The organism is Enterobacter cloacae complex sp. 394I7, from assembly GCF_057320345.1.
In genome coordinates, this window is sequence record NZ_JBXWCR010000001.1 from 1,595,049 (window position 1) to 1,825,734 (window position 230,686).

General features: G+C 52.9%; 217 protein-coding genes, 16 pseudogenes and 1 riboswitch (2 of these 234 only partly in view). Of the genes and pseudogenes, 65 read left to right on the forward strand and 168 right to left on the reverse strand.

Annotated features, from left to right (window positions below):
• Positions 1–308, forward strand: the 3' portion of a protein-coding gene (gene ychF / locus AC2FAP_RS07740) for a redox-regulated ATPase YchF (protein WP_014170508.1). Its footprint begins 787 nt before the window's first position; only the last 308 of its 1,095 coding nucleotides appear in the window; the start codon falls outside the window, past its left edge; its stop codon occupies positions 306–308.
• Between the two features lie 84 nt (positions 309–392).
• On the opposite strand, the pseudogene tnpA reads toward ychF, so the two are convergent.
• The 24 genes and pseudogenes from tnpA to AC2FAP_RS07860 all read right to left on the reverse strand — a co-directional run.
• Positions 393–827, reverse strand: a pseudogene (tnpA, locus tag AC2FAP_RS07745) (IS200/IS605 family transposase).
• A 162-nt stretch (positions 828–989) separates the two neighbouring features.
• Entirely contained in the window at positions 990–1,283 is a 294-nt protein-coding gene (locus AC2FAP_RS07750; RefSeq protein WP_449541722.1) for a YciI family protein, read from the reverse strand.
• Positions 1,284–1,496: 213 nt separating this feature from the next.
• Positions 1,497–1,862, reverse strand: coding sequence for a hypothetical protein (locus AC2FAP_RS07755; RefSeq protein WP_063215750.1), 366 nt, complete (start codon positions 1,860–1,862; stop codon positions 1,497–1,499).
• A gap of 199 nt (positions 1,863–2,061) precedes the next feature.
• Positions 2,062–2,484, reverse strand: a pseudogene (locus AC2FAP_RS07760) (DUF6386 family protein).
• A 457-nt stretch (positions 2,485–2,941) separates the two neighbouring features.
• Positions 2,942–3,112 carry a hypothetical protein gene (locus AC2FAP_RS07765; RefSeq protein WP_175556443.1) on the reverse strand — a complete coding sequence of 57 codons (171 nt, stop codon included), beginning with the start codon at positions 3,110–3,112 and terminating at the stop codon, positions 2,942–2,944.
• A gap of 93 nt (positions 3,113–3,205) precedes the next feature.
• On the reverse strand, positions 3,206–3,430 hold the full coding sequence (locus AC2FAP_RS07770; protein WP_449541783.1) for a hypothetical protein: 225 nt from the start codon (positions 3,428–3,430) through the stop codon (positions 3,206–3,208).
• 40 nt (positions 3,431–3,470) lie between these two features.
• Positions 3,471–4,280, reverse strand: a pseudogene (locus tag AC2FAP_RS07775) (RHS repeat domain-containing protein); the annotation flags it as partial.
• 107 nt (positions 4,281–4,387) lie between these two features.
• Positions 4,388–4,744 carry an SMI1/KNR4 family protein gene (locus tag AC2FAP_RS07780; protein ID WP_449541723.1) on the reverse strand — a complete coding sequence of 119 codons (357 nt, stop codon included), beginning with the start codon at positions 4,742–4,744 and terminating at the stop codon, positions 4,388–4,390.
• A gap of 362 nt (positions 4,745–5,106) precedes the next feature.
• A pseudogene (locus tag AC2FAP_RS07785) lies at positions 5,107–5,536 on the reverse strand (RHS repeat-associated core domain-containing protein); the annotation flags it as partial.
• 381 nt (positions 5,537–5,917) lie between these two features.
• Positions 5,918–6,664 carry a macro domain-containing protein gene (locus tag AC2FAP_RS07790; protein WP_449541724.1) on the reverse strand — a complete coding sequence of 249 codons (747 nt, stop codon included), beginning with the start codon at positions 6,662–6,664 and terminating at the stop codon, positions 5,918–5,920.
• A gap of 84 nt (positions 6,665–6,748) precedes the next feature.
• Positions 6,749–6,895: a hypothetical protein gene (locus tag AC2FAP_RS07795; protein ID WP_422713141.1), complete on the reverse strand. Its 147-nt coding sequence runs from the start codon at positions 6,893–6,895 to the stop codon at positions 6,749–6,751.
• Positions 6,896–7,066: 171 nt separating this feature from the next.
• Positions 7,067–7,856, reverse strand: a pseudogene (locus AC2FAP_RS07800) (RHS repeat domain-containing protein); the annotation flags it as partial.
• Between the two features lie 91 nt (positions 7,857–7,947).
• A pseudogene (locus AC2FAP_RS07805) lies at positions 7,948–8,240 on the reverse strand (YciI family protein).
• Between the two features lie 396 nt (positions 8,241–8,636).
• Entirely contained in the window at positions 8,637–9,155 is a 519-nt protein-coding gene (locus tag AC2FAP_RS07810; protein WP_346589074.1) for a hypothetical protein, read from the reverse strand.
• Between the two features lie 452 nt (positions 9,156–9,607).
• Positions 9,608–10,387 (reverse strand): annotated as a pseudogene (locus AC2FAP_RS07815) (RHS repeat domain-containing protein); the annotation flags it as partial.
• Positions 10,388–10,582: 195 nt separating this feature from the next.
• Entirely contained in the window at positions 10,583–10,780 is a 198-nt protein-coding gene (locus AC2FAP_RS07820; RefSeq protein ID WP_063215743.1) for a bacteriocin immunity protein, read from the reverse strand.
• Positions 10,781–10,788: 8 nt separating this feature from the next.
• Positions 10,789–11,093 (reverse strand): annotated as a pseudogene (locus tag AC2FAP_RS07825) (colicin); the annotation flags it as partial.
• Between the two features lie 46 nt (positions 11,094–11,139).
• Complete coding sequence (locus AC2FAP_RS07830; protein WP_049023488.1) at positions 11,140–11,517, reverse strand: hypothetical protein; 378 nt, start codon at positions 11,515–11,517, stop codon at positions 11,140–11,142.
• Between the two features lie 5 nt (positions 11,518–11,522).
• Positions 11,523–11,753, reverse strand: coding sequence for a TNT domain-containing protein (locus tag AC2FAP_RS07835; protein WP_449541725.1), 231 nt, complete (start codon positions 11,751–11,753; stop codon positions 11,523–11,525).
• Positions 11,754–11,783: 30 nt separating this feature from the next.
• Positions 11,784–12,029, reverse strand: a complete 246-nt coding sequence (locus AC2FAP_RS07840; RefSeq protein ID WP_449541726.1) for a hypothetical protein — start codon at positions 12,027–12,029, stop codon at positions 11,784–11,786.
• Positions 12,029–12,781: pseudogene (locus AC2FAP_RS07845) on the reverse strand (RHS repeat-associated core domain-containing protein); the annotation flags it as partial. The gene AC2FAP_RS07840 and the pseudogene AC2FAP_RS07845, both read right to left, overlap by 1 nt.
• A gap of 698 nt (positions 12,782–13,479) precedes the next feature.
• Entirely contained in the window at positions 13,480–13,962 is a 483-nt protein-coding gene (locus tag AC2FAP_RS07850; protein WP_449541727.1) for a hypothetical protein, read from the reverse strand.
• A gap of 762 nt (positions 13,963–14,724) precedes the next feature.
• Positions 14,725–15,723 (reverse strand): hypothetical protein, encoded by a 999-nt coding sequence (locus tag AC2FAP_RS07855; RefSeq protein ID WP_449541728.1) that lies wholly within the window; start codon positions 15,721–15,723, stop codon positions 14,725–14,727.
• Positions 15,723–16,863: pseudogene (locus AC2FAP_RS07860) on the reverse strand (RHS repeat domain-containing protein); the annotation flags it as partial. The pseudogene AC2FAP_RS07860 and the gene AC2FAP_RS07855, both read right to left, overlap by 1 nt.
• Between AC2FAP_RS07860 and AC2FAP_RS07865 the strand changes: the two are divergent.
• Positions 16,853–17,275, forward strand: a pseudogene (locus AC2FAP_RS07865) (DUF933 domain-containing protein); the annotation flags it as partial. The pseudogenes AC2FAP_RS07860 and AC2FAP_RS07865 sit on opposite strands and share 11 nt — an antisense overlap.
• Positions 17,276–17,350: 75 nt before the next feature.
• On the opposite strand, the gene comJ reads toward AC2FAP_RS07865, so the two are convergent.
• The 13 genes and pseudogenes from comJ to AC2FAP_RS07930 form a co-directional block, all read right to left on the reverse strand.
• Entirely contained in the window at positions 17,351–17,833 is a 483-nt protein-coding gene (gene comJ / locus AC2FAP_RS07870) for a competence protein ComJ (protein ID WP_449541729.1), read from the reverse strand.
• A 141-nt stretch (positions 17,834–17,974) separates the two neighbouring features.
• Entirely contained in the window at positions 17,975–18,406 is a 432-nt protein-coding gene (locus AC2FAP_RS07875; protein WP_395015132.1) for an immunity 26/phosphotriesterase HocA family protein, read from the reverse strand.
• Positions 18,403–18,744 carry a hypothetical protein gene (locus AC2FAP_RS07880; RefSeq protein ID WP_196354576.1) on the reverse strand — a complete coding sequence of 114 codons (342 nt, stop codon included), beginning with the start codon at positions 18,742–18,744 and terminating at the stop codon, positions 18,403–18,405. The genes AC2FAP_RS07875 and AC2FAP_RS07880 overlap by 4 nt, the downstream gene beginning before the upstream one ends.
• 82 nt (positions 18,745–18,826) lie before the next feature.
• Positions 18,827–19,231 (reverse strand): hypothetical protein, encoded by a 405-nt coding sequence (locus tag AC2FAP_RS07885; protein WP_395015136.1) that lies wholly within the window; start codon positions 19,229–19,231, stop codon positions 18,827–18,829.
• A 382-nt stretch (positions 19,232–19,613) separates the two neighbouring features.
• Positions 19,614–20,453, reverse strand: a pseudogene (locus AC2FAP_RS07890) (RHS repeat domain-containing protein); the annotation flags it as partial.
• 162 nt (positions 20,454–20,615) lie between these two features.
• Positions 20,616–21,059 carry a DUF6386 family protein gene (locus tag AC2FAP_RS07895; RefSeq protein ID WP_049021894.1) on the reverse strand — a complete coding sequence of 148 codons (444 nt, stop codon included), beginning with the start codon at positions 21,057–21,059 and terminating at the stop codon, positions 20,616–20,618.
• 259 nt (positions 21,060–21,318) lie between these two features.
• Complete coding sequence (locus tag AC2FAP_RS07900) at positions 21,319–21,684, reverse strand: hypothetical protein (protein ID WP_449541730.1); 366 nt, start codon at positions 21,682–21,684, stop codon at positions 21,319–21,321.
• An 842-nt stretch (positions 21,685–22,526) separates the two neighbouring features.
• Positions 22,527–23,009, reverse strand: coding sequence for an SMI1/KNR4 family protein (locus AC2FAP_RS07905; protein ID WP_138614188.1), 483 nt, complete (start codon positions 23,007–23,009; stop codon positions 22,527–22,529).
• An 88-nt stretch (positions 23,010–23,097) separates the two neighbouring features.
• A complete protein-coding gene (locus tag AC2FAP_RS07910) occupies positions 23,098–23,523 on the reverse strand; it encodes a hypothetical protein (protein WP_032669715.1) in 426 nt (141 codons plus the stop codon).
• 125 nt (positions 23,524–23,648) lie between these two features.
• Positions 23,649–24,215, reverse strand: a complete 567-nt coding sequence (locus AC2FAP_RS07915) for a hypothetical protein (RefSeq protein ID WP_449541731.1) — start codon at positions 24,213–24,215, stop codon at positions 23,649–23,651.
• A 143-nt stretch (positions 24,216–24,358) separates the two neighbouring features.
• Positions 24,359–25,018, reverse strand: coding sequence for an Imm43 family immunity protein (locus AC2FAP_RS07920; RefSeq protein WP_138614190.1), 660 nt, complete (start codon positions 25,016–25,018; stop codon positions 24,359–24,361).
• 103 nt (positions 25,019–25,121) lie between these two features.
• Positions 25,122–25,454, reverse strand: coding sequence for a hypothetical protein (locus AC2FAP_RS07925; protein WP_049021902.1), 333 nt, complete (start codon positions 25,452–25,454; stop codon positions 25,122–25,124).
• A pseudogene (locus AC2FAP_RS07930) lies at positions 25,423–25,598 on the reverse strand (RHS repeat-associated core domain-containing protein); the annotation flags it as partial. The gene AC2FAP_RS07925 and the pseudogene AC2FAP_RS07930, both read right to left, overlap by 32 nt.
• Before the next feature lie 387 nt (positions 25,599–25,985).
• Here AC2FAP_RS07930 and AC2FAP_RS07935 point away from each other — a divergent pair.
• Positions 25,986–26,086, forward strand: a pseudogene (locus tag AC2FAP_RS07935) (DUF933 domain-containing protein); the annotation flags it as partial.
• 301 nt (positions 26,087–26,387) lie between these two features.
• Here the strand turns inward: AC2FAP_RS07935 and AC2FAP_RS07940 are convergent.
• The 39 genes and pseudogenes from AC2FAP_RS07940 to AC2FAP_RS08130 all read right to left on the reverse strand — a co-directional run bounded on the left by AC2FAP_RS07940 (position 26,388) and on the right by AC2FAP_RS08130 (position 71,905).
• Positions 26,388–26,834, reverse strand: a complete 447-nt coding sequence (locus AC2FAP_RS07940; protein ID WP_449541732.1) for an SMI1/KNR4 family protein — start codon at positions 26,832–26,834, stop codon at positions 26,388–26,390.
• Positions 26,835–26,844: 10 nt separating this feature from the next.
• On the reverse strand, positions 26,845–31,233 hold the full coding sequence (locus AC2FAP_RS07945) for an RHS repeat-associated core domain-containing protein (RefSeq protein ID WP_449541733.1): 4,389 nt from the start codon (positions 31,231–31,233) through the stop codon (positions 26,845–26,847).
• A gap of 3 nt (positions 31,234–31,236) precedes the next feature.
• Positions 31,237–31,677 (reverse strand): DcrB-related protein, encoded by a 441-nt coding sequence (locus tag AC2FAP_RS07950; protein WP_410393860.1) that lies wholly within the window; start codon positions 31,675–31,677, stop codon positions 31,237–31,239.
• A 76-nt stretch (positions 31,678–31,753) separates the two neighbouring features.
• Positions 31,754–32,830, reverse strand: coding sequence for a hypothetical protein (locus AC2FAP_RS07955; protein ID WP_449541734.1), 1,077 nt, complete (start codon positions 32,828–32,830; stop codon positions 31,754–31,756).
• Positions 32,831–32,833: 3 nt separating this feature from the next.
• On the reverse strand, positions 32,834–33,400 hold the full coding sequence (locus tag AC2FAP_RS07960) for a hypothetical protein (protein ID WP_079230877.1): 567 nt from the start codon (positions 33,398–33,400) through the stop codon (positions 32,834–32,836).
• 63 nt (positions 33,401–33,463) lie between these two features.
• Complete coding sequence (locus AC2FAP_RS07965) at positions 33,464–33,991, reverse strand: hypothetical protein (RefSeq protein ID WP_449541735.1); 528 nt, start codon at positions 33,989–33,991, stop codon at positions 33,464–33,466.
• Positions 33,951–35,873 carry a type VI secretion system Vgr family protein gene (locus tag AC2FAP_RS07970; protein ID WP_252068447.1) on the reverse strand — a complete coding sequence of 641 codons (1,923 nt, stop codon included), beginning with the start codon at positions 35,871–35,873 and terminating at the stop codon, positions 33,951–33,953. Before AC2FAP_RS07970 ends, AC2FAP_RS07965 begins: the two co-directional genes overlap by 41 nt.
• 505 nt (positions 35,874–36,378) lie before the next feature.
• A complete protein-coding gene (locus tag AC2FAP_RS07975) occupies positions 36,379–36,825 on the reverse strand; it encodes a hypothetical protein (protein ID WP_449541736.1) in 447 nt (148 codons plus the stop codon).
• A 230-nt stretch (positions 36,826–37,055) separates the two neighbouring features.
• On the reverse strand, positions 37,056–37,505 hold the full coding sequence (locus AC2FAP_RS07980) for a hypothetical protein (RefSeq protein ID WP_485452898.1): 450 nt from the start codon (positions 37,503–37,505) through the stop codon (positions 37,056–37,058).
• A gap of 120 nt (positions 37,506–37,625) precedes the next feature.
• Positions 37,626–38,696 carry an ADP-ribosylarginine hydrolase Tri1 gene (tri1, locus tag AC2FAP_RS07985; RefSeq protein ID WP_250368990.1) on the reverse strand — a complete coding sequence of 357 codons (1,071 nt, stop codon included), beginning with the start codon at positions 38,694–38,696 and terminating at the stop codon, positions 37,626–37,628.
• Positions 38,693–40,027: a PAAR domain-containing protein gene (locus tag AC2FAP_RS07990; RefSeq protein WP_044867268.1), complete on the reverse strand. Its 1,335-nt coding sequence runs from the start codon at positions 40,025–40,027 to the stop codon at positions 38,693–38,695. The genes tri1 and AC2FAP_RS07990 overlap by 4 nt, the downstream gene beginning before the upstream one ends.
• Before the next feature lie 2 nt (positions 40,028–40,029).
• Positions 40,030–40,824, reverse strand: a complete 795-nt coding sequence (locus AC2FAP_RS07995; protein ID WP_449541738.1) for a DcrB-related protein — start codon at positions 40,822–40,824, stop codon at positions 40,030–40,032.
• Positions 40,825–40,835: 11 nt separating this feature from the next.
• Positions 40,836–42,764, reverse strand: coding sequence for a type VI secretion system Vgr family protein (locus AC2FAP_RS08000; protein ID WP_485452899.1), 1,929 nt, complete (start codon positions 42,762–42,764; stop codon positions 40,836–40,838).
• A gap of 82 nt (positions 42,765–42,846) precedes the next feature.
• On the reverse strand, positions 42,847–43,332 hold the full coding sequence (locus tag AC2FAP_RS08005; protein ID WP_237770622.1) for a hypothetical protein: 486 nt from the start codon (positions 43,330–43,332) through the stop codon (positions 42,847–42,849).
• Positions 43,308–44,024, reverse strand: coding sequence for an ankyrin repeat domain-containing protein (locus AC2FAP_RS08010; RefSeq protein WP_126547636.1), 717 nt, complete (start codon positions 44,022–44,024; stop codon positions 43,308–43,310). The genes AC2FAP_RS08005 and AC2FAP_RS08010 overlap by 25 nt, the downstream gene beginning before the upstream one ends.
• A gap of 41 nt (positions 44,025–44,065) precedes the next feature.
• Positions 44,066–45,532: a Tle-like phospholipase domain-containing protein gene (locus AC2FAP_RS08015; protein WP_449541740.1), complete on the reverse strand. Its 1,467-nt coding sequence runs from the start codon at positions 45,530–45,532 to the stop codon at positions 44,066–44,068.
• 36 nt (positions 45,533–45,568) lie between these two features.
• A complete protein-coding gene (locus tag AC2FAP_RS08020) occupies positions 45,569–47,005 on the reverse strand; it encodes a serine/threonine protein kinase (protein WP_410389956.1) in 1,437 nt (478 codons plus the stop codon).
• A gap of 24 nt (positions 47,006–47,029) precedes the next feature.
• A complete protein-coding gene (tssH, locus tag AC2FAP_RS08025; protein WP_485452900.1) occupies positions 47,030–49,645 on the reverse strand; it encodes a type VI secretion system ATPase TssH in 2,616 nt (871 codons plus the stop codon).
• A 34-nt stretch (positions 49,646–49,679) separates the two neighbouring features.
• Positions 49,680–50,723: a type VI secretion system baseplate subunit TssG gene (gene tssG / locus AC2FAP_RS08030; protein WP_025203894.1), complete on the reverse strand. Its 1,044-nt coding sequence runs from the start codon at positions 50,721–50,723 to the stop codon at positions 49,680–49,682.
• A complete protein-coding gene (tssF, locus tag AC2FAP_RS08035) occupies positions 50,720–52,591 on the reverse strand; it encodes a type VI secretion system baseplate subunit TssF (protein WP_020883467.1) in 1,872 nt (623 codons plus the stop codon). The genes tssG and tssF overlap by 4 nt, the downstream gene beginning before the upstream one ends.
• Positions 52,592–52,593: 2 nt before the next feature.
• Positions 52,594–53,157 carry a type VI secretion system baseplate subunit TssE gene (gene tssE / locus AC2FAP_RS08040; protein ID WP_010432861.1) on the reverse strand — a complete coding sequence of 188 codons (564 nt, stop codon included), beginning with the start codon at positions 53,155–53,157 and terminating at the stop codon, positions 52,594–52,596.
• Positions 53,150–53,962 carry a type VI secretion system accessory protein TagJ gene (locus AC2FAP_RS08045; RefSeq protein ID WP_485452901.1) on the reverse strand — a complete coding sequence of 271 codons (813 nt, stop codon included), beginning with the start codon at positions 53,960–53,962 and terminating at the stop codon, positions 53,150–53,152. Before AC2FAP_RS08045 ends, tssE begins: the two co-directional genes overlap by 8 nt.
• 9 nt (positions 53,963–53,971) lie before the next feature.
• Complete coding sequence (locus AC2FAP_RS08050) at positions 53,972–54,958, reverse strand: hypothetical protein (RefSeq protein WP_020883465.1); 987 nt, start codon at positions 54,956–54,958, stop codon at positions 53,972–53,974.
• Positions 54,959–54,974: 16 nt separating this feature from the next.
• Positions 54,975–55,772 (reverse strand): PP2C family protein-serine/threonine phosphatase, encoded by a 798-nt coding sequence (locus tag AC2FAP_RS08055; protein ID WP_014170545.1) that lies wholly within the window; start codon positions 55,770–55,772, stop codon positions 54,975–54,977.
• Positions 55,769–57,553 (reverse strand): type VI secretion system-associated FHA domain protein TagH, encoded by a 1,785-nt coding sequence (tagH, locus tag AC2FAP_RS08060; RefSeq protein WP_214579324.1) that lies wholly within the window; start codon positions 57,551–57,553, stop codon positions 55,769–55,771. Before tagH ends, AC2FAP_RS08055 begins: the two co-directional genes overlap by 4 nt.
• A gap of 89 nt (positions 57,554–57,642) precedes the next feature.
• Entirely contained in the window at positions 57,643–58,059 is a 417-nt protein-coding gene (locus AC2FAP_RS08065) for a hypothetical protein (RefSeq protein WP_485452902.1), read from the reverse strand.
• Positions 58,053–59,041: pseudogene (locus tag AC2FAP_RS08070) on the reverse strand (hypothetical protein). Before AC2FAP_RS08070 ends, AC2FAP_RS08065 begins: the two are co-directional and overlap by 7 nt.
• Before the next feature lie 70 nt (positions 59,042–59,111).
• Positions 59,112–59,594: an Hcp family type VI secretion system effector gene (locus AC2FAP_RS08075; protein WP_014884229.1), complete on the reverse strand. Its 483-nt coding sequence runs from the start codon at positions 59,592–59,594 to the stop codon at positions 59,112–59,114.
• Positions 59,595–59,774: 180 nt separating this feature from the next.
• Positions 59,775–60,200 carry a T6SS amidase immunity protein Tai4 family protein gene (locus tag AC2FAP_RS08080; RefSeq protein ID WP_047955751.1) on the reverse strand — a complete coding sequence of 142 codons (426 nt, stop codon included), beginning with the start codon at positions 60,198–60,200 and terminating at the stop codon, positions 59,775–59,777.
• A complete protein-coding gene (locus AC2FAP_RS08085; protein WP_020883459.1) occupies positions 60,197–60,703 on the reverse strand; it encodes a type VI secretion system amidase effector protein Tae4 in 507 nt (168 codons plus the stop codon). Before AC2FAP_RS08085 ends, AC2FAP_RS08080 begins: the two co-directional genes overlap by 4 nt.
• A gap of 65 nt (positions 60,704–60,768) precedes the next feature.
• Complete coding sequence (gene tssC / locus AC2FAP_RS08090) at positions 60,769–62,268, reverse strand: type VI secretion system contractile sheath large subunit (RefSeq protein ID WP_014170549.1); 1,500 nt, start codon at positions 62,266–62,268, stop codon at positions 60,769–60,771.
• A gap of 3 nt (positions 62,269–62,271) precedes the next feature.
• Positions 62,272–62,796, reverse strand: coding sequence for a type VI secretion system contractile sheath small subunit (gene tssB, locus AC2FAP_RS08095; protein ID WP_008502644.1), 525 nt, complete (start codon positions 62,794–62,796; stop codon positions 62,272–62,274).
• Between the two features lie 75 nt (positions 62,797–62,871).
• Entirely contained in the window at positions 62,872–63,888 is a 1,017-nt protein-coding gene (gene tssA / locus AC2FAP_RS08100; protein ID WP_073395993.1) for a type VI secretion system protein TssA, read from the reverse strand.
• Between the two features lie 11 nt (positions 63,889–63,899).
• The gene (tagF, locus tag AC2FAP_RS08105) at positions 63,900–64,616 is read right to left on the reverse strand and encodes a type VI secretion system-associated protein TagF (RefSeq protein ID WP_020883457.1); all 717 of its coding nucleotides are present in this window, start codon (positions 64,614–64,616) and stop codon (positions 63,900–63,902) included.
• Positions 64,617–64,632: 16 nt separating this feature from the next.
• The gene (tssM, locus tag AC2FAP_RS08110) at positions 64,633–68,253 is read right to left on the reverse strand and encodes a type VI secretion system membrane subunit TssM (protein ID WP_163306331.1); all 3,621 of its coding nucleotides are present in this window, start codon (positions 68,251–68,253) and stop codon (positions 64,633–64,635) included.
• Positions 68,254–68,255: 2 nt separating this feature from the next.
• Entirely contained in the window at positions 68,256–69,494 is a 1,239-nt protein-coding gene (locus tag AC2FAP_RS08115) for a DotU family type VI secretion system protein (protein ID WP_014170554.1), read from the reverse strand.
• Between the two features lie 17 nt (positions 69,495–69,511).
• Positions 69,512–70,855 carry a type VI secretion system baseplate subunit TssK gene (gene tssK, locus AC2FAP_RS08120; protein ID WP_020883454.1) on the reverse strand — a complete coding sequence of 448 codons (1,344 nt, stop codon included), beginning with the start codon at positions 70,853–70,855 and terminating at the stop codon, positions 69,512–69,514.
• Positions 70,856–70,883: 28 nt separating this feature from the next.
• Positions 70,884–71,387, reverse strand: a complete 504-nt coding sequence (tssJ, locus tag AC2FAP_RS08125; RefSeq protein ID WP_014170556.1) for a type VI secretion system lipoprotein TssJ — start codon at positions 71,385–71,387, stop codon at positions 70,884–70,886.
• Between the two features lie 23 nt (positions 71,388–71,410).
• Positions 71,411–71,905 carry a hypothetical protein gene (locus AC2FAP_RS08130; protein ID WP_014170557.1) on the reverse strand — a complete coding sequence of 165 codons (495 nt, stop codon included), beginning with the start codon at positions 71,903–71,905 and terminating at the stop codon, positions 71,411–71,413.
• A gap of 1,002 nt (positions 71,906–72,907) precedes the next feature.
• On the opposite strand from AC2FAP_RS08130, the gene AC2FAP_RS08135 reads away from it, so the two are divergent.
• Together AC2FAP_RS08135 and AC2FAP_RS08140 are read left to right on the forward strand one after the other, a co-directional pair.
• A complete protein-coding gene (locus AC2FAP_RS08135) occupies positions 72,908–75,196 on the forward strand; it encodes an FdhF/YdeP family oxidoreductase (protein ID WP_485452903.1) in 2,289 nt (762 codons plus the stop codon).
• Positions 75,197–75,219: 23 nt separating this feature from the next.
• Entirely contained in the window at positions 75,220–76,122 is a 903-nt protein-coding gene (locus AC2FAP_RS08140) for a LysR family transcriptional regulator (protein WP_020883452.1), read from the forward strand.
• Between the two features lie 12 nt (positions 76,123–76,134).
• Here the strand turns inward: AC2FAP_RS08140 and AC2FAP_RS08145 are convergent, their stop codons facing one another.
• Entirely contained in the window at positions 76,135–76,887 is a 753-nt protein-coding gene (locus AC2FAP_RS08145; RefSeq protein ID WP_181216015.1) for a phosphate/phosphite/phosphonate ABC transporter substrate-binding protein, read from the reverse strand.
• Positions 76,880–77,851 carry a fatty acid desaturase gene (locus AC2FAP_RS08150; protein ID WP_134178689.1) on the reverse strand — a complete coding sequence of 324 codons (972 nt, stop codon included), beginning with the start codon at positions 77,849–77,851 and terminating at the stop codon, positions 76,880–76,882. The genes AC2FAP_RS08145 and AC2FAP_RS08150 overlap by 8 nt, the downstream gene beginning before the upstream one ends.
• A gap of 165 nt (positions 77,852–78,016) precedes the next feature.
• On the opposite strand from AC2FAP_RS08150, the gene AC2FAP_RS08155 reads away from it, so the two are divergent.
• Complete coding sequence (locus AC2FAP_RS08155; protein ID WP_449541743.1) at positions 78,017–78,997, forward strand: GlxA family transcriptional regulator; 981 nt, start codon at positions 78,017–78,019, stop codon at positions 78,995–78,997.
• Positions 78,998–79,075: 78 nt separating this feature from the next.
• Positions 79,076–80,086, forward strand: a complete 1,011-nt coding sequence (gene gap, locus AC2FAP_RS08160; RefSeq protein WP_040017756.1) for a type I glyceraldehyde-3-phosphate dehydrogenase — start codon at positions 79,076–79,078, stop codon at positions 80,084–80,086.
• A 70-nt stretch (positions 80,087–80,156) separates the two neighbouring features.
• On the opposite strand, the gene AC2FAP_RS08165 is transcribed toward gap, so the two are convergent.
• Positions 80,157–81,344 carry an MFS transporter gene (locus tag AC2FAP_RS08165; protein WP_032678410.1) on the reverse strand — a complete coding sequence of 396 codons (1,188 nt, stop codon included), beginning with the start codon at positions 81,342–81,344 and terminating at the stop codon, positions 80,157–80,159.
• A 115-nt stretch (positions 81,345–81,459) separates the two neighbouring features.
• Between AC2FAP_RS08165 and AC2FAP_RS08170 the strand changes: the two genes are divergently transcribed.
• Positions 81,460–82,416 (forward strand): AraC family transcriptional regulator, encoded by a 957-nt coding sequence (locus AC2FAP_RS08170; protein WP_421513922.1) that lies wholly within the window; start codon positions 81,460–81,462, stop codon positions 82,414–82,416.
• Positions 82,417–82,778: 362 nt separating this feature from the next.
• Positions 82,779–84,464, forward strand: coding sequence for an alpha,alpha-trehalase (locus AC2FAP_RS08175; RefSeq protein ID WP_228176649.1), 1,686 nt, complete (start codon positions 82,779–82,781; stop codon positions 84,462–84,464).
• Between the two features lie 72 nt (positions 84,465–84,536).
• Here the strand turns inward: AC2FAP_RS08175 and AC2FAP_RS08180 are convergent, their stop codons facing one another.
• Together AC2FAP_RS08180 and AC2FAP_RS08185 are read right to left on the reverse strand one after the other, a co-directional pair.
• The gene (locus tag AC2FAP_RS08180; protein ID WP_449541744.1) at positions 84,537–86,639 is read right to left on the reverse strand and encodes a TonB-dependent siderophore receptor; all 2,103 of its coding nucleotides are present in this window, start codon (positions 86,637–86,639) and stop codon (positions 84,537–84,539) included.
• Between the two features lie 111 nt (positions 86,640–86,750).
• Positions 86,751–87,005 carry a GlsB/YeaQ/YmgE family stress response membrane protein gene (locus tag AC2FAP_RS08185; protein ID WP_010432765.1) on the reverse strand — a complete coding sequence of 85 codons (255 nt, stop codon included), beginning with the start codon at positions 87,003–87,005 and terminating at the stop codon, positions 86,751–86,753.
• Between the two features lie 207 nt (positions 87,006–87,212).
• Here AC2FAP_RS08185 and ycgR point away from each other — a divergent pair, with 207 nt between their 5' ends.
• Positions 87,213–87,944, forward strand: coding sequence for a flagellar brake protein YcgR (gene ycgR / locus AC2FAP_RS08190; protein ID WP_020883443.1), 732 nt, complete (start codon positions 87,213–87,215; stop codon positions 87,942–87,944).
• A gap of 37 nt (positions 87,945–87,981) precedes the next feature.
• Here ycgR and emtA read toward each other — a convergent pair whose 3' ends face one another.
• Positions 87,982–88,593, reverse strand: a complete 612-nt coding sequence (gene emtA / locus AC2FAP_RS08195; RefSeq protein ID WP_449541745.1) for a membrane-bound lytic murein transglycosylase EmtA — start codon at positions 88,591–88,593, stop codon at positions 87,982–87,984.
• A gap of 107 nt (positions 88,594–88,700) precedes the next feature.
• Between emtA and ldcA the strand changes: the two genes are divergently transcribed.
• Both ldcA and AC2FAP_RS08205 read left to right on the forward strand, forming a co-directional pair.
• Complete coding sequence (gene ldcA, locus AC2FAP_RS08200) at positions 88,701–89,615, forward strand: muramoyltetrapeptide carboxypeptidase (protein ID WP_485452904.1); 915 nt, start codon at positions 88,701–88,703, stop codon at positions 89,613–89,615.
• A gap of 96 nt (positions 89,616–89,711) precedes the next feature.
• On the forward strand, positions 89,712–91,445 hold the full coding sequence (locus tag AC2FAP_RS08205) for a potassium/proton antiporter (protein ID WP_014170573.1): 1,734 nt from the start codon (positions 89,712–89,714) through the stop codon (positions 91,443–91,445).
• 60 nt (positions 91,446–91,505) lie between these two features.
• On the opposite strand, the gene dadX is transcribed toward AC2FAP_RS08205, so the two are convergent.
• Complete coding sequence (dadX, locus tag AC2FAP_RS08210; RefSeq protein WP_025203876.1) at positions 91,506–92,576, reverse strand: catabolic alanine racemase DadX; 1,071 nt, start codon at positions 92,574–92,576, stop codon at positions 91,506–91,508.
• Positions 92,577–92,585: 9 nt separating this feature from the next.
• Positions 92,586–93,884, reverse strand: a complete 1,299-nt coding sequence (locus AC2FAP_RS08215) for a D-amino acid dehydrogenase (RefSeq protein ID WP_020883441.1) — start codon at positions 93,882–93,884, stop codon at positions 92,586–92,588.
• A 321-nt stretch (positions 93,885–94,205) separates the two neighbouring features.
• On the opposite strand from AC2FAP_RS08215, the gene AC2FAP_RS08220 reads away from it, so the two are divergent.
• Positions 94,206–95,738, forward strand: coding sequence for a SpoVR family protein (locus AC2FAP_RS08220; protein ID WP_020883440.1), 1,533 nt, complete (start codon positions 94,206–94,208; stop codon positions 95,736–95,738).
• Positions 95,739–95,805: 67 nt separating this feature from the next.
• On the opposite strand, the gene fadR is transcribed toward AC2FAP_RS08220, so the two are convergent.
• Positions 95,806–96,525, reverse strand: coding sequence for a fatty acid metabolism transcriptional regulator FadR (gene fadR, locus AC2FAP_RS08225; protein WP_025203875.1), 720 nt, complete (start codon positions 96,523–96,525; stop codon positions 95,806–95,808).
• Positions 96,526–96,726: 201 nt separating this feature from the next.
• Here fadR and nhaB point away from each other — a divergent pair, with 201 nt between their 5' ends.
• Entirely contained in the window at positions 96,727–98,265 is a 1,539-nt protein-coding gene (nhaB, locus tag AC2FAP_RS08230) for a Na(+)/H(+) antiporter NhaB (protein ID WP_020883438.1), read from the forward strand.
• A gap of 143 nt (positions 98,266–98,408) precedes the next feature.
• Positions 98,409–98,939 carry a disulfide bond formation protein DsbB gene (gene dsbB, locus AC2FAP_RS08235; RefSeq protein WP_020883437.1) on the forward strand — a complete coding sequence of 177 codons (531 nt, stop codon included), beginning with the start codon at positions 98,409–98,411 and terminating at the stop codon, positions 98,937–98,939.
• A 27-nt stretch (positions 98,940–98,966) separates the two neighbouring features.
• Here the strand turns inward: dsbB and AC2FAP_RS08240 are convergent, their stop codons facing one another.
• The 3 genes from AC2FAP_RS08240 to AC2FAP_RS08250 all read right to left on the reverse strand — a co-directional run bounded on the left by AC2FAP_RS08240 (position 98,967) and on the right by AC2FAP_RS08250 (position 100,486).
• Positions 98,967–99,410, reverse strand: a complete 444-nt coding sequence (locus AC2FAP_RS08240) for a YcgN family cysteine cluster protein (protein ID WP_020883436.1) — start codon at positions 99,408–99,410, stop codon at positions 98,967–98,969.
• Positions 99,411–99,503: 93 nt separating this feature from the next.
• Positions 99,504–100,163, reverse strand: coding sequence for a fumarylacetoacetate hydrolase family protein (locus AC2FAP_RS08245; RefSeq protein WP_020883435.1), 660 nt, complete (start codon positions 100,161–100,163; stop codon positions 99,504–99,506).
• Positions 100,164–100,210: 47 nt separating this feature from the next.
• Complete coding sequence (locus AC2FAP_RS08250; protein WP_020883434.1) at positions 100,211–100,486, reverse strand: YcgL domain-containing protein; 276 nt, start codon at positions 100,484–100,486, stop codon at positions 100,211–100,213.
• 124 nt (positions 100,487–100,610) lie between these two features.
• Between AC2FAP_RS08250 and minC the strand changes: the two genes are divergently transcribed.
• The 3 genes from minC to minE are packed head-to-tail and all read left to right on the forward strand — an operon-like array spanning position 100,611 to position 102,427.
• Positions 100,611–101,318: a septum site-determining protein MinC gene (gene minC / locus AC2FAP_RS08255; RefSeq protein ID WP_020883433.1), complete on the forward strand. Its 708-nt coding sequence runs from the start codon at positions 100,611–100,613 to the stop codon at positions 101,316–101,318.
• Positions 101,319–101,341: 23 nt separating this feature from the next.
• On the forward strand, positions 101,342–102,154 hold the full coding sequence (gene minD, locus AC2FAP_RS08260) for a septum site-determining protein MinD (protein ID WP_014170584.1): 813 nt from the start codon (positions 101,342–101,344) through the stop codon (positions 102,152–102,154).
• Positions 102,155–102,157: 3 nt separating this feature from the next.
• Positions 102,158–102,427: a cell division topological specificity factor MinE gene (gene minE / locus AC2FAP_RS08265; protein ID WP_008500504.1), complete on the forward strand. Its 270-nt coding sequence runs from the start codon at positions 102,158–102,160 to the stop codon at positions 102,425–102,427.
• A gap of 78 nt (positions 102,428–102,505) precedes the next feature.
• Here the strand turns inward: minE and rnd are convergent, their stop codons facing one another.
• From rnd to yoaA, 5 genes are all read right to left on the reverse strand, one after another.
• Positions 102,506–103,621, reverse strand: coding sequence for a ribonuclease D (rnd, locus tag AC2FAP_RS08270; protein ID WP_123266851.1), 1,116 nt, complete (start codon positions 103,619–103,621; stop codon positions 102,506–102,508).
• An 83-nt stretch (positions 103,622–103,704) separates the two neighbouring features.
• A complete protein-coding gene (gene fadD / locus AC2FAP_RS08275) occupies positions 103,705–105,390 on the reverse strand; it encodes a long-chain-fatty-acid--CoA ligase FadD (protein WP_032669980.1) in 1,686 nt (561 codons plus the stop codon).
• Between the two features lie 202 nt (positions 105,391–105,592).
• A complete protein-coding gene (locus AC2FAP_RS08280; RefSeq protein WP_449541747.1) occupies positions 105,593–106,174 on the reverse strand; it encodes a Slp family lipoprotein in 582 nt (193 codons plus the stop codon).
• A gap of 37 nt (positions 106,175–106,211) precedes the next feature.
• Positions 106,212–106,907, reverse strand: coding sequence for a tRNA (adenosine(37)-N6)-threonylcarbamoyltransferase complex dimerization subunit type 1 TsaB (tsaB, locus tag AC2FAP_RS08285; RefSeq protein WP_014170589.1), 696 nt, complete (start codon positions 106,905–106,907; stop codon positions 106,212–106,214).
• Between the two features lie 66 nt (positions 106,908–106,973).
• A complete protein-coding gene (yoaA, locus tag AC2FAP_RS08290; RefSeq protein WP_014170590.1) occupies positions 106,974–108,884 on the reverse strand; it encodes a DNA repair helicase YoaA in 1,911 nt (636 codons plus the stop codon).
• Positions 108,885–109,015: 131 nt separating this feature from the next.
• On the opposite strand from yoaA, the gene AC2FAP_RS08295 reads away from it, so the two are divergent.
• Positions 109,016–109,360, forward strand: a complete 345-nt coding sequence (locus AC2FAP_RS08295; RefSeq protein ID WP_014170591.1) for a RidA family protein — start codon at positions 109,016–109,018, stop codon at positions 109,358–109,360.
• A gap of 6 nt (positions 109,361–109,366) precedes the next feature.
• Here AC2FAP_RS08295 and AC2FAP_RS08300 read toward each other — a convergent pair whose 3' ends face one another.
• Entirely contained in the window at positions 109,367–109,549 is a 183-nt protein-coding gene (locus AC2FAP_RS08300; protein WP_020883426.1) for a YoaH family protein, read from the reverse strand.
• A 61-nt stretch (positions 109,550–109,610) separates the two neighbouring features.
• On the opposite strand from AC2FAP_RS08300, the gene pabB reads away from it, so the two are divergent.
• The 4 genes and pseudogenes from pabB (at position 109,611) to AC2FAP_RS08320 (ending at position 114,830) form a co-directional block, all read left to right on the forward strand.
• Entirely contained in the window at positions 109,611–110,957 is a 1,347-nt protein-coding gene (pabB, locus tag AC2FAP_RS08305) for an aminodeoxychorismate synthase component 1 (protein ID WP_449541748.1), read from the forward strand.
• A 6-nt stretch (positions 110,958–110,963) separates the two neighbouring features.
• A complete protein-coding gene (locus tag AC2FAP_RS08310; RefSeq protein ID WP_014170594.1) occupies positions 110,964–111,542 on the forward strand; it encodes a CoA pyrophosphatase in 579 nt (192 codons plus the stop codon).
• A gap of 184 nt (positions 111,543–111,726) precedes the next feature.
• A complete protein-coding gene (sdaA, locus tag AC2FAP_RS08315) occupies positions 111,727–113,091 on the forward strand; it encodes an L-serine ammonia-lyase (RefSeq protein WP_020883424.1) in 1,365 nt (454 codons plus the stop codon).
• A 141-nt stretch (positions 113,092–113,232) separates the two neighbouring features.
• A pseudogene (locus AC2FAP_RS08320) lies at positions 113,233–114,830 on the forward strand (EAL domain-containing protein).
• Positions 114,831–114,836: 6 nt separating this feature from the next.
• On the opposite strand, the gene yoaE reads toward AC2FAP_RS08320, so the two are convergent.
• Positions 114,837–116,396 (reverse strand): CNNM family cation transport protein YoaE, encoded by a 1,560-nt coding sequence (gene yoaE / locus AC2FAP_RS08325; protein WP_014170597.1) that lies wholly within the window; start codon positions 116,394–116,396, stop codon positions 114,837–114,839.
• On the reverse strand, positions 116,384–116,593 hold the full coding sequence (locus AC2FAP_RS08330; RefSeq protein WP_071605456.1) for a protein YoaL: 210 nt from the start codon (positions 116,591–116,593) through the stop codon (positions 116,384–116,386). Before AC2FAP_RS08330 ends, yoaE begins: the two co-directional genes overlap by 13 nt.
• Before the next feature lie 265 nt (positions 116,594–116,858).
• Between AC2FAP_RS08330 and manX the strand changes: the two genes are divergently transcribed.
• From manX to mntP, 5 genes are all read left to right on the forward strand, one after another.
• On the forward strand, positions 116,859–117,821 hold the full coding sequence (manX, locus tag AC2FAP_RS08335) for a PTS mannose transporter subunit IIAB (RefSeq protein ID WP_014170598.1): 963 nt from the start codon (positions 116,859–116,861) through the stop codon (positions 117,819–117,821).
• 47 nt (positions 117,822–117,868) lie between these two features.
• On the forward strand, positions 117,869–118,669 hold the full coding sequence (gene manY / locus AC2FAP_RS08340) for a PTS mannose transporter subunit IIC (protein ID WP_014170599.1): 801 nt from the start codon (positions 117,869–117,871) through the stop codon (positions 118,667–118,669).
• 12 nt (positions 118,670–118,681) lie between these two features.
• The gene (locus AC2FAP_RS08345) at positions 118,682–119,533 is read left to right on the forward strand and encodes a PTS mannose transporter subunit IID (RefSeq protein WP_006810994.1); all 852 of its coding nucleotides are present in this window, start codon (positions 118,682–118,684) and stop codon (positions 119,531–119,533) included.
• Positions 119,534–119,587: 54 nt separating this feature from the next.
• Positions 119,588–120,046, forward strand: a complete 459-nt coding sequence (locus tag AC2FAP_RS08350; protein WP_014170600.1) for a DUF986 family protein — start codon at positions 119,588–119,590, stop codon at positions 120,044–120,046.
• 198 nt (positions 120,047–120,244) lie between these two features.
• A riboswitch (yybP-ykoY riboswitch) is annotated at positions 120,245–120,434 on the forward strand.
• A 10-nt stretch (positions 120,435–120,444) separates the two neighbouring features.
• The gene (gene mntP, locus AC2FAP_RS08355; RefSeq protein ID WP_014170601.1) at positions 120,445–121,011 is read left to right on the forward strand and encodes a manganese efflux pump MntP; all 567 of its coding nucleotides are present in this window, start codon (positions 120,445–120,447) and stop codon (positions 121,009–121,011) included.
• Here the strand turns inward: mntP and rlmA are convergent.
• From rlmA to mgrB, 7 genes are all read right to left on the reverse strand, one after another.
• Positions 121,008–121,823, reverse strand: a complete 816-nt coding sequence (gene rlmA, locus AC2FAP_RS08360; protein WP_485452905.1) for a 23S rRNA (guanine(745)-N(1))-methyltransferase — start codon at positions 121,821–121,823, stop codon at positions 121,008–121,010. The genes mntP and rlmA overlap by 4 nt on opposite strands.
• A 67-nt stretch (positions 121,824–121,890) precedes the next feature.
• The gene (gene ftsI / locus AC2FAP_RS08365; protein WP_072126430.1) at positions 121,891–123,597 is read right to left on the reverse strand and encodes a peptidoglycan glycosyltransferase FtsI; all 1,707 of its coding nucleotides are present in this window, start codon (positions 123,595–123,597) and stop codon (positions 121,891–121,893) included.
• 231 nt (positions 123,598–123,828) lie between these two features.
• A complete protein-coding gene (gene cspE / locus AC2FAP_RS08370; RefSeq protein ID WP_001062678.1) occupies positions 123,829–124,038 on the reverse strand; it encodes a transcription antiterminator/RNA stability regulator CspE in 210 nt (69 codons plus the stop codon).
• Positions 124,039–124,077: 39 nt separating this feature from the next.
• Complete coding sequence (locus tag AC2FAP_RS08375) at positions 124,078–124,194, reverse strand: DUF2627 domain-containing protein (RefSeq protein WP_032611517.1); 117 nt, start codon at positions 124,192–124,194, stop codon at positions 124,078–124,080.
• A 525-nt stretch (positions 124,195–124,719) separates the two neighbouring features.
• Positions 124,720–125,709, reverse strand: coding sequence for an MBL fold metallo-hydrolase (locus tag AC2FAP_RS08380; RefSeq protein WP_025203863.1), 990 nt, complete (start codon positions 125,707–125,709; stop codon positions 124,720–124,722).
• Between the two features lie 23 nt (positions 125,710–125,732).
• Positions 125,733–126,023 carry a YebO family protein gene (locus AC2FAP_RS08385; RefSeq protein ID WP_049023015.1) on the reverse strand — a complete coding sequence of 97 codons (291 nt, stop codon included), beginning with the start codon at positions 126,021–126,023 and terminating at the stop codon, positions 125,733–125,735.
• Positions 126,024–126,097: 74 nt separating this feature from the next.
• Positions 126,098–126,241 (reverse strand): PhoP/PhoQ regulatory lipoprotein MgrB, encoded by a 144-nt coding sequence (gene mgrB / locus AC2FAP_RS08390; RefSeq protein ID WP_014170606.1) that lies wholly within the window; start codon positions 126,239–126,241, stop codon positions 126,098–126,100.
• 159 nt (positions 126,242–126,400) lie between these two features.
• Between mgrB and AC2FAP_RS08395 the strand changes: the two genes are divergently transcribed.
• Entirely contained in the window at positions 126,401–126,640 is a 240-nt protein-coding gene (locus AC2FAP_RS08395) for a YobH family protein (protein ID WP_020883418.1), read from the forward strand.
• A gap of 64 nt (positions 126,641–126,704) precedes the next feature.
• Here AC2FAP_RS08395 and kdgR read toward each other — a convergent pair whose 3' ends face one another.
• Positions 126,705–127,496 carry a DNA-binding transcriptional regulator KdgR gene (kdgR, locus tag AC2FAP_RS08400; protein WP_014170608.1) on the reverse strand — a complete coding sequence of 264 codons (792 nt, stop codon included), beginning with the start codon at positions 127,494–127,496 and terminating at the stop codon, positions 126,705–126,707.
• Positions 127,497–127,674: 178 nt separating this feature from the next.
• Between kdgR and AC2FAP_RS08405 the strand changes: the two genes are divergently transcribed.
• Positions 127,675–129,048 (forward strand): MFS transporter, encoded by a 1,374-nt coding sequence (locus AC2FAP_RS08405; protein ID WP_449541751.1) that lies wholly within the window; start codon positions 127,675–127,677, stop codon positions 129,046–129,048.
• Between the two features lie 48 nt (positions 129,049–129,096).
• Here AC2FAP_RS08405 and htpX read toward each other — a convergent pair whose 3' ends face one another.
• The 4 genes from htpX to AC2FAP_RS08425 form a co-directional block, all read right to left on the reverse strand.
• Positions 129,097–129,978, reverse strand: coding sequence for a protease HtpX (htpX, locus tag AC2FAP_RS08410; RefSeq protein ID WP_014170610.1), 882 nt, complete (start codon positions 129,976–129,978; stop codon positions 129,097–129,099).
• A 193-nt stretch (positions 129,979–130,171) separates the two neighbouring features.
• Positions 130,172–132,220 carry a carboxy terminal-processing peptidase gene (prc, locus tag AC2FAP_RS08415; protein WP_020883416.1) on the reverse strand — a complete coding sequence of 683 codons (2,049 nt, stop codon included), beginning with the start codon at positions 132,218–132,220 and terminating at the stop codon, positions 130,172–130,174.
• A 19-nt stretch (positions 132,221–132,239) separates the two neighbouring features.
• The gene (gene proQ, locus AC2FAP_RS08420; RefSeq protein WP_014170612.1) at positions 132,240–132,926 is read right to left on the reverse strand and encodes an RNA chaperone ProQ; all 687 of its coding nucleotides are present in this window, start codon (positions 132,924–132,926) and stop codon (positions 132,240–132,242) included.
• Between the two features lie 96 nt (positions 132,927–133,022).
• A complete protein-coding gene (locus tag AC2FAP_RS08425) occupies positions 133,023–133,520 on the reverse strand; it encodes a GAF domain-containing protein (RefSeq protein ID WP_014170613.1) in 498 nt (165 codons plus the stop codon).
• Positions 133,521–133,652: 132 nt separating this feature from the next.
• Here AC2FAP_RS08425 and yebS point away from each other — a divergent pair, with 132 nt between their 5' ends.
• The 4 genes from yebS to AC2FAP_RS08445 all read left to right on the forward strand — a co-directional run bounded on the left by yebS (position 133,653) and on the right by AC2FAP_RS08445 (position 139,402).
• Positions 133,653–134,936: a membrane integrity lipid transport subunit YebS gene (gene yebS / locus AC2FAP_RS08430; RefSeq protein ID WP_020883415.1), complete on the forward strand. Its 1,284-nt coding sequence runs from the start codon at positions 133,653–133,655 to the stop codon at positions 134,934–134,936.
• Complete coding sequence (locus AC2FAP_RS08435; RefSeq protein WP_449541752.1) at positions 134,905–137,538, forward strand: PqiB family protein; 2,634 nt, start codon at positions 134,905–134,907, stop codon at positions 137,536–137,538. Before yebS ends, AC2FAP_RS08435 begins: the two co-directional genes overlap by 32 nt.
• A 76-nt stretch (positions 137,539–137,614) precedes the next feature.
• Entirely contained in the window at positions 137,615–139,057 is a 1,443-nt protein-coding gene (gene rsmF / locus AC2FAP_RS08440) for a 16S rRNA (cytosine(1407)-C(5))-methyltransferase RsmF (protein WP_449541753.1), read from the forward strand.
• A gap of 105 nt (positions 139,058–139,162) precedes the next feature.
• Positions 139,163–139,402: a YebV family protein gene (locus tag AC2FAP_RS08445; RefSeq protein ID WP_020883412.1), complete on the forward strand. Its 240-nt coding sequence runs from the start codon at positions 139,163–139,165 to the stop codon at positions 139,400–139,402.
• A 34-nt stretch (positions 139,403–139,436) separates the two neighbouring features.
• Here the strand turns inward: AC2FAP_RS08445 and pphA are convergent, their stop codons facing one another.
• Positions 139,437–140,081, reverse strand: a complete 645-nt coding sequence (pphA, locus tag AC2FAP_RS08450; RefSeq protein ID WP_032678424.1) for a protein-serine/threonine phosphatase — start codon at positions 140,079–140,081, stop codon at positions 139,437–139,439.
• Between the two features lie 167 nt (positions 140,082–140,248).
• Here pphA and AC2FAP_RS08455 point away from each other — a divergent pair, with 167 nt between their 5' ends.
• Positions 140,249–141,190, forward strand: a complete 942-nt coding sequence (locus AC2FAP_RS08455) for a VirK/YbjX family protein (protein ID WP_047356858.1) — start codon at positions 140,249–140,251, stop codon at positions 141,188–141,190.
• A 406-nt stretch (positions 141,191–141,596) separates the two neighbouring features.
• Here AC2FAP_RS08455 and AC2FAP_RS08460 read toward each other — a convergent pair whose 3' ends face one another.
• Genes AC2FAP_RS08460 through yobA form a run of 3 tightly spaced genes read right to left on the reverse strand, consistent with a single transcriptional unit; the run spans position 141,597 to position 143,194 of the window.
• Positions 141,597–141,935, reverse strand: coding sequence for a YebY family protein (locus AC2FAP_RS08460; protein ID WP_014170622.1), 339 nt, complete (start codon positions 141,933–141,935; stop codon positions 141,597–141,599).
• Positions 141,936–141,951: 16 nt separating this feature from the next.
• On the reverse strand, positions 141,952–142,821 hold the full coding sequence (gene copD / locus AC2FAP_RS08465) for a copper homeostasis membrane protein CopD (protein WP_449541754.1): 870 nt from the start codon (positions 142,819–142,821) through the stop codon (positions 141,952–141,954).
• Position 142,822: 1 nt separating this feature from the next.
• Positions 142,823–143,194: a CopC domain-containing protein YobA gene (yobA, locus tag AC2FAP_RS08470; RefSeq protein ID WP_439411825.1), complete on the reverse strand. Its 372-nt coding sequence runs from the start codon at positions 143,192–143,194 to the stop codon at positions 142,823–142,825.
• A 137-nt stretch (positions 143,195–143,331) separates the two neighbouring features.
• On the opposite strand from yobA, the gene AC2FAP_RS08475 reads away from it, so the two are divergent.
• The 3 genes from AC2FAP_RS08475 to exoX all read left to right on the forward strand — a co-directional run bounded on the left by AC2FAP_RS08475 (position 143,332) and on the right by exoX (position 145,009).
• The gene (locus AC2FAP_RS08475; protein ID WP_013096102.1) at positions 143,332–143,562 is read left to right on the forward strand and encodes a DNA polymerase III subunit theta; all 231 of its coding nucleotides are present in this window, start codon (positions 143,332–143,334) and stop codon (positions 143,560–143,562) included.
• A gap of 109 nt (positions 143,563–143,671) precedes the next feature.
• The gene (locus AC2FAP_RS08480; RefSeq protein ID WP_449541755.1) at positions 143,672–144,322 is read left to right on the forward strand and encodes a nitrilase-related carbon-nitrogen hydrolase; all 651 of its coding nucleotides are present in this window, start codon (positions 143,672–143,674) and stop codon (positions 144,320–144,322) included.
• A 24-nt stretch (positions 144,323–144,346) separates the two neighbouring features.
• Positions 144,347–145,009 (forward strand): exodeoxyribonuclease X, encoded by a 663-nt coding sequence (gene exoX, locus AC2FAP_RS08485; protein ID WP_014170626.1) that lies wholly within the window; start codon positions 144,347–144,349, stop codon positions 145,007–145,009.
• On the opposite strand, the gene ptrB is transcribed toward exoX, so the two are convergent.
• Positions 145,006–147,066 (reverse strand): oligopeptidase B, encoded by a 2,061-nt coding sequence (ptrB, locus tag AC2FAP_RS08490; protein ID WP_108648151.1) that lies wholly within the window; start codon positions 147,064–147,066, stop codon positions 145,006–145,008. The genes exoX and ptrB overlap by 4 nt on opposite strands.
• An 85-nt stretch (positions 147,067–147,151) precedes the next feature.
• Complete coding sequence (locus AC2FAP_RS08495; protein WP_014170628.1) at positions 147,152–147,802, reverse strand: tellurite resistance TerB family protein; 651 nt, start codon at positions 147,800–147,802, stop codon at positions 147,152–147,154.
• Between the two features lie 170 nt (positions 147,803–147,972).
• On the opposite strand from AC2FAP_RS08495, the gene purT reads away from it, so the two are divergent.
• Complete coding sequence (purT, locus tag AC2FAP_RS08500) at positions 147,973–149,151, forward strand: formate-dependent phosphoribosylglycinamide formyltransferase (protein WP_436368636.1); 1,179 nt, start codon at positions 147,973–147,975, stop codon at positions 149,149–149,151.
• A 41-nt stretch (positions 149,152–149,192) separates the two neighbouring features.
• Here purT and kdgA read toward each other — a convergent pair whose 3' ends face one another.
• The 3 genes from kdgA to zwf all read right to left on the reverse strand — a co-directional run bounded on the left by kdgA (position 149,193) and on the right by zwf (position 153,395).
• Positions 149,193–149,834, reverse strand: coding sequence for a bifunctional 4-hydroxy-2-oxoglutarate aldolase/2-dehydro-3-deoxy-phosphogluconate aldolase (kdgA, locus tag AC2FAP_RS08505; RefSeq protein ID WP_020883402.1), 642 nt, complete (start codon positions 149,832–149,834; stop codon positions 149,193–149,195).
• Positions 149,835–149,873: 39 nt separating this feature from the next.
• Entirely contained in the window at positions 149,874–151,685 is a 1,812-nt protein-coding gene (gene edd, locus AC2FAP_RS08510; protein ID WP_014170631.1) for a phosphogluconate dehydratase, read from the reverse strand.
• Between the two features lie 234 nt (positions 151,686–151,919).
• Complete coding sequence (zwf, locus tag AC2FAP_RS08515; protein WP_020883401.1) at positions 151,920–153,395, reverse strand: glucose-6-phosphate dehydrogenase; 1,476 nt, start codon at positions 153,393–153,395, stop codon at positions 151,920–151,922.
• A gap of 357 nt (positions 153,396–153,752) precedes the next feature.
• Here zwf and AC2FAP_RS08520 point away from each other — a divergent pair, with 357 nt between their 5' ends.
• Together AC2FAP_RS08520 and pyk are read left to right on the forward strand one after the other, a co-directional pair.
• Positions 153,753–154,622, forward strand: a complete 870-nt coding sequence (locus AC2FAP_RS08520) for a MurR/RpiR family transcriptional regulator (RefSeq protein WP_025203851.1) — start codon at positions 153,753–153,755, stop codon at positions 154,620–154,622.
• A 124-nt stretch (positions 154,623–154,746) separates the two neighbouring features.
• Positions 154,747–156,189 (forward strand): pyruvate kinase, encoded by a 1,443-nt coding sequence (pyk, locus tag AC2FAP_RS08525; protein WP_020883399.1) that lies wholly within the window; start codon positions 154,747–154,749, stop codon positions 156,187–156,189.
• 55 nt (positions 156,190–156,244) lie between these two features.
• Here the strand turns inward: pyk and lpxM are convergent, their stop codons facing one another.
• From lpxM to znuA, 3 genes are all read right to left on the reverse strand, one after another.
• Positions 156,245–157,216, reverse strand: coding sequence for a lauroyl-Kdo(2)-lipid IV(A) myristoyltransferase (gene lpxM, locus AC2FAP_RS08530; protein WP_032678429.1), 972 nt, complete (start codon positions 157,214–157,216; stop codon positions 156,245–156,247).
• 119 nt (positions 157,217–157,335) lie between these two features.
• Positions 157,336–158,655, reverse strand: coding sequence for a murein DD-endopeptidase MepM (gene mepM / locus AC2FAP_RS08535; RefSeq protein WP_014170636.1), 1,320 nt, complete (start codon positions 158,653–158,655; stop codon positions 157,336–157,338).
• Positions 158,656–158,670: 15 nt separating this feature from the next.
• Positions 158,671–159,615, reverse strand: a complete 945-nt coding sequence (znuA, locus tag AC2FAP_RS08540; protein WP_025203849.1) for a zinc ABC transporter substrate-binding protein ZnuA — start codon at positions 159,613–159,615, stop codon at positions 158,671–158,673.
• 77 nt (positions 159,616–159,692) lie between these two features.
• On the opposite strand from znuA, the gene znuC reads away from it, so the two are divergent.
• On the forward strand, positions 159,693–160,448 hold the full coding sequence (znuC, locus tag AC2FAP_RS08545) for a zinc ABC transporter ATP-binding protein ZnuC (RefSeq protein ID WP_014170638.1): 756 nt from the start codon (positions 159,693–159,695) through the stop codon (positions 160,446–160,448).
• Positions 160,445–161,230 (forward strand): zinc ABC transporter permease subunit ZnuB, encoded by a 786-nt coding sequence (gene znuB / locus AC2FAP_RS08550; protein WP_485452906.1) that lies wholly within the window; start codon positions 160,445–160,447, stop codon positions 161,228–161,230. The genes znuC and znuB overlap by 4 nt, the downstream gene beginning before the upstream one ends.
• Positions 161,231–161,269: 39 nt before the next feature.
• On the opposite strand, the gene ruvB is transcribed toward znuB, so the two are convergent.
• The 6 genes from ruvB to aspS all read right to left on the reverse strand — a co-directional run bounded on the left by ruvB (position 161,270) and on the right by aspS (position 166,537).
• Complete coding sequence (ruvB, locus tag AC2FAP_RS08555; protein WP_449541758.1) at positions 161,270–162,280, reverse strand: Holliday junction branch migration DNA helicase RuvB; 1,011 nt, start codon at positions 162,278–162,280, stop codon at positions 161,270–161,272.
• 8 nt (positions 162,281–162,288) lie between these two features.
• On the reverse strand, positions 162,289–162,900 hold the full coding sequence (gene ruvA / locus AC2FAP_RS08560; protein ID WP_020883395.1) for a Holliday junction branch migration protein RuvA: 612 nt from the start codon (positions 162,898–162,900) through the stop codon (positions 162,289–162,291).
• 80 nt (positions 162,901–162,980) lie between these two features.
• A complete protein-coding gene (gene ruvC, locus AC2FAP_RS08565) occupies positions 162,981–163,502 on the reverse strand; it encodes a crossover junction endodeoxyribonuclease RuvC (RefSeq protein WP_025203848.1) in 522 nt (173 codons plus the stop codon).
• 34 nt (positions 163,503–163,536) lie between these two features.
• Positions 163,537–164,277, reverse strand: a complete 741-nt coding sequence (locus AC2FAP_RS08570; protein ID WP_014170643.1) for a YebC/PmpR family DNA-binding transcriptional regulator — start codon at positions 164,275–164,277, stop codon at positions 163,537–163,539.
• 27 nt (positions 164,278–164,304) lie between these two features.
• Positions 164,305–164,748 (reverse strand): dihydroneopterin triphosphate diphosphatase, encoded by a 444-nt coding sequence (gene nudB / locus AC2FAP_RS08575; RefSeq protein ID WP_014170644.1) that lies wholly within the window; start codon positions 164,746–164,748, stop codon positions 164,305–164,307.
• A gap of 1 nt (position 164,749) precedes the next feature.
• On the reverse strand, positions 164,750–166,537 hold the full coding sequence (gene aspS / locus AC2FAP_RS08580) for an aspartate--tRNA ligase (protein WP_032678430.1): 1,788 nt from the start codon (positions 166,535–166,537) through the stop codon (positions 164,750–164,752).
• Between the two features lie 264 nt (positions 166,538–166,801).
• On the opposite strand from aspS, the gene AC2FAP_RS08585 reads away from it, so the two are divergent.
• Genes AC2FAP_RS08585 through cmoB form a run of 5 tightly spaced genes read left to right on the forward strand, consistent with a single transcriptional unit; the run spans position 166,802 to position 170,382 of the window.
• Entirely contained in the window at positions 166,802–167,368 is a 567-nt protein-coding gene (locus AC2FAP_RS08585) for a hydrolase (protein ID WP_032678431.1), read from the forward strand.
• Positions 167,365–168,183 (forward strand): DUF72 domain-containing protein, encoded by an 819-nt coding sequence (locus tag AC2FAP_RS08590; RefSeq protein ID WP_270292134.1) that lies wholly within the window; start codon positions 167,365–167,367, stop codon positions 168,181–168,183. Before AC2FAP_RS08585 ends, AC2FAP_RS08590 begins: the two co-directional genes overlap by 4 nt.
• Positions 168,184–168,234: 51 nt before the next feature.
• Complete coding sequence (locus AC2FAP_RS08595) at positions 168,235–168,630, forward strand: MAPEG family protein (protein WP_020883391.1); 396 nt, start codon at positions 168,235–168,237, stop codon at positions 168,628–168,630.
• A gap of 40 nt (positions 168,631–168,670) precedes the next feature.
• A complete protein-coding gene (gene cmoA, locus AC2FAP_RS08600) occupies positions 168,671–169,414 on the forward strand; it encodes a carboxy-S-adenosyl-L-methionine synthase CmoA (protein WP_020883390.1) in 744 nt (247 codons plus the stop codon).
• The gene (cmoB, locus tag AC2FAP_RS08605; protein ID WP_020883389.1) at positions 169,411–170,382 is read left to right on the forward strand and encodes a tRNA 5-methoxyuridine(34)/uridine 5-oxyacetic acid(34) synthase CmoB; all 972 of its coding nucleotides are present in this window, start codon (positions 169,411–169,413) and stop codon (positions 170,380–170,382) included. Before cmoA ends, cmoB begins: the two co-directional genes overlap by 4 nt.
• A 184-nt stretch (positions 170,383–170,566) precedes the next feature.
• Here cmoB and cutC read toward each other — a convergent pair whose 3' ends face one another.
• Positions 170,567–171,310 carry a copper homeostasis protein CutC gene (gene cutC, locus AC2FAP_RS08610; RefSeq protein WP_032678433.1) on the reverse strand — a complete coding sequence of 248 codons (744 nt, stop codon included), beginning with the start codon at positions 171,308–171,310 and terminating at the stop codon, positions 170,567–170,569.
• A 76-nt stretch (positions 171,311–171,386) separates the two neighbouring features.
• Positions 171,387–171,947, reverse strand: a complete 561-nt coding sequence (locus AC2FAP_RS08615; protein WP_047744849.1) for a VOC family protein — start codon at positions 171,945–171,947, stop codon at positions 171,387–171,389.
• Positions 171,948–172,186: 239 nt separating this feature from the next.
• Here AC2FAP_RS08615 and argS point away from each other — a divergent pair, with 239 nt between their 5' ends.
• A complete protein-coding gene (gene argS / locus AC2FAP_RS08620) occupies positions 172,187–173,920 on the forward strand; it encodes an arginine--tRNA ligase (protein WP_014170653.1) in 1,734 nt (577 codons plus the stop codon).
• A gap of 34 nt (positions 173,921–173,954) precedes the next feature.
• Here the strand turns inward: argS and bglB are convergent, their stop codons facing one another.
• From bglB to AC2FAP_RS08700, 16 genes are all read right to left on the reverse strand, one after another.
• Positions 173,955–175,094 (reverse strand): beta-galactosidase BglB, encoded by a 1,140-nt coding sequence (gene bglB, locus AC2FAP_RS08625; RefSeq protein ID WP_449541759.1) that lies wholly within the window; start codon positions 175,092–175,094, stop codon positions 173,955–173,957.
• A 4-nt stretch (positions 175,095–175,098) separates the two neighbouring features.
• Positions 175,099–176,682 (reverse strand): MFS transporter, encoded by a 1,584-nt coding sequence (locus tag AC2FAP_RS08630; RefSeq protein ID WP_025203842.1) that lies wholly within the window; start codon positions 176,680–176,682, stop codon positions 175,099–175,101.
• Between the two features lie 264 nt (positions 176,683–176,946).
• Positions 176,947–177,342, reverse strand: coding sequence for a flagellar protein FlhE (gene flhE, locus AC2FAP_RS08635; protein WP_123266835.1), 396 nt, complete (start codon positions 177,340–177,342; stop codon positions 176,947–176,949).
• A complete protein-coding gene (gene flhA / locus AC2FAP_RS08640) occupies positions 177,339–179,417 on the reverse strand; it encodes a flagellar biosynthesis protein FlhA (RefSeq protein WP_485452907.1) in 2,079 nt (692 codons plus the stop codon). Before flhA ends, flhE begins: the two co-directional genes overlap by 4 nt.
• Complete coding sequence (gene flhB / locus AC2FAP_RS08645) at positions 179,410–180,558, reverse strand: flagellar biosynthesis protein FlhB (RefSeq protein WP_014170659.1); 1,149 nt, start codon at positions 180,556–180,558, stop codon at positions 179,410–179,412. The genes flhA and flhB overlap by 8 nt, the downstream gene beginning before the upstream one ends.
• Before the next feature lie 275 nt (positions 180,559–180,833).
• Positions 180,834–181,478, reverse strand: a complete 645-nt coding sequence (cheZ, locus tag AC2FAP_RS08650) for a protein phosphatase CheZ (RefSeq protein WP_013096065.1) — start codon at positions 181,476–181,478, stop codon at positions 180,834–180,836.
• A gap of 13 nt (positions 181,479–181,491) precedes the next feature.
• The gene (cheY, locus tag AC2FAP_RS08655; RefSeq protein ID WP_000763862.1) at positions 181,492–181,881 is read right to left on the reverse strand and encodes a chemotaxis response regulator CheY; all 390 of its coding nucleotides are present in this window, start codon (positions 181,879–181,881) and stop codon (positions 181,492–181,494) included.
• A gap of 17 nt (positions 181,882–181,898) precedes the next feature.
• Positions 181,899–182,948: a protein-glutamate methylesterase/protein-glutamine glutaminase gene (locus AC2FAP_RS08660; RefSeq protein WP_014170663.1), complete on the reverse strand. Its 1,050-nt coding sequence runs from the start codon at positions 182,946–182,948 to the stop codon at positions 181,899–181,901.
• On the reverse strand, positions 182,945–183,811 hold the full coding sequence (cheR, locus tag AC2FAP_RS08665) for a protein-glutamate O-methyltransferase CheR (protein WP_014170664.1): 867 nt from the start codon (positions 183,809–183,811) through the stop codon (positions 182,945–182,947). Before cheR ends, AC2FAP_RS08660 begins: the two co-directional genes overlap by 4 nt.
• Positions 183,812–183,830: 19 nt before the next feature.
• Complete coding sequence (gene tap / locus AC2FAP_RS08670) at positions 183,831–185,432, reverse strand: methyl-accepting chemotaxis protein IV (RefSeq protein ID WP_485452908.1); 1,602 nt, start codon at positions 185,430–185,432, stop codon at positions 183,831–183,833.
• A gap of 44 nt (positions 185,433–185,476) precedes the next feature.
• Positions 185,477–187,141 carry a methyl-accepting chemotaxis protein II gene (gene tar / locus AC2FAP_RS08675; RefSeq protein WP_020883382.1) on the reverse strand — a complete coding sequence of 555 codons (1,665 nt, stop codon included), beginning with the start codon at positions 187,139–187,141 and terminating at the stop codon, positions 185,477–185,479.
• A gap of 84 nt (positions 187,142–187,225) precedes the next feature.
• Positions 187,226–188,188: a Csu type fimbrial protein gene (locus AC2FAP_RS08680; RefSeq protein ID WP_050736990.1), complete on the reverse strand. Its 963-nt coding sequence runs from the start codon at positions 188,186–188,188 to the stop codon at positions 187,226–187,228.
• Positions 188,185–190,569 (reverse strand): fimbria/pilus outer membrane usher protein, encoded by a 2,385-nt coding sequence (locus AC2FAP_RS08685; protein ID WP_485452909.1) that lies wholly within the window; start codon positions 190,567–190,569, stop codon positions 188,185–188,187. The genes AC2FAP_RS08680 and AC2FAP_RS08685 overlap by 4 nt, the downstream gene beginning before the upstream one ends.
• The gene (locus AC2FAP_RS08690) at positions 190,545–191,306 is read right to left on the reverse strand and encodes a fimbrial biogenesis chaperone (protein WP_032680765.1); all 762 of its coding nucleotides are present in this window, start codon (positions 191,304–191,306) and stop codon (positions 190,545–190,547) included. Before AC2FAP_RS08690 ends, AC2FAP_RS08685 begins: the two co-directional genes overlap by 25 nt.
• Positions 191,307–191,322: 16 nt before the next feature.
• Positions 191,323–191,871, reverse strand: a complete 549-nt coding sequence (locus AC2FAP_RS08695) for a Csu type fimbrial protein (protein ID WP_025203836.1) — start codon at positions 191,869–191,871, stop codon at positions 191,323–191,325.
• A 12-nt stretch (positions 191,872–191,883) separates the two neighbouring features.
• Positions 191,884–192,456 carry a Csu type fimbrial protein gene (locus tag AC2FAP_RS08700; protein ID WP_020883378.1) on the reverse strand — a complete coding sequence of 191 codons (573 nt, stop codon included), beginning with the start codon at positions 192,454–192,456 and terminating at the stop codon, positions 191,884–191,886.
• Positions 192,457–192,886: 430 nt separating this feature from the next.
• Between AC2FAP_RS08700 and AC2FAP_RS08705 the strand changes: the two genes are divergently transcribed.
• Positions 192,887–194,146: a dicarboxylate/amino acid:cation symporter gene (locus tag AC2FAP_RS08705; RefSeq protein WP_025203835.1), complete on the forward strand. Its 1,260-nt coding sequence runs from the start codon at positions 192,887–192,889 to the stop codon at positions 194,144–194,146.
• A gap of 189 nt (positions 194,147–194,335) precedes the next feature.
• Here AC2FAP_RS08705 and cheW read toward each other — a convergent pair whose 3' ends face one another.
• The 6 genes from cheW to flhD form a co-directional block, all read right to left on the reverse strand.
• The gene (gene cheW, locus AC2FAP_RS08710; RefSeq protein WP_020883376.1) at positions 194,336–194,839 is read right to left on the reverse strand and encodes a chemotaxis protein CheW; all 504 of its coding nucleotides are present in this window, start codon (positions 194,837–194,839) and stop codon (positions 194,336–194,338) included.
• 19 nt (positions 194,840–194,858) lie between these two features.
• On the reverse strand, positions 194,859–196,892 hold the full coding sequence (gene cheA / locus AC2FAP_RS08715; RefSeq protein WP_485452910.1) for a chemotaxis protein CheA: 2,034 nt from the start codon (positions 196,890–196,892) through the stop codon (positions 194,859–194,861).
• Between the two features lie 4 nt (positions 196,893–196,896).
• A complete protein-coding gene (motB, locus tag AC2FAP_RS08720) occupies positions 196,897–197,826 on the reverse strand; it encodes a flagellar motor protein MotB (protein WP_485452911.1) in 930 nt (309 codons plus the stop codon).
• A complete protein-coding gene (motA, locus tag AC2FAP_RS08725) occupies positions 197,823–198,710 on the reverse strand; it encodes a flagellar motor stator protein MotA (protein WP_008500417.1) in 888 nt (295 codons plus the stop codon). Before motA ends, motB begins: the two co-directional genes overlap by 4 nt.
• 123 nt (positions 198,711–198,833) lie before the next feature.
• Positions 198,834–199,412, reverse strand: coding sequence for a flagellar transcriptional regulator FlhC (flhC, locus tag AC2FAP_RS08730; protein WP_014170677.1), 579 nt, complete (start codon positions 199,410–199,412; stop codon positions 198,834–198,836).
• Between the two features lie 2 nt (positions 199,413–199,414).
• Positions 199,415–199,765 (reverse strand): flagellar transcriptional regulator FlhD, encoded by a 351-nt coding sequence (gene flhD, locus AC2FAP_RS08735; protein ID WP_020883374.1) that lies wholly within the window; start codon positions 199,763–199,765, stop codon positions 199,415–199,417.
• A 796-nt stretch (positions 199,766–200,561) separates the two neighbouring features.
• Between flhD and uspC the strand changes: the two genes are divergently transcribed.
• Complete coding sequence (uspC, locus tag AC2FAP_RS08740; protein WP_449541761.1) at positions 200,562–200,990, forward strand: universal stress protein UspC; 429 nt, start codon at positions 200,562–200,564, stop codon at positions 200,988–200,990.
• A 15-nt stretch (positions 200,991–201,005) separates the two neighbouring features.
• Here the strand turns inward: uspC and otsA are convergent, their stop codons facing one another.
• From otsA to AC2FAP_RS08770, 6 genes are all read right to left on the reverse strand, one after another.
• Positions 201,006–202,430 carry an alpha,alpha-trehalose-phosphate synthase gene (gene otsA, locus AC2FAP_RS08745; protein ID WP_449541762.1) on the reverse strand — a complete coding sequence of 475 codons (1,425 nt, stop codon included), beginning with the start codon at positions 202,428–202,430 and terminating at the stop codon, positions 201,006–201,008.
• Positions 202,405–203,208, reverse strand: coding sequence for a trehalose-phosphatase (gene otsB, locus AC2FAP_RS08750; protein ID WP_014170681.1), 804 nt, complete (start codon positions 203,206–203,208; stop codon positions 202,405–202,407). The genes otsA and otsB overlap by 26 nt, the downstream gene beginning before the upstream one ends.
• 176 nt (positions 203,209–203,384) lie before the next feature.
• On the reverse strand, positions 203,385–204,365 hold the full coding sequence (gene araH / locus AC2FAP_RS08755) for an arabinose ABC transporter permease AraH (RefSeq protein ID WP_014884358.1): 981 nt from the start codon (positions 204,363–204,365) through the stop codon (positions 203,385–203,387).
• Between the two features lie 14 nt (positions 204,366–204,379).
• Positions 204,380–205,894, reverse strand: a complete 1,515-nt coding sequence (gene araG, locus AC2FAP_RS08760; protein WP_449541763.1) for an L-arabinose ABC transporter ATP-binding protein AraG — start codon at positions 205,892–205,894, stop codon at positions 204,380–204,382.
• A 71-nt stretch (positions 205,895–205,965) separates the two neighbouring features.
• Entirely contained in the window at positions 205,966–206,955 is a 990-nt protein-coding gene (gene araF, locus AC2FAP_RS08765; RefSeq protein ID WP_020883371.1) for an arabinose ABC transporter substrate-binding protein AraF, read from the reverse strand.
• Between the two features lie 316 nt (positions 206,956–207,271).
• Positions 207,272–207,829, reverse strand: a complete 558-nt coding sequence (locus AC2FAP_RS08770) for a DJ-1 family glyoxalase III (protein WP_193162786.1) — start codon at positions 207,827–207,829, stop codon at positions 207,272–207,274.
• Between the two features lie 506 nt (positions 207,830–208,335).
• Here AC2FAP_RS08770 and AC2FAP_RS08775 point away from each other — a divergent pair.
• Positions 208,336–208,839, forward strand: coding sequence for a non-heme ferritin-like protein (locus tag AC2FAP_RS08775; protein WP_020883369.1), 504 nt, complete (start codon positions 208,336–208,338; stop codon positions 208,837–208,839).
• Between the two features lie 175 nt (positions 208,840–209,014).
• A complete protein-coding gene (locus AC2FAP_RS08780) occupies positions 209,015–210,358 on the forward strand; it encodes an anaerobic C4-dicarboxylate transporter (protein ID WP_020883368.1) in 1,344 nt (447 codons plus the stop codon).
• A 49-nt stretch (positions 210,359–210,407) separates the two neighbouring features.
• On the opposite strand, the gene AC2FAP_RS08785 is transcribed toward AC2FAP_RS08780, so the two are convergent.
• From AC2FAP_RS08785 to AC2FAP_RS08795, 3 genes are all read right to left on the reverse strand, one after another.
• A complete protein-coding gene (locus AC2FAP_RS08785) occupies positions 210,408–210,659 on the reverse strand; it encodes a DUF2766 family protein (protein WP_014170688.1) in 252 nt (83 codons plus the stop codon).
• A gap of 109 nt (positions 210,660–210,768) precedes the next feature.
• Positions 210,769–210,852: a stress response protein AzuC gene (azuC, locus tag AC2FAP_RS08790; protein WP_014832437.1), complete on the reverse strand. Its 84-nt coding sequence runs from the start codon at positions 210,850–210,852 to the stop codon at positions 210,769–210,771.
• Between the two features lie 150 nt (positions 210,853–211,002).
• Complete coding sequence (locus AC2FAP_RS08795) at positions 211,003–211,641, reverse strand: RpiB/LacA/LacB family sugar-phosphate isomerase (protein ID WP_020883367.1); 639 nt, start codon at positions 211,639–211,641, stop codon at positions 211,003–211,005.
• Between the two features lie 247 nt (positions 211,642–211,888).
• Here AC2FAP_RS08795 and AC2FAP_RS08800 point away from each other — a divergent pair, with 247 nt between their 5' ends.
• The 3 genes from AC2FAP_RS08800 to ftnA all read left to right on the forward strand — a co-directional run bounded on the left by AC2FAP_RS08800 (position 211,889) and on the right by ftnA (position 215,183).
• Entirely contained in the window at positions 211,889–214,042 is a 2,154-nt protein-coding gene (locus AC2FAP_RS08800; protein ID WP_279259621.1) for an HD domain-containing phosphohydrolase, read from the forward strand.
• A gap of 103 nt (positions 214,043–214,145) precedes the next feature.
• A complete protein-coding gene (gene yecR, locus AC2FAP_RS08805) occupies positions 214,146–214,484 on the forward strand; it encodes a YecR family lipoprotein (RefSeq protein WP_020883365.1) in 339 nt (112 codons plus the stop codon).
• Between the two features lie 201 nt (positions 214,485–214,685).
• Positions 214,686–215,183, forward strand: coding sequence for a non-heme ferritin (gene ftnA / locus AC2FAP_RS08810; protein WP_014170693.1), 498 nt, complete (start codon positions 214,686–214,688; stop codon positions 215,181–215,183).
• 52 nt (positions 215,184–215,235) lie between these two features.
• Here the strand turns inward: ftnA and AC2FAP_RS08815 are convergent, their stop codons facing one another.
• Positions 215,236–215,577, reverse strand: coding sequence for a hypothetical protein (locus AC2FAP_RS08815; RefSeq protein ID WP_279257646.1), 342 nt, complete (start codon positions 215,575–215,577; stop codon positions 215,236–215,238).
• Between the two features lie 247 nt (positions 215,578–215,824).
• Here AC2FAP_RS08815 and tyrP point away from each other — a divergent pair, with 247 nt between their 5' ends.
• On the forward strand, positions 215,825–217,036 hold the full coding sequence (gene tyrP / locus AC2FAP_RS08820; RefSeq protein ID WP_485452912.1) for a tyrosine transporter TyrP: 1,212 nt from the start codon (positions 215,825–215,827) through the stop codon (positions 217,034–217,036).
• A 31-nt stretch (positions 217,037–217,067) separates the two neighbouring features.
• Here the strand turns inward: tyrP and AC2FAP_RS08825 are convergent, their stop codons facing one another.
• On the reverse strand, positions 217,068–217,736 hold the full coding sequence (locus AC2FAP_RS08825; RefSeq protein ID WP_020883362.1) for a YecA/YgfB family protein: 669 nt from the start codon (positions 217,734–217,736) through the stop codon (positions 217,068–217,070).
• Between the two features lie 425 nt (positions 217,737–218,161).
• Between AC2FAP_RS08825 and AC2FAP_RS08830 the strand changes: the two genes are divergently transcribed.
• From AC2FAP_RS08830 to AC2FAP_RS08850, 5 genes are all read left to right on the forward strand, one after another.
• On the forward strand, positions 218,162–219,283 hold the full coding sequence (locus AC2FAP_RS08830) for a branched-chain amino acid ABC transporter substrate-binding protein (RefSeq protein WP_020883361.1): 1,122 nt from the start codon (positions 218,162–218,164) through the stop codon (positions 219,281–219,283).
• 100 nt (positions 219,284–219,383) lie between these two features.
• Entirely contained in the window at positions 219,384–220,298 is a 915-nt protein-coding gene (locus tag AC2FAP_RS08835; protein WP_025203827.1) for an ABC transporter permease subunit, read from the forward strand.
• Between the two features lie 11 nt (positions 220,299–220,309).
• A complete protein-coding gene (gene livM / locus AC2FAP_RS08840) occupies positions 220,310–221,584 on the forward strand; it encodes a high-affinity branched-chain amino acid ABC transporter permease LivM (protein WP_020883360.1) in 1,275 nt (424 codons plus the stop codon).
• Positions 221,581–222,456 (forward strand): ABC transporter ATP-binding protein, encoded by an 876-nt coding sequence (locus AC2FAP_RS08845; protein ID WP_449541764.1) that lies wholly within the window; start codon positions 221,581–221,583, stop codon positions 222,454–222,456. The genes livM and AC2FAP_RS08845 overlap by 4 nt, the downstream gene beginning before the upstream one ends.
• Positions 222,453–223,169, forward strand: a complete 717-nt coding sequence (locus AC2FAP_RS08850; RefSeq protein ID WP_449541765.1) for an ABC transporter ATP-binding protein — start codon at positions 222,453–222,455, stop codon at positions 223,167–223,169. Before AC2FAP_RS08845 ends, AC2FAP_RS08850 begins: the two co-directional genes overlap by 4 nt.
• A 103-nt stretch (positions 223,170–223,272) precedes the next feature.
• Here AC2FAP_RS08850 and cspF read toward each other — a convergent pair whose 3' ends face one another.
• A complete protein-coding gene (gene cspF, locus AC2FAP_RS08855; RefSeq protein WP_025203826.1) occupies positions 223,273–223,485 on the reverse strand; it encodes a cold shock-like protein CspF in 213 nt (70 codons plus the stop codon).
• A 285-nt stretch (positions 223,486–223,770) separates the two neighbouring features.
• Here cspF and AC2FAP_RS08860 point away from each other — a divergent pair, with 285 nt between their 5' ends.
• Positions 223,771–223,989 (forward strand): cold shock domain-containing protein, encoded by a 219-nt coding sequence (locus AC2FAP_RS08860; RefSeq protein ID WP_014170702.1) that lies wholly within the window; start codon positions 223,771–223,773, stop codon positions 223,987–223,989.
• A 297-nt stretch (positions 223,990–224,286) separates the two neighbouring features.
• On the opposite strand, the gene AC2FAP_RS08865 is transcribed toward AC2FAP_RS08860, so the two are convergent.
• Complete coding sequence (locus AC2FAP_RS08865; protein ID WP_305961753.1) at positions 224,287–224,457, reverse strand: YnfU family zinc-binding protein; 171 nt, start codon at positions 224,455–224,457, stop codon at positions 224,287–224,289.
• Positions 224,458–224,582: 125 nt separating this feature from the next.
• Between AC2FAP_RS08865 and ymcF the strand changes: the two genes are divergently transcribed.
• Both ymcF and AC2FAP_RS08875 read left to right on the forward strand, forming a co-directional pair.
• Positions 224,583–224,777, forward strand: a complete 195-nt coding sequence (gene ymcF, locus AC2FAP_RS08870; RefSeq protein ID WP_032669962.1) for a cold shock small protein YmcF — start codon at positions 224,583–224,585, stop codon at positions 224,775–224,777.
• Positions 224,778–224,834: 57 nt separating this feature from the next.
• Positions 224,835–225,062, forward strand: a complete 228-nt coding sequence (locus tag AC2FAP_RS08875; protein WP_014170703.1) for a hypothetical protein — start codon at positions 224,835–224,837, stop codon at positions 225,060–225,062.
• A 191-nt stretch (positions 225,063–225,253) separates the two neighbouring features.
• Here the strand turns inward: AC2FAP_RS08875 and fucR are convergent, their stop codons facing one another.
• The 5 genes from fucR to fucP all read right to left on the reverse strand — a co-directional run.
• Positions 225,254–225,982, reverse strand: a complete 729-nt coding sequence (fucR, locus tag AC2FAP_RS08880; protein WP_032678450.1) for an L-fucose operon activator — start codon at positions 225,980–225,982, stop codon at positions 225,254–225,256.
• 56 nt (positions 225,983–226,038) lie between these two features.
• Complete coding sequence (fucU, locus tag AC2FAP_RS08885) at positions 226,039–226,461, reverse strand: L-fucose mutarotase (RefSeq protein WP_449541767.1); 423 nt, start codon at positions 226,459–226,461, stop codon at positions 226,039–226,041.
• A gap of 1 nt (position 226,462) precedes the next feature.
• The gene (gene fucK, locus AC2FAP_RS08890) at positions 226,463–227,881 is read right to left on the reverse strand and encodes an L-fuculokinase (RefSeq protein WP_421636713.1); all 1,419 of its coding nucleotides are present in this window, start codon (positions 227,879–227,881) and stop codon (positions 226,463–226,465) included.
• Positions 227,882–227,983: 102 nt separating this feature from the next.
• Positions 227,984–229,759: an L-fucose isomerase gene (gene fucI / locus AC2FAP_RS08895; RefSeq protein WP_449541769.1), complete on the reverse strand. Its 1,776-nt coding sequence runs from the start codon at positions 229,757–229,759 to the stop codon at positions 227,984–227,986.
• Between the two features lie 30 nt (positions 229,760–229,789).
• Positions 229,790–230,686, reverse strand: the 3' portion of a protein-coding gene (fucP, locus tag AC2FAP_RS08900; protein ID WP_447841150.1) for an L-fucose:H+ symporter permease. It continues 414 nt past the right edge of the window; 897 of the gene's 1,311 nt are visible here — the last part of the coding sequence; the start codon falls outside the window, past its right edge — the gene reads right to left on this strand; it ends in the stop codon at positions 229,790–229,792.

The window sequence follows — 230,686 nt, forward strand, 5'->3', positions numbered from 1 at the left end:
AAGAGCCGGGCCTGAACCGCGTGATCCGCGCAGGCTATGAGCTGCTGAACCTGCAGACCTACTTCACCGCTGGCGTGAAAGAAGTGCGTGCGTGGACGATTCCTGTCGGTGCGACTGCGCCTCAGGCGGCAGGTAAGATCCACACCGACTTCGAGAAAGGCTTCATTCGTGCGCAGACTATCGCGTTTGAAGACTTTATCACCTACAAGGGTGAGCAAGGCGCGAAAGAAGCAGGCAAGATGCGTGCGGAAGGGAAAGATTACATCGTTAAAGATGGCGATGTGATGAACTTCCTGTTTAACGTTTGATTTGTTTTGAGTAAAAGACCACCTTCTTAGAAGGTGGTTTTTGAGAATGCCCCCTGTAAGGGGGCTACTATCACTTTCCACTAACTACTCTAACAATTCCATCTGCTGTTCATGTGTCTGTTCCGTTTTCTCCTGATGCCGCACATATCGTCTGATTATTTCTTCATTTACCCCCACCGTATCTACAAAGTATCCGCGGGACCAAAAATGATTGCCCCATAGCTTCTTTCTTATGTGCGGAAAACGATTGTAGAGCCTGATAGCGCTGCGGCCTTTCAGATGCCCCATCAGAGTGGATATAGAAATTTTCGGTGGGGCAATGACAACGAGATGTACATGATCTGGCTAAACATTTAGCTCCAGAACCTCACAATCTTTGATTCCGCAGAGAATGTAGATTGTCCTGTAAAGTTCTTTACCCAGCTTATCTTTCAGGATCCTGAAACGGTACTTCGGCGTCCAGACTATGTGGTATTTGCAACGCCAATATACATGTGATGAACTCCTGTAAAGCCCCATGTCGGTTTGTCTCCTTTTACTTGTGGTGAGTAAGCAAAGATATTTCGACATGGGCATTCTTCAGGCTAGAGCCTTACAGGAACAATCACCACCTCCCCAGGAGGTGGTTTAGGGATGACAATGAAAAAATCCACGCCTTGGCGTGGATTTTGTATTGCAGGGTCAAAATACATTTTCCAGGAGTTCTGTTTTCATGCTGGGTTCAAAAGGAATGAGCTCAGCAGTCGCAAGCTTTAACCTCTGAAAAGGATCTTCACGCAAGCGCTCTTCAAGAGAGGCAAGACTCTCACACTTAGCGAGAATGACACCACCGTTTCTTGGGATCCGTCTACCGGACGTCAGGAAAATTCCTTCTGCGTATCCCTTTTTAAGCCACTCAACATGAGCAGGTATCGCTGCGTCAATCTCTTCGAGTGGTTTTATAAAGGTCAAAATAACTATGTAAACCGTGCTCATCCTTTGCCTTTCCGTTAGGTTTTTCTCTAAGTAATAATTAAGTCGTTCGTTGAACCTACAGAAACAGTTCCTCTTATGCCATAAGATCACGTTATAATTTTTAGCGGAAATTTTAATCTTAAAAGGGATCACTATGAGATATTATTTTACGCTTCACCATAATAATGCCATAACATACGATACAAACTGGTAAGCTCTTTATTTTTAAGCTTTTTATTTCACTTGATCACTAAAAATAAAGTTTTCTTCTGCCAGTTTATTTTTTTCCTTGTATTCCTTTTCCCACTCGAAGTATCCGTCAGGTTCATTTGGAGAAACTCCTGTCGTCCAATATTGATCACCATAAGCAATTAACATTGCCCAATGATATTCATTTTCATGACTGCGCAAAGCAATAGACATGTAATCATTTTCCGTAAAACGAACAAGTGGAGAGGCTAATACTATTCGTTCAGCCTCACTCTCTGTTTTATTCGCATATTTAACAATGATCGCTTTAATTAACTCAACCCAACTATAGTAATTAAAAACAACACTTTCATTTGAATCATTAAATTGGATACCATCGATAATATTCATTGCCCTTTACACCTTTTTTTACAACACCAGGGTTTGCTAACATTGGCTCACTTACAGCATCATAACTATGTGCAAGTGTATTGGCTCTACCCTGAGTTACAAATTTAGCCCATTCATTATCAGCAGACTCAAATACTTTTATATTTAGTTTATTCAGTTCTCAATTCTGCCAATTTAATAGCCGGTGATTTATCAGTATTTAGAGATAAATACCCTCTTCTAATGCATTTTCAGTAAACGCTGCTTTTGTAAAGGAAATGAGAACATCCGCACCTTGTTTTGTATATTTAACTTCATAATTACCAGCTTCTAAAGTAATAAACTCATCTGACATAGCTTCGGAGTCATCAGGATCAAGGGCGCCGCCCGTAACATTCTCCCCCGCCCCGATGAAAACTTTCCCAGAAGATACGCTTAAGAATTATGCAACTGTATACTCACCAACATCGTATCTAATATTGACATTATAGGTTCCGTCACCACCAAGATTGGAGATAACATATTGCATTTTTATTTCTTCATCTTTTGGTAGACTGCACCAATCTACATCCTCATTAATTCTATGCTTTAATAGCATCAAATCATAAATAACTAATACGGCAGTATCGGTTTCTATAGTTATAAATTATCAAGTAATAAATGAAGGGATTAGGTTAAAAATAGGTATAAGCCCATCTGGCACTCAAAAATCTAACAATATGTTTTTTATAAGCTAATCATCATAACATGCTGCGGTAAAAATAAAAGACCGAAAAACACAAACTACTCACCGACCTGCATATTAGTTAATTATACTTTCTATAGATTTTACAACGCTTTTATAGAATTGAATCGACTCCTCACCTATTAGTATATTCTCAATCGGCGAGTCTACTTCCACGCCATGATGATCATATATTTTATTTCTAACAGGGTTTTTAAAATAATGTTGAGGTAAGACATCCACTTCACGCATGTCGATAGTTTTAAACGTTACGAAATAACCGTTTTTCCAACATGAATTATCAGTAATAATTGGCGACAGCAGCAAATTATCTTTTGGCAATACAGCATCTTCTTGAAGCGAAGATGTAAAATAGTTATATATATATAACTATGGCATTCTTGAACGGGCCGACATCTATTTTACCCAAAGAGACCATGCCATAGCCTAACCGACCATCATTTAACTGAAAGTAAAAAACATCGCCTTCTTTAGGCCATTTTTTTTGATTTTCTTTTGCTGGCACTATAGTAAGTCTATCGGCCATTTTCTATTAACCCTATTATTTAAGCCAATTTCCGCCACACATAATAGCATCCGAGTATAACTTTCTTGTCGGACTTATGCTATTGATAGAATTTTAAAAGTGGGGATTATTTTGAATAATTTCTGGTTCTCTGATCCACGCATGACCGCAATTTAACAGTTCTTCAGTAATTCTAACTATTTTGTCGAACATTTCACCAAGCTGTACAGCACGGATATCTACATCCTTAGTGATCCCTACATAGATAGGTCTGACATCTTTATATCTTAAATACACATGGGTATTATTTCCACTTTTTTCTTTTAATCCACTCAGCAAAAGACATGCTTCTCATTGATCGTTTAGGGCATCCGTTTTTGCAAACGGTTAAACCAACAGGATCCACCCACCCCAGCGCATTCGGCGCATAGGAGTAAAGGTTTATCGCCCCACCAGCCCTATCGGCCCCTGCTGCGTAAACCGCCCGCTGTCCGGATCGTAATACCGGAACAGATTGTATGCAGCCCGGTCTCACAGTCCAGGTATTGCCCCTGCATGTGCAGGTTCTGAGAAAATCGTGATACCTGCGTCTCAGCTTCCCGCAACTGCTTTCCCCACGCGCTGTTCCCCCCTTCCCAGCGCACCTGCACTTCGCTATCCGACGTCCGCACGGGCATGCCGTTAGGCTGGCAATGGAACCAGAAGATCTCCGGGGTATCTACGCCGTCAATTCGTACCAGCGGATCGTTGCTGTCCTGATCGCAATAGACATAGGTGAGCCGCACATCCCCATGCACCACCTGCAGCAGGGGGAACCCTTCCCAGGCAAACCGGGAAGTGACTAGCATGCCAGTTGCCATCCAGCATCTGATATCGCGTTTACGCCAGCGAATGCCATTCAGTTGCGTCTTACAATTATTAACGACCTACTACTTAGCAGAATCTTCGAGCGGGTTATCTGCTGCATGACAGCGGCGCTGGCGACGGGCATTGCCGACAAAGACGTCCCGGCTATACAGTTGGCCCATGCGATCGTACTCGCTGCGGGTGGTCAGAAGCCTTGCGTACGGCTGATCTCACGGTGGAGTACGTCGCGAGTATACTCACCGCTAATCGAGAGCAAGGCGCAAAAGAAGCAGACAAGGTTCTTGCCGAAGGGTAGGATTATATCGTTCAGATGGTGAAGTGCTGAACTTCTTGTTTAACGTTTAATTTGTTTTGAGCAAAAGAAATGCACGCTTTGGCGTTGATTTTTATTGATATTAAACTAGTAGTCCATAAATGAATCAGAAACTCTTATAACATAAATATAGTATTACTTTCTTTAATCATATCCAAGCTTCCTAACGCACCAAGTTCTAAAGAATAAACCTCATCAGTACCTCTAGACAAATTAAGAAAATATCCTAAATCGCCATCTTGACCAATCAATAAAAATTCAGGCTCAACCTCTTGAATTGTGTATGTAATATTTCTTTCAAGTAAATCGAAACAATTGAATACATATAAATGTTCACCATTCGCTCTTTTAATCTCATAAGAGTCAGTGTCTCTAACATTCTCAACCATAAATCGCTTATATTCAGCAGGTAAAGATTTGTGCACTAGTTGTTCAATTTTATCCAACTGATCGATTAAATCCTGCTTTACCATATGTGTTTACCGATATAAGAACAAGCCATATTAAAAACAAATGTCATTGCAATGAGACTAGCATTTGTTAGTGAATTAGTAGAAATTAACAATGCGGAAAAGTGTTGTTAATTGCCTACAGATAATTAGTTGTTAATTGTTTTTTATAAAATCCATGCAAACTACACCTCTCCCCAAACTTTTATTAATGCCGATATGTTTCTTCAACGTTTAAGATTATAACCTTCAAAAATATTTTTTCAAAATAATTTTTGCATCCAATAATGAGCATCAAGTCCAATGTGGCCATCATTAACTATATCTCTCAAATAAGGATAGCTTCCAATTTCATAAACACTTAATCTATAATGACCTATCCACATCGGTGCATACTGGTAAAGGTTTCCCCCCGCCAGCCCTAGCGGGTCCGACTGAGTAAACCGCCCGCAGTCCGGATCGTAATAACGGAACAGATTGTAGTGCAGTCCTGTCTCACGTTACAGGTATTGCCCCTGCATACGCAGATCCTGGGAATAACATGATATCTGCGTCTCGCCTTTTCGCAGCAACTTGCACCAGGCGTTGTCTACCCCTCTCCAGCGCACCTGCCCTTCACTATCCATCATTCGCTCCGGCATGCCGTTAGGATGGCAGTAGAACCAGGAAATCTCAGGTCAGCAACGCCATCAATACGCGCCAGCGGATCGTAACTCTCCTGATCGCTGTAGACATAGGTCAACGGCACATTCCCCGCACTTCCTGCAGCAGGCGGACCCCCTCTCAAGCAAACCGGGTGGTGACGGGCTTACCGGTTAGCTTTACGCCAGCGAATACCATTCAGCTGTGTCAGCCAATCTTACTCGCTACGGATGGTCAGCAGCCCTGCGTAAGGCTTGTCTCACCCCATTTCTTCGCCTTATCATACTCCGCGAGATCGAAGTAAGGGCTGTACAAGCATACAAATATCCAGTTGGCAAGTTCCAATGCACCCTTCAGCTAAGATAGCGCTTTCTGGACTTGTTGTTATTGCTCAAAGCCTCAATGTAGTTCTTGTTATCGTGTAACTCGTTTCCTTTTCAATAGTATTTATTATAGATATTTGCATACTAAAGTCCTTGCCTATGTCAATAATGCATTTATTTTAGAGCAGCAAATAAGCCTTACTAAAAAACCTTGTCTAAATTTAACTTAAAATTATAAAGTCAATACAGTACAATCAATCATCTTATAACAAATATTTTTTAATATTAATGACTCTATAATACTCCAATCACCACCACCAAGGCCAGATCCTATTCTTGGCATTTGTACTGAAAGACGATTCACCAACGCAAAGTCAGACAATTTTGCGAGACAAACATCTAAGAATTCATAGCATACATATTGATTATCATCATTGTTATTTTTCTTGATCCCATCCTGTGCAAACATATTAGCAACAAATATCCTTTTTTGATCATCAACCATAACAAAATCTACCGAACCTAATTCTGGAACGCCATTATCTTTAAAATTGTTGTGATAGTTTTTCTTCGAAGCAGGATATTTTTTCGAAAGAGATAAAACAAATCCCTTCCCCCATTTGCCTTTGTTATTTACAATATGAGCAATGATTGTGGATTTGTTCAAACACTTTACAGCATCTCCGGATAAATAGTTTATTCGGTTTTTTTCTTTAAATGAATCGAGTGAATCCATCCAGACACTTTCAAATTCTTCATTTGAAATCTCTTCAGAGTCACTTAAGTCTAAGTCGCTTTTCTTACCATCATAAAGCAGGAAACCTACTTGTTCGTTTTTATCTAACAAAGAGGAAGAAGCATAATACTCACCATCAACAATATTTATTTGACGTGTCGCGACATCTCCTATAAATTCACTAAGAATGCACCCTTGCCCAGAGATAAAATCAACAGTTCCTTTAAAATATTTTTTCTCCAACTACAATCCCTCCCTCTTTTAACAATTCTTTTAGAATCATCAAAATCTTTTATATACAAGATCAAAAGTGTATTTTCTCGTGATTCAATTACCATCTAAGCCAATAACAGCTATTTCGGCAAAATGGCTTATTCCTTTTAATTTTCTTGCATTACCATATCTATCAGCTTCTAATTGGCCTAGTGACATTTTCACAATTGCATCAATATCTTTGAAGTGTTCGTCCGCCAATCATTTCAGGTATGATATTAATGAAGTATTGTCTATCCTCGAAGCGGACAAGTATATCCCCTGTTGAAGGTCTTATTACACCATTCTTCGTGATATCTTTCATCTCTTCTTCGGCTGTATCATGAATCAATGTCTAAGAAGTCAACCCCACCCAATCGCATTCGGCGCCTACGGGTAAAGGTTTATCCCCCCGCCAGCCCTATCGGGTCCTGCTGCGTAAACCGCCCGCAGTCCGGGTCGTAATACCGGAACAGATTGTAGTGCAGCCCTGTCTCACGATCCAGGTATTGCCCCTGCATGCGCAGGTTCTGAGAATATCCTGATACCTGCGTCTCGCTTTCCCGCAGCAGCTTGCCCCAGGCGCTGTTCACCCCTTCCCAGCGCACCTGCCCATCGATGTAGACGTAGGTCAGCGGCACGTCCCCGTGCACTTCCTGCAGCAGACGGAACCCTTCCCAGACAAACCGGGTGGTGACCGGCTTGCCGGTTGGCTGTCCGCCCAGCATCTGGCGTCGCGTTTTGCTGATGCGGCGACCGAGTGGATCGTAGCGGAAGCTGACCTGCGTCAGGCGGTTGTGCGTGACCTTCTCAGCAGAACCTTCCAGCGGGTTACCGGCAGCATCCCAGCGCCACTGCTCCTGGCCGGGCAGCGTGCCGTCCTGAACAAGCAAACGCCCGGCGCTGTCGTACTGCCAGCGGTACCAGCTAAACGGGTTATCGTCCCGCTATTCCCGTATCAGGTTATTACGGTAGTCATAATCCCAGCGGCGATACCCGCATCGCGGTGCCGGACGCTGGGCATTGCCGGTAAAGACGTTCCGGCGATGCAGTTGACCAAGACGTCGTACTCGCTGCGGGTGGTCAGCAGCCCCTGGGTGCGGCTGGTCTCACGGTGAAGTTCGTCGCGGCTAAAATCTGAGACCGACAGCTTATTGAGAGCAGGGTGAACAAGGGGCGAAGAAGCAGGCAAGATGCGTGCGTAAGGCAAAGATTACATCGTTAAATATGGCGATGTGATGAACTCTTGTTTAACGTTTGATTTTCTTACGGGGTTAAAACACATTTTCCAGGAGTTCTGTTTTCATGCTGGGTTCAAAGGGAATGATTTCAACAGTCGCAAGCTTTAACTTCTGAAAAGGATCCTCGCGTAAGCGCTCTTCAAGAGAGGCAAGACTCTCGCACTTAGCGAGAATGACACCGCTGTTTCTTAGGATCCGTCTACCGGACGCCAGAAAAATCCCTCTGCATACCCCTTTTTTAGCCACTCAACATGAGCAGGTATCGCTGCGTCGATTTCATCGAGTGGTTTTATATAGGTCAAAATGACAATGTAAACCGTGCTCATCCTTTGCCTCTCAGTTAGGTTTTTACGCCGATTGTTGGAACTGTTTATGCAGCTCCTCTGTTGCCACCCAGTATTGTTATAACGTTTATGTGTATTTTAATCTTAATAAGCGGGTCCGGATTGGGACAACACGTTATGCATCATAGGAAAAAACCAATCATGCCAGCCGTTTTTTTTACCGCAAAGCTACAGACAATGACAACTTCCCTTGGAAGAGTGAATGTTAAGCAATAAAAAAGTCCCTTGGGGAAGTGCAGACAAATATACTTTCTCACACAGTGCATTGAAGTTTGTCAAAACGGCTGGTAACGGCTTTTGTTCATTTAATACAAAGACTAATTAACGTGTTGAATCTAACATTGCATAGTCTAATAATGATATGCCGAAAGTATATTTTTACCGTTTAACGATCACAATGCTTCTATAATCTGTTTCATTTTTTATCCAGAATATTTCATCTTGAGGTAACGTTCCATCACTGCAGAAATCAACAAGTTTACCTAACCATCCATCAGGAACATATTTGTGATAATGCATATTCTCAACATATTCAGAATATAGTCGCTTACTATCAAAGTCTATAAATAAATCCGGAATTAGATCATATATATCCCACCAGGTTGTTTTTTCTGAAAGCCTATTGTAAAACGCCACAGACATATCATCCTTATCGTATAAACAACCCTCTTTAATTAAGTTATCAATGAATATTTGTACGTTTTCTTCATTTACTACTGGTATGTCATATCTTTCTTTATGGATATCCTGTAAGTTAATTTCCACCCCGTTTTTCACAAAATCGTCTACCCATTTAACTCTGTCCAAAACCCACATTTCTTTAAAGGCAACGAACCAGTAAAATCTTCCTTCGTTCTTTACTATTACAAGGAGTTCATCATCTTTATTAACATTCATATAGTAACCTATTTTACATTCCCCGTGCCTGGAATCGCTACTTCTTCAAGCCATTCTGCCCATATTGATGGTAATTCATACGATCTACCTGGCGTTGTCGGATCGACACGCTTAGGAGCTAACCAACCTTGATTTAACGGATTAGTACGATAAACGGCCTGAGGTATTGCACTTTCTTCTATGAAATCCGCCATCCACTTAGGAAGTTGAAAGGAGACAATTTCTGCATTACCACCTCTAATATCAAGGAAATGCTGAGCATGCGAGCTATCTCCAATACTGATATTTAAGGTTCCACTATTTAAGGGTCAACGCTGAATTTTGGGGTTATTAGCAGAATCTAATTTGATTCTGACCCGACTTGCATTTGGTGGAATTCCCGCTTGAATCCTAAATATATACTCAGTTGCATTGGGATCCCCTCTCTTGCATAAACCCAGCGGAGCTATTCAACCTAATGGATTAGGAGCATAGCTGTAAAGATTTAACCCGCCATATAGCCCTATCAGATCCTGCTGCGTAAACCGTCCGCAGCCCGGGCCGTAATACAGGAACAGTTTGTAGTGCAGCCCTGTCTCACGATCCAGGTATTGCCCCTGCATCCGCAGGTTCTGGGAATATCCTGATACCTGCGTTTCACTTTCCCGCAGCAGCTTGCCCCAGGCGCTGTTCACCCCTTCCCAGCGCACCTGCCCTTCAATATCCGTCATCCGCTCCGGCGTGCCGTTCGGCTGATAGTGGAACCAGAAGATCTCCGGGGCATCCACGCCATCAATGCGCGCCAGCGGGTCGTAGCTGTCCTGATCGCTTTAGATACAGGTCAGCGGCACGTCCCCGTGCACCTCCTGCAGCAGGCGGACCCCTTCCCAGACAAACCGGGTAGTGACCGGCTTGACGGTTGGCTGTCCGCCCATCATCTGACGTCGCGTTTTGCTGATGCGGCGACCGAGCGGATCGTAGCGGAAGCTGATCTGCGTCTGAGGTTTGTTGCGGTCCCGCGGCTGGCTGATGACTTCCGTCAGGCGATCTTCACCGTCGTAGCGGTAGTGCCAGCGGGTCTGGCCGTTATCCTTCTCCACAGTGCGGCCGTGGATATCATAGCGCCAGCGAATGCCGTTCAGCTGCGTCAGGCGGTTGTCCGTGACCTTCTCAGCAGAGCCTTCCAGCGGGTTACCGGCAGCATCCCAGCGGCACTGCTCCTGGCCAGGCAACGTGCTGTCCTGTACAAGCAAAATATTGAGGGTAAGGGTCAGCAAGGTGCGTAAGGAGGAAGCCCGAATGCCTGTTGAAGGTAAAGATTACATCGTTAAATATGGCGACGTGGTGAACATCTTGTTAACGTTTGATCTGTTTCGAATGGAAAAAATCCACGCTTTGGCATGGATTTTTTTTCATATGGGGGACTCATTGCGCCACCAGAATAATATTTATAGTTGGATTGGTTTGTAGTTTATAATTTTATCAGCAATTTCTTCTGCGCTAAGTTCTTCATAATAAATGTAATTGGCTGCCTGAGGGTCTGCGACACTTCTACAAAGTAGGTCAATGTTGTTATCAGCTTCCTCTTCTGTACCTTCACTACGTTGGATTTTTTTTATCAGTTCAATAAGCTCTTGTCTTTGCATATTACTCCTTAAAAAGGATAAGCACGGTCTAGTGTGTCAAGGTGATATCTTGGCGTAATAATTACCAGATTATCAACATCATATACACCGCCTCCATGTTGGGCAGGGGTTCTATGGTGTAGTACAAAATATCTATTTTTCACGTTCCATTGCATAGCATGCGCTATTGGAGCTTTCCGCCCCGCATTCTGGTAACATTTGATGAACAACATTGCTTTGAAAGATGCGAATCGAAATATCCCCCTATACAGAAGTTCTCGCTAAAATCATCAAAGGATTTTACTTCCCGGCCTCGTAATTTATCGACAATAGAAGATGGGAATAAACTTGCATCACCATGCTATTTCGCTGAAATAGCGTTAATTGCAGTCAGTTAATACAAACCCTAATAATATGATTTTATATCTGGCAGCCTGACTTTCACCCTCAGCTAAAACTATATGCAAAACATTGCCTGCAAACAAACTGGAATAAACATAAATATCTAAATCGTTATATTTATAGGAGGGACTTAGATCATCGCTATATGTTTTAACCTTTATCCCAGAGATATTTTTCAAGATTTGTTTTTTTAAATCATCATGTATACCCCAAAGAGGTTTGGCATCTTCATTTTTGAAAACAATCTCGCAATCTAACTTTGGTATGGATATTTTTTCTGAATAATCATAAAAATCATCATCCTTTCCATCATATATTGTTCTCTTGGGTTTAAAATTATAACTTCCTAGACTCATGAAATTTATTTCTCTCTAATTTTTTTATCAGCCAATAGTTGTTTTATTGATTTAGATAGTGCATATTGAGCACCCCCTCCTGGTTGTTCAAACCAAGGTATCGCGGGTCCTGCATATGCATGTACTGGAGCAACCACTTCGTAGGTTTTATATGTTTTATCTAGCGTATCCAAAGGCAAGACTCGGCTTTCGAAAGATGCTCCAGCAGGATATTCACGCTGGTTTGTAAGAACCATTTACAATGGAATCTTTGTGCCAATAAAACTTTATTGCCAATGGTTCAATAAATTAATCCACATTTCTTTTTCTCCAGCGATGACTTTTATATTTTCTCTATTTTCTTTTACATACTGCATGTACGTTTCATAAATACCTCTTATTGTCACAGTTTTTTCAGAGCGAGAAGCTTCAATCAAAGTTATTAGCTTTTCTAAATAACATGCGGACTCTACTCTTGACTTAAAAAACTCCTTGAGATAGTCGAGCACCTCATTGTATGAATCGTAATTCATTATTCCTCCGGAAGAATATCAATTTTGTCGAAAGTAATTTCCCGTTTTTCTGCGTGCATTTGTTCTACGCCCCCTTTCCCATACTGCGGATAAGCATTTGTAAATTGTTCTAATGGTGCACCAACTTCATCCCCAAACATTCTTGGATGCCTCACTTGAGGAGTACCATTTTCATAAAGTTGCAATGTATCAAATGTTCCTCTAATTCTTGCATCACTCCAAGAAACATCCGCTGGTAAAGTCGGATCAACTTTATCAGGACCTTTTATCTGAAACGCATCACGAGCCGCTTTACCCGTATAAAATTTTTCGAATCCAAAATATGTTACAGGCACTTTTTTAGTTTCGATAAGACCAGGAACCCATTTATCTAAACTGCCATCGTCATTCAAATATCGGACATAACGATAAGCAGTTGAAGGCATTGTAACGCCTGGACCAGCAGGCCCAACATAGAAATCAGGTTTTGTTTTACCGCTACACTCACGACTCAATCCCCACAGATCCCCCCATCCCAGCGCATTAGGCGCATACTGGTAAAGGTTTATCCCCCCCGCCAGCCCTATCGGGTCCTGCTGCGTAAATCTTCCGCAGTCCGGGTCATAATACCGGAACAGATTGTAGTGCAGCCCTGTCTCACGGTCCAGGTATTGCCCCTGCATGCGCAGGTTCTGAGAATATCCTGACACCTGCGTCCCGCTTCCCTGCAGCAGTTTTTCCCAGGCACTATTCGCCCCTTCCCAGCGCATCTGCTCCTGGCCAGGCAGCGTGTCGTCCTGAACAAGCAAACGCCCGGCGCTGTCATACTGCCAGCGGTATCAGCTGAACGGGTTATCGTCCCGCTATTCCCGTATCAGGTTATTGCGGTAGTCGTAATCCCAGTGGCGGGACTCGCATCGCGGTGCCGGACGCTGGGCATTGCCGGTAAAGGCGTTCCGGCGATGCAGTCGACCAAAATAGTCGTACTCGTTGCGGGTGGTCAGCGCCCCCTGCGTGCAGAATGGAAAAATTGCACTGTTAAAGATGGCGACATACTAAACTTCCTGAGTAAAGTTTAAATAGTTTCAGTTGTGTCTTGAGACTCTCTTTACCTTATGGCATTTACTAATAACCAACGCAATATCTTGTTTTTTATTGAAAGATCAACTAAGGTGTATATAGTGAATCCTGAAAGTGAGTAATTCATCTCGCCATAAATCCAATTTTTACAAAATTATTATCTAACTATTCTTTATGCATTTCATTATACATTCCTCTTTTTTAGAGTCACTTATAAAAGATGTACGAAGAAGATTATTATTTCATTTAGAAAAAAGGGATTAATCCGAGTTTTTATCTCGTATACCAAATAAGGCAGTCATCTATAATAAATTTAAATATCACTATTGGACAATATGACTTCCGTTCCATGAATGGATAACTCATATATGTAATGTACGATTTATTACCATCAGAGATTAAGATCCCATTCAATATATATCCCACAATCAAAGGATCTTTCATTTGATTGCACTGTTATCTCTCCCCATTCATAAGTCCATTTTGTTCCATATGGAGGCTTATTTATCTTTCCCATATTGTTTCTGGAAAATTTATTTTGAACCCATTCTGTCAATCGTCTTTCTTCCTCTTCTAGATTTTTTAACGATGCCCTCTTATCCCAATCTTTGAGTGATTGATAAAAATCTCCGTCTTTACTTGTAAGAAAAAGAGATGGATTAAATGAGAAAATTGCTGGTCTGAACTCTACGATAAAGTTCTGCCCTTCCCATTCAATATCATTTTTCGAAAAATAAAATTTACCTATCTTAGTAAACTGCGGATGGGTTTTGTAAAAGTCAGATGAAGTAAATGTTTCAAAACAACTAAGTTCAATAGGATAATTATCAATTTTAACATTCCCATTTTTTACATTAAATGTCATCTTTTTCATATATCTATAACCTTACCAGGAATTAATTTACCTCTTGCTTCTTCAGGTATGTAAAACTGCCCCCCCCTTTCCGAACTGAGGATTCGCCGTTGCACGACCACTAGCAACAAATATATCCTCAGATACATAATATGCCCTAACTTTGGTTCGTACAGGGAAATCTGGGTTAAGTTTCACTTGTGACACCTCATGATATCCTAATGAATCACCTTTATATTGCCTAACTGTAGGATGAGTTACGGTATATGCAGGTAACTGATCACGATTTGGATGCAATGCATAGAGGATCGTTCCTTTTTTAAGCGTTCTGTTCGGTAACTATCAATACCTTTATAATCTTTATTATGAGGTCCTTGCCACTTACCACATCAGCACCATCAACTTCGCGATAAACTTTCCAGTATTCATTACCATGAATATGAGGTTGAGAGGAAATCTGGACGTTATCTTTCAACACATTCGGTAAGTTTATGGAGTCATAGCGCCAGCGAATGCCACAAAGTCGTCAGTGGTTTGTTAGCATAACCTTAAATACCGAACATCAATAAGATTCATATGATACTTTTTGTTAAGAAAATAATCCGTAATCTTTATAGCAGCGTACACTAATGCACTGTATGAGATATACATATTGTTTTATTGACAACATGCGTACCGTAAAGTTATTAACAGTCCATAACCTGGATTTTTAGAATCGAGGGTCCCACATCGGATTCATTATTCAAATCCTAACACCCTCGATTGTAGTCGAACATTAACATTTTAAATCGAATATATTAAATTAAATAATTTCCGATCTTCACCTTCAGGTCCGAATTTATATTCATCACCAACTAACCTCAGTATTTTTTCTTCATCTACAAAGAAACCTCTGTATACTATAGCGGAAATTATCCTTCCAAATATATCTGAAGAAACATGTCTTCTCAATGTTTTAAGATCTGCTAAATTATCTCTAAGAATATAATAAGCGTAATTCATTAGAATGAAGTTGGATATTAATAAATTTTTTGTAGATTGATACTTATCAAAACACTGATCCAAAGCTTTATATATTATTTTTTTAGATTTTTTATATGCATTAATAAAATTACCAGGATCGATAAGATAGCAATTTTTATCATTAAACAACAGGTGATTATCTTCGTTATTCGCAACAAACAAAAAATTTAATACCGATGATTGATAGTATTTTATAGCCTTAATATCTTCAAAGTTTTTCTTTTTTTCAAATTGTGCATAAAATTGCTCAAGCAATGATAATACAGTTACATTGCCATGCTGGACAGTATTTATACAGAGCCCGTCATTAGTAATGCATAGCAAATTATAAGAGTCATCATCCATGCCCATTTCAAAACACAAAGACCTTAAAAAAAAGCCTTTTGCTTTTATTGCGTAATCTTCTTTGCTGTTTTTTAAGGAAAGAAGTTGATGTATATAAAATAATATAACAATATCTTTATCTATACGCTGTCGATTATCTATTTGAAACAGATAACCTAATCGAGAAAGAAAAACTTCAAATGCATATTTCCCTTCTTCACTTAGGCCTAGCTTCTTTAATGCACGCTGTAACATAAATTTAGGAAAGCAAGTTTGCCAACGACTCAACTCTGCATACTTCCCATTTTCTTTTTTAAAATAAACGGAAAAAAGGTCTGGTTCATGTTTAACATAGACATAATTTCCAAAACTTTCAATCTCTGCTCTCGCATTAGTGAAGTGTTCAATTTTATGTAGATACATTTCAAAAATCATTAAGTAATCCTCTTACCACATTTCTTCCAATTACCTTTAGCATTTTTCTTTTCAATCTGGAATGAAGTGATTTTATCATTAAAACGAGGAAGGATATTTTTACCGATGCCCCCTTGCTCCAGGTTCATTTCTCTTTGATAGAACTCCATCTTTCAGCCCGGTCTCTTTGTAATCAACTTTTGATATATCACTATGTTGATTAAGAAGCTCAACCCCAGAGTCATTTACGGTCATAACGGCACGATACTTTTCATTTCCAGGGTTAAACCCTGGTCGGCTGTCATGATTAACCCATATGGCTTTTTCACCACGATTATTAGGAACCAATCCGCCTTTACCATCGCGTTCAGAAGCTGATGCAATCGCTTCATCTTTACTCATATAGCGTATAACTTCCTCTTGTTTTAATCCCAGAGGGTCTATTCGGGTTAAACTATTTGCACCATACTGGTAAAGGTTTATCCCCCCCGCCAGCCCTATCGGGTCCTGCTGCGTAAACCTACCGCAGTCCGGGTCGTAATACCGGAACAGATTGTAGTGCAGCCCTGTCTCACGGTCCAGGTATTGCCCCTGCGTGCGCAGGTTCTGAGAATATCCTGATACCTGCGTCTCGCTTTCCCGCAGCAGCTTGCCCCAGGCGCTGTTCACCCCTTCCCAGCGCACCTGCCCTTCGCTATCCGTCATCCGCTCCGGCGTGCCGTTGGGCTGGCAGTGGAACCAGAAGATCTCCGGGGCTTCCACGCCGTCAATGTGCGCCAGCGGGTCGTAGCTGTCCTGATCGCTGTAGACACATGTCAGCGGCACGTCCCCGTGCACTTCCTGCAGCAGACGGAACCCTTCCCAGACAAACCGGGTGCTGACCGGCTTGCCGGTTGACTGCCCGCCCAGCATCTGGCGACGCGTTTTGCTGATGCGGAGACCGAGCGGATCGTAGCGGAAGCTGACCTGCGTCTGCGGTTTGTTGCGGTCCCGCGGCTGGCTGATGACTTCCGTCAGGCGATGTTCACCGTCGTAGCGGTAGTGCCAGCGGGTCTGGCCGTTATCCTTCTCCACGGTGCGGCCGTGGATATCATAGCGCCAGCGAATGCCGTTCAGCTGCGTCAGGCGGTTGTGCGTGACTTTCTCAGCAGAACCTTCGAGCAATGAAGGTTCTGTAGTGGTAGCGGTTTGCGCCCCGGTTGAATCCGATACCGCTGAAATGGACGACGCCGGCCGTGAAGAGTCCATGGCCGAGCAGGGTCTGGAAGAGCCGGGCCTGAACCGCGTGATCCGCGCGGGCTATGAGCTGCTGAACCTGCAAACCTACTTCACCGCTGGTGTAAAAGAAGTGCGTGCGTGGACCATCCCTGTCGGTGCGACTGCGCCTCAGGCAGCCGGTAAGATCCACACCGACTTCGAGAAAGGCTTCATTCGTGCGCAGACTATCGCGTTTGAAGACTTTATCACCTACAAAGGTGAGCAAGGCGCGAAAGAAGCGGGCAAGATGCGTGCGGAAGGGAAAGATTACATCGTTAAAGATGGCGATGTGATGAACTTCCTGTTTAACGTTTGATTGGTTTTGAATGAAAAAATCCACGCTTAGGCGCGGATTTTTATTCCGAGATAAATTTCCCAGATAATATTAAATTTAAAAAATACCTTCTTTGAGAGGATGGTATTTTATTCCTCCCCAAGGGTCATCTAGCAAAAACCTAGCAGCAACAGCTTCTTTTGCCGGTACAAGAGTGAAATTATAGTAAATTTCATCGCCTTCACAAATCTCATAAAAGAGTGAATAAACTTTATCGATCACATCTATATTTAAATCGAATTTCTCAGTTGCAGAAGCGATTTGCAGCTTATGTTTATTCGTAATGAAAAATGGTACAACAATACAGCGCTGAGCATTTTCATCCAATTTGAAAGCATACTCTATTTTGATATTGACGATTGCTCCAAACGCGTCCTCTGGTAATGGATCGAATATAACATAATCCTTGTGAAGAACAGCACCTTGAGAAACATTACCCTTTCCCCATTGACTCAGCTTTTCGTCATAGTCTCGGGATCGTAACACTATTTGACTATGTGAAATCAGTAGATCAACTATTTGTATTTTTTTATCATTCATTACATTACCTCGATTTTTATTATCGTTCTACCTATAATGTGAGATCAGGCCATCAAAAATAAAATACCTGTGATATTTTTAAGGTGTTAATGAGTGGCGGTAATACGAAATCTGACAGGGGAAGCACCCTACCCCTGATGCTCAAATATTGGCCAGGATATTATCGACAAGCTCAAACCCTGAAACCCCCATTGTTGTGTAATTAGGGTATTCGGCAACAGATAACCGCCTGATTTCGTCCTCTCCATTATATAAACCACCAGCATAATTAAATATTTTCAATTGTTTTTTTTCTTCTGTAAGATCAGTATAACCAATAATTTTCCAAACGCCTTTGCTGATATTTTGATTGCCGGTAAAGATAACTTTCGTCTCTTTACCAAACTTTTCAAAACTTAGCGGTGTTAATGAACCGCCATCAATAAGCTCTTCAGTCTGCTGTATCGATAATATGCAGAACCCTATTGCTTGCTTAAATTTTTTGCTTGGAGCAAAAACAATATGACAAATCGCATATTTCCCATTGCTCAATGGAATGACAAAGATGTCACCCTGTTTGTATTTTACTTTCATAAGCCATTACCTTTCAGTATTGATAACGCATCATTCAATACTTTTCCACCCCAATCACTGCTATGACCCACAATATCATATGTGCTAACCTTTGGGTTATTAGGACTATACGATCTGATTTTATTGAGGAGATTTGTTAAAGAATTCGTTGACTTAGCTCCACCATTAAGATCCATAATTCTTTGTTCCAAGTATTTAGCTTCAGCTTTGGTCGAATTATTATCAAATATGGTCAACTGTTCCAAAAGAGATTTACCCGGTGTATTCACATGGCTATTCAAACGCGTTGGTGCATCCCCACGTCCTACATTGATAATATTCTTTCCGTCGTGTAGCACCTACAACCATGCATACAATTCATACCGGAACGCTACACATGCACATTCTGGTTGGTCTGTACATAACTTAAAGCCAGAAAGCCTAATCATCTTCTATATCGGGAGGAGGAGTCACAATACCAAGAACTTCTCGCCCAAATCGAATATCTTCATCAGATTTCTTTTTTAACTTAAGGATTACAACCCCCAGCAGAAAATTATTTTTTTCATCTGAATAAACCTTAAAAGAATATGACTTAGTACGGATGTTAATTACAGAAACATTTTCTTTATCAAAGTTTTCAAGAGCAACAATTAACTCATCAAGCCCCTTTACTTTCAATCCGGTGAATTTCGTATTTTCTTTATGCGCTTTCATTGTTCGCAACTCATCTTGAGTATGACTTATGAATGATGCACATTGCATATTATTTTTTTCATTTAGATAAGAACGAAATTCATCCGGTATTTTTTCTCGCGCATACTCAACAAGGCTATCATTTTTCATGGTAAAAACACCTCAACATCGCCACTTCGGATTCCTTTAAGTAAGATTTCTCGTTCCATCCATTCATCAAAAGAATACTCCCACGACCAAGAATCGCCTGACTTAGGAGCACCAACTTTGACTCTTAATATAACACCATCAGGTCCTGCAAAGCTTCTTGCTACATCGGGACTATCTGTCCACGAAGTATATGGGCTGATACTTGATACCCCGCCAAAGTTATGTTGCTCCGGAGTTATTGATGAATGAACATCCCAGGAATCACCTTACCATTAAGTGCATTTTCCCATTCGGGATGGTCTTTATGTATACCCCGGTAATTATATTGCCCTGGTTCCGCATCCGGTAGATGTTTATCAGGTTTAGAAGGCGACAACCCTCACGGCTCCACCCACCCCAGCGCATTCGGCGCATACTGGTAAAGGTTTATCCCCCCCGCCAGCCCTATCGGGACCTGCTGCTCGCTTTCACGCAGCAGCTTGCCCCAGGCGCTGTTCACCGCTTCCCAGCGCACCTGCCCTTCGCTATCCGTCATCCGCTCCGTCGTGCCGTTCGGCTGACAGTGGAACCAGAAGATTTCCGGTGCTTCCACGCCATCAATACGCGCCAGCGGATCGTAGCTGTCCTGACCGCTATAGACACAGGTCAGCGGCACGTCCCCGTGCACTTCCTGCAGCAGGCGGAACCCTTCCCAGACAAACCGGGTGCTGACCGGCTTGCCGGTTGGCTGTCCGCCCAGCATCTGGCGTCGCGTTTTGCTGATGCGTCGTCCGAGCGGATCGTAGCGGTAGTGCCAGCGGGTCTGGCCGTTATCTTTCTCTATGGTGCGGCCGTGAACGTCATAGCGCCAGCGAATGCCGTTCAGCTGCGTCAGGCGGTTGTGCGTAACCTTCGCAGCAGAGCCTTCCAGCGGGTTACCGGTAGCATCCCAGCGCCACTGCTCCTGTTCGGGCAGCGTGCCGTCCTGAACAAGCTAACGCCCGGCGCTGTCGTACTGCCAGCGGTACCAGCTGAACGGGTTATCGTCCCGCTCTTCCCGCACCAGGTTATTACGGTAGTCATAATCCCAGCGGCGGGACCAGCAGCGCGGCGACGGACGCTGCGCATTGCCAGTGAATACATCCCGGCGATGCAGTCGACCAAGACGGTCGTACTCGCTGCGGGTTGTAAGCAGACCCCGGGGGCGGCGATTCTCAAGGTGGAGTCGTTCGTCGCGGGTATACTGACAATTTATTGAGGGAAAGGGTAAGCGAGGCGCAAAAAACAAGCAAGATACATGCAAAAGGAAAAAAATGATATTGTCAAAAATGGCTACGTGATGAACTAATTGTATAACATTTGTTTTTTTGAATCAAAAAATCCACACCAAGGCGTGGATTTTCATTCAGAGATAAACTCCCTCTTCTAATGAGTTTTCAATAAACGTTGCTTTTGTAAAGGAAATTAGAACATCTGAACCTTGCTTTTTAAATTTAACTTTGTAACTACCAGGTTCTAAAATAATAAACTCACCAGAAATAGCATCTGAGTCATCAGGCTCAAGATCTCCGCCCGTGACATCCTCTCCCGCTCCAATGAAAACCTTTCCAGAAGGTACGTTTAAAAATAGTGCCCCAACATATTCGTCAACATTATTTTTTATATGAATTTTATAGGCGCCATCCTCTCCAAGATTGAGAAATAATACATTCCCTTTATTTATTTCTTCAATTTCATCTTCTGGAAGACTCCACCAATCTGCATCATTATCAATTCTATGTTTTAATGACATCAAATCATAAATAACTAATGTGGCAGTATCCGTCTGGACATAAATGGATTTATTCATTTTACCCCCCCTATTGAAATATTATTTCCCTGATGACATCCCCAGCGGAAATCCCGCCTTTTTACCTGTATTTTCCAGGAACTACCGACACTTTTATTAATTGTTTCATTCAGCATTTATACTCTTTGTACAGGCAAATCTTCAACAACTAAATGAACAGATGATCAGCATTTTACTTACTTAGATCAGGAGCTGAGCCGAACATCTTTTCAAAGCACACGGAAACAGCTTGCCTTATCATTTATAAGGGCATTTGATCTTAATACGCTGAGCCAGTTCGAGTTAACGCATTACGCTTCATATCAAAGGAATAAAACCAATCATACCAGCCATTCTCTTGTACTGCATAACTACAGACGACAACCACTTCCTTTGATAGATTGAATGTTAAGTAATAGAAAATAGCGCCTTCAGGAGGTGCAGACGACAACAGTGTTTCGCCCCGAGCATTGAAAATTGTCAAAACGGTTGGTAATGGCTTTGGTTCGCTTAACGCAAAGACTAATTGGCGTGTTGAATCTATCATTGCACAGTCTAAAAATGGCATAGTAATCAGTACGTTACTTTCACCACGCGTCCATTCAAGCAGATCATTTTCTTTAATACAATTGAGATTTTCAATCATAGGTAAATCTAAAATTACAATATTTGATCTGTTTCAAGTCACCTTCAAAAAACCCCACAAGATATACACGGTACCGGGCTGGCTGAACTTCTTTATACGTAAAGACAGTTGAAAAGTCTTTTAAACAGTTTTGACATGTGTTTTTCGAAACATACAATTGGCTTTCATCATAGCTATATTTATTATCTTCACTAAAATACTTCACACCTCTCATTTTCTTAACAAGAAAGCATTTTACCTCTTCGGTGAGCGAGTCAAAACCATATGAATTTACTATGGAATATATTATTACACCTTCGCATTCAGGGCATGCTAGTTCCTTTCCATACTCTATGAAATCATTGTCATTGCCATCCAGGACTAATAACTTCTTTTTCAGTCGATTTGTTATTTTCACTTTATCTAAACCTTTAACTCCATTAATAGACAGGTTAGGTGATAAGCAAATGGGGGGATTTTATTAATTGATAATTTCATTTAGTCAAACATTCCATTCGATATAAATTCCACAGTCGAAGTTTTTTTCATTAGACTGTACAACAATTCTTCCCCATTCATGATCCCATTGAATTCCATATTGAGGATTGTTAATTTCAAGCTTAGGGTTTGAGGTTATTTCATTCTCAACCTATTTTTCGTTTGAACAGTAATTGGTCCTAAAGGGTAGTTACTATTTCTGAGAAATAACAAATTCATGACCAAAGATGGTAATTGTTAATTAAAGGGAAAAATACGTTGCATTTTTAGTTTTTAACTAGAAATTTATGGCTTGCTACAGAGTTTCATAAAAATAGACTTCACAGCAGCAGAATTAAATAAGTCGCAAACTTATTAATTATTCTTTAAGGAAGACTCTCTTCTGTTACCAATCCATCAACAAAGTTGGAAAATGAATTTGTCAGATATCTTTGAATTTTTATATGATTCTCTTGCATAGTCAAATCTTCATCAAAAGAATCTGTAGCAAAATATACAATTGAATAATTATCTAAATTCAGACAAAAGAAATTCCCTCCCCAATCATTTGCGAAAGGAAGTAGGTTCCTAGGAATCACTTCCCTATCCAACATGCTAATATAGCAACCGTCAATTAAAGACCTAGGATCATCATTTGTCTGAGTATTATAAACAAACGGTTTAAATCCTGCTACCTCTACTGGCTCAAAACCTTCATCACCGTCCCACCAACTTTTCTCAGGAATGCCACCATTAAATTGCAGATAATGTGATACGAAATCATCCGGAAGGGTAATAGATAATTTACTTTCCGTTTTATAAATATCTGCACGACCAATCTTTTTTTCACATTTTTTGAAGTTATTCATCAGATTATGACGTAGTAATTACACTCCGTAAGCAATTATATGGAACATATTTATTCAAGCCACCTTTAAAAGGTAAATAACGATGTATTCATGTTCTTTTGCGCAAAAAAAATTCAAGGTATTTTCTAGGTCTATCCTGAAATGCACGCTCTTTGCCGTAGTTATAAGCATCGTTAAAATATTTATACGCTTCCTCAAATTGATTCAACTCATAACAGACCATGCCGAGATCAATTAAGGGTGCAGTGTCTATATCCGATCCACATGTCCGTAATGTCGTCTCTCCCCATTTCTTTGCCTCAGCATAATCCGCCAGATCAAAATATGCGCTGTATATGCATGCACAGATCCAGTTGGCAATTTCCCATTCGAGCTTCGGCTCAGGAAGAGCTTGCCAGGCTTTGTGGTATTGCTCTAACGCCTCAGTATATTTTTTATCATCATGAAACTCATTTCCTTTTTCTATAAAAGATGTAACTCTTTTTTCATCAAATTTATCGTAACCGATTTTCATGTGTTTATTGATGGTGAATCGCAAAGAAACCTCCTAACCAATATAAAAGCTGACATGAGCCATAAATACTTTTGAATAAAGAAGTTCTCTAAAAAATGTTATTTTTAATATTAAAAAATAAAAAGTTAACCAAAAAAGAATTGATTAAACCCTTTTGCCTCAACATCCTTTAGTTTGCCTTTAAGCATAAAATCGATATCTTCCAGAAAATCCTCTCTGAAATTAAAATCATCATCTGTACCATCACCATCATATTTACTTTGCTCTATCTCAATGGCAGAACAAAAAACATCCAAAAAGTCAGCTAAGGAACCGGAAATGATAAAGTTTCGTTTTTCAATACTACCATAAACAGGAGATGTTATATTTCGGGTGTCACAAAAAAGAACGTCTCCATTTCTTTCAGCAAAGATTATATACTCATCGTGCCAGGCCGTATCATTTTGAACTCGCCAACCTGATAATATTTCATTGAGATCTTGAGACTCAACAATTTGTATAAAGAAAGTACCATAAAATGTTGGATGGTCATTTAAAATCAAATGGCTATAAAAAAATCGAATTTCGCCATTTAAATTCACAGGGAGAGAACTTTCATTTTCTTCTGCTGTAAAGTCTATCTCTCCCATATTTAAATCATTCGTTTTGAATTTGATAACAAAGTCTTGAATAGTATTTTTTATATACATCATTCCTCTTTAAGAGTTAACATTATTTATTACTCGTAAAACTACTATGATCTATAGTTGAAAAATGGACTCATCATCCAAAGAAGTTTTTCGCGCCATTAAAAAAGAAAAATAAAGAATCAGTGATGGCACGACACCATTCAATATTAAGGTAGTTTATTGCCCTTTCTCTTACGATTTGAGTCTATTTCGTAGAAATAATCTTCACAGAAAACGTCTAAAGCATTTTCCAGTTGAACAAGCTTCAAACCCCGGAAGCCTTTACTTTCAATAACTTCCTTAACCTCTTTTTTAATAATGATAAACCCTCCTAATAATGTGCCGCTAAACGAAAAAATATCATATTCAATCGCATCATTCTTTAATTCAATTTTAAAAGGTATGATATCTCCGAATTTATCATCTTCAAGAATAGATTTTTCTTCATCTATAACATCCACGCCGGGAAAATATACATATTTAAAATCATCTCGAAGAACTTGTCCATTCCCAATCGAAACTGGTGTTATATCTCGGTCAAAAATAACATTGTGCTTATAATTTTCTAAAATTGAAAATAAAGACTTATCCATCAAGTGCCCAAAGTCTTTTTTATAATAGTCAAATTTCAAAGCCCCAACATTTTTATTGCACAACAAATAAATACGTTCTGGACATGCATCGTCTGTTATTCGATAAGGGAAGGAAAATGCAGAGCCTTCTATTTCGCAGTTTTCATCGATCTGTAATCTTTCATCAACCGTGCCCTGTAAATTTCTTGGCATGAGTGATGATTCAAAGTCATTCATGATCACATAATAGGACATTAATTCATTCCCCTGCATTTTGTTGTGGGAATATGACCCATCCAAATTTAATTCTTCATATCAATCTGGGTCCGCCTTATAGCTATCCTCGTCCCTTTAGCATCTAATATCCCAGAATTATATCGTTGCTCAACACGAGCAATTCGCTGGCGGACAATACCACTATAGTTATGATGATTACTGCTATGGAAAACATCCATTCCTTTCCTGCATCTTGTTTCATTGCTGTTGCGCTGCCTGGCAAATAAATACCATTAAATGCAGAGTCCATGTCTTTACCGATGCCAATATTATTGAAGAATGATCGGTTCTCTTTCCACACCTCAGCGGGTATAACATGGTAAGCAGAGAGTCGATCTCCAACTTTGCCAGACTTATCTTTAACTAATATACCGCTATTAAATAACCCCCCACGGATCCACCCATCCCAGCGCATTCGGCGCATACTGGTAAAGGTTTATCCCCCCGCCAGCCCTATCGGGTCCTGATGCGTAAACCGCCCACAGTCCGGGTCGTAATACCGGAATAGAATGTAGTGCAGACCTGTCTCACGATCCGGGTATTGCCCCGCATACGCAGGTTCTGAGAATATCCTGATAACTGCGTCTCGCTTTCCTGCAGCAGTTTTTCCCAGGCACTATTCGCCCCTTCCCTGCGCATCTGCTCCTGGCCGGGCAGCGTGTCGTCCTGAACAAGCAAACGCCCGGCGCTGTCATACTGCCAGCGGTACCAGCTGAACGGGTTGTCGTCACGCTCTTCCCGCACCAGGTTATTGCGGTAGTCGTAATCCCAGCGGCGGGACCCGCATCGCGGTGCCGGACGTTGGCATTGCCGGTAAAGACGTTCCGGCAATGCAGTCGGTCAAGGCGGTCATATTCGCTGCGGGTGGTCAGCAGCCCCTGGGTGCGGCTGGTCTCACGGTGAAGTTCGTCGCGGCTAAAATCTGAGACCGACAGCTTATTGAGAGCAGGGTGAACAAGGCGCGAAGTAGCAGGCAAGATGCGTGCAGAAGGGAAAGATTACATTGTTAAAGATGGCGATGTGATGAACTTCCTGTTTAACATTTGATTGGTTTTGAATGAGAAAAATCCACGCTTGGGCGTGGATTTTTTTATTGCAGGGTCAAAACACATTGTCTAAAAGTTCTGTTTTCATGCTGGGTTCAAAAGGAATGATTTCAGCAGTTGCAAGCTTTAACGCCTGAAAAGGATCCTTGCGCAAGCGCTCTTCAAAAGAGGCAAGGCTCACAGATTTAGCAAGAATGACGCCACCGTTTCTTGGGCCCCATTTACATTATAAGGCCCAAGTTCCATCACAGACCTTATAATGTTGGCTCTTGATTGAAAAAATCAAAATTTACTTAAAAAAATCATGTCCGTAATTTCACATAATTATCAAAAAACTCAGAAAACGAAGCGTTTAAAGTGTTTGTTTCTTTTCTGGAAAACAAATCATAATTAATAACTCGACCAAAATTTTTGCCGCCACAGTCTATACACCAACAAACTTCGTCATCTTTGAAATAGATAACTGCATAGTTTTCAGGAAGGGAGAACTCAGTCCGGCAATAATTTGTATCATAAAAAACAGCACCTCCGGATTCTTCGAGGGCATTGTTATCAACTACTCCTGAGATCTCCTCTCCAATTACACCGCCGCCGCCAACCAAATGTAAGAACTCTTTAAAATCAAGTGGGAGTTTAATACCCAGATTATTTTCAAGTATGTCAATCTGCTCTAGATCAACCGGGCCTAACCAAAACACCTCGTCTGTAGCATTCTTATCTAAATGCTCAATTGCAGTTTTGATAGTCATCTTTTACACCCTATAAAAAATCCAATGATCTCAACTTCCAATACGCGCTTCTAAATCTGTTGTACTGCCTATCAAGTTCAGGAGTATTTCTAAAACTCCCACCATTCTCAATTAATCCATGCAATTGCTTATGATACAGCTTATGCGTTGATGAAAGAATTTCCACCATCGGTCCAGGCTCTTGTCCAAGAACATGATGGAGGTTAACTTGTTTTCCATCCGTGCCAATCGGAGCATAGCCATTCTTCATCAAATCAACATTTGTCCAACCATCCTTAACTTTCGCTTTGATTGAAGGATGAACTGACGGATGAACCGACTTAGGGACACCTGGATGTATATCAACAGTATTTTTATAGACTGTACGTCCCAGAATTGTTCCAGGCTTATATTTACCTGAGGATGAACACCTACTCAACCCCCACGGATCCACCCACCCCAGCGCATTCGGCGCATACTGGTAAAGGTTTATCCCCCCCGCCAGCCCTATCGGGTCCTGCTGCGTAAACCGCCCGCAGTCCGGGTCGTAATACCGGAACAGATTGTAGTGCAGCCCTGTCTCACGGTCCAGGTATTGCCCCTGCATGCGCAGGTTCTGAGAATATCCTGATACCTGCGTCTCGCTTTCCCGCAGCAGCTTGCCCCAGGCGCTGTTCACCCCTTCCCAGCGCACCTGCCCTTCGATATCCGTCATCCGCTCCGGCGTGCCGTTGGGCTGACAGTGGAACCAGAAGATCTCCGGGGCATCTACGCCGTCAATACGCGCCAGCGGGTCGTAGCTGTCCTGATCGCTATAGACGTAGGTCAGTGGCACGTCCCCGTGCACTTCCTGCAGCAGGCGGAACCCTTCCCAGACAAACCGGGTGGTGATCGGCTTGCCGGTTGGCTGTCCTCCCAGCATCTGGCGTCGCGTTTTGCTGATGCGTCGCCCAAGCGGATCGTAGCGGAAGCTGATCTGCGTCTGAGGTTTGTTGCGGTCCCGCGGCTGGCTGATGACTTCCGTCAGACGGTGCTCACCGTCGTAGCGGTAGTGCCAGCGGGTCTGGCCGTTATCTTTCTCCACGGTGCGGCCGTGGATGTCATAGCGCCAGCGAATGCCGTTCAGCTGCGTCAGGCGGTTGTGCGTGACCTTCTCAGCAGATCCTTCGAGCGGGTTACCGGCAGCGTCCCAGCGCCACTGCTCCTGGCCAGGCAGCGTGCCGTCCTGAACGAGCAGACGCCCGGCGCTGTCGTACTGCCAGCGGTACCAGCTGAACGGGTTATCGTCCCGCTCTTCCCGCACCAGGTTATTGCGGTAGTCGTAATCCCAGCGGCGGGACCAGCGGCGCGGCGACGGGCGCTGGGCATTGCCGGTAAAGACGTCCCGGCGATGCAGTCGCCCAAGACGATCGTATTCGCTACGGGTGGTCAGCAGCCCCTGGGTGCGGCTGGTCTCCCGGTGGAGTTCGTCGCGGGTAAAATCGGAGACCGACAGCTTATCGAGGGCAATGCTGAGCAGATGCCCGCTGCCGTAGTAGAACTGTTTCAGCTCGCGGCCATCGGGCAGCGTGACGGAGGTGCGGTTGCCAAGAGCATCATACTCCCATGCCAGCTCACCGTGCTCGCCCACTTCACGCGTGACACGCCCCAGGGCGTCATACTCAAAGGCAAGTTCCTGTTCTGCCTCTGCACTCCAGGCGTCAACGGAAAGTGCCGGATGAAGTCCAATACGACTCAGCAAACCTGACGGTGTGTAGTGATAACGGGTCTGCCCTTCCGGCGTGGTGCGGGCAACCAGCTGGCCACTCGCGCTCCAGGCGAAGGCATGGGTGATGGCTTCCGGATGACCGGCGGCAAACGTGCGCGCTATCGTACGCCCGCAGGCGTCATAGCGATACTGTGAGGCCACGCCATCGAGCCCCACCTCTTCCAGCAGCAGCGAGTCGGGCCCCCAGCGGAACTGATAGGCTTCGCCATTTTCATTTTCCAGGGCAATCAGTCGCCCTCGGCTGTCCCAGCGGCGACGGACCTCTTCACCCTGAGTATTACGCGTAGCGGTTAATCGTCCTGCCTCGTCGTATTTAAACTCACTTTCTTTGCCATCAGCGCCCGCATGCGTCACCGGCAGGCCGCGTTCGTTCCATGCGAGCGACTCTGTCCAGCCTTCCGGTCGATCGAGTTGCACCGGACGCCCTGCGGCATCGTAGCGATAGCGCGTCTCTTCGCCGTCAGCGCCGATCTCAGTCGTTAACCAGCCCAGCGGATGATAGGTATAGCGGGTTATTCGTCCTGAACAGTCTGTGGCACGAATGACCTGCCCGGCCTCGTTGTACTCCTGGTAGCGACTGTTTCCCGCGGCATCAACTTCTTCAACGACCTGACCAAACTCGTCCCGGCACAGCAGTGTTGTCTGCCCCATCGGGTCCACCACACGCTTCAGCCCGTGATGTTCGTCGTACCAGAAACGGGTCGCACTGCCGTCGGCTTCAATGATGGCTGACGGCAGCGCGCGGTGCTCCAGCCAGGTGGTGGTGCGGGTATTGCCGTCGGCGTCGATTTCCTGCACCCGGTTGCCCATTTCGTCGTAGACGAAGGTGACGGCGTTACCGAGCGGATCGATGCGACGGGTCAGAAGTTCGTTGTCATCCCACTCATAGCGCCAGTTTTCACCGCGCTCGTCCACGTAACGGACAATCAGATTCTGGGCATTCCAGTAGTGGCGGCGCGTCTGACCATCGTAGTGCTCGACGGTCGTCAACCCGGCGGCTAAATCGTAGGTGAAGCGGCAGCCGTCGCCGGTGCTGGTGCGGTTTTCCACGACGCGCCAGTGGTCGAATTTTTGCCAGCGGTATTCGCTCTCCAGCCCGCCCGGCAGGCGGTGCCAGACCATCAGGCCGTGGTCGTTATAGCGGTATTCACGCGTCACTACGCCAGAGGCATCCGTCACGCTCGCCAGCTGGCCGCATGCATCGTAACCCCACTGCATCAGCGGCCAGGTACGGTTGCCGTCAAAATGGCTGGCAGAGGTGGCACGCTGCGGGAAACGCTCATCTTCATAGCGCAGGGTGACATCAATCGCCCGTGGCTCATCGTGAAGATTGACCAGCCTGTCGTGTTCATCCCACTCCGTCAGCAGCGCGTTACCGTATTCGTCGCTGAGGGAGGCCATACGCAGGAGGGTGGGATTCGCCCGGGTCGGTTTATACAGACGCCACACCGCGCCGTCGTCGTCGGCAATCGCCACGTCGCCGCTCTCATTGCGGCGGATGATGATGCCTTCACTGATGCTGTAAAACGCGCGATCGACGGGCGGCAGCTCAAAGCTTAGCTCACGGCCGGTTTCGTCGAACCAGGTGGCGTTGTTCTCTTCGAGCGTCAGATAGCTGTCAAAGGTTGTCGCCCAACCCAGACCAAACAGCCCTTCACGGGTGGTCAGGCTGTTGTAGCTGCGCTGCCAGCGCAGCGGGAAGCGCCCCGGCAGCGAGAAATCGAGTTCATCGTCATCATTCAGCACCTTCACGCCGGTTGCAGCATGTACCGGGTGCGAGGAGCCAAACACAGCATTAACGGCCATATCGGCCAGCATGCCACCGCCGGCTGCCGCCAGTGCACAGGGCATATTTTTCAGGATTTTACCCGGACGTCCGCGCAGCAGGGAGAGCGCGATCATCCCCAGCGCCAGACCCGGCGTTTTACCGCTTTTGATATCGCGGACCGTGAGCGTGTCCCCGCCGATGATCACGTTCGGGGAGACATCGTCGGAAACGGTGCCTTCGCAGGTGGTGCGATCTTTTGCACGTACCGCGGGCTGCCCGTTAATGAAGACGCTTTTAGAGCCTTCCGCCAGATACTGCGGCCCGGAGTGCTTTTCGCACGCCACCTTGTCTTCTTCCAGCGGCGAGGTTCCCGCGGCGGCAGAAGCCACGCTCGGCTGCCACATCTCGCTGCCAAACTGTCCAGCGGCGGAAAGCAGCATGCCGGCGTAATCGGCAAAGCTGCCCGGAGACTGTGGTTCAGGTGACGGTGTGTCGGCGGGCGTCAGCGTCCCGGCCGCTCGTGCAGCGGGAATCGCGTTCGTCAGAACGTTATCAGACCCGGTGGTAATTTTGCCCGCTGGTGACGGCGGGAACAGCGCGTTGCCTAAGCCTTCGGCGGCGTTGCTGATATCGTCAGTTATACCTGCCACGTTTGCCAGTACGCCGCCAATGATCCCACTTAACAGACAACTGGATCCAATCGCCGCCACGCCCGCGGCGGCGGCACCCGCCCCCAGCAGCGGAGCAGCAACGGTTGCCGCCGCGCCTACGGCAGCGCCGATAACGGCATAGGCCGCACCTTCCGCCACAATACTGGTGATATCCGCAAAAATGCTGGAGTGAATGATCTCGTCGCCCTGACGGGCCGCGTTGTTATCGCTCATGCCTTACACATTCCGGTTGTCGTTTAGCGTCAGACTCTGCTTAAGCGCGCTCCAGCGCACCTCATCCTCTGCGGTGAATGCTCTGAGCGCCGAGAGGGTAAAAATCATCAACACCGGCTTGCCCGGCGTTTGTACGGCCAGCTGTTTTTGCCAAATGCGCTGTCCGTTACTGTCAAAAGTCGTCTCGACTTCCAGCGCGATAATTTTTCCGTCAGGCCCGACCTTTACGCTCTGGAATGCGCTTTGGGCAATCTCGCCCATCTGCGGACGTAGTAGTTCCCACTGGCGGTGAAACTCTTTCTCATAGTCGCTGCCATCCGGAATAACGCCGCGACTGACCACCACGGACAACCCGCTTTCGTCGTCGCGAATAATGTTCATACTGTTATCCTGCCACGCGGCAGGAAAAAGGGAGAAGTAACCTTCCTGGAGGGTATATTTCATATGGGAACTCGGGATGATTAATAGTGTGAGAAACAAAAGAGGCCAATCCACACTGGCCTTTTGGCTGGCGAATGCATTATTTAAGCCACTGACCCGACTGTTCAACTAACACATGGCTGCCTTTGCTCACGACCAATTTCACGGGTGAGTAAGTCACGGTGTAAGCGATCTCGCCATTCTTATAGGTAGAACCAATTATTTTACCTGCAGGATCGTGCAACGTTTTCCCCTTAAGGGAGATCGTACTATTATCACTTTTGCGCACGCCGAGATAATACATCTGGTCACATTCACTAGTAAAACGCCCGCATTTATTGACCAGAGAAATAGCGAACTTTTCAGTATTGAGTTTTCGGGTTTCAACTGTCTGAGCCGAAGCAGCTTTATGTAACGTATAACGCTGCGGAGCATAATAATTTCCTTTTTGAGGAGGAGTAACTAAACGCCATTCCATTTCACTCCCCTTAATTTCCAGAACAGCCCGTCCGCCTATACCGCCAAACGAAGAGTTGAACTCAACATTGGCACGATTGCCCGCGATCGTACCGCTAAGATTACGCTCATCATCTTCCGGGCAATCAATGCGGTTTCCTCTTTGAGAAATATAGCAATAAGATCCGGAGATACGGCCACCTGATTCAGCTAACCGCAGAGTTAACGTCGAGTCGTTCGCGTACCCGCCTGACCATACTCCGCCAAATGCGGGACCAGATTGGCTTATCGTTTCAAAATGCAGTGTGCCAAATCTTGCAGCCCATTTTTTAATATCGCCGTTAATATCCTGGCGATGTTCAGAAGACTGATAATGAATAACGTCAGACTCGGGTACGACCCAGGCAGCGTAGATTTTGCCATCTGGTTCGATAACCAAAGCAGAGGCGTTTTCCAGATAAAGATCTTTTAGCCAGCCTTCAATCAACAATCCTCCGTCAGCCGTAGAATGCGGTTCACCAAATACATCAAAATTATTGATAAACGTCTGGTAATCGCTTCCCAGGGCCTTTCTGAGGAGGTCTGTCACTTCGCTATCGTTAACGATGCGACTGACCGTATTGAGCTTATTGTATTGTGATAACTCTAGCGCAGTTGCAGTTTCAGTTGCATCTGCCAAGAAAGCGGTGAGCAATACGGCTGCCAGATATTTCCTTTTCATAAATTACTCTGGATTTCCATTGTCGTAATTCATTGTTATCTTCACAATTTTACTGTCTTTGATCTCAAAAGAGAGGACCTTTTTACCCAGCTCATAGGTAATCCATTGTTCTCCAGCATCCTTTGCGACCTGACCGTCACCGTATGCTGTGTTCAAGTCCGTTCTCGTTGAACCAACATGGACACCACGCGGCGTTGCGACATCTGTAGCAGTCAGCGTGATCTGCGACACGATATAATCATCAACGCTTCGTTCCGCTTTATCCCACCAGAGATTGGAACTGAAAATGTCTAACCCAGACTTATGATGCTGGAAGAATTTATAGTTAGCTCCGTCAAAAGGAACCTCACCGGTAAAACTGCCTTCCACTGGCACGTCAATTCTGCGCGCAACGTCAGGAGTCCATCTGTCACCCAATTCGACAGGCTGGCTTTTTATCTGCACAGAAAAATCGTGATTTGTCAGAACGGGCGGTATAACTTGAGCCAATACCGCACTGCTGCACAGACAGGTAAGCATCAGAACAAAACAAAGATATGTCGGAGTCTGTTTTTTCACGTTAATCGTCATTTTCTCAATCTAAATTACGCTTCTCACCGATGTGGGAAACCGCGAGTCATGGAAGCTGTTTTCTTAGTCAGCGCTAATAACAATAGAGCTCAGACAGTCAGGTTTTTTTACGGTGAAACTGAAACTCACTTTTTGTCCATTCATATCTTTTGGTGCTGTATAACTGGTCACTTCATTCTCCGAGCGGCCTCGGGGATAATCAGTTAACGTCAGTTGTGGGTAATGCTTTTTAACGGTTTGAAGTGTGATGCACTGGCCTGATGGTGAAAAATTCAGTAAGGGAGCCATGCCATTATTTTCTTTGCTTACTCGTAAATCAATGGTAGTAATGCTCGTACCCTCCAAAAGCTTGAAATCATCAGCATGGTAGAAGTTCATATATGCATTATTTTTCATGTAGTTAAAATGCAACGGCATGTCATTTAGACTCGTAACGGATAACGTTTTGAGTGAGGCGCTCATTTGTGAAATGAACGCCCAGAGATCCTTTTTCTCTGAATTTCCCTCAGCCATTCTCGTCGTTAATAATGCAATAAGTACTGCTACGACCTTACTCACCTTTAGTCGTAAATTTCTCCTGAACTGCCGCATCAATATCCCCTTTATGCCCGGAACCCGGCGCCGTGGTGCCCGGTTGTGTGCCAGACGTATTCAGGTGCAGCTTACCGCCGGTGGTGATATGACCATCCCCTTCAACGAAGAAATTAAACTCTTTGCCGATGAGGTTAATCTTGCCGTTAGCGTTCAGCTCAATTGCGCTTTCACCCGAGACCAGCCGTAGCTTCGTACCGGAAGCAATAACATATTGCTCCACCGCCGCATCCAGCTTGCCTTTGCCCGTCAGGATCTCTGTTCCGCCTTTCACCGCCTGGATCTGATTCGCTTCCACCCGATGCAGCTCATTTTTCTTCACATAATGGCTGCGCTCGCCACCGACGCTGTGCGTTTCATCGTTCTTAATGCTGGTGTCCATGTTGCGCTCAGCCTGGATCCACACCTGCTCTGCGCCCGCCTTGTCCTCAAAGCGCAGGGCATTGGCATTATCCACGGAGCCATCCTTCGTGCGGCTCATAAAACCCATCTGCGTGGCCGCCGCCGGCAGCGCCCAAGGCGGCATGCTCGCCTCGTTGTACACGCGACCAGTAATAATCGGACGGTCCGGATCGCCGTTGATAAAGTCCACCACCACCTCATCGCCGACCCGCGGAATTTGCACCCCGCCGTACCCCTGACCCGCCCAGGCGCTCGACACGCGCACCCAACAGGAGCTGGTGTCATCCCCCTTCGCCAGACGGTCCCAGTGGAATTTCACCTTCACGCGGCCATATTTGTCCGTCCAGATACTCTCCCCATTTGGTCCCACAACCTTTGCCGTCTGCGGGCCGTAGGTGCGCGGCCACGCCGTGCTCTGCGCCGGACGGTATGACACCGACGCCGGGATGACGCTGAAATCAGTGCGGTGGATGGTTTCCCCCTCGCCGCTCGCGTAGCGGTTCTCCTCGAAATGGTAACCCGCCGCCGTGACCAGATAGTCACCGTTATCACTGAAGAACGGGGCGCTGGTCAGGGTGAAGGTGTGTCCCGGTGCAATACCTGCGGCCGTGGCCGTCGCCTGAATCTGCTGGTGCTCCACCTGCCAGCGCTCCTGACGGATACGGGCGTAGAACTCCGCATGCCCGGTCTCAACAAACCGTCCCGGCCAGTCGTACACGTCGATGCTGCCCGGCTTCGGTGACGCCGGGTTCTGCTGGGCCTGGAACAGCCACGCGTTCGGCTTGCGGAAGTCATAATCGTCGAGGCTGTAAATCCCCGGCGTCACGCTGTCCTCCAGCGCCCACTGGCTGATGCCCTCTTCGTCCGTACTGCCGCCTGACGGCGTCTGGTGGTAAGGAATGACCTCATAGCCGCTGAACGGCTGGTGCTGCGTGGCGGCGTCGGTGAGCACCAGGGTGTGCTTGTCCGCCTCGTGGCTGAAGTGATACGCAATCCCCTCCAGCTCCATCAGACGGCTTATAAAGTCCAGGCTCGACTCCTGATACTGCACGCAGTAGTCCCACACCCGGTAGCTGCCGGTGAGCTTATCTTCCACGTTAACCTGATGTTCAGCCAGCAGGGTTTTCACAATCTGCGGCACCGTCTGACCCTGGAAGATACGCAGGTTACGGTCGCGCTTCATCGGCCACAGGTCCGGCTCCACCGTCAGCTGATACACCGCATAGCGGGTGCCCGTCAGCTCGACGGCACTCACCGCCACGCGGGTGATTTTTCCATTGATATAGCGGGGCGTCAGCAGGCTCTGCGTCGGGATGGTCACCGTGACCGGCTGACCCAGCAGTTTGCTGCGGTCAATGCGCGCATCCGTGCCAAGCAGGGTCAGCGTCAGGGCGAACGACTCGGACATCGCCTCGCGGCCCGTCAGTTTCCAGAACAGAAGCCCCTCCACCGGGAGCTGAACGGTAATTCGGTTGAGCATAATCTTTATTCCGTAATGGTTTTATGCTGGAGAAGATAATAAAAAAACGGATAAATGAAAAAAGTCATTTACTACTACATGTAACCAGGCAGATGAAAAATCACCTGGGGGAATCGTCGAGGAACCTATCATTTAATATAGAACAATTAATTAACTAATTAAAAATACACCCTACGCATGGCACCATACTTTCCCCATGCTAAAAACAAAGCATTGGTATAAAGCACACATCTCTTCCGCAGCGATGAAATTTCCCCAGCACGTCCACAGTGTTACTCCCGGAGATGGATACCCCCTCTCATTCGTCAAGCCGACTTCAGTAATGCGTGGTGGAGTCAAATCTGCTGGTTTAACACGCATGGGCAATATCACCTGGTAATGAAGTATTTCCTGGTCAGTTAAGGTGTACAGCCATTTCCAGTCGTTCGCCTCAAGGTCTTCGTTACTGGTAGCGGAGGCTATGGGAAACGGATAGTTGTTCTAAGTGTTTATAATGTCTCTTCACTTAGGCCGCGGAGGCTAGCCAGATACCATAGAATATAAGAATGCATCCAAATGATGCCAGACATTTCGCCAGCAAAAGCAATCCAGGGCTATATCTCTTTGCCAGCGATGACAAAATCGAATAATTTTTCACCGTGTTATATCGCTGATGAAAACGCATTATAGTTTCAAATATTGTGCAAAGCATAATGACGAAAAACTTAGCCAATAACAGTGTGACAAACGAAGGCGGAATAACGATTAGTACCAACTCACCATCTTCTTTTGTCATCGAGGGGAAAATTTCCCGCAATCCGATCAACATGAAAACCAGAATAAAAGTGCCGACTAATATAAAAGATAATTTTACGAAAAAAACCACCCATTCTTTTTTGTTAAAATTATCTTTGCCATTCCAGATATAGACAAGAGCGACCAATGAAAAAATAATAAACCCGAGAAACTTCATTGAATCCGATGCTCCTTATTCGCTCGCCCGACTATGACAGTCACACACTAACAATTGGCGCCACGGCGGGTTGCGTGAGGATGATCGCCGTAACCAGTTAACCGAGCTGCCTGCTGTGGTCGATGCACGCATCCGTATCGGGTCGGGTCAAGGGCATGACGCAAAGCGGAGACGTGGTTGCGGTAACAGTAGAAACTAGGGTATCCGTTATGCAACCTTAATCATTGTGCTTACTTTAGCCAAAGACCCGAAAACATAAGGACGCTTCCGAGGGAAATTAAGCTTTTAGCAACGATAAGTAAGACAGGTGCGACGATGCGTGATATAGACGATATTTTTCCATAATTTTCCACATTGTAGCTTTTGTGCCCCCTCAGAATCCCCGAGAAAACAGTACAGAGCAGCACAACTGTGACCTTTAAACCCCATACGCACAGAAAAGACATAGAAAAAATGATCGAATATTGTTTGGCCGTTGCGATGGAAAACAATGACATCGACTGAGAAAGCCATTTAAACGTAAAGCCAATGACAACTGTGGCTACTAACACCAGAACCAACATCATCCCCGCCAGGAGCCACTTTTTCTTGTTAAAAAAATCTTTTCCATTCCAGATAAGCGCTAGTGTCCAAATCATAAAGAAAATAAAGAAAAACCAATTCATTACAATATTTCCCATTTATCCTCTTTAATCTTTTGTCAAAAGGGCAACACACTCAGCAATAACCATTAATCCCGCCATCTGCCTGAGCGGGAATTACGGCCAGCTCAAACCCTCACTATCCAAATATGAAAACAATTACAAGAAAGTATCTTCAGGAGCCCTGTCGAATAATTCACCTGCCATTCTGGCGATACGTTCGTGTTGTACCAATTTGTCTTTCCACTCCTGTGGGATACCGGAATAACCATACAGCGCACCCGCGATTTGCCCCGCCGTCGCCGCAACGCTGTCAGCATCATCGGCAAGATTGGCGGCCAACAGAATAGCATCTCTGAAATTATCCGTATTCCATACGGACCACATCGCGGCCTCAAGCGTATCGATGACATAACCACTTGAACGAATCTGATCGCGAGTTTTTTGCTTATACTCACCCGCATTTATGATCATTACACGCGCGCATAGTGGGAAAACATGAGGGGAAAAAGCTTCTTCTTTTTTATAACCGTTAATTAAATAGTGCAATACCAATCCGAGAAATTGGCATGCATTAATTGACTCTACCGCGCCATGAGTTGCGCGACTCTGAGCCTGGGATTCGAAGTAAATCGCGCGCAGCGATTTTCGACGAAAGATAGACACCGGAGCTTGACGAATAACCCCAGCATTACCAGCAGTGTGTTTCTCGGTATTACCATACCAGGAAGGCCCGATACGCAAATACTGTTCAAGCGCAAATCGCGTCGTATTGCCAATATCGAAACACCGACCATTACTGCTATTATCACCGTTAAGATACCATTTAACGAGATATTTTCTAAGTATATCGGTATGCATTCTGTTTTCTGAAAGATAAGTTTCCGCCAGACATAATGCCATGGACGTATCATCCGTCCATTCACCGGGTTTTAAATGAAAAGGTCCGCCACCAATCATATCCGCTACATGTTCACTGTCTCTTTTCTTAAACTCAAGAGTAGTGCCGACTGCGTCCCCAACAGCCAAACCGACCAGCGCCCCAAGTGCTTTATCACGTGAAATATCTTCAGTCGTAATTAAAGGTAATGTTTCATCCCAGGCTTGTGAAGAACTCAAACCATCAATACCGTTATTTTTTATTGCCTTACGGACATTAATTGGCATGTATGTACGATAGCGATCGGCATAATGATTGATTACAGAGTCTTCAGTATGAAGGTCGATCATGGTATTTCCCTTAATTCTATATTTGTTATCCCAAGTTCATCTGACCTGCTGATAACCTCAAACGATGTATTAGGCTTAAATAGCACTTCAGTCTCTGTTGCATTGAATTCTGAAAGGAAGTCAATTTTCCGGCCGGAAAAACCTTCAATACGCATTTGGATAGGACCGCTGAAGCCTTGATTAACATCAGTACTAACAAAGGCTGGATCGATAACTGTTTTGCCCGGAGTATATCCATCCAATATGTGTGAAGGTAAGCTGTTCATCCCGCGGTATGTCTCTCCACTGAAAGCAGGAAGCTGGTCCAGGCCATCATTTATATGTTGAGTAAATGCTTCCATTTCTTTAGTCATTGGTTTCATACCTCGTAATGCTGGGTTTACCATTTGGTAGCCAGGATCGGTAGTATAACCATACAATGCGCCTACTTGCTCATCACTGAGTAAAGCAGACAAAGCCGGATCACGATTATCTGCCAATTCTCTGCCACGAGTAATCCATTTTTCAGCTCGTTGTTTCCCTACGGCTTCGCTTAAGCTCATCCTCGGCGAAGCTGGGGCTGTAATGGGTTCCGCACTAACGCGCGGCATTGATTTACCAGCTCGCCACGCATCAAACCGCGCCCCGCCTTTCATGCCAGCCCCGCCGCCGATAACCGAGCCGATCAGCATCCCCCATTTCTGACCGTCGCTACCTTCGCCAAACAGCATCCCACCTGCGTAGCTACCAACCGTTCCACCCCCCATCGCCCCGAGGGTACTCAGAAGTGCGATAGCAGGACTGGCGAGCACCGCCATGGCTCCGGCACCAACGGCGAGCATCGTCCAGTTCACCCATTCCGGGATTTCAGGACTTATTTCATCGGTCTGGACCTTGCTTCCGCCGATAATAACATTACGCGATCCCTGACTAATCTCAGCGCTGCATGTCAATTTATCGCCTGTGCGAGAGGCGGGGAAGTTGTTGATGTAAACTTTTATCGAACCTTCCGCGACCCGTTGCAGGCTGCCGCTGTGCTCATCACACTCTCCGGCTGATAGATGTGCGCGGATCGCCTTTCGGCTGTTGATAAAGACATTGGGTGAACCTTCTTTCAGCGTACCTGTCGTGTGACGCGGTGCCCATGACATACTGCCGAGGAGTTCACCCAGCCCACCCGCAGCACATGCCCCAGCCGCAACGGCAGAAACAGCAACCAGCGCGGTCCCTCCGGTGACGACAACGGCAGCAGCGCCCAGAATTGCCCCACCCACCAATCCTGCGATCATCCAGCCTTTTGAGGCTGTATGAGCAATCTCATCATCTACGCGTGCGGCCAGACATTCTGACATAACTATTCGGCTCGCTGTGCCATCAGATACCCACGTATCCGATCGGGTGTATTAAGTTGGTCAGAACCAGAGACCTGGCGGCATACGGAAAGTTGTGAAAGCAAGTGATGTGATTTGTCTGAGGAAGTCGTCCAGAGCGCATAACGAAGGGGTTGGCTGTCCGGAACGGGTGCAATACTGAGTGGTTTACCTTTTTTTTCATAAAGCAAATATCGACCCTCTTTCGCCCGCTGAAGCGAAAGATGTCCATAAAGTTCCTGAATGTTTTCAAAGACACGGAGAACTTTACTCTCACTATCAAGCGCAAAAAAAGGCCCCTGGCTGTCGGCAGCGAGCATTTCTTTGGGATCCGTTTGAGCAGGTTTGTGAAACTTAATACTACGGATAATTTCCTGGTATTGATTATGATAATAATCGCTAAATTCGCCCGGGCATGTACCGATGTAACACACCATCTTTTGCCCGCCAGGATGGTCAGCGAGTAAAATCACCGTCTGCTTCTGAAAAATGACCGAGTTATCATTTTTAAACTGATAAAAAAGCTCTACCGCCGGATGACCATCAACAGAAGTCATCTGAGAGGATTCAAGACGAAAGTCGGGCACCGTAATTTCCAGTTCACGCGCCAGTCGGGTAGCCGCATCATGGACTTTATCTTCGTTTTTTGCCGTCGCACGAGAAACAACAAAAGTAAACTCGCTAGCTCCGTTATCACTCATGGTGAATAAATTCATGGTTCTGTCTTTAAATACATCGGGTAAGGCGAGTGTTGCTTCCTGAAGAATATAATCAGCCATTCGGGTTACTCTTACTTGTTGCCATTAATAACAAAAAAACTATCCACTTCCTGTTGGATTTCACCCTGAAGGGATGCACCAGGCGGATCGATGACATTTCGTCCGTCATCAGGGTTCAAGTGCAATTCGCCGGAAAGCGTATTAATTTGTGCGTTCTGTTTTGCAGTAAAGTTAAAGTTATTACCAATGATATGAACGCTACCGTCTTTTGATAGCTCGATGGCGCTTTCACCACATTCCAGTCTCAGTGTATTTCCTGCGGAAAGTATAAAATTATTAACGACCTTATCGTTTCGACTGTTCCCCGTCAGGCATACCACATCGCCTTTAATCCCTGATTTCTGGTTTTTCGCTACCCGTAAGGTTTCATCCTCACCAACAAACTGGGTTCGATTTTTTTCAGTAGAATGTGTTTCGTCGTTTTTGACGTTAATATCCAGATTGCGCTCGGCCTGGATCCACACCTGCTCTGCACCCGCCTTGTCCTCAAAGCGCAGGGCATTGGCATTATCCACGGAGCCATCCTTCGTGCGGCTCATAAAACCCATCTGCGTGGCTGCCGCCGGCAGCGCCCACGGCGGCATGCTCGCCTCGTTGTACACGCGACCAGTAATAATCGGACGGTCCGGATCGCCGTTGATAAAGTCCACCACCACCTCATCGCCGACCCGCGGAATTTGCACCCCGCCGTACCCCTGACCCGCCCAGGCGCTCGACACACGCACCCAGCAGGAGCTGGTGTCATCCCCCTTCGCCAGACGGTCCCAGTGGAATTTCACCTTCACGCGGCCATATTTGTCCGTCCAGATACTCTCCCCATTTGGCCCCACAACTTTTGCCGTCTGCGGGCCGTAGGTGCGCGGCCACGCCGTGCTCTGCGCCGGACGGTATGACACCGACGCCGGGATGACCGCGAAATCAGTGCGGTGAAGGGTTTCCCCCTCGCCGCTCGCGTAGCGGTTCTCCTCGAAATGGTAACCCGCCGCCGTGACCAGATAGTCACCGTTATCACTGAAGAACGGGGCGTTAGTCAGGGTGAAGGTGTGTCCCGGTGCAATACCTGCGGCCGTGGCCGTCGCCTGAATCTGCTGGTGCTCCACCTGCCAGCGCTCCTGACGGATACGGGCGTAGAACTCCGCATGCCCGGTCTCAACAAACCGTCCCGGCCAGTCGTACACGTCGATGCTGCCCGGCTTCGGTGACGCCGGGTTCTGCTGCGCCTGGAACAGCCACGCGTTCGGCTTGCGGAAGTCATAATCATCGAGGCTGTAAATCCCCGGCGTCACGCTGTCCTCCAGCGCCCACTGGCTGATGCCTTCTTCATCCGTACTGCCGCCTGACGGCGTCTGGTGGTAAGGAATGACCTCATAGCCGCTGAACGGCTGATGCTGCGTGGCGGCGTCGGTGAGCACCAGGGTGTGCTTGTCGGCGTCGTGGCTGAAGTGGTATGCAATCCCCTCCAGCTCCATCAGACGGCTGATGAAGTCCAGGCTCGACTCCTGATACTGCACGCAGTAGTCCCACACCCGGTAGCTCCCGGTGAGCTTATCCTCCACGTTAACCTGATGTTCACCCAGCAGGGTTTTCACAATCTGCGGCACCGTCTGGCCCTGGAAGATACGCAGGTTACGGTCGCGCTTCATCGGCCACAGGTCCGGCTCCACCGTCAGCTGGTACACCGCATAGCGGGTGCCCGTCAGCTCGACGGCACTCACCGCCACGCGGGTGATTTTTCCATTGATATAGCGGGGCGCCAGCAGGCTCTGCGTCGGGATGGTCACCGTGACCGGCTGACCCAGCAGTTTGCTGCGGTCAATGCGCGCATCCGTGCCAAGCAGGGTCAGCGTCAGGGCGAACGACTCGGACATCGCCTCGCGGCCCGTCAGTTTCCAGAACAGAAGCCCCTCCACCGGGAGCTGAACGGTAATTCGGTTGAGCATAACTTTATTCCATATGGCTTATGCGATGCAAAGACTCACGGCACTAAATGTGTCATGGTAATACTATGCAGTGTCAGATTGGTTATTTAGCGCGAACTGTTTTGATTATATATATGAGAGAGCCAATCTTTAATATTTCCGATAATATAAATAAAGCAATATTAATGGAAATAACGCTCAATCCTAAACCAGCGATCGCCATAGGGAAAAGTGTCACTGAGCAACTGAAGATGATAACGCGCAGCACTTCTTGTATAAGAGCAAAACCGACCGCATATCGATGTTTTGTGAAAAAAAACCAGGCAGAAAAAAGCAAGGAAACTGGCATGAGGAGATAAACAAGATAAAAAGCACCTGTCACTATTCCGTTTACGCCACCTGCTATCAGCATAAAAATAATTACACCCGGATTTCCTCCGGTGGAAACCCACCATGACTCAAGTAAATGGTATGGACCAATCGAATAAAACACAATCCCGATGACATCCATAACACCCCAGAAATAGAAGATTTTATTTTTCGCGGTCATGCTCGCCCTAACCTTTATTTGACTGGTGCTGGCGGCCATTTACCACCATGTTGAATAAGCGTCTCTTTGATTTCAGTTAGTTTTTTATATTCTTCACTGCCTTCTTCTGTTCTGTTCAGATAACGTTGAAGTTGATTACCCATCGCCCAGCCATTTTTGGCTCTTATTTCAGGATCAGCACCCCGTTTTAAAAGCATAATGACGTGGTCATAAGCGTGATAATTCAACGCTTCAAACAACAGTGAACTATTTAGCGAATCGGTGATATTAATGTCGGCCCCTCGTTTGAGCATAGCATCGAGCGTGTCAGTATTTTTTGCTTTAATGGTTTCAAAAATTATAGGTTCATGAAACGTTTTGTCTTTAGCATTTGGGGAAAGCCCTCCATCAAGCAGCGCATTGATCCAGTCTGCGCTATCTGCATTTAATACAAACTCTGCAGGACTGTTTTTCCCCTGTGGTCTTGGCTGTAAGGGATCAGCTCCCGACTTTACAAGCAAAGTAATAATTTTTAAATGTTTAGGCGTTTTATTCTCATTTATACTATTCCCCAGGGCCCAGAACAGAAGTGTCATATCTTGCTTACCGGGCTTGTTCAGTTCAGTCTGTGACGCAAGTTTTTTTACTTCATCTATATCCCCGCGCTGAATAGCTTCAGCCAGACTCAATTGCTGGCCGCTGAAATAATCTTGAGGATTTAAATCCATATTTTGCTTACACCCTTGAATCATAAATAAACATAAAAGCGCCAAAAAAATTGTATATAATTTTTTCACAAACGACTCCTGATTACTGCGATGTCTTCGTCTTTTTGCTGTTCGATACAATTTATGGCTTCTCCTATGCCGTGGCGATCAAAAGCTCCGCCTGTTCCACCGGATAAATCGTGTGGAATACCTGCAGCATTAGGGGCAAGCGCTGACAATTCTTCTTTAGCAATCAACGATGGAATGTGCCCATTCATTGTTTTAAAGTCCTCCACAAGATCTACTTCCTGAACTTTAGTTAGCAGTTCACCTTTGATACGGTAGGCCTGAATGTTTTCAGTGCTACCCAGCAAACGCCCGCCATATTTTTCGACAGTCCCGCTATTAAGCCCAGAGGCATTAAATGTCCAACCCGCTTTTCCACTTGCCATAGAAGTTGCCGAGGCTAAACCACCGCCTAATGAATGTCCTGCGATATCAATGGGCTGTTTTGTCATAGCGAGTTTTTCACCGATGATTACTGCACTTCGGTAATAAGGTGCTTCAAAACCCATTCCTTGTTTAAAATTATTCAACCAGTCAGCGCTATTTTTGACCGATGCCAGTTCTTTACTGTTTTTCAGCGAATCGATATGTTCCTGGAGCGACGGAAATTCTGGTACTCTCGACCCCCTAAATACCAGTGTAGGGTTCATATCATTACCGAAAACGTCCGGGTCAGGCTGATACACGCGAGAAAGAAAATCAGGCGACTCTGCCTTATCGAAAAGCTCATTGCTTTTAAGACCGAATTTATCCAGCGCCGATTCATCGTTGCTTATATCCTTCCAGCCCTCTGGCACCCCCGGCGTTGTCTCCAGCGGATTCACTGTCTTATAAACATTCTCAGCAAGCTTCGCTTTCTCCACCGCAATATTATTCGCCGCCAGTCGTTTAGCGGCGATCTGCGCATCCGGGTAAAGGCTGTTACTACCCTTCGCGATCAGATCCTTACGCGCCTGCCAGCGTTCCGCCTTGGTCATCTGCTGTAGCTGCGAAGCATAGGTTTTACCGTCTTTACCCGGCGTGGCCTCATCCGGCACCTGTGCCGCTTTGGATTTCACCACCTGCTTCGGCAGTACCGTCGGCGCAGGACGGGCACCGTAGGTTCGCACCATGGTTTCGTAGCGATCGACGATTGTGCTTACCGGATACCAGCCCAGACCGGTAAGCGAGGCCGCCTGCAGTCGGCCATCGGCATTGATATAAAATATCTCCGTTACCGATGACCAGTTACGGAAACTCTCGTCGATGGCAACGATCCTGCCGATATCGAGATCCTGCACGATCAGCTTACGGGTATCGCGTCCTGACTGATAGGGATTCGCCCCGGTGATGGAATGCAGCAAATCGTAACGCGGAAACAGCGAGCGCAGCGAATTGTCGGGAACTGACATTATCCACTGCCCGGCTACGGACGGGCGGATAATTTTCGCGAAAAGCGCTGGCGAGACATTCTCGCTGAAAAGATAGACAAACTTGAGGTTATACATTCGCTCCGTCCTGTTACCAGTCCCTGCTTACCTTACTTACGGATTCACCAGCCAGGTGCCAGGCTTCGCGATATCCAGCGTCTGGGTACGCGTTTTCCCGTTGCCCTGCAGTTCAATTCTGGCCTCGCCCGCAGGTAGCTTGAGCGATGCATAACCGTTATTCGCCGGACGCAGTGTTTTTGGCTCACCGTTCACTTTCAGGGTCTCACCGTCAAAAATACGGATATAGACCAGTGCCACCGGGCTGGCATCCACTGGCGGGGTGGCCGGTTGCGCTGTCGCAGTCGGTGCAGTCTGTTCACTGGCTTTCGCCGTATCCGGTTTCACATCCGGCGCGTTCGATGCGGTTTCAACGGGGCGTGTCTCAGCAGGGGCCTGCGCCGCCTGCTCTGGCGCATCATGGTCGCCATCGCTAAACAGCATCGCTCCGGCGACGACGCCAACCAGCACGCCCGCAGCAACCATTGCCGGGATTTTGTACCGGTGCCAGTCCAGTGCAGAAGCCGGTGCTTCTTCCTCTACCGGTACCAGCATCGTGCCCGGTTTTTTCGCGCTCAGTACATCGTCGATACCCGCTACCGGCATCTCAATCAGCGCCGCGAATTCATCGATGGACTGCGGTCGGTCTTCCATGTGCAACGCCAGCGCCCGGTCGATGGCCTGCAGCAGCGAGAGGGAATAGCCCTGTGGCTGCAGTTCCACCAGCGGTTTGCAGGTGTCCTGGATTGAGCGCACCACGCTGACCGGCGGCGGTGAGCCGACAATCAGGGTACGCAGCACGGCGCCGAGGGCATAAATATCCGTCCACGGGCCCTGCTCGCTTTCGTTGTCGTCAGTGTACTGCTCGATCGGCGCAAAGCCCGGGCGCAGCATGGTTTCCGTCTCATCAGAGAGATTACCAATGGTGCGGCGCGCAGAGCCGAAATCGAGCAGAACCGGCAGGCCGTTGTCCTGAATCTGGATGTTATCCAGAGAGATGTCGCGGTGCAGATAGCCTTCGTCATGAATTGTCTTAATGGCACCGAACAGCATGGGCAGCATACGACGGATCCAGGCTTCGTTAATCAGCTCCGGCTTTTGTTCGCGCAGACGGGAGAGCGTGGTACCGCTATAGAACAGCGTTCCCATATAGGCCGTATCGTTTTGCACCCAGAAACGCAGCACGTGAAGCAGGTTCGGGTGGTTGAAGCGCGCCAGCAGGCGGGCTTCCTGAATGAAGCTGTTCAGGCCGGCGGAAAACGCTTTGCCAAAACGTTCGCTGCGCAGTACCAGCGTCATATCGTCGCCGCGCACGGCGAGCGAGGCAGGCATAAATTCTTTGATAGCGATAGTGCGTTCGAGCTGATGATCCCACGCGCGATAGACGATGCCGAACCCGCCGCCGCCGATCACCTCTTTAATTTCAAACTCGTTGAAGCGATACCCGACCGGGAGCGCGTTTGGGACAGTCCGATTGTTATCATTATCCGTCATCTTTTACAGTTCTCTTGATGATTATTACGCGGCAAACTGACAGTGAAACTCGCCCTGCTCACAGGTGACGTGCAGACGTCGGTACTGCTCATCGCTGCGGCTGGCGGTAAGTAATATCTGGCTCATCTGAGGCAGCAAGGTGTTTGTCAGAATAGCGTCCACCATGCGGCCGCCAGACTCCACCTCGGTACAGCGCTGAACAATTTGTTCCACCACGCTGTCATCAAACTCGGAAATAATATTGTGATTCTCTAGCAGACGACGCTGAATGCGTTTGAGCTGCAGGCGGACAATCTGCCCCAGCATCTCGTCGCTCAGTGGATAATACGGCACCACCAGCAGACGGCCCAGCAGCGCTGGCGGGAAGACCTCCAGCAGCGGCTGACGCAACGCGCCGCTTAACGCCTCAGGCTCAGGCATCAGTTCCGGATCGGCACACATGGCGCTGATCAGATCGGTGCCGACGTTGGATGTCAGAATAATGATGGTGTTACGGAAATCAATATGGCGGCCCTCGCCATCTTCCATCCAGCCTTTATCGAAGACCTGGAAGAAGATTTCATGTACATCCGGGTGCGCTTTTTCAATTTCGTCCAGCAAGACCACGCTGTACGGGCGACGGCGAACGGCCTCGGTTAATACCCCGCCTTCACCATAGCCCACGTATCCCGGAGGCGCACCTTTTAAGGTGGAAACGGTGTGGGCTTCCTGGAATTCACTCATGTTAATGGTGATAACGTTCTGCTCACCACCATAAAGCGATTCCGCGAGCGCCAGTGCGGTTTCCGTTTTCCCCACGCCGGACGGGCCACAGAGCATAAATACGCCAACAGGTTTGTTCGGATCGTCGAGTTTCGCCCGCGAGGTTTTCACGCGGCGGGCAATCAGATCCAGGCCGTGACGCTGGCCGATGACGCGCTGGTTGAGGGTATCAGCCAGGTTGAGCACCGCATCAATTTCGTTTTTTACCATCCGGCCCAGCGGGATACCGGTCCAGTCAGAGACCACCGCCGCTACCACATTTTCATCCACCGCCGCAAACAGCAGCGGCTCGTCGCCCTGTAAAGCGTTGAGCGCCTGCTGCTGTGCGTTAAGCGCGCTGCGCAGTTCGCCGGTCTCGTCATCACCAGCGGCAAACAGCGCGGCACGCAGGCGGATGATTTCAGTCACAAGAGCACGTTCCTCTTCCCAGCGCTGGGTCAGGGCTTCGCGCTTTGTTTCGTATGTATTGCGCTCGGCGGTCAAGGCTGCGACGCGCTCCGGATCGCCGGCCCCCACGCGCGCTTCGCGTCCGGCAATCTCGATCTCCACATCCAGGGCAGCGAGATGGCGCAGGCAATCTTCCAGCTGTGCCGGTGGCGCGCTCTGGCTGACCGCCACGCGGGCACACGCAGTATCAAGCAGCGCAACGGCTTTATCCGGCAACTGACGCGCCGGAATATAACGATGTGAAAGCTTGACCGCCGCGCTGACCGCTTCGTCGAGAAGCAGTACCTGGTGATGCGTCTCCAGCGGCGACACGGTGCTGCGCAGCATCAGAATCGCTTTGGCTTCGTCCGGCTCGTGAACCTGTACCGTCTGGAAACGACGGGTCAGCGCCGGGTCTTTCTCGATGTATTTTTTGTATTCCGCCCAGGTGGTGGCGCCGATGGTGCGCAGTTGCCCGCGCGCCAGGGCCGGCTTTAGCAGGTTAGCGGCATCGCCGGTACCCTGCTGACCGCCAGCGCCAATCAGGGTGTGGATCTCATCGATAAACAGAATGACTGGCGTAGCGCTGGACTGCACTTCATTAATCAGGGCCTGCAGACGCGCTTCGAACTCGCCTTTCATGCCTGCGCCGGCCTGCAGCATGCCGATATCCAGCAGCCAAAGCTGAATATTCTGCAGCGGTGCCGGCACGTCGCCTTCGGCGATACGCAGCGCCAGCCCTTCCACCACCGCCGTTTTGCCAACGCCAGCTTCCCCGGTCAGCAGCGGGTTATTCTGGCGACGGCGCATCAGAATATCGACCATCTGGCGGATCTCTTCATCGCGCCCGACAACCGGGTCAATCTTCCCTTCACGCGCGCGCGCGGTCAGGTCCTGACCATACTGGGCCAGCGTCCCTTGTGCGGCAGGCACCGTACCGGCTGGCGTATCCGCGGCAGCGGCCGCCTGCTGCGTCTCTTTGCTCTGAGCGCAAATCGCATCAAACTGCTCGATCAGCACGTCGACGTTAAGGCGGGTAAACTGCGCCGAGATGCTTTTCAGCACGTTAGCCAGATTCCAGGTTTTCAGGATGCCAATCAGTAAATGTCCGCCGCGAATACGGCTGACGCCATACTTCAGCGAGCCAAACACCCACGCGCGCTCCACGGCGCTGTCGATATGTTCTGACAGATCGGAAACAGAACTCGCGCCACGTGGCAGCGCATCCAGTGCAGCCACGATATCGCGCGTCAGCTGCTGTTCATCGAGCGCAAAATGACGAATCACCTGTTGCAGATCGCCATCCTGCTGCTGCATCAGCTGATGCAGCCAGTGCACCAGCTCAACATAGGGGTTGCCGCGCAGCTTGCAGAACGCGGTGGCGCTTTCCAGTGAGGTAAATAACAGCGTATCCAGTTTGCCGAAAAGCACGGCACGGCTGATTTCTGACATGTTCGGTTCCGTTGATAACAATGCGTTAGAAAAATTATCGCTCTGCGCGATACACCAGATCGCCACGTGGGACAGGCTGAGGCTGAAGGCCCAGCCAGGTGTTGTAACCTAACCGCCCGGCGCTACCGAGCGAGGCACCCTGCACCGCGTCGGCGCGCAGAATAACCCGAGTTTCCCATTCAAATTCCACCCCTGCGTACTGGCGTACCCAGTCGCGCAGTTCAGTGACCCACGCTTCGCCTGGCAGGAAGCGGTTGTACTCTTCCGCGCTCAGTGGGCCGATTTCGATACGAAACTTGTGCTGCACGTCGCGCACCGCAACGCCGAGAAAAGCGGATTCTCCCATCCGCGGCAGACGACGCCCTTCACCCAACTGCGCCTGTTCCCGCGGCGAAAGCGGCATCCACTGCGCCACGTTCGTGACCAGTTTTACCGGGGCGTGAAAATAGTTGCGCAGGATCTTCTCCAGCCCTTCCGGATCCCGTGCGTGACGGGTCAGGTGCCCCGCGTGAGTAAAACGGGCATGTGCGCTCAGGCTGCCTTTGGTCATCTGCCCCGGCTGGCCCATGCCGATCAAGGATGCCAGGTACCCCTCAAAGCGTTTGTTGTCCGCGCGGTCAAGAGAGACGGCGGGCTGCGCATCAGCCCAGGCACGGTAAAACAACAGCGTCAGGCGATGATGGAACAGATCGGCAAACGCGCTCAGGCTGGTGTCCTGATGATGATGAATACGCTCGCGGGCGTACTCTGTCATATGGACGGGCAGCGGGCCATTTGGACCAAACAGACCGAAGCTGAGGATAGACACCTCGTGCAGCCCGTTCTCTTCACGCTGGCGCACCTGCGCGAGGGTTGACGGCGCAAAGCTCATCGATGGCTGCTGACCGATACGTAATGGCTCAAATTTCGGCAGCGGCGCGCGCCCCAGCGGATAACGTTCACCGCCCTGGGCATCAATGCGTCTTAATAGCTGGAACAGATCGTAGCGCCACGGCGTCTCACGAACGCCGCGCCAGAAAGCGTCCGGCAACGGCGTCAGGCGATGGACACGCAGCGGCGCGGAGGCGACTTCGCTCATAGTAGTGCCCTTTTCCCCATGCGCGGTGCCCAGTAGCCAATCTCACCGCGCTGCTGACTCTTCAGCGTGAATTCAGTAAAGCTGTTGATGGACACCAGACGGGCAAACAGGCGTTCCAGCACGCTGCCGAAAAGCCAGGGGCTGGCGCCGGAAAACGCACGCTCATCCACCGTCAGAGTAATGCCGATCCCGCGCGCAAAGACCACCGGACCCGGCTCCGGGACGCGACGGTGAACCGGCTCCAGCACGCAGTGGCGAACGCCCTCAACCTGACGCGCAACCGGCGTCTCCGCCAGGTTAGCATACAGCCCTAACAGCTGACGCAGGGCGGCGGCGCCCTCTTCGTTTTCGCTGTCCATCAGGCTGAGATAGTTCATCTGCAGCTGGCTGATCAATCGCCAGGTGCTAAACCCTTCGGCCAGAGCCGGACGCGGCGGCGTTGGGCCTTTTCGCAGGGTCAGGGATTTCACCGGCATGGAATCGGCCATGATGAACTGTCCGAGCTCCTGCTGAAGCATCAGCGGCAGGTCGCGGCTGGTGCACAATACTTCCGCGGAGATATAGCGCAGATTTTCCTGCCAGGGTGCATGCTGTTCATCCACCAGCGAAACAAAGACTTCGGAGCCGATATAACCGGTTCGGGTGCCGTAGCGCAGGGCATGTTCAGAGAGTACTCGCTGCTCACGGCGCAGGGAAAAATAGGCGCCGTAGTTGCCCGCATCACCGCTCCAGGTGCTCCAGAAAGGTCGGAATGTCTGATCGTCACGCTGGCCGTCGGCACTGCCGAAGATTTTGTTTACCGCATAAATTTCATAATCCAGGGGACGGATGTTATCCACCACCAGATGATATTCATGCTGGCTCTCGCTCAGCTTCTGCCGCGCCGCCACTTTCGGGAAAAGGTTGATCACCGGCGTGCAATGCATCGCCAGATGGCTGGCATCAACCACCCGCTCCAGCTGCTCATCGCTTTTATCCAGCAGGATGAAAATATCGAACGCTTTTTCATTTTCACAGTGCTGGATAAGCTTGCCCAGACCGCTGAGGCTGATAAAGCGGAACCGTGCCGGAAACGCAAAGTATTCCTGCAACAGACGATAGCCGTCAAAGTTGCGCAGGTCGTCCGGAAGCAGCGCCTGGTCCGGCTCAAACCCTTCCTGTCGTAAGGCATCCGCAGAGAGCAGCTGTCGCTGCGGGTGCTTGCTGACGGTCTGGCAGACAATCCCGGCGTGGTGCTCCATGACCAGCTCAAGCAGCTTGAGCGCTTCAATATCCGGGCCGCTAAGGAAAAACTCCAGACGGTCAAAATCCAGATGCCCAAGATGCTGCGGGCCATCACAGGCAATGCGGATCCGTAACGCGCTGTTGATCCCCCGCTGGCTCAGGCCCAGCTGCGCCAGCGGCAGATCGGCAGGCACACCGCCCAGCTCGACCTTATCGATTTTCAGCGGCAACAGATTAACTTCATGCGCCGTGGTGTAGCTGCAGGTGACCCCGGTCTTTTTCAGCGCCAGGCTGTCCATCATGGTGCCGCGCGGCACCTTAAAACCGTTGCTCAGATCGCCACGCGTGCTGTCGGGCTGGATTTCAGCAATCGCCATTGAGGGGGTTGGCGCGAGATAGTTTGGCGCAATCATTTCCAGCAAACGCTGGGAGAAGCGCGGGAACTCCGCATCCATTTTCATTTGCACGCGGGAGGTCAGGAACGCGAACCCCTCCATCAGGCGTTCGGTATACGGGTCCGCCACTTCGATGCCGCGCATGCCCAGTCGACCCGCGACTTTAGGATAGCGCTCGGCAAATTCAGCGCCCATTTCACGCAGATAGGCCAGTTCACGGTTGTAATATTCGAGCAGTTTACTTTCCATGATCACCCCGCATCTTTCAGTTCAAAATGGCCGTTTTCCAGATCGACATCGGTGCGAAACAGAAACTCCAGCGGGTACGGCACACACCACAGACGCCCTTTTATCTCAATGGACAACACGTTGTGCAGATCCAGTGACGAGGTGTCTGACACGCAGCGGACCTGCAGTCCCTGCGGCAAAATACGCGGTTCGAAGTTAATGATGGCCTCGGTAAGCTTGCGCTGAATGTCGTGCCATTCAATGTCTGACATTCTTTTCCCGGCCAGCGGCGCGACGCCAAAATTAACCACCGAGCGGTTCACATGCGGCAACGCGCTCAGGTCACCGGATGCGTCATGGTTGATGGTGTTAAACAACCACTGCAGATCCCGCAGCACGTTGCGGCGCAGGGCGGCGTGGGTAATCAGATTACTGTTGGCGGACTCGCGTTTTTTTTCCGGATCGTTATCGGTGAGGCGATCCAGCAGCGAGGGCTGCATTTTATCGCGCGCCCCCACCTTCTCCTGCTTGCTGCGGGCTTGCCAGCCGCTGCGCAGCAGATCGCCTTCGCCAGCGGGATTACTCATGGGCTCCATCCGCAGCAAACGTCACCAGGTTCAACGACAGCAATGGGCTTTCGCTTTGCTCGCTAAGCCAGGCTTTCTGCCCCATGCCTTCATACAGCGTGCCGTCATTGTCGAGCGGCAGCCATTCGGTGGTGCGCGCGAGCTTAACCGCGTCAGACGCATCCGCTGCAAAAGGATAGCGCGCCGGGATCTGGCAAACCTGTTCGGTACCGTCCGTCAGGCGCACCAGCGCATGACGCCACACCAGGTCAGTCACGCTGGCAGGCGCCTGGAAACGGATCTCGGCGATGGCGTTAAACGGCAGCCAGAAATAACGGCCGTTGACGATGGTTTCACACACGGGCCCCAGACGAGCATCGCCGTCCATCAGCCATGCGAATGCCTGCGTCTCGTCATTCTCAAGGGTGATTTGACCCGCCGTTGCCTGCGCCTGCTCAAGGGCTTCCAGACGCAGCGCCTGAGCACGCTCTCCCGCGTCATTAAGCGCGGCGGCAAGCGTGGTAAGCCACGGCCACTGGGTTTCAGGCATGGCAGGACGAGCCTGCCCCGCCATCACCTGCGCGCGCTGCAGCTCACCCAGGATGGACTGCTCCAGCAGGGTAACGGTTGGTTTAGCCTGGGGCTTAAGTGCCAGCCAGCTTTTCAGCTGAGTCAGGGCACGCGTCCAGTTACCACTGAGGGTCAAAAACTGCACAAACGCGGCGCGGAGATCGGCATCGGCCGGACGGACTTTGATCTCAGCTTCAAGACGCACCAGCGCGTCACTCAGCGATTCACCCGCCAGGTGTTGATAGAGCGTATTCATAGCCATTCCTTAGTTTGCCGCGCGCCAGGCGCCGACTGCCGGATCGCGCAGCTGAGGGCGCAGGGTGTCAATCAGGACGATATTGAGCGTTGTGCCAGGGGTAACCCAGGCGCCCCAGATTTTTTTCACCGCGGCGATACGCGCCTGCAGTTTTGCATCGTCGCTGGCGGTCTCTCGTGAAATCTCCACGGCCACCGTGCCGTTGCTTTTCCAGCCGTTGAGGCTGCTGTCGTAAGGCAGGATCATCCAGCTCTGGTCGCTGTTGGAGGTGCTGAAAACCATGCGCTCTTTGTTGACAGAGGTGATCAGCGCGTTTTCCGGGTCGGCACTTTGATTCAGTCCCATGACCGGGAAGCCGTGAATGTAGGTCACCGGTATCTCTTTTTGTCCACCATTACGGGACTGTGAGATAACCGTGTGACCACTCAGCCAGCTCCCGTTTCCGCAGCGGGTGGTGTCTGAATCCGGAATAAAGAGCGCCGGAGCAGACGAGCCCCCTTCCCAGAAGGTACGCAGATGGCAGCCGTCCTGAAGGGTAAATTCCTGCCACGGCGTGCGATCGGCAGCAACCGTGTGGGTTTCCGCGTTCTGGTCCGGCGGCAGCAACGCACCGCTGGCTGGAGTACTCACTGGCGCAGTCTGCTGCTGTTTTACCACCAGCGCCCAGTCCTGCGCTTTGCCTGCTGTCCCCTGCGCCAGCGTCGTCCCGGACGGATCGTTCAGCGTCCAGCTCAGTTTACTGACTTTGCTGCACTGGTGTTCCAGCAGCGAGCCCAGACGCGGGACAAAGTTCTCCAGAACCGAGACGTCTTTGTTGCCGTTCGCCACGATACGCAGCGCAATCTCTGACTTACACCAGCTCTGTGGGGTGTTGTCTTTGATGTTATCAATCCAGATATCCAGCTTCTGCGCAGGAGACTGCACAATGCGGAAATTCTCAGCCTGCGCGGTGGACGCCACCGCCAGAAGTGCTAAACCCGATAGCCAAAGTTTCATATCGTTCCTTGTGTGTCTAATCAGTTCCGCAGGGAAGAAATTGTGCTGCGTCAGAAAGCGTATGCAGCAAAGTGGTGTCCTGAGGGTTGCCCATCCATACCGCCAGGGCGGTATAGTTATCCTGAGCATTCCCCTCCTGTTCGCCATTCTTTTGGATGATTTGGTTCATTAAGGTCAGCCACTCTTGTGGCGTGTTAACCATGTGCAGCGACTGTTTCATCTGTTCTTCGCTGACGCCGTGCCAGAAACCGTCTGTACAGAGTAGAAATGCATCTCCGTCTTCGACCTGCACCACATCGCTGTAGCTCGCTTCTGGCCCACCGTTTTCAATACCCAGCGCCAGATAGAGCAGATTGCTGTTGAGGTTATCGGTGTCGTGCCCTGCATCTTTCATCTGCTGAACCAGGCTGTGATCGGTGGTGACATGCCACAGCCAGCCCCGGCGAAACAGATACAGGCGGCTGTCCCCGGCATGTGCCCAGTAGGCCAGCCGGTAATCTCTGTCGATAAACAGACTGACCAGCGTGGTGCCCATTCGACGATAATCCTGAACCGCCTGCTGTTCGCTGAGAATGGTGCGATTCGCCGTTTGCACATAGTCGCGAATATGCTGCGCGTTCAGGTGCTTGTCGCCATCAAAACGGGAGATAATACTGTTGCGGGCCAGTTCAGCGGCCACCTCACCGCCCGGCAGACCAGCGATACCATCACAGACGACAAAGCAGGCTGAACGTTCCCCTATGGTTTCTCCCGTCTGATCCTGGTTGCTGGCGCGCGTCCCCTGGCGGGAGAGAGAAGCCGTTGCGATATTCATTTTTCTTCCGATCCGCTCTGTGAGTCTTTGTACTGATTTACCTCCATGTCATAGGCATGGAGGAAGGCTTCGCCAAACAGGGTGTGGAAGTCATCCTCAATCTCGCCTGCCGTTTCACCGTAGCTGCGGACAAAGTAGTCCCACAGTGCTGCTTTGCGGCTGCCCGGCAGCGCCAGTCGGGAGGTCATCCCGTTCTGCTTCGCCTGCTCTTCCAGCTGTTCCGGGTTGAAGGATTGCAGCATGGCGGCAATGATGGCGCGGATACCGGAGATCATACCCAGTTGATGCGCCTGCAGATCGATCAGCGCGTCACGCACGGATTTTGTCGGCGGCATAAAGCCCGGCATTGGCGTACCGAACATCTGGATCAGAACGGTTTTCCCGGTCGGCAACAGTTTGAACGGGTTGTTGGCATCATCAAGTACCATGGTCATATCGGCTTTTACGCCGCGCTTGAGAATGGAGCGCGAAGAAAGCAGCGCCACGGTGCCCTGAGAAAACATGCCCAGAATTTGCCCCAGCTGACGCATGTTTTCACGGTCAAACTGCGGGACGGGCTGCATTTCGCTGAGCCCCATCCCTTCCAGCAGCGCCTCAAGTAATTCGCCCTGCAATACTTCACCCTTTTCGCCATTATGGGCTGCTGGCGACGCCGCGTTTTTGACCGGGTCAATACGCAAACGCCCTTTAGGTGCCTGGGCATTACTGCGCGCCACGGCCTGCGGGGTTGGCATGGTGAAGCCGGCATAATCCGGTCGCGCCGGCTCTTCTTCTTCCACGCGCGGCGGCACCTGCGGTTCAGGAGCAAACAGCGGAGAAGCGGCAAGGACGTCTTCTTCCTGTTCTGCTTGCGGCTCTGGCGTCAGTTCTGGCTCAACGACGGCCTCTGGCTTATCGCCGACAATCTCATCCGGATGGGTTAACGGTGCCCCGCCCATCAACCCGAGGGGGTCGTCATTTCGTGCGGCAGGTGCGCTGGCACTACCGCCAAACAGTGCCAGCGGATCGAGTTCATCCGTCTGCTCTTCTTGTGGCTGCGCAGGTTTAGCTTCATTGGGCGGCACCAGCGTAGACGGGGTGACGTCGTCAAAAATGCTCTCTTTTTTGAACAACGCTTCGTCACTGAACAGCGTGTCCGGATCCACGTTCTTACGCTCAAGCTTCGGATCGCTGTCATTGAACATCGCCAGCGGATCTTCAGCGTTACGCTCAGGTGCGACAGGCTGGGAGAACGGATCGTGCGACGCTGCCGGCTGCGGCTTCGCCCGAGAACTGGAAATGCTGTCGGAGATAGAGAACTCCTGCATCAGGCTATCCCAGATTTCCGACGGCACAGCAGTCGGTTCCGCCTTCCCGCGCGGGGCGGCGCTCGCAGGCTTTGGCTGCGGGGCTGCCGCAGGGGCCGCGGCTGGACGCGCCTGCTGCTGCATGGTCGCCGCCATGCGGCTGACTGGCTGCGTATCATGAATCAGTTCGGTCACTTCGATGCGGTAATCATCAATACCGAGAATGTCCCCATCCTGCAGCTCTACCTGGCGCCCGCGCTCAAGCGGAATGTCATTCAATACCACGCGAGTGACGCTGCCACGGTTAGTGACGCGGCATTCGCCCTGGGCGTCAACGTGAACAATGGCCTGCAAACGCGAGATGGTGCGGTCATTGTCCGGCAATACCAGATTGTTATCCGTACCGCGCCCAATGGTGCCGCCCGGGGCATAAAAATCACAGCTGCTCTGCGGCGGCTGATGACCGGGTTTTGTAGAAATAATCGTGAATCGCATGGCGTATTCCTGCTGGTATGATTAGCGCTCAAACGCTGCCGCTCTCGGGGCGAGAACGGCGGCGTTTGAGGAAGAGAATATCAACAAAACTATTTAATGAAATTTACAAAAAATAATCCAACAATGAGCCATAGTGTGAATATTAATGCCTTCACTTTATAACGACGATGCAGTTTTAGCATCCAGGCAATTTTTTCATCTGGTAATGATTGAATATATTCATAAGCTTCTTCCTGCACCAGCCTGTCGCGAGTAAACTTCATCTTCACGCCTTTATGAAGACGAATAAACCAGATTATTTTTTGATAGTTTGCCAGTGATCCAAAAAAAGAAGCGTAATTTGTTACCAGATCGAGATCATAACCTTTGCGTCTGTAGTCAGAAAGGAGCTGATTATAGTCAGCCTCGTGTTTTTTAAAATAACGAGAACTAAACAGATCCATAATTACAACAACGAGAAACAAACCCACAGTAAGCAATAAAAGTAAATTCTCGAGATTTACCATAATTTATCCATCATATACTCTGTTGCTCCACCTGCTATTTCGCTACCAGCGTATCCACCCGCAGCCGCACCGACAATAGAGCATGCGAGCAATCCTACACCGCCAGTTGCAACTCCCAGCGCAACGCAAACTCCCGCCCCGGCTATGGCACCATATTTGCCACCGTAAATGCCACCAGCAAGACCTGCACCAAAGCTACTGTATTTTTTTACAGCAACTTTTGAGCAACTCTGCTCTCGTCCAACGGTACACGCATTGTAAACTTCATTGGTCGTATTTGCACCAGCAAAGCCTATTGCAAGCCATCCCCCCATTTTAAGAAAACGAGCGGCCTTTGAAGCATTATCAATGTATGTTGAATAACCCCGAATAGAACCAACACCGGCAGTGCTCCATTCATGCACAATTGATCTGCTCGATAAACCTAATGCATGTCTGAGTTCATTATAAGGTTTCATTTTAAGAGTTAATCTGGAAAGTTTATTTAATAAAACATCTAACTCAGAGAACAATCGTTGACGCTCAACAAAAAACTGTTGCCCTATTAATGTCCCTTGCGTTCTGTACTGATTTTGATAGGCCAACTCAATGGATTTTAATTTTTTTCGATTTCACTGAAGTATTTGTCACCCGCATCAGAAACCACACCAAGGGACTTATCCATAAAGTTTGTGACTGCGGCAATTGTGCCATAGTGCTGAGAGAGGAAATTAGCCTCACCTGTATTAAGATCCGCCAGAGAACTATTAACTTTCTGTTTTGCGATTTGCAGTTGTTTAAGTTGCACTGCATTATTGTTTCCTGGATCATTGACAATTAACATTTGACCAGGTTTGGACCATTGAGTATCGCTATTAATTTGCATAAAATGACGCGCTGCATCGCTATTAGGATTATTAAACAGAAGCCTCGCCTGAAAATCCAACGTCCCGGGCTGCTGAACAATACAATACCCAGGTGCAACCATTGATTTTACGCTCATTACTCGATCTCTTTGCAAAGTTTTGACTAATACGTAGGGCCAGGGAAAAACTCCCCGGCCACGTACGCAATTACGCTTCTTTGTTTTCTTTAATGTTCCAGCCAGCGCTACTTTCAGCACCTTTACCACCAGCAGTGGTCTGCTCCCAGTACTGCTGTTTCACTTTCGCAGCCTGGAATGCATAGGTCACACCAACGGTGTCGCCGTTGTCCGCACCGGTGTACTGAACAGAAGTTACCAGCACATCTTCCAGCGTGATGCGGGTATATTCAACTTGCTGACCACCCGCTTTGCACACGGACAGTTCAACTTTAGTCAGGTGCTTACCGCTTGCGCAGTGTTTGAGAATTGCTGTAGTGGATTTGTCGATCAGAGCGTTAACGTGCAGATCGTTAAAGTTAACTTTACCGGCACCGCCGCCGCCACCAACACTCATATTACCTGGCTGGGAAGCGCCCCAGGAGAAGGAGGTAATATCAGTCCAGCCGGTGTGGTTAGAATCTTTAGATTCGCCCGTAACACCCTCGACCTTCAGAAACATATCAATAGCCATAATATCTACTCTTCGTGGATGAACAATATTGCTTTCGAAAAAGCACTTATATGGCAAACAGGAAAGCATGGGGCTGAATAAAACCGTCCATATTTTACCTCTGCCTCATATCAAATGACCCGTGTCATTTGACAGTCTTGACATTCCCCCTGAATGAAAGGAAAGAATGTGAAGTCTTTACTACTGCGGATTATCCTGAATCCAGGTGCGGTCAGGATTGCCGATAATTAATTGAGGTACAAGTTTATTAAGTTCGTCACTATGATAAAGACGTAGACAGTTTAACGTTACGCCTTTGACATCGGGTTTTATCTCAGAATGAAAGGCATTGGTTGCGCCTTTATATTTATCAATAAGGGCATTAATTTTGTCATTGCCATTTTCAATATCGAAAGGCACCCATTCCAGTAATGCACTACTGCTACGCGCTGCATCCAGAGAAAACTGGCTTTTATCATCTGAAACTTGTGCCAGACAGCGAGAAAAAACAACGTCTTTAACAACTTGCTTATAAGGCATTTTTTTGACAAACATCACCGGATCGTCAGTTGCATAAACAGAGGCGGAACTGGTGAGCAACAGTAGACTGGCAATTATTTTTTTCATGGTAACTCCCAAAAATTGGCTTTGGTCGTCGTGTAATTCGTCTCCGGTGCATTGAAATAACAATGATCCGAACAGGTTAAACCATTCCAGAATGTGGCATGACCTGCGGCGTCACTCCAGCCCTGTACCTCAAACAGAATTACGCCCTTTTTGTTGGCTAATTGTTGAACGGGTAAGGAAGGATAACTCACGACCATGTCAGGTTTACCCCACTGACGCGTCAACCAGGCAATAACATCCTTTACCCGATAGAAGTACCATTTATTATCAGCACCGGATACCGTGAGATTTGCAATACGCGGGACGGGATGCCCGGTATAGTTCAGAACATAACTCATGCGTACGGCACAACTATTTGACCACCCACCCTGATCTTGCGGTATTTCGAAGTTGTGCTTAACCTTGCCGCCGATAATTTGCTTAACTTTGCCGATAGAATCATTTGCATCGTAAATACGTGTTGCCGCCGCCCAGGCAGCAACAAACGAAGGTCTCGCGGTCATATTTCCTCTCACATTTCCATGCTATAAAGCAGGCGCCGGGTAAGGCCTCCCGGCGGCAATCATCATCACGCGTCTTTCGTCTTCAGTGACGGCAGTTTAGAAACCAGACGCAGAGAAACGGTCAGACCTTCCAGCTGGTAGTGTGGACGCAGGAAGAATTTCGCGGCGTAGTAGCCCGGGTTATCTTCAATTTCCTGCACCTGCACTTCGGCAGCCGCCAGCGGTTTACGGGACTTGGTCTCCTGTGAGGAGTTAGCCGGGTCGCCGTCCACATAGTTCATCACCCAGTCGTTCAGCCAGCGTTCCATCTCTTCACGTTCACGGAAGGAGCCAATTTTGTCGCGCACGATGCACTTCAGGTAGTGGGCAAAGCGGCAGCAGGCGAACAGGTACGGCAGACGGGATGCCAGACGCGCGTTAGCGGTCGCATCCGGGTCGTGGTACTCAGCCGGTTTCTGCAGAGACTGCGCGCCGATGAAGGCGGCAAAGTCAGAGTTTTTGCGATGAACCAGCGGCATAAAGCCGTTCTTCGCCAGCTCGGCTTCACGACGATCGCTGATGGCGATTTCGGTCGGGCATTTCATGTCCACGCCGCCGTCGTCGCTCGGGAAGGTATGACACGGCAGGTTTTCAACCGCCCCGCCGGACTCCACGCCGCGGATTGAGGTACACCAGCCGTACTCTTTAAAGGAGCGGTTGATGTTGGCAGCCATGGCATACGCGGCGTTCGCCCAGGAGTAGCTGTTGTGGTTCGCGCCATCGGTCTGCTCTTCGAAATCGAAGCTGTCGACCGGGTTAGTGCGAATACCGTACGGCAGGCGCGACAGGAAGCGCGGCATCACCAGGCCAAGGTAGCGTGCATCTTCGGATTCACGCAGTGAACGCCACGCGGCATACTCGGTGTTCTGGAAGATTTTGGTCAGGTCGCGCGGGTTCGCGAGTTCCTGCCAGGACTCCATCTGCATCACGCCCGGTGCGGTACCGGTGATAAACGGACAGTGGGCCGCCGAGCCGATACGTGCCATCTCGCCCAGCAGTTCAACGTCCTGCGGACTGTGGTCGAAGTAGTAGTCGCCAACGATGCAGCCAAACGGCTCGCCACCAAACTGACCGTACTCCTGCTCGTAGATTTTCTTGAAGATTGGGCTCTGGTCCCAGCCCACGCCCTTAAAGCGTTTCAGGGTACGACCCAGCTCCTGCTTGGAGATGCTCATAAAGCGGATCTTCAGCATCTCGTCGGTTTCAGTGTTGTTCACCAGGTAGCTCAGACCGCGCCAGGCGCTCTCCAGCTTCTGGAACTCTTCATGGTGAATAATCTGGTTCACCTGCTGAGACAACTGCTCGTCGATACCGGCAATCAGGTTCTGAATGGTGCGGTAGGTGTCACTGGAGAAGGTAACGGTATTTTCCAGCGCCTGCTGCGCCAGCGTTTTTACCGCACTTTCCACCGCGGAGCGCGCCTGATCGGTTTTCGGACGAAACTCTTTGTTCAGCAACGCGCTGAATTCATCCTGGCTGAACGCCTGACCACTCTGCTGCTCGTGTTGTTGAGTCTGGTTGCTCATCGATTATTCCTCGCTACCTTTCGCACTTTCGTCATTTTTCGGCAACTGGCTCAGAGATTTGAGCAGCGTCGGATCCTGCAGAATTTTAGCGATCAGCTCTTCCGCGCCGTTTTTGCCATCCATATAGGTCAGCAGGTTGGAAAGTTGAGTACGTGCTTCCAGCAGCTTGTTCAACGGCTCAACCTTGCGGGCTACCGCGTCCGGCAGGAAATCGTCCATGCTGTCGAAGGTCAGATCAACGTTGAGCTTACCTTCGCCGGTCAGCGTGTTATCCACCTGGAACGCCACGCGAGGTTTCAGCGCTTTCATGCGCTCGTCAAAGTTATCAATGTCGATTTCGAGGAATTTACGCTCGTCGACTGCCGGCAGGTTTTCCACCGGTTTGCCGACCAGATCGGCCATGACGCCCATCACAAACGGCAGCTGAATTTTACGTTCTGCACCGTAGATCTCTACGTCGTACTCGATCTGCACGCGGGGGGCACGGTTACGTGCGATGAATTTCTGCCCACTGTTACTCATTGCCATGATGTTCTCCATCAAAGATGCGCGGTGAAGGTGAAACGGCAGGCTCCATGCCTGTCGTCATAATGCCAGGACGCGTTATTCGCGGCGTCCAAAGATGTTTTCCAGTTGGTTAACGCCGTCTGGCGCCAGGTCGCGAATAATGTCCATAAAGTTAAGTTCTGACAGCCGCTGCACCCGTTCAATCATCAACGGTGCGGGGTGGCTCGGTTCGTACTGCGCAAAATACTGTTTGGCTTTCTCCAGCATCAGCTGTGCATCGGCGCGGCTGGTGACCTGCACGCTGCGCCAGTCTGTAACCTGCTGAACGGGTTGTGCGACCGCCGGTTGAGGTTCAGCGCTGAGCTCAGCCTGTGCCTCCCGGTTGGGTAGCAGCTTGCTGATGTCGGTCACCTGACAGGCGCTGGCGACCAGCCCGACGGTTTTCAGCAGCTGTTCCATCTCCGGAACGCCGCTTTCACCAAGATGGCCAGTGAGCAACTCGCGAATGGCCAGCAGCCGTTCGTTAATCACTATCACCGCCGACGTGCCCGGCTGATCGCCGCGGGCCAGCTCGTCAATCAGTCTTGGACGGCCACCGGGGTAATCCGGACATTCGGTTTTACTGCCATCCAGCAGTGCCTGAGCGTCGCGAAGTGAAATTTCATCGCCATTTGATCGCAGCAGCGAGGCGTTACGCACGGCGACGGTCAGTTCAGACTTATCACTCAGCCCGGCCAGGGCGTTAATGCGGTAAAACGGGTCGGTTTCGCCATACTCTTCCAGCAGCGGATAGAGCGGCTCCCAATAACGCGTGATCGCCTCCTGCACCAGTAACAGCCCGTCGGCGTAGCCCGCAAGGCCGCGGCGACGTGTCCATGCATGCGTTAACGCCAGCATGACGCGCAGATCTTTGGTGCGGCTCAGCAGGCTGGTGGCGAATTTTTCCACCGTATTCCAGTCAGCAGGTTCTGCCGGAATGATGGTGTCGCCAAACTGCTGCTCTGCTTTGCCCTGGCTGGCCTGATTCATCAGCTGGAAATCAGCGTCATACTCCAGGTTTTCGCCGCAGGGCTTGTCGGGGCTTATTGGCGCGAGAAATTCTTCGATATTCATAAGATCCCTGCTTATTCAAACATGGGCGGATAGAGACCGTGACGACCCGGGCGGGCGCCACCTGCCGGGTCGAACAGCAGCGTAAAGAGCTGCCCGGTGAAGTTGCCGCTGTGAACATGGGTGTAGAGCGGGTAGCCGTCGCAGCGGTTGGTCCACCAGTAGCTGGTCTGGCGAAGCGGGTCAAAGCACTCTGCTGCCTGAGGCCAGCCCAGCGTGCTCTGGCCGTCTTCGTCATAACCAATCACGTCGAGAATATCTGAGCGCTTTTGCGGCTCGACGGGCTGCGGTGCCGGAATGGACATCAGCATGTCATCGAGCTGTGAGGCAGAAAAACTGTTACGTACCGCATGCAGGCCCAGACGGCCAATCTGCTGATACCAGCTTTCAGCCTGACTGAGCAGACGTGACGACCAGTCAGCGGGGGCAAAGCTGAGCTGAATGCAGACCGGATATTGTCGACCAACGCTGTCACGTCCCGGCAGCAGGCAGCCCATCTGAATCATCTGGCTGCCCAGCATCGGCGGTACGACAAAATTCCAGACCGGCGCTTTGTTAAACGGGCGCTCACCGCTGCGCTGCTCTTCCTGCTGCCAGGCCAGCAGGCCGACCTGGAACCAGTGCGACCACTGGCGTTGCAGGGTGTCAGGAAAGCGACGCTGCAAAAAATCTCCGGCGCTGGGCAGTTTGCCATACCAGCTGTAGCGGTTCATCGCAGGGGTATTCGTCATACGGCTGTCCTTGCGGTTATGGGCATGAGAAACGGGGAAGCTGGAACGGGTTACGAATACTGTTTGGCGCAAATTCCAGCGTAACCTGATGTCCGTCTACGTTGAAGGTCGCCTGGCGACTCAGACTTCCCGCCCCCGGGCTGGTACGCGCTTTATCGAAAAAGCGGTTCAGCGCCCAGGAACCGTTAGTCACCAGCGTAGCCGTGCTGCCGTTAGCCAGACCCAGCTGCATACGCACCTGGTTAGTCCCGCCCGGCCCCGGCCAGTTCATGATCTGCACAGCCTGTGGACCGTGGCTGTAGCGCAGCAGTTGACCGTCAACATCCAGCGTCAGGTTAAGGATCGTGTTATCCATTCTGACGGTGCGCACTGTCACTTTGTAAGAAGGCGTGGTAGCACCGTTAGCAAAGAAAGCATCGCGAATGGACTGCGCCTGCTGGAACGGTCTCAGGAGCCCTTCACTTCCCGGCAGCGTTTTTCCATCAATGCCCGGCATAAAGCGCCAGTTCGCCTGCGTGGTATCGACTTTATTGGTCAGGTTGTCACGAAAGAAGGTGTCCATCAGCCCGGTGCCTGGCGCAAACATGCGCGCGAGATCGTCCGGCGTGACCTCCGTACTGGCGCTGCGCACCAGCGGGTAACGGCCAGCGATTGCCTGACGGCAGAAACCGCCGACTTCGACGTTAATCCGCTTACGCACGTTTTCGAGGTCGCGACGCTGGGTATCACTGCTGGCCCCCACCGCCATATTGCTGAACATGGTTTGCAGACCGCCCGGCAGACGACCGGCACTGGCCTGCAGACGGCTAATCGCCTCGCCTCCCGGAGCAGGCATGCCGCTGTTGGCCGCGTCCTGAACGGCAGTCAGGTAGCGGTAAAGTTCATCGACCTGCTTGAGAAAATCATCAAAGACGATGGTCTTCCCGCCCTTCTCCAGCGGCTGCGCCAGCTCAATCATTGGAGCATAGTGATCGGTTACCAGCTGTTCAGGTGCCTGAGTGACCACCGCGGCCTGCGTCGGGGCATTGTCATTATTACTGAATAACGCTTCGAGCGTGCGGGTGGCACGGTTGCTTTGCGCTTGCGCTTTACCGGCATCGTCCGGGGCTGGCGCATTACGTGAAAGCGTCAGGACCTGGCTCAGGTTCAGCACCAGACGGCGCAGCGGCGAGTTTGCCCCGGAGAGCAGACGCGCGGTATTGATGCGCTGGGAGAGATCGGCACTGTTATTAAGCTGAATGTCGGCGAGGAAGCGATCCCAGTTGGCGATAAAGTCGCGCATGTAGAGCTGGCGCACGGCGTTATCGATCTGCTGTTTATCTTCCTGGGCTGAGGTCGCCCCCAGCACCCACGCATCGTCTTCATGCAGGGCAGTGGTGACGCTGTCAATCTGGCCGTTGAAGCTTTTCCAGTAACCGTCCGGGGTATAAAGACCCGGTACGCCTTCACTCACCGGCTTGCCGCTTTTGCGTGAAAACACCAGCTCGCTCTGCGGACCGCCCAGGTCGGAGAGCGACACCGGTTTCAGGTTTTCATCATGCTCCAGCAGACGCTTCAGACGACCATACACCCGGGTGGAAAGTGGCTGCTGGTTGATTAGCGCCCTTTCACGCGCGACCAGGGATTCATCCTGCGCGTACGGCGAGGCCTGAATTTTCGGCTCAAGCAACTGAGTCAGGTGCCACTCAAGCTGCTGAAGCTGCGCCTGAGTCACGTTCTGCGGGAGGTTGCGCTGCAGATTGAGCATTACCCAGGAGTGCAGGAATTTGCCGTCATAGTGCTTCGGCTGATAGAGCATCTGGTAGGCCTTCAGCGCTTCATAGCTGTATTCCACATCGCTGCCGTTATCGTTGCGCAGCCAGGTGGTGATGTGCATCGCCACGGCAGGGAGCAGCATCTGGTCCAGCGCTTTCTGGTACAGAGACTGCGATGCATCGCTGACGTCATCCCCACGATAGAGCCCCATACGGCGTGAGACAGGCGGATCGTTAACATCAAACGCGTCACTTTTCGGCAGATCGACCAGGCCATTTAGCAAGGGCAGAAGGTCAAACAGATCGCGCTGAGGCTGATTCTGCAGCGCCTTGCTCTGCTGATCCAGCAGCGGCACCTTTGCGTCCACCTCTTCCAGATAAGCCTTGTTCCTGGCATAGCTGGTCAGCCACAGTCCACCGAGGATCACCAGCAGGGCCAGCAGCGCCGCATAGCCGGACCAAATGACGGCACGGTTACGCAGTTCCCACCAGCGGTTTTCCCCGGCGATGCCGGCTTCCTGGAAAATGACGTTTTGCAGCAGGTTCTTGATGAAGAAGCTCTGCCCTTTCGCCCCCGGAATCGGAGCCTCTTTGCTGACGGAATCCCAGCGATTTCCCTCTTCACCTTCCGGCAAGGAGAGCGCACGGTTAAGTTCGCCCATCACCCGGTCAAACGGCATACCTTCCTGGGTACCACTGGCGAAATAGATCCCGCGCGGGGAGAATTCGGTTTCAAAGTTAGAGCGGGCAAAGACCGTGCTCAGGTAGTCAGCCAGCAGCGGACGCAGTGCGGCAAACTCCTGCGGAAAGAGATACGCTTCCGCGCGCGCTTTTGCGTCATGCTCCTGCAGCAGGGTTTCCGGCAGTCCGGCATCCAGGCGCTGCTGTAAGAGGGAAAATTCCTGATGGAAGTTACCCATCAGGTCGTAATCAGCGTGTTTGGTTTGCTCCCACGGCAGCGTGAAGCCCCAGATCTGGTCGCGCTGCGCTTTGTCGTAATCGGCAAACCAGGCACGGAAGCCTTTAAGCAGGTCAGCTTTGGTCACCATGACATACACCGGGAAGCGAATACCCAGCTGCTCATGCAGCTCAGAGAGACGCTGGCGCAGGTTGACCGCCTGCTGGCGTGACGCTTCAGGCGAGAGCGTCAGCAGATCAGAAATGCTGATGGTAATAATCACACCGTTGATCGGCTGGCGACGGCGATACTTACGCAATAACCCCATAAACTCAAGCCATTCACCGGCGTCCTGAACCTGTTCGCTCTCCTGGGTGGTATAGCGACCCGCGGTGTCCAGCAGTACGGCCTCGTTGGTGAACCACCAGTCGCAGTTACGCGTGCCGCCGATCCCGCGCAGCGCGGTCTTACCGAAGCGGTCGGCCAGCGGGAATTGCAGTCCGGAGTTGACCAGCGCCGTGGTTTTACCGCTGCCCGGTGCGCCGATGATCACGTACCACGGCAGTTGATACAGATATTGCGTGCTAAAGCGCTGCGTCCACTGGGCACCCTGTCCCGCTTTGCTGAAGTGCGCTTTTTTCAGCATCTGTGCGGCTTCGTCAAAACGGCTGGCGAGGATCTGCTCCTCGCTGTTCAGTCGCTTCTGCGGATCCGCTGCTTCCGGGCTGGTGGTGTTCTCATTGAGTTTGTCCATCAGCTTGCGGTTCAGCCAGGCATTGTACAGCCGCGGCAGAATGTGGCCCTGCGCCCAGAGCAGATAAACCACCGCAATACTGATGATGCGGTTCTGTTCAGATTCGAGCGGTCGGGTGTCCACGATGGACAACAATGGGCCAATCATCCAGATAACCGCCGCAAGCGCAGTGACGCCCAGGAAGCTCCACAGAATGCGATTGGTCAAAATGGAAAGAAGAGTAGTCAGCATCCTTAGTTTCCTTGCGGCAATCCGTTCAGCTCAGCCTGGGTATTTTCAGGCGACACCAGCAGAGTAATTTCCACCCGGCGGTTACGGGCACGGTTTTCCGGCGTATTGTTAGGTGCCACTGGATTAATCTCACCGCGGCCTTCCGCTTTCACACGTTCAGGTTGAGAGAGGCTTCCCTGCAGCATTTTCTGAACTGACCGGGCACGTTCCAGCGACAGTTCATAGTTAGAGGCAAAGCGCGCGCTGCGAATTGGCACGTTGTCGCTGTAGCCCACCACCAGAATTTTACCGCTGACGTTATTCATGGCCTGTGCAATACGGTTTATCACCGGCTCATAACGGTCACGTACCACGGTTGAGGCGGAAGCAAACAGGCCGTCCCCTTTCAGGATCACCACGCTACGGTCCGCTTCATCTTTTACCGCAACCAGACCGGCTTCAATTTCCGGCTTCAGGAAACCACGCAGGTTCAGCACCGCAGGCAGCTGGCGGGCAGGTTGCTGGATAGTCGTTTCGGGAAGCTGTGACTGATAAATTTTTGCTAATACCGGGTTGGTACTATCGCCAAGCCGCCAGTTAAGCACGATATAGAACAGGCAGGCGATAAACCCGGCCAGCGCCACACAGGCCCACAGAGGTACCATAGGTCGCCATAGCTTGCGCAGTACCGGACGATCTTCCGGATGCGGAGAGAGCTGTGGCGGGTAACTGCCACGCACGCCGCGAATCATCTGCCACAGCCGTTGCTTGATGGTTTCAAGCTGGGTGCGGCCATTATCCAGCACCCGATAGCGCCCCTCGAAGCCGAGCAGCAGGCAGTAGTTGATCATCTCCAGCAGCAGAATATGTTCGCGCGGGTTTTGCGACAGACGCGCCAGCAGCTGGAAGAACTTTTCGCCGCCCCAGGTTTCATTATGAAACGTCACCAGCAGACCATTGCTGGACCAGACGCCGCTGCTGCCCCAGGGGGTAAGCGCAGCGGCCTCATCAAGTGCCGTACAGAGGCAGTAACGTGCCCCGACGATCACCTCATAGGCCAGACCGGCCTGCTGACAGCGCACTTCGAACCGGCGGATCTCATCGATCAGGCGCTGGCGCAACGCCACCTGATCGTCATGTGATACCGAATGACGGATTTGCGGAATCGCATTGAGCAGCGGATTGGCGGCCGCCACCAGCTGATTGTTGCTACTGGCTCCGGTAAACGCGGCATCACTGCCGGTATCCTGTCGTTCCTGCATATTAAGCGCTCGCTTTATTATTCAGTCGGGCTACGGATGGCCCAAAACTCCATATCAAGTCCCGGGAACTCGCCTGCGAGATGCAGGGCGAAAGCGCCGGACTTATCCATCTCGTGCCACAGCTCGCTCCCCTTCTCCAGCTCGAAGTAGCTGTAGCCTGCATGCCAGGGGATCTGCGGCGGTGCGACCGGCATGGCGCGCAGCATAATGCCAGGCAGTTGCAGCTGAACCAGATCGCGAATTTTCGAGACCGGTGCCACTTTCATCTGGGCAGGGAAATGGGTTTGCAGGTGTTCGCCCGGCACGTTGGCTTTGACCGCCAGCACGAAGCCGAACTCACGCACCATGCTGGTTTCCGGCACGGTCGCGATGTTCAGACCGTGGGAACGCTCGTTAAGCGGCAGCTGAATGGCATGGTCTTCCATCACCAGAGACAGCCCCTGACGCAGCAGCATCATCAGTTTGCTGAAGCAACCCGCGAGGTCGTCGTGATCGTAAATTGGCAGCACGCTTTCAGCGGTACGCTGAGACGCCCAGGTGGCGAGCTCGGTCGCAAACGGCAGCCAGCTGCGCCAGAGCGTTTCTGGATGCAGCAGCGGAAGCGTTTTTAAATGCGAAACCTCGCCCAGATGGCGGTTCACCAGTGAGAGCAGCGTAAATTCAATCAGTTCCGAGGTATTAAAGCGGCCAGGCTGGCGCAGACGACCGCCAATTTGCTGGCTGCGCTGCACCAGTAAGCCGTGCAGATCGTTAATCATGCTGTAGATCTGCGGGCTGTTATTGGCATTCAGCATCGGCGGAATGTAGCTGCTATCGAGACGCACGTGGTTATCGTTGCGTTTCTCGGTCACAAACGCCACACCGATAGCGGTCCACTCTGCCGTTACATCTTTTTCCAGCATCAGGGTCAGACGCAGGCGGCCAAACTGTACGGTGGCATCGCCTACCGACATGGCGTTGTCGTCTTCCACCTCTTGCTCAAAGGCGATGAAGCGCGCCAGCGAGGCCGGCTCTTCACTGAAGATCACCTCTTCTCTCTCTCCACGGCGAACCGGCAGTGCGAGCACCACCTTTTCATTGGTGAGATTGTCAGGGATTTTCAGCGGCACCGGACCATTGCGGCCGTTGCGCACCTGGAAAAAGGTTCCGTCAGGCAGCAGTCCACTGCAGTAGCTCAGGGCAATGCATCCCTGGCGCAGCATCGCTTCGTCCAGCTCAACGTCGAGAAAGCCCCAAAGGTATGAACGCTGCAGCGCACCCCATTCACGAACGTGGTTGAGCAGATAGCTTTCAGTCCGCTGAAAATGGTGTGGGCGCAGGAACATGCCTTCGGTCCAGACGACCTTTTCTGCTTTCGTCATGATGATGTAATTCCTGTTATGAAGCGCGTTACTGGCTGATGACCCGGATGCCATTCACGTCGAGAAACACGTTGGCCTGGAGTTCATCCGCTGACCATTTCCAGAACTGGTAGATATGGTTTTCGCCTGGCACAGGCAGAGGGAGTGAAACGCGCCATTTTTTGCCATCCAGCATCTGATATTCCGCCATCACACCAATGTAGCGGGCGTCGGGAGAGCTCTGTCCACTCAGAGTTTTCGAGAGCTGACCCGGCATCAGGAAGAAAACATCGCTGTTCAGCAGATTCGCGCCAAGCGTGGCTGACGCGTTGTTCTGCAGGGAATAGAAGTCGCTGGACATGAAATCCGCATCGGATTTCAGCAACAGCACTCTGACTTTTAGCGGCGCAGATTCATTGATTTGTGGATGAGCCTGAAACTGCAGATTGTAGCGGGAAGGGTCGCTGTGTGAAGACGACGTACAACCACTGACAAGGGCGAAAATCGCCGCGTAAAAGACGGACCACAACCAATGAAAATTTTTATTATTCATAAAAATACGCTCAGGGACGCGGTTTAGTTCAGGATCCAGGTACCGTTAGCGCTGTCTTTGCAGGCTTTGCTGTTACCGTCCACATCAACACAGGTTGCCTTCTTACGCACTTTCGCACGCTGGGCCTGCTTACGGACGGTCGCTTCGTACTGATCGGCTTTGATCACTGCACGCATCGGGACGTAGCCAATCAGTTGATCATTTCCCTCATCGGCAAGCGCCATCCAGTAGTGCTCAACCTGACCCAGGACCACATACGTTTTACCGGTTTCCAGGGTACGGATAACCTTTCCGCCGAAGTCAGGACGGCTCATCAGCGAGGCCGGATACATGGCACGATACGGCTCATTGAGCTGAGTAAACTCTGCTGGAGGTAAAACAGCATGACGGTGGGTTAACGTGACGCCATTGACCTGGCTGGTCACGATCGTGTCGTCGTTGATCACAGGTTTCTGCGGCGCTTTACAGCCCGCCACCGCCATTACAAACAGAAGTGAAAACAGTACGCGCATTTTCATATGCTTTTCCGTAGCGATATTTCGATGATGGAGATAAAGGGGATGAAGTTTGACTTAGGTGCTATTGTTAAAATAGTCAGTATATTTTCGGGGCGTTACTATTTAAGGGCATAGCTACCGCACGAGCCCTTCAGAATAAGGCCCAGCGTCTTCCTGACATATTTTGACAAACGGTAAGCAAGTTTACATGAGCTTGCCACCAATTCAATATTTACCGCTTCATAACTGATGGTTAATGAAGCACTCGAGACATTATAGGATTAATCTGAGAAAAAAATACGATTTAGCTAAAATCGTCTATTCCCCTCAAGCCAAAATCACATATCCATATGATTTAAAATGAAATTCCACAAAAGAGAATCACTTTCATTAACGCAATAACCCTATTACTGCTACTACCATAATTAGTAGAATCTGGCTTTATGCGGGGCGAAGAAAATATATCCAATATGAATTATTTGTTGCATTATCGAGGTAACTTTCAATTTCAGCCAGACCTGTCTCAATATATGAAATTGTTTCAGGGAAACTGAGAAAAGTTAATTTTACACCTCAAAATAAGTTTGTCTTTTAATCTCCCTTTCGGATTTAATCTGGTAATTTTCCGATATTAACAATTAAGCACAGCTACATATTCCTGGTTAAAGCGACGATTAATTTGCACCAATTCCTCCTGCCTGCAGGGGTCTTCGTCGCCCTGCCCTTCAGCCACCTTCATCTGAAATTTAACGCTGACTTCATCATCGCTTCGCTTTCGCCATAGCGCAGAGTGAACAGGTGATAGATAAGATTTATTATAAAAATGATAAAATTTCGTTATAATTTCTTTAAATGTTTACGCCGATTAGCTTGTAAGCCACTGTAAAATATAGCCATTCAATTCAATGCATTTAACTTTGCTTTGGCCTCTGGTAACAGACGCCATCATTGTTTTCGCTTATTGGCAAACCCGGTGGTTTATGGGCGCAGGTGATGTCATGACCGCACAAGTCAGGAGTTGGTATGAATAAGAAAAGACGTTCAGTTCCCGGTATCAGGCACTATGACGGCCCAGCCGGTGGCTGGGGGGCGTTAAAGGCGACGGCCATTGCGGTACGTACCCAAATGGATACGCTGGATGCCCCCGCAACTCTGCTGCGCACAAACCAGCCTGACGGTTTTGACTGCCCTGGCTGTGCGTGGCCCGATAAAGAACACAAATCCACGTTCCAGTTCTGTGAGAACGGGGCGAAAGCCGTCACCTGGGAAGCCACCAATAAACGCGTCACTACGGATTTTCTCGCCAAAAACAGCGTGTCCTCGCTGCTGGCTAAATCTGACTTTGAGCTGGAAGGTTACGGTCGTCTGACCCATCCCCTGCGCTATGACCGGGCAAGTGATACCTTCCAGCCAGTGGAATGGGACGACGCTTTCCAGCGTATCGGTGAGGTGCTGCGCGGGCTTGAGCCTGACCAGGTCGAATTTTATACCTCCGGCAGAGCCTCGAACGAAGCAGCGTATCTGTTCCAGCTGTTCGCCCGCGAGTACGGTACCAATAACTTCCCCGACTGCTCGAATATGTGCCATGAAGCCACCAGCGTCGGTTTACCCCGTTCCATTGGTATCGGGAAAGGGACCGTCTCACTTGATGACTTCGATAAAACGGAGCTGGTTATCTCCATTGGTCATAACCCTGGTACCAACCATCCGCGGATGATGGGCACGCTGCATGAGCTGGCTCGCCGCAACGTACCGATTATCGTCTTTAATCCCCTGCGCGAGCGCGCGCTGGAACGTTTCGCGGATCCGCAAAGCGTTATTGAGATGGCAACCTACAGCTCTACCGATATCGCCTCCACCTATTTCCAGGTGAAAGCCGGAGGCGATGCCGCTGCGTTAAAAGGGATCGCAAAACACCTGCTCGAGATGGAGAACGAACGCGGAAACGTGCTCGATCGCGCCTTTATTGCTGAACACACCCTGGGCGTTGAGGCGTTTGCTGCAGACATTGCGCAAACCGACTGGGAGGCCATTGAGCGTGAATCCGGGTTGAGCCGGGCAGCACTCAAATCCGTGGCCGAGGCCTACGCAAAATCGAATGCCACCATCATCACCTACGGGATGGGCATCACTCAGCATAATAAAGGCACCGCGAATGTCCGCCTGATCGCTGATCTGTTGCTGCTGCGCGGTAACATTGGGAAACCCGGCGCGGGGATATGCCCACTGCGCGGCCACTCGAACGTTCAGGGTAACCGCACCGTGGGTATAAGCGAGAAACCGACACCGGCATTTCTCAACCGCCTGAAGGAGGTATTCGGTTTTGAGCCCCCTGCTCACCACGGCCATGATGCGGTGCAGGCAACGCAGGCCATGATCGACGGACGTGCAAAAGCGCTGATCTGTCTGGGGGGAAATTTTGCGGTAGCGATGCCCGATCACGAGAACGGTTTTCCGGCAATGAATACGCTGGATTTGAGCGTGCACATCGGTACCAAGCTCAACCGCACCCATTTGCTGGTGGGGAAAGAGACCTTTATTTTGCCGTGCCTCGGTCGTACCGAGCTGGATGTCCAGGCCACCGGACGCCAGTCCATTACCGTGGAGGACTCCATGTCGATGGTGCATGCCTCTTCCGGCAAGCTGAAACCTGCCTCTCCGCGCCTGCGCGCTGAACCGGCCATTATCGCCGGAATGGCGCAAGCCACCCTGCGGGAGACCCGCGTGGACTGGATGACGCTGGTTGAGGATTATGACCGTATCCGCCACCTGATTGAGCAGACCATTCCGGGCTTCGAGAATTACAATGAACGGATCCGCATTCCTGGTGGTTTTCGCATGCCGCTGCCGCCCACAGAACGTATCTGGCCAACGGCGACGGGCAAAGCGATGTTTTCGGTTTTCGACGGCGTCAATGAGAACGCCAGTGGTGAAGGCGATAATGTGCTGCGCCTGATCACGCTGCGCAGCCACGACCAGTACAACACCACCATTTACGCCCTTGATGACCGCTACCGCGGCGTCTTTGGCCGTCGCGATGTGCTGTTTATGAATGAAGACGATATGGCGCAGTCAGGCCTGGAGCATGGCGATCGCGTGGATATCGAAACCGCCCTGCCGGGGAGCGTTCAGCGTCTGGAAGACATTACCGTTGTGGCCTACAGCATTGCGCCGGGTTCCGTCGGAGCTTACTACCCGGAGGCCAACGTACTGGTTCCGCTTGATTATCTGGATAAGGACAGCGGTACGCCGTCTTATAAATCGGTTCCGGTCCGCCTCATCCTGCGTTCGAAAGAGATCCGCGTGCTGTAAGGCTTTCCGCGCAGAGAAATACGATGGATATAAAACAGTTAAAGTACTTAATCGCACTCGATCAGACCCGGCATTTTGGTAAAGCAGCCTCACAGTGCAACATCACCCAGCCGACCCTCTCCATGCGTATTCGCAGCCTGGAAGAGGAGCTGGGGCTGGTGCTGATTACTCGCGGGCAACGTTTTGAAGGCTTTACGCCCGAAGGCGAACGCATTCTGGCATGGGCGCGCGCGGTACTGGCCGCTCACGACGGCCTGCAGGCCGAAGCCTCGCTGTGCAAAGGGCAAGTGGTGGGTGAATTGCGTCTGGGAATGGTGCCACTGGCCAGCGTGGATCCGATGATCTTTATCCGCCAGCTGACGCAAAAATACCCGGAGCTGACCTACAGCCTCTACTCAATGTCCTCGCAACAAATTGCCGACGGCGTCAGCCGGAATCAGCTTGAACTGGGGATTTGCTACCTGAACAGTATCGACACCCGTCCGTTTGACATTATCCAGCTGCCAAAAACCGAAATGGGATTGCTGCACGATATCCGCCACTTCCAGCTGGATCAGGAGACGCTGACCTGGCAGGAACTGATGGCATTTCCGCTGGGGTTTCTGACCAAGGGGATGCATTATCGCGAGCATATGGAGGTGAGCTTTAAATCTGCCGGCATTAATCCCGAGTCTGTCTTTGAAAGCGATTCCACGTTCCAGATCATTCAGGCGGTACAAAGCGGCGTGTGCTGTGCCGTGATGCCGCTGAACAACGGGCTGGAGAACCTGAACAGCCACTTCCGGATAACCCCCATAACCGACTCGAACATCGAAGCCCCGATCGGCCTGATCATGCGGCGACAGGCCCCCGTCTCCTCACTGGCACTGCGCTGTTTCACCGACGCGCAGGCGCTTTATCTTGCAGAGAACAACGGCATTGAGTGAGGTGATAACGCGTCAGTCGAGCAACACCGAATAAGACTGACGCGTCACCACACTGAACCCGCAGATCAGCACCGCCTTGCAAACGTCCCGGTATTGCGGGGCATTCACCAGCGTGTTCAGCGCATCACGGAGAGCGTTAAGCGTTTCAGGGGATGTGTTGTGCGCGGTAATCAGCGGTAACCCGGGTGTCAGGGGAGTACTGTCGATCGCCACCAGCCCGTCGAGCAACGCCGGTTCATGACGCTGCAGTAGCGCGTACGTCACGCAGTCGATAGCGGCGATATCGCCCTTACCCTCTTTTAGATCAATTAGCGACTGGCGATGGCTGCCGCTAAAGGTCGTCCGGGCAAAATAATGGCCATCGGGTGCAAGTGGCGCCACTTTTTTTCGCAGCGCGTGATAACCGGACTGCGAATCCGCAGAATTGCATACCGCCCATCGGCCGCGAAAATCAGCCAGTGTCCGGGAGCGCTTCTGGGCGCGCGTCACCAGAAGGCTACGGTAATAAAACGCTTCGCAGCCTGGCGCCTGGTAGTGAAAACAGCCCACGACCTGTACGTCCGGCAATTGCGTCATCAGCGGGTAGCCGCAGGTCTGGCTGAGGACAAGCCCGGGCTGCTGCCAGTGGGCCAGCAGAGAATCATCGGGTACGCCTTCGCTCACCGGCACGCCGCGTTCGGCAAGCAGGTGCTGTACCGCTCGCCAGAGGGCATCCGTGTCGGCGCGATTGATGGCATACATCGGAAACGCCAGCGGGTTACTCATGACTTCCCTCGTGTTGACGCCCTGGGTGAGCGGTGACGTTGACCGCCCGCCCCCAAAACTGTCGCATCCATTCACTATAACCCCTGACCACAAAACCATGGTTACGCTTCTGGTACGCCGCCCGGTTTTGCAGATAGACGCTTTTTAGCCCATACCATGGAACACCCGGTAAATCGTGATGGACTGAATGGTAGTTAAGATTTAAAAACAGCACCCGCCAGAACAGCCCTGCTTCGTTGATGACAGAACGCGCCAGCGGATCATCCGCCGCGCGATGTTCATAAAAGGAGCGCACTTTAGTCAGCGCCAGCGCCGGATAACTTACCGCCAGCACAAACCAGACGGGCGAGAAACCGTTGTGCATCATCCAGGCAAACAGCGCTGCCAGCAACGACGCGTGGACGAGCCACATTGCCATTGCGCGCAGGTGAAGATGGCGAAACGCCGTCACGGCGCTGGCCAGCGTCTGCAGGATATCCAGCAGCGGTGCCAGCAACAGCCGGCCGCAGAAGGTATTCCGTGCATGGATCACGCGCTTGTGCCAGGGCGAAAAGCGTGCCCAGCTCTCCTCGGTAAAATAGTACGACTCCGGGTCATCCACCGGGATCGTCAGGCTATCGTGGCGATGATGGGCAAGATGAGAGTCCCGGTACAGACCATACGGATACCACACCGCCAGCGGAAGCGTGCCAAACAGCGCGTTAAGCCAGGCAAAGCGCGTGGGATGGCCGTGGATCAGTTCATGCTGGAGTGACATATACCAGGTGGTAAATCCGATGAGCAGCAGCGTAGCGGGCAGCAATCCCAGCGTTTTCCAGTACGCCAGCGTGGCAAACCAGCCACTGTAAAGGGTGATGATGACGATCCACGTGGGCAGTTCGCTTCGCCACAAAAACCCCGAGGCGAGGTGGTGAATTTGATCGCGTTGTTGCGGATGTAAATAGAGGGAGCTTCGTTTACCCATGCCTTCAGACGCCGTTTCGCCAGAGAGAATGCCCTGACGATCGGGGAAAACGTCTGAAATAACAAAGAACTTATATCGCTTTGCTTTGCCAGAAACGCGGGCAGCGCGAGATATCCCTCTCGTTCGCAGCTTGACTTATTTTGCAATAAAGGTACTTTTCAGGACATGAAGAAGATTCTGATTATCGTCCCTGACGGCGGCATGCTGTTTGAAGCCGCCGGTATCGCAGACATTCTGATGCAGGCGAACCGGCTGCATCCGGAAGGCCTAGCCCATCCCTGTTACCGCATTATCATCGCCACCACCCAGTCTCACCAGGTGATCCACGGCCAGTCCGGCCTGAATCTGCTGGCGGATTATCGCCTGCCGGAGCTGGATCCGCGTGAACCGCTTGATACGATTATTATCACCGGCCGCGGAATGAACGAGCAGGAGAGCACGGCGGTGGTGGACTGGCTGCACCTGGCTGCGCCACACGCGCGGCGGATAGCCTCCATTTGCGGCGGCGCGATGCTGCTGGCCCAGACCGGCCTGCTTGATGGACGCCGGGCAACCACCCACTGGCGGCTGCTGGAGACCCTGCAAACCCAGTACCCGGCCATCCATGTGGAAGGTGGCCCGCTGTATATTCAGGACGGTCCCATCTGGACCTCCGGTGGGGTTAGCTCCGGGTTTGATTTGACCCTGGCGCTGGTGGAAGACGATTACGGTTTTACTCTCGCTCGCGAGGTGGCGCAGGATATGGTGATGTATCTGCGCCGCCCCGGCGGGCAGCTGCAGTTCAGTCGCTATAATCTTCAGCAGCCCGGCACCTCCGGCCCGATAAGCGACCTGCAAACCTGGATCCTGGAGAACCTGACCGCTGACCTGTGCGTGGAAAATCTGGCGCAAAAAGCGGCGATGAGCCCACGCAATTTCACCCGCGTGTTCACCCGTGAAACAGGCGCCTCTCCGGCGCGTTATGTCACCGAAGCACGCCTTGCCGCCGCCCGGCAACTGCTTGAACAGACCAGCGACCCTCTCGAACGCATTGCTGAGCAGAGCGGGTTTGGCAGCAGCATCAATTTGCGTCGCGTCTTTGAGAAACAACTCCACCTCACGCCTGGCGAGTATCGTCAGCGCTTCCACTGTCGCAAAATGGCATAATGTGATCCTTTTTTGTCGTTTACGCCATCCGGCCTGACGCCTACAGTGACTCCAGACAACAGAGATAAGGAGTGCACTATGGTTAAGGTCGGCATTAACGGTTTCGGCCGTATCGGACGTAATTTCCTGCGCGCGGCGCTGGGTAACCCGGATGTGCAGATTGTGGCAATTAACGATCTGACGGACAGCAAAACCCTCGCCCATCTGCTCAAACATGATTCCCTTCTCGGCACGCTGCCGGCTCCCGTTGAAGCCGCGGACGGTGCGCTGCAGGTCGATGGCCAGCGGATCGTCGTCTTTAGCGAACGCGATCCGGCGAATATCGCGTGGCGTGATGCCGGCGTTGACGTGGTTATAGAAGCCACAGGCTTCTTTACGGAACGGGAAAAAGCAGCCGTGCATATCACGCACGGTGGGGCTAAGCGCGTCATCATCTCTGCCCCCGGCAAAAACGATGACCTGACGGTGGTCATGGGCGTCAACCATGAACAGTACGATCCGGCTCAGCATTACGTAGTGAGTAACGGCAGTTGTACGACCAATGGCCTGGCCCCCGCCGCTCAGGTTTTGCATCAGCAGTTCGGTATTGAGCATGGCCTGATGAACACCACGCACGCTTATACCAACAGTCAGGCACTGCACGATCAGCCAGAGAAGGATCTGCGCGGTGCACGTGCGGCAGCGCTGTCGATTGTGCCTTACTCCAGCGGTGCGGCGAAAGCGCTGGGGAAAGTGATCCCCTCACTTGACGGTAAACTGACCGGGTATTCCCTGCGCGTGCCGGTTCCGGTGGTGTCGATTGTGGATTTGACGGTAACCCTGAGCCGTGACGTTACCGCCGAGGAGGTGAATGACGCCTTCCGGAAAGCCGCTGCCAGTGGCCCCCTGAAAGGCATTCTGGGTTACAGCGATGAACCGCTGGTTTCCAGTGATTATCAGGGCGACCCGCGCTCGTCAATTATCGACGGGCTCTCCACCCTCGTGATTGGCGGCAAAATGGTGAAGATCCTGGCGTGGTATGACAACGAATGGGGATTCTCAAACCGTCTGGTGGATCTGGCGGTGCTGATGGATAAGAAAGGGTTGTAACCTTCCCCCTGCACCCACTCTGAGTGGGTGTCGCTGCCCGGTAGCCTTTCGCTGACCGGGCACGCGTTCGTCACTCTGCTTTGACTTTCACGCCCATAAACACAATTACCATGGCCGTCACCAGCAGGAAACCGCTGCCCGCGAAGACGCCGCTGGCACCGTTGAGGTCGAATACCGCCCCGCCCACTGCCGCACCGGCGCTTATCGCCAGCTGGATAGAGGCCACCAGCAGACCACCCGCACTTTCGGCTTCATCCGGCACGGTGGTGGCAAGCCACGTTGACCAGCCCACCGGTACCAGACCAAACGCAAATCCCCACAGCGCGACCAGTAACCCGTCCAGCATCGCCAGATGACCAAACGCCACCATGGTGAGAGCAAGCACGCCCATCGCGAACGGTACCAGTGCCAGCGTCAGGCGCAGATTACGCGCCAGCAGATGCCCGGCGACGGAGGTGCCGATGAAGTTGGCAATCCCAAAGCCCAGCAGGATCAGCGAGATGCTCTCCACGCTCGCCTGCCCCACCGTTTCAAGGAACGGACGCAGGTAGGTAAAGAAGGCAAAGTGGCCGCTGAAGATAAGAATGGTCGCCAGCATGCCGCCAATCATCCCCGGACGACGCAGCACGCGGAACAGCGTACTCAGGCTGCCGCTGCTTTCTGGCTTCATGGACGGCAGTACCCAGAGCTGCCACAGCAGCGCCAGCATGCTCGGCAGAATGCAGAGAATAAAGACGTTACGCCAGCCAATCAGGCTACCCAGATAGCTTCCCAACGGCGCCGCTACCACCGTCGCAATCGAGACGCTGGAGAAGATCACCGCCAGCGCTTTCGGCACTTTATCGGCGGGCACCAGGCGCATCGCCGTGGCGGTCGACATCGCCCAGAATCCCCCGATCGCCACACCCAACAACAGCCGGCCCATCAGCAGGACGTGCAGCGTGGGCGCAAAAGCCACCAGCAGGCTGGAGATGATCTGCAGCACCGAGAAGAACATCAATACCCAGCGACGGTCGATATTTTTGGTGGCCGGCGTGATGAGCAACCCGGTGACCAGCGCCACCAGCGCAGTGGCCGTCACCGCTTGTCCGGCCATCCCCTCGGACACCCCCAGGCTCGCGGCCATCGGCGTCAGCAAACTGGCGGGCAGGAATTCTGCTGTGATCAGGCCGAATACGCCGAGCCCCAGTGAGTAGACGGCTCGCCAGGCGGGTTTTGCAGGCGTGACCGCCTCTCTCGCCACGACACATGAATTCATCTGTTGTTCTCCCGTTATAAAAATGTGACAACTGTCGCAAAAGCATAGTGGGTTCACCCTGGACGATCTATGACATATAATCTCCTCTTATTGATTATTCGTCCGGAGTTGCGTCATGACCACTCAGTCACCCGATTTGATCAGCGAACTTTTGCGCGGCATGCGCCTGTCGGGCGTGAAATACCGTCGAATTGAGGCCAGCGCGCCGTTTGGCGTGGCGTTTCACCAGGCGCCCGGCAAAGCCCAGTTCCATTTTGTCAGCCACGGCAGCGCCCTTTTGCGTATGGAGAGTGGCGCCACCTTCACGCTGAATGGCGGTGACGCCCTTTTTATCCCGAACGGCAACGCCCATGCCCTGCTCTCTGACGAGCACGCCAGCATTACCCCGGTCAGTGCATTCCCCAGCGAGCCTATCTGCGGTTCGGTCTGCGCGATCACCTGTGAGCCGTGTCCGGAAAGCGAGAACACCATCATTTTCAGTGGATGCATGGATTTTGAACTGGGCGGGATGCAGCCGCTGATCAAGGCGATGCCGGAAGTGATGATGGTGAGCCGGCTGATGTCCACATGGCCGGAAATTCATCCGCTGCTGGCAGCGATGGAGCGGGAATCAATGACCCGCCAGGCCGGGTTCGCCGGGATCCTCGCGCGACTTGCCGACGTGGTGGCCGCGTTGATCGTGCGTGGCTGGGTTGAAGGAGGCTGCGGCAAAGCTACCGGCTGGGTGCAGGTATTGCGCGACCCGCGTTTGAGCCGGGCCATTTACGCCATGCATCAGCAGCCAGGCCTGAACTGGAGCGTGGCGGATCTGGCGAAAGAAGCGGGCACTTCCCGCTCCGTGTTTGCTGAACGTTTTCTGGCGGCCACGGGAACCACACCGGCAAAATATCTCAGCGAACTGAGGATGCGGCTGGCCATTCAGTACATCCGCCACGAAAACCAGCCTATTGAAACCGTCGCGTTGCGCCTGGGGTACGGTTCACTGGCCGCGTTCAGTCGGGCATTTAAGCGCATTATTGGGCATGCGCCGGGCACATTGCGCGAGACCAGCCAGACCCCGGAAGAGGTCTGAGCCAGGCGTTAGCGATACGTATTTTTTGCCAGTCGCCTTTCGCGATTTAATTATGGGGCGTGCTAAGGGAGCACCTGGCGCTATTACGGAATAAAAGAGCATTCCGCGCATATTATTATCGCGCCATGATTTGCGCCCATTGATTAAATTAAAAGCAATATAATTATTTATCATAAAAAAGAATTACCTTTCATCGAGATAGCAAATTCTCCCAATCCCTTACGGCGCATAACCAGACGGTAAATTGTCTGGTTATGCGCAAAATGGGATATTCGACACGCGAAGCGGCCAATATTCGTCTAAGGTTTTCAGGTGATTGATAACAGCGGCAACGCTGCTCAGCGAATACAGGAGATGAACCGATGATAAGACCTCGTACACTACGCCCTGCTCTTTTGCACCTGGCTTTGGGCGGCGCGTTACTCGGTGTGACAACATGGGGTTATGCGGAAGAACACCTCACCACCCAGACAAGCTCCCCCGATATTTTACTTGGTCCTCTCTTTAATGATGTGCAAAGTGCCAAACTGTTTCCCGATCAAAAGACCTTTGCTGACGCCGTGCCGAAAAGCGATCCGCTGATGATTCTGGCGGATTATCGGATGCAGCGCACCCAGTCTGGCTTCGATCTGAAGCACTTTGTGGAAATGAACTTTACGCTGCCAGCGGAGGGTGAAAAATACGTCCCGCCTGCCGGGCAAACTTTACGTGCACACATTGATGACCTCTGGCCCGTACTGACCCGCACCACCGATAAAGCGAGTAATAAGTGGGATTCCCTTCTGCCGCTGCCTAAACCCTATGTCGTGCCTGGTGGACGTTTTCGCGAGGTCTACTACTGGGACAGTTATTTCACCATGTTAGGGCTGGCTGAGAGTGGCCACTGGGACAAAATCAGCGATATGGTGGACAACTTCGCTTACGAGCTGGACAGCTGGGGACATATCCCGAACGGCAACCGCAGCTACTACCTGAGCCGCTCCCAGCCTCCGTTCTTCGCGCTGATGGTCGAGTTACTGGCGACCCATGACAGCGATGCGCTGAAGAAATACCGTCCGCAAATGGAGAAAGAGTACGCCTACTGGATGGAGGGGGCCGACACGCTGCAGGCCGGACAAGCCAACAAACGTGTGGTGAAGCTGGACGATGGCTCAGTGCTCAACCGCTACTGGGATGACCGCGATACGCCGCGTCCTGAATCCTGGCTCGACGATATGACCACCGCTAAAAGCAATCCTAACCGACCGGCCACGGAGATCTACCGCGATTTACGCTCAGCGGCCGCCTCGGGCTGGGACTTTAGCTCCCGCTGGATGGACGATCCGCAAAAACTGGGCACGATCCGCACCACCAGCATTGTGCCTGTCGATCTTAACGCCCTGATGTTTAAGATGGAAAAATTGCTGGCCAGGGCAAGCCAGGCATCCGGCGATACCTCCGCTGCCAGCAAGTATGACGCGCTGGCGACCGCGCGTCAGAAAGCGATCGAGAGCCATCTGTGGAATGATAAAGAGGGCTGGTACGCGGATTACGATCTTAAGAGTAAAAAGGTGCGTAATCAGCTTACGGCAGCCGCACTTTATCCACTCTATGTGAAGGCGGCTTCGCAGGATCGCGCTGATAAGGTCGCTGCAGCGGCATCGTCACGCCTGCTCAAACCGGGCGGCATTTCCACCACCACCATCAACAGCGGCCAGCAATGGGATGCACCTAACGGCTGGGCACCGCTGCAGTGGGTGGCGACGGAAGGGTTGCAGAATTACGGGCAGGATAAGGTGGCAATGGATGTGACCTGGCGCTTCCTGAAAAATGTTCAGCATACCTATGACCGCGAACAGAAGCTGGTAGAGAAGTACGACGTTTCGAGTACCGGTACAGGGGGCGGCGGCGGCGAATATCCGCTGCAGGATGGCTTCGGCTGGAGCAACGGCGTGACGCTGAAAATGCTGGATCTGGTGTGTCCGAAAGAGAAACCGTGCGACAGCGTGCCGGAGAATCAGCCGGCGGCAAACGATGCTGTCGCACCAGCGAAAAGTACGGCGCAATAAAGCGGCCGCATTCCCTCACCCTCTCCCACCGGGAAAGGGTGAATGGGCCGTCTTACGGGGTTTAACAGGGCGTCAGAAGCTGTAGCTCGCGCCTAACTGATAGGTTCGGTCACGTCCAATCCAGCAGTTGGTCGCATCGTAACAGGTCAACGTCTCTTTATTGGTGATGTTCTGCGCGCTCGCTTTCAGGGTCAGCCCTTCAAGCGAAGGTAGAATTTCGCCCATCCGATAGGATGCCGCCAGATCGTACTGCGTGGTGCCACCAAGTTTACCCGCGTCGTTCGCCGGTGAAATCTCCATCGGCCCGGTGTAGCGCGCCCCGGCCCCCAGCATCAATCCTTTCAGTGGCGTATTCTCAAAGGTGTAATCCCCCCACAGGTTGAATGCATTTTCCGGCACCTGCGTAGGGCGTTTGCCCTGATACTTATCGTCCTGCGTATTGATGGCGTGAGTGTATGCGTAGTTGGCAATCAGGTTCAGATTGTCTGTCGGACGGCCAATCACAGACAACTCCGCCCCTTTAGACTCCACTTCGCCGGTCTGACGATAGTTCAGGAAGCCGGGATCGGAGGTAACGACATTCTTCTGGCGAATAGTAAACACTGAGGCGGTAAAGGTGGTGGCGTACTCTGCCAGCAGATATTTCACCCCGCCCTCCACCTGCTTGCTGGTGGTCGGCTTGACCTCTTTCGCCGTCAGGGTTCCCTGCGGCGAGATCGGGGCAAACCCTTCTGAATAGCTGACAAACGGAGAGAGACCGTTGTCGAAGGCGTAGAGCGCGCCCAGTCGTTTGGTAACACGATCCTGCGATACCCACGCCTTGTCGCCGTTATGCAGATAATCGGTGGTGACGGAGCGATAATCATCATAGCGCAGGCTGCCCAACAGATTTAAGCCGCCAAACTCCACCTGATCCTGCAGGTAATACCCATTCTGCTGATAGCTCAGACGGTTTTTCTGCGCGGTATACAGCCCCAGCGCATCCTCATGGACCTGTGAATAGTCCGGATTGCGCATATCAATCCCCGGTGTTGTCGAGGCATAGCGGTAGTGGAAGTGGGAATTCAACTTCTGGTAGTCAAACCCGGCCAGCAGATGGTGTTTCCACTCACCCAGCGCAACGGTTTTGGTCACCTGATTATCAATGTTGAAGCTCCGGAGATCTTCATCCGTGGTGTAGGCAAAGCGGTTAAGCTGATTGACTTCACTGCCCGGCCCGGTTGCATAAATACTGCGCTGGTGGGTATCGATGTCAAAATAGCGCGCCTTCTGGTTAAAGCCCCAGCCGCTGTCAAACTCATGTTCAAAGCTGTAACCCAGCATCCACTGGCGCTGTTTAAACCCGCTCCATTCGTCGCCGGCATAATCCCGCTTGCCCGCATATTTCGAACGCAGCCAGGCGAGCGGCAGCGGGTTAGACGGCGTCAGGCTTGGGGAGTTTTGCGCCAGCGCATCAAGGGTGAGACGCGTTTTGTTGTCCGGTTGCCAGGTGACAGACGGCGCAACCAGGTAGTTTTCATACCGGGAGGTGTGCGGCTGATCGTCACTTTCCGTCGCTTTCCCCAGCAGACGGTAGTTCCAGTCGCTATCGGCAATTTGCCCGGTCGAATCCAGATACCCCTCTTTCAGGTTACGGTTGCCGGTGTTAAAACCCAGTTCGGTCCGGGCGGCTTGTTGCGGTTTTTTACTCTGAATATTCACCAGCCCACCCGGCGAGGCACCGCCGTACAGTACCGATGAGGGACCTTTGAGGATATCAACGCTCTCAACCAACAACGGATCGATACGGGCTTTGGTATTGCCGGTGACGTTATAGGGTAACTGCAGCCCGTTGTAGAACTCCTGATCGACGGTAAATCCGCGAATTTTATATTCGCTCATGTAGGAGGTGTTTCCGCGCACCTCGGTCGACACACCCGGTGCATAGCGCAGGATCTCATTCACGGAGTTCGCGTGACGCTTATCGATTTCCTGTGCCGACAGGGTATTGATCACCTGCGGGGTTTTACTCTCGGCAACGGCTGATTTGGTTGCGCTGTTCGTCCAGTCGGGCAGTACGCTGCCCTGCTCTGAGCCCGTAACTACGATGGTTGATTCTTCGGCAAACGCCTGTACCTGCAATGCCAGCGTCACGGCTCCTGCCAACGCGCATAACGTGAAACGAGAGGGGTTCATAAAGTCGTCTTGTGATTAAATGTAATCAGGAACGACAATTATTATCATTTCGATTAGCAAATCAATATGCACGTAAAAAAACGGCCCTCCTTGAGAGCCGTTTTAGTGAAGTTATGCCCGTCGCAGTAACCTGAAAATGCCCAGCACCACAATGGCACCCACGACAGCCACCAGGAAACTGTGCAGGTCAAAACCGCTGATGCTGCCACCAAAGCCAAACATCGTCGCCAGCCAGCCGCCTACAACCGCCCCCACGACACCGAGCACACACGTCAGTATGAAGCCGCCGCCATCATTTCCCGGCATGATAAGTTTAGCGATAGCGCCAGCAATTAGACCAAAGATAATCCAGGCGATAATACCCATAGCGATGCCCTCTTGCAGGTTTAATGCATGCGCAGAAAACCTTCTGCGCAGGTAACTTAAGTATAGGTCATCCCTGGAAAACTAATTTCATCTCACCGACTTATCTTCTCTGCAATCTGAAAAAAAACTCATCGGTTTGTATTAAGTTTCATTGTGCAGTGCCGATAACGCAAAGACAGTCTGTCATCTATCAAGGAGCCATCCGGCGTGAGTAATTACAGTGAGCAGTTCCTCAAGCAAAATCCGCTGGCTGTATTAGGGGTATTGCGTGACCTGCAAAAAGGTGAAGTGCCGCTGCGCATCAGCTGGTCAAACAATCAGTTCATCAGCAAGATCCTCGACGTCTCGCAGGAGCGACTGGTTATCGATCTGGGCAGTCAGGAGTATGAAAACCGCGCCGCACTGAAAGCAGAGAAACTCGCGGTGATGGCAGAGACCCACGGTGCAAAAGTGGAATTTGTGCTCCCGCGCCTTGAGATGAGCGAATACCAGGGTCTTCCCGCATTTGTCACACCGCTGCCTGCCAACCTGTGGTTTGTGCAGCGCCGGGAATATTTCCGCATCAGCGCCCCCCTTCACCCTGCCTATTTTTGTAAGGCTAAAATGCCGGACAAAAAAGAGCTCCGCTTCCGCCTCTTCGACCTGTCGCTGGGCGGTATGGGCGCGCTGATGGATACGCCGAAACCTGACGGACTGGTCGAAGGCATGCGATTCTCGCAAATTGAACTGGATATGGCCGGCTGGGGACGGTTTTATTTTGATGCCCAGTTGATTGCCATCAGCGAGCGGAAGGTGGTGGACAGCAAAAACGAAACGATTACCACGCCACGTCTGAGTTTCCGTTTCCTGAACGTCGGACCCGGTTCAGAGCGCGAACTGCAGCGCATTATCTTTGCACTGGAGCGCGAAGCACGGGAACGTGCGAATAAAGTTCTGTGAGGAAAACGGGCAGCGTGACCGCCGCCCGCCTGCGGCATTACATGGCATCCATCGCTTTCTGTACTTTCCAGATATAACGCGGAGCCTGTGGTGCCGGATGATTTTTCGCCACATGTTCAACGAATTCATCTTTGTCCATGCCGTTAATCTCTTCTATCGCCTCTTTACGGTCAGAGGAGAAGGTTCGCAACAGCGCCCCGGCCCCGTTGACGTAAGAGACCACCAGCGCGTATTGCATCACTTCCGGGTCGTCGATGCCCTTCAGTACGCCATGCTCCAGAATGCTGAGATAGGCTGTCCCCATGGAGATATTACGCTCCGGGTTCTTCAGCTCGCTGGTCGACGGCTGACCCCTCCAGCCCATGTAGCGGTAGACCTCTTTACCTGCGGTAGACGCTTTAAGCTGCATCAGCCCCACTGCGTTTGATTTGCTGACAAGCGTGGGATTACCGCCGGATTCAACGGCAATGATCGCGGTGATAAGACGCGGACTGACGCCCCATGCCTTCCCGGCTTGCTCGCTGATCGGCATCCACTGCATGGCCCGTTTCACCGGCACTTCCGGGTTCCAGGGCGGATTTTGATAGTCATGTCTGGAACTACAGCCCGCAAGCAACACAATCAAAAAAGCAAACCATCTCAATTTCACGTCATCTATCCTTATAGCCGGTCATCGCAGTGCGCCGCCCCTTGAAGCGGGCAGCGTATAAGCGGCATGATATAGACAATTAGTTTCTCATTCAGCAAGGAATTGCCATGTCTCAGTTTCATCTTATCGCACCGTCGGGCTACTGCATCAATCAGGACGCGGCACAACGGGGCGTTCAGCGCTTACTGGGCTTCGGCCACCAAGTAGAAAATCAGACGATTATCCCTCGCCGCCAGCAGCGTTTTGCCGGAACCGAGGCCCAGAGACTGAATGATATCAACAGCCTGGTGAACCTGAAGGGTGAGGATCGGATCGTGCTTGCGGTGCGGGGGGGCTATGGCGCGAGCCGGTTACTGGAGAGTATTGACTGGCAAGGTCTGGCACAGCGTCAACAGCAGGATCCGCTGCTGATATGCGGCCACAGCGACTTCACGGTGATCCAGCTTGGGCTGCTGGCGCTGCATAACGTCATTACCTTCAGCGGCCCGATGCTGGCCGGAAATTTTGGTGCGCCGGCGCTCGATGCGTTTACCCTTGAGCATTTCTGGCGCGCCCTGCGAAACCCCACCTACAGCATAACGTGGCAAGGCCAGGGGCAGCACTGGGCCTGTGAAGGCCAGCTCTGGGGTGGTAACCTGGCAATGCTGGTCTCGCTCATCGGTACGCCGTGGCTGCCGGACATCGAAGACGGTATTCTGGTGCTGGAAGATATTAACGAACATCCGTTCCGCGTCGAGCGCATGTTATTGCAGCTTTATCATGCCGGGATCCTTGAACGTCAGTCTGCAATCGTGCTGGGCAGTTTTAGCGGTGCGGCACCCAATGATTACGACGCCGGTTACTCCCTTGAAACGATGGTTGATTTCATTCGTTCCCGTCTCGATATCCCGGTTATCACCGGTCTGGATTTTGGCCATGAGCAACAAACCGTAACCCTTGCGCTGGGGGCACATGCGTCCCTGATACATGATGATTCAGGCAGTCGGTTAACAATAAGCGGTCATCCGGTCATAAAGGCATAAAAAAGCCGTTAAACCCCTTAATAAAACGCTGTTGCCGTGGTTAATATGTTAGGGTTTTAGTAACAGCGTTAACATTGAGGTGGGAGTAAGACAACATTGGATGCCGCAGCGATAATCAGCCTTTTCATTCTGGGTTCTGTGCTTGTAACCTGTAGTATATTATTAAGTTCATTTTCATCGCGTCTCGGCATACCTATTCTCGTTATTTTCCTTGCTATCGGCATGCTGGCTGGCATCGATGGCATCGGCGGTATTCCTTTCGATAACTACCCTTTCGCCTACATGGTGAGTAACCTCGCGCTGGCAGTGATCCTGCTGGACGGCGGGATGCGCACTCAGGCGAGCTCGTTCCGCGTCGCCTTAGGGCCGGCGCTGTCGCTCGCGACCGTAGGCGTATTAATCACATCAGGCCTGACCGGGATGATGGCCGCCTGGCTGTTCCATCTCAATATCATGGAAGGCTTGCTGATTGGCGCTATTGTCGGTTCAACCGATGCGGCGGCGGTCTTTTCCCTGCTTGGCGGTAAAGGGCTTAACGAACGTGTTGGCTCCACGCTTGAGATTGAATCCGGCAGTAACGATCCCATGGCGGTGTTTCTCACCATCACGCTGATTGAGATGATCCAGCAGCACGAAAGCGGGCTGAGCTGGATGTTTGCCTGGCATATCCTGCAGCAGTTTGGTCTGGGGATTATTCTTGGCCTCGGCGGCGGCTATCTGCTGCAGCAGATGATCAACCGGATTTCACTTCCGGCCGGGCTTTACCCTCTGCTGGCGCTGAGCGGCGGCATTCTGATTTTTGCCGTCACCACCGCGCTGGATGGCAGCGGCATTCTTGCCGTCTACCTCTGCGGCTTCCTGATGGGTAACCGCCCTATTCGCAACCGTCACGCCATTTTGCAGAACTTCGACGGACTGGCCTGGCTGGCGCAAATTGGCATGTTCCTGGTGCTTGGCCTGCTGGTTACCCCTTCAGACCTGCTGCCTATCGCCGTGCCGGCGCTGATGCTGTCGGCATGGATGATCTTCTTCGCCCGTCCACTGTCGGTGTTTGCAGGCCTGCTGCCGTTTCGCGGCTTTAACCTGCGCGAGCGTATCTTTATCAGTTGGGTGGGTTTGCGCGGCGCGGTGCCGATTATCCTTGCCGTGTTCCCGATGATGGCGGGCCTGGATAATGCCCGACTGTTCTTCAACGTCGCATTCTTCGTTGTTTTGATTTCACTCCTGTTCCAGGGCACGTCACTCGGCTGGGCGGCGAAAAAGGCAAAAGTGGTGATCCCCCCCGTTGGCTGGCCCGTCTCCCGCGTCGGGCTGGATATTCATCCGGAAAACCCGTGGGAACAGTTTGTGTATCAGCTTAGCGAAGACAAATGGTGCGTGGGCGCGTCGCTGCGCGATCTGCATATGCCCGCCGAAACGCGGATTGCCGCCTTGTTCCGCGACAATGTTCTGCTTCACCCTACCGGCAGCACCCGTCTGCGTGAAGGGGATATTTTGTGCGTGATTGGCCGCGAGCGCGACCTGCCCGCGCTGGGTAAATTGTTCAGCCAGTCGCCACCGGTGGCGCTGGATCAGCGTTTCTTCGGCGATTTTATTCTGGAAGCGAGCGCCAAATTTGCGGATGTTGCCTTGATTTACGGTCTGGATGAAGGGCTGGAGTATCGCGATAAGCAGCAAACGCTGGGGGAAATTATCCAGCAACTGCTTGGCGCAGCACCCGTTGTTGGTGACCAGGTTGAGTTTGCCGGGATGATCTGGACGGTGGCCGAGAAAGAAGATAACGCGGTACGCAAAGTCGGCGTAAGGCCGATGGAAGAAGAGTCAGAGTAGTTTAGGTTTCGTGTCTTACTGGCCGGGGAAGGCGTTATCGCCCCCCGGCACATCGCATAGTTACACCGTCACAACCGGTACGCGCGGCGCCAGAGCGCACATCAGCTCATAGCCAACGGTCCCTGCAGCAGCGGCCACATCGTCAATTTTAATTTCATTTCCCCACAGCTCAACCGGTGAACCAATCCCCGCCTGCGGGCACGGCGTGAGGTCTACCGCCAGCATATCCATTGAGACCGTCCCCACGGTACCCGTGCGAACACCATCCACCCACACCGGCGTGCCGGTCGGAGCGATACGCGGGTAGCCGTCGGCATAGCCTCCCGCCACAATGCCAATTCGCTGTTCGCCTGTCGCCCGGTAACGGCTGCCGTAGCCCACCGTGGAACCGGCCTTCAGCGTTTGTACGCCGATGATTTCGCTGCGCAGGGTCATCACCGGTTTCAGGCCGCTGTTGGCAATATCCTGCCACTGCCCTGACGGTGACGCGCCGTACAGAATGATCCCCGGGCGTACCCAGCTGTAGTGCGCCTCCGGGTGCCACAGCGTGGCCGCCGAGTTAGAGAGCGAGCGCGAACACGCCAGACCTTCAGCCGCCTGCTCAATCCGCACCATCGCCTCGGCGATGCCATCGGGTTTTTCCGCGTCGGCAAAGTGCGCCATCAGCGTCATTTCGCCCACATTCTTGATGCCGCGCAGCTGTTGCCATACCGTATGTACCCGCTCGGGCTGGAAGCCCAGGCGGTTCATGCCGCTGTTCACCTTGAGATAAATGTCGAGCGGAGCATGCAGTCTGGCGTCCTGCAGGGCTTTAACCTGCCAGTTGCTGTGAATGCTGGTGGTCAGCCGGTACTTATCCAGCAACGGTAGATCGTCGGCATGGAAGAACCCTTCCAGCAATAAGATAGGGCCTTTCCAGCCACGCTCGCGCAGCAAAATGGCCTCTTCCAGATTCAGTAACGCAAAACCGTCGGTCGCGCTGAGCGCGCTCCAGATGCGGTCAATACCGTGGCCGTAGGCGTTCGCTTTCACCACCGACCAGACGCGTGAACCTGGCGCAGCACGGCGAACAATCTGCAGGTTATCCTTCAGGGCCTGCAAGTCCAGCTGAGCCAGAACAGGACGGGACATGACAACTCCTTAGTTATGCGCGCCGTGCAGGTGCTGTGGACGCGAGGGGGTGAACCCAGATTGATAGCGCGCGGCACTTAAATCGTCAAACGGAATTGCCGGGGTGCGCCCGGAAATCAAGTCGCTCAACAGCTGACCTGAGCCACAGGCCATTGTCCAGCCGAGGGTGCCGTGTCCGGTATTCGTCCACAGGTTTTTGAACGGGGTGCGGCCCACAATCGGCGTGCCGTCTGGCGTCATTGGACGCAGACCGGTCCAGAACGTGGCCTGCTCGACAAAACCGCCGCGTGGGAAGAGATCGCCCACGACCATCTCCAGCGTTTCACGACGCGGCTGCAGCAGCTCGGTGTTGAAGCCGACAATCTCCGCCATGCCGCCTACGCGGATACGGTTGTCGAAACGAGTAATGGCGATTTTATAGGTTTCATCCAGAATGGTGGAGACGGGTGCACCGCTGTCCTCTTTCACCGGGATGGTCAGGGAGTACCCCTTCAGCGGATAGACCGGAATGTCCAGAATGCCCTTCAGCATGGCGGTGGAGTAAGAGCCAAAGGCCATGACGTAGGCATCCGCTTTGATCACCTCTTCGCCGCATTTCACGCCGTAAATATTACCGCCTTCCGACAGCAATTTATCGACGGGCGTGTTAAAGCGGAATGTTACCCCTGCCTGCTCGCACATCTGCGCCAGACGCTGGGTAAAGAGCTGACAGTCGCCGGTTTCATCGTTGGGTAAACGCAGGCCGCCCGTCAGTTTGTGGGACACCTCCGCCAGCGCTGGCTCAACCTGTCCCAGCTGGCTGGCCTCGAGGAGTTGGTACGGAACACCGGCATCTTCCAGCACGGCGATATCGCGGGTGGCGTTTTCGTACTGTTGCGCCGTGCGGAACAGCTGCAACGTACCGCCCTGACGGCCTTCGTACTCGATGCCTGTGGTGGCGCGCAAGGTTTTCAGGCAGTCACGGCTGTATTCCGCCAGACGCACCATACGCCCTTTGTTTTCCATGTAATGGCGGGTGTCGCAGTTGCGCAGCATCTGCCACATCCACTTAAGCTGGAACTGCGTGCCGTCGAGGCTAATGGCCAGCGGCGCATGGCGCTGGAACATCCATTTAATCGCCTTCAGTGGCACACCGGGAGCCGCCCACGGTGCCGCATAGCCCGGAGAGATTTGCCCGGCATTCGCCGCGCTGGTTTCCAGCGCAGGGCCTGGCTCACGATCGATAACGGTAACGTCATGCCCCGCCTGACTTAAATACCAGGCGCTGGTTACGCCAACCACACCACTTCCCAGTATGACAACACGCATAGCCACTCCATAATGTGCAAAAGAACAATCTTCTAATTACAGATTGATAACCTAGTTGAAAATATTATTCAACATACGACTTTTTTATGGTGACTTATCTCACATCTTCCCCTACTGGCGGGGAAAGGACTTATTTGGGATCTCCTGCTGCGCGTTATTTTTAACCAGCATAAAACTCTGCGTGAACCGCTTTTTTTACCGTATTGAAAACGGGAAATCGTAAAGAAAAAATTTCTGCTCCAGCACGCTTTTTAACACGTTGATCTATGCTTGAAAGGAGGCTCTCCAGACAGAGAGAGCACCCACAACGAGGGCGCGCTAATGGCTACTATTGATTCCCTGAACAAGGACAACACACGTCTCAGCGATGGACCCGACTGGACCTTTGAGTTGCTGGATGTCTACCTCGCTGAAATCGACCGGGTAGCAAAACTCTATCGCCTGGATACCTATCCTCACCAGATTGAAGTCATAACCTCCGAACAGATGATGGATGCCTATTCCAGCGTCGGGATGCCGATCAATTATCCGCACTGGTCGTTTGGTAAAAAATTTATTGAAACGGAACGGCTGTATAAACACGGCCAGCAGGGGCTGGCGTATGAAATCGTCATCAACTCCAACCCGTGTATCGCTTACCTGATGGAAGAGAACACCATTACCATGCAGGCGCTGGTGATGGCGCATGCCTGCTACGGGCACAACTCTTTCTTCAAGAATAACTATCTTTTCCGCAGCTGGACGGACGCCAGCTCGATCGTCGATTACCTGATCTTCGCCCGTAAATACATTACCGACTGCGAAGAGCGCTACGGCGTCGATGAAGTGGAGAAACTGCTCGACTCCTGCCATGCGCTGATGAACTACGGCGTAGACCGCTACAAACGACCGCAGAAAATTTCCCTGCAGGAGGAGAAAGCCCGGCAGAAAAGCCGCGAGGAGTATCTGCAAAGCCAGGTGAATATGCTGTGGCGCACCTTGCCTAAGCGTGAAGAAGAGAAAGCTGTCGCTGAGGCGCGCCGCTACCCGTCTGAGCCACAGGAAAACCTGCTCTACTTTATGGAGAAGAACGCGCCGCTGCTGGAGTCATGGCAGCGTGAGATCCTGCGCATTGTGCGTAAGGTCAGCCAGTACTTCTATCCGCAAAAACAGACGCAGGTGATGAACGAAGGCTGGGCGACATTCTGGCATTACACCATCCTCAACCATCTGTATGACGAGGGGAAAGTCACCGAACGGTTTATGATGGAATTCCTCCACAGCCATACCAACGTGGTGTTCCAGCCACCTTACAACAGCCCGTGGTACAGCGGCATTAACCCGTATGCCCTCGGCTTTGCGATGTTCCAGGACATCAAACGTATCTGTCAGTCGCCAACGGAAGAGGACAAATACTGGTTCCCTGATATTGCCGGTTCGGACTGGCTGGAAACGCTGCATTTTGCGATGCGCGATTTCAAGGATGAGAGCTTTATTAGCCAGTTTATGTCGCCGAAGATCATGCGCGATTTCCGCTTCTTCACCGTGCTGGATGATGACCGTAACAATTTCCTGGAAATTTCAGCGATTCATAACGAAGAGGGATACCGGGAGATCCGCTCTCGCCTCTCTTCCCAGTACAACCTGAGCAATCTTGAACCCAATATTCAGGTATGGAACGTGGATCTCCGCGGTGACCGCTCTCTGACGCTGCGCTACATCCCGCACAACCGTGCCCCGCTGGATAAAGGGCGCAAAGAGGTGCTGAAGCATGTGCACCGCCTGTGGGGCTTTGACGTGCTGCTGGAGCAGCAGAATGAAGACGGTAGCGTGGAGCTGCTGGAGCGCTGCCCGACGCGGATGAATACGCTGTAGTGCCTGCCTGAACCGAAACGCCCGCGTCAGGGCGAAAAAAAACCTCTCAGCTGAGAGGTTTTTTCTTTTAGCGGGTCTGGATGGCCAGGTCACCCGGCAGTGTTTTTTGCATCCGGTGCCAGATTTCACCTGAGTCGCGGCCGTAGCGGCGCACGGTTTCATACACCTGATCGTGCTGACCGGTGGAGCAGAGCTCGCTCAGCTTGTGGTAAAAGCCCAGCGCCAGACTGCGGGCTTCCGGATTGGCAAAGTAGTGACGACCGATACGGGTATAGAGCCCTTTCATGCCGTTAAGGATGAGGCCGTAAATCGGGTTACCGGAGGCAAACGCCAGGCCGCGGAAGATGTTGTAATCAAGGGTGGCAAACGCATCCGCATGGTCTTCCACCTGGTTGGCACTGGCAAGAACCTGGAGCGCATCTTCCGGGTGCTGACGGAAAGCCGTACGAATAAAGATGGTAGCGATATTGGTACGCACGGAGAGCAGATTATCAATCAGCTGCGGCACGCTTTCATGATCGAGGCGCGCCAGCGTTTCAAGAATATTCAGCCCGGAGGTTTCCCAGAAATTGTTTACTTTTGTTGGTTTGCCATGCTGAATCGTCAACCACCCATCACGCGCCAGTCGCTGGAGCACTTCCCGAAGCGTGGTGCGAGTGACGCCAATCAGTTCAGAGAGTTCGCGTTCAGCCGGAAGAATGGACCCTGCAGGGAAACGATTATTCCAGATGCTTTCAATGATGTACTCTTCCGCGAAACCCGCCGGGCTCTGCGCCTTAATGACCATAGTGAGATTTCCATTACACAGCTTTAGCAAATTGCACTCATCATACCAGAGGCTCGCAGAGGCAGATAGCGCAGCAGTGAGAGAAAAGAGGGATCGCCGTTTCATTTTTATGAAATTTACATTGCAGCCGAATCCCCCTCCAGACCGTGATTTTTGCGTATACTGATGTTTTGTTTTACTTCACGGGGAAGAACGTCTGTCGTGGAAATTTCTTTTGGGCGCGCGTTATGGCGCAATTTTTTAGGCCAGTCTCCCGACTGGTACAAGCTGATACTTCTGGTGTTCCTGGTTGTTAATCCTCTCATCTTTATTGTGCACCCGTTTATAGCCGGGTGGCTGCTGGTCGCGGAGTTTATCTTCACCCTGGCCATGGCGCTGAAGTGCTATCCCCTGCTGCCTGGCGGTTTGCTGGCCATTGAAGCGGTTGTCATTGGCATGACCAGCGCCGAGCATGTAAAAGCAGAACTGGCCTCAAACCTTGAAGTGCTTCTGCTGCTGATGTTTATGGTGGCCGGCATCTACTTTATGAAACAGCTTCTGCTGTTTATTTTTACCCGCCTGCTGCTGAGCATTCCTTCAAAAACGCTTTTGTCGCTGGCTTTCTGCGTGGCTGCGGCATTTCTTTCAGCCTTCCTGGATGCGCTGACGGTGGTCGCCGTGGTGATAAGCGTCGCGGTCGGGTTTTATGGTATTTATCACCGGGTGGCCTCTTCACGTCCCGGCGATGACCTGCTTGATGACAGCCAGGTCGATAATGACCACCGCGAGGTGCTGGAACAGTTCCGCGCCTTCCTGCGCAGCCTGATGATGCATGCCGGCGTGGGGACCGCCCTGGGCGGCGTGATGACGATGGTGGGTGAACCGCAAAACCTGATTATTGCTAAAGCTGCGGGCTGGCATTTTGGTGATTTCTTCCTGCGAATGGCACCGGTGAGCATACCGGTTCTGGTGTGCGGTCTGGCGACCTGTGTGGTGGTGGAGAAATTCAGCCTCTTTGGCTATGGCGCGCATATTCCGGCGCCCGTGCGTCAGGAGCTGCAGAAATTCGACCAGCAAAGCCGTAGCCAGCGGACACGGCAGGAGACGCTGCGTCTTATTGCACAGGGCGTCATTGGCGTCTGGCTTATCGCCGCGCTGGCGTTTCATCTTGCCGAAGTCGGTTTAATTGGCCTGTCGGTGATTATTCTCGCCACCAGTTTTACCGGCGTGACGGATGAGCATGCGATTGGCAAAGCCTTTACGGAAGCCCTGCCCTTTACCGCCCTGCTGGCCGTCTTTTTTGCGGTCGTCGCGGTGATCATCGACCAGAAGCTTTTCGCACCGATCATTACCTTTGTCTTGCAGGCGGCACCGGATGCTCAGCTTTCGCTGTTTTATCTGTTTAACGGGCTGCTGTCGTCTATCTCGGATAACGTGTTTGTTGGCACGGTCTACATCAACGAGGCCAAAACGGCCATGGAGCAAGGCGTCATCAGCGCCGGACAGTTCGAACTGCTGGCGGTGGCAATTAACACCGGGACCAACCTGCCGTCGGTGGCGACGCCCAACGGTCAGGCAGCGTTTCTGTTCCTGCTGACCTCTGCGCTGGCTCCACTCATACGTCTTTCTTATGGGCGAATGGTCTGGATGGCGCTTCCCTATACGCTGGTGCTCACGCTTGTAGGATTGCTTTGCGTCAAAATTACCCTTATTCCCTGTACGCAATGGTTGATACAAGCGGGTATACTTGCCGCGCAGTAAACCTGATATATCGGGCAGCTTGCTGCCCGTTTACCTTTTCGCACGATAAACATCCAATTACGTTTTATTTCGTCAGGTACAGGTGGCGCGAAAAACGAATTCGTTTACACTGCGCTTTCTAAGCATGTTCCAGGGAAATGATTATGTTGAGATTTTTAAACCAGTGCTCTCGCGGTCGCGGAGCGTGGTTGTTAATGGCCCTGACCGCCTTTGCGCTGGAAATGGTCGCGCTGTGGTTCCAGCATGTGATGGGACTTCAGCCTTGCGTACTCTGTATTTACGAACGCTGTGCATTGTTCGGCATTATGGGTGCGGGTCTGGTGGGTGCGATTGCCCCTAAATCGCCGTTACGCTATGCCGCAATTGCCATCTGGCTGTACAGCGCCTGGAAAGGTATTGAGCTCTCCTGGCAGCACACCATGATGCAACTGCATCCGTCACCTTTTATGACCTGCGATTTCGCCGCCCGCTTCCCGAGCTGGCTGCCGCTTGATAAGTGGCTGCCGCAGGTGTTTGTTGCTTCCGGTGACTGCTCTGTGCGCCAGTGGGAATTCCTGAGCCTTGAGATGCCGCAGTGGCTGGTGGGGATTTTTGTGGCCTACTTCATTGTGGCGCTGCTGGTGCTCATCGCACAACCGTTCAAACCCAAGAAACGCGACCTGTTTGGCAGGTAAAAAAAACCCGCTTCGGCGGGTTTTTTCTTATCCACGGTTGGGATGATTCATGATGTGATCTTCCCAGTCCTGTACCTCTGACTCTTTCACCGCAATATGACGCACAGAGATGCGTTCACCGTGCATCGCCGCTTTGGAGCCCGTCAGCAGCGGGTGCCATTTTGGCAGGTCTTTGCCTTCCGCCAGCAGACGATAGGCGCAGGTATGCGGCAGCCATTCGAAGGTGGGCAGGTTCTCACGGGTAAGCTTGATGCAATCCGGCTCGTACTCGAAGCGACGCTCATAGTTGCGACACTGGCAGGTTTTGATGTTCAGCTGCTTGCAGGCAACGTTGGTGAAATAGATTTCGTCCGAATCTTCATCCATCAGTTTATGCAGGCAGCACTGCCCGCAACCGTCACACAACGATTCCCACTCCACGTCTGTCATTTGGTCGAGAGTTTTGCTTTGCCAGAAAGGAATGTTGTTCATCAGGATGTCCACACGTCAAAAGAGAGCGCACCTTATAACGAGTCTGGCACGTTGTTGCAAGTTTTGCCGCCCTCTTCAGGCGGCAAGATGCTTTTACAGCACGCGAGTTTTCAGTGACAGGCCGTTAAAACTGACGTCCAGTTCGTCACCGGCCTGCAGCGGGCCGACACCTTCTGGCGTACCGGTGAGGATCACATCGCCCGGTTTCAGGGTAAAGAAGCGGCTCATGTAGGCAATCAGCGGCACAATTTTATGGATCATATCTGCCGTGGTGCCCTGCTGGCGGATCTCGCCGTTAACCTTCAGGCTGAGCGGGGTGTTCTGCGGATCGTCGGTAAATTCACTTACCGGAATAAAACCGGAGATCGGGCAAGCGTTATCAAACCCTTTGGCCTTTTCCCACGGCTGCCCCGCTTTCTTCATTTTGCCCTGAACATCACGCAGGGTCAGGTCGAGCGCGACACCGTATCCGGCAATCGCCTTTTGCACATGCTCTTCGGAGGCCTGACGCAGCGTCGCGCCAATCAGCACGGCCAGCTCCACTTCATGATGCACCGACCCCAACCCCTGCGGCAGCGCCAGCGGCTGGCGAATGTCGCACAGCGCGGTTTCTGGCTTGATGAACAGGACCGGCTCGTCTGGCGTCGCGCTGCCCATCTCCTGAATATGTTTGGCATAGTTACTGCCTACGCAGACCACTTTGCTGACGGGATAATCCAGTAATGCACCTTGCCAGTTATGATGTTGATACATGTACGACCCCTAAACGGTTGATGTGTTAACCCCGAAAACAGCCGGGACTATTTTTTCCCGTTCACCTCAAGATGCTGTTTTAATAAATTCTCGGGTGGTGGCGGGAGTTGTAAATAATAGCCTTGCTCCGCTAATGCGGTTTTCACTTTTTCCAGATCGGCGTTGACCAGTTTCTTACGGCCATCCAGCGGCAGCAGCATCGCCAGCTGAGGTCGGCCAAAATTCTTCATTAATTCTTCAGGTACGCGCGAAAAATCGTCTTTCTTTTCGACATAAAGATAGGTCTGGTCACGACTTGTACTTCTGTAGATCACACAAAACATGTTTTTACTCTGAATTAATGGGTGGTTGCTTGCCTCAATATACTCCTGACTATAACATGCCTGATACTCTTCGGAATATCGCAACGGCGGTGTTGCGGTTAATAGCAAATTGAGTAAGGCCAGGATGTCAAACACGCCAATCGAGCTTAAAGGCAGTAGCTTCACCTTATCAGTGGTACATTTGCATGATGCAAAACCCGAGGTTATTCGTCAGGCGTTAGAAGACAAAATTGCGCAGGCTCCCGCTTTTCTGAAACATGCCCCCGTCGTCGTGAATGTCAGTGGTCTGGATGCACCGGTTAACTGGAAACTTCTCCAGCAAGCCGTGGCCGCGACCGGGCTGCGTATCGTCGGTATCAGCGGCTGCAAAGATGCTGAGCTGAAAGCAGAAATTGACCGTGCGGGTCTGCCCATTCTGACCGAAGGCAAAGAAAAAGCCGCGCGTCCTGCCCCTGCGGCAGTCCAAACGCCCCCTCCTCCGGTGCAAAACGTTACACCTGTCACAAAAACGCGATTGATTGATGTGCCGGTTCGTTCCGGTCAGCGCATTTATGCACCAAACTGTGATCTGATTGTTACAAGCCACGTCAGCGCTGGCGCAGAGCTGATTGCAGATGGCAATATTCACGTATACGGTATGATGCGTGGGCGTGCGCTCGCGGGTGCAAGTGGTGACAGGGATGCGCAAATATTTTGTACTCATCTGACGGCGGAACTGGTGTCCATCGCAGGTGAATATTGGCTGAGCGACAAGATCCCAGCCGAATTTTATGGCAAAGCGGCTCGTCTGCGACTGGCAGACGACGCGTTGACCGTTCAACCGTTGAATTGATCCCTTTTTAACAAGGAATTTCTATGGCACGCATTATTGTTGTTACTTCGGGTAAAGGAGGCGTTGGCAAGACCACCTCCAGCGCGGCCATCGCTACTGGTTTGGCCCAGAAGGGAAAGAAAACCGTCGTTATCGATTTCGATATCGGTCTGCGTAACCTCGACCTGATCATGGGATGTGAACGTCGCGTGGTCTATGACTTCGTGAACGTCATTCAGGGCGACGCCACACTGAACCAGGCGCTGATTAAAGACAAGCGCACCGAAAACCTCTACATCCTTCCGGCTTCTCAGACGCGTGATAAAGACGCCCTGACCCGCGAAGGCGTGGAAAAGGTGCTCGACGAGCTGAAAAAAATGGAGTTTGACTTCGTTGTCTGTGACTCCCCTGCCGGCATCGAAACGGGCGCCCTGATGGCACTCTACTTCGCTGATGAAGCCATCATCACCACCAACCCTGAAGTCTCATCCGTGCGTGACTCGGACCGTATTCTGGGGATCCTCGCCTCCAAATCGCGTCGTGCGGAAAATGGCGAAGAACCCATTAAAGAGCACCTGCTGCTGACCCGCTATAACCCGGGTCGCGTGAACAAAGGTGACATGCTTAGCATGGAAGACGTGCTGGAGATCCTGCGCATCAAACTGGTCGGCGTGATCCCGGAAGATCAATCCGTATTGCGCGCCTCTAACCAGGGCGAGCCAGTGATCCTGGATACAATGGCAGATGCAGGTAAAGCGTACGCGGATACCGTTGACCGTCTGCTGGGAGAAGAACGTCCTTTCCGCTTCATTGAAGAAGAGAAGAAAGGTTTCCTCAAACGCCTGTTCGGAGGATAAGTTATGGCATTACTGGACTTTTTTCTCTCGCGGAAAAAGAACACCGCCAACATCGCAAAAGAACGACTGCAAATCATCGTTGCGGAGCGTCGTCGTAGTGACGCCGAGCCACACTACCTGCCGCAGCTGCGTAAGGACATCCTGGAAGTGATCTGTAAGTATGTGCAGATTGACCCGGAGATGGTCACGGTGCAGCTGGAGCAAAAAGACGGGGATATTTCGATTCTGGAGCTGAACGTTACGCTCCCGGAAGCCGAAGAGTCACGTCCGTAGTTCGGGATTGTGTATCCCCGGTAAGCGTATGCCGCCGGGGAAATGTGCCGGGCATGTCAGCATGACCCGGCATTTTCATTATCGCGGATAACCTTCCAGCACAGTATTCAGGCGATCGGCCATCAATTCCCCGCGCCAGCCCGCCATCATTTCCGGCAAACCATTCTGAGGTTTCAGCTTCCAGTGCCAGTTCAGCAGCTGGTTAATCTGACGGCGTGACGCCAGCAGTTCCGCGCCCAGTTTGCTTTGCGTCGCGACGTCCTGCACCAGCGCTTTGATATCCTTGAACGCCTTGCGATAGCCCGGCATATCCATCAGATTTAGCAGTGGCTCCGGCAGTGCTTCGTCCGGCATTTCCTGCGCTTTTGCCACCAGCGCAAGCAGGGTTTTACCGTGGAAACGGATCTCGCTGCCGGAAAGCCCGATGCTGTCCAGTTCGCCCATGCTGCCCGGCATATACCGCGCGACCGCCCAGAGGTGTTCTTCGCGTACCACAAAGTTAACGGCCAGATCGCGCTCGCGTGCTTTACGCAAACGCCAGTCCGCTAACAGCTGCAGACACGCCAGCTGACGCGTACGCAGCTGCCAGGCGTTACTGATATCGCGCCAGGCCTCTTTCGGATCAACCACTTCCTGACGACGCTGCTGCGTCATTCGGCACTCATCCAGCGCGGCGGGCAACCAGCCTGACGCTTCCGCCTCTTTCATCAGCTGGCCGGCAATCGGCAGGAGGTAAAACACGTCTGCCGCCGCGTATTCCAGTTGACGCTCGGTTAATGGGCGTGCCAGCCAGTCGGTGCGGGATTCGCTTTTATCCAGCGTCAGGCCCGTATACTCCTCAACCATGGCGGCAAAGCCCCATGAGAGCGGTCGATTACTGAAGGCCGCGAGGATCTGCGTATCAATCAACGGTTGTGGCATGACGCCAAAAGTATTCAAAAAGACTTCCAGATCTTCACTGCCTGCGTGCAGGTATTTCGTTACCGCAGTATCGAGCAGCAGGTCACGCATCGGCGTCCAGTCGGTAATGCCGAGCGGGTCGATCAGCGACACGTGTTTACCGTCGTACATCTGAATCAACCCCAGCTGCGGATAGTAGGTCCGGGTACGGACAAACTCGGTATCCAGGGCAATGGCAGGAAAGTCGCGCGTCACTTCGCACAGCGAAGCCAGCTCGTCGTTGGTCGTGATCATCTGGTAATTCAAAACGGATTCTCTTTTGTTTGCGCCCATAAAAAACGCCGGCTTAACCGGCGTCTGGGCGATTAGCGTGAAGCTCAGGCCTTATTGTCTACTTTGCCACGGGCTTCGTCACGTAATTCTCGTCGTAATATCTTTCCGACATTCGATTTCGGCAGTTCCTCGCGAAACTCAACCAGCTTCGGCACCTTGTAGCCGGTCAGCTGACGACGACAGAAGGTGATCAGCGCCTCCTCCGTAAGAGAAGGATCTTTTTTGACCACAAAAATCTTCACCGCCTCGCCGCTGCTCCCGGAAGGGACGCCTACGGCAGCCACTTCGAGCACGCCGCTGTGCTGCATCACCACATCTTCGATTTCATTCGGGTAGACGTTGAAACCGGAAACCAGGATCATGTCTTTCTTACGATCGACGATACGCAGGAAGCCCTCTTCATCCATCACGGCGATATCACCGGTGTGCAGCCAGCCGTCTTTGATAATTTCATCGGTCGCATCGGGACGTTGCCAGTAGCCCAGCATCACCTGCGGCCCTTTGACACAGAGTTCGCCCGGTTCACCTGGCGCCACTTCGTTATCGTCATCATCAACCAGTTTGGCTTCGGTCGATGGAACCGGCAGGCCAATGCTTCCGCTGTGATAGTCGATATCGTGCGGATTCACACTGACCAGCGGGGCGCACTCCGTCAGGCCATAGCCTTCCAGTAAATACTGACCCGTCAGTTTCATCCAGCGTTCGGCAACGGCCTGTTGAACCGGCATACCGCCACCCGCAGAGAGGTGCAGCGTGGAGAAATCGAGCTTCTGGAACTCTTTGTTGTTGAGCAGCGCGTTAAACAACGTATTCACCCCGGTCATGGCGGTGAACGGATATTTCGCCAGCTCTTTCACCAGCCCCGGAATATCTCGCGGGTTCGTGATCAATACGTTTTGACCGCCCAGCTCAATAAACAGCAGACAGTTCATGGTCAGCGCGAAGATGTGATAAAGCGGAAGCGCGGTGATCACCAGCTCTTTTCCGTGGTGCAGCAACGGTCCGTAGGTGGCATTCACCTGCTCAAGGTTTGCCAGCATGTTACGGTGTGTCAGCATGGCGCCTTTAGCCACACCCGTTGTGCCGCCGGTGTACTGCAGAAACGCGAGGTCTTCTGATACCACTTCCGGTTTAACGTATTGCATGCGGTAGCCCGCCTGCAGCGCACTGCGGAAGGAGATCGCGTCCGGCAGGTGGTATTTCGGCACCAGACGTTTGATGTATTTGACGACAAAGTTAACCAGTGTCCCTTTGGCGGTAGAGAGTTGATCCCCCATACGCGTCAGGATAACGTGTTTAACCTGGGTTTTGTCGACCACTTTTTCCAGCGTGTGGGCAAAGTTAGAGACAATCACAATGGCGGCGGCACCGCTGTCGTTGAGCTGATGCTCCAGTTCCCGCGGCGTATACAGTGGGTTAACGTTGACAACAATCATCCCGGCACGCAGGACACCGAACAGTGCCACCGGGTATTGCAGCAGGTTCGGCATCATCAGCGCGACGCGGTCCCCTTTTTGCAGCCCCAGCCCTTCCTGCAGATAGGCGGCGAACGCCCGACTACGCTCCTCAAGTTTACGGAACGTCATGACCTCGCCCATATTCACAAAAGCAGGCTGGTCTGCGTAACGCCTCACCGAGTGTTCAAACAATTCAACCAGGGATTGATAACGGTCAGGATTGATCTCGGCAGGAACATCTGCGGGATAACGGTTAAGCCAAACCTTCTTCAATGCATCACCTCTGAAATGAGTGTTCGTCGTCATCACAACCCCGATAATAAACAGTTTGTTAACATTATATTAACTCAGCGTACCAGTTTATTAATTGTTCAGATTTAAGGTTGCGAAGCGCGTCACTCTTTTTTTTCGTTTTATTCGTAAAAAACAGAGACAGCGGCTGAGCCGCTGTCTCTTTTCTAACAATTACAGGGAGTTACTCAGTAACGATTGTCTGAACCTGTGCAGGCCCCTGGTTATACCAGCCCCAGCCCGGGTAGCCATACCGATAAGGATGTGGACCCCACATCCACGGATCCATCGGCTGAGGTGGCATGATGACCTGCTGTGTCAGCCGCCAGCGCTTATACCCGTTGACCTGCATGGTCATAAATTTATACGGCGTGTTGCCGACTTTGCCCTCTACCGAACCGGTAATCGGGCCGACGACGGTGACCAGCTGTCCGCGAAAATCGACCGGGTCGAGAAAACCGCCAACGTCGGCATAAATACGCCCGCGGGAAGGTTCGCCAAGGATCGGCCGCGCACCGCTATCCAGCGGAACGGTGGCAATCTCCAGACGGGTTTTCCCCTGCTGGTTTTGCACCTCGATAACCTTGCCGCCAAAGCGCGCTTCCTGGCCGACGTAAAGCTCAGGCGCATTCATCACGCGAACCAGATCCTGCTGTGGCGTGGGGCTGCTGCCCTTAATCGCATCAGGAACGGAAACGCATCCGCTCAGTGCTATGGCCACTGCGCCTGCCATAAAAAGGCGTACAACGTTAGTCTGAACCGCCATGATGCGACTCCTTTTTCTCAGTTCCTGTTACTGAGATTCATTCCCGGCCTGGAAGTTTCTTCCACGCGACGGTGTTTCGCAAATAAACCGGCTCCGCATGTTCAACGGCCACGGTTTTGCCCGCCTCAAGCAGTTGACAGGCGATGGGAAGCATATCCTCTGCGGCGGGCAGAAGCATGTTGCCGTCTGTCAGCGTGATCCCGGTGCCGTTAGCCATCTCTGGCCATGCCGGCCAGCCGGTGCCTACTGTCGCCCACTCGCCGGACAGCTGTTTCAGCCGCTCGGTCACCGCTTCCGGCTTGAGGACAGCCTCGGTCTCTTCACCGTGCCAGATGCCATTTTCATCGCGGGTGTATTCTGCCCAGTAAACTTCTCCCATTCGGGCGTCAATGGCCGCCAGAACGCGCGTTGCCCCGGTCATACGCCATGCGCCCTGCGCCATGGTTGCCAGCGTGGAAACACCGATCATCGGCAGTTCTGCGCCCAGCGCCAGCCCCTGCGCAATGCCAATTCCAATGCGTACGCCCGTAAAGCTGCCGGGGCCACGGCCAAAGGCCAGTGCGTCGAGGTCGGTTAAGGTGGTGTTGCCCCGGGTTAAAATCTCTTTAACCAGAGGCAGAATGCGTTGGGTGTGTTCTCGTGGGCACTCTTCGAAATGAGCAGAGATAGCACCGTCGTTCAACAGAGCAACAGAACAGGCCTCTGTCGCGGTATCAATAGCCAGAATTCGCATCAGTCGTCGCGCTCTCGCAATGGTCAGTCACAAAATGGCGCGCATCTTAGCATACTCACGGGCAAATTACTCCGCCGTTGGGTTTGCCAGGAAGCGAACCGCGCGTTTAATGTCCCGCGTGCGCGGCGCGGGCGGCAAGCTGGCAAGGAAGGTCGCACCGTAAGGGCGCATCACCAGCCGGTTATCGCATATGACCAGCACGCCGCGGTCGTCTGTGTCGCGAATCAGGCGCCCTACCCCTTGTTTAAGGGTGATCACCGCGTCCGGTAGCTGGACCTCATCAAAAGGATCGCCGCCGCGCAAACGGCAGTCTTCCATACGTGCCTTCAGCAGCGGATCGTCCGGTGAGGTAAACGGCAGTTTATCGATGATCACCAGCGACAGGGTATCTCCCCGCACGTCCACCCCTTCCCAGAAGCTGCTGGTGGCTACCAGCAGGGCGTTACCGGCACTGACAAACTGCTGTAACAGTTGCCCTTTGCTGGTCTCACCCTGAAGCAGAACCGGCAAAGTCATGGTGGCGCGGAACTGCTCCGCCAGATCGCGCATCATCGCGTGGGAGGTGCAGAGCATAAAACAGCGGCCGTTGTTGGCCTCGATCATCGGCCTGAGCATTGCCGCCAGCAGGCGCGCCGCGCCGGGCTGGTTAGGCAGAGGCAGATTACGCGGAACGCAGAGCAAGGCCTGTTTTTCATAATCAAACGGGCTGGGCAGCAGCAGCGACTCCGCCTCCTCAATCCCCAGACGCCCGGTAAAGTGGTGTAGATCGTCATTCACCGAAAGGGTTGCCGACGTGAAGATCCAGCTTCCTGGTTTTTGCGCCATCACCTCTTTGAATTTATCCGCCACCGTCAGCGGCGTCAGAGCCAGCGTGAAATGGCGGGAGGTGCATTCATACCAGTAGCTGAACCCCGGCTGATTTATCTCTTTCAGCCGTTTGAGGCGTGCCCGATAGAGCGTGGCGCGCTCAAAGGCGGCATCCAGCAGTGCGGAACGGCCGAGCGATAGTTTCGCCACGTCGTAACAAAGCTCAAGGGCATCATCGAGCAGCAACAGCGCGCGCTGGATATTTTTGTCTGCCAGCAGCTCACGCAGATTACCGCGATAGCCCGGCTCCCCCAGTTGCAGGCGAAAATCCTGCGCACTTTGCGCCAGGCGGTCAGCACACTTCTGCAGCTGTTGGGTATCTTTTAACTCGGTGCGGTAGGCAATGGTGAAATCTTTCGCTAAGTCCTGCAGCTGGCGGCTGGAGAGCGACTGGCCAAAATACTGACTGGCGATGTCAGGAAGCTGGTGGGCTTCATCGAAGATCATTACGTCCGCTTCCGGGATCAATTCGCCAAAGCCGCTATCTTTAACCACCATATCGGCAAGGAAGAGATGGTGGTTGACCACCACGACATCCGCGTCCATGGCGGTTTTACGCGCTTTTACCACAAAACAATCTTTATACAGCGGGCAGTCGCTCCCCAGGCAGTTGTCGTTGGTACTGGTGACCAGCGGCCAGGCGGGAGAGTCTTCCGGCACGCTCGCGCAGGTGCTGATATCCCCCTCCTCCGTCTGATTGGCCCAGGCGCGAAGAATAATGACATCGCTGAGCGTCTGCACCGGCAGATCACCGCCCGCCAGCGCCTGCTGCTCAAGCCGTTCAAGGCAGAGGTAGTTGGAGCGGCCTTTCAGCAACGCCAGGCGGCCTTTATACTTCAGGGCGTTGGCGACCGTGGGCAGATCGCGGCTGTAAAGCTGGTCCTGCAGCGCTTTAGACCCGGTGGAGATGATCACTTTCTTTTTAGCCCGCAGCGCTGGCGCCAGGTAGGCATAGGTTTTGCCCGTGCCGGTACCGGCTTCCACCACCAGCGGCTGCGCGGTGTCGATTGCGCGGGCCACGGCATGCGCCATCTGCCGCTGGGGTTCACGCGGTTTAAAACCGGGAATCGCCTGTGCTAACTGACCTTCTGGGGAAAAATCGTCTGCCACGTTGCTCTCTCACTGTATTTTTGCACAGGGATTATGTCAGCCCATCCTCTCCAGTGCCACCCCAAATAGTGACGAGGGGAACACAATATGGCAGTCTTGCCGACTGACATGAAAATAACGAGGAAACGTTTATGACAATTGTGCGCATTGATGCCGAAGCACGCTGGTCTGATGTGGTCATCCATAACCAGACGCTCTACTACACCGGTGTACCGGAAAATCTCGACGCAGATGCCTTCGAACAGACGGCGAATACGCTGGCGCAGATTGACGCCGTGCTGGAAAAGCAAGGCAGCGATAAATCACGCATTCTGGATGCGACCATTTTTCTTGCCAGTAAAGACGATTTTGCGGCGATGAATAAAGCCTGGGATGCCTGGGTTGTGGCGGGACATGCGCCCGTACGGTGTACCGTACAGGCGACGCTGATGAAGCCGGAATACAAAGTCGAAATTAAGATTATCGCGGCGGTTTAAGCCGGATTACTCCTCTTCATCATCCTCAAAACGCGCCACGATCCGCTCGCCGGTGTGGGTGGCGCGAAGTTCATTAGCAACTTGCGTGATCGCCTGTCCGCTGCTCATCCCCTGGGACATCAGTTCCTGAATACGCTCAACCGCTTTCTGCTGCTGGTCATGGCTCAGAGAAGGTAAACCTGCAAACATTGTCAACTCCTGCTAAATTATCCGCGCTAATTATTTCACGCTGCCCGGTAGTATGCCACACATGAACCCGTTACCCCCTACAGTCATTTCGTTACCCTGGCGTTCAGACGCCGCGGAATTCTGGTTTGCCCGCCTCAGCCATCTTCCTTTTGCGATGTTGCTGCACTCCGGTTATGCGGATCATCCCTATAGCCGCTTTGATATTCTGGTTGCCGACCCTCTGCAGACCCTGATAACACAAGGGAATATGACTACGACGGGCGAAACGCAGTCAACGGACGATCCGCTGTCATTACTTCAGCAGGCGCTGGACGCGCTGGACTTAACCGTCCCGCAAAATCCCGACCTTCCCTTCCAGGGAGGTGCGCTGGGCTTGTTCGGCTATGATTTAGGTCGCCGCTTCGAAACCTTGCCGGAGACTGCACAGGACGACATTCCGCTGCCGGATATGGCGGTGGGGCTTTACGACTGGGCAATAATCGTCGATCACCACAAGCAGGCGGTTTCTCTGCTCAGCCATCAGGATGTGTCCGCCCGGCTTGCCTGGCTTGAGGCACAGGTCCCCGTCGCGACAGCGGATTTCCACCTGACCTCTGCGTGGCGCGCCAACATGACCGCGCGGGAGTACGCCGCGAAGTTTGAGCGGGTTCAGGGCTATCTGCAGAGTGGTGATTGCTATCAGGTCAACCTTGCCCAGCGTTTTCAGGCAACCTGTGAAGGCGATGAGTGGCAGGCATTTACCCGCCTCAACGCCAGTAACCGGGCACCGTTCAGTGCATTTCTGCGCCTGGAACAGGGCGCTATCCTGAGCCTCTCGCCCGAGCGTTTTATTCATCTTGCCGATGGCACTATTCAGACGCGACCGATCAAAGGCACGCTTCCCCGGCTGGCCGATCCTGTTGCCGACCGCCAGCAGGCGGAAAAACTGGCGGCCTCGTTAAAAGATCGCGCTGAAAACCTGATGATTGTCGACCTCATGCGTAACGACATTGGCCGGGTCGCTGTACCGGGAAGCGTGCGTGTCCCTGAACTGTTTATCGTCGAGCCGTTCCCCGCGGTACATCACCTGGTCAGCACCATTACCGCGCAACTGCCCGCCTCGCGCACGGCCTGCGATCTGCTTCGCGCCGCGTTCCCGGGGGGCTCGATAACCGGCGCGCCTAAAGTGCGGGCAATGGAAATAATCGATGAGCTGGAACCGCATCGTCGAAACTCCTGGTGCGGCAGCATTGGCTATATCAGTCTCTGCGGTACGCTGGATACCAGCATCACCATTCGAACGCTGACCGCCTGTAACGGGAATCTGTACTGTTCCGCAGGGGGCGGAATTGTTGCGGATAGCCAGGTCGATGCGGAATATCAGGAAACCTTTGATAAAGTTAACCGTATCCTGAAACAACTGGAGTAATGACGGGTGGAAAAAGAGAACCTGACGCTGGATGATTTTCTGTCGCGCTTTCAGCTTTTGCGGCCCAACGTGAGCCGCGAAGCCCTCAATCAACGTCAGGCAGCGGTGTTGATCCCGGTGGTCCGTCGTGAGCAGCCGGGTCTGCTGCTCACCCAGCGTTCGCCACATTTACGTAAGCACGCCGGTCAGGTCGCCTTTCCGGGCGGCGCCGTGGACAGTTCTGACGCCTCGCTGATTGCTGCCGCGCTGCGCGAAGCCCAGGAAGAGGTCGCCATTCCGCCTGAAGCGGTTGAGATCATTGGCGTGCTGCCGCCGGTCGACAGCGTGACCGGTTTTCAGGTCACACCGGTGGTCGGCATTATCCCGCCGGATCTGCAATATCACGCCAGCGTCGATGAAGTGTCTGCGGTGTTTGAGATGCCGCTGGAAGAGGCTCTTCGGCTCGGGCGTTATCATCCGCTGGATATCCAGCGTCGGGGTCATGCGCACCGGGTGTGGTTGTCCTGGTATCAGCATTATTTTGTCTGGGGCATGACGGCGGGCATCATTCGTGAACTGGCGCTGCAAATCGGCCTGAAACCTTGACTATACTTTACATTCCACCCTCTTCTGCCAGGTTTGCGATCGGCGTCGCGCTATTAGCAAAACCATCGTTAACCATTAGTTTAATTCATGTGAATAGTTAAGCCGAGGTTGGTCTTCCCTCTTACACTATGCGCAGTTATAACATCGTTACTGGAACCCCGGTAACCCTGTCAGGAGTGTGAAAGTGATTAGTATATTCGACATGTTCAAAGTGGGAATTGGCCCTTCGTCTTCCCATACTGTTGGCCCGATGAAGGCCGGTAAACAGTTCGTCGATGATCTGGTCGAAAAAGGATTACTGGAAAGCGTTACCCGTGTCGCCGTGGATGTTTACGGCTCACTGTCATTAACGGGTAAAGGCCACCACACCGATATCGCCATTATTATGGGTCTGGCGGGCAATATGCCGGATACCGTAGATATTGATGCCATTCCGGCATTTATCCGCGACGTGGAAACGCGCGGCCGCCTGCTGCTGGCAAACGGTCAACATGAAGTGGATTTCCCGCATGATGACGGCATGCGTTTTCGTAGCGATAACCTCTCCCTGCATGAAAACGGTATGCAGATCCACGCCTTTAACGGCGACAAAGTGATCTACAGCAAAACCTATTACTCCATTGGCGGTGGTTTTATCGTTGATGAGGAACACTTTGGCAAAGATACAACGGGCGATGTGAACGTACCTTACCCGTTCAAGTCCGCCAAAGAGATGCTGGACTACTGCCATGAAACCGGTCTGTCACTTTCCGGCATGGTGATGCAGAACGAACTGGCGCTGCACAGCAAAAAAGAGATTGAAGACTATTTTGCGAACGTGTGGCAAACCATGCAGGCCTGTATCGATCGCGGCATGAACACCGAAGGCGTACTGCCTGGGCCACTGCGCGTACCGCGTCGCGCCTCTGCGCTGCGCCGTATGCTGGTCACCACAGACAAATTCTCTAACGACCCGATGAACGTGGTCGACTGGGTGAACATGTTTGCGCTGGCGGTGAACGAAGAAAACGCCGCGGGTGGCCGGGTGGTGACTGCACCAACGAACGGCGCGTGCGGTATCGTTCCGGCGGTACTGGCCTACTACGATCACTTTATTGAACCCGTAACGCCTGATATCTACATTCGCTACTTCCTGGCAGCAGGGGCGATTGGTGCGCTGTACAAGATGAATGCGTCTATCTCTGGCGCTGAAGTGGGCTGTCAGGGTGAAGTGGGCGTGGCCTGTTCTATGGCCGCGGCCGGTCTTGCAGAGCTGCTGGGTGCCAGCCCGGAGCAGGTCTGTGTGGCGGCTGAAATCGGTATGGAACATAACCTCGGTCTCACCTGTGATCCGGTTGCGGGTCAGGTGCAGGTACCGTGCATTGAACGTAACGCTATCGCGTCGGTAAAAGCGATCAACGCCACGCGTATGGCCATGCGCCGTACCAGCGAGCCACGCGTTTCGCTGGACAAGGTTATCGAGACCATGTACGAAACCGGTAAAGACATGAACGCCAAATATCGTGAGACCTCCCGCGGCGGTCTGGCGATAAAGGTACAGTGCGACTAACCGTTTCGCCTCAACGCCTCTCTCGCCCATCTTCCACGGATGGGCGAATTTTTATCCCTTTCTCGTCGACTTAATATTTCCCCACTACACTTGCTGTGTTGCCTCGGCTTTTGGTGCTGAAGGCGTATTGGGCGGCCTCCCATGCAAACAGCACAGAGGATCATAAAAAAGTATCGCCGAAAACGCGTCATCGTCTGCGTGATGGTTGCGCTTCTTACGCTCATCATTACGCTGGGTATACGCTTTATTTCACAGCGTAACGTAAATCAGCAAAACACCCTGAACTTTGCGGCGCACTCCGTCAACGTGCTGGATAACGTCTTATTGCCGCTGGAAAAAGGGCGCAGTCCGCTGCTGGCACTGGTCGGAGCGCCCTGCTCTCAGGCGCATTTAGTGTTACGAAAACAGGCGGCCTCACTGCAAACGGTGCGCTCAATTGCACTGGTCAAAGACGGTATCCTTTACTGTTCAAGTATTTTCGGCAATCGCGACGTCCCGTTGCGAGAGATTCAGCCTGCCCTGCCCTCCGCCGAAACAAAGCTGGTGCTCTCCACCGACAAATCCTTGCTTAAGGGAAGCCCGATCCTGATCCAGTGGTATCCGGTTTCTGATAGCGGAGAAGATGGTGTGATGCAGATTGTGAATATCGATCTCATCACTCGCCTGATGCTGGAGCCACAGCGCCCGCTTATTACCGACGTGGCCCTGACCGTAGGGGATAAATACCTGCGCTACGGTGAAAATGTCTCCGACTCGCTGACAATAAACGATGATGAGAGGGTTCTGCGCCAGCAATCCAGCCATTTCCCGTTCACCATAACCGTCAGTGGCCCGGGAGCCAGCGAGCTGGCGTTGATATATTTGCCCTCTCAGCTGCCGCTGGCGCTGATGCTCAGTCTGCTGATGGGTTACGTCGCCTGGCTTGCGACCGCGAACCGCATGAGCTTTACCTGGGAAATTAACCTTGGCCTGGCCGCGCGTGAATTCGAGCTGTTTTGCCAGCCGCTGCTGAATGCCCGCACGCAGAAATGCGTGGGGGTGGAGATCCTGCTGCGCTGGAACAACCCCCGTCAGGGATGGATCTCCCCGGACGTTTTTATTCCGCTCGCCGAAGAGCACAACCTGATTATCCCCCTCACACGTTACGTCATTAACGAGACGGTGAGTCAGATTGGCTATTTTCCGGCAACGCCCGGCTTCCACATTGGCATCAACGCCGCCGCCAGCCATTTCCGACATGGAACGCTCATTCAGGACCTGAACCGCTACTGGTTCAGTGCGCATCCCACCCAGCAGCTGATTGTGGAGCTGACGGAGCGTGACGCGCTGCAGGACGTGGATTATCGCATTGTAAGAGAGTTACACCGTCAGGGCGTGAAGCTGGCCATTGATGATTTTGGCACCGGCAATAGCTCACTCTCGTGGCTGGAAAAGTGCATCCGGACGTGCTGAAAATTGATAAGTCTTTTACCAGCGCTATCGGCACTGATGCCGTGAACTCCACGGTGACGGACATCATCATTGCGCTCGGACAACGGCTTAGCATTGAGCTGGTGGCTGAAGGGGTAGAAACGCCCGAGCAGGCGCGGTATTTGCGTCATCACGGGGTAGAGGTACTGCAGGGATTTTTGTTTGCGCAGCCTATGCCGCTGAGGGAATTTCCGCAATGGCTGGCGGAGAGTTCGTCTCCGCCAGCACCGCGTAACGGGCATATCGTTCCGCTGATGCCGTTACGCTAGGCTCAGTTACTCTTCTTCGTCGTGGGCCGACTGCTCTTTAACAATGCGCACCATATCGACGCGATAGTCATTCGCTTCGATTATCGTGATCTGCAGCGGAGGCAGTTCAATGATATCGCCGGTCCGCGGGATTTGTCCGTTAACGGCAATAACCAGCCCAGCCACGGTCGCAATGTCCTCTTCATCGTTGATGATGTTTTCCAGACCCAGCGTGTGCTGTAGCGCGTGCAGATCGGTGGTGCCTTTCACCAGCCAGCCGTCACCGTCGGAGACAATTTCCGGGGTTTCATCCGCATCCGGGAATTCACCGGCAATGGCTTCAAGCACGTCGAGCGGCGTCACCAGCCCCTGCACCACACCAAATTCATTGGTGACGATAACAAAGCTACCGCGTGCGCGGCGCAGGACGCCAAGCAGGTTGATAGGATCCAGCGTTTCCGGCACCACAATCGCCGGTGATGCGGCGGCGACAGCTTCGACGTTAATCCCCTCTTCCAGCGCCACCAGCATCTCTTTCGCACGCACCACGCCGATGATCTCGTCCAGTTCACCCCGGCATACCGGGAACAGGCTATGCGGTGAAGAGAGCAACTGCTGGCGAATCTCATCAACGCTCAGGCGGGAATCGACCCAGCTGATTTCACCGCGCGGGGTCATGATGCCGCGCAGCGAGCGGGAGGCCAGGGAGAGCACGCCGTTAATCATATAGCGCTCTTCTTCCACAAATGCCCCTTCCGGGACGGGAACCGGGTTACGGCTTTCATTGTCATTCTGCACGTTGACCTGACGGCGACCGCCCATCAGACGCAGAATCGCATCAGCCGTACGCGCACGCAGCGGCTGGGTAGACTGCTGCTTGATAAAGTTATGTCGTGCAATCTGGTTAAACAGCTCGATGAGGATCGAGAAGCCAATGGCTGCGTACAGGTAGCCTTTTGGTATATGGAAGCCAAAACCTTCCGCCACCAGGCTCAGACCAATCATCAGCAGGAAGCTAAGGCAGAGCACCACGACCGTCGGATGCTGATTCACAAAGCGCGTCAGTGGCTTAGATGCCAGCAGCATCACCGCCATCGCGATAACCACCGCAGCCATCATCACCGGGAGATGGTTCACCATGCCGACAGCCGTGATCACCGCATCCAGTGAGAAGACCGCATCAAGCACCACGATCTGCAGTACCACGACCCAAAAGCTGGCATAGCCTTTACCGTGTCCATCATCGTGCTGGCGATTTTCCAGCCGCTCGTGAAGCTCTGTCGTCGCTTTGAAAAGCAGGAATATCCCCCCGAGCAGCATGATCAAATCACGGCCGGAGAAGGTGAAATCCATGACGGAAAAAAGCGGTTTCGTCAGCGTAACCATCCACGAAATCACGGACAGCAGTGCCAGACGCATGACCAGTGCCAGAGAGAGGCCGATCAAACGCGCTTTATCACGTTGTTTTGGCGGCAGTTTGTCCGCAAGGATGGCAATAAACACCAGGTTATCAATGCCGAGAACAATCTCAAGCACGACCAGCGTGAGCAATCCCACCCAGATTGACGGGTCCATTAAGAATTCCATGAAACGCTCCTGCTAACGGAATGACCAAACGGTGCCCCACTCAACGTGGGCAAAACAGAGGCAGACAGAGTCGATACGTGGCGAGGATCGCCGGTGAAACAGGCGCGGAATGGCCTGGAGGATGACTGACGTCGGTGACGGTCCATATAGTGGGCTGTAGCCCTATACTCCTGAACAATTAAACGGAGGCTAAACATATCAGAGACAATGCGTTTTTAGCAAAGATTTACGTTCCTTTGCAAAGATCTGTAACACAGCTGCTTTACCTTACAGATAATTCTGTAACCCATAGCTAAATTACGGATCTTCATCACATAAATTATTTTTTCACTATCTAAAATAATTCGCGGAAGTCTTAGTTTTTTAACTCTAACCCTTTTCTGAATCGATTCGGTTGGCCAGATACGATTCACAGTGCGACTGCCTGGCAGGCGTATTAATGATAATAAAAGGAGGTAGCAAGTGACCATTGCTATTGTCATAGGCACACATGGTTGGGCTGCAGAGCAGTTACTCAAAACAGCAGAGATGCTGTTGGGTGAGCAGGAAAACGTCGGCTGGATCGATTTCGTTCCCGGTGAAAACGCTGAAACGCTGATTGAGAAGTACACTGCTCAACTGCAGAAACTGGATACCAGCAAAGGCGTGCTGTTTCTCGTTGATACATGGGGAGGCAGTCCGTTCAATGCTGCCAGCCGCATTGTCGTCGATAAAGAGCATTATGAAGTTGTCGCCGGGGTGAATATCCCCATGTTGGTGGAAACCTTCATGGCACGCGACGACAATCCGAGTTTCGATGAACTGGTCGCTTTGGCAGTTGAAACCGGTCGCGAAGGCGTGAAAGCGCTGAAAGCACAACCGGTTGAGAAGCCTGCTCCAGTGGCCGCGGCGCCAAAAGCCGCAGCCCCGGCGAAGCCCATGGGCCCGAATGATTACATGGTGATCGGCCTTGCCCGTATCGATGACCGTTTAATCCACGGCCAGGTGGCAACGCGCTGGACCAAAGAGACCAACGTTCGACGCATTATTGTCGTCAGCGATGAAGTTGCTGCTGATACCGTACGTAAAACCCTTCTGACACAGGTTGCTCCTCCTGGCGTTACCGCGCACGTGGTGGATGTCGCCAAAATGATCCGCGTTTATAACAACCCGAAATATGCGGGCGAGCGCGTGATGCTGCTGTTCACAAACCCGACAGACGTTGAACGCCTGGTTGAAGGCGGCGTGAAAATTACCTCCGTAAACATTGGTGGTATGGCATTCCGTCAGGGCAAAACGCAGGTCAACAACGCCATTTCAGTCGATGCGAAAGATATCGAGGCATTCAACAAGCTGAATGCACGCGGTATCGAACTGGAAGCCCGTAAGGTTTCCACGGATCAGAAACTGAAAATGATGGATCTGATCGGTAAAGTTGGGAAATAAGCCCGCGCCGGTTTTTCACATAAAGCTTATGTAATAGGAGAAGTACAATGGAGATTACCACTCTTCAGATTGTGCTGGTGTTCATCGTCGCGTGTATTGCGGGTATGGAATCCGTACTTGATGAATTTCAGTTCCACCGCCCTCTGGTGGCCTGTACGTTGATTGGTGCCGTTCTGGGTGATATGAAAACCGGGATCATCATCGGTGGTACCCTGGAAATGATTGCCCTGGGCTGGATGAACATTGGTGCGGCAGTTGCGCCTGATGCCGCGCTGGCGTCCATCATTTCTACGGTTCTGGTTATTGCCGGTCACCAGAGTATCGGTGCAGGTATTGCCCTGGCCATCCCGCTGGCAGCAGCAGGTCAGGTACTGACCATCATCGTGCGTACTATCACCGTGGCCTTCCAGCACGCGGCGGATAAGGCGGCCGAAAATGGCAACCTGACGGCGCTCTCCTGGATCCACGTCTCGTCCCTGTTCCTGCAGGCGATGCGTATCGCGATCCCGGCCGTTATCGTTGCGATCTCCGTCGGTACCAGCGAAGTACAGAGCATGCTGAACGCCATTCCAGAAGTGGTCACCGGCGGTCTGAACATCGCAGGCGGTATGATTGTGGTGGTTGGTTATGCGATGGTTATCAATATGATGCGCGCAGGCTACCTGATGCCGTTCTTCTACCTCGGCTTCGTTACTGCTGCGTTCACCAACTTCAACCTGGTTGCGCTGGGTGTGATTGGTGCAGTGATGGCGATTCTCTACATCCAGCTCAGCCCGAAATATAACCGCGTTGCGGGTGCCCCAGCGCAGGCTGCTGGTAATAACGATCTCGATAACGAACTGGACTAGCAGGTGAGCGAAATGGTTGATATGACAAAAACTACCACTGAGAAAAAACTCACTCCGGGTGATATTCGTGGCGTGTTCATCCGTTCTAACCTGTTTCAGGGTTCATGGAACTTCGAACGTATGCAGGCGCTGGGCTTCTGTTTCTCCATGGTACCGGCTATCAAACGCCTGTATCCGGAAAACAACGAAGCGCGCCGTCAGGCGATTAAGCGTCACCTGGAATTCTTTAACACCCATCCTTATGTGGCGGCTCCGGTTCTGGGCGTGACGTTGGCGATGGAAGAGCAGCGTGCAAACGGCGCAGAGATTGACGATGGTGCCATCAACGGTATCAAAGTCGGTCTGATGGGTCCGCTGGCAGGCGTCGGTGACCCGATCTTCTGGGGTACCGTGCGTCCGGTCTTCGCGGCGCTGGGTGCCGGTATCGCCATGAGCGGAAGCCTGCTTGGTCCACTGCTGTTCTTCATCCTGTTCAATGCGGTGCGTCTGCTGACCCGTTACTACGGTGTGGCTTACGGTTACCGTAAAGGGGTGGACATCGTTAAGGATATGGGCGGCGGCTTCCTGCAGAAACTGACTGAGGGGGCGTCAATCCTCGGCCTGTTTGTCATGGGGGCACTGGTTAACAAGTGGACACACGTGAACATCCCGCTGGTGGTGTCCACCATCACCGGTCAGGATGGTCAGACCCGTGTTACCACCGTGCAGACGATTCTGGACCAGCTGATGCCGGGTCTGGTACCGCTGCTGCTGACCTTCGCCTGTATGTGGCTGCTGCGTAAGAAAGTTAACCCGCTGTGGATCATTGTTGGCTTCTTCGTCATCGGTATCGCGGGCTACGCTGTCGGTCTGCTGGGCCTGTAAGACATCACGTAATACGCCGGGGGCTTGCCCCCGGTTTTTTTATCTGGAGGATGAATGACTGTCACGGACATCGTACTGGTTTTGTTTATTGTGGCCCTTCTGGCATATGCGATCTATGACGAGTTCATCATGCCCCGCCGCCACGGCGAAACGCTGCTCTCCCTGCCCCTTCTGCGACGCGGCCGCGTGGATGCGTTTATCTTCGCCGGTCTCATCGTCATTCTAATTTACAACAACGTGACCGGTCATGGTGCAATATTAACCACATGGTTATTATGTGCGCTGGCATTAATGGCGATTTATCTGTTCTGGATCCGTGTTCCGAAAATCATTTTTAAAAGCCGCGGATTTTTCTTTGCCAATGTATGGATAGAATATAACCGTATTAAAGAGATGAATTTATCGGAAGACGGTGTACTGGTGATGCAATTAGAGCAACGCCGGCTGCTTATTCGGGTCAAGAATATTGACGACCTGGAAAGAATATACAAACTTATGCTTAAAACTCAGTAAGTTAACCACATAGCTTTGGCTATATTCTGCGTTTATTTTGCGCACCTGATATAGCCAAAGCTATATTCCATTCTGTCATTTCTCTTATATTTATTAACGTTATTTTCACGCATAAATCTAAATGAAAATCGTTATCAACACCTTGACGAAATAATGCCGTTTCATTGTTGTTTTATATTCTCAAAATATGTTAAGGTTGCGCCCGTCGTTGGGGAGTAGCTGATTTTCTGTTCGCAGGAAATGTACGTGTCAACATACTCGTTGAAAAACGTGGCACGTACGGACCGTTTGCCGCACAGATTTGTGCAAGGCGGTCAGGCGAGACCATAGATACATCAACTGCTGTTTACTGGGGGCAGTGATGTGTCATATGGATATCTCCCGGTCTGGACGCTTTAATGAATATCTCCGCAACCCTTCTTCTTGCTTTCGGTATGTCCATGGACGCTTTTGCCGCTTCCATCGGTAAAGGTGCCTCGCTGCACAAACCCAAATTCTCTGAAGCGCTACGCACAGGCCTTATCTTTGGTGCTATCGAAACGCTGACACCGCTCATCGGCTGGGGTCTTGGTATGCTGGCAAGCCAGTTCATACTGGAGTGGAACCACTGGATCGCTTTCGTGCTGCTCGTATTTCTGGGGGGGCGAATGGTGATTGAAGGTTTTCGCGGCAATGGCGATGAGGAAGACGAGCCGCAGCACCGCCACGGTTTCTGGCTGCTGGTGACCACTGCCATCGCCACCAGTCTCGACGCCATGGCCGTCGGTGTGGGCCTGGCATTCCTGCAGGTCAATATTATTGCGACCGCGCTGGCCATTGGTTGTGCCACGCTGATTATGTCGACGCTGGGAATGATGGTTGGCCGGTTTATTGGCCCTCTGCTGGGCAAACGCGCCGAGATCCTGGGCGGTATCGTGCTGATTGGCATTGGTGCCCAGATCCTCTGGGCACACTTCGCCGGTTAATCTTCGCGCTGCCAGCAGTGGATACTGAAATCCGTCTGGCAGCGAAACGTTGTTTGCTCCGCTAAGGTTTCCCACACGTTCGGTTTCGCCCGCCATGCAAATGGCGTCATCTGCAATAACGCTACAGCTTCTTCCCCTGCCAGGTTCATCTCGTAGGCCAGCGTCTGCTCCTGCTTCAGCATAAAGCCCGCCAGTTGCTCAGAATGTGGCGCATGCAGCCGAACCTCATCATAGATAAGCCCTTTAAGCTCCATCAGATGTCGGGGACCTGGCGTGACGGTAATGACCCATCCGCCCGGTTTGATAACGCGTGCCAGCTCCTGCGCCTTACAGGGCGCATAGATTCGGATAACCGCATCCATGCTGGCATCGTCAAACGGCAGCCGGTGGCTCGATGCCACGCAGAACGTCACGCTGGAGTAGCGTTTTGCCGCCGCGCGGATAGCCACTTTGGAAACATCCAGACCAAATGTCTGCGCGCCCTTCTCTTGTGCAACCTCAGCAAACCGCGCGGTGTAATACCCTTCCCCGCAGCCAATATCCAGCACGCCTGCTGCACTGTCAGTCAGATTATCTTCCAGCAATTGCGCGACGGCCTCTCTGAGTGGCTGATAGTGCCCGGCGTCGAGAAATGCCCGGCGTGCCTGCATCATCTCAGCACTGTCACCCGGATCGCGCGAGCGCTTATGCTGCACCGGCAGAAGATTCACGTAGCCTTCTTTCGCCATATCAAACTGATGTCCCTGCGGACAGGCATAACTTTTTTCTGATCGCGTCAGACGCGCGTGGCAAAGGGGACAACTGAAGGACATGGCAGCTCCGGGGCGTAAATCAAAGGGCGAAGTGTACCGCTATTCGCCCCGGTATAAAACGCCTGGGTTAACGCATGACGATAAGGTGCGAGGAATCAGGCGCCAGACCATCAGGTTTGACGTTCTCAAGACGCAATACGTTACCCATAATCTCGCTGAATACCGGTGCGGAGACGGCGCCGCCATAGTACGCCCCGTTTTGAGGATCGTTAATCACGACCACCAGCGCAAAACGCGGATCGCTGGCAGGCGCGACGCCCGCGGTATAGGCAACGTATTTATCGACATATTTGCCGCTATCATCGATTTTCTTCGCCGTACCGGTTTTCACCGCCACACGGTAATCACGCACCGCAGCCTTAACGCCGCCCCCGCCCGGCAGCGCAACGCTCTCCATCATATGCTCTACCTGATGAGCAATCTCTTCCGGCATGACTCTGTGCCCGATAACGGGTGGATCGATACGGGTAATTGAGAGGGGCCGTTCCAGTCCGAAGCCGCCGATGGTGGCATAGACGTGCGCCAGCTGGAGGGGGGTAACCATCAGACCATAGCCAAAGGCGAAGGTCGCCCTGTCGAGCTGGCTCCAGTATTTACGCTGGGGTAACAGACCGGCGCTCTCGCCGGTTAAGCCAAGCCCGGTGTTTGTACCAAAACCAAAGTTCCGGTAGGTATCAATCAGATGCTGAACAGGCATCGCCAGCGAGAGGCGCGATACGCCGGTGTCGCTCGATTTTTGCAGGATCCCGGTCATCGAGAGTTCAGGGTAGTAACCCACGTCCCGAATACGGTGCCCGTCAAGCATATACGGATGGGTGTCAATGACGCTGTCAGGCTGCACCAGCCCCTGTTGCAATGCCGTCATCAGCACAAGCGGCTTCACGGTTGAACCTGGCTCGAACGTATCGCTGATGGCACGGTTACGAAAATCGTCTATTGTCGCGCCCTGGCGGTTATTGGGGTTGAAATCCGGATAGCTCGCCATCGCGAGGATTTCACCGGTGGGGATATTAATGAGCACTGATGCCCCCGACTCCGCCTTGTTCCAGGCCACTGCGTTATCTAGCGCATCTTCGGTGATGGTTTGCAGGCGCTCATCAATACTGAGCTGAATATTGTGCGCAGGCACCGGCGCGACTTCCGTCAGATTCTCCACCACGCGACCGTAACGGTCTTCCCTGACCTGCCGGACGCCCGGCTTGCCTGTTAGCTGGGTGTTGAAACTTTTCTCCACACCCTCAATACCCTGACCGTCAATATTGGTGAAACCAATCAGGTTTGCCGCCACATGCCCCGCAGGATAAAAACGGCGTGATTCATCGCGTAAATTGATACCCGGCAAATTCAGCTTGTCGATCCATTTTGCCTGAGCAGGATCCACCTGCCGGGCAAGGTAGATGAACCTCCCCTGTGGATTCGCGTTAATCCGTGATGACAAGGTATTCAGGGAGAGATGTAACGCATTCGCCAGCGCCTGCCAGCGATCGTCAAAGCCCACGCCCCCTTTTGCCAGCACCGTTTTTGGGTCGGCCCACACGGCCCTGACCGGGACACTGACCGCCAGCGGCCGGCCTTCACGATCCATGATCATTCCGCGGGGAGCGTCAATCGGCAGTTCGCGCAGCGATCGCATATCCTCCTGCTTGACCAGGTTGTCAGGTTTAATAATTTGCAGCCAGGCAACGCGGCCCAGCAAAAACGCCAGACTGCAAAAAATGGCTAAACAGAGCAGCGCAAAACGCGCCGGCGTGAAATTGCCGGCGGTCGTTATCATTTTTTTCTTCACCTGAACCCCAGGACTGTTAAACAACGCCCTGATTTAACGGGAAAAGACGGCCAGAGGGAGGGAAAACAGTGCTACTAACCTCGTAGCTTTGCAACAAGTTACTAACAAGAGCGGGGATGGTAATATTTTGAAAGATAAGGCACATAAAAAAGCCCCGCTATATGCGAGGCTTTATGTCTGAGAGTGAAGTACTACGTGCTTCAGTCAGCAGTGGTTCGATCAGATAGCAGTTACGTTAACTGCAGCTGGGCCTTTCTGGCCGTCCTGAATTTCGAACTCAACGTTCTGGCCTTCAGCCAGAGTTTTGAAGCCGTTACCCTGGATTGCAGAGAAGTGTACGAACACGTCTTTGCTGCCGTCAGCAGGAGTAATGAAACCAAAACCTTTAGACTCGTTGAACCACTTAACTTGACCTTTAATCTTTGCCATTTGCAAAATTCCTTAGAGTGTTTTCTTAGCCCGCAGGCATTACTGAGATAAAACTGAGACATTACTGCATGAGGCACTAATATAAGGTTCGGCAGAGAAGCGGTATTCAACGACAACGTGTTTACTCAGGACTTCTTTACTGAAAATGCCACACATAAACAGAACTGTACCTCGTTTGACCCAAAACGTGTTATCACACACTATGTTTAATATGGCAAGCCATTTTTAAACATGTCTCGATCCGCCGCACAAATTCGAACTGTGCCGGTATGCTTTTGCACAATTATGCGCATGACATATGGACAGCCCTGCTCACTTACACAGACTCGCCGTTGCTTTCACAACCGCTGTTATCTAAGACTTTTTTAACATAGCTCAATCATTCCAGTGCGTCCAGCAACCCGCTAAGAAAAACCCCTACATTGATTGAGTTAGAACAATTTGTGAAAACTTATGCTTAAATCATTGTAACGCCCCTGTATTGTTACAGTGGAAATACAATGTTAATCCTTCACGCTAAACTGTATTAAAAAGCACCAGCTAATAAAGAATGTTATGCACCAAAATAATGAAATTTTTATGACTCTGCATCAAAACAAGGCAAGCAAAACGTTTCGATAAAAATAAAACATTCTTTAGACCTTAGACATACAGAATATATGCAACAATCCAGCGCTTCGTTTATAAGGATAAATATTCACCAATTTTCAGTATCCTGAAGGAATTATTAACCGGTGCTAAATTATCGAGGACTGCAGTTAACTCTCGCACGGGGTCATCAAGCGATTCATCAGCCAGTTCAAACACGCCCCAGTGAATGGGAAACGCCAGTGGGCATCCCAACTGTTGCCACAACGCAACGGCAGATTGCGGATCCATATGATGTACGGCCATGAACCACCGTGGTGCATAAGCGCCAACGGGCAACGCCGCGGCGTCAATTTTACCCAGCCTTTCCGGTATTCGCAGCAGTTCAGGTGAATAGCCCGTGTCGCCGCTAAACCAGAAACGATGATGCCGCCCTTCAAACACCCAGCCACACCACAGGGAGCGATTGCGGTTCCAGAGCGTGCGCATACTCCAGTGCTGCGCCGGTACGGCGGACAGCGTTATCCCCTGCCAGGTGAAACTTTGCCACCAGTCGAGCTCAACAATGCGTCTTGCCCCCCGGCGGCGAAACCAGTCTGCCAGACCTAAGGGAACAAACAGAGTGACGTCGGGGAAACGTTTAAGGATGCGGCGAATGGTCGCGTCATCCAGATGATCGTAATGATTATGGGAGATAACCACTGCATCGAGTTGCTGGAGCTGTTCGACAGACAGAGCGGGAGGCGTTTTACGTTGTGGTCCGAGGAAAGGTAAGGGAGAGGCGCGGCGAGAAAAAACGGGGTCGGTCAGCAGGGTGTTGCCATCAATGTGCAACAACAGGCTTGCGTGTCCGAGCCACCATACCCCATTTTCCTGCGGCTGCTTAAGCGTTGCCGGCTGCCACCACTGGCGGATAAAGTCCTCATATCCGTTTGCCGGGGGGCGGGGTAAGCCAGCTTCTTTGCGCGCTTTTCGCCAGCGATCAACGTCACCGGGCTGATGCCCGACGGGGTCAGTATTACGAAAACCGTTCGGCGTGTGATGTTTCAGGGAGGGGTCATACCAGGGATTTTTCCAGACCACAGCCACCTCCCGGATAAGACAAATTAACGCTCAGCCACCAGGCGGATAAAGTCATCCTGGTCAGTGTTGTCTTCAGCAACTGCGTCTTTCGCCGACGCTTTCTCTTCTGGTTCGTTAGCCTCACACAGACGACGTAACAGCGCGTTCTGACGTTTTTGTTGGTCAAGCAGCGCTTCCAGCAGTTCGATCTGCTCGTTTGTACGGGAACTGGCACGGTTTACGAAAAACCAAATGACAAGCCCCACCAGCAGAACAACCAACGAGATCATCAGGGATGCCATATTTAGCAGCCCTGAATTCAGTAACTCACCCATTTCACCACCTCAATAAAAACGTCTATCTTACCACTGGTGCGAAGGAAGGAAATCACCTTGAGAAAAAATGCGTGTTACCACGGAATAAACTTATTGATTGCGCAAACGCCGCTAAAAAACTGTACATCCTGATCGCACATCACATTGATAGTCTGCGTCCACAACACCACACAGGCTACCAGCACAATAATCAGAATCACCCAGCGTATTTTTTTCACTCCACACTCCGTCTAAAGGCCCGATATAACCAGGTTATCACGGCTATCTTAAACAAGGACTAACTGTACCGCCATCTGGTCGTTTTCAGAATCATGCACTTGTTTCATAGAGTAAACCGTTTAGGCTTACTGCATGACAACAAAGATAAAGAGGCAATGATGCATTTAATCATTCGTACAATTATTGCACTGGCCGTAGTATGGGTTGGCCTTCTGTTAACCGGCTATGGCGTGCTTGTGGGAAGCACCGAAAACGCCGCTGGATTAGGGATTCAATGCAAATACATGACCGCGCAGGGCATGAGCACGGCACAATATATTCATTCAGACAGCGGGATCATTGGTTTAACCAACTGCCCGGTTCTGCGTAAAACATCCGTCGTCATTGATAACGGCTAATCACCCCGATTGATACTGATAAAAAACGCCGCACTGTGTGCGGCGTTTTTTGTGCCCATAAGGATCAGAACGGGTAGTCGTTATAGCCCATTTGTTCAGAAATCTTGCGTGCGGCTGTATGGAGAATCGCCACATATTCATGCAGACGTTCTTCAGAAAAGCGCAGGGTCGGGAAAGAGATACTCAGCCCGGCAATGACAACGCCAAAGCGGTCAAATACCGGCACACCGATACAGCGCAGCCCTTCTTCCTGCTCTTCGTTATCTTCGCCATACCCCTGCTCACGTACTTTGTCGAGCACGGCCAATAATTCGTCAGTGCTGGTAATAGTGCGTTCAGTACTGCGCTTATATTCCACGCCTTCGAGGATCTGCTTCACTTCTTCGCGATCGCGCCACGCCAGCAACACTTTGCCAATCGCGGTACTGTAAAGCGGATTACGACGACCGATGCGTGAATACATGCGCAGGTTGTACATGGAGTCGATTTTATGGATGTAGACAATGCTGTCTTCATCCAGTGCCCCCAGGTGGATAGTCTCTTTGGTCAGGCGAGAGATCTCACGCATCTGGATATCTGCGCTGCGGATCAAATCCACGTTTTGCAGCGCACGGGCCCCGAGCTCGAACAGTTTCAGCGTCAGAGAATACTTTTCAGACTCGCCTTCCTGTGCGACGTAACCCAGTGACTTCATGGTTTGCAAAAAGCGATAAACGGTGCTTTTCGACATCATCACACGCTGCGACAACTCTGTAATACCAATTTCACGCTCTTCTCCGAGCGCCTGTAAGATGCCAAACACCTTCAGCACGGAAGAAACAGAATCTGGCTGTTTATCCAAATCTGCAATTGCCATTTACCACCTCATAGAGAGTGTTTTATAAAAATCAGAACCGGTTTTTATTATAAATTCCCGTCATGTTACCTGCAATCGATCCTCGTTTACTTCGTTACAAATCTGCGACATAAAACTGAAATAACGATGCTAAAATAGTTACCCTGAGAATAATTTCATACTGAGCTTTTCATCCCTAATGGAAAAAAACCTGTCCGATGGCCTGCCTTTGCCCCAGCGGTATGGCGCTATCGCCACGATTGTTATCGGTATTTCAATGGCCGTCCTTGACGGTGCAATCGCTAACGTTGCCCTGCCAACCATTGCCAGCAACCTGCATGCCTCCCCTGCCAGTTCTATATGGATAGTCAATGCCTACCAGATAGCGATCGTGGTTTCACTGCTCTCGTTCTCTTTCCTGGGCGATATGTTCGGTTACCGACGGGTGTATCAATGCGGCCTGCTGGTGTTCACCTTTACTTCCCTTTTCTGTGCCCTTTCTGATTCGCTGCATACTCTGACGCTTGCGCGCATAGCGCAGGGTTTTGGGGGTGCGGCACTGATGAGCGTCAACACGGCGTTGATCCGCTTAATCTATCCGCAGCGTCATCTGGGACGCGGCATGGGGATAAACTCGTTTATTGTCGCCGTCTCGTCTGCGGCCGGGCCAACCCTTGCGGCGGCCATACTCTCTGTCGCGTCCTGGCAGTGGTTATTCGCCATTAACGTACCGCTGGGTATTGTGGCCCTCTTCTTTGCTCTGCGCTATCTTCCTGCGAACGGTCCCAAAAGCACGATGCCGCGCTTTGACCTTATCAGCGCAGTGATGAATGCCCTGACCTTTGGCCTGCTGATTACTGCCCTGAGCGGCTTTGCACAAGGCCAGTCCCTCATACTTACCGCCGCGGAGCTCATTGCGCTGCTGGTGATTGGCTTCTTCTTTGTACGCCGCCAGCTCGCGCTCCCTGTCCCTTTATTGCCTGTCGACCTGCTGCGTATTCCTCTTTTTTCTCTCTCGATTTGTACTTCTGTTTGCTCATTCTGCGCTCAGATGCTGGCCCTGGTCTCTCTGCCCTTCTTCCTGCAAAGTGTGGTGGGACGTACTGAAGTCGAGACCGGGCTGCTGTTAACGCCGTGGCCACTGGCGACAATGGTAATGGCGCCGCTGGCAGGGTATTTGATTGAGCGCATCCACGCCGGATTGCTTGGCGCGCTGGGGCTCGCCGTCATGGCCACGGGGCTGTTCGCACTCGCACTACTCCCCTCATCACCCACCGATCTGGATATCATCTGGCGCATGATCCTGTGTGGTGCAGGGTTCGGTCTGTTCCAGTCGCCTAACAACCACACCATCATCACCTCAGCGCCGCGCCATCGCAGCGGTGGTGCCAGCGGTATGTTGGGCACCGCACGTCTGCTGGGACAAAGCACCGGCGCGGCCCTGGTCGCGCTGATGTTTAATCTTGCCGGGCAAAATGGCAACCACGTTGCACTTTTCACCGCAGGCGCCCTTGCCACCCTGGCCGCCATCATCAGCGGGCTGCGCATTACCCAGCCCAGAGTACAGGCATAAAAAAAGCCGGGCGGATATCTCCAGCCCGGCTCATTGCTCTTCTTAGCGTTACTTCAGGTATTCACCACTGCGCAGCGCTTCGATACGTTTATCCAGCGGCGGGTGACTCATAAACAGCTCGCTCAGCGATTTTGATTTACCGTTAATGCAGAATGCCATAATGCTGGTCGCTTCCTGCGGTTCATAGCTGGTTTTCAGACGCTGCAGCGCGGCAATCATCTTCTCACGGCCAACCAGTTTCGCCGAGCCGGCATCCGCGTGGAACTCACGATGACGGGAGAACCACATGGTGATGATGCTGGCCAGAATACCGAATACCAGCTCCAGTACCGTCGCAACCGCGAAGTAGATCAGCGGGTTGCCGTTGCTCTCTTCCCCTTCATCGCGGTTCCCGCCCATAAAGCCTGCCGCGATCTGCGCCAGAATACGGGAGATGAAGATAACAAAGGTGTTCACTACGCCCTGGATCAGGGTCATGGTGACCATGTCGCCGTTCGCGATATGGCTGATTTCGTGAGCGATAACCGCTTCGGCTTCGTCACGGCTCATGTTCTGCAACAACCCGGTGCTGACGGCAACCAGCGACGCATCACGACGGGCACCTGTGGCAAAGGCGTTAATATCTGGCGCGTGGTAAATGGCCACCTGCGGCATGGCGATACCCGCCTGCTGCGATTGCTGAGCCACGGTATTCATCAGCCACTGTTCCATATCGTTACGCGGTTGCTCAATGACTTCACCACCTACCGATTTCAGTGCCATCCATTTCGACATCAGGAGTGAAACGAATGAGCCACCAAAACCAAACAGCAGCGCCATAATCAACAGACCCTGAACGCTGCTCGACTGAATTCCTGTCAGGCTTAGCACGAGCCCGAAAACCACCATCACCGCAAGGTTGGTGAGCAGGAAGAGCGCGATTCGCATCATAATTTTCTTTTAACCTCAGTTTAACAAAGCGCACTATGCGATTACCCACATCGTATGGGTATTACGGCTATTTTCAAGCATCCATCGGGCGTAAGTCACCAGAAAGACACAACTTTACACAATTGGAAATTTGCCTGACGGGAGAATGCGGAACAAAAAGAAACAGGCACAATTTCTTGTGCCTGTTGGGGGATTATTTTGCCGGTGCGGGTTGCACGGCGGGCTTCGCCTTTTCCTGATTCGCCAGGTCAAGAGCGATATGCACCGTCTCGTCGAGGTAAGGATCCGGCTCCTGGTAATCTTTTGGCAGATCGTCCAGTTTCTTAAGCAGAGGCTTACCTTCACGCTTGAAGCGATCGTTGATACGCGCCAGACGCGTTGCATCATCTTCGTTGTTCTCTTTCTCACGCTGAGCGTAGTTGAGAGAAACAATATTCCGCTTATCTTTCAGGGCATTGAAACGAGCAATGTCCTTCATGATGTACTGGAATTCCGGATCTTTGGCGATGCGATCGTTGTGCGCTTTCAGCAGTTCAGGACCAAACTGCGTCATATCACCCGCTTTCACGTACGTCGCGGCGTTAATGCTATCCCACGGCAATGCGTTATCTTCAAACTTCTCGCCGGTTTCAGTCTCTTCCGTGCCTGTCGGCATCATGATATCCGGCGTCACGCCTTTACGCTGCGTACTGCCACCGTTCACACGATAGAATTTCTGAATGGTGTACTGAACCGAACCCAGTGCAGGCCATTCCGGACGCAGCATCTGATCGTAGATACGATTCAGAGAACGATACTGCTGTACGGTACCTTTACCAAATGTCGGCTCACCGACAATCAGCGCACGGCCATAGTCCTGCATAGCGGCGGCAAAGATTTCAGACGCGGAAGCACTGAAGCGATCGACCAAGACCACCAGCGGGCCTTTGTAATAGACCACACCATCGTTGTCGGCATCTTCACGTACTTTACCGTTGTTATCGCGCACCTGAACCACCGGACCAGACGGGATAAACAGCCCGGACAGTGAAACCGCTTCGGTCAGCGCCCCACCACCGTTGCTGCGCAAGTCGATGATGACGCTGCTCACGTTCTGCTTTTCAAGCTTCTGCAGCTGGACTTTTACATCATCAGTCAGCCCAACGTAGAAGCCCGGGATATCCAGAACACCCACCTTCTCTTTACCCACGGTCTTCACCGACATTTTCACCGCGCGGTCTTCCAGGCGGATACGCTCACGCGTCAGGGTAACGATACGGGTTTTGGTGCCTTTACCGGCTGGCAGAATTTCAAGGCGAACTTTGCTGCCTTTCGGGCCTTTGATCAGCGCAACCACATCATCCAGACGCCAGCCGATCACATCGACCATGTTCTGTCCGGTTTGACCCACACCAACAATGCGGTCGCCTACGCTTATCGCTTTGCTTTTCGACGCCGGGCCACCGGCGACCATTGAGTTGATCACGGTGTAATCATCGTCCATCTGCAGCACCGCACCGATACCTTCCAGAGACAGGCTCATTTCGGTATTAAACTGTTCGGTATTGCGAGGCGAGAGATAATTGGTATGCGGATCGATTTCGTGAGCGAAAGCGGTCATCGCCAGTGAGAAAACATCTTCACTGTTGGTCTGAGCCAGACGACGAATAGCGAATTTGTAACGGCGCGTCAGCGTGTCACGGATCTCTTTTTCATCTTTGCCGGTCAGCTTAAGGCTCAGCTCGTCGTATTTTACTTTTCCATCCCACAGCGCATTCAGCTCGGCTTCGTCTTTCGGCCAGGGCGCTTTGCTGCGGTCCAGATTAAAGGTGTCGTTGCCGGTGAAGTCCATCGGACGTTCCAGCACTTTCAGCGCATACTGATAGCGTTCAAAGCGGCGCTTTTGCGACAGGTTATAGAGATCGTAGAACAGATCCAGCTTGCCTGAACGCAACTCGTCACCCACCCCGGATTTACGCTTAGCGAACTGCTCGACATCGCTGGCGAGCAGTACGTTATGGCTGTAATCCAGCAAGTTCAGATAGCGGTCAAAGATTTTGGCCGAAAAGGCCTGATCGAGATCGAACTGACGATAGTGCGAACGGGTGAAGCGTGAGGTCACACGCTCGCTCACCGTCGCGTGCTGCGTCTCTTCCTTGAGGACCGGAATTTGATCAACACGCGTGATATCGTCCACTGCGAAAGCATGGCCTGTTATAGCAAACAGGCCCGCCAACGCGGTGAGCTTAAAAAAAGTGTTCATGCCAGGCTTGGCCTCCGTTTCAGAACAACAAGTGTTCTGCGCGTACAATCATTGACATACCAGAAGTCAGCTGTACACGAACGCCATCTTTGGTGATTTCCAGTACGGTGGCGTCCATTGCGTTGTTACCCGCTTTCACCTTCAGTGCCTGACCCACGCTCAGGGCGTTAATGTCAGAAACCGGCGTATGGCGCGGCTCTTCACGAGGGGCGCGCGGGGCTTTAGCTGCTGGTTTGTCAGCACGCGGTTTGCGATCGTTATTATCGTTACGACGCGGCGCTGGGCGTGGTTTACGCTCACGACGAGGCGCTTCTTCCTGGCCGTTTGCCGCTGCGGCTTCGCGTTTTTTCGCTTGCTGTTCTGCACGTTGTGCCTGAACGCGTGCTTTGGCTTCTTCCAGCTGTTTACGTGCGTGCTCAACGTGCTGCTCGTCCAGCTCACCACAAGGGTTGCCGTCAAGATCAACACGCGTCGCGCCCGCTTTGATACCGTACAGGTAACGCCAGCTCGAAGTATAAAGACGTAAGGCGGAACGAAGCTGAGTTTTGCTGAGGTTCATTTCCCCCTCAACGCGTGCCACCAGATCCTGAAAAATACCGACTTTCAGGGGACGAGCTTCACCTTCAGCACTGAAGCACTGTGGGAAACGCTCGGCCAGAAATGCGATAACTTCTTTACTGCTATTCAACTTAGGTTGATTTTCCATGAAATTTCCTGATTACAACGGACGTTGCCAACAAGCGCAGGCATGAACAGGCGTCATTATAATGACGCTATCAGTAAATGCTACGTTATCCGTTGATTATCCTGCTACGCTCGCAAAGAATTTTTGATAATCGGTTGCGGCGAGAACGTTTTCGAGGTTCGCCACCAGCTCGCGCAGCCCTTGTTCGTCCTCGGTTGTGAAGCGACTGAAGACCGTGCTGTCGATATCCAGAACGCCAATAATCTGATTTTTTACCACCAGAGGCAGAACGATTTCAGAATTACTGGCTGCGTCACAGGCAATGTGTCCGTCAAACGCATGGACGTCTTCGACGCGCTGTACCTGATTAGTCGCGACCGCTGTACCACAAACGCCGCGTCCTACGGGAATACGCACGCAGGCAATTTTCCCCTGGAACGGGCCAAGCACCAGCGTTTCACCTTCCAGAAGGTAAAAACCGGCCCAGTTAACGTCTGATAGCCGTTCAAACAGCAATGCGCTAGTATTTGCCAGAGTGGCTAAGAAGCTGGTCTCACCCGCCATCAATGCCTTAAAATCGCGGTTAAGATCCGCGTAGAATTCTGTTTTGTTCATTATTCAATCACTTAGTTGTCTTACAAAATTACCGCATAGCCTATTAAAATAAGCATTAAATGCGCTCATGCTCAAGATGAATCCGTTCATGAGTTAATATAACGTTCAACAATACTTATTTGTGCGCAGCTGATGGCCTTAAAAACAACCAAAATTACGCCGACAAAAAAGATAACTGTCCATACGGTAAGCGAAGCTTTGCCTCGTGCACATTATCAGCGTTGCCCGCAGTGCGATACGCTTTTTATGTTGCCGAAGATGAAATCGCATGAAAGTGCTTTTTGCCCCCGCTGCGACGCTAAAATTCGCGACGGCCGCGACTGGTCGCTGACCCGCCTCGCCGCGATGGCCATCACCATGCTGCTTCTTATGCCGTTTGCCTGGGGCGAACCGCTGCTGAAGCTGTACCTGCTTGGTGTGCGTATTGATGCCAACGTACTGCAGGGGATCTGGCAGATGACGCGCCAGGGTGACCCGCTCACCGCCGCCATGGTGCTGTTCTGTACGGTCGGCGCGCCGCTGGTGCTGGTCGCCGCCATTGCCTATCTTTGGTTTGGTAACATTCTGGGGATGAATCTCCGCCCCGTGTTGCTGATGCTGGACAAACTGAAAGAGTGGGTCATGCTGGATATCTACCTGGTGGGCGTCGGCGTGGCGTCCATAAAAGTGCAGGACTATGCATTCTTGCAGCCCGGGGTCGGACTCTTTGCATTTATTTGTCTGGTCTTGCTCAGCATCCTCACACTCATTCATCTGAACGTCGAACAGCTCTGGGAGCGCTTTTACCCTCAGCGCCCGGCCACGCGACCGGATGAAAGTCTCCGGGTCTGTCTGGGGTGTCACTATACTGGCTTGCCCGACCCACGTGGCCGTTGCCCGCGGTGTCATATTCCCCTGAGACTGCGGCGCAACAACAGTCTGCAAAAATGCTGGGCCGCGCTGATTGCCTCGCTGGTCTTTTTGATCCCGGCCAATATGCTGCCGATTTCCATCATTTACGTGAATGGTGGGCGCCAGGAGGATACCATCCTCTCCGGGATCATCTCCCTCGCCCACAGCAACGTGGGGGTGGCGGCAATTGTGTTTATCGCCAGTATTCTGGTGCCGTTTACCAAAGTGGTGGTGATGTTTACCCTGCTCCTGAGTATTCACTTCAAATGTGAGCAAGGTTTACGTACCCGAATTCTGCTTTTGCGATTCGTCACCTGGATTGGCCGCTGGTCGATGTTGGATCTGTTCGTGATTTCGTTGATGATGTCGCTGATCAATCGCGACCAGTTATTGGCTTTTACAATGGGACCCGCAGCTTTTTATTTCGGCTCCGCGGTGATATTGACTATTCTTGCTGTGGAATGGCTGGATAGCCGCTTACTTTGGGATGCACATGAGTCAGGAAACGCCCGCTTCGCCGACTGAAGCGAGAATTAAAACAAAACGCCGCATTTCTCCATTCTGGTTGCTGCCTGTCATCGCCCTGATGATTGCAGGCTGGCTTATCTGGACGAGCTATGAAGATCGCGGAAGCACCATCACCATTGACTTCCAGTCTGCCGACGGCATTGTGGCCGGGCGAACCCCTGTCCGCTTCCAGGGGGTTGAGGTGGGTACCGTTCAGGACATCAGCCTTGGAAAAGGGCTGAATAAAATTCAGGTCCGCGCCAGCATTAAGTCCGATATGCAGGATGCGCTGCGCAGCGAAACGCAGTTCTGGCTGGTAACGCCTAAGGCCTCTCTGGCGGGTGTTTCAGGGCTGGATGCACTGGTTGGCGGTAACTACATCGGCATGATGCCGGGTAAAGGTGAACCGCAGGATCACTTTGTTGCGCTGGATACCCAACCAAAATACCGACTGAATAACGGCGATCTGATGATCCATCTGCAGGCACCGGATTTGGGTTCCCTCAACAGTGGCTCACTGGTTTATTACCGTAAAATTCCGGTAGGTCGCGTTTATGATTACGCCATCAACCCGAATAAACAGGGCGTGACGATTGATGTGTTAATCGATCGCCGCTTCACTAACCTGGTGAAAAAAGGCAGCCGTTTCTGGAACGTCTCCGGCGTGGATGCCGATCTCAGCCTGAGCGGTGCCAAAGTGAAGCTCGAGAGCCTGGCCGCACTGGTCAACGGTGCCATTGCCTTCGACTCTCCGGAAAACTCCAGCCCGGCCACGGCAGATGACACCTTCGGATTGTATGCTGACCTGGCGCACAGCCAGCGCGGCGTGATCGTCAAACTCGCCCTGCCCGATGCTAAAGGGCTGAAAGCGGGTTCCACACCGCTTATGTATCAGGGATTGCAGGTTGGGCAGCTCACCAAAATGACGCTCAATCCAGGCGGTTCCGTGACCGGTGAGATGACCGTCGACCCGAGCGTGGTTGATCTCCTGCGTGAAAAAACGCGTATCGAGATGCGCAGCCCAAAACTGTCTCTGAACGATACCAGCCTGAGCAATCTTCTGACCGGCAATACGTTTGAACTGATCCCCGGTGAAGGTCAACCCAGCAACAGTTTCGCTGTTGCGCCGGCAGATAAAGCGCTGCTGCAAAAACCGGGCGTCGTAACGGTAAAACTGACCGCGCCTGAAAGTTACGGTATCGAAGCCGGCCAGCCACTGATTCTGCATGGCGTCCAGGTGGGCCAGGTGCTGGAGCGTACGCTCTCTGAAAACGGCGTGAGCTTCTCGGTGGCTATCGATCCGCAATACAGCGACCTCGTGCATGGCGACAGTAAATTTGTGGTGAACAGCCGCGTCGACGTGAAGGTTGGCCTCGACGGCGTCGAGTTCCTCGGTGCCAGCGCCAGCGAATGGGTTAACGGCGGGATCCGCATTTTACCGGGCAATAAAGGCCCGGTGCGCGACAGTTATCCGCTGTATGCCAACCTGGACAAAGCGATTGAAAACAGCATGAGCGATCTCCCAACCACGACACTGACGCTAAGCGCCGAGACGCTTCCTGATGTCCAGGCTGGCTCCGTCGTGCTGTACCGTAAGTTTGAGGTCGGGGAAGTGATTACCGTACGCCCTCATGCGGACGCGTTTGATATCGAACTGCATATCAAACCGGAGTATCGCAAGTTGCTGACCCCGAATAGCGTGTTCTGGGCCGAAGGTGGTGCGAAAGTGCAGCTTAACGGTAACGGGCTGACCGTGCAGGCCTCCCCGCTTTCACGTGCGCTGCGCGGAGCGATCAGCTTCGATAACCTCAGCGGTGCGGGTGCAAACCTGCGCAAAGGCGATAAGCGTATTCTCTTCCCGTCTGAAACCGCTGCTCGTGCCGTTGGCGGACAGATTACCCTGCATGCTTTTGATGCAGGGAAGCTGGCGGAAGGGATGCCTATCCGTTATCTGGGTATTGATATCGGACAGATCCAGAAGCTGACGCTTATCACCGCGCGTAACGAGGTGCAGGCCACCGCCGTGCTCTACCCGGAATATGTTCAAACCTTCGCCCGCTCAGGCTCCCGCTTCTCGGTGGTGACGCCACAGATTTCGGCCGCTGGCGTTGAGCACCTCGACACTATCCTGCAGCCTTATATCAACGTCGAACCCGGTAAGGGGAATGCTCGCCGTGACTTTGAACTGCAGGAAGCCACGATCACTGACTCTCGCTATCTGGATGGCCTGAGCATTGTGGTGGAAGTGCCGGAAGCAGGCTCGCTGAACATCGGCACACCGGTGCTGTTCCGTGGGATTGAGGTGGGTACAGTGACGGGCCTGACGCTCGGTACGCTCTCTGACCGCGTGATGGTGGCATTACGCATCAGCGATCGTTACCAGCACCTGGTGCGTAATAACTCGGTGTTCTGGCTGGCCTCCGGCTATTCACTGGACTTCGGTCTGACGGGCGGGGTGGTTAAAACCGGCACCTTCAACCAGTTCATTCGTGGCGGTATTGCTTTCGCTACACCACCGGGGACGCCGCTGGCGCCGAAAGCGCAACCGGGCAAACACTTCCTGCTGCTCGAAAGCGAGCCGAAAGAGTGGCGTGAATGGGGCACTGCCCTGCCGCGTTAATCTCAGGGCTCCGGTGTCAACGCACCGGAGCCTTTATGTTACACTGCGCCCCTGAACTTTTCCCTGTGGTGTGCACGTGGCTCAAAACTCCGTATTTCTTCCTGAACAATTCCTGGCGCAGATGCGCGAGGCGCTTCCTTCTCACCTCTCGTTAGACGATTTTATCGCCGCCTGTCAGCGGCCGTTGCGCCGGAGTATCCGTGTCAACACGCTGAAAATAAGCGTCGCCGATTTTGTGACGCTGGTCTCGCCGTATAACTGGCAACTGACGCCAGTACCATGGTGTGCAGAGGGTTTTTGGATTGAACGGGATGACGAAGCGTCGTTGCCATTGGGCAGTACCGCAGAACATCTGAGTGGTCTGTTTTATATCCAGGAAGCCAGCTCGATGCTGCCGGTTGCCGCCCTGTTTGCGGATGATAATGCGCCAGAACGCGTCATGGATGTCGCTGCCGCGCCGGGCTCCAAAACCACGCAGATTGCCGCCAGGATGGGGAATCGCGGGGCCATTCTCGCCAACGAGTTTTCAGCCAGTCGCGTTAAAGTTCTGCACGCTAACATCAGCCGCTGCGGGATCCATAACGTTGCCCTGACGCACTTCGATGGCCGCGTATTTGGCGCAGCCCTGCCAGAAGCGTTTGATGCCATCCTGCTGGACGCGCCCTGCTCCGGCGAAGGGGTGGTGCGTAAAGATCCTGATGCGTTAAAAAACTGGTCTGTGGAGAGTAACCTTGAGATTGCCGCCACCCAGCGCGAACTGATCGACAGCGCCTTCCATGCCCTGCGTCCCGGTGGCACATTGGTTTATTCGACCTGCACCTTAAACCGTGACGAGAACGAGGACGTCTGTCTGTGGCTCAAGACGCAATACCCTGATGCCGTCGAGTTCCTGCCGTTAAACGGCTTGTTCGCTTCAGCCAATGAAGCCGTCACGCCTGAAGGATTTCTGCACGTTTTCCCCCAGATTTATGACTGCGAAGGTTTTTTTGTCGCACGGTTGCGTAAAACGCAGGCGGTTGAGCCACTGCCAGCCCCGACGTTTAAGGTCGGCAATTTCCCCTTCGCCCCCATGAAAAGGCGTGAGGCGGAGCAAGTCACTACCGCCGCCGCTAAGGTCGGGCTGGCCTGGGATGACACATGCCATCTTTGGATTCGCGATAAAGAGATTTGGCTTTTCCCGGCAAATATTGAGCCGCTTATCGGCAAGGTACGTTTTTCCCGCATCGGGATCCGCCTGGCGGAAGTGCACAATAAAGGCTATCGCTGGCAGCATGAGGCTGTTATCGCCCTCGCCGGCAGCGAGAATACGTTCGCCCTGACGCACCAGGAAGCCGAAGAGTGGTACCGGGGCCGTGATGTATATCCGGACAACACGCCATCGCATGATGAAGTGGTGGTGACCTATCAGGGTTATCCGTTAGGGCTGGCGAAAAAGGTGGGCTCGCGTTTGAAAAACAGCTATCCGCGAGAGCTGGTTCGTGATGGGCGATTGTTTACCGGTAACGATCGCACCGGCTGAAAAAAGCGCATTTTTTTACTGGCGATTTTGCTCTCCTTGTCTACGATCAAAAATGGATGCCCATACTGGTCATACCAGATTTTGATAACACACCCGGAGAGCAATATGACGAAAACCAGCGTGCGTATTGGCGCTTTCGAAATCGACGACGCAGAATTGCGCGGCGAAGCACAGGGCGAACGAACGTTAAGTATTCCCTGCAAATCCGACCCGGATTTGTGCATGCAACTGGATGCCTGGGATGCCGATACCAGCGTACCGGCAATACTTGATGGCGAACACTCAGTCCTTTACCGTGAGCATTACGATAGTCAATCCGATGCCTGGGTCATGCGTCTTGCCTGACCTAAAGAGAACCCGCCCGAAGGCGGGTTATTTATTACTGAAGCTGCGCCAGCGTAAAGTAACCATCGAAAACGGCGCCCGTATCAATGTAGTGCAGGTTATTAAAATCATACCGCCGGTCAAGTGGCGTATGTCCGAACCAGAAATGGTCCGCACCGCCGATCCCCTGCCCTTTCCCGACCATAAACCCCATCAACCGGTCGCGATCCCATAGTACGTGCTGGGCGCTTACGGGTTTTTGCCAGCGGTATTCCGCAGCGGGATAGTCAGCGTGAGCAATCACATTCACACCGTTTGCACAGGTTATCTCGATAATGTGCGGCAGTTCCCGACACGCATTAAGTAACGTCAGCGCCTGCTGCTGCTGTGTGTGCTCAAGGCGGGTAAACCAAATTCCGCCATTCATTGTCCAGAGTGCGAAATCATTATTATCAAGGCTGTCGATAGCCATTTGTTCATGGTTGCCCCGTACTGCACGAAACCATTTTTCATTCATGAGCTGTAAACATTTAATACTGTCAGGGCCACGGTCAATTACATCCCCTACGGAAATAAGCAAATCCTCATAAGGATTAAAATGCCGGCGTTTCAGTTCATCCATGAGCCATTGATAACAACCATGTATGTCGCTGACAACCCAGACGTGCCGCCACTTCCCACCATCGATTCGCTGATACATAAAACCTCCTTGCTTAAGTATAGACGCAGCAGAAATTGCAGCTGACACGCGCAGCATTCACAAAGCCAAACGAACGGTAAACCAAATGGAAATAAAGATCCGCGCGCTATTAATCCCTTTTTGCTGACTCTTTAGAATAAGGCATGAATTAAACGAGAGGTCTTAACGTGTCTAATATGCACCTGCACAACGATGTGTTCTATCCGCATCGCACAAATATCATTTCCGAGCTGGTGAAAGGAAAACGCGTTCCGGGTCCAATCTGGCAGAAGCGCGAGTATCGTCTGAAGTTCCTGCTGCGCTCGCTCCTGTTCTGGTCTTCCACCCATCGCGTGCTGGAAACGCTCTCAGGACGTGATGATTTTGACCGTCTGCTGGCCTCTCAAATTACCTTACCGAGTAAAACCCATCGGCAGTATCTGATGCGTGGCCTGACGGCCGGCGATCGGGCTGACGCTATCATCAGCCATTATCACTGGGTCGATAGCCTGAAAAATATCACCCTCGCCAACGCGCTGACCAGCCCGCAAGAGCAGACGATAGTGCAATTTCAGGCAAAAAACGACGCGACGTATACCGTGAGTGCCTCCTCTGCCGGCAAAGCCGAGCGGGAAGGTGAAAGCACGCTGTGGCTGCGCGACAGCGAGAATACCGTGCTAGCAAGCCTGACGTTTAGCGTCGCCCGCAGCAACGGGCAGCGAGTGCTGGTGATTGGTGGGCTTCAGGGGCCACGTCGCAACGTCTCGCATGACGCCATTAAACTGGCGACCCGCGCCTGCCATGGCCTGTTTCCAAAACGCGTACTGATGGAAGTGATTTTCCAGCTGGCCGCACATTCATCCGTCCGGGCAATTTTTGCGGTTGGTGATGAGGGACACGTTTTCCGCGCACTGCGTTACCGCCTGAGCAAAGGCCGTCATTTCCATGCCAGCTATGACGAATTCTGGGCGAGTCTGGACGGTAAGAAAATCTCCCCCTTCTGCTGGCAACTGCCGTTACAGATGGAGCGTAAATCACTGGAAGATATCGCCAGTAAAAAACGGGCGGAATATCGCCGTCGCTTTGAACTGCTTGACTGCATTGAGGCTGAGGTGAAATCACGCTTTTAAGCGCGCTGAGAGCTTTCTTCAACTCTGCACAAAAATTTAACAAAACCGACAAAAAGGGCTGGACTTACGCCTGCCGTTTTGTGATATGGTTGAAGGCGGATCACTGAACGTGTCCCTTCTGAGAGAACCGGTGAAAGGAATAAATCGTTTGCTTTCAATCAGATAAAAAGAGACCGAATACGATTCCTGTATTCGGTCCAGGGAAATGGCTCTTGGGAGAGAGCCGTGCGCTAAAAGTTGGCATTAATGCAGGCTAAGTCGCCTTGCCTTTTAAGAATAGATGACGACGCCAGGTTTTCCAGTCCTCAGTTAAAGCGGCCGGAAAAAAAGCGTATGAGCATCATTAAAAGTGAAAAACCGCAGTGCTTTCGCAAGCATCTGCGGTTTTTTATTGGAAACCCGAAGATTAACAAAGCGTGTCTGCACGCTCGATAAACGGTGCCAGGCTCATCTTCTGCCCTGGATGCGCGGGATCATCAATCTGAATAACGCTGATTGGCTGTCCACTGCTTTTGCCGCTGGCGACCTGCTGCTCTGCGACATCATTTAAAGGGTATTGCACCAGCGTGCTTGGGTTAATCGCATACAAGGCGTGCCCCGGACGGCAGGTCAGCATCACCTCTTCACGATTAAACGCCCATTTGTCCTTACCCACTTCAAAACGGCTGACGGTAATGACCTGTGGTGCGGCCAGGGCACTCCCCGTGCAGGCCAGCAAGATGAGAGAAAGTAGTGTCTTTTTCATAGGATAGTTAACCTTGTCAGAAGGGTTCCCAGGTCGCGAACAGACTGACTGTAGCCAGCACCAGCGCACCCAGCACCACTTCTGCTTGTGTCATTCTGATAAATATTTGTTGTTCTCGCCCGCTTTGCGCACGAAACCGTGGCACCAGAAAATACCGATTTGCCAGCGCAATTACCACCATCAAAGCCACCAGCGCACATTTGAGCAACAAAAATTGCACGTAACGGGCCTGCCAGGGAATATCGATACCCAGAATAAACAGCGCATTAAAAACGCCGGTAAGCACCACGCCTGCTACGGCGTAATGTCCCACGCGTGAGAAGCGCATCATGGTGTAGATTGCGGCAGGCTGCCACTGCCCTTTCGCCAGACGCATGCAAAACAGCAGCGGCAGTAATCCGCCAAGCCAGGTTGCAGCACATAACACATGAAGAGCGTGATTAAGACGTTGTAATGCGCCCACCGCGCCTTCGTTCATTGTCGCATGCCCTACTCCCGCCAGCAGGATGAACTGTCCCATGGCGAGCAGTAACAGCCGTGAGCCTTTATGCGGTGCCAGCCATGCTGTACCGGCAGTAAGGACCGCGAGAATAATTTGCCACAGCCAGACGCTTCCAAACTGCGTCCCCAGCACGCTACGCCAGATGTCGGGGTTGACGACATCGCCCCAGCCATTCCCCATTAACCCGCCCTGAAGCGTAAACATCAGGAGCGCTGTCACCAGGCTGATTAACGCCGCCATTCTCTGCTGCGACTGAAAACGCCGGGACATGAGTCGTTGCAGAGAGGAAGGAGCAAACCAGACGCTATACAGCGCATTGCCAAAAATAAGCATTAACGCGCCGAAATGGAGAAAGCGCAGCCCTACGTAGCACATCGCCAGCATGCTATTTCACGCTAAAGTGATAACTGCCTTTTGTCTTGTGGCCGTCTACCGACACCACATGCCAGTCAACCTGGTAGGTTCCGGGCGTCAACTCGCGATCCAGCGGCACATTCAGCTGCGTCTTGTCTTTCTCGTCGCGTTTAACGGCACCGGTCCTGATGGTCTGCTTTTGTGCATCCGTCACCACCACACCGCTAAAACCGGGCTCAATACCTTCTGAAAACGTCAGCGTCAGCGTGCGCGGTGCCGTCACAAGGCTATTTGCTGCCGGAGTCTGTTGTTTAAGGTGAGCGTGCGCCAGCACGGAGGGTGACATCACGCAAGAGGCCAAAAAGACCAGTGCGCCTGTCGCGCGGGAAGAGGATAAACCCATCGCAATCATTCCTTTTTGTTATGCCTGTATGGCAAAGAATAACTCTGTATAATAAGCGAGTCGAGGATCATCCCACCTCTGCTTGTCATCGTCGAGCAATCGCGGTAACGTTGCCGCCGTCTAAAAAGGAGAAGGTAATGAAGATCAATCTGGCCGCCCTTCCTCAGGACGAGATGGATAAAGTGAATGTCGATCTCGCTGCCGCTGGCGTCGCATTTAAAGAGCGTTACAACATGCCCATCGTGGCTGAAGTGGTTGAACGTGAGCAACCTGCTCATCTGCGCGACTGGTTTCGCGAACGCTTAATTGCGCATCGTCTCGCCTCAGTTAACCTTTCTCGTTTACCGTACGAACCTAAAGTTAAATAAGCTTAACGAGTCGTTACACTTCCTTACGCGGAATATGGCAGGATAAGAAAACCCTGATTAAATTAGGTGTATTCTTAAATCACTGCGACTCTGTGTAAAGGAAGTCACGATGTCACAATGGAATATTGCTGCGGCCCAGTATGCCGGGCTGCATCACAGTGTAGATGAACATGTCGCGCACCATCTCCGTTTCATTGCCGAAGCGGCACGACAGCAGTGCGATTTGCTGGTATTCCCGGAGCTCTCATTAACTGGCCCAGGGACAACGACGCTCCCCGCCCCTCCCGATGATAAACAGCTGGCCCCGTTGCTAAACGCCGCAAAATTATACCGGATTACTATTATTGCCGGGCTTCCGCTCGACGTGAATGGCCATCGCCAGAAAGGCCTTGCCCTGTTTACCCCCTCTCGCCATAGCATCCTGCGCTACCCTCAGGGTCGCGGTGCAAGCCTGATCCCAGGAGATAAACAGCTGACGATCATCGATGCACATGCTGATTCGCCAAATCTCGACCCGCAGGCGACGCTGTTTACCAGCTGCCAGTCAGTGGGAGATAGCCGCTGGCGGCAGTCCATCAGTACCCTGCAGCGATTCGCACACAAATATGCCATTGCGGTGTTAATGGCGAACACGCGCGGCGGCAGCGCGTTATGGGATGAAAAAGGTCAGCTGATCGTCCGCGCGGACAAAGGTGAACTGCTATTGACCGGATCTCTTGGCAGACAGGGTTGGCAAGGCGATATCATTCCTTTAGGCTAGGCGTTTTAGGCTCAGGAGAGTTCAATGCTGCGCGTCATCGATACCGAAACCTGCGATCTTCAGGGCGGAATAGTGGAAGTGGCTTCTGTCGACGTGATTGATGGAAAAATAGTCAACCCAATGAGCCATCTGGTACGTCCCGACCGCCCGATCAGCCCGCAGGCAATGGCTATTCATCGCATTACAGAATCGATGGTGGCGGACAAACCGTGGATAGAAGAGGTGATACCCCACTATTACGGTAGCCCGTGGTACGTCGCGCACAACGCCAGTTTTGACCGCCGGGTGCTCCCCGACATGCCCGGAGAATGGATTTGCACGATGAAACTGGCGCGTCGTCTCTGGCCCGGGATTAAGTACAGCAATATGGCGTTGTACAAATCCCGTAAGCTGAGCGTCAGAACGCCGGAGGGTCTGCACCATCACCGCGCCCTGTATGACTGCTACATCACCGCCGCGTTACTCATTGATATTATGAATAACTCCGGCTGGACCCCTGATGATATGGCGACCATTACCGGGCGTCCGGCATTGCTGACTACCTTCACCTTTGGCAAATACCGCGGTCGGGCGGTTTCCGATATTGCGGATAAAGATCCGGGCTATCTGCGCTGGCTCTATAACAACCTCGATAAGATGAGCCCGGAACTGCGTTTAACGCTTAAGCACTATCTTGGCGAAGCTTAACGCTCCGCACGGCCTGGCAGCGTCTCCTGCGCCAGGCCAATCAAAAACGCATACTCCAGTGCCACGCCTTCGTAAGATTTAAATCGTCCCGATTTCCCGCCGTGACCGGAGTCCATATCCGTGCACAGCAGCAACAGGTTGTCGTCGGTTTTCAGTTCCCGCAGTTTCGCCACCCATTTTGCAGGCTCCCAGTATTGCACCTGTGAATCGTGCAATCCGGTGGTCACCAGCATGTGCGGATACGCTTTCGCTTCCACATTGTCGTACGGGCTGTACTCTTTCATGTAGCGATAGTAGATCTCATCCTGCGGGTTGCCCCACTCTTCAAACTCTCCAGTCGTCAGCGGGATGGATTCATCCAGCATGGTCGTTACCACATCGACAAACGGCACCTGCGCAATAATCCCTTTAAAGCGTTCGGGACGCTGATTGATGACGGCCCCCATCAATAATCCTCCCGCGCTGCCGCCCATACCAAAGCAAAGCCCAGGATCGCCATAGCCCTGCTCAATCAACGCATCGCAGACGTCGAGATAATCATTGAAGGTATTTTTCTTTTTCAGGAATTTCCCGTCTTCATACCAGTGCTGACCCAACTCCCCGCCGCCGCGAACATGCGCAATGGCGAACACAAAACCGCGATCCAGCAGACTTAACCGGCTGCTGCTGAAATCAGCGTCCATGCTTGAGCCGTAGGAGCCGTAGCCGTAAACCAGAATCGGATTCTTACCTTTCTGGAAATACGCCCGATGATAAACAAGCGAGACCGGCACCTCGACGCCATCGCGGGCGGTAACCCACAGGTGCTCGCTTCGGTAGTTGTCGGAATCAAACCCTTTCACTTCGGACTGTTTAAGCACCTGACGTTGCCCGGTGTCCATATCCAGCTCAAAGAGCGTATCGGGCGTGGTCATAGACGAGTAGCCGTAGCGCAGACGCGACGATTCCGGCTCAGGATTAAACCCTATCCACGTAACATAGGCCGGGTCGTCAAACGCAATCCCGATCACTTCCCGCGTTTTGCGGTTAATTTGCCGCAGGCTGGTCAGCCCCCGCTGGCGTTCCTCAACCACCAGCCAGTCGGTGAACAGCGTAAACCCTTCGAGCATCACCTGCTCCCGGGCGGGGATTAACACTTCCCACTTGCGTTCGTCGCGTACTTTGGTTTTGTAGAGGCCAAAGTTTTTACCCTCCCGATTAGAGCGCAGGTAAAAGCTGTGCTGGAAGTGATCGAGACTGTATTCATGATCTTTACGCCGCGGCAGGAAGCACAGCGGCTGCGCATCAGGTAGTTCGGCGTCCAGAAGCAGAACTTCAGAGGTTGTGGCGCTGGCCAGGAAGATAATCACATAGTGGCGGGACGAGGTTTTGTGCAGGCTGACATAAAACGTTTCGTCTTTCTCTTCGTAAACCAGTTCGTCGTCAGCAGAATCCGTCCCAACGGTATGGCGCCACACCTGGTAAGGCAGCAACGTGGAGGCATGCTTTTTGACGTAGTAGACCGTTTCGGAATCATTCGCCCAGACAAAGTCCGGCGAAACGTTATCCAGCATTTCCGGATACCAGTTACCGGTTTCCAGGTTGCGAAAACGCAAACCGTACTGACGACGGGAGAGGTAATCCTCCGCCAGCGCCATAATGGTGTTATCGGGAGAGATGGACATGCCGCCGAGGGTATAAAACTCGCTGTGGGCGGCGCGCTGGTTGGCATCCAGCAAGATATCCCACTCATCCCATTCGGCGCATAACACCGACTGTCGCTGGTAGATGGGATACTCGTTGCCAGGTTCGTAGATATGGCGATATCGATAGCCATTTTTGGTCCATGGCGCGGAAATATCGCGCTGGGGGATACGCTGCACCATTTCATTTAGCAGCTGATCCTGCAACGCCTGCTGGCTGGACATGACCTTGCGGCCATAGTCGTTTTCCTCGTGCAGGTAGTCAAGCACTTCTGGCCGGGAACGGGAGTCGTCCCGCAGCCAGTAATAGTTATCTATACGCGTATCGCCATGCGTGGTGATCGCATACGGAGTACGTCGGGCTTTCGGTGGCATGTCATCATTCTTTTGAGTTTTACACCCTATAAGGTTGGCAAAACCCACGCATGATGCAAGCGAAACATGGCTGCGACGGCGGCAGTTAGCCCTGTAACGCCCGTTTTTGCTCCTGAATATCCTTCTCGATCCCGTCCCGGACATCTTGTGGGATCTTCAGGGCATCACCCAGCGCATTGAGATAGCTGCGCTCCATAAAGTGATCGATATCGATGGCGGCACAGCTCAGAAAATAGAGCTCAAGCGCCTCTTCCTCATTTTTCACGCTTTGCGCCAGACGCTGCGGTTCGAGTGGCTGTTCGATGGCCTGCGCCACCAGCGCTCTGCCCTTTTCTTCGACACCGGCTTCGCGCAGTTGCTGCTCAATCGCCGATCGTTCCTGGTCATCAATGTGCCCGTCGCTTTTCGCCGCGAACACCAGCGCCAGGATGAGCCGTTCGGTACGCAGATCCAGCGGCGAGGTCTGCTCACCAAAGTGGGGTTCGTCGCTGTGCGCGGTCCGCACTCTGTCCTTGTATTTGTTCCACAGTACGGTACCCGCAATAGCGCCGCCGCCCGCCAGCAGCGCGCCGGTACCATACTTTGCCAGTAACTTACGCGAGGATTTATTGGCAACCAGCAGTCCAGCCAGCCCGCCAAGCGCCCCCGGAACCAAGAGTTTGCTCAGCCCCTGCTCGCCGGATGACGACGTTTTCTGTCCCAACATGGATTGCAATTGATTTAGCCAGCCTGACATGGTTTCCCTCACTTAACGGTGAATATGTCTCCCAGCGTAAGCGAGCAGGCGTCAGGAAATGTCTGCCACGGCTAAAGAAGCGCAAATTTCTTAACCGCTCTCGGGCCCTGAACAAGACAGACGCAAACGTTTACGTTTATAATGCGCGCAACTTTTTCAGGGGGATTGTTATGACTCGTTTAGGAACCGCGCTGCGACCTGCGGCGACGCGTGTGATGCTGTTAGGATCGGGCGAACTGGGTAAAGAGGTCGCCATTGAGTGCCAGCGTTTGGGCGTGGAAGTCATTGCAGTGGATCGTTACGCTGACGCACCTGCCATGCATGTCGCCCACCGTTCTTATGTGATCAATATGCTGGATGGCGATGCCCTGCGTACGCTGATTACGCAGGAGAAACCGGATTTCGTGGTACCCGAAATTGAAGCCATTGCCACCGATACGCTGATCGCCCTTGAGCAGGAAGGCCAGCGCGTGGTGCCCTGCGCAAAAGCGGCCAAACTCACCATGAACCGCGAAGGCATTCGTCGTCTGGCGGCTGAAGAGCTGGTCTTACCTACCTCAGGCTACCGTTTTGCCGGCGATAAAGCCGCTTTCCTGCAGGCTGTCGACGAAATTGGCTACCCGTGCATCATTAAGCCCGTCATGAGCTCCTCCGGTAAAGGACAGAGCTTTATCCGCGACAGCAGCACTCTGGATAAGGCGTGGGAGTATGCCCAGCAGGGAGGACGTGCTGGTGCCGGTCGCGTGATTATCGAAGGCGTCGTAAAGTTTGATTTCGAAATCACGCTGCTGACGGTCAGCGCCGTTGATGGCGTCCATTTCTGCGATCCGATTGGCCACCGCCAGGAAGATGGCGACTATCGTGAATCCTGGCAGCCGCAGCAGATGAGCGACCTGGCGCTGGCACGTGCGCAGGAAATTGCCCGTAAAGTGGTTCTGGCGCTGGGCGGTTACGGATTGTTTGGCGTGGAACTGTTTGTCTGCGGCGACGAGGTAATTTTCAGTGAAGTCTCCCCTCGCCCGCACGATACCGGGATGGTCACGCTGATTTCGCAGGACCTTTCTGAATTCGCCCTGCATGTGCGCGCTTTCCTCGGCCTGCCCGTTGGCGGCATTCGTCAGTACGGCCCGGCGGCTTCGGCGGTGATCCTGCCGCAATTAACCAGCCAGAACGTCATCTTTGATAACGTCGAAGGGGCTATAGGTGCAGGCTTGCAGGTTCGTCTGTTCGGGAAACCGGAGATTGACGGCACGCGCCGCCTTGGCGTGGCGCTAGCGACCGGTGAAAACGTGGATGAGGCTGTGGCAAGAGCCAAAACAGCCGCCGCGAACGTGAAGGTTGCAGGATAAAAAAAACGGGCCAGCAGGCCCGTTTTTCATATTGTCTTCGCTTACTGCTTCGCGCCTTCAACCGCTTCGCGAGCCAGTTTAGTGATGCGATCCCAGTCGCCTGCTTCCAGCGCATCCGCAGGAACCAGCCATGAACCGCCGATGCACAGGACACTTTTCAGCGCCAGGTAGTCACGGTAGTTTGCCGGAGAGATACCGCCCGTCGGGCAGAAGCGAACCTGAGAGAATGGACCCGCAATAGCCTGCAGCGCTTTGGTACCGCCGTTAGCTTCAGCCGGGAAGAATTTGAACTCTTTCAGGCCGTAATCCATACCCATCATCAGTTCAGATACGGTGCTGATACCCGGGATCAGAGGGATCGTGCCTTCGGTTGCAGCTTTCAGCAGCGGCTCGGTCAGGCCAGGGCTGATAGCGAACTGCGCGCCCGCTTCGGTCACGTCAGCCAGCTGCTGTGCGTTCAGTACGGTACCCGCACCGATGATCGCGTCCGGCACTTCTTTGGCGATAGCGCGAATAGCGTCCATCGCGCAGGCGGTACGCAGGGTCACTTCCAGAACACGAACACCACCCGCGACCAGGGCTTTCGCCATCGGGACAGCATGTTCCAGCTTGTTCACCACGATTACCGGCACGACAGGGCCAGTGGTCAGGATTGCTTCTGCACTTGTTTTCCAGTTTTTCATCAGAGTTTTCTCTCGCCAGATCGATAAAATCAAGTCGTCTTAAAACGTAATACAGGTTGCGCCCTGCTCCGCACCGGAGAGTTTCTCACGCAGCGCGCCAAACATTTCGCGTCCGGTTCCCACGCGCGATGCGCTAAGGTCAGGAATATGTGGCTTACGTGCCGCCAGTTCAGCGTCATCCACCAGCAGGGTTAACTCACCTGTCTGACCGTTGACGCGGATCATGTCTCCATCACGAACTTTCGCCAGCAAACCGCCGTCGTAAGCTTCCGGGGTCACGTGGATGGCAGAAGGCACTTTACCTGATGCGCCAGAGAGGCGTCCATCGGTCACTAACGCAATTTTGAAACGGCGGTCCAATAATACACCAAGTGGCGGCATAAGTTTATGTAATTCTGGCATCCCGTTCGCTTTTGGCCCCTGATGGCGCACCACAACGACGCAATCTTTGTCGAGCAGACCGGCATCAAACGCAGGCAAAACGTCATGCTGGCTTTCAAACACCACGGCCGGCGCTTCGATAATCTGGTTCTCTTCCGGTACGGCGGAGGTTTTCATCACCGCACGCCCCAGGTTACCGCTGAGCACTTTGGTGCCGCCGTGACGAGAGAACGGTTGTTCAAAGGTGGCGATAACCTGTGCGTCAAGCGAGGCGGTGGCGCCTTCACGCCAGTCAAGCTCACCGTTATTGAGCCACGGCTCATGGGTATAACGCTGCAGACCAAAGCCCGCCACGGTGTTCACATCTTCATGCAGCAGACCGCCTTTCAGCAGCTCGCGCATCAGCACCGGCACGCCACCGGCAGCCTGGAAGTGGTTGATGTCAGCCGGGCCGTTCGGGTACAGGCGCGCCATCAGTGGCACCACAGACGAGATATCCGAGAAATCATCCCAGTTAATCAGGATGCCCGCCGCGCGCGCCATCGCCACCAGATGCATGGTATGGTTGGTTGAGCCGCCGGTTGCCAGCAGCGCAACGATACCGTTGACGATCACTTTCTCGTCGACCATTTTACCCAGCGGCATCCACGCGTTGCCGTTACCGGTCAGACGCGTTACCTGGCGGGCAGCTGCTTCAGTCAGGGCCTTACGCAGTGGCGCATCCGGCTGAATGAAAGAGGACCCAGGAAGCTGCATCCCCATAAATTCCACCACCATCTGGTTGGTGTTGGCCGTACCGTAGAAAGTACAGGTGCCCGGCGCATGGTAGGAGGCGGCTTCCGCTTCCAGCAGTGCCTGACGATCTGCTTTACCTTCCGCATACAGCTGACGGATACGCACTTTTTCTTTATTTGGCAGGCCGCTTGCCATCGGACCTGACGGCACGAAGATCGCAGGCAGATGACCAAACGACAGCGCTGCCATGGCCAGCCCCGGGACGATTTTATCGCACACGCCGAGGTACAGCGCGCCATCAAACATATTGTGAGACAGACCCACTGCGGCCGACATCGCAATCACTTCACGGCTCAGCAGAGAGAGCTCCATCCCATCCTGACCCTGCGTCACGCCGTCGCACATGGCCGGCACGCCGCCCGCGACCTGGCCTACCGCATTGACGCTGTGCAGCGCTTTACGGATGATCTCCGGATACACTTCGTACGGCTGATGCGCAGAAAGCATGTCGTTGTAGGAGGTAATGATGGCGATATTGTTACGCAGCATGCTTTTCAGCGAGGCTTTATCGTCGGGCTGGCAGGCGGCGAAACCGTGCGCCAGGTTACCGCAGGCGAGTTGTGAGCGATGAACGGTATTACTTTTGGCCTGTTCAATCCGGGCGAGGTAGGCAGAACGGGTCTCTTTCGAGCGCTCAATAATGCGTTGTGTTACGCGTAACAATGTCGGATTCATAAAAGCTCCTCTAATTTATCTGTCCGGGCTCGGGAGTTTACAAAGTCGCTGGCGATTATTAACAACGCTGAAACGCTTGCTGTCCGGAGCTCAGGGGCAAAATCACTTCCGGCAGTGTAATAAAAAAAGCTCCGCGGGTGAATCCACGCGGAGCTTAAAAGTTTATAAATTGTGCCACGAACTGTGTTAGATCATGTTACCGGTAAAATAACACCTAAGAGGCAGCTGATAATTTTACTCAAACTCATTCCAGGAGCGGCCATCACGGGTGATCATCGCGACGGACGCGACAGGCCCCCAGGTGCCCGCCTGATACGGTTTCGGCGCATCCTGATCCGCAGCCCAGGCTTCAGTGATGGAGTCGACCCATTTCCACGCCTCTTCCACTTCATCACGACGCACGAACAGCGCCTGGATACCGCGCATGGTTTCCAGCAGCAGACGCTCGTAAGCATCGGCAAGGTGCGTCTGATTGAACGTTTCGGAGTAGCTCAGGTCCAGCTTGGTGGTCTGCAGGTTATGTTTATGATCCAGGCCCGGCACTTTGTTCAGGATCTGGATGTCCACCCCTTCGTCTGGCTGCAGACGAATGGTCAGTTTGTTCTGCGGCAGCTCCTGCCAGGACTCTTTGAACAGGTTGAGTTCAGGGTTTTTGAAGTAAACGACCACTTCAGAGCATTTGGTCGGCAGACGTTTACCGGTACGCAGGTAGAACGGAACGCCCGCCCAGCGCCAGTCATCGATATCCACGCGGATCGCCACAAACGTCTCGGTATTGCTCGCCTTGTTGGCGCCCTCTTCTTCCAGGTAGCCCGGCACTTTTTTACCCTGAGCAAACCCTGCGGTGTACTGGCCGCGTACCGTTTTCTCACGCACGTTTGAGCGATCGATGCGACGCAGTGACTTCAGCACTTTCACTTTAGCGTCACGGATGCTGTCCGCCGTCAGGTCAGACGGTGGAGACATGGCAATCATGCAAAGGATTTGCAGCAGGTGGTTCTGGATCATGTCGCGCATCTGACCGGCCTGGTCAAAGTAACCCCAGCGGCCTTCGATACCTACCTCTTCGGCCACGGTGATTTCCACATGGTCGATGGTACGGTTGTCCCAGTTATTCACAAACAGGGAGTTGGCAAAACGCAGCGCCAGCAGGTTCAGTACCGTCTCTTTACCGAGATAGTGGTCGATACGGTAGACCTGGCACTCTTCGAAGTACTCGCCGACCTGGTCGTTAATTTCGCGGGAGGTTGAAAGAGAGGTCCCCAGCGGTTTCTCCATCACCACGCGTGCCGGTTTAGCGTTCAGCTTCGCTTCGCCCAGACCTTTGCAGATTGCACCGAAAGTGCTTGGTGGCATGGCGAAGTAGTTAATGGTGACACGGTTTTTCTGATCCAGCATCGCGCCTAAACGGTTAAACGCGCTGACGTCGTTCACGTCCAGGTTACAGAAATCAAGACGTCCGCTCAGGGTATCCCACAAACTTTCATCAATCTTTTCCTTCATGAAAGTTTCGAGCGCCTCGCGTACGACCTTGGTATAAGCTTCCTTGTCCCAGTCGGCGCGCCCAACGCCCAGGATACGCGTATCCGGATGAATTTGGCCCGCTTTCTCCAGTTGATACAGGGAAGGCAGCAATTTCCGGCGTGCAAGATCGCCTTTCGCGCCGAAAATGACCAGGTCACATGCCTGGGCTGTTTGCGTTACCGCCATGTCATTCTCCTCAGTTGGATCACCTGGTACTTCTGCCAGGTATCGTTGTAATTTTATTACGTTGCACTGTACTGCTTTTACGTCATTCCCGAAACCATTAGCGCTTAACCTCGCGTGCGATACCGCGATTTTTTCGCCGTCAGACGCGTGTGGTGGCGGAATCACGCAAAAAGCGTTGATTCTTTGAACTACAGGGTCATAACAAAACCCGACACCGATCAAGTAATGAAAAAAAACAACAACATTATCTTGTCGACTGTTACCCTTTATGGAAGCCACAGGGGTAATATCGGCTAAATCGAATCATGATTTCATGAATTAATGAAATCGTTTCCACCCATGAGCGCCCTGTTAACAATGAACATGCTGGAAAAAATCCAGTTCCAACTGGAACACCTTAGCAAATCCGAGCGAAAAGTGGCCGAAGTCATTCTTGCCGCTCCTGCTCAGGCGATTCATTCAAGCATTGCCGCTCTGGCGCAGGAGGCAGGCGTCAGCGAACCGACGGTTAACCGCTTCTGCCGTAGCCTTGAAACGCGCGGCTTTCCTGATTTTAAACTGCATCTTGCACAAAGTCTGGCAAACGGCACGCCTTATGTTAATCGCAATGTGGATGAAGACGACAGTGTTGATGCCTATACGGCGAAAATATTTGAGTCGGCCATGGCTACGCTGGACCACGTTCGCCAGTCCCTGGATATGAATTCCGTGAACCGCGCGGTGGATTTACTGACCCAGGCCAAGCGCATTGCGTTCTTTGGCCTCGGCTCGTCGGCGGCCGTGGCGCATGACGCCATGAATAAGTTCTTCCGCTTTAACGTCCCGGTCATTTATTCCGATGACATTGTCCTGCAACGCATGAGCTGTATGAATTGCAGTGAAGATGATGTCGTGGTACTCATTTCGCACACCGGGCGCACCAAAAGCCAGGTGGAGCTGGCGCAACTGGCGCGTGAAAACGATGCCATGGTTATTGCCCTCACGACGGCGGGCACGCCGCTGGCAAGAGAAGCGACGCTCGCCATCACCCTTGACGTCCCGGAAGACACCGACATGTATATGCCGATGGTCTCCCGTCTGGCGCAGCTCACGGTGATTGACGTGCTGGCAACCGGTTTCACCCTGCGCCGTGGCGCAAAATTCAGAGATAACTTGAAGCGTGTCAAGGAAGCGCTTAAGGAATCGCGTTTTGATAAAGAATTGCTTATGAAAAGCGATGTTCCCTAAATAGTTTAATAACTACGATGTAACGATTTACGGCATTCGGTCCTCTCTCTGTTGCCTTGCAGCAGATGAAGGCCGATTTAATGTTCACGCAACACCAAAGTTGTTTCAGTCAACGGAGTATTACATGTCCAGAAGGCTTCGCAGAACCAAGATCGTAACCACCTTAGGCCCGGCCACTGACCGCGATAACAATCTCGAGAAAATTATCGCCGCGGGTGCCAACGTGGTGCGTATGAACTTCTCTCACGGTACGCCAGAAGACCATAAATTACGTGCCGACAAAGTGCGTGAAATTGCGGCCAAACTTGGCCGTCATGTTGCTATCCTCGGGGACCTGCAGGGTCCAAAAATTCGTGTTTCAACCTTCAAAGAAGGTAAAGTCTTCCTCAATATCGGCGACAAATTCCTGCTTGATGCCAACCTGGGTAAAGGCGAAGGCGATAAAGAAAAAGTTGGGATCGACTATAAAGGTCTGCCGGCTGATGTTGTGCCTGGCGATATCCTGCTGCTCGACGACGGTCGCGTTCAGCTGAAAGTGCTGGAAGTTCAGGGGATGAAGGTATTCACCGAAGTCACCGTCGGGGGCCCGCTCTCAAACAACAAAGGCATTAACAAACTCGGCGGTGGCCTCTCAGCCGAAGCGCTGACCGATAAAGACAAAGCGGATATCGTGACCGCTGCGCTGATTGGCGTTGACTACCTGGCCGTCTCCTTCCCGCGCTGTGGCGAAGACCTGAACTACGCGCGCCGTCTGGCACGTGATGCGGGCTGTGATGCCAAAATCGTTGCTAAAGTGGAACGTGCGGAAGCCGTTTGCGATCAGGACGCGATGGATGACGTGATTCTGGCCTCTGACGTGGTGATGGTTGCCCGTGGCGATCTGGGCGTGGAAATTGGCGACCCTGAGCTGGTGGGGATCCAGAAAGCACTGATCCGCCGTGCACGTCAGCTTAACCGTGCCGTGATCACCGCAACCCAGATGATGGAATCCATGATCACCAACCCAATGCCGACCCGTGCAGAGGTGATGGACGTGGCTAACGCCGTGCTGGACGGTACCGATGCCGTAATGCTTTCTGCAGAAACCGCAGCCGGCCAGTATCCTGCTGAAACCGTAGCCGCGATGGCACGCGTTTGCCTGGGTGCTGAAAAGATCCCAAGCATCAACGTCTCTAAACACCGTCTTGACGTGCAGTTCGACAACGTGGAAGAAGCGATTGCGATGTCTGCCATGTACGCCGCTAACCACCTGAAAGGCGTAACGGCGATTATCACCATGACCGAATCTGGCCGTACCGCGTTGATGACCTCCCGTATCAGCTCCGGTCTGCCCATCTTCGCCATGTCTCGCCACGAGCGTACGCTGAACCTGACGGCGCTGTATCGCGGTGTCACGCCGGTTCACTTCGACAGCACCAACGACGGTGTCGCGGCTGCCCACGACGCCGTGAACCTGCTGCGTGACAAAGGCTATCTGGTCTCCGGTGATATCGTGATTGTGACTCAGGGTGACGTGATGAGCACCATCGGCTCGACCAATACCACTCGCGTATTGACCGTCGAGTAAGCACGCCCCTGTTAAAAAGCCCGCTCTTTTCGGAGCGGGCTTTTTTTATTTCTGCTTATTTCTTCGGGAAAAGCTCTTTGCGTTTGTATGGCTCTGTTTCACCGGGCTTACGCGTTTTGAGCAACTTCAGTATCCACGTGTATTGCTCAGCATGCGGTCCCACCAGAATCTCGACCTCTTCGTTCATTCGACGCGCAATGGTGTGATCGTCCGCCGTCAGTAAATCATCCATCGGTGGACGCACTTCAATGCTCAGGCGATGGGTTTTCCCGTCGTATACCGGAAACAGCGGAATGACGCGCGCACGGCAGACTTTCATCAGGCGGCCAATCGCCGGCAACGTGGCTTTATACGTCGCGAAGAAATCCACAAACTCACTGTGCTCGGGGCCGTGGTCCTGATCCGGCAGATAGTAACCCCAGTAGCCCTGACGCACGGACTGTATAAACGGTTTGATGCCATCATTACGCGCATGCAGACGGCCACCAAAACGGCGACGCACGGTGTTCCAGACGTAATCAAAGATCTTATTGCCCTGGTTATGGAACATTGCCGCCATTTTCTGCCCCTGTGACGCCATCAGCATCGCAGGAATATCCACACCCCAGCCGTGAGGAACGAGGAAGATCACCTTCTCGTTGTTGCGGCGCATCTCTTCGATGATTTCCAGCCCTTTCCAGTCAACACGCGTCTGAACTTTCTCCGGCCCTTTGAGCGCCAGTTCGGCCATCATTGCCATGGCCTGAGGCGCGGTCGTGTACATGTCGTCAATCAGCGCTTCGCGCTCGGCGTCACTCTTCTCCGGGAAACAGTACAGGAGGTTAATCTGCGCACGGCGACGGGCACTTTTACCAAACCGGCCCGCCAGGCGGCCTATTTTTCCCAGTACCGGATCGCGAACCGAGGCAGGTAACATCGCAATCCCCGCAAATGCGTAAACGCCAAGCCAGGCACTCCAGTTGCGCGGGTGGCGAAAAGATTTTTCAAACTCAGGAATGTACTCAATATTGTTTTTTTGGGTTTCCATGCTGGTTCCAGGGTCTGGTGACGCAAAATTTCATTCAGATAGTGTAGCGAGGCAGCCGCTCGCGCACAAAACAAAAAGCCGGCACATACTGAGGCCGGCTTTTTCACAAAACAGAGGGCTTAATCAAAGCGCAGCTGCGGAATCACCTCTTTCACCTGCGCCAGGTAATCGGAACGATCTTTACCTGTCAGGCCTTCGGTACGCGGCAGTTTCGCCGTAAGCGGGTTCACTGCCTGTTGGTTAATCCACACCTCATAGTGCAAATGCGGCCCGGTAGAGCGCCCGGTATTCCCGGAGAGCGCGATACGGTCGCCACGTTTCACTTTCTGTCCCGGCTTAACCAGCAGCTTACGCAGGTGCATATAGCGGGTGGTGTAGGTACGACCATGACGCACCGCGACATAATACCCGGCTGCACCGCTACGTTTTGCAATCACCACTTCGCCATCACCCACAGCCAGCACAGGGGTCCCCTGCGGCATGGCAAAGTCAACGCCACGGTGCGGCGCAACACGCCCGGTTACCGGGTTCAAACGGCGCGGGTTAAAGTTGGATGAGACACGGAATTGTTTAGCCGTCGGGAAGCGCAGGAAGCCCTTCGCAAGCCCGGTACCGCTGCGGTCGTAGAACTTACCGTCTTCGGCACGAATGGCGTAGTAATCTTTGCCATCAGAGCGCAGACGCACACCCACCAGTTGGCTCTGCTCACGCTTGCCGTCAAGCATTTCACGGGACATGAGAACGGAGAATTCATCGCCTTTCTTCAGTTTGCGGAAGTCCATTTGCCACTGCATGGCTTTGATTACCGAGCTGATCTCGGCGCTGGTCAGCCCCGCATCGCGCGCGCTGGAGACAAAGCTTGCGCCTACGGTCCCTTTCATCACGCTGTTCACCCAGTCGCCTTTCTGCATTTCACTGGTCATTTTGAAACCGTTTGCAGTGCGATCGTAGGTGCGGGTTTCGCGACGGGACATCTCCCAGGTCAGGCGTTGCAGATCGCCATCAGCGGTTAACGTCCAGGAGAGCTGTTGACCAATTTTCAGATTACGAAGATCTTTATCAGCCGCCGCCAGCTGGCTGATGTTTCCCATGTCGATACCGTACTGGTTCAGAACGCTGCTTAACGTATCACCCGTCGAAACGACATATTCGTGGATCCCCGCTTCATTCTCGGTTTTATCGTCCAGCTCATCCTGCGGGATGGCTTCATCTTCCTGAGCCGCCTGGTCGATAGGTTCACTGGCCTCAGGGAGGAGAGAGCGGATCTCGCTCTTCTCAAGCTCGATGGTTTTGATGATTGGGGCAGAACTCGGATGGTAAACATAGGGCCGCCAGACGGCGACCGCTAACGTGAGAACTGTAAGAGACCCCAGCATAACGCGATGGGGTCGAGGCAGATTGTTAAATGCCAGGGCGACAGAGCGGGCTATCTGTTGCACGTATTCACTTCCTCGTTAATCTCCTTTCAGGCAGCTCGCATACTGGTTCGCCAGTTGGCTGAGAAACTGCGAATAGCTCGCTTTGCTCAACTGGATATTCGTTCCTAGCGGGTCAAGGGTTCCCATGCGCACGGATGTTCCCCTGGCCACGGCTTCTACGACCGCTGGCCTGAACTGTGGCTCAGCAAAAACGCATGTCGCTTTCTGCTCAACCAACTGTGTTCTGATTTCATGTAAACGCTGCGCACCAGGTTGAATTTCAGGGTTGACGGTAAAGTGCCCCAGCGGGGTCAGGCCGTAGTGTTTCTCGTAATAGCCATAGGCGTCATGAAAAACGAAATACCCTTTTCCTTTCAACGGTGCGAGCTCATTACCCACCTGCTTATCGGTTGCGGCTAATTGTGCCTCAAAATCCTTCAGGTTGGCGTCTAGTTTGGCTCGACTTTGCGGCATAAGTTCCACTAATTTGTCATGGATTGCAACCGCCGAAAGCCGCGCTATCTCTGGGGATAGCCAAAGGTGCATGTTGTACTCGCCGTGATGGTGATCCCCATCACCTTTTTCGCCGTCGGCGTGTCCGGCATCATGTTCATCACCATCGTCGTCAGCCCCTTTCATGAGCAACGGTTTCACGCCAGGGAGTTCGGCAATGGCGACCTGTTTTTCGCCCGGCACCTGTTTTGCCGACTTCTGCATAAACGCTTCCATCTCTGGGCCAATCCAGACAACTAAGTCCGCGTTTTGTAAGCGTTTTACATCAGATGGACGCAGGGAATAATCATGCTCGGAAGCCCCATCAGGGAGCAGAACCTGGGTGTCAGTGACCCCATCTGCAATCGCGGAAGCAATGAAACCGAGCGGTTTAAGCGAAGCGACAACAGCAGCGTTAACATCTTGTGCTGTTGAACCCCAAAGGGCAGCGGATAATGCTGCGAAAAGAAGCGTATTTTTATGTAACATAATGCGACTAATCATCGTAATGAATGCGTGAGATGTGATATTATAACATTCGTTGACTTCTGCAAGCTTAAATTGACATGACGACTTTGGTTTCTCTCGACAATATTTCGGTCTCATTTGGCCAACGCCGCGTCCTCTCTGACGTGTCGCTGGATCTGAAACCCGGCAAAATTCTGACGCTGCTCGGCCCCAATGGCGCAGGGAAATCCACCCTGGTGCGTGTGGTGCTGGGTCTGGTAACACCTGACGAAGGGGTTATCCGCCGTGAGGAAAAATTACGCATCGGCTATGTGCCGCAAAAACTCCACCTCGACGCCACACTACCGCTGACGGTTAGCCGCTTCCTGCGTCTGCGCCCCGGGACACATAAAGCCGATATTCTTCCGGCGTTGAAACGCGTGCAGGCAGGCCATCTGATTGATGCCCCGCTGCAGAAACTGTCCGGCGGTGAAACCCAGCGCGTATTGCTTGCCCGCGCCCTGTTGAGCAGCCCACAGCTTCTGGTGCTGGATGAGCCGACGCAGGGTGTGGACGTCAATGGTCAGGTCGCACTTTACGATTTAATCGACCAGCTACGTCGCGAACTCAACTGTGCGGTGCTGATGGTTTCCCACGATCTCCATCTGGTGATGGCCAAGACCGACGAAGTGCTGTGCCTTAACCATCACATCTGCTGTTCCGGCACGCCGGAAGTGGTGTCAATGCACCCTGAATTCATCTCCATGTTCGGCCCTCGCGGCGCTGAGCAGCTGGGAATTTATCGCCATCATCACAATCACCGCCATGATTTACAGGGACGAATTGTCCTGCGCCGGGGAAATGGACACTCATGATTGAACTGTTACTGCCCGGCTGGCTGGCCGGGATTATGCTTGCCTGTGCCGCGGGCCCACTGGGCTCGTTTGTGGTATGGCGCAGAATGTCCTATTTTGGCGATACGCTGGCACACGCGTCTCTGCTGGGCGTTGCCTTTGGCCTGTTACTGGACGTGAATCCCTTCTACGCGGTGATTGTGGTCACGCTGCTGCTGGCCGCAGGGCTGGTATGGCTGGAAAAGCGCCCTCACCTCGCCATCGATACGCTGCTTGGTATTATGGCCCACAGCGCCCTGTCGCTGGGTCTGGTGGTCGTGAGCCTGATGTCGAACATTCGTGTTGATCTGATGGCCTACCTGTTCGGTGACCTGCTGGCCGTGACGCCTGAAGATCTGATCTCCATCGCCGGTGGTGTGGTGGTCGTGCTGGGTATTCTGCTCTGGCAGTGGCGTAATTTGCTGGCGATGACCGTCAGCCCGGATCTGGCGTTTGTCGATGGCGTGAAGCTGCAGCGCGTGAAGCTGTTGCTGATGCTGGTGACGGCGTTAACGATTGGTGTGGCGATGAAATTCGTCGGCGCGCTGATCATCACTTCCCTGCTGATTATCCCCGCGGCCACTGCGCGTCGTTTTGCCCGTACGCCGGAGCAAATGGCCGGTGTGGCGGTTATCATCGGGATGATTGCGGTAACGGGAGGGTTAACCTTCTCGGCGTTCTACGATACCTCTGCCGGCCCGTCTGTGGTGCTGTGTGCGGCGCTGCTGTTTATCTTCAGTATGATGAAGAAGCCTGCAAGCTGATCGCCTCTCCCCTCTCCCACCCGGGAGAGGGAACCTCTGCTACGGCATCGCTGGCGGGGTAATACCAAAATGGTTCCACGCCCGCACCGTTGCCATACGACCGCGCGGGGTACGTTGCAAGAAACCCTGCTGGATCAGATACGGCTCAAGCACATCTTCAATTGTCTCGCGCTCTTCACCAATCGCTGCCGCCAGGTTATCCAGTCCGACCGGACCGCCAAAGAACTTATCCAGTACCGCCAGCAACAGCTTACGGTCCATGTAATCAAAGCCTTCAGCATCCACATTCAGCATATCCAGCGCCTGCGCTGCAATCTCAGCCGAAATCGTGCCATCGTGTTTTACTTCGGAAAAGTCACGTACGCGACGCAACAGGCGGTTCGCAATACGCGGCGTCCCCCGGGAGCGCTTCGCTACCTCAAACGCCCCTTCCTCGCTCATCTCCAGCCCCATATAGCGGGCACTGCGGCCAACGATATGCTGAAGATCCGCAACCTGATAGAACTCCAGACGCTGAACGATACCAAAACGATCGCGAAGCGGAGAGGTCAATGACCCGGCGCGCGTCGTCGCGCCAATCAGGGTAAACGGAGGCAGATCGATTTTGATGGAACGTGCTGCCGGACCTTCACCGATCATGATGTCCAGCTGGTAATCTTCCATTGCCGGATAGAGCACCTCTTCCACAACCGGCGACAGGCGGTGGATCTCATCGATAAACAGCACGTCATGCGGTTCAAGGTTGGTCAACATTGCCGCCAGATCGCCCGCTTTTTCCAGCACCGGGCCAGAGGTTGTGCGCAGGTTAACGCCCATTTCATTGGCGACAATGTTCGCCAGCGTGGTTTTCCCCAGACCGGGAGGGCCAAAAATCAGCAGGTGATCGAGTGCATCGCCGCGCAGTTTTGCCGCCTGGATGAAGATCTCCATCTGAGAACGAACCTGCGGCTGGCCAATATACTCATCAAGCAGTTTCGGGCGGATGGCGCGATCCACCACGTCTTCTGTCTGAAGGGTGCCTGCCGATACCAGGCGATCAGCTTCAATCATCCTTTACCTCACAATGCCGCGCGTAGCGCTTCACGAATCAGGGTTTCACTGCTGGCATCCGGTTTGGCAATTTTGCTCACCATCCGGCTGGCCTCCTGAGGTTTATATCCCAGCGCCACCAGCGCAGCAACCGCTTCCTGTTCAGCATCGTCAGAGGCTTGTGCGCCCGGCGAGGTAAGCACCAGATCAGCGGCAGGCGTAAACAGATCGCCATGCAGACCTTTAAAGCGGTCTTTCATCTCGACAATCAGACGCTCCGCGGTTTTCTTGCCGATACCCGGGAGTTTAATCAGCGCAGCAGGATCTTCGCGCTCAACGGCATTGACGAACTGTGGAGCGGACATGCCGGACAAAATAGCCAGCGCCAGCTTCGGCCCTACGCCGTTAGTTTTGATCAGCTCGCGAAACAGCATCCGTTCCTGTTTGTTGTTGAAGCCATACAGCAACTGGGCATCTTCACGCACCACAAACTGGGTAAAGACAATCGCCTCTTTGCCCGCATCCGGCAACTCATAGAAGCAAGTCATCGGCATATGGACTTCATAGCCCACGCCACCGACTTCCAGCAGCACTAACGGGGGTTGTTTTTCAATGATGATGCCTCTGAGTCTGCCTATCACGTGACGCTCCTGCGTTCTGGAAGAAATTAACTGCCGACATAATAAAAAAAGGCTGGATAAACATCCAGCCTGATTTGTCATTATCGTAACCTGCCTCGCGCCAGATTAAGCCGCGATTCGCTCATCTGAACCGCGTTCTGGCTTATATGACAGTGGGTAATGGCTATCGCCAGCGCATCGGCGGCGTCTGCCTGCGGGTTCGCGGGAAGCTTCAGAAGCGTGCGCACCATATGCTGCACCTGACTTTTCTCCGCGCTACCAATCCCCACGACGGTCTGTTTGACCTGTCTGGCTGCGTATTCGAACACCGGAAGATCCTGATTCACCGCCGCAACGATGGCAACGCCCCGTGCCTGACCCAGTTTTAACGCTGAATCGGCGTTTTTCGCCATAAAGACCTGCTCAATGGCAAAAAAGTCGGGCTGAAACTGGGTGATGATCTCCGACACGCCAGCATAGATTAGCTTCAGGCGCGACGGCAGATCGTCCACTTTGGTCCGAATACAGCCGCTGCCAAGGTAGGTTAACTGGCGCCCTACCTGCCGGATGACGCCATAACCGGTGACGCGCGAGCCGGGGTCAATCCCGAGGATAATCGACATCACGCGTCTCCCGTAAACGGTTTATACGCTCTCATCAGAGAGTCGCTGCAACCTCATCAGAGATTTCACCGTTATGATACACTTCCTGCACGTCGTCGCAGTCTTCGAGCATGTCGATCAGACGCAGCAGTTTAGGTGCCGTTTCCGCATCCATGTCCGCTTTGGTTGACGGGATCATGGAGACTTCAGCGTTGTCTGCTTTCAGACCCGCCGCTTCCAGCGCGTCACGTACTGCGCCCATCTCTTCCCACGCGGTGTAGACGTCGATTGCGCCATCATCATAGGTCACAACGTCTTCTGCACCGGCTTCCAGCGCCGCTTCCATGATTACGTCTTCGTCGCCTTTCTCGAAGGAAATGACACCTTTTTTGCTGAACAGATAGGCCACGGAGCCGTCAGTGCCCAGGTTACCACCGCATTTGCTGAAGGCATGACGCACTTCCGCTACGGTACGGTTACGGTTGTCGGACAGACATTCAACCATCACCGCCGTACCGCCAGGACCGTAACCTTCATAAATGATGGTTTCCATGTTCGCGTCTTCATCACCGCCTACGCCACGTGCGATAGCACGGTTCAGGGTGTCACGCGTCATGTTGTTGGACAGGGCTTTATCCACTGCCGCGCGCAGACGCGGGTTAGACGCCGCATCGCCGCCGCCCAGACGTGCCGCTGTAACCAGCTCACGAATAATTTTGGTGAAGATCTTACCGCGCTTGGCATCCTGTGCCGCTTTGCGGTGTTTGGTGTTGGCCCACTTACTATGACCTGCCATAAAAATTTCCTCAAAGAGCGCGCCTTTTCAGGCTACGTTAATTACAAATTCTTCAATCGCCTGCCGGTTGCTCCACGATTTGGTCAGTGCAGCGGCATCCGCCGCATCCACCCAGCGGTAGGTCAGGTGTTCGGTAAACACGATCTCCCGTTCATGGGGGAGCGCGAGACAGAACCACGATTCCGTATTGCGCTCAATACCCGGCGCATAGCGATGACGTAAATGGCTAAAAATTTCAAACTCCACCGTGCGCTGACAGTCCTTCAGGGTCAGTTGCTCGCAAGCAACGTCAATGGTGACCTCTTCCTTTACTTCGCGCGCGGCGGCCTGCGACGCGGTCTCCCCCTCTTCCAGGCTGCCGGTAACCGACTGCCAGAAATCAGGGTCATCGCGCCGCTGCAACATCAGCACCCGTTTCGTATCTTCTGCATAAATGACAACCAGAACCGAAACGGGACGCTTATACTGCATATTATTCGTTCTCCGAAATCTCTTTTGAAGCTTTCGGAAGCACCTGAATGCCCAGCTCAGCCAGCGCGGCCGGGTTGGCAAAGCTTGGAGCTTCCGTCATCAGACATGCCGCAGCCGTGGTTTTCGGGAAGGCGATAACATCACGAATGTTGTCGGTGCCGGTCAGCAGCATGGTCAAACGGTCAAGACCGAATGCCAGACCCGCGTGTGGCGGCGTACCGTATTTCAGGGCGTCCAGCAGGAAGCCGAATTTCTCGCGCTGTTCGTGCTCGTTGATTCCCAGAATACCAAACACGGTTTGCTGCATTTCGCCGCTGTGAATACGCACGGAACCGCCACCCACTTCGTAGCCGTTGATAACCATGTCATACGCGTTTGCTACCGCATCTTCCGGTGCCGCTTTCAGCTCTGCCGCCGTCATGTCTTTTGGCGAGGTGAACGGGTGGTGCATTGCGGTCAGGCCGCCTTCACCGTCGTCTTCGAACATTGGGAAGTCGATTACCCACAGCGGAGCCCATTTGCTCTCGTCCGTCAGGCTCAGGTCTTTACCCAGCTTCAGACGCAGCGCGCCCATCGCGTCAGCAACGATTTTCTTGTTGTCTGCGCCAAAGAAGATCATGTCGCCATCCTGTGCGCCGGTACGCTCGAGGATCGCTTCCACGATTTCCGCGTTCAGGAATTTCGCCACCGGGCTGGTAATGCCTTCCAGACCTTTCGCACGTTCGGTCACTTTAATATAGGCCAGACCTTTCGCGCCGTAGATCTTGATGAAGTTGCCGTAATCGTCAATCTGCTTACGGCTCAGCGCCGCACCGCCCGGTACACGCAGGGCAGCCACGCGACCTTTTGGATCGTTAGCCGGGCCGGCAAATACCGCGAACTCAACGGATTTCACCAGGTCTGCAACGTCCACCAGCTCCATCGGGTTACGCAGGTCTGGTTTGTCAGAACCGTAGCGACGTTCAGCTTCAGCGAAGGTCATGATGGGGAAATCACCCAGTTCCACGCCTTTCACGTCATTCCACAGACTGCGCACCAGGGCTTCCATCACTTCACGCACCTGCTCGGCCGTCATGAAGGAGGTTTCCACATCGATCTGGGTAAATTCTGGCTGACGATCAGCACGCAGGTCTTCGTCGCGGAAGCATTTTACAATCTGATAGTAGCGATCGAAGCCGGACATCATCAGCAGCTGTTTGAACAGCTGAGGAGACTGTGGCAGCGCGTAGAATTTGCCTTTGTGTACACGGGATGGAACCAGGTAATCGCGCGCGCCTTCCGGCGTGGCTTTGGTCAGCATCGGGGTTTCGATGTCGAGGAAACCGTGGTCATCCATAAAGCGACGCACCAGGCTGGTGATTTTCGCACGGGTTTTCAGGCGCTGAGCCATTTCCGGACGACGCAGGTCCAGATAGCGGTATTTCAGACGCGCTTCTTCAGTGTTGACGTGGTTGGAGTCCAGCGGCAGCGCTTCAGCACGGTTGATGATAACCAGATCCGACGCCAGCACTTCAATTGCGCCGGTCGCCATGTCTGCGTTAACGTTTTTCTCGTCACGCGCACGTACGGTGCCGGTGACCTGAATGCAGAACTCATTACGCAGCTCAGAAGCCAGCTTCAACGCATCTGCGCGATCTGGGTCGAAGAACACCTGAACGATACCTTCGCGGTCGCGCATATCGATGAAGATAAGGCTCCCAAGATCACGACGACGATTGACCCAACCACACAGGGTTACCTGCTGTCCAACGTGGGACTGACGCAGCTGCCCGCAATATTCTGTACGCATGAGATATCCCTTAATTAGCCGCAGGCTAAATGTCGCCTGGAATGCAGGCTACTATGTCGCAGCTTTCTGTATGTCACAACTGGATGAAAAAAGGCGGCTATTATACTGGAAATTCCGCCAGACGATAAGAGCGAACCACGGCCAGACGGTCGTTTGCTGCGCGCTTATTGTGTATTCTCACAAAAATTAACAAAATTATCCGACCGATAACAGGTCATTACGTCGTAAGGTGTAGCGGAAGCGACTCATTTCACTGGAGTTACCATGTTAACACTTAATGCCCGCAAAACCGCGCTTGTGGTGATTGATTTACAGGAAGGGATCCTGCCGTTTGCCGGAGGCCCGCACAGCGCTGAAGATGTTGTCAGCCGCGCCGCGCGTCTGGCAGAAAAATGCCGTGCCAGCGGTGCCCCTGTGATCATGGTGCGCGTTGGCTGGTCAGCGGATTTCGCTGAGGCCTTAAAACAGCCTGTTGATGCTCAGGTTGCAGCACATTCACTTCCTGAAAACTGGTGGACCTATCCGGTTTCGCTCGGCAAACGGGACAGCGATATCGAAGTGACCAAACGGCAGTGGGGCGCATTCTACGGCACCGATCTTGAGCTGCAGCTGCGTCGGCGCGGTATCGACACCCTGATTCTCTGTGGGATCTCCACCAACATTGGCGTGGAATCCACCGCCCGGAACGCCTGGGAGCTGGGCTTTAACCTGGTGATTGCTGAAGATGCATGCAGCGCAGCGTCTGCGGAGCAGCACCAGGGCAGTATGACCCACATCTTCCCGCGCATTGGCCGCGTGCGTAGCACGGACGACATTATAAGCGCCCTATGATCTACCTTGGCCTGCCCCAGTGGTCGCACCCGAAATGGGTGCGCCTGGGTATTACCAGCCTTGAAGAATATGCCCGTCATTTCAACTGCGTCGAGGGCAATACCACCCTCTACGCGCTACCCAGAGCAGAGATTGTTGAGCGCTGGCGCGACCAGACGACCGATGATTTCCGCTTCTGCTTCAAGTTTCCGGCGACGATCTCCCACACCGCTGCGCTGCGAAACTGCGGTGATTTGACCGACGAGTTCTTTGGCCGGATGTCACCGCTGGCGAACCGCATCGGTCAGTACTGGTTGCAGCTTCCGGCCACCTTTAGCCCACGCGACCTGCCTGCGCTATGGCAGTTTCTTGATACCCTGCCCAAAGACTTTACCTACGGCGTTGAGGTGAGACATGCGGCGTTTTTTGCCAAGGGAGAGGATGAAACGGCGCTTAACCGTGGCTTACATGCGCGCGGGGTGAACCGGGTGATTCTCGACAGCCGTCCCGTGCACAGCGCCATTCCGCATAACGAGGCCATCATTGATGCCCAGCGTAAAAAGCCCAGAGTGCCTGTTCACGCCGTGGTCACCGCGCAAAACCCGATGGTCAGGTTTATCGGCAGCGATAACATGCAGCAAAACCAGGAGATGTTCGCCGTCTGGCTGCAAAAATTAGCGAAATGGGAGCAAACCACCACGCCGTATCTCTTTCTCCATACGCCGGATATCGCTCACGCCCCCGAACTGGTCGATGTTCTCTGGCAGGCCTTGCAGGCTGCGGTTCCGTCCGTTGGCAACGCCCCTTCTATCCCACAACAATCTTCTCTTTTCTGATATCAGCCCCTATCATAGGAAGGTGCCATCTGCCAAAAACAGGGAGTTAGTATGGTCAGCGCGCTGTATGCGGTGTTAGGTGCATTACTGCTGATTAAGTTTTCATTTGATGTTGTGCGCCTGCGAATGCAGTACCGTGTTTCTTACGGTGACGGCGGTTTTTCGGAGTTACAGAGCGCTATCCGCATTCACGGTAACGCGGTTGAGTACATCCCCGTTGCGTTAATTTTGCTGCTGTTTATGGAAATGAACGGCGCGGAAACCTGGATGGTGCACGTCTGCGGCCTGCTTCTGATTGCCGGCCGGTTAATGCATTATTACGGCTTTCACCACCGCTTATTCCGCTGGCGTCGTTCCGGCATGAGCGCGACCTGGTGTTCGCTTTTGCTGATGGTGCTGGCTAACCTTTGGTATATGCCGTGGGAGTTGGTTTTCTCCTTCCATTAGCGCACAATACGCCACTTTATTTTTCCCGGATTTTTACGTTATGTCAGATCGCGACACGCTTTTTTCCGCGCCTATCGCCAGCCTGGGCGACTGGACCTTTGATGAACGGGTAGCCGAAGTCTTCCCGGATATGATCCAGCGCTCTGTTCCCGGTTATTCCAATATCATCTCTATGATCGGCATGCTGGCTGAGCGTTTCGTTCAACCCGGCACGCAGGTATATGATCTGGGCTGCTCGCTCGGCGCGGCAACGCTGTCGGTTCGTCGTAACGTTCACCATGAAGGCTGCAAAATCATTGCCGTTGATAACTCCCCGGCCATGGTGGAACGCTGCCGTCGCCACATCGACGCGTATAAAGCCCCGACGCCAGTCGAGGTTGTGGAAGGTGATATCCGTGATATCGACATCAATAACGCGTCTCTGGTGGTTCTGAATTTTACTCTGCAGTTCCTGGTGCCTGAAGACCGTCAGCTGTTGCTGGACAAAATTTATAAAGGCCTGAAACCCGGTGGCGCGCTGGTGCTGTCCGAGAAATTCAGCTTTGAAGATGCCGAAGTGGGTGAGCTGCTGTTCAATATGCACCACGACTTCAAACGGGCCAACGGCTATAGCGAGCTGGAAATTAGCCAGAAACGTAGCATGCTCGAAAACGTGATGCTGACGGACTCCGTCGAAACCCATAAAGCACGCCTGCGTCAGGCAGGCTTCGAGCACAGCGAACTGTGGTTCCAGTGCTTCAACTTCGGCTCGCTGGTGGCGCTGAAAGGTGGGGACATCGCATGATCGAGTTCAGTAATTTCTATCAGCTGATTGCCAAAAACCACCTCTCCCACTGGCTGGAGACGCTGCCTGCACAAATTGCTGCCTGGCAGCGGGATCAGCAGCATGGTCTGTTAAAGCAGTGGTCCAACGCGGTGGAGTTTCTGCCGGAACTGACTCCGCACCGTCTGGATCTGCTCCACAGCGTTACCGCGCAAAGCGAAACGCCGCTTCCGCCCGGGCAGATAAACCGCATTGAAACGCTGATGCGTAACCTGATGCCGTGGCGCAAAGGTCCGTTCTCACTCTACGGCGTTAACATTAATACTGAATGGCGTTCTGACTGGAAATGGGATCGCGTGCTGCCTCACCTTTCCGACCTCACCGGGCGAACCATTCTGGATGTTGGCTGCGGCAGCGGGTACCACATGTGGCGCATGATTGGCGCAGGGGCACATCTGGCGGTGGGGATTGACCCTATGCAGCTGTTCCTGTGCCAGTTTGAAGCGGTGCGTAAATTGCTGGGTAACGACCAGCGCGCGCACCTGCTGCCGTTGGGTATTGAGCAGCTCCCTGCCCTGAAGGCGTTTGACACCGTGTTTTCGATGGGTGTCCTGTACCACCGCCGCTCCCCACTCGAACATCTGTGGCAATTGAAAGATCAGCTAGTCAGCGGCGGCGAGCTGGTGCTGGAAACGCTGGTGGTTGAGGGTGATGAGAATACCGTTCTGGTGCCGGGCGATCGCTATGCGCAGATGCGGAACGTTTACTTTATTCCTTCCGCGCCGGCGCTGAAAAACTGGCTGGAGAAGTGCGGTTTTGTGGATGTCCGTATTGCCGATGTTTGCGTAACGTCAACTGAAGAACAGCGTCGCACCGACTGGATGATCACCGAATCGCTGGCGGAATTCCTCGACCCGGCAGACCACAGCAAGACTGTCGAAGGGTATCCTGCGCCAATGCGCGCGGTGTTGATCGCGACGAAACCGTAGATTTTCCCGGCCCTCTTCCCAAAGGGGCGCGGGAGAAAAGACCGCACCGTACTGTCCCCTCTCCTCTTTGGGGAGAGGGTTAGGGTGAGGGGCATAAAAAAAGGCCCCTGTTGAAATTGCAGGGGCCTGGTACAAGCAAGCATCATATTGGGCGACATGATGCGCGGTAAAAATCGGTACGTTGCTACACGTGATGACGTTCAATCATCGATTTCATTACCGCAACCGACGCTCCCTCTACACCGTAGCGTGAGTACTCATCCGCTTCAGCATCCGTCGACATTGACAACCCTGTGTTGCGATAACGCATGGGCGATGGCATCCATTTGCCCGCAGAGCTGTGAAGCTCCTCTACCCCGGCGTTTAAAAACAGTTCCATATTGCTGGCACGTACTCCCGCACCCGCCATTATTATTGGAACACCGGAATGTGCTTTTAGTTCCGTAATTAATTGCAGTCCTTTTTCAGCAGAGGACTGCTGACCCGATGTCAGGACCCGCGCCACGCCAAGTTCAGCAAGAATATCAAAGGATTGCAGGGGATCTTTACACATATCAAACGCGCGATGAAAAGTGACCGCCATCCCTTTTGCCGCGTTCATGGCCTGACGCATGCGCGGCAGATCGACATTGCCGTCTTCATCAAGCAACCCAATAACCAGGCCGGGGAATCCAAGATCGCCAACGAGAGTGATATCTTCAAGCATGGCACTGAACTCGCCCGGCGTGTAACAGAAATCGCCGCCGCGAGGACGAATAATCGGGTGTACCGGAAGGGTGACAGCCTGACGGGCAGACTTCAGCATCCCGTATGAAGGCGTTAACCCACCCTCTTTGGGTGCGGCACACAGTTCAATGCGGTCAGCCCCGTGCTGTTGCGCGGTGACGGCACACTCCACGCTGTAACAACAAATCTCCAGCAGCGCCATTACATCCTCCTTAATATCCACTTAACGCACCATCATGACACGCAGGCTACGCCCGGTCTCAGCGTACGGTCACATCTTATGCTTCGCTGGCAACAATCTGTTCAATCGTCCAGGGATGGAACTTCACGGTAACCTGTCCGTCAGTGACGGCCAGAGTAGGATTAGGCAGACGCTCACCTTCGCCTTTCGGGGAACTTGTTTTCACAAAAATGCCAGGCTTGCTCAGACCCTCGTCAGACAGCAGCGCCAGTGCACGAGCATTCAGCGTTTCGGGCTCACCCGGCAGGACAATTTCGATATGCTCCCAGCCTTCATGCGGGTAGCGTTTCTCGCCCGGCCAGGGCAATTCGACCACACTGAACTGCCAGTGAGCCACGCACACCGGTTCATGCAGTTTGAACAGACAGATGGGGCGACCGTTGATGATGTTCTCGGAGAGCAACTCGCCACACTGTTCAAACCCGCGACGCCAGCGCTCGGCGGTTGCGTTCTGATGGCAGCGCAAGGAGATATGATCGGCCTCAAGCGGCGCAATATCCAGACCAAGGCGGGTGGCAAGTTCTGTGAACGCCTGGGTGAAGCGCGGTAAATCTGCGGAAATATCATGCAGTTCGTCAATGGAGTGCCAGTTCGCCATACGTCAGTCTCTTATCGTGTCGCAAAGCCGCTAATTTACTCTGTTGCCCTCTTTCGACCAACCTCTGAATAGCGGTTTTTACGACTGCATGTTTATGCATGCTTTCTTAGCCTGGATTCTGCGCAATCTTCGGCCCCCGCAATGCTGACGCCAGAAGGCATTTGCAGTATACTCCCGCCCTAAATTCTTTAACTGGCGCGGGCGGTTATTTGCCCGCATCAAAAATGTAAGGTATCCAGGTGAATATTCAGGCTCTTCTCTCCGAAAAAGTCAGTCAGGCACTGATTGCCGCAGGTGCGCCTGCGGATTGCGAACCGCAGGTTCGTCAGTCAGCAAAAGTACAGTTTGGCGACTATCAGGCTAATGGCGTGATGGCAGTGGCTAAAAAACTGGGTATGCCGCCGCGACAACTCGCCGAGCAGGTGCTGACTCATCTGGATCTCACCGGTATTGCCAGCAAAACTGAAATCGCCGGCCCTGGATTTATCAACATCTTCCTTGAGCCTGCTTTCCTGGCACGCCACGTTGACGCGGCGCTGAAATCTGACCGTCTGGGTGTTTCCCAGCCAGAAGCGCAGACCGTGGTGATTGACTACTCAGCGCCAAACGTGGCGAAAGAGATGCACGTCGGGCACCTGCGTTCCACCATTATCGGTGACGCGGCCGTGCGTACCCTGGAATTCCTCGGTCACAAAGTGATCCGCGCGAACCACGTGGGCGACTGGGGTACCCAGTTCGGGATGCTGATTGCTTACCTGGAAAAACAGCAGCAGGAAAACGCGGGTGAGATGGCCCTGGCAGACCTGGAAGGGTTCTACCGCGAAGCTAAAAAACATTACGATGAAGACGACGCTTTTGCCGAGCGCGCGCGCAGTTACGTGGTAAAACTGCAGGGCGGCGACCCGTACTTCCTCGAGATGTGGCGCAAACTGGTTGACATCACCATGTCCCAGAACCAGCTCACCTATAACCGTCTGAACGTCACCCTGACCCGTGACGATGTGATGGGTGAAAGCCTCTATAACCCGATGCTGCCTGGCATTGTGGCTGACCTGAAGGCCAAAAACCTGGCGGTTGAGAGCGAAGGCGCGACGGTCGTGTTCCTTGATGAGTATAAAAACAAGGAAGGTGAACCGATGGGCGTGATCATCCAGAAAAAGGATGGCGGCTATCTCTACACCACCACCGATATCGCCTGTGCAAAATACCGTTACGAAACGCTGCATGCGGACCGCGTGCTGTACTACATCGACTCCCGTCAGCACCAGCACCTGATGCAGGCGTGGACTATCGTGCGCAAAGCAGGCTACGTGCCGGATTCCGTGCCGCTTGAACACCATATGTTCGGCATGATGCTGGGTAAAGACGGTAAGCCTTTCAAAACCCGTGCGGGCGGTACCGTGAAGCTGTCCGACCTGCTGGACGAAGCGCTGGAACGCGCCCGCCGTCTGGTGGCTGAGAAGAATCCGGATATGCCTGCCGATGAGCTGGAAAAACTCGCCAACGCCGTGGGTATCGGTGCAGTGAAGTACGCGGATCTCTCCAAGAACCGTACCACCGACTATATCTTCGACTGGGATAACATGCTGGCCTTTGAAGGTAATACTGCGCCGTATATGCAGTATGCCTACACCCGTGTGCTCTCCGTGTTCCGTAAAGCCAGTATCGATGAAAGCGCGCTGGCCAATGCTGAGGTGATCATTTCCGAAGATCGCGAAGCCCAGCTGGCGGCACGTCTGCTGCAGTTTGAAGAGACGCTGGCCGTTGTCGCACGTGACGGTACCCCGCACGTGATGTGCTCTTACCTGTACGATCTGGCGGGTCTGTTCTCCGGTTTCTACGAACACTGCCCTATCCTGTCTGCGGAAAGCGAAGCGGTCCGCAACAGCCGCCTGAAGCTGGCTCAGCTGACGGCGAAGACCCTGAAGCTGGGTCTGGATACCCTGGGTATCGAAACCGTAGAGCGCATGTAATAAACAAACCCGGCCATCGCCGGGTTTTTTATGTTCAAAAATATTTGCGCAGGTATTCTGTTAAACACAGGATTGCCATGGCCTGTCCATAGGGCATCGACGTGAGTGGGATCTGGCGATAGAACGCCAGATCGCTGCCCATCCCCGTACCGAACGACGTCTGCAGTAACTCCCCTTCCGGCGAGATATTTTCCACAATGCCGCGAATTGCTTTCTCCGCCACCGCAGCATATTCCGCGCCGACATAGCGTTTACGCACCGCTTTCAGAATACCGTAGGCAAAGCCTGCCGTGGCTGACGCCTCAAGGTAGGAACGCGGATCGTCGAGCAGCGTATGCCACAGGCCGCTATCGTCCTGACATTTGGCGAGGGCCGCAATCTGCGCGTTCAGCACCTGCACAAGGTAGCGGCTAACGGCGTTATGTTCAGGCAAATCCACCAGCTCAAGGAAATCCGGGATCACGATGGTCAGCCAGCTGTTGCCTCGTGCCCAGCGTGCCTTCGCAAAGTTATGGTGGCCTTCGTAATTCCAGCCGTGGAACCACAGGCCGGTTTCGCGATCCATCAGGTTCTGCACGTGCAGCAGAAACTGATACACCGCCTCTTCAACGTACTCCGGTTTATTAAGGAGCTTGCCGATTTTCGCCAGCGGCAGAACCGTCATCATCAGCGTGTCATCCCACATCTGCTGAGAATTCTCTTCCGCCAGGGTGATGTGCTGCATGCCGCCATGGTCGGTGCGCGGCATCTCATTCATGGCCCACTCCGCCCAACTTTCCAGCCACGGCAGCCAGGCCGGGTTTCTGGTCTCTTCGTAACGATAAGCCAGCGTCAGGAACGGTGACATGGTATTCACGTTTTTGGTGGTCGCCCCTTCCCTGAAACGATCGGCAAACCAGCGGTCAATGATGTCACGCATCGCTTCGTCGCCCGTCTGGCAGTAATACTGCCAGATACCGTATAACCCCACGCCGTGGGTCCACTCCCAGCCTGCCCATCCTTTGGTGTCAATGACCCGCCCGTCGTCCAGGCGCAGTAAAAACTCACCTGTTGTATCGTGGATATTAACGAGGTTATGCGTCACCTTTTCAATCAGCGATTTTAGCTCGTCCCGGGCGATGAAATGCGCAGGCTGACGCAGGAGTGGACTGTGTTTGACCGGCCAAACTTTCATTATCTTAACCTCTGTTGTATGTCGAATTCAGTACCGCGCGCCCCTTCAGCGAAGGTGCCGCAGGCTTATTACGATTCAGATAACCGATGTTGTTATTGCCCCAAAGCGACGCATAAGGCATACCGGCCAGCATCTCCACGGTGGCGCGGGCTTCTGGTGTCGCACTCTCAGGAATGGCGCGACCAGACGCGCGCATTTTGGCGGTCTCTTCACGCAGCGTGGTGTGGGTGTGCAAATTGAGTTTGAAACGCAGCGAAACCAGGAAGCCGCAGAACAGAACCAGAAGCGTTCCCACGCTCAGGATCAGCAGAATGGTGTGGCTCACTTCCGCGGGCTGGGTCTTTTGTCCGCTGACAAAGCCGGACATCTGCATCACAATGCCCACCAGCATTACCGCCCCCGCCTGCGAGGCTTTACGGGTCAGCGTCATGATGCCGGCGAAAATCCCTTCGCGGCGCTGGCCGGTGATCACTTCATCGACATCAGCAATGTAGGTGTAGGTATTCCACGGTACATAGTTGATCCCACCGCGTCCCAGACCGGCAACTGCAGAGACCAGCAATAACAGAGAGTAGATATCACTCAGGCCCGCGTAATACAGCACGGCGTAGGAAAGCGATGCCAGGCCAAACAGCACCACGACCATCCGATAGGACGGCGCGGGTCCGAAGCGAATGCACAGCGGGATCATGGCGATAACCGCAATAAACTGGAAGATGGCCATCGTGCCCAGCAGGCTGGAGGCCATGGATGCTTCCTGCATCAGCACGAAAACCACGTAGTAGGTAAACACGGCATTAAAGACGTCCTGGGCGATATACCCGCCAAGGTACATCCCCAGATGCTGACGAAAAATTCTCACGCGCAGCGTAGAGCTCAACTCCACAAACAGGCGGTTGAGGCTCTGCCCGAGCGACAGTTTCTTCTTCTCTTCTTCGGCACGCAGGGCGGCTTCGCTCCACTCTTCCCGCGGTCGCTCCCAGGTGAAGAACCAGACGAGCATCAGCATCAGCGCGCACAGCACGGAGAAGACCAGGCTTGCATAGAAAAAGGAGACCGCGTTGTCTTTGCCGAAATGCGTGAGCAGGATCCCCGGCAGGAATGAGGCCAGGATGGCAGACATTTGCGCCATCGAGATACGGGCACCTGAGAAGCGGGTTTTCTGTTTAAAGTCATCGGTCATTTCCGGCACCAGCGTTTCGTACGGCACCAGAATCATGGTGTAGACGATATCGAACACCAGATAGGTCAGCAGGTAATACCAGAAACTCATCTCCCCCACCCACATCAGGGAGTAGCTGAACACGCACGGGATCCCCAGCAGAATAAAGAACTTACGCCGACCGAAGCGCTTGCCGAGCCAGGTCGTGCCAAAGTTATCGGTCAAAAAGCCCATCAAAGGGCTGACGACGGCATCCAGTACCCTTGCGGCAGCAAAGATGAAGGTTGCTTCAATCGGGGAGAGTCCACAGAACGTTGTATAAAAATACAAAAGCCAGGCCGCCGTCAGGGCGGTGGTTCCCGCCCCGAGGAAATCGCCTGACCCGTAAGCAAGATAATTTGCGAGTCCAATTTTTCGTGTTTTCATTGCCGTCAACCCTACTCAGTTTTGGGAGACTCCCTGTAAGCAAAATCTGATCCGGGAGTTATTACACGGCTACAGTAAGAGTATCCACCTGGTGATACCTTTCTGTTTTTGCCATCACCGGCAAGCGGCTGGCAAAAATGCAAAGAGTGTCGTTACGCGCGTCACTGATTTATAAAACAGCGTTTCTTTTACATCAAAAGAGGAGGTCATTTTTTGCGAGCCAGCCATCAGAAATGGCTGATGGCTGACGCAGAAGGCGGGGTATTAGCGGTAGTTGACGATGACGGAATTACGCTGAACTTTCAGCGCAGGGATCAGGCGTCCGCCGCCCGGCACTTCCCAGATAAAGCGCAAAGGTTCGACAGCAGGCACGCCGTTGAAGGCCTGAGTGGTGCCATTCTCTCCATCAATTTCCGTACAGCGTGTCTGGGAGCACAGCCGTACCCGAAGTCCGGCAGGCGTTGGGCCAATAAGCGTGTAGTTCCAGACCACTAGGGTCATCAGACCGGACACCGGCTCAGTCGGTGATAGTGGTCGCGAAGACATGGCGACACCGCGATTGCTGAGGGTCACGCCAATACTGCTGGCCTGCCAGGTCCCTTCCCCGGCGGCCTGGGCCACCAGCGGAAAAAGTAAGATCCATAACCACTTACGCATTATTTTCCTCCGATCGTCGCCGTCATACGGATATGACGGTTATCCGACAACTCCATATTCGACAGCACGACCAGCTGGTTCAGGCTACGGCGCAGGAAGCGCGACAGCAGCGGACGCAGCGCATGGTTCACCAGCAGAACAGGTGGCGCACCCAGCATCTCCTGACGCGCCAGCGCCTCTTGTGTTTGCTCCAGCAGACGGTCGGCCAGGCCAGGTTCCAGCCCTCCACCGCCCTGCAGAGCCTGCATCAGCAGACGTTCAAGCGGCGTATCGAGGCCGATAACCTGCACTTCCCCGGTGCCCGGGAACCACTGCTGCGTGATCGCCCGCCCCAGTGCCACGCGCACCACCGCCGTGAGCTCGTGTGGATCGCTTTGCAACGGTGCATGCTCGGCGAGGGTTTCCAGAATGGTACGCATATCGCGGATCGGCACTTTTTCCTCGAGCAGGTTTTGCAGCACCTTGTGCAGCGTGGTCAGCGTCACGACGCCTGGCACGAGATCTTCTGTCAGCTTCGGCATCTCCTGCGTGACGCGATCGAGCAGTTGCTGGGCTTCCTGACGACCAAACAGCTCTGCCGAGAATTGTCCAATTAGATGGTTCAGGTGGGTCGCCACCACGGTACTCGCCTCCACCACAGTGTAGCCCTGAATTTGCGCCTGCTCTTTCAGCGCACTTTCAATCCAGATGGCAGCCAGGCCAAAGGCCGGGTCGATGGTTTGCTCGCCCGGCAGCGTACCCGCCGCGGTGCCTGGATTAATGGCCAGCCAGCGGCCTGGATAAGCATCACCGCTGCCAATCTCTACGCCTTTCATCAGAATACGATAGCGCGCTGGCGGCAGATCCATATTGTCGCGGATGTGAACCACCGGCGGCAGGAAGCCCATGTCCTGGGCGAATTTTTTACGGATGCTGCGGATTCGGCCCAACAGTTCGCCATCCTGCTGGAAATCGACCATCGGGATGAGACGATACCCTACTTCCATTCCCAGCGAGTCTTCCAGTTGAACGTCGTTCCAGGTCGCTTCCACGGCCTGCGTGTTCTCCGGCATTTTTACCGGAGCAGGTTCCGCTGCCGGGGTCATCTCACGGCCACGCATCCACCAGGCAAGGCCCAGCAATGCCGCAGTGAACAGCAGGAACACCAGGTTTGGCATTCCCGGCACCAGACCGAGCAGGCCCAGCACCGCGGCGGCCAGCAGCATCACGCGCGGGTTGCTGAAGAGCTGCCCGACCATCTGCTCGCCAACATCCTGATCGGTACTGACGCGGGTCACGATAACCCCCGCCGCCGTTGAGATGACCAGTGCCGGGATCTGAGCCACCAGACCGTCACCAATGGTCAGCAGCGTATAGCTTTCCGCCGCGTGGCCCATGTCCATGCCGTGCTGCAGCACGCCCACCAGCAGGCCGCCGACCACGTTAATCACCATGATCAGGATGCCCGCAATGGCATCACCGCGAACAAACTTACTCGCACCGTCCATTGAGCCATAGAAGTCAGCTTCCTGCGTCACTTCCGAGCGGCGCTTTTTGGCTTCATCTTCGGCAATAAGCCCGGCGTTCAGATCCGCGTCGATGGCCATCTGCTTGCCCGGCATCCCGTCAAGCACAAAACGCGCGCCCACTTCCGCGATACGTCCGGCACCTTTGGTGATAACCATAAAGTTAATGATGACGAGAATGACGAACACCACGATACCGATGGCAAAGTTACCGCCGACCAGGAAGTGGCCGAATGCCTCAACCACTTTACCCGCCGCGGCAGCACCGGTGTGGCCTTCCATCAGAATGATACGGGTTGACGCCACGTTCAGCGCCAGCCTTAACAAGGTGGTAAACAGCAGAATGGTCGGGAATGCGGCGAACTCAAGGGTGCGCTGGGTGAACATCGCCACCAGCAAAACCATAATGGACAACGCAATGTTGAATGTGAAAAGCAGGTCGAGGATGAACGCCGGAAGCGGCAAGACCATCATCGACAGAATTAGCAGGATGAGAATCGGTCCGGCAAGGATCTGCCATTGCGTCGATTTCAGGTTGCCGGGCAGGCGCAACATTGCCACCAGATTAGCCATCAGTGTCCTTCTCGTTCATAAAATCCAGCGCGTCAGGCACCGGAAGGTTCTCAGGTTTCACAGGCCGTTGACCGCCAGCCAGACGCCAGCGTTTCAACTGCCATACCCAGGCCAGCACTTCCGCCACCGCGGCGTAGAGTTGTCCTGGGATCTGTTGTCCAATTTCCGCATGGCGATACAGCGCTCGCGCCAGCGGAGGCGCTTCGAGTATGGGCACCCGGTTTTCGGTACCAATTTCACGAATACGCAGGGCGATGAGCCCCGCCCCTTTCGCCACCACTTTCGGCGCGCTCATTTTGTTTTCGTCGTACTGCAGCGCAACGGAATAGTGTGTCGGGTTAGTCACAATGACGTCGGCTTTTGGCACATCTTCCATCATCCGTCGACGGGCGGCAGCACGTTGCATCTGGCGGATACGCCCTTTCACGTGCGGGTCACCTTCCATCTGCTTATATTCATCCCGAATATCCTGACGAGACATGCGCAGTTTCTTGAAGTGGCTGTAAAGCTGGAAGATAACGTCAAAACCCACCATAGGAATAATGCTGAGCACCACCAGCAGGGCACAGAGCCCGGCCAGGTTCAGCGCATTGCTCATCGCGGTTAACGGCGATTCGCTGATAAGGCGCATCATTTCCGGCCAGTGGTGCCACAGAAAAAAACCGCCGGTACTGCCCATCAGGACCGATTTCAGAATCGCTTTAAGCAACTCCGCACCGGTTTGCGCCGAGAACATTTTCGCAATCCCCGGCAGCGGGTTCAGTTTCGAAAACTTGGGTTGCAGCGATTTCCCGCTAAACACCAGACCGCCCAGCATTACGGGCGAGACCAGCGCCACCAGCACGACGCCGGTAATCAGGGGCAACAGCGCAAGCATGGCATCTTTAACGAGCAGGATTATCTGGCTGAGGATCAGGTTAGGGTCGTTGACCATACTGTGGTCAAAACGTAGGCCAGCCGAGAGCATTCCCGCCAGTTTGCGGGCGAGCGCCTCCCCACCCCACCAGATAATGCACACGCCTACGATGAGGATCAGCAGGGATGTCAGTTCTCGGGATCGGGGGACCTGCCCTTCCTCACGCGCTTTTTCTAGTCGGTGGGGTGTGGGGGCTTCCGTTTTGTCGTCGTTCTCTTCTGCCACAGTGCCTGCTCGCAGCCCATTTAGTCACGGGTATCATGCCAGCCTGACCTTTCATCAATGGGTTGAAAAAACCCAATAACCGGGTTCTTTTAGCCAGTTCAGCGTCGGAGCAATCGGGTGATGAGTAAAAAACGGCAAAAAAAATTTGAGATAGCGTTTGGCAACACTGTCAGCAAGCAGTGCGGGAGCAAGAGCCAGCCACCCCAGCGTTATGCACTCAAAATTAAGCGGCATACCCTCAGGTTGCGCGTGCAACCTGAGGGTCATCACCTCAATCAGAAACCAAGGCTGTCCAGCAGGTCGTCTACCTGATCCTGGCTTGCCACAACGCCCGCTTTGGTGGCGTCGAGCTGTGGACCGTTGAGCAGGCTTTCGTTCTCGCGTTTTGGACGAGCGGCCGGTTCCGGAATGTTCTCCAGCAGCACCATCAGCAACTGACGTTCAATTTCCTGAATCACATCCATCATGCGCTTGATAACCTGGCCCGTGAGGTCCTGGAAATCCTGCGCCATCATGATGTCCAGCAGCTGCGCGTTGGTAAAGCTGGTGTGGCCCGGCACATCGCCCAGGAACTGACGGGTATCCGTGACCAGCTCGCGGGCATCCGCCAGCTCGATTGGATTCTCAAACCACTCATCCCAGCGTTTGGTCAGCGCTTTCGCGCCTTTCTCCATCGCATCCTGATGCGGTTGTGACGCTTCAACGCTGTTCAGCGCACGTTCAGCCGCCTGAGCGGTCATCTGCACAACATAGTCCAGACGATCGCGGGCATCCGGAATGGCTTCCGCCGCTTCGGCAATTGCCTGGTCTAGCCCCAGTTCACGCAGGCTGTCACGCAGCATGCGTGTCAGGCTGCCGATGCGGGCAATGATATCGCTGGGCGAGTGTTCTTCAACGGGTTTCATAGCAGGTTGCATCATCATAACCAACACCTCACATGCCGAGTTTCTCGAAGATCTTACCGAGCTTCTCTTCCAGGGTGGCCGCAGTGAACGGCTTCACAACATAGCCACTAGCGCCCGCCTGTGCTGCGGCAATAATGTTCTCTTTTTTCGCTTCTGCAGTCACCATCAGAACCGGCAATGACGCCATTCCCGCGTCCGCACGGATGGTTTTCAGCAGTTCCAGACCGTCCATGTTTGGCATGTTCCAGTCGGAGATAACAAAACCAAACCCGCCCGCCTGCAGTTTGTTCAGCGCATCAACGCCGTCTTCTGCTTCTTCAACGTTGTTGAAGCCCAGCTCTTTCAGCAGGTTGCGTACGATACGACGCATGGTGGAAAAGTCATCCACAACCAAAAACTTAAGCTCTTTATCCGCCATAAAATAATACTCCTGAGTCAAATACGTATTGCCTGTCCGGCACTGATTTTCGCCAGCATCTGCTGGCTTACCTGGCTAAGATCGACCACTTCGCTCACGCCACCCATATTGATGGCCTCGCGCGGCATGCCGAACACCACACAACTTGCTTCATTCTGCGCAATCGTCCAGGCGCCAGCCTGGTGCATTGCAAGCATTCCGGCGGCACCGTCGTTACCCATCCCCGTCAGGATCACCCCAACGGCGTTGCGCCCCGCATGTTTCGCCACCGAATGAAACAGCACATCCACCGACGGACGGTGCCGGTTTACCGGCGGCCCGTCATGAATTTTGATTTGATAGTTAGCGCCACTGCGCGCCAGCTCCATATGCTTGTCACCCGGTGCGATATACGCATGGCCGGGGAGTACGCGCTCACCGTCTTCCGCCTCTTTCACGCTGATCTGACACAGCTTGTTCAGACGCTCGGCGAACGAGCGGGTAAAGCCTGGTGGCATATGCTGCGTGATCAGAATACCCGGACTTGACAGCGGCAATGGCTGGAGTACATGACGAATTGCCTCTGTTCCCCCGGTTGACGCCCCAATCACCAGCAGTTTTTCTGAACTGAGTAAAGGACCGGCCTTCAGCGTTACCGGTGCATCCATCGGTTTGTGCGCGGCAAGCTTCGCACGCGACGCGGTGCGGATCTTCTCGGCGATCATTTCGCTGTACGCCAGCATCCCTTCACGAATGCCAAGCTGAGGTTTGGTGACAAAATCCACCGCCCCTAACTCCAGCGCACGCAGGGTAATTTCAGATCCTTTTCCGGTCAGGGATGAGACCATCACCACCGGCATGGGCCGCAGGCGCATCAATTTTTCCAGGAAATCAATGCCATCCATGCGCGGCATTTCGACATCCAGCGTTAACACGTCGGGGTTATATTTTTTAATTAAATCCCGCGCTACCAGCGGATCAGGCGCTGTCGCCACCATCTCCATGTCGCTGTGGCTATTGATAATTTCAGTCATGATCTGGCGCATCAGCGCAGAATCGTCGACAGACAACACCCTGATTTTACTCATGCTTTTTCCTTACTCAGCGCATATACCGTTTGCCCACGCAGGCTAAACTCACGCACGAGGTTGCTGAAGTTTTCCGAGTGCCCGGCAAACAGTAAACCGTCAGGCTTGAGCAACGGAACAAACCGACGCAGAATGTCCTGTTGCGTCGTTTTATCAAAATAGATCATGACGTTACGGCAAAAAATAGCGTCGAATGGCCCCGGCACGTTGTACTGCTTATCCAGCAGGTTGACGGGCGCGAATTCGACACAGTTCGCCAGCTCCTGGCGCACGCGCACCAGGCCTTCATGCGGGCCGGTTCCGCGCATGAAGTAACGCTGCAACTGCTGAGGTGACAGCGTTTTCAGTTCATCCTGTCGATACACGCCGTTGCGTGCCTTCTCCAGCACTTCGGTATCAATATCACTGGCGTAGACTTTCCAGCGTCCAGGCGCCATGCCCAGCGTGTCGGCAAGGGTGATCGCCAGCGAGTACGGCTCTTCCCCGGTTGAGGCGGCCGCACTCCAGACGCGATACTCCCCGCTGCGGCGACGCGCGTGCTCCGCCAGGACCGGGAAGTGGTGAGCTTCACGGAAAAATGCGGTCAGGTTGGTGGTTAACGAGTTAATAAAAGCCTGCCACTCTGCGCTGTTCTGGTTCGCTTCGAGCATGCTCAGATAGCGACCAAAATCGTCCAGCCCCAGCGTACGCAAGCGCCGCACCAGACGGTTGTAGACCATGTCTCGCTTATGATCGGCAAGCACAATCCCCGCACGCTGGTAGATTAACTGACATATCCGACGAAAATGCGCGTCGGACAGCGCGAGGCGCTGTGTCATCTGCAACAGTAATGACGTTTGCCCTGGGGGCATTGGTGATGTCATAGCGCCTTCTTAATTACATTCAGGATACAACTGGCACGGCCTGCGACCGCCCGACTTCTGTTACTGCTTCAACGTGCTCTTTCACATTAAATATCGCGACCAGCCCGGTCAGATGATCCGCCTGGCTGGCCAGCTGATCGGTTGCCGCTGCCGCTTCCTCCACTAACGAGGCGTTTTGTTGCGTGACCTGATCCATCTGGCTTACCGCCTGGGCCACCTGCTCAATTCCGCGACGCTGTTCATCGGACGCAGAAGCAATCTCGCCCATGATGTCGTTAACCCGCGTAACGGAGGTGACGATTTCGTGCATGGTTTTCGCCGCCGTGTCCACCAGGGCAGAGCCTTGCTGGACGCGCGAAACGGACTCTTCAATCAGTCCTTTAATTTCTTTCGCGGCGTTGGCGCTGCGGCTCGCCAGATTACGGACTTCACCGGCCACAACCGCAAAACCACGCCCCTGCTCACCGGCTCGTGCCGCTTCAACGGCCGCGTTCAGCGCCAGAATGTTGGTCTGGAACGCAATACCGTCAATCACGCTGATGATGTCGCCAATTTTCTGTGAACTGGCGGCAATATCCTGCATGGTACTGGCCACGTGAGAGGCCTGATCGCCCCCCTTCTTCGCCGTCATCGCCGCCTGTCTGGACAGGTCAGACGCCTGACGCGCGTTATCCGCGTTCTGGCTTACCGTCGCGGTGAGCTGCTCCATGCTGGCAGCCGTTTGCGCCAGCGAAGCAGCCTGCTGCTCGGTGCGCGACGAGAGATCGTTATTACCTGCCGCAATCTCCGAGATCCCGGTGTGCATGGCATAACTGCCCTGTCGCACATCGGAGACCGTTTCCCGCAGGGCGCCCTGCATCGCCTTCAGGCTGGCAAAAATCGCCGAAATTTCGTTCTTGCCGTACACCGCCACCGGACGCGCCAGGTTACCCTTCGCAATACTGTCGAAGTGGCTGCTGACGATCGCCAGCGGGTGCACAATCATTCTGCGCGACCAGTACAGGGCACCGCCGGTCAGCAGCACCGCCAGAATCACCACCACGGCAAAAATCACGCCTGACATATGGTAGTTTTTACGGCTGTCATTCCCGGCGCGTTGGACAAACTGGTTAATGTTCTGCTGCCAGGCATTAAAGCTCGCATCAAACGCCGCCTGGGACGCCTGGACTGGCGCGGTCATAAAGTCCGAGAGCTGGTTGTTCTCAAGCCAGGTCGCCTGGTGCTCCAGGTCGCTGTGCCACTGATCAAAACGCTTCTTCATCGCGACTTTCAGCGCTTTCACTTCCGCGCTGCCGGCGTCCTGTGCCGCGAAGGCGTTAAACTGCGCGTCAGCCAGCTTCAGGCTGTCGCGCGCGGTCACCATCAACGCCTTGATGTCATCCGGCGGATAACTCAGGGCAGTTAAGGTTCCCGCTTTGTTCAGCGCCGTGCTTGCCTGCAACAGTACGGCGCGCGTCTGTGCCACGGCGGCGCGCTGCTGGTTACTCGCCTCAACTTCCTGCAAATTCTGATAGCCATCGCGAAACGCCCAAAAAGACAACCCGTTACTGCCAACCTGCAACACACCGCAAAGGATCAGAATCAAAAACAGTGTGGTCGAGATACGAATACGATTTAACATCCACGCTCCCATCATGCGGCAAGCAGCCGCGGTTTAAATGTCAGTCAAAATGTTTCCCAGTTTTCATGTCCGGTCGTCGCTGCAGGTTTACGGGTCGCTGCCGCTGCGGCAGCAGGCGCGAGATACGTTGCTTGCGGGGTGACCGTGTTTCCAGCGAGTGAAGCGAGACGAAACGCCGAGACGGCCATCTTCAGACGGCTTGCCTGGTCTTCCAGCGCAGCGGCCGCCGCAGCGGATTCCTGCACCAGCGCGGCGTTTTGTTGTGTCACGCGATCCATTTCCGATACCGCCAGAGCGACCTGGTCGATACCACGACTCTGCTCATCCGACGCAGAGGCGATTTCACCCATGATGTCCGTTACGCGGGTAACGGCATTCACGATGTCATTCATGGTTTCCCCTGCGCTTTCTACCAGCACGGAGCCGGTATCGACGCGGGAAACGGAGTCTTCAATCAGGGCCTTGATCTCTTTCGCCGCGTTGGCACTGCGGCTGGCAAGGTTGCGCACTTCCCCGGCCACCACGGCAAACCCGCGCCCCTGCTCGCCCGCACGTGCGGCTTCAACGGCGGCGTTGAGGGCGAGGATATTGGTCTGGAAAGCGATGCCGTCGATAACGCTAATGATGTCGGCGATTTTCTTCGAACTGTCGGCGATTTCGTGCATGGTTTTCACCACGCCGTCCACCACGCGACCGCCTCGCTGCGCCGTTTCGGACGCGCTTTCCGCCAGCTGTGAGGCCTGACGGGCGTTGTCCGCGTTCTGCTTCACGGTCGCGGTAAGTTGCTCCATGCTGGCGGCGGTCTCTTCGAGCGCCGACGCCTGCTGTTCGGTGCGCGACGACAGATCGTTGTTGCCCATCGCAATTTCGCTGGTACCGGTATAAATGGCTTCCGATCCGTTACGCACGTTGGCGACGGTCTCAATTAGCGAGCGCTGCATATGATCAACGCTGTTTGCCAGCTCGGTAATTTCATTGCGCCCGGAGACGGTCAGCGTTTTGGTCAGGTCACCACCGGCAATCTCGCGAATGTGGGCAATGACGCGACCGAGAGGATTAAGCAGGATGTGGCGAATGCCGTACCACACGCCCACCAGCACGATGACCAGCGCCAGCGCCATGACGGCCATCTGCCATTTGGCAAAGCGGTAATCATTCTGGCTTTGCGTAAAGGCCGAGTGATACAGGTCGCCACTGGCTTTGGCGTATTCCCCGAGTGCCGCACCAAGGGCGTTTTGCATCCCCTGGGTAGGCTGCGCGAAATACGCGTCCATGTTGCCGCTTTCCAGGAACTGAATAAGCTCCGTCAGACCGGCATAGTAGGCGTTGTACTTTTCATCGATATTCTGGCTCACCTGCGCCATGGCAGGCTGTGGCGTGATTTTCTTAAAGGCGTCGTAGTGTTTCGCGGCGTCAGCAAGGGTCGCCCGCGCATTTTTCAGCAGTTCCGTTTTCGCACTGCTCTGCTGATTATTCGGATCCATCATCATGCGGGCGGAAGAGCGGCTCAGGTTGATACGCGTTTGCAGCATCAGATCCCACGTCGAGGTCAGTTCACTCTGCTGTACGCGGAGATCGTTCGAGGCGGCGAAACTGTCCTGGTTTTGTTTAAGTGACGAGAAAAAAAGCCCGCCGGAGGTAAGCTGAAGAAGTGCGAAAATGACCAGCACCATCATAAGCATTGTGACAACGCGGATACGGTTCAACATACAACACCTTCTCATAGATTTATTAACGGTGTTATCGGCACTGACTACAGGAACTTTACATTTGAGAAAGGGAAAAGCGCGGGGTTAAAACGCAACGTCAACGATCAGTGTATCGGTATAGGTGCCGGCAGGCGGCGTAGACTGGCTGGTAAGGACTTTGGCAGTGTAGTTGTAGGTTCGCAATAAACCGTCGGTACTGACCTGCGAGGAGGTTGCGCTGGTCCAGCGCTCGGTACCGCTGCCACCCCAGCGGTTGGTCGTGGCTTCTTTATAAATGTCGTAACTCATGTAGTTACTGCCGCTCACCATGCGGCGAACATTATTCAGCGCGTTGGCACCATTATTAATTCCGATAGTGTAAGTGCTTCCTTTGGTACAGGTGACGGCAATCGCCTGCGAGACAGTGGGGAAACTTTGCACCAGCGGCGCACTGTTGAAGTTGACGTCCGGCGTGGTCATGGCGCTGCAGTCGTTGGTGACGGTCATGTTGAGAAGAATACTGGTGGTCGCCGTGCCTGTCTGGGGAACGGTGCAAAGGCCCAGCACGCCCACGGAACAGACGCTGTAGTTGATGCTGAAGGTGAGCAGCACCTGATAGGGCCCGGCTGTGACGTTTTGTCCGGCAACGGTGCGGAAATAAAGCGGAATGCTGTACTGTTTTGACCCCAGTAATCCCAGCAGGGTGTTGCCGCTCCAGGTATAAGCTTTGCTGATTTGCACTTCGCTATTGCCCGAACACCCCGTTAATCCGCACAACCGGGTGGGGATCACATCCGTGATGGCCGCATTGTCGGTGCGTTTCATGGTGGCACGGCTGTTGCCTGAAACCGACGCGGCGGTGTAGTTCAGCGTCACCGAGTCGTTGGTCAGAAGATTGAGCACGGCGTCGCATGCCACGATCAGCCTGCCGGTGGTTTCGACCTCCCCGGTTCCGCTGAGCGCGAACGAGGTGACGCTACCAAATGACGCATTTACCGTACTGACGGTACACGCCGCCCAGCCGCCGCCGGAAAACAGCAGCAGTATCAACAGCAGTAAGCGCTTCACCGTTCCTCCCGGCAAATCAGCGGTCCGTATGTCTGCAGCTTATGTTCCGGGTTGGCCCCCACGGTCAGCGTGGCCGAGCAGTGTTTTCCGTCTGGCGTAATCACCTCAAGCGGGTTCACATCGCTGAGATTTTCCAGCCAGGCGATGCCGTCATACCCCACCACCGCATTGTTGCGCGAGGCGCGTCGAACCTGGCTTCCCACCGGGATAGCCTGCCCCTGCTTGTCATGCAGAATGACGCTTGCCACCCGCTCCTGCTCCATCGGGAAATCGACCAGATAACCGCTGTGGCGGCGAATAGCGATCCGCCGCTCTGTCTCTTTCAGCCGGGTATCCGCGGGCAGATTCAGGGTATCAATGCGATAACTGGCCGGGTAATAAGCCGATACCCCGCTGACCAGCAGGTAGCCGTTATTGTTCGTTTTGCCGACCGGCTGGTTCTCATAGCTGACGGGAACGTCCGGGTGACCGTCGGTGCTGATCACCACAAACGCATCGTTGATTTTATTTGCCGCAAACAGCTCGCCGTCCATCAGCACAACCGAGCCCATCGCCTCTCCCCACCAGGTCATCATGCCCCTTTCGCCATAACCACCGCCCTGAAGTTCGATGTTGTTATTGCGCCAGCCCAGCGTTCCCTGCTGATAATCATTGGCTTTCGACTGGTTGGCCCATGCCATGTTCCAGCTAAAGCCACCGTCGGAAGGCATGGAGTGGTTGTAGTTGATACGCTGCGTGCTGCCGGCATCTGGCGTGTTTTCATAGGTTACGGCGGCACTGTCACGCTCTCCCAGCGGCACCTGAAGCGACATGGCCACCGTCCAGTCTCCCCGCTGCTGATCGCGGCTTGCGGCCAGATAAATACTGCTCGCCCCCCACAGATTGCGGCTCCAGGAGAGATTCAGCAGTTCGGTTTTTTGGTTGTCAAAGCTCTCCACGCCGATCCACGCAGCACCGAGACTGCCATACTCGCCCAGGTTAAAGGTGAGAGAGTACTGGTCGGTGTTGCGACTAAAACTGGCGATGGGCCGGTCATTTTCGTCATAGACCGTCGGTTGGTCATAGAGGGCGAGGTTGCCAAAGTCGCGATCGCGCCGCGTATGCTGTGTCGCTACACTAAATTCACTGGTACTGTACTGATAGCCCCAGTTGATTTGCCCGCCATTATCTCCGCGCATGCGGCTTTTAGAATACGCGGTATTCACGACGCCAAACCGACCCAATTTAACCACCGTCCCCATCCCGCCCAGCGCCAGCGCTTCTGCCCCTTCGGCATGGCCCTCCAGCGTCAACCAGTCCGTAACGCCATAGCGATACGATCCGCTACCCGCCGCCGGGCCGTAGTCAAAATTCTTGATGCCGTAATTACGCCGCAGGCTACCGAGCGTCACCGCCCCGTCGCTCAGGCCTTGTTTCAGCAATTCGCTGGTGACGTAAAACGGCAGCGTGGTACTCACCTGGCGCCCCAGCGCATCGGTGGTGACCAGTACCGCGTCCCCTGCTCCGTTGATATAGGGCAGATTGGTCAGGGTGAACGGTCCCGGCTGAAGCTGGGTCGAGCCGGAACGATAGCCATTGATAAAGAGATCCACCGAGGTGGGAACCGCCGCTTCGCCCGAGAACTCTGGCAGTGGCCAGGTCACGAGGTCAGGACGCAGGGAAAAATCCCGCCCGTAGCTGATCCCGCCCATGCGCACGCTGGTGCTCCAGCTCAGGGCATCGCTGATCACATCCCCGGCGGTCCAGGTCGTTGCCTCGTCCTCGTTCGTCATCAGAAGCGTCGTGTCATAGCGCACATACCCTTCCTGCTGACCGTCGTTTCCGGTGAAATTTTCCCGGGCATAGCCGGTTGAAGAAAAGGAGCCGTTCTCATTGAAGTAGCGGAATTCATGCCAGAGCGAGGCCTGTCCGCCGACATGTTCCGTATGGTTGGTGTAGAGATCGTAATTGAGCAGCGCTCCACGCCCGAAGTGTGGTTTGCTTTGTGACATTTGTCCGCTGAAAGGGGTCACGCGTGAGGCGACCCAGTCGGCCGGAACGCCCAGCAGCAGACGCTGCGCGGCGCTGTCGTACTCTACGCGCACCTGCGGCAGGGTAGAAAGGTTCACGTCTCCGGCAGGCACATGCTCCGGCGGAAGCCCTGCCCGCAGCAGGTCGGCGCTGGAAATAAAGAATGCCCCCTCGCGCTGCGTCACGGGCACCACCATACCGGTGTCGTAGTGATTCAACACAATCGAGAGCTGAAAGACCGCTTCGCCGTTCAACGCCTGAGCCTGCGGCGGCGGCGGTAAACTGTCATCGCCGGGCTCAGCCCAGGTGCTGGTACTGACGCAGAGCAGGATCATCATCGCCGGTTTCAGTTGACGGGCGTCGACTGCCATTGCGTATCCCTGGCATTAATCTGCGCGCTCAGCCGGTCTGGCTGACCTATTCCGGCCGGGATTGACCAGGTGCGGGTGCTGCCCGCAAGAACATACCCGAGTAATCCGTCTGCAACCGTCCGCTTCTGCCCGCCCTGCTCCAGCGCCACCTGGCTGAGTTTGACGTGCACATCCCCCTGATTACGGACCTCCAGGGCAGGATGTCCCTTCTCCTGCGTCACCCGCCAGCTCAGATTTTTGGTCTCCACCAGCGCATGATGCGCCCCCTCTTTGAGGGTCGGGATCCCCTGCCCATAAACGAACAAAGGAATGGAGTAGCGCATTTGCAATTTCAGGCCAATGGCCGGCTCGGCTTTGGCATCCGGCTGGGGGATTTCATCCACAATAATGCGGTAGGCCTGTTCAACGCCGAGCGGCACCGAACCCTGCTTAATCAGACGAATAAGCTGCTTACTGCCTTTGCCAATGGTGACGATGGGCGGGCTGGCCACCACATCCTGCTGTGCGGAGTAGCGTTCATAACCGCCCTCCTGCTTCCAGCGCACAATGCGGACCTGCATTGTCGTTGCGCTGTTCCCCTGATTCTGGATCCATAATTCAGTGGCTTTGGCATCCGCTGACAGCCACGGATCGATGGGCCACAACAGAATGGTTGCCGCCGCCTGCGCCTGGCCTGTCGCCGCAGCCATTCCCCCCAACAAACTCACCAGACAAAGGTGTCTGAAAAATGGCTTCATCGACTGTCTCCCTTTATCACCATGACAAGGTCACGGTGAGCTGATCAGAATACGTTCCTGCCGGGCTAAACCCGGTCAGCAGCGCCACGCCAAAAAGCGGCAGCGCAATGTTATTACTGTTGGTATAGGTCACCGGTATTGCCTGATTGACGCCAATTTCGCTGTTCGCCGCCAGCGAACTGCTGCTGTAAAGGCGATATCCCACCACTTCCGTTCCCCCTGAGCGCTTCATACGCCGAACGGAGGAGTAATTCTGTCCGCCGTTAATGCTCATACTCAGCGCCACGCCGGGCGTGCAGGCGATGGACAAGGCCCCGTTAGGCACAAAACTGGTGCTCACCGGGGCACTTTCCACCCCGTTGTGGGTACCGAAATCGAGCGTACCGAAAACTCCTCCGCTGCCCGTGGATACCGCGCACCCGGGCACAATGGTCGCGCTGACCTTAAATGACTGGGACGTCACAGCACCCGCCGCAGGCACCAGCATCAGGCAGACGATCAGCGCGTACAAAGGGTGCACGATCCCCTCCGCGCTGTTGCGCAGACGCAAAATGGATGCCTTCATGGCTGCGTGAAACTAGTAGGTGACGCTGACGTTAATCGTGTCGGTGTAGGTACCCGGAACGACCGTAACGCTGTTACCGCCCCCGGTAATGCGCCCGTAAAGTGTGTAACTGTCGATGCCCCCGGCGGTTGACGCTATTGGCAGTGCCGCGTTGTTGGCAACGACGTTGTTAAATCCGCTGTCGCTATACAGGCTGTAAGCCACACCCTGTGCAGCATTTGTGGTGTTGACCAGATAGCGCGCAGGCGTGCCTGGCGTCCCCACAACGGTACCCGGCGCGGTGGAGTTGGTATTCCCGGTGATCGCCACCGTATAGCTGGCGGTCGTACATTGAATGGTGAACGTGTTACCGCCGCTGGCACCGGTCAGCTGCGTCGTCAGGGTGGAAAACGTTGCGGGATGGGTGCCGAAATCCAGGGTCCCGAAGTTAATGCCATTTTGCGTGGGCGAGCCGTTTATCAGACAACCGTTCGTCAGGGTTAACGTCGCGCCAATAGTACCGCTGCTGGTCACCGCCAGCGCCTGTTGGGCTGTTGTCGCCGTCAGCAACGTGCCTGCACAGATCAAAAGGAGTTTTCTTTTCATTTACCACCCTCCAGAAGACATTTCCGTTCGCTTGCCACATTTTATTTTTGCTGTTCAAGATGTTAGCCCCACTTAACGTTCCTCTTCCGGGGGTTATTGAGAATTTAGTTTATGGATACCGCTTCGACCACCCGCGCCGCGGAGGGCAAGACTAATGGCTTATTGACTGAATATTTATTTATAAAACAGGATGTTAATACTTTGTAAATGCCTTATTTCTCGTATACGCAGAGGATATATCCGTTGAAATGTGATCTGCATCACAATATATCGTCGAGGCGTTAACAACAAAATTAATAAAAATTAAAAACTAGTTGTATCCCCCTCCGCTTTACTTCAATTTATGTGCCGAATAATTTCCAGCGTCGTAATAAAAAATCTATATACATCGGCGCAGACGGCAACCAAAGCGCATAGAGGGTCTTTTTTCGTGGCAAGTGCAAACAAACTCACACTCTTCATCGTGATATTCATGCTGGCGGGTATTCTTTCAGGGGCGGCGATTCATGAGTATGCCTCTGCGGATGCTATCAAAGCATGGTCGGATAACATCACGCTGCTGACCGATATTTTCCTGCGTCTGATTAAAATGGTTATTGCGCCACTGGTCTTCAGCACGCTGACCGTGGGCATTATGAAACTGGGTGAAACCTCCACCATTGGTCGCGTGGGCGGCAAAGCGATGGTGTGGTTTATTAGCTCATCCGTGCTTTCCATTCTGGTGGGACTGTTTATCGTCACGCTGGAGCGTCCGGGCAGCGGCCTGAACCTGGCTATCCCGAAAGAGGCGGTAGACACCGGCCTTGCGGTGGGGGGGATGACGCTGAAAGCGTTCTTGTCCCATACCATTCCGACCAGTATTGCCGGTGCGATGGCGAACAATGAAATCCTGCAGATTGTGGTCTTCTCTATGTTCTTCGGCATCGCTGGCGCGTCGCTGGGGCAAAAATTCAATGCCCCGCTGGTGGCCGCGCTGGATGTGGTCTCCCATATCATGCTGAAGGTGACGGGTTACGTGATGTACGTCGCCCCGCTGGCCATTTTCGCCGCCATCTCATCTGTGATTGCCACTCAGGGTCTGGGCATTCTGCTGAACTACGCCTCCTTTATTGGCGGCTACTACGTGGCAATCCTTCTCACCTGCATGGTGCTGCTGGCCGTCGGCTATATGGTGCTGAAGAAAGAGGTGTTCCGCCTGGTCAGCATGCTGAAGGACCCGGTGCTGGTGGCGTTTACCACCAGCAGTTCAGAAGCGGCGTATCCAAAAACGCTGGAGCAGCTTGAGCGTTTTGGTTGCTCGCGCAATATCGCCTCTTTCGTTCTGCCGATCGGTTACTCCTTTAACCTGGTGGGCTCTATGGTGTATTGCTCTTTCGCCTCGATGTTTATCGCCCAGGCGTACAATATTCACCTGAGCTTCACCGAAGTGACCGTGCTGATGCTGACGCTGATGCTGGCTTCAAAAGGGATTGCGGGGGTGCCTCGTTCGTCGCTGGTGGTGCTGGCGGCAACCATCCCGAGTTTCAATATTCCGGTGGCGGGTATTTTGCTGCTGATGGGGATCGATCATTTCCTGGATATGGGACGTTCAGCGATTAACGTGCTGGGTAACGGTATTGCGACTGCGATGCTGTCGCAAAATGAAGGGGCGCGTGAAGCGGAGACTGAGCTGGTAGAGCAGGAAGCGTAACGGGTTGGCCGAATGGTTTCGTTCACCTTAAGGCCAGCAGAAAATACTACGCCTGCAGTAAGTGAATAAGATAAGGGGGCTGCAATAGCCCCCTTAATACGTTCACCGCAGCGGGCGAATCAGATAACCGAAATGCCCGACTGAACGAAACGGTTCCACGAAAGCCTCACAGAACCGTTTAGAGAAACATTACGCCACGTGATTCGTCGCGATATCCAGCAGCGCCATCTCATCACTGTTCAGCAGCTTCTCAATATTCACCAGAATCAGCATACGTTCACCCAGTGCTCCCAGCCCCGTCAGATACTCAGTAGACAGCGTGACCGCAAACTCCGGCGCCGGACGGATTTGATCGGACGTGAGGGACAGCACATCAGATACGCCATCCACCACGATCCCAACCACGCGCTGCCCCAGATTCAGGACAATCACCACGGTGTTCTCGTTATAGTCCACGTCGCCCTGGCTGAACTTCACGCGCAGGTCAACGATAGGCACAATCACGCCGCGCAGGTTGGTGACACCTTTAATAAATGCAGGCGTGTTCGCGATGCGGGTAACCTGGTCGTAACCACGAATTTCCTGCACTTTCAGGATATCGATGCCGTACTCCTCATCGCCTAAAGTGAATACCAGGAATTCCTGCCCTGATGGCTCGCCCGCCAGTTTCGTTACATTACTCATACCGGTCATGTTATTACCTTCTACTTAATCAGGCGGCTGTGTACGCCACACGTTGTTCACGATTTAATCCCTGAAGCGCCGACACATCAACGATCAGCGCCACGCTACCGTCACCCAGAATAGTGGCGGCAGAAATACCTGGCACTTTGCGGTAGTTGCTTTCGAGGTTCTTCACGACCACCTGGTGCTGGCCAATCAGCTGATCAACCAGCAGCGCGTAGCGGCGACCCGCACTTTGCAGGATCACCACGATCCCCTGCGTGGCCTCGGTTTTCGCGCCATCCACTTCGAACACTTTCCACAATTCGACCAGCGGCAGGTACTCACCGCGCACTTCAAGAACGCGCTCGCCACCCGCCAGCGGATGCAGATCTTCTTCACGCGGCTGCAGCGATTCCATCACCGCGTTCAGCGGCAGAATAAAGACTTCGTCCGCCACTTTCACCGACATGCCGTCGAGGATTGCCAGCGTCAGCGGCAGCAGGATACGAATGGTGGTGCCGGAACCTTGCTTAGACTTGATCTCAACGTGGCCGCCCATCTCCTGAATGTTACGCTTCACCACGTCCATCCCCACGCCGCGGCCGGAAACGTCCGTCACCTGCTCTGCGGTCGAGAAGCCTGGCGCGAAGATCAGCATGCCCACTTCTTCGTCAGTCATGTTTTCGTTGACCGCCATTCCCTGCGAAATGGCTTTCGCCAGAATGCGCTCACGGTTCAGGCCCGCACCGTCATCGGTCACTTCGATGCAGATGTTCCCGCCCTGGTGTTCGGCGGAGAGGATCAGATTCCCGACCGGGGATTTTCCGGCGGCAATGCGGTTTTCCGGCAGTTCGATACCGTGGTCGAGGCTGTTACGCACCAGGTGCGTTAACGGGTCAATAATGCGTTCGATCAGGCTTTTATCCAGCTCGGTGGAGCTGCCCATCAGCGTCAGTTCAATCTGTTTATTCAGTTTACTGGCCAGGTCACGCACCAGACGCGGGAAGCGGCTGAAGACATATTCCATCGGCATCATACGAATGGACATCACCGATTCCTGCAGGTCGCGGGCATTACGTTGCAACTGCCCCATGCTGGTGATCAGATCGCCGTGGGTCACCGGGTCCAGTTCGTTAGACCGCTGTGCCAGCATCGACTGGGTAATCACCAGTTCACCCACCAGGTTAATCAGCTGGTCAACTTTCTCGACGGCGACGCGGATGCTGGTGGATTCACTGGAGCGCGCGGCCGGTTTTTCACCACGGCCTGGCGCGGCGGCATCTTTTGGCACCGCTTTCAATACCGACGCCGCAGACGCAACGGCAGGCGCGGCCGCCTGAGGAACAACCGCCACCTCTTCCACTGCCGCTGGCACGTCAACCGCCGCCGTTTCGGTTTCAAACGCGATCTGGTCGGCTTCGATAACAAAGCACAGGACCGCCACGATATCGTCCTGGCTAATCCCCTCTTCCAGCGTCGCACTCAGGCTGTCTTTGCCTTTCACCACGTTGCTTAATTTCGCCAGGTTACTCAGCTCTTCTTCAAGAAGGTCAACTTCGTTCTCTTTGAGGCGAGACAGCACCACGCGCACTTTACTCGCAGCGGCGGCCGGGGCCGCCTCTTGTGCGGTAACGGCATCGACAACGCTCAGTTTGGCTGCCGGAACAACGGCTGCGGCTGCGTCACCTTTGGCTTCCAGCGCGAGCTGGCGCAGCGCATTGCAGATGTATTCAAAGCTGGCGGCATCAGGCTCTGCCGAGCTTTTATAGGCGTCGAGCTGTTCCTGCATAATATCTTTGGTTTCCAAAAACAGGTTGATAATGTCGGTATTGAGCTGCATCTCACCGCGTCGTGCTTCATCCAGCAGGTTTTCCATTAAATGGGTCGTTTCCTGCAGGATGGTAAATCCAAACGTTCCGGCTCCGCCTTTAATCGAGTGCGCTGCACGGAAGATGGCATTGAGCTGCTCGGAGTCCGGTGCTTCAGGCACCAAATCCAGCAAGTGTTGCTCCATATCGGCCAACAATTCGTCGGCTTCATCAAAGAATGTCTGGTAAAAATCGCTAATATCCATGCTCACGCTATCACCTCGGATTGGCTGGTGGCGATGTTGGAACGGCAGCCGAAGGAACGGCCCCAGGCTGTTTTAAATCGTCCAGTGACTCATTCTGACTTTCGGCGTTTTCGTGCAGGATGGCCTGCTCCGCCTGCTGGTTCAGCACTAAAAGACTGATACGACGGTTGATGGCGTCATCCGGCCCGCGGTCAGTGACACGCATGGTTGATGCCATGCCGACCACGCGCAGTACCTTGCCATCATCAAGCCCACCTGCCACCAGCTCGCGACGCGAGGCGTTGGCACGATCGGCAGAAAGCTCCCAGTTGCTGTATCCCTTCTCACCCGTGGCGTACGGGAAGTCATCCGTGTGTCCAGACAGGCTGATACGGTTAGGAATACCGTTCAGCACTGGCGCAATGCCGCGCAAAATGTCGCGCATGTATGGCTCAACTTCCGCGCTGCCCGTTTTGAACATCGGGCGGTTCTGGCTATCAATAATCTGTATACGTAAACCTTCCTGCACCAGATCGATCTTCAGGTGTGGTCGCAGGGCACGCAGTTTAGGATCCGCCTCAATCAGCTGATCGAGATCGCCGCGCAGTTTCTTCAGGCGTGCTTGCTCCATACGTTTTTTCAGCTCGTCGATGTTCGGCTCTTTCTTCACCTCACCCTTCTGCTGGGTGTAATCATCGCCGCCGCCAGGGATCGGGCTGTCGCTGTTAGAGATTCGCTGCCCACCGGTCATGGCGGTCGCCAGCGGCGTTCGGAAATATTCGGCAATCTGGATCAACTCTTTCGGGCTGGAGATGGAGATGAGCCACATCACCAGAAAGAATGCCATCATTGCGGTCATAAAATCGGCGTACGCGATTTTCCAGGAGCCATGCGCGCCGTGCCCATGCCCCTTGTGCTTGCGTTTTTTTACGATGACGATCGGATGGGACTGATTTTTCATGCGTCCTCAGTTGTCGTCTGTTGGTTTGGGTTTTTCACCGCACGCACGTGTTCTTCAAGCTCGATAAACGACGGGCGCTCGCTGGAATAAAGCGTTTTACGGCCGAATTCAACTGCAATAGGTGGCGCATAACCGTTGAGGTTAGAGAGCAGCGTGATCTTCACGCACTGCATCATTTTGGTCGTTTCCGCGCTCTTCTGACGCAGAACGCTGGCCAGCGGAGAGATAAAACCATACGCCAGCAAAATACCGAGGAAGGTGCCCACCATCGCATGCGCAATCAGCGCGCCCAGCTCTGCCGCAGGACGATCCGCCGAGGCCAGCGCATGTACCACGCCCATCACCGCCGCGACGATACCGAACGCAGGGAGGGAATCGCCCACCAGCGCCAGGCTGTTTGCCGGCACTTCGGATTCGCTTTCATGCGTTTCAATCTCTTCGTCCATCAGCGCTTCGATTTCGAAGGTGTTCATGTTGCCGCTGATGATCAGTCGCAGGTAATCGACGATGAAATCCAGCATCATTGCGTCAGCGAGAATGCGCGGGTAGCTGGCAAAAATTTCGCTCTCTTTCGGGTTTTCAATATCCCGCTCAAGCGAGAACATACCCTGCTGACGCGACTTCGCCATCAGACGATAGAGCAGCGCAAGCAGATCCATATACATGCTTTTGGTGTATTTAGAGCGACGGAACAGCAGTGGAATAGCTTTTAGCGTGCCCTTGATCGATTTACCGTTATTACCAACGATAAAAGCCCCTACCCCTGCGCCGCCGATGATAATAAGTTCAGCCGGTTGATAGAGTGCTCCAAGGTGCCCGCCGGTCATCATGTAACCGCCGAAAACTGTACCGAGAACTACCAGGTAACCTAATAAGATAAGCACGACATCATCCTTCCGCTAGTGACTATGGCAAGGATGTTCAGCTCGCAGCGTTTACCGTTTGCGGGGTAAAAAAAAGCAGCGGTAATTGCTTACCGCTGCTGGAATCTTGCCCACACGTTCGGGTTAAACAGCTTGTTCGATCTGTTCATCCAGCAGTTGTGGAATAATATCGGCAGCTTCCCGGGAAAGTTTACGTCTTTTTACTGCTCGGGATGGAGGCTGGCATAAACTACAGGCGAAGCTGCCTGCAGGCTGATGCGCATGGGTAATAAAATTGCCATCGCAGCAGTTACAGCGCGACAGCTCAAGCATTCCGCTTTCAACAAAACGCACCAGCGTCCATGCGCGGGTGAGCGCCAGCAAAGGACCCTCGTCCTGCTGCGGGCATTGTTCAAGGTAAAGTTTATACGCTTTGATCACGGCATCAACGCCGCTACACAAACCGGTTTTGAGAAGGTACTGCCAGGCATTACAGAACATGGAGGCATGAATGTTCTGTTCCCAGGTCATAAACCAGTCCGTTGAAAACGGCAGCATTCCTTTCGGCGGGGGACTACCACGTAACTCTTTATACAATTTGATGAGGCGACCACGACTCAGCTGAGTCTCGCTTTCCAGCATTTGTAAACGAGCACCGAGCGTAATCAGCTCCATTGCTAACTGTATGTCACGCGCTTCCTGAACAATGCTTTTCTCGCTCATTGCTAGGCCCTTTTCTTACGGGCTGCGTCATCAGGCTGGCTGATTTCGGTAAGCAAGCGAGTGGAAAGAAGAATACCGGTATGGATCTGTTGAAGATCGTCAACACGGGAATCCTGCGTCAGACGCGTGATAGTCTGAGGATTGTCAAAACGGAACTGGCAAACCAGTTGGTTTGTTTCCGCCAGTTTAACCATTTGAGGAAGGGTTAACCCACCCAGCATGGTTGCCATTTCTTCATTAATACCCAGACGAAACATCGCGGACGCCTTGTCCTGACTAATCAAACGCTGCGCGAGCAGTAAATACGACAAATTGATGTCATAGATATGTTTTAGCAACTCGGATGTATGCATTGTTCCCATCCCGAATAACCAACTATTATTTTTATGCGGAAAGACCGCACCCCGTGATGTCGCCGGGAAATCACCCGGTATAAAAAAGAAAAGGCTAAATGCATAGTCGAATTTAGGTTTGTATTCATTGAAACGCGCAACAGCTGAAACGCGGTTACGTCTCTTACACGTTTTATCATTTCTTACAAATAACTAAGATTTTTCCTAATTCGACGCAAACTCTACTCGTCAGTTTTGACACATACAATGCAGCCACCCCCAAATTTAAAAAAAATGTGATCTACGTCACACAATTTAAGTGAATATCTCCCATAAATCCATCAGTATGACTTGTAAATTGGTTATTTTTTGAACGATCGACACTGTTTTCTATTCTTTATGGGCGAATACTCATGCAGGAGTATGAGCAGAAGTGGCATGACATGTGCTGTTCGAAACGTGTCAGCGACCGAATGCGCGTTACACCGAATCCATCGTAAGGTCACATTTTCATTACCTATAAAAAACATGTAGTTATGCAAAACGCCCATAACAATTGTTTCACATGGTAATCATTAGAAATGTGTTTATAACGCGTTAAAACGATTTAACACCGGAAACGTAAAAAAGTGTGATTCAGGTTAAGTTGTTAATTTTTTTCATTTAGGCACGTTTTCCCGTTATTCTTCTTATAAGAATAATTAATGAATAATTATGATTAGCTTCACACTTATGTCGTATTCACCTCTTGCAGATCCGGTGAAATCGCGGTAATGGTGACTAAGACGCTGTCTTTCAGACACCTAAGGAGTGCGTTATGAGTTACTCCCATCTTCTTGTTTCTGTTGCGGTTTCGCCCGAAAGCCATGAACTCATCGCCCGGGCGGTTTCCATTGCCAGACCGCATAATGCCCGTATCAGCCTGATCACCCTCGCGGCCGAGCCTGAGATATATAATCAACTGGCTGCCCCCATGCTGGAAGATATTCGCGAGGTATTACAGGAAGAAACGCAGCAATTTATGCGAGAGCTGGTAGAAAAGGCGCAATATCCTATTTATGACACCATTATTGCGACAGGGGAGCTTAATGCGCATATTCTCAGCACATGCAGTAAGCAGAATATTGATTTAGTAATATGCGGGAATCATAACCACAGCTTTTTTTCTCGCGCAGCCTGTGCGGCGAAATCGATTGTGGCGTCAAGTCAGGTGGATGTGTTGTTAGTGCCTCTTGGGGGTCGTTAAACCCCCAGAGGAAAATCAGGCGAGTTTAGGGAATGTCGCGATCTTTTTTTGTAGATGGCCTTCATTACTCTGCGGCTCAATATCACGAAGATCGCGAATAAAACGCGCCTGCCAGTGGTTAATATCGTTCTTACGGATCGTTTCCATCATCTCGGCATGGCGGGAAATACGCTCCGTGAGCGGCATCGTCAGCGCACGGTTGAGGGCATTCGCCACGTCGTCACGATCGTAAGGGTTGACGATAAGCGCAGACGTCAACTCATTGGCGGCCCCGGCAAACTGGGAAAGCACCAGCACACCCGGATCGGCGGGGTCCTGGGCGGCGACGTACTCTTTCGCGACCAGGTTCATCCCGTCCCGCAATGGCGTAACCAGCCCGACATCCGCATAGCGGAACACTTTCATCAGGATCTTACGGTCAAAGTGTTGATTGAGATAAAACAGTGGCGTCCAGCCCAACTGACCGTAGCGGCCATTAATGCGCCCTGCTTCCGTCTCCAGCTGGTGACGAATATCCTGATAAGCCTGCACTTCACCGCGCGAGGTGGGCGCTATCTGCGTATAGCGGATTTTACCGTGATGCTGCGGGTACTTCTCCAGCAACGTTTCATAGGCCAGGAAACGTTCTGGCAGCCCTTTGGAATAATCAAGACGTTCCACCGAGAAGATATTCTTCACATGCTTGAGTTCATTCTTAAGCTGCGCCAGTTTGGGCGGCAGCGGACCGGAAGCCTGCTCGGCAATCTCTTCAGGTTCAATACCGATGGGATACACTTCAGTGTGGAATGTCTTGCCCCAGGCCGTATGGGTTTTACCCCCTTTGGTCACCACTCGCGTTTTGCCGGACACAGAATCGAGGAACGCAAGTCGATCATTCTCGGTCTGGAAGCCCAGCAGATCGTAGTCACACAGCGCATCCAGCAACTCTTCATGCGGCGGCAGCGCGGTAAAGATTTCCGGCGTCGGGAACGGAATATGCAGGAAAAAGCCAATCCGGTTATTCACTCCCCTTTTACGCAACTCTCTGGCGAAGGGCAGCAGGTGATAATCGTGGATCCATAAAATATCGTCATCCTCGATTAAAGGCAGCAGTTTATCCGCCAGCAGCGAATTCACCCGCGTGTAGCCTTCAAAGGACTCGCGCTGGAATTTGACCAGATCCAGACGATAGTGAAACGCTGGCCACAGCACAGCATTGGAGAACTGCGAGTAATACTCGTCATAATCTTTTTCGTTTAACGCAAACGACGCCCACGTAATATTTCCGCGCGTCACTTTCTTGAGCGGTTTTTGTTCTTCACTGATTTCACCATTCCAGCCAAACCACAGCCCACCGGCGGCTTTTAAGGCACCTAATACCCCAACCGCCAGGCCACCTGCACTGGATTTTTTATCATCAGGCGGTGCAATTCGGTTAGAGACGACGACTAAGCGACCCATAATGGTTTCCCCCTTTGTTTTGCGCTATTTGTTGTTGTTGCTGGTTAGCGATGTCAGATATCCACTGCCAGACGCTGGCGACATCCGCCAGACGCCATTCGGCGACAGTCTCACCAGGCCCGACCTTGATGGCGATCCCTCCGGCCTGATTCACCACACGAAACCCTGCCTCATCGGTCAGGTCATCCCCAATAAAAACGGGCGTCCTGCCGTTAAAAGGCGGTGTCGCCATAAACGCAGCAATCGCCGCGCCTTTATTGATCCCTTTAGGTTTAAGCTCCACCACGCATTTACCCGGCTGCAGCGCCAGTTCCGGATGTGCATTTGCTATAGCGGTCGCAAGCGCAAGCACAGCCGCTTCGTGCTGCGGCGCCTGGCGATAATGCAGGGCAAAGGCCATCCCTTTGGCTTCAAGCTCCGTACCGGGCAGTTCTGCCAGCGCAGACGAGAGTTGTACCTGTAGCGCCTGGATTAATGCGTCGGGGAGTGAAACGATATGCGTTTGATCATGGATGTCGCGGCGCTCCGCTCCGTGTACACCGGCCAGCGGAAAGCGATAAGGCCTGGCAAGCTGGTCCAGTTCGGCCATCGAGCGCCCTGATATCAATGCCACTGCTCCCTCAGTCATCTGCGAGAGCTGATGCAACTTCTGAAGAACCGTGGCGGGGATCGCCACCAGGTCAGGATGCGGCTTTATCTCGGCGAGCGTACCGTCGAGATCAAAAAAGAAAGCATAGTGTCCGGGCAGTACAGGCGGTGCAGTTAACAAGTCAGCCACCCTATTCCTCCTTACGGTTTACGAGAGGTAAACGCCTTTACCTCTTTCATAGCCATGTAAGTATAGACAGTGTGACGTCGCTCGCCATTTGACAACCGCCCCGCCAGCAAAACTGGCGAGGCGGTTCGGGGGTCAGCTAAGGTTATTAGTTGAGCAATATAAAGATAGGAAAAACCTTAGACGGTACGCTTCGCTTTTTGCTTGTAACGGTCGAATATCACCGCTGCCAGCAGGATCAGGCCACGAACGACGTACTGAGAGAACGGCGAAATATTGAGCAGGTTCATGGCGTTCTCTACCGTCCCCAGGATCAGGATACCGGCCACCACATATGAGATTTTTCCGATGCCGCCTTTCAGGGAAACGCCCCCCAAAACACAGGCTGAAATGACGATCAGCTCATAACCGATAGAGGTCATTGGCTGGCCACTGGTCATTCGCGACGCCAGAATAATCCCTGCGGCTGCAGAGACCAGCCCGGAAAGAACAAAGATAATAATCTTGGTACGCACCACCGGCACACCGGCCAGACGTGCGGCTTCTTCATTGCCCCCGATAGCCAGGGTATTACGGCCAAACGTGGTCCGGTTGAGCAGGAACCCGAACAGGATAAGACAGGCCACGGTCAGCCAGATTGGCGCTGGCAGCCCCAGCCAGTTAGCGTAACCGAGGGTAAAGAAGCGCTCGTCTTCAATCCCCACCGCTTTACCGTCAGAGATGATATAGGCAAGACCACGCACAATTTGCATGGTCGCAAGCGTTGTGATCAGGGCGTTAATCTTCAGACGAGCAATGACAAAGCCGTTCACCAGACCGCTGAGCACGCCCAGTAACAGACCCGCCAGCACGCCAATCCACAGGCTCTCCGTCATGTTGATTACCACAGCCGTGGTGACACCGGCACAGGCAATAACCGAGGCCACCGACAGGTCAAAATCGCCCGAGGCCAGACAGAACAGCATACCGCAGGCCACCATGCCGGACATGGAAATAGCCAGCCCCAGCCCTTTCATATTAATAAAGGTGGCAAAATTAGGAACGAAGATCGCACAGGCGACAAACAGGGCGGCAAAGACCACCAGCATGCCGTACTGATCCCAGATTCGGCCAAAACTGAACGCCGACTTTGGCGCTCCGGATGTAGTAACAGAGGACATCATTAACTCCTTACTCAGGCGACAGCCTGGCTGACTTTAGGCATGGCGAGATTCAACGCCTGTTGTTCATTCGCCTGTTCATGAAGCAATTCACCGGCAATTTCACCTTCACGCATGACGACAATGCGATCGGCGACGCCAAGCACTTCAGGCAGATCGCTGGAGGCGAAAAGCACCGCCACGCCGCGTTTTGCCAGTTCATAGATCACGTTATAAATCTCGTGTTTTGCCCCCACATCGATACCGCGCGTCGGTTCGTCCAGTAAAATGACCTTCATATCCTCCGACAGCCAGCGGCCCAGAATGGCCTTCTGCTGGTTGCCCCCGGAAAGATTCATGATCAGCTGTTCCGGTCCCGGCGTTTTGATATTGAGTGAACGAATGTGGTGATCGGCATTGCTCGATTCCCAGCTATCGTTGATCAGGCATCCTGCGCGGATAAATTTGCGACGGGCGGAGATATTGATGTTGTCACGCACCGAATGCACCGGAATAATCCCCTCCGCTTTGCGATCTTCCGGGCAGAGCATCATGCCTGCCTTAATCGCGTGGGCGGGCTTCTGAATATCCACCGCTGCGCCGTCAATAGACACCACGCCTTCGGTAATGCGCGTGCCGCCGAACAGCCCTTTCATTAATTCGCTACGCCCAGCGCCCACCAGGCCGAACAGCCCGACGATTTCACCGCTGCGTACCGATAACGAAACCGGCATGCGTACTCCCGGCGCTTTTACATTATCCAGTCGCAGGCGTTGAGGGCCGTACTCACGCGGTTTCCAGTGGTAAATGTCCCCCAGATCGCGTCCGACCATCGCCTGGACAAGCTGGTCATGGTTCACCTGCGCCATATCGCTAAAGGTGCGCACATAGCGGCCATCTTTAAACACGGTGATGGCGTCGCTCAGGGCAAATATCTCTTCCATACGGTGCGAAACATACAAAATCGTGCGGCCTTCCTGGCGCAACTCCCGGATCACGCGGAACAGGTTTTCGATTTCACGTGCGGAAAGCGAACTGGTGGGTTCATCAAAGGCAATAATTCTGGCGTTACGCGCCAGAGCCTTGGCAATTTCAACCATCTGCCACTGGCCGATGGAGAGGTATTTCAGCGGCGTCTGAGGATCGACGTCCAGCCCAAGATGTTTAAGCTGCAGCCCTGCTTCATAATTAAGTAGCGAACGATTAACCACGCCGCTTTTGTGCGGGAGCTGTCCTAAATAGATGTTCTCGGCCACGGTCATCTCTGGGATCAGGTGCAGTTCCTGATAGATAATGGCCACCCCGGCATTAAGCGCCGCCGTGGTATCAGCAAAAGCCACCTCTTCGCCACGAATGGCCAGTGTGCCGGTCGTAGGGGAATAGTTGCCGCTGAGGATTTTCAACAGCGTGGATTTCCCCGCGCCGTTTTCACCCATCAGGGCATGAACCTGGCCGGCATAGCAGTCGAAACTGATATCGGTCAGCGCGTTAACACCGGGGAACGTTTTCCCGATGCCGCGAAATGAGAGATACGGATCAGACTGTCGCATAACGTCTCCGTGATTCCTGTAGTGTGTACGTCTGGCCCCTCATGGTGAATGAGGGGCGCAATCACAGCGTATTACTTACCGCCCAGTCCTTTTTTCGCCAGTTCCTCTTTGAAGTTGTCGCGGGTGATCAGCACCACGTCGGTCACTTCAGTAAATTTCGGCGGTTCAGCCCCTTTGGTCACCCAGTTGTAGAGCATTTCACTGGATTTGTAGCCGTGTACGTCCGGGCTTGGCAGCAGAGAGCCATAGAAGCCGGTCGCCTGCGCTTTGGACAGTTCGCTGACGGCGTCAACGCCGTTGATGCCGATACCGATAACATCGGGAGCTTTGAAGCCCTGACCTTCTGTCGCACGCACGCCACCCAGCACGGTGTTGTCGTTCATACCGACCACCAGCCAGTGTTTAACTTCCGGGTGTTGAACCAGCATTGAGTTCGCGGCGTCGAACGCGCCGGGGATATCGTTGGATTTGGTAGGCACTTTATAGATCTGTTTTTCCGGGAAGCCGGCGGCTTTCAGAGCGTCCATGGAACCGGTAGTACGACGACGTGCAGTATCCAGCTCATCAGCCGTGATGGCCATGACGCCCGTCTCTTTTACATCCCAGCCGCGCTTTTGCATCTCTTTATAGAGTTCCTGACCCTGGCGCTCACCAATTTTGGTCGCGGCCATCATTACCAGCGGCACGGTGTCCATTGGCTTGCCTTTGGCATTGACGAACTGATCGTCAACGGCAATAACCTTCATGTCGTAACCGCGCGCTTTAGCCGCAATTGCCGACCCCAGTTTTGGATCGGGTGTACAGATAACGAAACCTTTCGCACCGCTGGCCGCCAGGCTGTCGATGGCGTTCAGGGTTTTTTCACCGTCAGGCACGGCGATTTTAATGACGTCAAAACCTAAATCTTTTCCGGCTTTATCGGCGAATTTCCACTCAGTCTGGAACCACGGCTCTTCTGGCTGTTTTACCAAAAAACCGAGTTTTAAATTCTCTGCGATAGCGGATTGTGACATAACAGCAGCCAGACCAACGGCCGCCAGCGCTTTAGTAAATTTGTGCATGGTAAACTCCAGCTTTAGCATTCTTTTCTGTAGGGAATATTTGCGTGCTTCTTATTTAATCGGACTTAAAACAAGGCATTAGCGCTTACCTCGTCATAAGCGTTATTGCTGGTGATAGTTTTAGCGGGAAATTAATCATCCATAAGAGAGCGCCATCACACCGCAGAATTACAGTAATTGCGTACATAAATTCAGCGGAAAATGACATAAAAACGGCAGGAATTGTCGGACAAATGAAACGGGGTTAAGCAGAATAATCCATAAGATCAGCTAAGAAGTCCCTGAGCGCCGGACGCTCTAGCATCCGGCGGGAAATTTACCAGGCGTAATAGATGTGGTCAGCGTGATCGCGAACGGGCGTTTCGTCACCCAACAGTCGAGCAGCAAGGGCCAGCGCAAAGTCAAACGCATGACCAAGACCTTTGCCGCTGAGCAGGTTTTTATCCTGGACGACCGGTGCATCCACATATTCACCGTCTTTTACCGTCTCCCATAAATCCCCGGAGCAGACGTAGCGACGCCCCCGAAGCAGCCCATTCCCCCCCAGCACGCGCGCCGCTGCTGAACAAATAGGGCAAATCAGTTTTCCGCGCGCGTCATGTTCAGAAATAAAACGGATAACCTGCGGATCCGCGGCCAGATTTGCGCTGCCCTGCGGTCCCCCGGGTAGAACAATCGCATCGTAAAGCGAATCGCTGCGTTCTGATAAGGTGCTGTCTGCCACCATGGGAATGTTATGGTAACTGACCACTGCACGCGACTGCGCGCAGGCCAGAGTTTCCACGTCGATGTTCAGCCGGCGCAAAATATCAATGGTGATAATCGCCTCTGCTTCCTCAAAACCGGGTGCCAACAGCACCGCAACCTTTGCCATCATAGACCTCAATGATTGAAACAAGATAAAACAGTGTTTCATTTTTACATAATCATTAAGAACAATCTTGCACGGCGATCACACACTCGCCTTTTTGCGATAAATTGATTTAGCGCAATTTTATTCCTCAAAATATATCCTGATTGATTGATCTGTTTTTCACATCGTCACAGAAGATTCTGTTGCCTTAATATTTTCACTCTTGAAAAAACGAGACAAACAATACATAAACACATAAAAATCAATTAGTTGTTAATGTGTTAATTTATATCCACCTGTTTTCATTTCTGTACTATATTAAATTTTGTAATGTATGGCAAACACAGCCTAATTAAGAGTTTTCTTAGACAGAATACAAGGGTATGCTTATTTATATCGAACACAGGAAGTGAATATTCGATCGACTTTTGTCGCCGCAGAAATGCCATTTCTGCATTCCATTATGTGTGCCTGCCGGGTCAGGTTAGCCGCGGACATCACGTCCCACAGTCAATAAGGATATGAGTATGACTACCCAAACGATGATGCAAAAACTCAATGCCCAGTTGAACCTCGAGTTCTATGCCTCGAATCTGCACCTGCATATCAGCTCGTGGTGTTCCGAAAACAGTCTCAATGGCTCTGCCACTTTTTTTCGCAGCCAGGCGCAAAGCAACGTCACCCATATGATGCGTGTTTTTAACTTCATGAAAGCCGCAGGGGCAAACCCAACCGTAAAAGCGCTTGATACGATCGACGATAACTACTCTTCTCTGGAAGAATTGTTTGAGAAAACACTGGAACAGTACGAACAGCGTTGCAGCACGCTTAACAAGCTGGCCGATGAAGCCAGAGCACAACACGACACCAAAACCCTTAAATTCTTACGCGATATGGATAAAGCGCAACAGCAGGACGGCATGCTGCTTAAAACGCTGGCGGACGAAATCCATAACGCGCAGCAGGCGGGTTTATGTCCGGAACAAACCGACCGTCATCTGCTTGACCTTGTGACGGTACAGCACCACTGATCATTTTCCTGCTCCCTGACAGGCGCGCTTTTCGGCCCACCGGGAGCAGGTTCCCCCTCTCGTCGCCAACCTTCTGCTTTTGCTAAGATTTAACAAATCAGATCTCGCTCTCAATGATTAACCACACAACATGTAATGATTTATTTAATTACATTATCATTGACGAGGGAGCATCATGATCACCATTGAGTTTATTGTCATCCTCCTCTGCCTGCTGACAGGTACGCGTTTCGGCGGCATGGGGCTTGGGTTGATAAGCGGTATTGGCCTTTTTATTTTATGTTTTGTCTTTGGTCTGCAACCCGGCAAACCGCCGGTTGACGTGATGCTGACCATTCTCGCCGTCATTGGGTGTGCCGCAACGCTTCAGACCGCAGGCGGCCTGAACGTCATGATGCAATTTGCTGAGCGCCTGCTGCGCAAACATCCTCAACACATCACGCTTCTCGCCCCTTTTACCACCTGGATGCTGACCTTTCTCTGCGGGACCGGACACGTGGTGTACACCATGTTTCCCATCATTGCGGATATCGCCCTGAAAAAAGGGATCCGCCCGGAACGCCCAATGGCCGTGGCATCAGTGGCATCGCAGATGGCAATTACGGCCTCGCCGGTCTCCGTGGCCGTTGTGTCACTGGTCTCCATTCTGGGCGCGCAGCATGGGCTCGGCCACGCGTGGGGAATACTGGAAATTCTCGCCGTCTCGGTTCCTGCCTCACTGTTCGGTGTGGCGATTGCTGCGCTGTGGAGTTTGCGTCGTGGGAAAGCGTTAGCGGACGATAAGGAGTTTCAGGAAAAGCTCAAAGATCCGAAGCAGCGTGAATTCATCTACGGCGGGACGGAAACGTTAATGAATCAACGTTTTCCAAAGCAGGCCTACTGGTCCACGTGGATTTTCTTCGCCGGCATTGCCGTGGTTGTCCTGCTGGGGGCATTCCCTGACCTGCGCCCTGCATTTGAGATAAAAGGAAAAATGACGGCGTTGTCGATGAACCTTGTCATCCAGATGATGATGTTAATTGCCGGTGCCGTAATGCTGATGGCCTGCAAGGTCAATGCGTCTGCCATTTCTAACGGCGCGGTGTTTAAGGCGGGTATGGTCGCGATCTTCTCGGTGTTCGGGGTGGCGTGGATGAGCGATACCTTTTTCCAGGCGCATCTTGATGAGTTAAAGCTGGCGCTGGAAGGCGTGGTGAAAAGCCATCCGTGGACCTACGCGATTGTGCTGTTCCTGGTATCAAAGCTGGTGAACAGCCAGGCGGCAGCCCTGACGGCCGTTGCGCCTATGGGACTGATGCTGGGAATCGACCCGAAAATGCTGATCGCCTTTTTCCCGGCCTCTTACGGCTATTTTGTCCTGCCGACCTACCCAAGCGATTTAGCCTGCATCGGCTTTGACCGTTCGGGCACAACCCGCATCGGCAAATTTATCATTAACCACAGCTTTATTCTGCCGGGATTAATTGGCGTAAGCTGCGCGTGTGCGGCGAGCTATTTACTGGTACAGACGTTCTTTTAAGGTGAGCGAAGGGCGACAAACGGTCGCCCTTTTTAGCGTCAGGCGGGCTTTAGTGAGACTCGCCCTGCGGCGTGAATCGCAGTTCAATCAGCGCGATGGCTTTCTGAATAGCGCGAAGCGTGACCGGGTCAGCCGCAGCGGGATGGCTGTTGAAATCGATATTTTTCAGCTGCGTGGACATCTTCTCGCGCACTTCAACCGGCGCAATAACGTCCAGGACATCAAGGATTTGTTTGATAACTAACTGACAGGCGACAACGTCAGACACCAGCTCCTGATCGGCGCTCAGGTTTTGTGACATGGGGCTTTCTCCTTATTTAAAGGCCGCCATAGTAACAAAACGAAGGCCCATTCATCTCCCTCTCGTCGCTTACGGGCACAAAAAAACCCGCCGAAGCAGGTTTTTTTCATCAGAACATTGCGCCCGGTGGCACGTCTTTGAAAGTGTTGCAGTAGTTAGCCCACATACTTTTCAGGATCTTGCGAAGTTTCATCAGGTAGCTCCATTAACTTGTTATACAACTTTATCGTCAATGTGCTTATAATATGACCATCGTCACAAAAATCAATATTTTTGTGACGCAAATCACAATTTCATGCTTCCTGCCAAACCTGAAAAGTGGGGCTCACGGCACCTGAAAGCGTCAGCCTACGATCCCGCGAACAAAAGCTTCGATCTCTTTGTCCTGGCAATTCTCAAAGAAGCACTGCTGGAAACGCTGACCCGAAACGGCCGTCTTCACCAGCTCGGGATCGATTGCGCGCAGCGTATCCAGATAGTTCTCTTTCACGACCGCCGCTTTAACCTGGTTCAGAATACCGGCGTTACGCACCTGCGGCTCTTTGCGCTCGGGCGGATAACCTTCACCGTTTCGACCCGTGAACGCTTTTTCAAAGATAAACCGAACGTTCAGTTCAGCCCCCCAACCGAAGCCTTTGGCAAACGGCAGGGAGAGCGCGTTACCGTTGTTGATCTGAGCAAACAGGAACGCATCCGCAGGATCAATGCAATAGCCGCAGATAACACCCGGGTGGATGTTCAGCGACATCAATGCTCCCTGCCCCGTACCGCAGCCGGTCACAACAAAATCAACGGCTTTCGCATTCAGTAAAATGCTCGCCATAATCCCCAGATGGATATAGGTCAGGTGATGGTCATTCTCGTCGCTCATGCCCACGTTATAAACCGGGAACCCTTTTTCATCGGCTACCGTTTTCAACTCTTTCAGTATCACCGGGTTTTTCGCGGCCTGGCTGTTTTCCATCATCAGTGCAATTTTCATTTCATCTCTCCTGAATGCGTGGCGGGAGATCCCGCTATGGATACCTTTACCTGTTCACCCTACTATCAAACAAACAACCTTTCAAATTAAATGAAAGGTTGTTTTAAAAAACAAAGACGGGTTCACAATTTAGCGAGAATGAGACCGTACGCCAAACGTGCATTAAAAAGTTAAAGCAAACCTGTTGCCGCTTCAGCCCGTTAGCTAGACTGCAAAAGTACACGCTAAAATCGTATGGGGTTGACCTGTGAATCAGCGCTGCCGGATGCTTCGCTCCCTCTTTCTACTCGCGTTGACGGGTCTGTTGCTTGCTTGCCCCCCTGCCCGGGCAGAAGAGCCTGTACCGGTCTGGATCTTTGATGCTAACAACTTCGAATCCTGGCGCACACCGCAAGGAGAGTGGCAGGGTTTTTATCCTGAACTGATTAAGGCCATCAATAAACAGGCGGGTACGCAGCTGCAGCTGCGGCCGCTCTCCGGTGCCGATATTAGCCAGCGTTTTGCACAAAATGAGTATGGCGTGTATGCCGGGGTATTGCGCACGGAGAAGCGAGCCAGAACCAAAATTCTCTCAGCACGTTTGTTTGATAACGACGTGGTGGCCGCCAGTCCATCGATGACGGTGACAACTGCCGAACAGCTCAGCCATGCCCGGGTGCTGTTCCGTAAAGATGACGCGACGCTCGACAGTGTGCAACAACGTTATCCCGACCTTAAATTTCGTTCTCTGCGCCTCGTCGCCACCAGCGACGAGGCTTTTCGCTTACTGAGCGACAACCAGGCTGATTTCTATATTAATGACGCTCCGGAGATGGAGAATACCCAGCGCTATTATCTGGTCTCCCGGCCCTTTCCTGAGCTACGCATTCCTGTCGTCCTCGCCTTCAGCCCTGACCTGCTTCCCTTGCGGGATAAAATCAATGCGCTGATTGGCACCTGGTATCGCAACGGCGAAATCAACACGATGCTGGAGGAGAGCAAGCGCAATTACCTGCTAAGCCGTATCACCCTGTCAGAGGAGGAGCGAACCTGGATCGCGCATAACCGCCTGCAGATCAACCTGCCCAAAAACGAGAATTTTGCCCCGCTTATCTGGCGGGACAGCAAGGGCTACCACGGCACAGCCATTGATATGATTAACGACATGCGCGATTTACTGGGCATGAAGGTTGATGTCAATTTTATCGATCACTATTCGAGTCTTCCGCGACAGCAGTGGGCGGTTCGATTGATTGATATCGTTGATCGAAGCGACAGTGCGCATGCACAGGGTCGTATCGGCCCCGACATCGCCTGGCACAACGCCTATTACAATCGCAGCAGTCAGCCCTTCTTGTGGAACGAAGAGAGTATTCGCAGCCAGCGCGTCGGCGTAATCGACGGTTCGTTTGCCGCAGCCTATTTACGCCAGCGTTTTGGCAGCGATGTGATCATCGTGACCCGGCCAACCATTGACGGTCTTATCGACGCGATTGAGAACGATGAGATTGACTATATTCTGGGCGACCTCAGTTCGCTGGAGTCCACGCTTCGCGGCAACGAACTGTTTCGCGGGGTGCTGAAAGTCGCGGGGGTCACCCGCTCTGAATTTATTATTGGCCCGTGGGTGGACCCGCAGCATCCGCTCTTTCATCTGCTGACTCAGGTTCATCGCCTGTCAGAATACCGCACACAAATAGAACGTCAGGATGAGCAGAGTTACTTACCCGATTTTTCTAAAAACACGCTGAAGATTATCAGCGTGATTTTGCTGATCGTGGCCCTGTTCAGCATCGGTATGCTGATCATGATGCGTCGCCATTTACGTCAGAACCGGATGGTTAACCGCAATATGGTGCAGGCGCTGGAGAAGGTAAACCGCGCGCACGATGACGAGACCGGCAGCCATATTCAGCGCGTCGCCCGATATTGCGGCTTAATGGCGCGTGAGCTTGGGCTTTCGCGCAAAATGACCCGTGAGATAGAACATTTTGCCTCACTTCACGATGTCGGAAAAATTGCCGTGCCGGAGCGTATTCTGCGTAAGCAAGGCCCGCTGACCCAGGACGAGTTTGCAGAGATGAAACTTCATACCGTGAAAGGGTGGCGGATTATTCAGGGCTTAGAGCTGGGCGCAGTTGCGGAGAATATTATCCATTTCCATCATGAAAAATGGGATGGCAGCGGATATCCGCAGGGGCTACGGGGAGAACAGATCCCGCTGGAAGCCCGCATTCTGGCGCTGGCCGATGTGTATGATGCTCTGAGGCAAAAGCGGGTCTATAAGCCGGGATTCACTCACGAGCAAGCCTGCAAAATCATTCTGGAGGGTGACGGCCGCCATTTTGACCCGCAGCTTATTGCGCTGTTTCGCCTGCATCATCTTAAGTTTAAAACCATTTTTGACAGCCTGGCCGACTAAACGGCCCGTCGCAAAGAGAAAGCGCAGATTGCCCGGCTATTCCTCGCATTGCGACTCACATCTGCAGGTACGATAACGTATTCCCACTCACTCAGAGCGAACCATGAAAAGAGTCTTCGTCGCCGGTACGATCCTGCTGCTGGCGGGCTGTAACATTAATCGCCAGGCTGAGGTCAGCACCCTGGACGCGCCAAATGGCATCGTCCGCCTCGACTACGGGCAAGCAATGCTGCAAAACGCCTATTCCGATGAGTATGTTAATAACGGCACCGCAGCTAAAGCGTGTCAGAGCATGGGGTATGCCACCGCCTCTGCCTATGGTCAGCCCATTAAAACCTGCACCCTGACCAGCGGCTCTCTGTGTCTCAATGAGAGCGTGACGATCCAGTATAAATGCATGGGCTTTGCTGTAAACCCTAAGGCAAATAACCCGTGGTATTAATCTGTGCTGCCAGTATTGACTGGCAGTGTATTTCATTACGAACAAAAACAATTCTCATTAATAAAATATAAATCGGCAATGCGTTTTATTCCCATTCGTATTTTAAATAAAGAAATAATTATTTTACGTTTTGCAAATAATTAAATAACAAATTATAGTGTCGCTCATTGTGAACCAGAATTAATAACCCGGAGCGTCACCATGCTGAAAACTGAAATGATCGACAAGCTCAATGCGCAAATGAACCTTGAGCTTTTTTCATCCCTTCTCTACCAGCAGATGAGCGCCTGGTGCAGCTACCACAGTTTTGAAGGCGCTGCCGCCTTCCTGCGCCGCCACGCGCAGGAAGAGATGACCCATATGCAGCGTCTGTTTGATTATCTGACTGACACGGGCAGCCTGCCGCGCATCGATAACGTTGCGTCCCCGTTTGCCGAGTATAATTCGCTTGATGAGCTCTTCCGTGCGACCTATGAGCACGAGCAACTGATTACGCAAAAAATTAACGAACTGGTTCATGCGGCAATGATCGGCCAGGATTATCCGACCTTTAATTTCCTGCAGTGGTACGTGGCAGAGCAACACGAAGAAGAGAAACTGTTTAAATCCGTGCTGGATAAATTGTCTCTGGTGGGGAAAACAGGCGAAGGTCTTTACTTTATCGATAAAGAACTTTCTACCCTCGATACACAGAAATAATATTGCTGCGGTGCTGTTTTCAGCGCCGCACTTTTATTCTCCGCGCACAGATTTACATACACCCCGCACAGCTTGTACACCGCCAGTCCTGCGTATTGACCGCCTGGTAAAAATACCGGTAGTTAGCCGTCTCCAGCGGAATACCGGCGTCAAAAAAAACATCTGTCAGCCAGTCTACGTTTTCGATGATCCACTCATCTTCTTTTAGCCCCTGCGCAAAGGTGTCGTCCTCAGGATCGATGATCGAATAAATGGCCCAGGTGCCCATATCCCTTTCACGACGCGATTCAGGAAGCTGCAGGGCCTGGTTCTGCCAGCTGATTATCCAGTGACCATGGCACAGTAAATTACCGCCCCGGCTCCACGCCGCGGTAAAGGGATTATTTCCCGCCATCTGCCCTCACATTATTTGAAAACTTATAGTTATTGTTTAAATTACGCCTGATTTTTCGGCAAAAATAGTGCCCTTACGAAGTAGGTATCCCCTCCCAAAGGGGCAGGTCCGGGTAAATTACCTAAAGTCGAAAAATATCGTAAATAATTCATTACACCTACTGTAACGGTCATTTGACGAAGCGGGGCTTTTCCCTTACTCTGCGCCGCAGAATTTGTCGCGATTACGAATCGTTGTAGAGGAATGCGTGAAAAACAGAACCCTGGGAAGTATTTTTATCGTCGCCGGAACGACGATTGGCGCAGGAATGCTGGCGATGCCTCTGGCTGCCGCAGGCGTTGGATTTGGAATGACACTGCTGCTCCTTGGCACACTCTGGGCGTTGATGTGCTACACCGCCCTGCTCTTGCTTGAGGTTTATCAGCATGTGCCCGCGGATACCGGCCTGGGTTCTCTTGCGGCACGCTACCTGGGACGCTATGGCCAGTGGATAACCGGCTTTAGCATGATGTTCCTGATGTACGCCCTGACCGCGGCCTATATCAGCGGCGCCGGCGAGTTAATCGCCTCCAGCGTTAACGACTGGTTCGACGCTGACATCACGCCTTCAACGGGCGTTATCTTCTTTGCGCTTATTGGCGGGGGTGTGGTCTGTGTGGGGACTTCGCTGGTCGATCTGTTTAACCGTTTTCTGTTCAGCGCCAAGATACTGTTCCTGATTGTGATGCTGGTTCTGCTGGCACCGCATGTTCACAAGGTCAATCTGCTGACGCTGCCGCTGGAAAAAGGGCTGGCGCTGTCCGCGATCCCGGTTATTTTCACCTCGTTTGGCTTCCACGGCAGCGTGCCCAGCATCGTGAGCTATATGAACGGCGATATCCGTAAGCTACGCCGCGTCTTTATGGTGGGGAGCGCCATCCCGCTGATTGCCTATATTTTCTGGCAACTGGTGACGCTGGGGAGCATTGACGCGTCGACCTTTACCGGGCTGATGGCGGAACACGCTGGCCTGAACGGTTTTCTGCTGGCACTGCGCGAGGTAGTCACCTCCCCGCACGTTGAGCTGGCGGTCCATCTGTTTGCCGACCTGGCGCTGGCCACCTCATTCCTGGGCGTGGCGCTCGGCCTGTTTGATTACCTGGCCGATCTGTTCCAGCGTCGTAATACTGCCGCAGGACGCTTACAGACAGGGGCAGTCTCCTTCCTGCCTCCTCTGGCGTTCGCACTGTTTTACCCGCGTGGGTTCGTGATGGCGCTGGGGTATGCAGGTGTGGCGTTATCCGTGCTGGCCCTGCTGCTCCCTTCCCTGCTGGCCTGGAAGAGCCGCCAGCAGCATCCTCAGCAAGGGTACCGCGTCATGGGCGGCAAACCGCTGCTGTGCATGGTGTTTGCCTGCGGAGTGATGATTATTCTGGTGCAGTGCTTGATAGCCGCAGGGATGCTACCGGAAGTGGGTTAACAAAAAAGGGGCTGAAATCAGCCCCTTTTTATTAGTGCAAACAGCAGCTCTTAAACTTCTTCCCGCTGCCGCACGGACACGGATCGTTACGCCCGACCTTTGTGCCGTTAACAATCGGTTTTTTTGCTTCCGGCTGCTGTGGGTTGTCCACCCAGTAATTGTACAAACGCAGAGCCGCAGGCTGAATGCTCTCAATGCTGGCTTTATATTCGTCTTCGCTCAGCTCATCCAGCTTCTCGCTGTTCTCGTCTGTACCGTGCAGCGCAATCGCATCAAGATCGGCCTTCAGTGCTTCCGGTAAGGCTGACCAGTCCGTCAGCGCCACACCGCGCATATAGCCATAACACCACTCTTCAACAACGGTATAGCTCTCGCCGTCGACATCGTTGTAACCAAACATCGGCTCAAACTGATCCGGGTATTCGCTCAGGCGCTCAGCAATGTCGTTCATATGCTTAAAGCAGAGGTCGATAAAACGGTGCATTTCACGATCGTTTTTCCAGCGCGGAATGTATTTCTCCCCACCCCACACGGCCACCAGCCAGGTATCTGGCTCAACGACAACAGGGCCGGAAAGGACTGCGGTAAGCATGCCGTCCAGTTCAGACACGTCAATCACGGACGCATCGTCATGACCGTAAGACATTAATGTCTCTTCCAGCCACGCCATTTCGCTTTCATTCAATGGGCCTTCAGTCATCGCTGACACTCCTGATAAAAAAGGAAAAGATCCTGACACATATCTCACGGCTTTCCTATCTGAAGTTTAGGTCTTTATTGCTGCAAAAACGTGCAAATCGTGACCATTGCACAACTTATGGGCTTTGTTGTTAACGATATGTGATCTCCGCTGTAATTTCATCGCGTCCCACAAGGTGCCATATCACCGCACTCTATACTCAAACATGTCACAACCCGCTCAATGGGTTAACCATTCTGGCAACGATTTTGCTTAATGTTCTTCGCGCGAACCTGCGCAGGGAAACCTCGCCGTATTACGCAGGCGTTGTCTGGATCTTGTTCGTTTAGTGCATTTTGTTCTTGCTCGTGTTTTTGGATTGGCTGCGCCGTCGGCGTCCGGGTTTACGCCGTGGTGCAAAAACCTCTTTGCTAAGGAACATAATAATGTCGCTGAAATTTATCAGAACTCCCCTTTCTCTCGTGCTGGCCGGTTGTCTGGTGACGGCATTTTCTGCGCATGCAGATATTGTCATTGGTGTGGCCGGGCCGTTTACCGGCCCAAACGCCACCTATGGCGATCAGTACTGGCACGGTGCAACGCAGGCCGCTGAAGACATTAACGCCGCAGGCGGCATTAACGGCGAGAAGATTAAGCTGGTTCAGGGGGATGATGCCTGCGAGCCGAAACAAGCCGTGGCCGTCGCCAACCGCCTGGTCGACCAGGATAAAGTCAACGCGGTGGTCGGCCATTTCTGCTCCTCTTCCACAATGCCCGCCTCCGAGGTGTACAGCGACGCGGGGATCCTTGCCATTACCCCCGGCTCGACCAACCCGCTCATTACCGAACGAGGCATGACCGATATGTTCCGCATGTGTGGTCGCGATGACCAGCAGGGCCAGGTCGCCAGCGATTTCATTATCGATAAGCTGAAAGCCAAACGTGTGGTCATCATCCATGACAAAGACACCTACGGTCAGGGGCTGGCAGACGCCACCAAAGCTGCGCTGGCGAAGCGCGGGGTTCAGGATGTGATGTATGAGGGCTTATCCCGTGGTGAGAAAGACTTTAACGCGCTGGTGACAAAAATCGGCGCGCAAAAGCCGGATGTGGTGTTCTTCGGGGGTTGTCACCCTGAAGCCGGCCCGCTGGTTCGCCAGATGCGTGAACAGGGCGTACAGGCGAAATTCTTCTCCGGCGACTGTATCGTCAACGAAGAGATGGTGACCGCGGCGGGTGGGCCACAATATACCAAGGGTATTTATATGACCTTCGGTAAAGACCCGCGTCTGATCCCGGATGGGAAAGCGGTCATTGAGAAATTCCGCGCCGGTAAATTCGAGCCTGAAGGTTACACCCTCTACTCTTATGCCTCCGTTCAGGCCATTGCCGCGGCCTTCAAGGCTACGGGCGGTAAAGACTCGGCTAAAGCCAGCGAATGGCTGAAAGCCAATGCCGTCGACACGGTTATGGGCAAAAAAGCCTGGGACAGCAAAGGCGATCTGAAAGTGTCTGACTACGTGGTGTATCAGTGGGACGATAACGGAAAATATAAGGAAGTTCAGTAACGGGACGGAGTCACGCTCAACGCCGGCAGGTTCGCCTGTCGGCGCGTAATAAACATCAGGCTGCGCGTGCCGCGCAGCTTAAAATAACGAGCGCGCTATGATGAGTACATTCTTCCTGCAACAGTTAATAAATGGCTTAACGCTGGGCTCCGTCTATGGATTAATCGCCATCGGCTACACCATGGTGTATGGCATCATTGGTATGATTAATTTCGCCCACGGCGAAGTGTATATGATCTCCGCCTACCTCTGCGCCATTGGCCTGGCGCTGCTCTCCTTCTTCGGCCTGCAGTCGTTCCCGTTGCTTATCCTCGGTACGCTGATCTTCACGATTGTGGTGACCGGTGTTTACGGCTGGACTATCGAGCGCATTGCCTATAAGCCGCTACGCAACTCTACCCGTCTGGCACCGCTTATCTCCGCCATCGGGATGTCTCTGATTTTGCAAAACTACGCGCAGCTGAGCCAGGGGCCACGTCAGCAAGGGGTGCCCACGATGCTGGATGGCGTACTTCGCCTGCATATTGGTGAGGGGTTCGTTCAGATAACCTACACCAAAGTGTTTATTCTGGTTGCCTCGTTCGCCGGCATGCTGTTGCTGACATGGATAATCAACAATACCCGGCTTGGGCGGATGTGCCGTGCGGTGCAGCAGGACCGCAAAATGGCCTCCATTCTGGGCATTAACACCGACAGAATCATTTCGCTGGTCTTTGTGATTGGCGCGGCGATGGCCGGTCTGGCGGGTGTGCTCATCACCATGAATTACGGCACCTTCGATTTCTACGTCGGATTTGTCATTGGCATCAAGGCGTTTACCGCAGCGGTGCTCGGCGGGATTGGCTCCCTGCCCGGTGCGATGCTCGGCGGGTTGATTCTGGGCGTCGCCGAGGCGCAATTTTCCGGCATGGTGAACTCAGATTATAAAGATGTGTTCTCGTTTGGCTTGCTGGTCTTGATCCTGATTTTTCGTCCTCAGGGTCTACTTGGCCGCCCGATTGTCGCCAAAGTGTGAAGGAGAATACGATGACCTCTCACGGCTTTTCGCTTAAGCGCTGCATTCTGGACGCCATTTTTTCCGGGCTGATTGCGTTAATAATTTTTGGCCCGATTGCCGGCGTGGTGCTGGACGGATACAGCTTTAATTTCGCCGGACAGCGGCTCGCATGGATAGTCGGCATCGTAATGCTGGGTCGTTTTCTGCTGAGCGCTTTTTTAGGCACCGCTCCGGGTGCACGTTTCCAGGCACGTTTTGAAGCCGACAGCGCGGGGGTTTATGTCCGGCCGCCGGAATACAAAAGCCGCATGCGCTGGATAATCCCGCTGATTATCGCCCTTGCGATCTGCTTTCCCTTCGTTGCTACCAAGTACGTGCTCACCGTCGCCATTCTTGGGCTTATCTACGTGCTTCTCGGTCTCGGGCTGAATATTGTGGTCGGGCTGGCCGGGCTTCTGGATCTCGGTTATGTCGCTTTTTATGCCATCGGCGCTTACGGGCTGGCGCTGGGGTATCAGTATCTGGGATTAGGATTCTGGAGCATGCTGCCGCTGGCGGCGATTATGGCTGCCGCGGCCGGCGCCCTGCTCGGCTTTCCGGTGCTGCGCATGCACGGTGATTACCTGGCGATCGTCACGCTTGGCTTTGGGGAGATTATTCGCCTGATCCTCAACAACTGGCTGACCTTCACCGGTGGCCCGAACGGCGTTTCTGCCCCACCTCCCACCTTTTTCGGACTGGAGTTTGGCCGCCGTGCCAAAGAAGGAGGCGTGCCCTTTCACGAATTTTTCCATCTGACCTACAACCCGAACATGAAGTTTATCTTTATCTATACGGTCCTGTTCCTGGTGGTGATGCTGGTGCTGTATATCAAGCATCGTCTGACGCGGATGCCTATTGGTCGGGCATGGGAAGCCCTGCGGGAGGATGAAATCGCCTGTCGCTCAATGGGATTAAATCATGTGCTGGTCAAGCTCTCGGCCTTTACGCTGGGTGCGTCGACTGCCGGCATCGCCGGGGTGTTTTTTGCCACTTATCAGGGCTTTGTCAACCCGACATCGTTTACCTTTTTTGAATCGGCGCTGATCCTGGCGATTGTGGTGCTCGGCGGTATGGGCTCAACGCTTGGCGTGGTGCTGGCGGCGTTTGTGCTCACGGTGACGCCGGAGCTGCTGCGCAGTTTTGCCGAGTACCGGGTTTTGCTGTTTGGCATGCTGATGGTGGTGATGATGATCTGGCGTCCACGCGGGTTGATCCGCATTAACCGCAGCGGGTTTGCCGTGCGTAAGGGCGTAGCGCCATGAACGGAACGATATTAAGCGTTGAACATCTTATGATGCATTTCGGCGGGATCAAGGCGTTAAACGACGTCAACCTGGACGTGCAGCGCGGTTCAATTACTGCGCTTATTGGCCCAAACGGCGCGGGAAAAACCACCGTCTTCAACTGCCTGACCGGTTTCTATAAGGCTTCCGGCGGCAATATTTTCTTTAATACGCACAATAAGACGACCAACGTCATTCAGATCCTCGGGCAAAACTTCCAGCCAGGGGACTGGATCCACCCTGCGCAGTTTGGGCAACGCCTGTTCTACAAAATGTTCGGCGGCACTCACCTGGTGAACCGCGCCGGACTTGCGCGCACCTTTCAAAATATTCGTCTTTTTCGCGAGATGTCGGTCGTGGAAAACCTGCTCGTGGCACAGCACATGCGCGTCAATCGCAACCTGCTGGCTGGGGTATTCAATACGCCAGCGTACCGTCGGGCGGAAAATGACGCGCTGGACAGGGCCTTTTACTGGCTGGAGGTGGTCGATCTTGTGGAGTGCGCCAACCGCCTGGCGGGCGAGATGTCGTACGGTCAACAGCGGCGCCTGGAGATCGCGCGGGCCATGTGCACCGGCCCGGAAATGATCTGTCTGGATGAACCCGCCGCCGGGCTGAACCCGGTAGAGACACATAAGCTGAGTAACATTATTCGTTTTCTGCGCGACAACCACGGCATAACGGTATTACTGATTGAGCACGACATGGGGATGGTGATGGAAATATCGGACGACATTATTGTGCTCGACCATGGCGATGTGATTGCCCGGGGGAAACCTGAGCAGATCCAGCATGACGAAAAGGTGATTGCCGCCTATCTGGGCACCGATGAAAGCGAGGTCACCCTATGAATGAGCCGCTGCTGGCATTTCGCGAGGTGGATGTGTTCTATGGCGTGATCCAGGCGCTGAAACAGGTATCCCTCGAAGTGCATAAAGGGGAAACGGTGGCGCTTATCGGCGCAAATGGCGCGGGTAAATCGACATTGCTGATGTCTATTTTTGGCCAACCGCGTATTCGTAACGGGCAAATCCTGTTTTGCGGCGAAGACATCAGCCATAAATCTACCCACTATGTGGCCTCCGGCGGCATAGCACAGGCACCCGAGGGGCGGCGTATCTTTCCGGATATGACGGTTGAAGAGAACCTGCTGATGGGGACCATTCCTGTCGGCAATCAATTTGCTGCCGACGATATGCAGAGCATGTTTGAGTTGTTCCCCCGCCTCAAAGAACGCCGTAAACAGCGAGCCATGACCATGTCCGGCGGAGAACAGCAAATGCTTGCCATCGCCCGCGCGCTAATGAGCCGCCCTAAACTGCTACTGCTGGATGAACCCAGCCTGGGTCTGGCGCCCATAGTGGTTAAGCAGATCTTCCAGACGCTGCGCGAGCTGGCTCGCAACGGCATGACCATTTTTCTGGTAGAGCAAAATGCGCATCATGCTCTGAAGCTTTCTGACCGTGGCTACGTCATGGTCAACGGGCAAATTCGCCTCAGCGGCACCGGCGAGGAGTTGCTGGGAAACCAGGAGGTAAGAAAAGCCTATTTAGGCGGAGTGTAATTCATACGCGTGTCATACTCATGTCGCGCATAACTGTAAATATATGTCAGGCGATACGACGCGGGTGATTCAATTTACCGCTATTAACATCTTCGCTGATTATTTATGAAAGATAGACATTTGCGGCCATCGGTCCGCTGAGTCCGTTAATGCGACAGAACTCAACGCGAATCCCGGGAAGGAGCGTTTCTTTTTCGTTGTTATTAAAGGCTGAAATGTGGAGAAAAACGTCCTTTCGACCATCTGAAGGGATGATTAGGCCTTTACCACTGTGCATATCAAAACTTTTGACAATTCCTGTCATTTTACGAGACAAATAAGATCCTCTTAGAAAACATGCATTAACTATACACACAAATTAATTTTAAGCTAATGCAGCGTGACACTTTTTATGTGAGCCTTCCGGAAGGCTAAAATAAAAATTGCTAATTCTCCCGCCTCATGCATTAATGAAGTCGTTGGTTTAATCCACACACGAGCGTAAAAAATTTTACCCGGCAGTCCTCATAACCAGGCGCTATCGCTGATATCCCCTCCTTTTGAGTCCATACGTTTAATATTATACGTTTCTTAGCATTTCAAATACTCACAAGGAGTCTGCATGTCTTCAAGAATTATAGGTTTGGTTAAGTGGTTTAACGAAGATAAAGGTTTCGGTTTTATCTCTCCTGTCGATGGTAGCAAAGATGTGTTTGTGCACTTTTCTGCTCTGCAGGGTGATGATTTTAAAACTCTCTTTGAAGGCCAGAAAGTCGAATTTGCTATCCAGAGTGGCGAAAAAGGCCCTGCTGCTGCAAGCGTAATACTTTGCGATAGATAAAGTTATCACGGACCCGCGATCACGATGATGGATTTTTCCTGAGTAGACGGGTCCTGGATTAGAAGGCTTTTTCTGAGCAACAGGTCAGCATATTTTTCTCGTAGAAAGAGTGTGCTGACCGATGTGATGAAGTGCAGGTCTGCTGCACGAAGAGTCTTAAAGCAGAAGCGAGCTGCTTGTAAAATATCAAAGTGCGTAAGAGGTCAGGCAACCTCCAAAAGCATCACTTCTTCAATGTTGCTTTGCCAAATGAGATCGTCTGTAAAGACGCAAATTCATCATCTGGCAAATGCATTTTTAGAATTTTTGAGCGGTTTTGAAAAGAGTGCTGCAGTGTGGGCAGACAAGTTGAGCCCCTTTTTGTACACGGCTGAAACTATGCTCAGAGTCTTTTGAACAGTTTGGACATGGACATTTAACTAAGTAATTGCGACGGAATTGTGTATTTTTACGTCCTGACATAGGCATCTCCTGATTTAAACGACTGTCACCATACACGTTCACGAAGATGATTGCTTGCTTTTATTTCCGAATGATTGCAAAAACCAAAGAAAGTACAAATGCAACGCTTTTTCGAAAATTAAATACCGCTAATGTTAAAAAAGGTAAATGATATCAACTTAAATATTCACTTCAGATGCCCATGTTGTCATGGCTCCCAATACAGAACGTCGATTTTTGATGTGTCTGAAAAAAATCCGTATGGCGCTAAATGCATTTTCTGCAAATCGACGATGACATTCGCAGACAGACCTGACAGCCAGACAAAAATTTTCGCGCCGTCCTGATTCCCCTCGCCTTCACAGAGAAGGTGCTTAAGCAGATAACGACCAACAAGGTGAGATATGAAGAAAGTCATCGTCTTTTTCAATGGTAAACCGAGCAATGTTGTCACCGTGCTTAAGGGTATTACATCCATACGGCAGGAATATCCGAATGGTGAAGCGATAAACCTGCAGATAATGTCCGCAGGTTTTCCTTCTTTGACCGGCGATCATGAAGTGGTTTATGTGGCGTCGGACAGGGAGCTGACTTCTCAGGAAATTCTGGATGCGGCTAAGAAATATTTATAATTACTCAGAATGTATGGCTGTTCTTGTAGATGCCCTTGTTTAAGGGTAATCCCCTTCTTATTTGTGCTGCTAACATCTTTTATTTACCCTCCCCGCGTTAAATACCTTATACGGAATGAATAATACGTTAACGCTATCGCGAACAAACACATCCCTAATAGACTTAATTGCGTCATAATGTGTCAGGTGGCTTATTGTCTCAGCCCTGATTCATTCAGTTGTGTGTCAGACACAATATGCGTTACCTCATCCAGGTGCCCAATTCTGGCCTCCCCTGAACGATTAAACTTACTCTTATCTATCAACAATAAAGACTGAGAAGCACGCTTGAGTAGCAGCGATTTGAAGCCAGCGTTGACCCTGTTGGAATCCCACAACCCTCCATGACTGTCTATCCCTTCGCAGGAGAAGATAAACAGGTCGATGTCCAGCAGTTTGAGTTGTGAAATCAACGAGGGGTTAACGTAGCAGCCATACTTACGCTCGAGTTTACCGCCGGAGCTAATAAGTTGAATCTGTTCACGTTTGCCCAGTTCCAGGCAGATGGGGTGACTGTTAGTAAAGACCTGAATATCGATGTCAGGCAGTTGACGCGCAAGATACCAGCAGGTTGAGCTGGCATCCAGAGCAATGACCATCCCGGCTTCAATCCACTCCAGCGCTTCTCTGGCGATATCCGCTTTATGCGTGAAGTGGCTCTTAAGGCGAATATGAAAAGGATCGCCGCTGTCCTGGTTTTCCCGGTGAATATATTTCGCCCGCCCGTGGTTGCGCAGCACTTTTCCCTGCGCCTGCAGTTCGCTGAGATCGCGGCGAATGGTCTCTTTACTGACGTTAAGCTGGGTGGATAAAACGTCCGTCGTCAGACTATGATGCTGAATCAACAGGTCGATTATCGTTTGCTGACGTGCCTCTTTCATTTTTTCTCACCCATCATTCGATACACGCCCGCGCTGGCGGGCGCACCGGCATGAGATTACGGCGTTACCCCCTTTTTTAAAAGAATATTCCCGTATTTAGCACACTCCCCTGTGACAACCATCGCAAAGGATTTTTTGGCACGTGCATAAAACGCATAGCGGTCAATGCGGGTAATTGCCGGACAGGGTGCCTGACGTGAAAGCGCATCGCGATAGCGAGCCTCAACACGGGGATCGAGGGAGTCACCCTCAACTGCAGCCATCATCACCAGTGGCGGCGCGTAGCTGTCGAGCTCAAACAGCGGGATAATCGCATGCAGCAATTCGCTGACCTTTAGCCCATCGGCGCGTATAACCTGCGGTCCCATACTGTGGGCGGGGAAATGGGCATCAGAAAAAATAATCTCATCGCCGTGGCCCATTTCGGCCAGGACTTTCAGTAGTTCAGGTGATATTAACGGTGAAATCGTTTTTAACATCTCAAACTCCCTCGATCGGTGCAGAGTCGGTTTCCGGAAAGAAGTAGCGGTACTGATGATGCATCTGCGCTCTGGCGTGTTCCGGGCTCGTAAATTCTCCGACTCCGTACCAGCCAAACAGGGCTGCCCCCGCGACAGTGGTTTCTGCATCATCAAGTACCTTGATAGGGATGCCGAGCATATTGGCTTTGATCTGGTTCCACAGCATGTTACGGCTGCCACCGCCGACCAGCAGCAGTTCAGTCGCATTGAAGTGACCGATCTTTTCCAGCGTGCGCAGATTCTGCGCCAGCTGCCCGGTGAGGCCCTCCAGCGCAGCGCGATAAAAATGACCGCGTGTGGTGTTGAGTGTGACGCCCTCCCAGCCTGCATGCTGACAGCCGAGGAGATCACAGTGCATTTTCACCCCTTCGGACCCCATGGGTATGCGGCGGGCTGTCTCAATCAGCGTTTGCCAGGGCGTCTCTTCGGTCCAAAGCAGTTTACGTACCCATTCAAGTACGCCGGATGCCAGCCACTGCATGCCAGGGTTATACAGCCCTGGCTGGCTGTCCAGTTCGCAGGTAGAACCGACGTAGCGACTGAGCAGCGGCGTGTTGACCTGTGCACTGCGCACCATCAGGATCTCCCATGTTCCCGAGGAGAGGACGGGTTCATCCGCCGCGGCACCTGCACCAAACAGCGCAAACTGGGTATCGTGTCCGGCGGAAATCACCGGGATACCGGCGGGTAGGTCAAGCCATTGGGCAGCATCAGACTGTAAATTACCGACGAGCTCACCGGCTTCCACCAGACGTGGGAAGAGCCGATGCGGCAAACCCGCCGCCTGCAAAATTTCATGGCTGAAATCGCGCTGTTGAATATCCAGCATCTGGCTGGTCCCTGCCATAGTAACGTCGGTGGTGAATTCGCCGGTCAGACGGTGGTTAATCAGCGACGAGATAAACAGCCAGGCGTGTGCCTGTTCCAACAGCTGCGGGTGATTTTCTTTTAGCCACACCAGCTTATACAGCGTATTAAAGCCAAATGCCCCCACGCCGGAAATGTCCTGAAGCCGCTGAGGTGACAGCAAGCGGCCAATATTTTGCATCACTTCGGCGGTGCGTGGGCATTTCCAGCTGATGATTGGGTAGAGCAGCCTGCCGTGCTCATCGACCAGCGCGCCATCAACGCCGAAGGTGGTCACCGTGACGCCGCGAACGTGGCAGTTTGCCAGACTCGTCTTCAGCGAGCGGCAACAGTCCGCGAAGCGTTGCATAATGGCATCGAGAGACCACTGGTGCCAGGCGCTATTTTCTATGGCGATGTCGCTGGCATTTGCCGTAGCGGCACGGGCGATAATTTTGCCCTGCCGGTCAACGGCAATGGCCCGGATATTGGTCGCTCCGCAGTCGAGAACCAGAATAACCTCTTGTTTCATAGCAACTCCTGAAACGTCGCCGGCTAACGTGTCGCTTATCCGGCCTGCAATTCGGTGTTTTACAGGCCCGGTAAACATACGCTCCCGGGCAAAGACGTTTACTCAACGTTTGTACAGCGGGCCATAGTTTTGACAGGCACGGTAATCCTGGCCTTCGCTATCCATGCCGTGCGCAGCCCAGGCGGAAGGACGATAGACCTTCGACTCTTCCACGTTATGCATGCAGACCGGAATTCGCAGCATTGATGCCAGGGTGATGAAGTCTGCGCCAACGTGGCCGATGGTCAGCACGCCATGGTTTGCCCCCCAGTTCGCCATCACGGAATAAACGTCGGTAAAGGGACCTTTACCCGTCAGACGTGGCGCAAACCAGGTGGTCGGCCAGGTTGAGTTGGTACGGGCGTCAAGCTGATCGTGCATCTCTTTCGGCAGTTCCACGCTCCAGCCTTCTGCAATCTGCAGAACCGGGCCAAGACCTTTGATGATATTCACGCGGGTCATGGTGAACGGCACGCCGCCTTCCGTCAGGAAGCGAGAAGAGAAACCGCCGCCGCGGAAATATTCATGTATCGCCGGACACCATTCGGTGGCCGCCAGGCAGGCATCAACCTCCTGCTTGCTTATGTCCCAGAATGGTTTCATCGTTGGCTTGCCATCGCTGCCGCGCTGTTTGCATGAGCCATCGAGAGCCGCAGAGCCGGAGTTGATCAGGTGGATAATACCCTTCTCAGCCAGACCGCTGAGCGGTTGACCGGTCACGCGCGCTACCGCGTCTGGAGACCAGTAGGTGCGCACGTCGGCGAACACCTGTGCTGTGCCGGTCAACTGATGGCCCATTAGCATCGCCACGCCGTTGAGGCTGTCATTTTCGGTCGCGACGACAAAGGGTTCACGCACGCCATTCCAGTCAAAGGAGCTGTTAAGCAACGCTTCGGCGGTATCGCCGTTCGGGTATTGATCGGTCCAGTGACGCTGGCCCTGGAAGCCTGCCGCAATGGCGTTGTAGCCCAGCGATTCTTCCACCCGCCCTTTTTCCGCCAGTGCTGGGTTGCCCTGCATCATGTCGCGGATACACATCGCCATCAGCAGGCTCTCTTTCAGCACCTCACGGTTCTGCGCTTCGTTACGCTTATACTGCTGCGCGTTCTGGTCTTCGCCGTAACGGAAGTTTTTGTCCGCCCAGGCCAGCGCCATTTCCAGTTCGGTTTCATCGAAGATTTTCTGATCAATGCGGCGGCGCAGTTCAGTCATATCAACTGCCTGTACCTTCATCCCCAGCCAGGATTCGAAAAAGTTAGGGTCGACGATGGAACCGGCAATCCCCATCGACACACCCCCAATGGAGAGATAGCTTTTCCCTTTCATACTGGCGACGGCTAAACCGGCACGCGCAAAGCGCAGCAGTTTTTCCTCAACATCTTCGGGAATCGAGGTGTCGTCGGCGTCCTGGACATCATGACCATAAATAGAGAATGCCGGAATCCCTTTCTGGCTGTGTGCAGCCAGCGCGGCGGCCAGATAAACGGCACCCGGACGTTCAGTCCCGTTAAAACCCCAGATGGCTTTCGGACGCATGGGGTCCATATCGATCGTTTCGCTCCCGTAGCACCAGCACGGCGTCACGGTGATGGTCACGCCGACGTTCTGGCTGCTGAATTTTTCTTCACAGGCGGCGGATTCGGCCATCCCCGCAATGCAACTATCAGCAATGACGCATTCAATTTGCTCGCCGTTGGGGTGACGAAGCTTTTTAGTGAGCAGCGCGGCGGTGGCGTTGGCCATATTCAGGGTTTGCTCCTCCAGAGACTCACGAACCCCCATACGACGACCATCAATCACCGGACGGATACCTATTTTCGGTAAGCTGATTTTTTTCATGACAGATCCCTCACGTTTTCGGATACAGGTTTAATTCGTTGCCGCTTGCGAACGGAAACGGGCAAAGATGAAGATGACGGCAAAACACACTGCCGGAACCAGTTCTGCTGTTGGGATATTGCCTGCAGCATCGCTGACAAAGCCCATGACCGGCGTCACAATCCCGCCGCCGATAATGGTCATGACGATGAATGACGAGCCGTATTTGGTGTCCTGACCCAGGTTCTTAATCCCAAGGGAGAAAATGGTTGGGTACTGAATAGACATAAATGCACTGCACAGCGTTAGCGCCAGTAGACCGAAATGGCCGCCGAATACGGCGGAGACCAGGCATAGCACCATGGCAAGCAGGGCATAAGCGGCCAGTACTTTATGCGGTGCGAAGCGGCTGATTAGCCATGTACCGGTAAAGCGACCGATGAAGAAGCACACCATGGTGCCGGTCAGGTAGTTGGCGGCGAAACCTGGCGTCATACCGGGGATCTCTTCAATAGCGTACCGGATCAGATAACTCCAGCAGGCAGTTTGCGCGCCGACATAGCAGAATTGCGCCAGCACCGCCCAGCGCCAGTGGCGAATACGGACCAGACGGGAAAGAGAGGCAGAAAATGTGCTTTGTGTGCCGTCGACGTGATTATCGCTCTGAAGGACCGGAAATTTGGTCAACATAATCAGCAGGGCGACCAACAATACAATTGCCACGATAATCATATAAGGCGTTTGTACGGATAACACCAGGCTATGCTTATACATGCTTAGCTGTTCTGGCGTCATTTTATCGAGTACCGACTGAGAGTGATGGGGCACGTTAGACAAAATTAGGCTTTGTCCAAACACAACGGCAATAATCGCGCCAAAAGAATTAAAAGTTTGCGCCAGATTAAGACGGAAATGACCACCACTCTCTGGCCCCAGCACTGTCACAAA

Excerpts from the sequence above, each read along its gene's own strand:
- AC2FAP_RS07750 (WP_449541722.1), bottom strand. The coding sequence starts at position 1,283 with ATGAGCACGGTTTACATAGTTATTTTGACCTTTATAAAACCACTCGAA.
- AC2FAP_RS07755 (WP_063215750.1), bottom strand. The coding sequence starts at position 1,862 with ATGAATATTATCGATGGTATCCAATTTAATGATTCAAATGAAAGTGTT.
- AC2FAP_RS07765 (WP_175556443.1), bottom strand. The coding sequence starts at position 3,112 with ATGGCCGATAGACTTACTATAGTGCCAGCAAAAGAAAATCAAAAAAAA.
- AC2FAP_RS07780 (WP_449541723.1), bottom strand. The coding sequence starts at position 4,744 with ATGGTAAAGCAGGATTTAATCGATCAGTTGGATAAAATTGAACAACTA.
- AC2FAP_RS07810 (WP_346589074.1), bottom strand. The coding sequence starts at position 9,155 with ATGAATGTTAATAAAGATGATGAACTCCTTGTAATAGTAAAGAACGAA.
- AC2FAP_RS07820 (WP_063215743.1), bottom strand. The coding sequence starts at position 10,780 with ATGCAAAGACAAGAGCTTATTGAACTGATAAAAAAAATCCAACGTAGT.
- AC2FAP_RS07830 (WP_049023488.1), bottom strand. The coding sequence starts at position 11,517 with ATGAGTCTAGGAAGTTATAATTTTAAACCCAAGAGAACAATATATGAT.
- AC2FAP_RS07835 (WP_449541725.1), bottom strand. The coding sequence starts at position 11,753 with ATGGTTCTTACAAACCAGCGTGAATATCCTGCTGGAGCATCTTTCGAA.
- AC2FAP_RS07840 (WP_449541726.1), bottom strand. The coding sequence starts at position 12,029 with ATGAATTACGATTCATACAATGAGGTGCTCGACTATCTCAAGGAGTTT.
- AC2FAP_RS07850 (WP_449541727.1), bottom strand. The coding sequence starts at position 13,962 with ATGAAAAAGATGACATTTAATGTAAAAAATGGGAATGTTAAAATTGAT.
- AC2FAP_RS07855 (WP_449541728.1), bottom strand. The coding sequence starts at position 15,723 with ATGATTTTTGAAATGTATCTACATAAAATTGAACACTTCACTAATGCG.
- comJ (WP_449541729.1), bottom strand. The coding sequence starts at position 17,833 with ATGAATGATAAAAAAATACAAATAGTTGATCTACTGATTTCACATAGT.
- AC2FAP_RS07875 (WP_395015132.1), bottom strand. The coding sequence starts at position 18,406 with ATGAAAGTAAAATACAAACAGGGTGACATCTTTGTCATTCCATTGAGC.
- AC2FAP_RS07885 (WP_395015136.1), bottom strand. The coding sequence starts at position 19,231 with ATGAAAAATGATAGCCTTGTTGAGTATGCGCGAGAAAAAATACCGGAT.
- AC2FAP_RS07895 (WP_049021894.1), bottom strand. The coding sequence starts at position 21,059 with ATGAATAAATCCATTTATGTCCAGACGGATACTGCCACATTAGTTATT.
- AC2FAP_RS07900 (WP_449541730.1), bottom strand. The coding sequence starts at position 21,684 with ATGATTGAAAATCTCAATTGTATTAAAGAAAATGATCTGCTTGAATGG.
- AC2FAP_RS07905 (WP_138614188.1), bottom strand. The coding sequence starts at position 23,009 with ATGAATAACTTCAAAAAATGTGAAAAAAAGATTGGTCGTGCAGATATT.
- AC2FAP_RS07910 (WP_032669715.1), bottom strand. The coding sequence starts at position 23,523 with ATGAAAATCGGTTACGATAAATTTGATGAAAAAAGAGTTACATCTTTT.
- AC2FAP_RS07915 (WP_449541731.1), bottom strand. The coding sequence starts at position 24,215 with ATGATGTATATAAAAAATACTATTCAAGACTTTGTTATCAAATTCAAA.
- AC2FAP_RS07920 (WP_138614190.1), bottom strand. The coding sequence starts at position 25,018 with ATGTCCTATTATGTGATCATGAATGACTTTGAATCATCACTCATGCCA.
- AC2FAP_RS07925 (WP_049021902.1), bottom strand. The coding sequence starts at position 25,454 with ATGCGCTGGGATGGGTGGATCCGTGGGGGGTTATTTAATAGCGGTATA.
- AC2FAP_RS07940 (WP_449541732.1), bottom strand. The coding sequence starts at position 26,834 with ATGACTATCAAAACTGCAATTGAGCATTTAGATAAGAATGCTACAGAC.
- AC2FAP_RS07945 (WP_449541733.1), bottom strand. The coding sequence starts at position 31,233 with ATGAGCGATAACAACGCGGCCCGTCAGGGCGACGAGATCATTCACTCC.
- AC2FAP_RS07950 (WP_410393860.1), bottom strand. The coding sequence starts at position 31,677 with ATGAAATATACCCTCCAGGAAGGTTACTTCTCCCTTTTTCCTGCCGCG.
- AC2FAP_RS07955 (WP_449541734.1), bottom strand. The coding sequence starts at position 32,830 with ATGAAAAGGAAATATCTGGCAGCCGTATTGCTCACCGCTTTCTTGGCA.
- AC2FAP_RS07960 (WP_079230877.1), bottom strand. The coding sequence starts at position 33,400 with ATGACGATTAACGTGAAAAAACAGACTCCGACATATCTTTGTTTTGTT.
- AC2FAP_RS07965 (WP_449541735.1), bottom strand. The coding sequence starts at position 33,991 with ATGCGGCAGTTCAGGAGAAATTTACGACTAAAGGTGAGTAAGGTCGTA.
- AC2FAP_RS07970 (WP_252068447.1), bottom strand. The coding sequence starts at position 35,873 with ATGCTCAACCGAATTACCGTTCAGCTCCCGGTGGAGGGGCTTCTGTTC.
- AC2FAP_RS07975 (WP_449541736.1), bottom strand. The coding sequence starts at position 36,825 with ATGAAGTTTCTCGGGTTTATTATTTTTTCATTGGTCGCTCTTGTCTAT.
- AC2FAP_RS07980 (WP_485452898.1), bottom strand. The coding sequence starts at position 37,505 with ATGGGAAATATTGTAATGAATTGGTTTTTCTTTATTTTCTTTATGATT.
- tri1 (WP_250368990.1), bottom strand. The coding sequence starts at position 38,696 with ATGATCGACCTTCATACTGAAGACTCTGTAATCAATCATTATGCCGAT.
- AC2FAP_RS07990 (WP_044867268.1), bottom strand. The coding sequence starts at position 40,027 with ATGTCAGAATGTCTGGCCGCACGCGTAGATGATGAGATTGCTCATACA.
- AC2FAP_RS07995 (WP_449541738.1), bottom strand. The coding sequence starts at position 40,824 with ATGGCTGATTATATTCTTCAGGAAGCAACACTCGCCTTACCCGATGTA.
- AC2FAP_RS08000 (WP_485452899.1), bottom strand. The coding sequence starts at position 42,764 with ATGCTCAACCGAATTACCGTTCAGCTCCCGGTGGAGGGGCTTCTGTTC.
- AC2FAP_RS08005 (WP_237770622.1), bottom strand. The coding sequence starts at position 43,332 with ATGGCCGCCAGCACCAGTCAAATAAAGGTTAGGGCGAGCATGACCGCG.
- AC2FAP_RS08010 (WP_126547636.1), bottom strand. The coding sequence starts at position 44,024 with ATGATTCAAGGGTGTAAGCAAAATATGGATTTAAATCCTCAAGATTAT.
- AC2FAP_RS08015 (WP_449541740.1), bottom strand. The coding sequence starts at position 45,532 with ATGTATAACCTCAAGTTTGTCTATCTTTTCAGCGAGAATGTCTCGCCA.
- AC2FAP_RS08020 (WP_410389956.1), bottom strand. The coding sequence starts at position 47,005 with ATGACGGATAATGATAACAATCGGACTGTCCCAAACGCGCTCCCGGTC.
- tssH (WP_485452900.1), bottom strand. The coding sequence starts at position 49,645 with ATGTCAGAAATCAGCCGTGCCGTGCTTTTCGGCAAACTGGATACGCTG.
- tssG (WP_025203894.1), bottom strand. The coding sequence starts at position 50,723 with ATGAGCGAAGTCGCCTCCGCGCCGCTGCGTGTCCATCGCCTGACGCCG.
- tssF (WP_020883467.1), bottom strand. The coding sequence starts at position 52,591 with ATGGAAAGTAAACTGCTCGAATATTACAACCGTGAACTGGCCTATCTG.
- tssE (WP_010432861.1), bottom strand. The coding sequence starts at position 53,157 with ATGAGTAATCCCGCTGGCGAAGGCGATCTGCTGCGCAGCGGCTGGCAA.
- AC2FAP_RS08045 (WP_485452901.1), bottom strand. The coding sequence starts at position 53,962 with ATGAATACGCTCTATCAACACCTGGCGGGTGAATCGCTGAGTGACGCG.
- AC2FAP_RS08050 (WP_020883465.1), bottom strand. The coding sequence starts at position 54,958 with ATGAAACTTTGGCTATCGGGTTTAGCACTTCTGGCGGTGGCGTCCACC.
- AC2FAP_RS08055 (WP_014170545.1), bottom strand. The coding sequence starts at position 55,772 with ATGAATATCGCAACGGCTTCTCTCTCCCGCCAGGGGACGCGCGCCAGC.
- tagH (WP_214579324.1), bottom strand. The coding sequence starts at position 57,553 with ATGCGATTCACGATTATTTCTACAAAACCCGGTCATCAGCCGCCGCAG.
- AC2FAP_RS08065 (WP_485452902.1), bottom strand. The coding sequence starts at position 58,059 with ATGGTAAATCTCGAGAATTTACTTTTATTGCTTACTGTGGGTTTGTTT.
- AC2FAP_RS08075 (WP_014884229.1), bottom strand. The coding sequence starts at position 59,594 with ATGGCTATTGATATGTTTCTGAAGGTCGAGGGTGTTACGGGCGAATCT.
- AC2FAP_RS08080 (WP_047955751.1), bottom strand. The coding sequence starts at position 60,200 with ATGAAAAAAATAATTGCCAGTCTACTGTTGCTCACCAGTTCCGCCTCT.
- AC2FAP_RS08085 (WP_020883459.1), bottom strand. The coding sequence starts at position 60,703 with ATGACCGCGAGACCTTCGTTTGTTGCTGCCTGGGCGGCGGCAACACGT.
- tssC (WP_014170549.1), bottom strand. The coding sequence starts at position 62,268 with ATGAGCAACCAGACTCAACAACACGAGCAGCAGAGTGGTCAGGCGTTC.
- tssB (WP_008502644.1), bottom strand. The coding sequence starts at position 62,796 with ATGGCAATGAGTAACAGTGGGCAGAAATTCATCGCACGTAACCGTGCC.
- tssA (WP_073395993.1), bottom strand. The coding sequence starts at position 63,888 with ATGAATATCGAAGAATTTCTCGCGCCAATAAGCCCCGACAAGCCCTGC.
- tagF (WP_020883457.1), bottom strand. The coding sequence starts at position 64,616 with ATGACGAATACCCCTGCGATGAACCGCTACAGCTGGTATGGCAAACTG.
- tssM (WP_163306331.1), bottom strand. The coding sequence starts at position 68,253 with ATGCTGACTACTCTTCTTTCCATTTTGACCAATCGCATTCTGTGGAGC.
- AC2FAP_RS08115 (WP_014170554.1), bottom strand. The coding sequence starts at position 69,494 with ATGCAGGAACGACAGGATACCGGCAGTGATGCCGCGTTTACCGGAGCC.
- tssK (WP_020883454.1), bottom strand. The coding sequence starts at position 70,855 with ATGACGAAAGCAGAAAAGGTCGTCTGGACCGAAGGCATGTTCCTGCGC.
- tssJ (WP_014170556.1), bottom strand. The coding sequence starts at position 71,387 with ATGAATAATAAAAATTTTCATTGGTTGTGGTCCGTCTTTTACGCGGCG.
- AC2FAP_RS08130 (WP_014170557.1), bottom strand. The coding sequence starts at position 71,905 with ATGAAAATGCGCGTACTGTTTTCACTTCTGTTTGTAATGGCGGTGGCG.
- AC2FAP_RS08135 (WP_485452903.1), top strand. The coding sequence starts at position 72,908 with ATGAATAAGAAAAGACGTTCAGTTCCCGGTATCAGGCACTATGACGGC.
- AC2FAP_RS08140 (WP_020883452.1), top strand. The coding sequence starts at position 75,220 with ATGGATATAAAACAGTTAAAGTACTTAATCGCACTCGATCAGACCCGG.
- AC2FAP_RS08145 (WP_181216015.1), bottom strand. The coding sequence starts at position 76,887 with ATGAGTAACCCGCTGGCGTTTCCGATGTATGCCATCAATCGCGCCGAC.
- AC2FAP_RS08150 (WP_134178689.1), bottom strand. The coding sequence starts at position 77,851 with ATGGGTAAACGAAGCTCCCTCTATTTACATCCGCAACAACGCGATCAA.
- AC2FAP_RS08155 (WP_449541743.1), top strand. The coding sequence starts at position 78,017 with ATGAAGAAGATTCTGATTATCGTCCCTGACGGCGGCATGCTGTTTGAA.
- gap (WP_040017756.1), top strand. The coding sequence starts at position 79,076 with ATGGTTAAGGTCGGCATTAACGGTTTCGGCCGTATCGGACGTAATTTC.
- AC2FAP_RS08165 (WP_032678410.1), bottom strand. The coding sequence starts at position 81,344 with ATGAATTCATGTGTCGTGGCGAGAGAGGCGGTCACGCCTGCAAAACCC.
- AC2FAP_RS08170 (WP_421513922.1), top strand. The coding sequence starts at position 81,460 with ATGACCACTCAGTCACCCGATTTGATCAGCGAACTTTTGCGCGGCATG.
- AC2FAP_RS08175 (WP_228176649.1), top strand. The coding sequence starts at position 82,779 with ATGATAAGACCTCGTACACTACGCCCTGCTCTTTTGCACCTGGCTTTG.
- AC2FAP_RS08180 (WP_449541744.1), bottom strand. The coding sequence starts at position 86,639 with ATGAACCCCTCTCGTTTCACGTTATGCGCGTTGGCAGGAGCCGTGACG.
- AC2FAP_RS08185 (WP_010432765.1), bottom strand. The coding sequence starts at position 87,005 with ATGGGTATTATCGCCTGGATTATCTTTGGTCTAATTGCTGGCGCTATC.
- ldcA (WP_485452904.1), top strand. The coding sequence starts at position 88,701 with ATGTCTCAGTTTCATCTTATCGCACCGTCGGGCTACTGCATCAATCAG.
- dadX (WP_025203876.1), bottom strand. The coding sequence starts at position 92,576 with ATGTCCCGTCCTGTTCTGGCTCAGCTGGACTTGCAGGCCCTGAAGGAT.
- AC2FAP_RS08215 (WP_020883441.1), bottom strand. The coding sequence starts at position 93,884 with ATGCGTGTTGTCATACTGGGAAGTGGTGTGGTTGGCGTAACCAGCGCC.
- AC2FAP_RS08220 (WP_020883440.1), top strand. The coding sequence starts at position 94,206 with ATGGCTACTATTGATTCCCTGAACAAGGACAACACACGTCTCAGCGAT.
- fadR (WP_025203875.1), bottom strand. The coding sequence starts at position 96,525 with ATGGTCATTAAGGCGCAGAGCCCGGCGGGTTTCGCGGAAGAGTACATC.
- dsbB (WP_020883437.1), top strand. The coding sequence starts at position 98,409 with ATGTTGAGATTTTTAAACCAGTGCTCTCGCGGTCGCGGAGCGTGGTTG.
- AC2FAP_RS08240 (WP_020883436.1), bottom strand. The coding sequence starts at position 99,410 with ATGAACAACATTCCTTTCTGGCAAAGCAAAACTCTCGACCAAATGACA.
- AC2FAP_RS08245 (WP_020883435.1), bottom strand. The coding sequence starts at position 100,163 with ATGTATCAACATCATAACTGGCAAGGTGCATTACTGGATTATCCCGTC.
- AC2FAP_RS08250 (WP_020883434.1), bottom strand. The coding sequence starts at position 100,486 with ATGTTTTGTGTGATCTACAGAAGTACAAGTCGTGACCAGACCTATCTT.
- minC (WP_020883433.1), top strand. The coding sequence starts at position 100,611 with ATGTCAAACACGCCAATCGAGCTTAAAGGCAGTAGCTTCACCTTATCA.
- minD (WP_014170584.1), top strand. The coding sequence starts at position 101,342 with ATGGCACGCATTATTGTTGTTACTTCGGGTAAAGGAGGCGTTGGCAAG.
- minE (WP_008500504.1), top strand. The coding sequence starts at position 102,158 with ATGGCATTACTGGACTTTTTTCTCTCGCGGAAAAAGAACACCGCCAAC.
- rnd (WP_123266851.1), bottom strand. The coding sequence starts at position 103,621 with ATGATCACGACCAACGACGAGCTGGCTTCGCTGTGCGAAGTGACGCGC.
- AC2FAP_RS08280 (WP_449541747.1), bottom strand. The coding sequence starts at position 106,174 with ATGGCGGTTCAGACTAACGTTGTACGCCTTTTTATGGCAGGCGCAGTG.
- tsaB (WP_014170589.1), bottom strand. The coding sequence starts at position 106,907 with ATGCGAATTCTGGCTATTGATACCGCGACAGAGGCCTGTTCTGTTGCT.
- AC2FAP_RS08295 (WP_014170591.1), top strand. The coding sequence starts at position 109,016 with ATGACAATTGTGCGCATTGATGCCGAAGCACGCTGGTCTGATGTGGTC.
- AC2FAP_RS08300 (WP_020883426.1), bottom strand. The coding sequence starts at position 109,549 with ATGTTTGCAGGTTTACCTTCTCTGAGCCATGACCAGCAGCAGAAAGCG.
- pabB (WP_449541748.1), top strand. The coding sequence starts at position 109,611 with ATGAACCCGTTACCCCCTACAGTCATTTCGTTACCCTGGCGTTCAGAC.
- yoaE (WP_014170597.1), bottom strand. The coding sequence starts at position 116,396 with ATGGAATTCTTAATGGACCCGTCAATCTGGGTGGGATTGCTCACGCTG.
- AC2FAP_RS08330 (WP_071605456.1), bottom strand. The coding sequence starts at position 116,593 with ATGTTTAGCCTCCGTTTAATTGTTCAGGAGTATAGGGCTACAGCCCAC.
- manY (WP_014170599.1), top strand. The coding sequence starts at position 117,869 with ATGGAGATTACCACTCTTCAGATTGTGCTGGTGTTCATCGTCGCGTGT.
- AC2FAP_RS08345 (WP_006810994.1), top strand. The coding sequence starts at position 118,682 with ATGGTTGATATGACAAAAACTACCACTGAGAAAAAACTCACTCCGGGT.
- AC2FAP_RS08350 (WP_014170600.1), top strand. The coding sequence starts at position 119,588 with ATGACTGTCACGGACATCGTACTGGTTTTGTTTATTGTGGCCCTTCTG.
- mntP (WP_014170601.1), top strand. The coding sequence starts at position 120,445 with ATGAATATCTCCGCAACCCTTCTTCTTGCTTTCGGTATGTCCATGGAC.
- rlmA (WP_485452905.1), bottom strand. The coding sequence starts at position 121,823 with ATGTCCTTCAGTTGTCCCCTTTGCCACGCGCGTCTGACGCGATCAGAA.
- ftsI (WP_072126430.1), bottom strand. The coding sequence starts at position 123,597 with ATGATAACGACCGCCGGCAATTTCACGCCGGCGCGTTTTGCGCTGCTC.
- cspE (WP_001062678.1), bottom strand. The coding sequence starts at position 124,038 with ATGGCAAAGATTAAAGGTCAAGTTAAGTGGTTCAACGAGTCTAAAGGT.
- AC2FAP_RS08375 (WP_032611517.1), bottom strand. The coding sequence starts at position 124,194 with ATGTGTGGCATTTTCAGTAAAGAAGTCCTGAGTAAACACGTTGTCGTT.
- AC2FAP_RS08385 (WP_049023015.1), bottom strand. The coding sequence starts at position 126,023 with ATGGGTGAGTTACTGAATTCAGGGCTGCTAAATATGGCATCCCTGATG.
- AC2FAP_RS08395 (WP_020883418.1), top strand. The coding sequence starts at position 126,401 with ATGCATTTAATCATTCGTACAATTATTGCACTGGCCGTAGTATGGGTT.
- kdgR (WP_014170608.1), bottom strand. The coding sequence starts at position 127,496 with ATGGCAATTGCAGATTTGGATAAACAGCCAGATTCTGTTTCTTCCGTG.
- AC2FAP_RS08405 (WP_449541751.1), top strand. The coding sequence starts at position 127,675 with ATGGAAAAAAACCTGTCCGATGGCCTGCCTTTGCCCCAGCGGTATGGC.
- htpX (WP_014170610.1), bottom strand. The coding sequence starts at position 129,978 with ATGATGCGAATCGCGCTCTTCCTGCTCACCAACCTTGCGGTGATGGTG.
- prc (WP_020883416.1), bottom strand. The coding sequence starts at position 132,220 with ATGAACACTTTTTTTAAGCTCACCGCGTTGGCGGGCCTGTTTGCTATA.
- proQ (WP_014170612.1), bottom strand. The coding sequence starts at position 132,926 with ATGGAAAATCAACCTAAGTTGAATAGCAGTAAAGAAGTTATCGCATTT.
- AC2FAP_RS08425 (WP_014170613.1), bottom strand. The coding sequence starts at position 133,520 with ATGAACAAAACAGAATTCTACGCGGATCTTAACCGCGATTTTAAGGCA.
- yebS (WP_020883415.1), top strand. The coding sequence starts at position 133,653 with ATGGCCTTAAAAACAACCAAAATTACGCCGACAAAAAAGATAACTGTC.
- AC2FAP_RS08435 (WP_449541752.1), top strand. The coding sequence starts at position 134,905 with ATGAGTCAGGAAACGCCCGCTTCGCCGACTGAAGCGAGAATTAAAACA.
- AC2FAP_RS08445 (WP_020883412.1), top strand. The coding sequence starts at position 139,163 with ATGACGAAAACCAGCGTGCGTATTGGCGCTTTCGAAATCGACGACGCA.
- pphA (WP_032678424.1), bottom strand. The coding sequence starts at position 140,081 with ATGTATCAGCGAATCGATGGTGGGAAGTGGCGGCACGTCTGGGTTGTC.
- AC2FAP_RS08460 (WP_014170622.1), bottom strand. The coding sequence starts at position 141,935 with ATGAAAAAGACACTACTTTCTCTCATCTTGCTGGCCTGCACGGGGAGT.
- copD (WP_449541754.1), bottom strand. The coding sequence starts at position 142,821 with ATGCTGGCGATGTGCTACGTAGGGCTGCGCTTTCTCCATTTCGGCGCG.
- yobA (WP_439411825.1), bottom strand. The coding sequence starts at position 143,194 with ATGGGTTTATCCTCTTCCCGCGCGACAGGCGCACTGGTCTTTTTGGCC.
- AC2FAP_RS08475 (WP_013096102.1), top strand. The coding sequence starts at position 143,332 with ATGAAGATCAATCTGGCCGCCCTTCCTCAGGACGAGATGGATAAAGTG.
- AC2FAP_RS08480 (WP_449541755.1), top strand. The coding sequence starts at position 143,672 with ATGTCACAATGGAATATTGCTGCGGCCCAGTATGCCGGGCTGCATCAC.
- exoX (WP_014170626.1), top strand. The coding sequence starts at position 144,347 with ATGCTGCGCGTCATCGATACCGAAACCTGCGATCTTCAGGGCGGAATA.
- ptrB (WP_108648151.1), bottom strand. The coding sequence starts at position 147,066 with ATGCCACCGAAAGCCCGACGTACTCCGTATGCGATCACCACGCATGGC.
- AC2FAP_RS08495 (WP_014170628.1), bottom strand. The coding sequence starts at position 147,802 with ATGTCAGGCTGGCTAAATCAATTGCAATCCATGTTGGGACAGAAAACG.
- purT (WP_436368636.1), top strand. The coding sequence starts at position 147,973 with ATGACTCGTTTAGGAACCGCGCTGCGACCTGCGGCGACGCGTGTGATG.
- kdgA (WP_020883402.1), bottom strand. The coding sequence starts at position 149,834 with ATGAAAAACTGGAAAACAAGTGCAGAAGCAATCCTGACCACTGGCCCT.
- edd (WP_014170631.1), bottom strand. The coding sequence starts at position 151,685 with ATGAATCCGACATTGTTACGCGTAACACAACGCATTATTGAGCGCTCG.
- zwf (WP_020883401.1), bottom strand. The coding sequence starts at position 153,395 with ATGGCGGTAACGCAAACAGCCCAGGCATGTGACCTGGTCATTTTCGGC.
- AC2FAP_RS08520 (WP_025203851.1), top strand. The coding sequence starts at position 153,753 with ATGAACATGCTGGAAAAAATCCAGTTCCAACTGGAACACCTTAGCAAA.
- pyk (WP_020883399.1), top strand. The coding sequence starts at position 154,747 with ATGTCCAGAAGGCTTCGCAGAACCAAGATCGTAACCACCTTAGGCCCG.
- lpxM (WP_032678429.1), bottom strand. The coding sequence starts at position 157,216 with ATGGAAACCCAAAAAAACAATATTGAGTACATTCCTGAGTTTGAAAAA.
- znuA (WP_025203849.1), bottom strand. The coding sequence starts at position 159,615 with ATGTTACATAAAAATACGCTTCTTTTCGCAGCATTATCCGCTGCCCTT.
- znuC (WP_014170638.1), top strand. The coding sequence starts at position 159,693 with ATGACGACTTTGGTTTCTCTCGACAATATTTCGGTCTCATTTGGCCAA.
- znuB (WP_485452906.1), top strand. The coding sequence starts at position 160,445 with ATGATTGAACTGTTACTGCCCGGCTGGCTGGCCGGGATTATGCTTGCC.
- ruvB (WP_449541758.1), bottom strand. The coding sequence starts at position 162,280 with ATGATTGAAGCTGATCGCCTGGTATCGGCAGGCACCCTTCAGACAGAA.
- ruvC (WP_025203848.1), bottom strand. The coding sequence starts at position 163,502 with ATGTCGATTATCCTCGGGATTGACCCCGGCTCGCGCGTCACCGGTTAT.
- AC2FAP_RS08570 (WP_014170643.1), bottom strand. The coding sequence starts at position 164,277 with ATGGCAGGTCATAGTAAGTGGGCCAACACCAAACACCGCAAAGCGGCA.
- nudB (WP_014170644.1), bottom strand. The coding sequence starts at position 164,748 with ATGCAGTATAAGCGTCCCGTTTCGGTTCTGGTTGTCATTTATGCAGAA.
- aspS (WP_032678430.1), bottom strand. The coding sequence starts at position 166,537 with ATGCGTACAGAATATTGCGGGCAGCTGCGTCAGTCCCACGTTGGACAG.
- AC2FAP_RS08585 (WP_032678431.1), top strand. The coding sequence starts at position 166,802 with ATGTTAACACTTAATGCCCGCAAAACCGCGCTTGTGGTGATTGATTTA.
- AC2FAP_RS08590 (WP_270292134.1), top strand. The coding sequence starts at position 167,365 with ATGATCTACCTTGGCCTGCCCCAGTGGTCGCACCCGAAATGGGTGCGC.
- AC2FAP_RS08595 (WP_020883391.1), top strand. The coding sequence starts at position 168,235 with ATGGTCAGCGCGCTGTATGCGGTGTTAGGTGCATTACTGCTGATTAAG.
- cmoA (WP_020883390.1), top strand. The coding sequence starts at position 168,671 with ATGTCAGATCGCGACACGCTTTTTTCCGCGCCTATCGCCAGCCTGGGC.
- cmoB (WP_020883389.1), top strand. The coding sequence starts at position 169,411 with ATGATCGAGTTCAGTAATTTCTATCAGCTGATTGCCAAAAACCACCTC.
- cutC (WP_032678433.1), bottom strand. The coding sequence starts at position 171,310 with ATGGCGCTGCTGGAGATTTGTTGTTACAGCGTGGAGTGTGCCGTCACC.
- AC2FAP_RS08615 (WP_047744849.1), bottom strand. The coding sequence starts at position 171,947 with ATGGCGAACTGGCACTCCATTGACGAACTGCATGATATTTCCGCAGAT.
- bglB (WP_449541759.1), bottom strand. The coding sequence starts at position 175,094 with ATGAAAGTTTGGCCGGTCAAACACAGTCCACTCCTGCGTCAGCCTGCG.
- AC2FAP_RS08630 (WP_025203842.1), bottom strand. The coding sequence starts at position 176,682 with ATGAAAACACGAAAAATTGGACTCGCAAATTATCTTGCTTACGGGTCA.
- flhA (WP_485452907.1), bottom strand. The coding sequence starts at position 179,417 with ATGGCTAATCTGGTGGCAATGTTGCGCCTGCCCGGCAACCTGAAATCG.
- cheZ (WP_013096065.1), bottom strand. The coding sequence starts at position 181,478 with ATGATGCAACCTGCTATGAAACCCGTTGAAGAACACTCGCCCAGCGAT.
- cheY (WP_000763862.1), bottom strand. The coding sequence starts at position 181,881 with ATGGCGGATAAAGAGCTTAAGTTTTTGGTTGTGGATGACTTTTCCACC.
- AC2FAP_RS08660 (WP_014170663.1), bottom strand. The coding sequence starts at position 182,948 with ATGAGTAAAATCAGGGTGTTGTCTGTCGACGATTCTGCGCTGATGCGC.
- cheR (WP_014170664.1), bottom strand. The coding sequence starts at position 183,811 with ATGACATCACCAATGCCCCCAGGGCAAACGTCATTACTGTTGCAGATG.
- tap (WP_485452908.1), bottom strand. The coding sequence starts at position 185,432 with ATGTTAAATCGTATTCGTATCTCGACCACACTGTTTTTGATTCTGATC.
- tar (WP_020883382.1), bottom strand. The coding sequence starts at position 187,141 with ATGTTGAACCGTATCCGCGTTGTCACAATGCTTATGATGGTGCTGGTC.
- AC2FAP_RS08685 (WP_485452909.1), bottom strand. The coding sequence starts at position 190,569 with ATGGCAGTCGACGCCCGTCAACTGAAACCGGCGATGATGATCCTGCTC.
- AC2FAP_RS08690 (WP_032680765.1), bottom strand. The coding sequence starts at position 191,306 with ATGAAGCCATTTTTCAGACACCTTTGTCTGGTGAGTTTGTTGGGGGGA.
- AC2FAP_RS08695 (WP_025203836.1), bottom strand. The coding sequence starts at position 191,871 with ATGAAGGCATCCATTTTGCGTCTGCGCAACAGCGCGGAGGGGATCGTG.
- AC2FAP_RS08700 (WP_020883378.1), bottom strand. The coding sequence starts at position 192,456 with ATGAAAAGAAAACTCCTTTTGATCTGTGCAGGCACGTTGCTGACGGCG.
- cheW (WP_020883376.1), bottom strand. The coding sequence starts at position 194,839 with ATGACCGGTATGAGTAATGTAACGAAACTGGCGGGCGAGCCATCAGGG.
- motB (WP_485452911.1), bottom strand. The coding sequence starts at position 197,826 with ATGAAAAATCAGTCCCATCCGATCGTCATCGTAAAAAAACGCAAGCAC.
- flhC (WP_014170677.1), bottom strand. The coding sequence starts at position 199,412 with ATGAGCGAGAAAAGCATTGTTCAGGAAGCGCGTGACATACAGTTAGCA.
- flhD (WP_020883374.1), bottom strand. The coding sequence starts at position 199,765 with ATGCATACATCCGAGTTGCTAAAACATATCTATGACATCAATTTGTCG.
- uspC (WP_449541761.1), top strand. The coding sequence starts at position 200,562 with ATGAGTTACTCCCATCTTCTTGTTTCTGTTGCGGTTTCGCCCGAAAGC.
- otsA (WP_449541762.1), bottom strand. The coding sequence starts at position 202,430 with ATGGGTCGCTTAGTCGTCGTCTCTAACCGAATTGCACCGCCTGATGAT.
- araH (WP_014884358.1), bottom strand. The coding sequence starts at position 204,365 with ATGTCCTCTGTTACTACATCCGGAGCGCCAAAGTCGGCGTTCAGTTTT.
- araG (WP_449541763.1), bottom strand. The coding sequence starts at position 205,894 with ATGCGACAGTCTGATCCGTATCTCTCATTTCGCGGCATCGGGAAAACG.
- araF (WP_020883371.1), bottom strand. The coding sequence starts at position 206,955 with ATGCACAAATTTACTAAAGCGCTGGCGGCCGTTGGTCTGGCTGCTGTT.
- AC2FAP_RS08770 (WP_193162786.1), bottom strand. The coding sequence starts at position 207,829 with ATGGCAAAGGTTGCGGTGCTGTTGGCACCCGGTTTTGAGGAAGCAGAG.
- AC2FAP_RS08775 (WP_020883369.1), top strand. The coding sequence starts at position 208,336 with ATGACTACCCAAACGATGATGCAAAAACTCAATGCCCAGTTGAACCTC.
- AC2FAP_RS08780 (WP_020883368.1), top strand. The coding sequence starts at position 209,015 with ATGATCACCATTGAGTTTATTGTCATCCTCCTCTGCCTGCTGACAGGT.
- AC2FAP_RS08785 (WP_014170688.1), bottom strand. The coding sequence starts at position 210,659 with ATGTCACAAAACCTGAGCGCCGATCAGGAGCTGGTGTCTGACGTTGTC.
- azuC (WP_014832437.1), bottom strand. The coding sequence starts at position 210,852 with ATGAAACTTCGCAAGATCCTGAAAAGTATGTGGGCTAACTACTGCAAC.
- AC2FAP_RS08795 (WP_020883367.1), bottom strand. The coding sequence starts at position 211,641 with ATGAAAATTGCACTGATGATGGAAAACAGCCAGGCCGCGAAAAACCCG.
- yecR (WP_020883365.1), top strand. The coding sequence starts at position 214,146 with ATGAAAAGAGTCTTCGTCGCCGGTACGATCCTGCTGCTGGCGGGCTGT.
- ftnA (WP_014170693.1), top strand. The coding sequence starts at position 214,686 with ATGCTGAAAACTGAAATGATCGACAAGCTCAATGCGCAAATGAACCTT.
- AC2FAP_RS08815 (WP_279257646.1), bottom strand. The coding sequence starts at position 215,577 with ATGGCGGGAAATAATCCCTTTACCGCGGCGTGGAGCCGGGGCGGTAAT.
- AC2FAP_RS08825 (WP_020883362.1), bottom strand. The coding sequence starts at position 217,736 with ATGACTGAAGGCCCATTGAATGAAAGCGAAATGGCGTGGCTGGAAGAG.
- AC2FAP_RS08830 (WP_020883361.1), top strand. The coding sequence starts at position 218,162 with ATGTCGCTGAAATTTATCAGAACTCCCCTTTCTCTCGTGCTGGCCGGT.
- AC2FAP_RS08835 (WP_025203827.1), top strand. The coding sequence starts at position 219,384 with ATGAGTACATTCTTCCTGCAACAGTTAATAAATGGCTTAACGCTGGGC.
- livM (WP_020883360.1), top strand. The coding sequence starts at position 220,310 with ATGACCTCTCACGGCTTTTCGCTTAAGCGCTGCATTCTGGACGCCATT.
- AC2FAP_RS08845 (WP_449541764.1), top strand. The coding sequence starts at position 221,581 with ATGAACGGAACGATATTAAGCGTTGAACATCTTATGATGCATTTCGGC.
- AC2FAP_RS08850 (WP_449541765.1), top strand. The coding sequence starts at position 222,453 with ATGAATGAGCCGCTGCTGGCATTTCGCGAGGTGGATGTGTTCTATGGC.
- AC2FAP_RS08860 (WP_014170702.1), top strand. The coding sequence starts at position 223,771 with ATGTCTTCAAGAATTATAGGTTTGGTTAAGTGGTTTAACGAAGATAAA.
- AC2FAP_RS08865 (WP_305961753.1), bottom strand. The coding sequence starts at position 224,457 with ATGCCTATGTCAGGACGTAAAAATACACAATTCCGTCGCAATTACTTA.
- ymcF (WP_032669962.1), top strand. The coding sequence starts at position 224,583 with ATGTTAAAAAAGGTAAATGATATCAACTTAAATATTCACTTCAGATGC.
- AC2FAP_RS08875 (WP_014170703.1), top strand. The coding sequence starts at position 224,835 with ATGAAGAAAGTCATCGTCTTTTTCAATGGTAAACCGAGCAATGTTGTC.
- fucR (WP_032678450.1), bottom strand. The coding sequence starts at position 225,982 with ATGAAAGAGGCACGTCAGCAAACGATAATCGACCTGTTGATTCAGCAT.
- fucU (WP_449541767.1), bottom strand. The coding sequence starts at position 226,461 with ATGTTAAAAACGATTTCACCGTTAATATCACCTGAACTACTGAAAGTC.
- fucK (WP_421636713.1), bottom strand. The coding sequence starts at position 227,881 with ATGAAACAAGAGGTTATTCTGGTTCTCGACTGCGGAGCGACCAATATC.
- fucI (WP_449541769.1), bottom strand. The coding sequence starts at position 229,759 with ATGAAAAAAATCAGCTTACCGAAAATAGGTATCCGTCCGGTGATTGAT.